The sequence below is a fragment of the Hymenobacter latericoloratus genome, from assembly GCF_014199535.1.
Classification (GTDB): Bacteria; Bacteroidota; Bacteroidia; order Cytophagales; family Hymenobacteraceae; genus Hymenobacter; species Hymenobacter latericoloratus.
Genome location: NZ_JACHNV010000003.1, coordinates 653,441 through 882,032 on the forward strand (window position 1 = coordinate 653,441; position 228,592 = coordinate 882,032).

Annotated in this window: 202 protein-coding genes and 2 pseudogenes (2 of these 204 cut by a window edge); 106 read left to right on the plus strand and 98 right to left on the minus strand. The window is 60.4% G+C overall.

Going from position 1 to position 228,592, the window contains the following annotated elements; translation table 11 throughout:
- From infC to GGU46_RS13330, 6 genes are all read right to left on the minus strand, one after another.
- Window positions 1–278, minus strand: the 5' portion of a protein-coding gene (gene infC / locus GGU46_RS13305; RefSeq protein WP_183404004.1) for a translation initiation factor IF-3. It extends 319 nt beyond the left edge of the window; 278 of the gene's 597 nt are visible here — the first part of the coding sequence; it begins with the start codon at window positions 276–278; its stop codon lies off the left edge, out of view.
- A 322-nt stretch (window positions 279–600) separates the two neighbouring features.
- The gene (gene thrS / locus GGU46_RS13310) at window positions 601–2,544 is read right to left on the minus strand and encodes a threonine--tRNA ligase (RefSeq protein ID WP_183404005.1); all 1,944 of its coding nucleotides are present in this window, start codon (window positions 2,542–2,544) and stop codon (window positions 601–603) included.
- Window positions 2,545–2,686: 142 nt separating this feature from the next.
- Window positions 2,687–3,811 carry a tetratricopeptide repeat protein gene (locus GGU46_RS22465; protein ID WP_183404006.1) on the minus strand — a complete coding sequence of 375 codons (1,125 nt, stop codon included), beginning with the start codon at window positions 3,809–3,811 and terminating at the stop codon, window positions 2,687–2,689.
- A gap of 58 nt (window positions 3,812–3,869) precedes the next feature.
- Window positions 3,870–4,727: a tetratricopeptide repeat protein gene (locus GGU46_RS13320; protein ID WP_183404007.1), complete on the minus strand. Its 858-nt coding sequence runs from the start codon at window positions 4,725–4,727 to the stop codon at window positions 3,870–3,872.
- Window positions 4,728–4,901: 174 nt separating this feature from the next.
- On the minus strand, window positions 4,902–7,652 hold the full coding sequence (locus GGU46_RS13325) for a DNA gyrase/topoisomerase IV subunit A (protein WP_317171920.1): 2,751 nt from the start codon (window positions 7,650–7,652) through the stop codon (window positions 4,902–4,904).
- Window positions 7,653–7,996: 344 nt separating this feature from the next.
- On the minus strand, window positions 7,997–9,916 hold the full coding sequence (locus GGU46_RS13330; protein WP_183404008.1) for a DNA topoisomerase IV subunit B: 1,920 nt from the start codon (window positions 9,914–9,916) through the stop codon (window positions 7,997–7,999).
- A gap of 192 nt (window positions 9,917–10,108) precedes the next feature.
- On the opposite strand from GGU46_RS13330, the gene GGU46_RS13335 reads away from it, so the two are divergent.
- The 4 genes from GGU46_RS13335 (at window position 10,109) to GGU46_RS13350 (ending at window position 14,225) form a co-directional block, all read left to right on the plus strand.
- The gene (locus GGU46_RS13335) at window positions 10,109–11,296 is read left to right on the plus strand and encodes an AI-2E family transporter (RefSeq protein WP_183404009.1); all 1,188 of its coding nucleotides are present in this window, start codon (window positions 10,109–10,111) and stop codon (window positions 11,294–11,296) included.
- A gap of 209 nt (window positions 11,297–11,505) precedes the next feature.
- Window positions 11,506–11,976, plus strand: coding sequence for a ferritin-like domain-containing protein (locus GGU46_RS13340; RefSeq protein WP_183404010.1), 471 nt, complete (start codon window positions 11,506–11,508; stop codon window positions 11,974–11,976).
- 174 nt (window positions 11,977–12,150) lie between these two features.
- Window positions 12,151–13,662: an exonuclease domain-containing protein gene (locus tag GGU46_RS13345; RefSeq protein WP_183404011.1), complete on the plus strand. Its 1,512-nt coding sequence runs from the start codon at window positions 12,151–12,153 to the stop codon at window positions 13,660–13,662.
- A 110-nt stretch (window positions 13,663–13,772) separates the two neighbouring features.
- The gene (locus GGU46_RS13350) at window positions 13,773–14,225 is read left to right on the plus strand and encodes a hypothetical protein (RefSeq protein ID WP_183404012.1); all 453 of its coding nucleotides are present in this window, start codon (window positions 13,773–13,775) and stop codon (window positions 14,223–14,225) included.
- Window positions 14,226–14,283: 58 nt separating this feature from the next.
- Here GGU46_RS13350 and GGU46_RS13355 read toward each other — a convergent pair whose 3' ends face one another.
- Window positions 14,284–15,891 carry a hypothetical protein gene (locus GGU46_RS13355; RefSeq protein ID WP_183404013.1) on the minus strand — a complete coding sequence of 536 codons (1,608 nt, stop codon included), beginning with the start codon at window positions 15,889–15,891 and terminating at the stop codon, window positions 14,284–14,286.
- Window positions 15,892–16,041: 150 nt separating this feature from the next.
- Here GGU46_RS13355 and GGU46_RS13360 point away from each other — a divergent pair, with 150 nt between their 5' ends.
- Window positions 16,042–17,640, plus strand: a complete 1,599-nt coding sequence (locus tag GGU46_RS13360; protein ID WP_183404014.1) for a hypothetical protein — start codon at window positions 16,042–16,044, stop codon at window positions 17,638–17,640.
- Between the two features lie 177 nt (window positions 17,641–17,817).
- Here GGU46_RS13360 and GGU46_RS13365 read toward each other — a convergent pair whose 3' ends face one another.
- Window positions 17,818–18,942 carry a DNA topoisomerase IB gene (locus GGU46_RS13365; protein WP_183404015.1) on the minus strand — a complete coding sequence of 375 codons (1,125 nt, stop codon included), beginning with the start codon at window positions 18,940–18,942 and terminating at the stop codon, window positions 17,818–17,820.
- Window positions 18,943–19,316: 374 nt separating this feature from the next.
- On the opposite strand from GGU46_RS13365, the gene GGU46_RS13370 reads away from it, so the two are divergent.
- Together GGU46_RS13370 and GGU46_RS13375 are read left to right on the plus strand one after the other, a co-directional pair.
- Window positions 19,317–20,126: a M48 family metalloprotease gene (locus GGU46_RS13370; protein ID WP_183404016.1), complete on the plus strand. Its 810-nt coding sequence runs from the start codon at window positions 19,317–19,319 to the stop codon at window positions 20,124–20,126.
- 148 nt (window positions 20,127–20,274) lie between these two features.
- Window positions 20,275–21,456, plus strand: coding sequence for an App1 family protein (locus GGU46_RS13375; protein WP_183404017.1), 1,182 nt, complete (start codon window positions 20,275–20,277; stop codon window positions 21,454–21,456).
- Window positions 21,457–21,643: 187 nt separating this feature from the next.
- Here GGU46_RS13375 and GGU46_RS13380 read toward each other — a convergent pair whose 3' ends face one another.
- On the minus strand, window positions 21,644–22,105 hold the full coding sequence (locus tag GGU46_RS13380) for a YybH family protein (RefSeq protein WP_183404018.1): 462 nt from the start codon (window positions 22,103–22,105) through the stop codon (window positions 21,644–21,646).
- Between the two features lie 74 nt (window positions 22,106–22,179).
- Window positions 22,180–22,977, minus strand: a complete 798-nt coding sequence (mtgA, locus tag GGU46_RS13385) for a monofunctional biosynthetic peptidoglycan transglycosylase (protein WP_246398980.1) — start codon at window positions 22,975–22,977, stop codon at window positions 22,180–22,182.
- A gap of 78 nt (window positions 22,978–23,055) precedes the next feature.
- Here mtgA and GGU46_RS13390 point away from each other — a divergent pair, with 78 nt between their 5' ends.
- Both GGU46_RS13390 and GGU46_RS13395 read left to right on the plus strand, forming a co-directional pair.
- Entirely contained in the window at window positions 23,056–23,691 is a 636-nt protein-coding gene (locus GGU46_RS13390; protein WP_183404019.1) for an LON peptidase substrate-binding domain-containing protein, read from the plus strand.
- An 88-nt stretch (window positions 23,692–23,779) separates the two neighbouring features.
- Window positions 23,780–25,072 carry a metallophosphoesterase gene (locus GGU46_RS13395; RefSeq protein WP_317171915.1) on the plus strand — a complete coding sequence of 431 codons (1,293 nt, stop codon included), beginning with the start codon at window positions 23,780–23,782 and terminating at the stop codon, window positions 25,070–25,072.
- Here GGU46_RS13395 and GGU46_RS13400 read toward each other — a convergent pair.
- Both GGU46_RS13400 and GGU46_RS13405 read right to left on the minus strand, forming a co-directional pair.
- A complete protein-coding gene (locus GGU46_RS13400) occupies window positions 25,064–25,978 on the minus strand; it encodes a diacylglycerol/lipid kinase family protein (protein WP_183404020.1) in 915 nt (304 codons plus the stop codon). The genes GGU46_RS13395 and GGU46_RS13400 overlap by 9 nt on opposite strands.
- Before the next feature lie 121 nt (window positions 25,979–26,099).
- Window positions 26,100–26,873 carry a M48 family metallopeptidase gene (locus GGU46_RS13405; protein ID WP_246398979.1) on the minus strand — a complete coding sequence of 258 codons (774 nt, stop codon included), beginning with the start codon at window positions 26,871–26,873 and terminating at the stop codon, window positions 26,100–26,102.
- A gap of 228 nt (window positions 26,874–27,101) precedes the next feature.
- Between GGU46_RS13405 and GGU46_RS13410 the strand changes: the two genes are divergently transcribed.
- On the plus strand, window positions 27,102–27,296 hold the full coding sequence (locus GGU46_RS13410) for a hypothetical protein (protein ID WP_183404022.1): 195 nt from the start codon (window positions 27,102–27,104) through the stop codon (window positions 27,294–27,296).
- A 100-nt stretch (window positions 27,297–27,396) separates the two neighbouring features.
- Here the strand turns inward: GGU46_RS13410 and GGU46_RS13415 are convergent, their stop codons facing one another.
- The gene (locus GGU46_RS13415) at window positions 27,397–28,173 is read right to left on the minus strand and encodes a murein L,D-transpeptidase catalytic domain family protein (RefSeq protein WP_215906345.1); all 777 of its coding nucleotides are present in this window, start codon (window positions 28,171–28,173) and stop codon (window positions 27,397–27,399) included.
- A 192-nt stretch (window positions 28,174–28,365) separates the two neighbouring features.
- Here GGU46_RS13415 and GGU46_RS13420 point away from each other — a divergent pair, with 192 nt between their 5' ends.
- The gene (locus GGU46_RS13420) at window positions 28,366–28,719 is read left to right on the plus strand and encodes a hypothetical protein (protein ID WP_183404023.1); all 354 of its coding nucleotides are present in this window, start codon (window positions 28,366–28,368) and stop codon (window positions 28,717–28,719) included.
- 127 nt (window positions 28,720–28,846) lie between these two features.
- Here GGU46_RS13420 and GGU46_RS13425 read toward each other — a convergent pair whose 3' ends face one another.
- Window positions 28,847–29,254, minus strand: a complete 408-nt coding sequence (locus GGU46_RS13425) for a hypothetical protein (protein ID WP_183404024.1) — start codon at window positions 29,252–29,254, stop codon at window positions 28,847–28,849.
- A 253-nt stretch (window positions 29,255–29,507) separates the two neighbouring features.
- Complete coding sequence (locus GGU46_RS13430) at window positions 29,508–29,981, minus strand: DUF4199 domain-containing protein (protein ID WP_183404025.1); 474 nt, start codon at window positions 29,979–29,981, stop codon at window positions 29,508–29,510.
- A gap of 298 nt (window positions 29,982–30,279) precedes the next feature.
- On the opposite strand from GGU46_RS13430, the gene GGU46_RS13435 reads away from it, so the two are divergent.
- Together GGU46_RS13435 and GGU46_RS13440 are read left to right on the plus strand one after the other, a co-directional pair.
- Window positions 30,280–31,902, plus strand: a complete 1,623-nt coding sequence (locus tag GGU46_RS13435; protein ID WP_183404026.1) for an ABC-F family ATP-binding cassette domain-containing protein — start codon at window positions 30,280–30,282, stop codon at window positions 31,900–31,902.
- A gap of 18 nt (window positions 31,903–31,920) precedes the next feature.
- Window positions 31,921–32,685, plus strand: coding sequence for a hypothetical protein (locus tag GGU46_RS13440; RefSeq protein WP_183404027.1), 765 nt, complete (start codon window positions 31,921–31,923; stop codon window positions 32,683–32,685).
- A gap of 104 nt (window positions 32,686–32,789) precedes the next feature.
- Here the strand turns inward: GGU46_RS13440 and GGU46_RS13445 are convergent, their stop codons facing one another.
- Window positions 32,790–32,960 (minus strand): lmo0937 family membrane protein, encoded by a 171-nt coding sequence (locus tag GGU46_RS13445; RefSeq protein WP_183404028.1) that lies wholly within the window; start codon window positions 32,958–32,960, stop codon window positions 32,790–32,792.
- 342 nt (window positions 32,961–33,302) lie between these two features.
- Here GGU46_RS13445 and GGU46_RS13450 point away from each other — a divergent pair, with 342 nt between their 5' ends.
- Together GGU46_RS13450 and msrA are read left to right on the plus strand one after the other, a co-directional pair.
- The gene (locus GGU46_RS13450; protein WP_183404029.1) at window positions 33,303–34,193 is read left to right on the plus strand and encodes a 3-hydroxyacyl-CoA dehydrogenase family protein; all 891 of its coding nucleotides are present in this window, start codon (window positions 33,303–33,305) and stop codon (window positions 34,191–34,193) included.
- Between the two features lie 225 nt (window positions 34,194–34,418).
- Window positions 34,419–34,964, plus strand: a complete 546-nt coding sequence (gene msrA, locus GGU46_RS13455) for a peptide-methionine (S)-S-oxide reductase MsrA (protein WP_183404030.1) — start codon at window positions 34,419–34,421, stop codon at window positions 34,962–34,964.
- A gap of 98 nt (window positions 34,965–35,062) precedes the next feature.
- Here the strand turns inward: msrA and GGU46_RS13460 are convergent, their stop codons facing one another.
- A complete protein-coding gene (locus GGU46_RS13460) occupies window positions 35,063–35,869 on the minus strand; it encodes a hypothetical protein (RefSeq protein WP_183404031.1) in 807 nt (268 codons plus the stop codon).
- 160 nt (window positions 35,870–36,029) lie between these two features.
- A complete protein-coding gene (locus GGU46_RS13465; RefSeq protein ID WP_183404032.1) occupies window positions 36,030–36,854 on the minus strand; it encodes a 2,3,4,5-tetrahydropyridine-2,6-dicarboxylate N-succinyltransferase in 825 nt (274 codons plus the stop codon).
- 93 nt (window positions 36,855–36,947) lie between these two features.
- Here GGU46_RS13465 and GGU46_RS13470 point away from each other — a divergent pair, with 93 nt between their 5' ends.
- The 5 genes from GGU46_RS13470 (at window position 36,948) to GGU46_RS13490 (ending at window position 43,178) form a co-directional block, all read left to right on the plus strand.
- Window positions 36,948–38,135 (plus strand): glycosyltransferase, encoded by a 1,188-nt coding sequence (locus tag GGU46_RS13470; RefSeq protein ID WP_215906346.1) that lies wholly within the window; start codon window positions 36,948–36,950, stop codon window positions 38,133–38,135.
- A gap of 113 nt (window positions 38,136–38,248) precedes the next feature.
- On the plus strand, window positions 38,249–39,244 hold the full coding sequence (locus GGU46_RS13475; RefSeq protein ID WP_246398978.1) for a 3-oxoacyl-ACP synthase III family protein: 996 nt from the start codon (window positions 38,249–38,251) through the stop codon (window positions 39,242–39,244).
- Between the two features lie 149 nt (window positions 39,245–39,393).
- A complete protein-coding gene (locus GGU46_RS13480) occupies window positions 39,394–40,053 on the plus strand; it encodes a metal-dependent transcriptional regulator (RefSeq protein WP_183404035.1) in 660 nt (219 codons plus the stop codon).
- Between the two features lie 96 nt (window positions 40,054–40,149).
- Window positions 40,150–41,568, plus strand: a complete 1,419-nt coding sequence (mnmE, locus tag GGU46_RS13485; RefSeq protein WP_215906347.1) for a tRNA uridine-5-carboxymethylaminomethyl(34) synthesis GTPase MnmE — start codon at window positions 40,150–40,152, stop codon at window positions 41,566–41,568.
- Between the two features lie 317 nt (window positions 41,569–41,885).
- Complete coding sequence (locus tag GGU46_RS13490) at window positions 41,886–43,178, plus strand: citrate synthase (RefSeq protein ID WP_183404037.1); 1,293 nt, start codon at window positions 41,886–41,888, stop codon at window positions 43,176–43,178.
- Window positions 43,179–43,269: 91 nt separating this feature from the next.
- On the opposite strand, the gene GGU46_RS13495 is transcribed toward GGU46_RS13490, so the two are convergent.
- From GGU46_RS13495 to lepA, 7 genes are all read right to left on the minus strand, one after another.
- A complete protein-coding gene (locus GGU46_RS13495; protein ID WP_183404038.1) occupies window positions 43,270–43,632 on the minus strand; it encodes a hypothetical protein in 363 nt (120 codons plus the stop codon).
- A gap of 185 nt (window positions 43,633–43,817) precedes the next feature.
- On the minus strand, window positions 43,818–44,186 hold the full coding sequence (locus GGU46_RS13500) for a hypothetical protein (RefSeq protein WP_183404039.1): 369 nt from the start codon (window positions 44,184–44,186) through the stop codon (window positions 43,818–43,820).
- 291 nt (window positions 44,187–44,477) lie between these two features.
- The gene (locus tag GGU46_RS22470; RefSeq protein ID WP_183404040.1) at window positions 44,478–46,427 is read right to left on the minus strand and encodes an OmpA family protein; all 1,950 of its coding nucleotides are present in this window, start codon (window positions 46,425–46,427) and stop codon (window positions 44,478–44,480) included.
- Window positions 46,428–46,441: 14 nt separating this feature from the next.
- The gene (locus GGU46_RS13510) at window positions 46,442–47,092 is read right to left on the minus strand and encodes a 7-carboxy-7-deazaguanine synthase QueE (RefSeq protein WP_246398977.1); all 651 of its coding nucleotides are present in this window, start codon (window positions 47,090–47,092) and stop codon (window positions 46,442–46,444) included.
- A 287-nt stretch (window positions 47,093–47,379) separates the two neighbouring features.
- Entirely contained in the window at window positions 47,380–48,291 is a 912-nt protein-coding gene (locus GGU46_RS13515; RefSeq protein ID WP_183404041.1) for a bifunctional 5,10-methylenetetrahydrofolate dehydrogenase/5,10-methenyltetrahydrofolate cyclohydrolase, read from the minus strand.
- A gap of 10 nt (window positions 48,292–48,301) precedes the next feature.
- Complete coding sequence (locus GGU46_RS13520) at window positions 48,302–48,493, minus strand: hypothetical protein (RefSeq protein ID WP_183404042.1); 192 nt, start codon at window positions 48,491–48,493, stop codon at window positions 48,302–48,304.
- A 106-nt stretch (window positions 48,494–48,599) separates the two neighbouring features.
- Window positions 48,600–50,387, minus strand: a complete 1,788-nt coding sequence (gene lepA, locus GGU46_RS13525) for a translation elongation factor 4 (protein WP_183404043.1) — start codon at window positions 50,385–50,387, stop codon at window positions 48,600–48,602.
- A gap of 272 nt (window positions 50,388–50,659) precedes the next feature.
- On the opposite strand from lepA, the gene GGU46_RS13530 reads away from it, so the two are divergent.
- The 5 genes and pseudogenes from GGU46_RS13530 (at window position 50,660) to GGU46_RS13550 (ending at window position 55,649) form a co-directional block, all read left to right on the plus strand.
- Window positions 50,660–51,067 carry a GlcG/HbpS family heme-binding protein gene (locus GGU46_RS13530; protein WP_183404044.1) on the plus strand — a complete coding sequence of 136 codons (408 nt, stop codon included), beginning with the start codon at window positions 50,660–50,662 and terminating at the stop codon, window positions 51,065–51,067.
- An 84-nt stretch (window positions 51,068–51,151) separates the two neighbouring features.
- The gene (locus GGU46_RS13535) at window positions 51,152–53,002 is read left to right on the plus strand and encodes a glycoside hydrolase family 15 protein (protein ID WP_183404045.1); all 1,851 of its coding nucleotides are present in this window, start codon (window positions 51,152–51,154) and stop codon (window positions 53,000–53,002) included.
- A 227-nt stretch (window positions 53,003–53,229) separates the two neighbouring features.
- Complete coding sequence (locus GGU46_RS13540; protein ID WP_183404046.1) at window positions 53,230–54,081, plus strand: carboxypeptidase-like regulatory domain-containing protein; 852 nt, start codon at window positions 53,230–53,232, stop codon at window positions 54,079–54,081.
- A gap of 130 nt (window positions 54,082–54,211) precedes the next feature.
- Window positions 54,212–54,595, plus strand: a pseudogene (locus GGU46_RS13545) (Uma2 family endonuclease); the annotation flags it as partial.
- Between the two features lie 259 nt (window positions 54,596–54,854).
- Window positions 54,855–55,649, plus strand: a complete 795-nt coding sequence (locus tag GGU46_RS13550) for a carboxypeptidase-like regulatory domain-containing protein (protein ID WP_183404047.1) — start codon at window positions 54,855–54,857, stop codon at window positions 55,647–55,649.
- A 768-nt stretch (window positions 55,650–56,417) separates the two neighbouring features.
- Here the strand turns inward: GGU46_RS13550 and GGU46_RS13555 are convergent.
- The gene (locus tag GGU46_RS13555; RefSeq protein ID WP_183404048.1) at window positions 56,418–56,879 is read right to left on the minus strand and encodes a hypothetical protein; all 462 of its coding nucleotides are present in this window, start codon (window positions 56,877–56,879) and stop codon (window positions 56,418–56,420) included.
- 121 nt (window positions 56,880–57,000) lie between these two features.
- Here GGU46_RS13555 and GGU46_RS13560 point away from each other — a divergent pair, with 121 nt between their 5' ends.
- Window positions 57,001–60,489: a methylmalonyl-CoA mutase family protein gene (locus GGU46_RS13560; protein WP_183404049.1), complete on the plus strand. Its 3,489-nt coding sequence runs from the start codon at window positions 57,001–57,003 to the stop codon at window positions 60,487–60,489.
- 73 nt (window positions 60,490–60,562) lie between these two features.
- Window positions 60,563–61,564, plus strand: a complete 1,002-nt coding sequence (locus GGU46_RS13565; RefSeq protein WP_183404050.1) for a hypothetical protein — start codon at window positions 60,563–60,565, stop codon at window positions 61,562–61,564.
- Between the two features lie 259 nt (window positions 61,565–61,823).
- On the opposite strand, the gene GGU46_RS13570 is transcribed toward GGU46_RS13565, so the two are convergent.
- Window positions 61,824–62,312: a YciE/YciF ferroxidase family protein gene (locus tag GGU46_RS13570; protein ID WP_183404051.1), complete on the minus strand. Its 489-nt coding sequence runs from the start codon at window positions 62,310–62,312 to the stop codon at window positions 61,824–61,826.
- Window positions 62,313–63,029: 717 nt separating this feature from the next.
- Here GGU46_RS13570 and GGU46_RS13575 point away from each other — a divergent pair.
- From GGU46_RS13575 to GGU46_RS13630, 12 genes are all read left to right on the plus strand, one after another.
- Complete coding sequence (locus GGU46_RS13575; protein WP_183404052.1) at window positions 63,030–64,859, plus strand: peptidoglycan D,D-transpeptidase FtsI family protein; 1,830 nt, start codon at window positions 63,030–63,032, stop codon at window positions 64,857–64,859.
- A gap of 111 nt (window positions 64,860–64,970) precedes the next feature.
- Complete coding sequence (locus GGU46_RS13580) at window positions 64,971–65,456, plus strand: hypothetical protein (protein ID WP_183404053.1); 486 nt, start codon at window positions 64,971–64,973, stop codon at window positions 65,454–65,456.
- Window positions 65,457–65,530: 74 nt separating this feature from the next.
- Window positions 65,531–66,130, plus strand: coding sequence for a hypothetical protein (locus tag GGU46_RS13585; protein ID WP_183404054.1), 600 nt, complete (start codon window positions 65,531–65,533; stop codon window positions 66,128–66,130).
- Window positions 66,131–66,208: 78 nt separating this feature from the next.
- Window positions 66,209–66,883, plus strand: a complete 675-nt coding sequence (locus GGU46_RS13590) for an XAC2610-related protein (protein ID WP_183404055.1) — start codon at window positions 66,209–66,211, stop codon at window positions 66,881–66,883.
- A gap of 459 nt (window positions 66,884–67,342) precedes the next feature.
- Window positions 67,343–67,633 (plus strand): hypothetical protein, encoded by a 291-nt coding sequence (locus tag GGU46_RS13595; RefSeq protein ID WP_183404056.1) that lies wholly within the window; start codon window positions 67,343–67,345, stop codon window positions 67,631–67,633.
- A gap of 159 nt (window positions 67,634–67,792) precedes the next feature.
- Window positions 67,793–68,665: an aldo/keto reductase gene (locus GGU46_RS13600; protein WP_183404057.1), complete on the plus strand. Its 873-nt coding sequence runs from the start codon at window positions 67,793–67,795 to the stop codon at window positions 68,663–68,665.
- A 77-nt stretch (window positions 68,666–68,742) separates the two neighbouring features.
- Entirely contained in the window at window positions 68,743–69,852 is a 1,110-nt protein-coding gene (locus tag GGU46_RS13605) for an OmpA family protein (protein WP_183404058.1), read from the plus strand.
- A gap of 119 nt (window positions 69,853–69,971) precedes the next feature.
- Window positions 69,972–70,799: a polysaccharide deacetylase family protein gene (locus GGU46_RS13610; protein WP_183404059.1), complete on the plus strand. Its 828-nt coding sequence runs from the start codon at window positions 69,972–69,974 to the stop codon at window positions 70,797–70,799.
- 223 nt (window positions 70,800–71,022) lie between these two features.
- Window positions 71,023–71,160, plus strand: a complete 138-nt coding sequence (locus tag GGU46_RS13615) for a hypothetical protein (protein WP_183404060.1) — start codon at window positions 71,023–71,025, stop codon at window positions 71,158–71,160.
- Window positions 71,161–71,421: 261 nt separating this feature from the next.
- Entirely contained in the window at window positions 71,422–72,048 is a 627-nt protein-coding gene (locus tag GGU46_RS13620; RefSeq protein ID WP_183404061.1) for an FKBP-type peptidyl-prolyl cis-trans isomerase, read from the plus strand.
- 163 nt (window positions 72,049–72,211) lie between these two features.
- Window positions 72,212–72,811: a hypothetical protein gene (locus GGU46_RS13625; RefSeq protein WP_183404062.1), complete on the plus strand. Its 600-nt coding sequence runs from the start codon at window positions 72,212–72,214 to the stop codon at window positions 72,809–72,811.
- A 133-nt stretch (window positions 72,812–72,944) separates the two neighbouring features.
- Complete coding sequence (locus GGU46_RS13630) at window positions 72,945–74,882, plus strand: KUP/HAK/KT family potassium transporter (protein WP_183404063.1); 1,938 nt, start codon at window positions 72,945–72,947, stop codon at window positions 74,880–74,882.
- Between the two features lie 254 nt (window positions 74,883–75,136).
- Here the strand turns inward: GGU46_RS13630 and GGU46_RS13635 are convergent, their stop codons facing one another.
- Entirely contained in the window at window positions 75,137–76,945 is a 1,809-nt protein-coding gene (locus GGU46_RS13635) for a M61 family metallopeptidase (protein WP_183404064.1), read from the minus strand.
- A gap of 179 nt (window positions 76,946–77,124) precedes the next feature.
- On the opposite strand from GGU46_RS13635, the gene GGU46_RS13640 reads away from it, so the two are divergent.
- From GGU46_RS13640 to GGU46_RS13650, 3 genes are all read left to right on the plus strand, one after another.
- Entirely contained in the window at window positions 77,125–77,682 is a 558-nt protein-coding gene (locus tag GGU46_RS13640; protein ID WP_183404065.1) for a C40 family peptidase, read from the plus strand.
- A gap of 712 nt (window positions 77,683–78,394) precedes the next feature.
- Window positions 78,395–78,835: a DUF2147 domain-containing protein gene (locus GGU46_RS13645; protein ID WP_183404066.1), complete on the plus strand. Its 441-nt coding sequence runs from the start codon at window positions 78,395–78,397 to the stop codon at window positions 78,833–78,835.
- Window positions 78,836–79,001: 166 nt separating this feature from the next.
- Window positions 79,002–79,661, plus strand: a complete 660-nt coding sequence (locus GGU46_RS13650; protein ID WP_215906348.1) for a hypothetical protein — start codon at window positions 79,002–79,004, stop codon at window positions 79,659–79,661.
- An 82-nt stretch (window positions 79,662–79,743) separates the two neighbouring features.
- Here GGU46_RS13650 and GGU46_RS13655 read toward each other — a convergent pair whose 3' ends face one another.
- Entirely contained in the window at window positions 79,744–81,768 is a 2,025-nt protein-coding gene (locus tag GGU46_RS13655) for a M1 family aminopeptidase (protein WP_183404068.1), read from the minus strand.
- Between the two features lie 149 nt (window positions 81,769–81,917).
- Between GGU46_RS13655 and GGU46_RS13660 the strand changes: the two genes are divergently transcribed.
- On the plus strand, window positions 81,918–84,164 hold the full coding sequence (locus GGU46_RS13660) for a gliding motility-associated C-terminal domain-containing protein (protein ID WP_183404069.1): 2,247 nt from the start codon (window positions 81,918–81,920) through the stop codon (window positions 84,162–84,164).
- A gap of 108 nt (window positions 84,165–84,272) precedes the next feature.
- Here the strand turns inward: GGU46_RS13660 and GGU46_RS13665 are convergent, their stop codons facing one another.
- The 3 genes from GGU46_RS13665 to GGU46_RS13675 form a co-directional block, all read right to left on the minus strand.
- Window positions 84,273–84,917: a cytochrome c oxidase subunit 3 gene (locus GGU46_RS13665; protein WP_183404070.1), complete on the minus strand. Its 645-nt coding sequence runs from the start codon at window positions 84,915–84,917 to the stop codon at window positions 84,273–84,275.
- A gap of 243 nt (window positions 84,918–85,160) precedes the next feature.
- Window positions 85,161–85,508, minus strand: coding sequence for a hypothetical protein (locus GGU46_RS13670; protein WP_183404071.1), 348 nt, complete (start codon window positions 85,506–85,508; stop codon window positions 85,161–85,163).
- Window positions 85,501–85,734, minus strand: a complete 234-nt coding sequence (locus tag GGU46_RS13675) for a hypothetical protein (protein WP_183404072.1) — start codon at window positions 85,732–85,734, stop codon at window positions 85,501–85,503. Before GGU46_RS13675 ends, GGU46_RS13670 begins: the two co-directional genes overlap by 8 nt.
- A 209-nt stretch (window positions 85,735–85,943) precedes the next feature.
- Here GGU46_RS13675 and GGU46_RS13680 point away from each other — a divergent pair, with 209 nt between their 5' ends.
- The 4 genes from GGU46_RS13680 (at window position 85,944) to GGU46_RS13695 (ending at window position 90,129) form a co-directional block, all read left to right on the plus strand.
- Complete coding sequence (locus GGU46_RS13680; RefSeq protein WP_183404073.1) at window positions 85,944–86,741, plus strand: TapB family protein; 798 nt, start codon at window positions 85,944–85,946, stop codon at window positions 86,739–86,741.
- Between the two features lie 42 nt (window positions 86,742–86,783).
- The gene (locus GGU46_RS13685) at window positions 86,784–87,332 is read left to right on the plus strand and encodes a DUF4920 domain-containing protein (protein WP_183404074.1); all 549 of its coding nucleotides are present in this window, start codon (window positions 86,784–86,786) and stop codon (window positions 87,330–87,332) included.
- Window positions 87,333–87,519: 187 nt separating this feature from the next.
- Entirely contained in the window at window positions 87,520–89,673 is a 2,154-nt protein-coding gene (ligA, locus tag GGU46_RS13690; protein ID WP_183404075.1) for an NAD-dependent DNA ligase LigA, read from the plus strand.
- A gap of 78 nt (window positions 89,674–89,751) precedes the next feature.
- On the plus strand, window positions 89,752–90,129 hold the full coding sequence (locus GGU46_RS13695; RefSeq protein ID WP_183404076.1) for a rhodanese-like domain-containing protein: 378 nt from the start codon (window positions 89,752–89,754) through the stop codon (window positions 90,127–90,129).
- 279 nt (window positions 90,130–90,408) lie between these two features.
- Here the strand turns inward: GGU46_RS13695 and GGU46_RS13700 are convergent, their stop codons facing one another.
- Window positions 90,409–91,341, minus strand: a complete 933-nt coding sequence (locus GGU46_RS13700) for a polysaccharide deacetylase family protein (protein ID WP_183404077.1) — start codon at window positions 91,339–91,341, stop codon at window positions 90,409–90,411.
- 126 nt (window positions 91,342–91,467) lie between these two features.
- On the opposite strand from GGU46_RS13700, the gene dapA reads away from it, so the two are divergent.
- Window positions 91,468–92,337, plus strand: coding sequence for a 4-hydroxy-tetrahydrodipicolinate synthase (dapA, locus tag GGU46_RS13705; RefSeq protein ID WP_183404078.1), 870 nt, complete (start codon window positions 91,468–91,470; stop codon window positions 92,335–92,337).
- Window positions 92,334–92,987, plus strand: a complete 654-nt coding sequence (locus GGU46_RS13710; protein ID WP_183404080.1) for a hypothetical protein — start codon at window positions 92,334–92,336, stop codon at window positions 92,985–92,987. Before dapA ends, GGU46_RS13710 begins: the two co-directional genes overlap by 4 nt.
- 2 nt (window positions 92,988–92,989) lie before the next feature.
- On the opposite strand, the gene GGU46_RS13715 is transcribed toward GGU46_RS13710, so the two are convergent.
- A complete protein-coding gene (locus tag GGU46_RS13715; RefSeq protein ID WP_183404082.1) occupies window positions 92,990–93,727 on the minus strand; it encodes a (Fe-S)-binding protein in 738 nt (245 codons plus the stop codon).
- Between the two features lie 149 nt (window positions 93,728–93,876).
- Window positions 93,877–94,731, minus strand: coding sequence for a hydroxymethylglutaryl-CoA lyase (locus GGU46_RS13720; RefSeq protein WP_183404083.1), 855 nt, complete (start codon window positions 94,729–94,731; stop codon window positions 93,877–93,879).
- Window positions 94,732–95,147: 416 nt separating this feature from the next.
- Here GGU46_RS13720 and GGU46_RS13725 point away from each other — a divergent pair, with 416 nt between their 5' ends.
- Window positions 95,148–96,485: a M23 family metallopeptidase gene (locus tag GGU46_RS13725; RefSeq protein ID WP_184094005.1), complete on the plus strand. Its 1,338-nt coding sequence runs from the start codon at window positions 95,148–95,150 to the stop codon at window positions 96,483–96,485.
- Between the two features lie 238 nt (window positions 96,486–96,723).
- On the opposite strand, the gene GGU46_RS13730 is transcribed toward GGU46_RS13725, so the two are convergent.
- The 3 genes from GGU46_RS13730 to GGU46_RS13740 form a co-directional block, all read right to left on the minus strand.
- Entirely contained in the window at window positions 96,724–97,326 is a 603-nt protein-coding gene (locus GGU46_RS13730; RefSeq protein WP_183404087.1) for a hypothetical protein, read from the minus strand.
- A gap of 282 nt (window positions 97,327–97,608) precedes the next feature.
- A complete protein-coding gene (locus tag GGU46_RS13735; protein WP_183404089.1) occupies window positions 97,609–98,337 on the minus strand; it encodes a hypothetical protein in 729 nt (242 codons plus the stop codon).
- The gene (locus GGU46_RS13740) at window positions 98,334–100,070 is read right to left on the minus strand and encodes a S8 family serine peptidase (RefSeq protein WP_183404090.1); all 1,737 of its coding nucleotides are present in this window, start codon (window positions 100,068–100,070) and stop codon (window positions 98,334–98,336) included. Before GGU46_RS13740 ends, GGU46_RS13735 begins: the two co-directional genes overlap by 4 nt.
- A 168-nt stretch (window positions 100,071–100,238) precedes the next feature.
- On the opposite strand from GGU46_RS13740, the gene GGU46_RS13745 reads away from it, so the two are divergent.
- Both GGU46_RS13745 and GGU46_RS13750 read left to right on the plus strand, forming a co-directional pair.
- On the plus strand, window positions 100,239–101,069 hold the full coding sequence (locus tag GGU46_RS13745) for an OmpA family protein (RefSeq protein ID WP_183404092.1): 831 nt from the start codon (window positions 100,239–100,241) through the stop codon (window positions 101,067–101,069).
- A 397-nt stretch (window positions 101,070–101,466) separates the two neighbouring features.
- Complete coding sequence (locus tag GGU46_RS13750) at window positions 101,467–101,700, plus strand: hypothetical protein (RefSeq protein ID WP_183404094.1); 234 nt, start codon at window positions 101,467–101,469, stop codon at window positions 101,698–101,700.
- Between the two features lie 60 nt (window positions 101,701–101,760).
- Here the strand turns inward: GGU46_RS13750 and GGU46_RS13755 are convergent, their stop codons facing one another.
- The 4 genes from GGU46_RS13755 to GGU46_RS13770 all read right to left on the minus strand — a co-directional run bounded on the left by GGU46_RS13755 (window position 101,761) and on the right by GGU46_RS13770 (window position 105,653).
- Entirely contained in the window at window positions 101,761–102,315 is a 555-nt protein-coding gene (locus GGU46_RS13755) for a 2'-5' RNA ligase family protein (RefSeq protein ID WP_183404096.1), read from the minus strand.
- Between the two features lie 143 nt (window positions 102,316–102,458).
- A complete protein-coding gene (locus tag GGU46_RS13760; RefSeq protein WP_183404098.1) occupies window positions 102,459–103,853 on the minus strand; it encodes a M28 family peptidase in 1,395 nt (464 codons plus the stop codon).
- A gap of 105 nt (window positions 103,854–103,958) precedes the next feature.
- On the minus strand, window positions 103,959–104,528 hold the full coding sequence (locus GGU46_RS13765) for a histidine phosphatase family protein (protein ID WP_183404100.1): 570 nt from the start codon (window positions 104,526–104,528) through the stop codon (window positions 103,959–103,961).
- 129 nt (window positions 104,529–104,657) lie between these two features.
- On the minus strand, window positions 104,658–105,653 hold the full coding sequence (locus GGU46_RS13770) for a DUF1028 domain-containing protein (protein ID WP_183404102.1): 996 nt from the start codon (window positions 105,651–105,653) through the stop codon (window positions 104,658–104,660).
- A gap of 207 nt (window positions 105,654–105,860) precedes the next feature.
- Between GGU46_RS13770 and GGU46_RS13775 the strand changes: the two genes are divergently transcribed.
- Window positions 105,861–107,285, plus strand: a complete 1,425-nt coding sequence (locus GGU46_RS13775; protein ID WP_183404103.1) for a T9SS type A sorting domain-containing protein — start codon at window positions 105,861–105,863, stop codon at window positions 107,283–107,285.
- Window positions 107,286–107,379: 94 nt separating this feature from the next.
- Here GGU46_RS13775 and GGU46_RS13780 read toward each other — a convergent pair whose 3' ends face one another.
- Both GGU46_RS13780 and GGU46_RS13785 read right to left on the minus strand, forming a co-directional pair.
- A complete protein-coding gene (locus GGU46_RS13780; protein WP_317171916.1) occupies window positions 107,380–108,090 on the minus strand; it encodes a TIGR04283 family arsenosugar biosynthesis glycosyltransferase in 711 nt (236 codons plus the stop codon).
- Window positions 108,087–108,449 (minus strand): annotated as a pseudogene (locus GGU46_RS13785) (four helix bundle protein); the annotation flags it as partial. The gene GGU46_RS13780 and the pseudogene GGU46_RS13785, both read right to left, overlap by 4 nt.
- Window positions 108,450–108,650: 201 nt before the next feature.
- Here GGU46_RS13785 and GGU46_RS13790 point away from each other — a divergent pair.
- On the plus strand, window positions 108,651–109,976 hold the full coding sequence (locus GGU46_RS13790; RefSeq protein ID WP_183404105.1) for a sensor histidine kinase: 1,326 nt from the start codon (window positions 108,651–108,653) through the stop codon (window positions 109,974–109,976).
- A gap of 75 nt (window positions 109,977–110,051) precedes the next feature.
- Window positions 110,052–110,315, plus strand: coding sequence for a hypothetical protein (locus tag GGU46_RS13795; RefSeq protein ID WP_183404107.1), 264 nt, complete (start codon window positions 110,052–110,054; stop codon window positions 110,313–110,315).
- A 257-nt stretch (window positions 110,316–110,572) separates the two neighbouring features.
- On the opposite strand, the gene surE is transcribed toward GGU46_RS13795, so the two are convergent.
- The gene (surE, locus tag GGU46_RS13800) at window positions 110,573–111,448 is read right to left on the minus strand and encodes a 5'/3'-nucleotidase SurE (RefSeq protein ID WP_183404109.1); all 876 of its coding nucleotides are present in this window, start codon (window positions 111,446–111,448) and stop codon (window positions 110,573–110,575) included.
- A gap of 135 nt (window positions 111,449–111,583) precedes the next feature.
- On the opposite strand from surE, the gene GGU46_RS13805 reads away from it, so the two are divergent.
- Window positions 111,584–112,285 (plus strand): hypothetical protein, encoded by a 702-nt coding sequence (locus GGU46_RS13805; RefSeq protein ID WP_183404110.1) that lies wholly within the window; start codon window positions 111,584–111,586, stop codon window positions 112,283–112,285.
- Window positions 112,286–112,397: 112 nt separating this feature from the next.
- Complete coding sequence (locus GGU46_RS13810) at window positions 112,398–112,832, plus strand: DoxX family protein (RefSeq protein ID WP_183404112.1); 435 nt, start codon at window positions 112,398–112,400, stop codon at window positions 112,830–112,832.
- 36 nt (window positions 112,833–112,868) lie between these two features.
- Here the strand turns inward: GGU46_RS13810 and GGU46_RS13815 are convergent, their stop codons facing one another.
- Window positions 112,869–113,543, minus strand: coding sequence for a response regulator transcription factor (locus tag GGU46_RS13815; protein WP_183404114.1), 675 nt, complete (start codon window positions 113,541–113,543; stop codon window positions 112,869–112,871).
- A 55-nt stretch (window positions 113,544–113,598) separates the two neighbouring features.
- Window positions 113,599–114,924, minus strand: a complete 1,326-nt coding sequence (locus tag GGU46_RS13820; protein WP_183404115.1) for a sensor histidine kinase — start codon at window positions 114,922–114,924, stop codon at window positions 113,599–113,601.
- A 309-nt stretch (window positions 114,925–115,233) separates the two neighbouring features.
- Here GGU46_RS13820 and GGU46_RS13825 point away from each other — a divergent pair, with 309 nt between their 5' ends.
- Both GGU46_RS13825 and GGU46_RS13830 read left to right on the plus strand, forming a co-directional pair.
- The gene (locus GGU46_RS13825) at window positions 115,234–115,851 is read left to right on the plus strand and encodes a DUF6624 domain-containing protein (protein WP_183404116.1); all 618 of its coding nucleotides are present in this window, start codon (window positions 115,234–115,236) and stop codon (window positions 115,849–115,851) included.
- 233 nt (window positions 115,852–116,084) lie between these two features.
- The gene (locus GGU46_RS13830; RefSeq protein ID WP_183404117.1) at window positions 116,085–117,818 is read left to right on the plus strand and encodes a M14 family metallopeptidase; all 1,734 of its coding nucleotides are present in this window, start codon (window positions 116,085–116,087) and stop codon (window positions 117,816–117,818) included.
- Between the two features lie 157 nt (window positions 117,819–117,975).
- Here GGU46_RS13830 and GGU46_RS13835 read toward each other — a convergent pair whose 3' ends face one another.
- The 7 genes from GGU46_RS13835 to dnaG all read right to left on the minus strand — a co-directional run bounded on the left by GGU46_RS13835 (window position 117,976) and on the right by dnaG (window position 127,168).
- Entirely contained in the window at window positions 117,976–118,815 is an 840-nt protein-coding gene (locus GGU46_RS13835) for a hypothetical protein (protein ID WP_183404118.1), read from the minus strand.
- 239 nt (window positions 118,816–119,054) lie between these two features.
- Window positions 119,055–119,648 carry a hypothetical protein gene (locus GGU46_RS13840; RefSeq protein ID WP_183404119.1) on the minus strand — a complete coding sequence of 198 codons (594 nt, stop codon included), beginning with the start codon at window positions 119,646–119,648 and terminating at the stop codon, window positions 119,055–119,057.
- A 181-nt stretch (window positions 119,649–119,829) separates the two neighbouring features.
- Window positions 119,830–121,074: a bifunctional 3,4-dihydroxy-2-butanone-4-phosphate synthase/GTP cyclohydrolase II gene (locus tag GGU46_RS13845; protein WP_183404120.1), complete on the minus strand. Its 1,245-nt coding sequence runs from the start codon at window positions 121,072–121,074 to the stop codon at window positions 119,830–119,832.
- 379 nt (window positions 121,075–121,453) lie between these two features.
- Entirely contained in the window at window positions 121,454–122,257 is an 804-nt protein-coding gene (proC, locus tag GGU46_RS13850; protein ID WP_183404295.1) for a pyrroline-5-carboxylate reductase, read from the minus strand.
- A 324-nt stretch (window positions 122,258–122,581) separates the two neighbouring features.
- Entirely contained in the window at window positions 122,582–123,787 is a 1,206-nt protein-coding gene (locus GGU46_RS13855) for a glycosyltransferase (RefSeq protein ID WP_183404122.1), read from the minus strand.
- Entirely contained in the window at window positions 123,771–124,997 is a 1,227-nt protein-coding gene (locus tag GGU46_RS13860) for a glycosyltransferase family 4 protein (protein WP_183404124.1), read from the minus strand. Before GGU46_RS13860 ends, GGU46_RS13855 begins: the two co-directional genes overlap by 17 nt.
- A 98-nt stretch (window positions 124,998–125,095) precedes the next feature.
- Window positions 125,096–127,168 (minus strand): DNA primase, encoded by a 2,073-nt coding sequence (gene dnaG, locus GGU46_RS13865; RefSeq protein ID WP_183404126.1) that lies wholly within the window; start codon window positions 127,166–127,168, stop codon window positions 125,096–125,098.
- Between the two features lie 267 nt (window positions 127,169–127,435).
- Here dnaG and GGU46_RS13870 point away from each other — a divergent pair, with 267 nt between their 5' ends.
- Window positions 127,436–128,539, plus strand: coding sequence for an Mrp/NBP35 family ATP-binding protein (locus GGU46_RS13870; RefSeq protein WP_183404128.1), 1,104 nt, complete (start codon window positions 127,436–127,438; stop codon window positions 128,537–128,539).
- A 219-nt stretch (window positions 128,540–128,758) separates the two neighbouring features.
- Entirely contained in the window at window positions 128,759–129,094 is a 336-nt protein-coding gene (locus GGU46_RS13875) for a NifU family protein (RefSeq protein ID WP_183404130.1), read from the plus strand.
- Between the two features lie 93 nt (window positions 129,095–129,187).
- On the opposite strand, the gene GGU46_RS13880 is transcribed toward GGU46_RS13875, so the two are convergent.
- On the minus strand, window positions 129,188–129,688 hold the full coding sequence (locus tag GGU46_RS13880) for a hypothetical protein (RefSeq protein WP_183404131.1): 501 nt from the start codon (window positions 129,686–129,688) through the stop codon (window positions 129,188–129,190).
- Window positions 129,689–130,064: 376 nt separating this feature from the next.
- Here GGU46_RS13880 and fahA point away from each other — a divergent pair, with 376 nt between their 5' ends.
- Window positions 130,065–131,348, plus strand: coding sequence for a fumarylacetoacetase (gene fahA, locus GGU46_RS13885; RefSeq protein ID WP_183404133.1), 1,284 nt, complete (start codon window positions 130,065–130,067; stop codon window positions 131,346–131,348).
- 111 nt (window positions 131,349–131,459) lie between these two features.
- On the opposite strand, the gene acs is transcribed toward fahA, so the two are convergent.
- The 7 genes from acs to GGU46_RS13920 form a co-directional block, all read right to left on the minus strand.
- The gene (gene acs, locus GGU46_RS13890) at window positions 131,460–133,373 is read right to left on the minus strand and encodes an acetate--CoA ligase (protein ID WP_183404135.1); all 1,914 of its coding nucleotides are present in this window, start codon (window positions 133,371–133,373) and stop codon (window positions 131,460–131,462) included.
- A gap of 70 nt (window positions 133,374–133,443) precedes the next feature.
- Window positions 133,444–133,824, minus strand: a complete 381-nt coding sequence (locus GGU46_RS13895) for a response regulator transcription factor (RefSeq protein WP_183404136.1) — start codon at window positions 133,822–133,824, stop codon at window positions 133,444–133,446.
- A gap of 108 nt (window positions 133,825–133,932) precedes the next feature.
- On the minus strand, window positions 133,933–136,683 hold the full coding sequence (locus tag GGU46_RS13900; protein WP_183404138.1) for a sensor histidine kinase: 2,751 nt from the start codon (window positions 136,681–136,683) through the stop codon (window positions 133,933–133,935).
- Between the two features lie 239 nt (window positions 136,684–136,922).
- Window positions 136,923–137,144, minus strand: a complete 222-nt coding sequence (locus GGU46_RS13905) for a hypothetical protein (protein WP_183404300.1) — start codon at window positions 137,142–137,144, stop codon at window positions 136,923–136,925.
- A gap of 194 nt (window positions 137,145–137,338) precedes the next feature.
- Entirely contained in the window at window positions 137,339–138,808 is a 1,470-nt protein-coding gene (locus GGU46_RS13910) for an MFS transporter (RefSeq protein ID WP_183404296.1), read from the minus strand.
- 260 nt (window positions 138,809–139,068) lie between these two features.
- Complete coding sequence (locus GGU46_RS13915; protein WP_246398974.1) at window positions 139,069–140,607, minus strand: hypothetical protein; 1,539 nt, start codon at window positions 140,605–140,607, stop codon at window positions 139,069–139,071.
- Between the two features lie 138 nt (window positions 140,608–140,745).
- Window positions 140,746–141,168, minus strand: coding sequence for an IS1/IS1595 family N-terminal zinc-binding domain-containing protein (locus GGU46_RS13920; RefSeq protein WP_110977697.1), 423 nt, complete (start codon window positions 141,166–141,168; stop codon window positions 140,746–140,748).
- A gap of 310 nt (window positions 141,169–141,478) precedes the next feature.
- On the opposite strand from GGU46_RS13920, the gene GGU46_RS13925 reads away from it, so the two are divergent.
- Complete coding sequence (locus GGU46_RS13925) at window positions 141,479–141,913, plus strand: hypothetical protein (protein ID WP_183404140.1); 435 nt, start codon at window positions 141,479–141,481, stop codon at window positions 141,911–141,913.
- 306 nt (window positions 141,914–142,219) lie between these two features.
- Here the strand turns inward: GGU46_RS13925 and GGU46_RS13930 are convergent, their stop codons facing one another.
- Complete coding sequence (locus GGU46_RS13930; protein ID WP_183404141.1) at window positions 142,220–142,990, minus strand: DUF2490 domain-containing protein; 771 nt, start codon at window positions 142,988–142,990, stop codon at window positions 142,220–142,222.
- 75 nt (window positions 142,991–143,065) lie between these two features.
- Window positions 143,066–143,986 carry a M28 family peptidase gene (locus tag GGU46_RS13935; RefSeq protein WP_183404143.1) on the minus strand — a complete coding sequence of 307 codons (921 nt, stop codon included), beginning with the start codon at window positions 143,984–143,986 and terminating at the stop codon, window positions 143,066–143,068.
- Window positions 143,987–144,085: 99 nt separating this feature from the next.
- On the opposite strand from GGU46_RS13935, the gene GGU46_RS13940 reads away from it, so the two are divergent.
- On the plus strand, window positions 144,086–145,012 hold the full coding sequence (locus GGU46_RS13940) for a flavin reductase family protein (RefSeq protein ID WP_183404145.1): 927 nt from the start codon (window positions 144,086–144,088) through the stop codon (window positions 145,010–145,012).
- Between the two features lie 242 nt (window positions 145,013–145,254).
- Here the strand turns inward: GGU46_RS13940 and GGU46_RS13945 are convergent, their stop codons facing one another.
- Window positions 145,255–145,776, minus strand: coding sequence for a hypothetical protein (locus GGU46_RS13945; RefSeq protein ID WP_183404147.1), 522 nt, complete (start codon window positions 145,774–145,776; stop codon window positions 145,255–145,257).
- Window positions 145,777–146,238: 462 nt separating this feature from the next.
- On the opposite strand from GGU46_RS13945, the gene GGU46_RS22335 reads away from it, so the two are divergent.
- Entirely contained in the window at window positions 146,239–146,373 is a 135-nt protein-coding gene (locus tag GGU46_RS22335; RefSeq protein ID WP_262890949.1) for a hypothetical protein, read from the plus strand.
- A 23-nt stretch (window positions 146,374–146,396) separates the two neighbouring features.
- On the opposite strand, the gene GGU46_RS13950 is transcribed toward GGU46_RS22335, so the two are convergent.
- From GGU46_RS13950 to tsaE, 3 genes are all read right to left on the minus strand, one after another.
- Window positions 146,397–146,726, minus strand: a complete 330-nt coding sequence (locus GGU46_RS13950) for a hypothetical protein (protein WP_183404148.1) — start codon at window positions 146,724–146,726, stop codon at window positions 146,397–146,399.
- 247 nt (window positions 146,727–146,973) lie between these two features.
- The gene (locus GGU46_RS13955) at window positions 146,974–148,203 is read right to left on the minus strand and encodes an alanine dehydrogenase (protein WP_183404150.1); all 1,230 of its coding nucleotides are present in this window, start codon (window positions 148,201–148,203) and stop codon (window positions 146,974–146,976) included.
- A gap of 104 nt (window positions 148,204–148,307) precedes the next feature.
- The gene (gene tsaE / locus GGU46_RS13960; RefSeq protein ID WP_183404152.1) at window positions 148,308–148,733 is read right to left on the minus strand and encodes a tRNA (adenosine(37)-N6)-threonylcarbamoyltransferase complex ATPase subunit type 1 TsaE; all 426 of its coding nucleotides are present in this window, start codon (window positions 148,731–148,733) and stop codon (window positions 148,308–148,310) included.
- Window positions 148,734–148,825: 92 nt separating this feature from the next.
- Here tsaE and GGU46_RS13965 point away from each other — a divergent pair, with 92 nt between their 5' ends.
- The 8 genes from GGU46_RS13965 to GGU46_RS14000 all read left to right on the plus strand — a co-directional run bounded on the left by GGU46_RS13965 (window position 148,826) and on the right by GGU46_RS14000 (window position 160,533).
- Entirely contained in the window at window positions 148,826–149,173 is a 348-nt protein-coding gene (locus tag GGU46_RS13965) for a DUF3592 domain-containing protein (RefSeq protein ID WP_183404153.1), read from the plus strand.
- Window positions 149,174–149,262: 89 nt separating this feature from the next.
- Complete coding sequence (locus GGU46_RS13970; RefSeq protein WP_183404155.1) at window positions 149,263–150,519, plus strand: pyridoxal phosphate-dependent aminotransferase; 1,257 nt, start codon at window positions 149,263–149,265, stop codon at window positions 150,517–150,519.
- A gap of 276 nt (window positions 150,520–150,795) precedes the next feature.
- Complete coding sequence (locus GGU46_RS13975) at window positions 150,796–153,258, plus strand: outer membrane beta-barrel protein (RefSeq protein WP_183404157.1); 2,463 nt, start codon at window positions 150,796–150,798, stop codon at window positions 153,256–153,258.
- 167 nt (window positions 153,259–153,425) lie between these two features.
- Entirely contained in the window at window positions 153,426–153,860 is a 435-nt protein-coding gene (locus tag GGU46_RS13980; RefSeq protein ID WP_183404159.1) for a MarR family winged helix-turn-helix transcriptional regulator, read from the plus strand.
- Between the two features lie 183 nt (window positions 153,861–154,043).
- Window positions 154,044–156,506, plus strand: coding sequence for an outer membrane beta-barrel protein (locus GGU46_RS13985; RefSeq protein WP_183404161.1), 2,463 nt, complete (start codon window positions 154,044–154,046; stop codon window positions 156,504–156,506).
- Between the two features lie 540 nt (window positions 156,507–157,046).
- On the plus strand, window positions 157,047–157,772 hold the full coding sequence (locus tag GGU46_RS13990) for an HAD family hydrolase (protein ID WP_183404163.1): 726 nt from the start codon (window positions 157,047–157,049) through the stop codon (window positions 157,770–157,772).
- A complete protein-coding gene (locus tag GGU46_RS13995; protein ID WP_183404164.1) occupies window positions 157,747–158,784 on the plus strand; it encodes a UbiA family prenyltransferase in 1,038 nt (345 codons plus the stop codon). The genes GGU46_RS13990 and GGU46_RS13995 overlap by 26 nt, the downstream gene beginning before the upstream one ends.
- Window positions 158,785–158,826: 42 nt before the next feature.
- Window positions 158,827–160,533, plus strand: coding sequence for a glycosyltransferase family 39 protein (locus GGU46_RS14000; RefSeq protein WP_183404165.1), 1,707 nt, complete (start codon window positions 158,827–158,829; stop codon window positions 160,531–160,533).
- A gap of 126 nt (window positions 160,534–160,659) precedes the next feature.
- On the opposite strand, the gene GGU46_RS14005 is transcribed toward GGU46_RS14000, so the two are convergent.
- Both GGU46_RS14005 and porX read right to left on the minus strand, forming a co-directional pair.
- Window positions 160,660–161,145, minus strand: coding sequence for a hypothetical protein (locus GGU46_RS14005; protein WP_183404166.1), 486 nt, complete (start codon window positions 161,143–161,145; stop codon window positions 160,660–160,662).
- Between the two features lie 60 nt (window positions 161,146–161,205).
- On the minus strand, window positions 161,206–162,771 hold the full coding sequence (gene porX, locus GGU46_RS14010; protein WP_183404167.1) for a T9SS response regulator signal transducer PorX: 1,566 nt from the start codon (window positions 162,769–162,771) through the stop codon (window positions 161,206–161,208).
- 294 nt (window positions 162,772–163,065) lie between these two features.
- Here porX and GGU46_RS14015 point away from each other — a divergent pair, with 294 nt between their 5' ends.
- From GGU46_RS14015 to GGU46_RS14045, 7 genes are all read left to right on the plus strand, one after another.
- Complete coding sequence (locus GGU46_RS14015; RefSeq protein ID WP_183404168.1) at window positions 163,066–164,295, plus strand: HD domain-containing protein; 1,230 nt, start codon at window positions 163,066–163,068, stop codon at window positions 164,293–164,295.
- Window positions 164,296–164,301: 6 nt separating this feature from the next.
- On the plus strand, window positions 164,302–166,104 hold the full coding sequence (locus tag GGU46_RS14020) for a hypothetical protein (RefSeq protein WP_183404169.1): 1,803 nt from the start codon (window positions 164,302–164,304) through the stop codon (window positions 166,102–166,104).
- Window positions 166,105–166,125: 21 nt separating this feature from the next.
- On the plus strand, window positions 166,126–167,166 hold the full coding sequence (lpxD, locus tag GGU46_RS14025) for a UDP-3-O-(3-hydroxymyristoyl)glucosamine N-acyltransferase (protein WP_139922356.1): 1,041 nt from the start codon (window positions 166,126–166,128) through the stop codon (window positions 167,164–167,166).
- Window positions 167,167–167,276: 110 nt separating this feature from the next.
- A complete protein-coding gene (locus tag GGU46_RS14030; RefSeq protein ID WP_139922357.1) occupies window positions 167,277–168,671 on the plus strand; it encodes a bifunctional UDP-3-O-[3-hydroxymyristoyl] N-acetylglucosamine deacetylase/3-hydroxyacyl-ACP dehydratase in 1,395 nt (464 codons plus the stop codon).
- Window positions 168,672–168,783: 112 nt separating this feature from the next.
- Window positions 168,784–169,584 carry an acyl-ACP--UDP-N-acetylglucosamine O-acyltransferase gene (lpxA, locus tag GGU46_RS14035; protein WP_139922359.1) on the plus strand — a complete coding sequence of 267 codons (801 nt, stop codon included), beginning with the start codon at window positions 168,784–168,786 and terminating at the stop codon, window positions 169,582–169,584.
- 107 nt (window positions 169,585–169,691) lie between these two features.
- Complete coding sequence (locus GGU46_RS14040) at window positions 169,692–170,324, plus strand: ABC transporter ATP-binding protein (RefSeq protein ID WP_139922361.1); 633 nt, start codon at window positions 169,692–169,694, stop codon at window positions 170,322–170,324.
- A 230-nt stretch (window positions 170,325–170,554) separates the two neighbouring features.
- Window positions 170,555–170,923, plus strand: coding sequence for a hypothetical protein (locus GGU46_RS14045; RefSeq protein ID WP_139922363.1), 369 nt, complete (start codon window positions 170,555–170,557; stop codon window positions 170,921–170,923).
- 124 nt (window positions 170,924–171,047) lie between these two features.
- Here the strand turns inward: GGU46_RS14045 and GGU46_RS14050 are convergent, their stop codons facing one another.
- Both GGU46_RS14050 and GGU46_RS14055 read right to left on the minus strand, forming a co-directional pair.
- The gene (locus tag GGU46_RS14050) at window positions 171,048–171,809 is read right to left on the minus strand and encodes a DUF4197 domain-containing protein (RefSeq protein ID WP_183404170.1); all 762 of its coding nucleotides are present in this window, start codon (window positions 171,807–171,809) and stop codon (window positions 171,048–171,050) included.
- Window positions 171,810–172,089: 280 nt separating this feature from the next.
- On the minus strand, window positions 172,090–172,890 hold the full coding sequence (locus tag GGU46_RS14055; protein ID WP_183404171.1) for a DUF4197 domain-containing protein: 801 nt from the start codon (window positions 172,888–172,890) through the stop codon (window positions 172,090–172,092).
- A 98-nt stretch (window positions 172,891–172,988) separates the two neighbouring features.
- Between GGU46_RS14055 and GGU46_RS14060 the strand changes: the two genes are divergently transcribed.
- The 3 genes from GGU46_RS14060 (at window position 172,989) to GGU46_RS14070 (ending at window position 176,138) form a co-directional block, all read left to right on the plus strand.
- Entirely contained in the window at window positions 172,989–174,239 is a 1,251-nt protein-coding gene (locus GGU46_RS14060; RefSeq protein ID WP_183404172.1) for a competence/damage-inducible protein A, read from the plus strand.
- A 155-nt stretch (window positions 174,240–174,394) separates the two neighbouring features.
- Window positions 174,395–175,804 carry a dihydrolipoamide acetyltransferase family protein gene (locus tag GGU46_RS14065; RefSeq protein WP_183404173.1) on the plus strand — a complete coding sequence of 470 codons (1,410 nt, stop codon included), beginning with the start codon at window positions 174,395–174,397 and terminating at the stop codon, window positions 175,802–175,804.
- Window positions 175,805–175,931: 127 nt separating this feature from the next.
- Window positions 175,932–176,138, plus strand: a complete 207-nt coding sequence (locus tag GGU46_RS14070) for a hypothetical protein (RefSeq protein WP_139922371.1) — start codon at window positions 175,932–175,934, stop codon at window positions 176,136–176,138.
- Window positions 176,139–176,258: 120 nt separating this feature from the next.
- Here GGU46_RS14070 and GGU46_RS14075 read toward each other — a convergent pair whose 3' ends face one another.
- The 8 genes from GGU46_RS14075 to GGU46_RS14105 all read right to left on the minus strand — a co-directional run bounded on the left by GGU46_RS14075 (window position 176,259) and on the right by GGU46_RS14105 (window position 186,023).
- A complete protein-coding gene (locus GGU46_RS14075) occupies window positions 176,259–176,669 on the minus strand; it encodes a DoxX family protein (RefSeq protein WP_183404174.1) in 411 nt (136 codons plus the stop codon).
- Window positions 176,670–176,764: 95 nt separating this feature from the next.
- Window positions 176,765–176,941: a nitroreductase family protein gene (locus GGU46_RS22165; protein ID WP_246398973.1), complete on the minus strand. Its 177-nt coding sequence runs from the start codon at window positions 176,939–176,941 to the stop codon at window positions 176,765–176,767.
- A gap of 11 nt (window positions 176,942–176,952) precedes the next feature.
- Window positions 176,953–177,372, minus strand: coding sequence for a nitroreductase family protein (locus tag GGU46_RS14080; protein ID WP_246398972.1), 420 nt, complete (start codon window positions 177,370–177,372; stop codon window positions 176,953–176,955).
- 110 nt (window positions 177,373–177,482) lie between these two features.
- Window positions 177,483–180,095, minus strand: coding sequence for a TonB-dependent receptor domain-containing protein (locus GGU46_RS14085; protein ID WP_183404175.1), 2,613 nt, complete (start codon window positions 180,093–180,095; stop codon window positions 177,483–177,485).
- Between the two features lie 114 nt (window positions 180,096–180,209).
- Window positions 180,210–180,371 carry a hypothetical protein gene (locus GGU46_RS14090; protein ID WP_180754512.1) on the minus strand — a complete coding sequence of 54 codons (162 nt, stop codon included), beginning with the start codon at window positions 180,369–180,371 and terminating at the stop codon, window positions 180,210–180,212.
- 108 nt (window positions 180,372–180,479) lie between these two features.
- Entirely contained in the window at window positions 180,480–182,609 is a 2,130-nt protein-coding gene (locus tag GGU46_RS14095) for a S9 family peptidase (RefSeq protein ID WP_183404176.1), read from the minus strand.
- Window positions 182,610–182,884: 275 nt separating this feature from the next.
- The gene (locus GGU46_RS14100; protein WP_183404177.1) at window positions 182,885–185,515 is read right to left on the minus strand and encodes a valine--tRNA ligase; all 2,631 of its coding nucleotides are present in this window, start codon (window positions 185,513–185,515) and stop codon (window positions 182,885–182,887) included.
- A gap of 157 nt (window positions 185,516–185,672) precedes the next feature.
- Complete coding sequence (locus tag GGU46_RS14105) at window positions 185,673–186,023, minus strand: 4Fe-4S dicluster domain-containing protein (protein WP_183404178.1); 351 nt, start codon at window positions 186,021–186,023, stop codon at window positions 185,673–185,675.
- 238 nt (window positions 186,024–186,261) lie between these two features.
- On the opposite strand from GGU46_RS14105, the gene GGU46_RS14110 reads away from it, so the two are divergent.
- Window positions 186,262–187,287 carry an acyl-CoA reductase gene (locus tag GGU46_RS14110; protein ID WP_183404179.1) on the plus strand — a complete coding sequence of 342 codons (1,026 nt, stop codon included), beginning with the start codon at window positions 186,262–186,264 and terminating at the stop codon, window positions 187,285–187,287.
- Window positions 187,288–187,409: 122 nt separating this feature from the next.
- Window positions 187,410–187,721, plus strand: a complete 312-nt coding sequence (locus tag GGU46_RS14115) for a hypothetical protein (protein ID WP_183404180.1) — start codon at window positions 187,410–187,412, stop codon at window positions 187,719–187,721.
- A 175-nt stretch (window positions 187,722–187,896) separates the two neighbouring features.
- On the opposite strand, the gene GGU46_RS14120 is transcribed toward GGU46_RS14115, so the two are convergent.
- The 5 genes from GGU46_RS14120 to GGU46_RS14140 form a co-directional block, all read right to left on the minus strand.
- Entirely contained in the window at window positions 187,897–188,769 is an 873-nt protein-coding gene (locus tag GGU46_RS14120) for a nucleoside phosphorylase (RefSeq protein ID WP_183404181.1), read from the minus strand.
- Between the two features lie 215 nt (window positions 188,770–188,984).
- Window positions 188,985–189,938, minus strand: a complete 954-nt coding sequence (gene trhO / locus GGU46_RS14125) for an oxygen-dependent tRNA uridine(34) hydroxylase TrhO (protein ID WP_183404182.1) — start codon at window positions 189,936–189,938, stop codon at window positions 188,985–188,987.
- Window positions 189,939–190,037: 99 nt separating this feature from the next.
- Window positions 190,038–190,676 carry a NeuD/PglB/VioB family sugar acetyltransferase gene (locus GGU46_RS14130; RefSeq protein WP_183404183.1) on the minus strand — a complete coding sequence of 213 codons (639 nt, stop codon included), beginning with the start codon at window positions 190,674–190,676 and terminating at the stop codon, window positions 190,038–190,040.
- A gap of 208 nt (window positions 190,677–190,884) precedes the next feature.
- Entirely contained in the window at window positions 190,885–192,153 is a 1,269-nt protein-coding gene (locus tag GGU46_RS14135) for a hypothetical protein (RefSeq protein ID WP_183404184.1), read from the minus strand.
- A gap of 48 nt (window positions 192,154–192,201) precedes the next feature.
- Window positions 192,202–193,485: a DUF2851 family protein gene (locus GGU46_RS14140; protein WP_183404185.1), complete on the minus strand. Its 1,284-nt coding sequence runs from the start codon at window positions 193,483–193,485 to the stop codon at window positions 192,202–192,204.
- Between the two features lie 102 nt (window positions 193,486–193,587).
- On the opposite strand from GGU46_RS14140, the gene GGU46_RS14145 reads away from it, so the two are divergent.
- Complete coding sequence (locus GGU46_RS14145) at window positions 193,588–194,448, plus strand: tetratricopeptide repeat protein (RefSeq protein ID WP_183404186.1); 861 nt, start codon at window positions 193,588–193,590, stop codon at window positions 194,446–194,448.
- Between the two features lie 76 nt (window positions 194,449–194,524).
- Here the strand turns inward: GGU46_RS14145 and GGU46_RS14150 are convergent, their stop codons facing one another.
- The 3 genes from GGU46_RS14150 to GGU46_RS14160 form a co-directional block, all read right to left on the minus strand.
- Window positions 194,525–195,169, minus strand: coding sequence for a LolA family protein (locus GGU46_RS14150; RefSeq protein ID WP_183404187.1), 645 nt, complete (start codon window positions 195,167–195,169; stop codon window positions 194,525–194,527).
- Window positions 195,170–195,288: 119 nt separating this feature from the next.
- On the minus strand, window positions 195,289–198,321 hold the full coding sequence (locus GGU46_RS14155) for an FtsK/SpoIIIE family DNA translocase (protein WP_183404188.1): 3,033 nt from the start codon (window positions 198,319–198,321) through the stop codon (window positions 195,289–195,291).
- A 164-nt stretch (window positions 198,322–198,485) separates the two neighbouring features.
- Entirely contained in the window at window positions 198,486–200,219 is a 1,734-nt protein-coding gene (locus GGU46_RS14160; RefSeq protein WP_183404189.1) for a DUF6044 family protein, read from the minus strand.
- Between the two features lie 114 nt (window positions 200,220–200,333).
- On the opposite strand from GGU46_RS14160, the gene GGU46_RS14165 reads away from it, so the two are divergent.
- On the plus strand, window positions 200,334–200,756 hold the full coding sequence (locus GGU46_RS14165) for a hypothetical protein (RefSeq protein WP_183404190.1): 423 nt from the start codon (window positions 200,334–200,336) through the stop codon (window positions 200,754–200,756).
- Between the two features lie 19 nt (window positions 200,757–200,775).
- Here GGU46_RS14165 and xerD read toward each other — a convergent pair whose 3' ends face one another.
- A complete protein-coding gene (xerD, locus tag GGU46_RS14170; RefSeq protein WP_183404191.1) occupies window positions 200,776–201,678 on the minus strand; it encodes a site-specific tyrosine recombinase XerD in 903 nt (300 codons plus the stop codon).
- A gap of 147 nt (window positions 201,679–201,825) precedes the next feature.
- Between xerD and aroQ the strand changes: the two genes are divergently transcribed.
- The 5 genes from aroQ to GGU46_RS14195 all read left to right on the plus strand — a co-directional run bounded on the left by aroQ (window position 201,826) and on the right by GGU46_RS14195 (window position 205,649).
- A complete protein-coding gene (gene aroQ, locus GGU46_RS14175; RefSeq protein WP_183404192.1) occupies window positions 201,826–202,272 on the plus strand; it encodes a type II 3-dehydroquinate dehydratase in 447 nt (148 codons plus the stop codon).
- A 261-nt stretch (window positions 202,273–202,533) separates the two neighbouring features.
- Complete coding sequence (locus GGU46_RS14180) at window positions 202,534–203,601, plus strand: aminotransferase class V-fold PLP-dependent enzyme (protein WP_183404193.1); 1,068 nt, start codon at window positions 202,534–202,536, stop codon at window positions 203,599–203,601.
- 172 nt (window positions 203,602–203,773) lie between these two features.
- Window positions 203,774–204,334 (plus strand): MarC family protein, encoded by a 561-nt coding sequence (locus tag GGU46_RS14185; RefSeq protein WP_139922426.1) that lies wholly within the window; start codon window positions 203,774–203,776, stop codon window positions 204,332–204,334.
- A 123-nt stretch (window positions 204,335–204,457) separates the two neighbouring features.
- Entirely contained in the window at window positions 204,458–204,925 is a 468-nt protein-coding gene (rnhA, locus tag GGU46_RS14190) for a ribonuclease HI (protein ID WP_139922429.1), read from the plus strand.
- 1 nt (window position 204,926) lies between these two features.
- Window positions 204,927–205,649, plus strand: coding sequence for a tRNA1(Val) (adenine(37)-N6)-methyltransferase (locus GGU46_RS14195; protein WP_183404194.1), 723 nt, complete (start codon window positions 204,927–204,929; stop codon window positions 205,647–205,649).
- Between the two features lie 12 nt (window positions 205,650–205,661).
- Here GGU46_RS14195 and GGU46_RS14200 read toward each other — a convergent pair whose 3' ends face one another.
- The 3 genes from GGU46_RS14200 to GGU46_RS14210 are packed head-to-tail and all read right to left on the minus strand — an operon-like array spanning window position 205,662 to window position 208,722.
- A complete protein-coding gene (locus tag GGU46_RS14200; protein ID WP_183404195.1) occupies window positions 205,662–206,363 on the minus strand; it encodes an ATP-binding cassette domain-containing protein in 702 nt (233 codons plus the stop codon).
- Window positions 206,356–207,303 (minus strand): hypothetical protein, encoded by a 948-nt coding sequence (locus GGU46_RS14205; protein ID WP_183404196.1) that lies wholly within the window; start codon window positions 207,301–207,303, stop codon window positions 206,356–206,358. The genes GGU46_RS14200 and GGU46_RS14205 overlap by 8 nt, the downstream gene beginning before the upstream one ends.
- A 51-nt stretch (window positions 207,304–207,354) precedes the next feature.
- Window positions 207,355–208,722: a saccharopine dehydrogenase C-terminal domain-containing protein gene (locus GGU46_RS14210; protein ID WP_183404197.1), complete on the minus strand. Its 1,368-nt coding sequence runs from the start codon at window positions 208,720–208,722 to the stop codon at window positions 207,355–207,357.
- Window positions 208,723–208,983: 261 nt separating this feature from the next.
- Here GGU46_RS14210 and cdd point away from each other — a divergent pair, with 261 nt between their 5' ends.
- Together cdd and GGU46_RS14220 are read left to right on the plus strand one after the other, a co-directional pair.
- The gene (gene cdd / locus GGU46_RS14215; RefSeq protein ID WP_183404198.1) at window positions 208,984–209,478 is read left to right on the plus strand and encodes a cytidine deaminase; all 495 of its coding nucleotides are present in this window, start codon (window positions 208,984–208,986) and stop codon (window positions 209,476–209,478) included.
- A gap of 89 nt (window positions 209,479–209,567) precedes the next feature.
- Entirely contained in the window at window positions 209,568–210,242 is a 675-nt protein-coding gene (locus GGU46_RS14220) for an alpha/beta hydrolase (RefSeq protein WP_183404199.1), read from the plus strand.
- A gap of 51 nt (window positions 210,243–210,293) precedes the next feature.
- On the opposite strand, the gene GGU46_RS14225 is transcribed toward GGU46_RS14220, so the two are convergent.
- The 4 genes from GGU46_RS14225 to GGU46_RS14240 form a co-directional block, all read right to left on the minus strand.
- Window positions 210,294–211,046, minus strand: coding sequence for an SDR family NAD(P)-dependent oxidoreductase (locus tag GGU46_RS14225; RefSeq protein WP_183404200.1), 753 nt, complete (start codon window positions 211,044–211,046; stop codon window positions 210,294–210,296).
- Window positions 211,047–211,061: 15 nt separating this feature from the next.
- Window positions 211,062–211,874 carry a type IX secretion/gliding motility protein PorT/SprT gene (gene porT, locus GGU46_RS14230; protein WP_183404201.1) on the minus strand — a complete coding sequence of 271 codons (813 nt, stop codon included), beginning with the start codon at window positions 211,872–211,874 and terminating at the stop codon, window positions 211,062–211,064.
- Window positions 211,823–212,551, minus strand: coding sequence for a bifunctional demethylmenaquinone methyltransferase/2-methoxy-6-polyprenyl-1,4-benzoquinol methylase UbiE (gene ubiE / locus GGU46_RS14235; protein WP_183404202.1), 729 nt, complete (start codon window positions 212,549–212,551; stop codon window positions 211,823–211,825). The genes porT and ubiE overlap by 52 nt, the downstream gene beginning before the upstream one ends.
- Window positions 212,552–212,680: 129 nt before the next feature.
- Window positions 212,681–214,942, minus strand: a complete 2,262-nt coding sequence (locus tag GGU46_RS14240) for an OmpA family protein (protein WP_246398971.1) — start codon at window positions 214,940–214,942, stop codon at window positions 212,681–212,683.
- Window positions 214,943–215,390: 448 nt separating this feature from the next.
- On the opposite strand from GGU46_RS14240, the gene yihA reads away from it, so the two are divergent.
- The 3 genes from yihA (at window position 215,391) to GGU46_RS14255 (ending at window position 217,170) form a co-directional block, all read left to right on the plus strand.
- On the plus strand, window positions 215,391–216,008 hold the full coding sequence (yihA, locus tag GGU46_RS14245) for a ribosome biogenesis GTP-binding protein YihA/YsxC (protein ID WP_183404203.1): 618 nt from the start codon (window positions 215,391–215,393) through the stop codon (window positions 216,006–216,008).
- 77 nt (window positions 216,009–216,085) lie between these two features.
- Window positions 216,086–216,553 carry an energy transducer TonB gene (locus GGU46_RS14250; RefSeq protein WP_183404204.1) on the plus strand — a complete coding sequence of 156 codons (468 nt, stop codon included), beginning with the start codon at window positions 216,086–216,088 and terminating at the stop codon, window positions 216,551–216,553.
- 29 nt (window positions 216,554–216,582) lie between these two features.
- Window positions 216,583–217,170: a DUF5606 family protein gene (locus GGU46_RS14255; protein WP_183404205.1), complete on the plus strand. Its 588-nt coding sequence runs from the start codon at window positions 216,583–216,585 to the stop codon at window positions 217,168–217,170.
- Window positions 217,171–217,253: 83 nt separating this feature from the next.
- On the opposite strand, the gene fbp is transcribed toward GGU46_RS14255, so the two are convergent.
- Window positions 217,254–218,282: a class 1 fructose-bisphosphatase gene (fbp, locus tag GGU46_RS14260; RefSeq protein ID WP_183404206.1), complete on the minus strand. Its 1,029-nt coding sequence runs from the start codon at window positions 218,280–218,282 to the stop codon at window positions 217,254–217,256.
- Window positions 218,283–218,529: 247 nt separating this feature from the next.
- On the opposite strand from fbp, the gene GGU46_RS14265 reads away from it, so the two are divergent.
- The 7 genes from GGU46_RS14265 to GGU46_RS14295 all read left to right on the plus strand — a co-directional run bounded on the left by GGU46_RS14265 (window position 218,530) and on the right by GGU46_RS14295 (window position 225,437).
- Complete coding sequence (locus GGU46_RS14265; RefSeq protein ID WP_183404207.1) at window positions 218,530–219,813, plus strand: aspartate kinase; 1,284 nt, start codon at window positions 218,530–218,532, stop codon at window positions 219,811–219,813.
- A 17-nt stretch (window positions 219,814–219,830) separates the two neighbouring features.
- Window positions 219,831–220,367: a GNAT family N-acetyltransferase gene (locus tag GGU46_RS14270; protein ID WP_183404208.1), complete on the plus strand. Its 537-nt coding sequence runs from the start codon at window positions 219,831–219,833 to the stop codon at window positions 220,365–220,367.
- A 153-nt stretch (window positions 220,368–220,520) separates the two neighbouring features.
- Window positions 220,521–220,979, plus strand: a complete 459-nt coding sequence (locus tag GGU46_RS14275; RefSeq protein WP_183404209.1) for a Fur family transcriptional regulator — start codon at window positions 220,521–220,523, stop codon at window positions 220,977–220,979.
- A gap of 167 nt (window positions 220,980–221,146) precedes the next feature.
- Window positions 221,147–221,785: a peroxiredoxin gene (locus GGU46_RS14280; protein WP_183404210.1), complete on the plus strand. Its 639-nt coding sequence runs from the start codon at window positions 221,147–221,149 to the stop codon at window positions 221,783–221,785.
- A gap of 252 nt (window positions 221,786–222,037) precedes the next feature.
- Complete coding sequence (locus tag GGU46_RS14285) at window positions 222,038–223,288, plus strand: 3-deoxy-D-manno-octulosonic acid transferase (RefSeq protein ID WP_183404211.1); 1,251 nt, start codon at window positions 222,038–222,040, stop codon at window positions 223,286–223,288.
- Between the two features lie 109 nt (window positions 223,289–223,397).
- Window positions 223,398–224,324, plus strand: a complete 927-nt coding sequence (gene rsgA, locus GGU46_RS14290) for a ribosome small subunit-dependent GTPase A (protein WP_183404212.1) — start codon at window positions 223,398–223,400, stop codon at window positions 224,322–224,324.
- A gap of 228 nt (window positions 224,325–224,552) precedes the next feature.
- Window positions 224,553–225,437: an NAD(P)-dependent oxidoreductase gene (locus GGU46_RS14295; RefSeq protein WP_246398969.1), complete on the plus strand. Its 885-nt coding sequence runs from the start codon at window positions 224,553–224,555 to the stop codon at window positions 225,435–225,437.
- A 457-nt stretch (window positions 225,438–225,894) separates the two neighbouring features.
- Here the strand turns inward: GGU46_RS14295 and GGU46_RS14300 are convergent, their stop codons facing one another.
- Window positions 225,895–226,548: a fasciclin domain-containing protein gene (locus tag GGU46_RS14300; protein ID WP_183404213.1), complete on the minus strand. Its 654-nt coding sequence runs from the start codon at window positions 226,546–226,548 to the stop codon at window positions 225,895–225,897.
- A 187-nt stretch (window positions 226,549–226,735) separates the two neighbouring features.
- Here GGU46_RS14300 and GGU46_RS14305 point away from each other — a divergent pair, with 187 nt between their 5' ends.
- Together GGU46_RS14305 and dctA are read left to right on the plus strand one after the other, a co-directional pair.
- A complete protein-coding gene (locus tag GGU46_RS14305; protein ID WP_183404214.1) occupies window positions 226,736–227,194 on the plus strand; it encodes a peptidylprolyl isomerase in 459 nt (152 codons plus the stop codon).
- 187 nt (window positions 227,195–227,381) lie between these two features.
- Window positions 227,382–228,592, plus strand: partial view of a C4-dicarboxylate transporter DctA gene (dctA, locus tag GGU46_RS14310; RefSeq protein WP_183404215.1) — the 5' portion only. It continues 97 nt past the right edge of the window; the window shows 1,211 of its 1,308 coding nt (coding positions 1–1,211); its start codon is at window positions 227,382–227,384; its stop codon lies off the right edge, out of view.

Sequence of the window (228,592 nt, forward strand, 5' to 3'; positions counted from 1 at the left end):
GTATTAGGTCCGAAACGGATTTCCTTGATGACTACTTTGGTCTGCTTAGCCTTTAGCTCACGGGTTTTCTTTTTCTGCTCGTATTTGAACTTGGAGTAGTCAATTACGCGGCAGACGGGTGGGACGGCCGTGGGTGAAATTTCCACGAGGTCGAGGTTCTGCTCCTGGGCCATACGACGGGCCTGCTCAATGGAGTAGATACCCTGCTCAATGTTGTCGCCAACAAGGCGAACTTCCCGGGCCGTAATCTTCTGATTGATTTTAAACGGCTCCTCCACTTGAGCGCGGGGGATATAGCGGCGGTTTGGGGTAGCTATGGCGTTTCTCCTTAAGGTGAAAATCGGAATCTATGCTGAACTGCTAGGACGTCGGAACGCCGTGGCGGGTTCAATCAGCGGGCGAATATCCGTCATTTTTTCCAAACGCTCAAAAATGACTATATAAAATTGTCGAAACTGCCCCGCCCGAAGTTGGCCAGATAGGCTCCGTTTGCTTGTTTAGGCACCGGACGCCTACCCCCAAATACGACGCCAGCCCTACGCTGCGGACTAACAACGTAGGGCTGGAATTCAATCCGGCAAAAGCAACCGACGGAGCCGACTACTTACCGTCCATCATGTCGTTTACCTGCCGCTGGAAGTTGGCAACGAATTCATCTACCGGCATGGAGCCCAGGTCGCCTTCGCCGTGCTTGCGCACCGATACAACCCCGTTTTCCTGCTCCTTCTCCCCCACGATCAGCATATAAGGTACCTTCGATACTTCGGCGTCGCGGATTTTGCGGCCGATTTTCTCGTCGCGGTGGTCCACGGTGCCGCGCAGCTCGGCGGCCTGCAACCGGTCATACACTTGCTGAGCATAGTCATGGTATTTCTCCGAGATGGGCAGCACGGCAAACTGCTCAGGCGAGAGCCAGAGCGGGAAGTTGCCGCCGCAGTGCTCAATCAGTACGGCCACGAAACGCTCCAGCGAACCGAACGGGGCCCGGTGAATCATGACGGGGCGCTGACGAGAGTTGTCGGGCGCTACGTATTCCAGCTCGAAGCGCTCAGGCAGGTTGTAATCTACCTGAATCGTGCCCAGCTGCCACTTGCGGCCTAGCGCGTCGCGCACCATGAAATCGAGCTTGGGGCCGTAGAAGGCTGCCTCACCCAGCTCGGTTACTGTGTTGAGTCCTTTCTCGGCGGCAGCTTCCTGAATAGCCGCCTCTGCGCGGGCCCAGTTTTCATCGGAGCCGATGTACTTGGTTTTGTTTTCGGGGTCGCGCAGGGAAATCTGAGCCGTGAACTCAGGAAAGTCGAGGGCTTTCAACACGTAGAGCACAATGTCGATAACCTTGAGGAACTCCTCCTTTACCTGATCCGGGCGGCAGAAGATGTGGGCGTCGTCCTGGGTGAAGCCGCGCACACGCGTGAGGCCGTGCAGCTCCCCCGACTGCTCATAGCGGTACACCGTGCCGAATTCCGCAAGGCGCACCGGCAGGTCGCGGTACGAGCGGGGCTTGCTGCGGTAGATTTCGCAGTGGTGGGGGCAGTTCATGGGCTTGAGGAAGAATTCCTCGCCCGGATTCGGCGTTTTGATGGGCTGAAACGAGTCGGCGCCGTACTTCTCGTAGTGGCCCGAGGTAACGTACAACTCCTTGGCGCCAATGTGCGGCGTTACGACGGGCTGGTAGCCGGCCTTCATCTGAGCCCGGCGCAGAAACTGCTCCAGCCGCTCGCGCAGGGCCGTGCCTTTGGGCAGCCACAGGGGCAGGCCGGCGCCTACCTTCTCCGAGAAGGTAAACAACTCCAGCTCCTTGCCCAGCTTGCGGTGGTCGCGGCGCTTGGCTTCCTCCAGCTTCTCCAGGTATTCGGTCAGCTCTTTGGCTTTGGGGAAGGTGATGCCGTAAATACGCGTGAGCTGTTTATTCTTCTCATCGCCACGCCAGTAGGCGCCCGCTACGTTCAGCAGCTTGACAGCCTTAATGGGGCTGGTGTCGGGGATGTGCGGGCCGCGGCAGAGGTCGGTGAAGTCGCCCTGGGTGTAGAAAGTGATAGAACCATCCTCCAGGCGTTCCAGCAAGTCCAGCTTGTAGGGGTCGTTCTTCTCCGTGAAGTAGGCAATGGCATCCGCCTTACTTACTTCGCGGCGCTCATACTGGCTTTTTTTCTTGGCCAGCTCCAGCATCTTCTTCTCGACTTCCGGCAGGTCGTCGGTGGAGATGGTGCGGCCTTCGCCCAGATCGATATCGTAGTAGAAGCCGTTTTCGATGGCGGGCCCGATGCCCAGCTTCACGCCGGGGTAGAGGGCTTCGAGGGCTTCGGCCATAAGGTGAGCCGAGGAGTGCCAGAAGGTGGATTTGCCTTCCGGGTCGTTCCAGGTCAAAATGGCCACCTGGGCATCCTGTTCAATGGGGCGGTGCAGGTCGCGCACTTCGCCGTTGACGCGTACGCCGAGGGCATTACGGGCGAGGCCTTCGCTGATGCCGGCGGCAACGTCGTAGCCCGTGGCGCCATCTACAAACTGGCGCACCGAGCCGTCGGGGAGGGTGATCTTAAGCATAGAATGGGGATAGTGGCTATACAAACAGCCGTGAAGCCGCAAGTTAGGAGTTTCTGCTTGCTCCGGCAGGCACTTCTGCGTTGCGCCCCCTCCGGCCGGCCCCAGATTCAAGCGTGTGCGCCGGCCCTACCTCCTTGTAGCGCTACAGCCCGCTGCCGGGCCTTTCTATGGTAATGGGCTCGACGGCTTCTACTGTCGGGCGGCGAACTTCTTCCGCCAGAATGCCTTTGGCGCGGTTATTCGTTTTCCACACCTTGTAGGTCCAGTGCCGATTGCCCGGATTTTCGGCTACCAGCAGCCGGTACTGATCGGCGGCTTCGGGCCAGCGGGCCAAGCTCTCCAGGCTTTCGGCCAGCATCTGGCGGGCCCCAGCCAGGCGTGGGGCCCGGCGCAGGGCCCGCTGGAGGTGGGGTATAGCTACCGCGTACTGGTGGCGCTTGTAGGCGGCCAGGGCCAGGCGGTAGTCGGCGCGGTAGAAGGTGGTATCGAGCTGCACGGTGCGGGCGTAGATGCGGGCGGCGCTATCCGGCTGGTTCTGCAGCTCAAATTGCCGCCCGTAATCGTACCAGAGCGGGCCGTAGGTTGGGGCCAGCTTCAGCCCCCGGGCCGCGTAGAGGGCAGCTTGCTGAGGCTGGCGAAAGGCATTGGAAAGAAAGGCCAGCTGGTGCAGGGTTTCCGGCTGGCGCGGGTCGCGGGCCAGGCTGGCCCGCAAGTAGTCCAGGGCCTGCACCGTGTCCTGCAAGCCCACGTACGCAATGCCTTTGTAGAACAGGGCCGCCGCATCGTCGGGCTCCTGCTGCAGGGCGCGGTCCAGCTGATCGAGGGCGTCCTGATAGCGGCGGGTAGCCAGGTGCATTTCCCCTACCAGCAGATTCAGGCTGGGCGAGGCAAAGCCACGGCGCCCGGCTTCCGTAGCAGCGGCCAGAGCCGACCTTATCTGCCCCCGCGCCCGCAGGGCCCGGGCTTTAATAAAATAAAATTCCCCCGGAGCATCGTCCAGCTCCAGGGCTTGGTTGATGTCGCGGAGGGCGGCTTCGACCTGCCCGGCATCGAGGCGAAAAGCGGCGCGGCGGGCGTACAGGGAAGCATTGCGCGGCTGGCGGGCAATGGCGCCGTCCAGCTCTTCGGCCTGAATGCGGGGGCCGCTCTGTACCGTGCGCAGGTTCACCATGGTATCCGGGCGCTCGGCGGGCGCATCGGAGCAGGCAACCAGGCCCAGCGCCCCGGCGGCAGGCAACAGCAAACGGGAGAAGGAGAAATGAGGCACGGCAGAAAGCAAGGACGCCGCAAAGATACGCCCTGCTACTGTTCGCGCGGCCCCCGGCCTACAGCTTCCGGACGTGGCGGCTAATCTGGCGGCGCAGCTTGCGGTTGAGCTGCTCCAGCATCCGGCGGCAGCGGCGGCTGATTTCCAGCTCATCGGCCGTAACGGGGGTGAGGGTCACGGCTTCCTGCAGCACCGCCGTGGCCCGGGTTTGCTGGCTGCGATTTAGGTACACCCGGGCCAGGTCATAGGCATACTGAATGCGCTTGGGGTCCAGCTCGTGGGCGCGCTGCAGGGCATCTATGGCCCGGAACGTGCTGGCCCCGGCGGGTGTGCCCCCCAGAAATAACCGGCTAAACAGGCGTTCCAGCGGGTTGTAATGATCAACTCGGTAGTGCCAGCGCCCCAGCAGCTGCCAGGCCTCGGCCCACTCCGGACACAGCTCTACGGCCCGCAAAACATGGGGGCGCATTTCGCGGTAGGCCAGAAGCCGCCCCCGCGCCGTGAGCAGGGTAGCCTGGTTGGCCAGCGTCAGGGCTTCGGCATAGTGGCCCTCGGCCCCGTCGGGGCGAACTACCAGCGCCCGGCTGGAATACAGGCGGGCGGCCGAGAAGTAAGCGGATTTCCGGGTTTCATCGGTGTAGCGGGCCCCAATCCGGACGCTGAGCACGGCGGCCTGCCAGAGGGCATCGTACGTAGCCGGCGCTTTGCTGAGGGCCAGCTCGTACTTCGCCAACGCTTCCGACTCGTGATACTGAGCCTGCAAGGTGCGGGCCTGGGCCAACAGCTCGGCAACAGTAGAGCCTGTCGTTTCGGTGGGGTTGCCGGCGGATGGTGCCCGTTGGGCACTAGCATGCCTACCTGCCAGCAGCAGGCCAACTAGCACCATCCGCACGAACATTTGACCGGGACGCAACATGATAAGCAAAGGTACTTTTTTAGGAGCCGAGCACAGGTAGTCGTAGACCGCAGCGACGGACTTCCCCTACCCCTGGCCTGCGCCCAAACCTGCTGAAGGGGTAGGCGCTACCCCAATCCACCAAGAAAAAGGCCGGCCCGCAAGGGGCCAGCCTTTTTCTATGCGCCGCCATTTCTAGAATAGTTTCAGCTGCGACTTGGGCGTTTTTAGCACGGCCTGGGCCTGGGCAACGTCGGCTTCCGATATGTCAACGGGGCCGGTTAGCTCGGGCAGGGGCTCGTTGTCATTGGCCGCGGCATCGGGGGTAGCGGCGGGGCGCGGAATGGTAGCCGGGCCAACTTTTTTCTTGCCGGCTTTGCGCTCGGGTTCCGGTCCTTCATCAGTGAGCAGCGTCACTGAGTGCAGCTTGAAGTAGTTGAGCTTGTTGCCCATGGCCCGCCAGCCTTTCACGTCAATAAACTCGTGGAGTAACAGGCGTTCGGTGAGCTTTTCTCCCTTCTTTTCCTTCTGCACTTTCATTTCTATCTCCGGGGTCGGGCCACACGTAGCGCACACCAGGCTGCTGCCTTTCGTCTCTGAAATAAAGATGAAGGGTTTGCGCTGGGTGGTGGTTTCGATGCGGAAACGCTTGACGTAATGGGTCTTTGTTTCCCCTTCCAGATACACCGCATTAATTACGACATCCGCGTCAAACTTGCGCAGAAGCACAATCTTGTGCAGTTCAAAGTGGAAGGTCAGGTCTGGGGGTAGCAACTCGTAGCTGCCATCCTTGTACACCACCAAAATGCTGTCGTCGGTGTCAAATGCTCCGAGGTAGCGGCCGTGACCGGCGTGATTCAGGCGGCCCACCACGCTGTCGAAGAATACTTCCCGCCCACCCAGGGTGGAGTCGCCCACGGCTTTGCGGGTGATTTTCTTGATGGGCTGCTTCGTGACGATATTGCCCATGGAGCCTTTGCCTTTGATGGCCAGCTCGGCAAAATCAAAGTCAAACTGCTTCACTCGGGCCGGGGCCTTATCGGAGAGCTGCACGCTCACAATCTCCGATTCCGAGTTCGGGTTGGCCGTGAGGTAGAGGGTTTTGGTGCCCTTGGTGCCTTTGGTCAGGTCGTACACCTTGTCGCGGGTGATACCCGTCACCAGGAAGCGCTTGGCGAAGCTGATGCCCGAGGCGCCATCCTGGTAGATCATGTTATATACCAGCCGGTCGTCGTTCTTGTTGTACACCCCAGCGTAAAGGATATCCTTACCCACAAAGGTCTTTTCAGCAATTTTTGACACCGTAAAAGTACCGTCGCGCCGAATAGCAATAATGTCGTCCAAGTCGGAGCAGCTGGTGACTTCCACCGCCTTTTCGTCCTTTTTCAGACCGTAGCCCACGAAGCCATCCTGGTAGTTCACGTAGAGCTTCTGGTTAGCAATGGCTACTTTCTGGGCCGTTACCACATCAAAGGTGCGCAGCTGCGTTTTCCGCTCCCGGCCCGCGCCGTACTTTTTCAGCAGGCCTTCGAAGTACTGGATGGCGTAGCGGACAATGTTAGCCAGGTGATCGGCCACCTCGGCCAGCTCCGTTTCCAGCTTCTGAATGTACTCGTCGGCCTTGAAGCCGTCGTACTTGGAAATGCGCTTGATGCGAATTTCGGTCAGGCGAGTCAGGTCGTCCTCCGTGATGGGGCGACGCAGGACAATGCGCGTGTCGTTGGCCTTTTGCTTCTCCCCTTCCACCCGCACGAATTTCTTCAGGCCGGCATCGATGGTCTGCAGAATTTCCTCCCAGGTTTCGCACTCCTCAATTTTGCGGTAGATGCGGTTCTCGATAAAGATCTTCTCCAGCGAGGCCGAATGCCATTTTTCCTGCAGCTCTTCCTGGCGGATTTCCAGCTCCCGCTCCAGCAAACGCACCGTTTTTTGGGTGCTCAGGCGCAGCATGTCCTCTACCCCCACAAAGCGCGGCTTATCCTCGATAATCACGCAGGTGTTGGGGGAAATGCTGATTTCGCAGTCGGTGAAGGCGTAGAGGGCATCCATGGTGAGGTCGGGGCTAACGCCGGCCGGCAAGTGCACCTGAATCTCCACCTCGGCGGCCGTGTTATCGACTACCTTCTTGATCTTGATTTTATTTGCTTCCGAAGCCTTCACGATGCTTTCCATCAGCGCCGTGGTGGTGGTGCCGTAGGGAATGTCGCGAATCACGAGCATGGTCTTATCAACCTTCTCGATGGTAGCCCGCAAGCGGATTTTGGCCCCGCGCAGGCCGCCGTTGTAATTGCTCACGTCGCAGAGGCCGCCGGTCGGGAAGTCGGGGAACAATTGTATTTCCCTACCCCGCAGCACGTCGATAGAGGCCTTGCACAACTCGCGGAAGTTGTGAGGCATAATCTTGGTGCTCAGGCCCACGGCAATGCCCTCTACCCCCTGCGCCAGCAGCAGCGGAAACTTCACGGGTAACGTGGTGGGCTCGCGCTTGCGGCCGTCGTAGCTCATCTGCCACTCCGTGATGTCCGGGTTGAACACCACGTCCAGCGCGAACTTGCTTAGGCGGGCCTCAATGTAGCGCGGGGCGGCCGCCCCGTCGCCGGTGCGGATGTCGCCCCAGTTGCCCTGGGTCTCAATCAGCAGGTCTTTCTGGCCCAGGTTCACCATGGCGTCGCCGATGGAGGCGTCGCCGTGGGGGTGGTACTGCATGGTCTGCCCGATAACGTTAGCCACTTTGTTGAAGCGGCCGTCGTCCATCTCCTTCATGGCGTGCAGAATGCGGCGCTGCACGGGCTTGAGGCCGTCCTCAATGGCGGGCACGGCGCGTTCCAGAATCACGTAGGAAGCATAGTCCAGAAACCAGTTCTGGTACATGCCGTTCACCGTAGCTACATCGTGAATGGTTTCGCCGGGGGCGAATTTGGGCTCCTCTTCCGTTTCTTCGGTCACGGGCTCCGGCTCGGTCACGGCGTCCACATCGGCGCCCGACTCGGCCAGTAGTAGCTCGCCGGTTTCGCTTACCACCAGTTGGGTAGTATCCTCTTCCGGCTCGGAGGGCACAGCAGCATCCGCCGGCGTAGCCGACTCGGCCCCGAACGCAAAGGAGTCGCCGGCGCCGAAGGTGTTCGGCTGCTCGTCCTGGTTCGGGTCGTGGGGGTTCGTCTCTTCTGACACAGTAGGGTGTGGCGCTTGCCACGATTATTGTTCTTGTACCTCTCTCCTGCTCCCAGGGGTAGCAGAAGGTTAACTTCTTCGTTTTAGGCGGCTGAAACCGCCCGGCAACTGCTTTGGCCTTAGGCCAGATCCGCTTCCGCTACTTCCTCCACGGGCAGCACGTCGGAAGTCACCAGATCTTTCTCTAAACGCAGGTTTTCAATGATGAATTCCTGACGAGCCGGCGTGTTCTTGCCCATGTAGTAATTCAGAACTTGCTGAATAGAGCGGTCAGACTGCAGAATGACGGGCTCCAGCTTGATGTTGTCGCCAATGAATTTGCCGAACTCGTCGGGCGAGATTTCTCCCAAGCCTTTAAAGCGGGTGACCTCGGGGTTGCGGCCCAGCTTGCGCATGGCCGCCTGCTTTTCCTGCTCGTTGTAGCAGTAGATGGTCGTTTTCTTGTTGCGGACGCGGAACAGCGGGGTTTCTAGAATGAACACGTGGCCATTACGCACCAAATCGGGGAAGAACTGCAGGAAGAACGTGAGCAGCAGCAGCCGGATGTGCATGCCGTCCACGTCGGCGTCGGTGGCAATTACCACCCGGTTATAGCGCAGGTTTTCAATACCTTCCTCGATGTTGAGCGCGTGCTGGAGCAAGTTCAGCTCCTCGTTCTCGTACACGATTTTCTTTTTCAGCCCGAAGCAGTTCAGGGGTTTACCGCGCAGAGAGAAAACAGCCTCCGTTTCTACGTTGCGGCTCTTGGTGATGGAGCCCGAGGCCGAATCACCTTCCGTAATAAAGAGGGTAGTAAGCAGCTCTTTCTCCGCTTCCTTGGTTTCGCCCAGGTGCAGGCGGCAGTCGCGGAGCTTGCGGTTGTGCAGGTTGGCTTTTTTGGCGCGCTGGTTGGCCAGCTTTTTCACGCCCGCCATGTCCTTGCGCTCCCGCTCGCTTTGCTCAATGCGCTTGCGCAGGGCCTCCGCCACCGCCGGATTTTTGTGCAGGTAGTTATCGAGGTGTTCTTTTACAAAGTCTAGTACGAAACCGCGCACCGTGGGCCCATCAGGCCCCATGTTGATGGAACCGAGCTTGGTTTTGGTCTGCGACTCGAACACCGGCTCCTGTACGCGCACCGAAATGGCGGCAATGATGGAGCCGCGAATGTCGGCCGCGTCGTACTCTTTCTTGTAGAACTCGCGCACGGTTTTCACCACGGCTTCCCGGAAAGCGGCCAGGTGCGTGCCGCCCTGGGTGGTGTACTGCCCATTCACGAAGGAGTAATACTCCTCGCCGTAATCATTACCGTGAGTGAGAGCCAGCTCGATATCGGGACCTTTGAGGTGGATGATGGGGTAGCGCAGGCTCTCCGGGTCGGCCTTGCGGGCCAGCAAATCCAGCAGACCGTTCTCGGAGTAGTACTTCTGGCCGTTGAAATTGATGGTGAGGCCGGCGTTCAGATAAACATAATTCCAGATCTGATTTTCCAAGTACTCCGGGATGAAGCGGTAGTTACGGAAAATAGAATCGTCGGGCTGGAAGGTCATCAGCGTACCGTTGCGCTGGCTGGTTTTCACCGGCTTCGGGTCGCTGGTGAGCACGCCCTGCGAAAACTCCGCCGACTTCATCAGCCCGTCGCGCACGCTCTGCACCAGAAAGTAGTTGCTGAGCGCGTTAACCGCTTTAGTGCCTACCCCGTTTAAGCCCACAGACTTCTGGAAGACCTTGGAGTCGTACTTACCGCCCGTGTTAATCTTGCTTACTACCTCTACCACCTTGCCCAGCGGAATGCCTCGCCCATAGTCACGCACCTGCACGCGGCTGTCCGAAATCTTGATGTCGATGGTGCGGCCGTGGCCCATCACGTGCTCATCGATGGAGTTGTCAATCACTTCCTTCACGAGCACGTAAATGCCATCATCGTAGCTGGAGCCGTCGCCGAGCTTACCGATGTACATGCCGGGGCGCAGCCGGATGTGCTCGCGCCAGTCCAGGGAGCGGATGCTGTCTTCGGTGTAGCCGTGGTTGGGGGTAGCGGCGGGTACTTGTTCTTCAGCCATGAAATCGGGTAATCAAATTTGAGGTAAAATAACGCAGAAAATTGGCCTTTTCCGCGTCTTTCTTTCGCTATTCAAGTTAGCAAAATTTCATTTACCAACCCAGTCGCGCGCCCGATTGTTCCCCCCAAACCGTACAAAATCTGCCAACCTTCTTGCTTTCACTTCCTTTGTTTTACCAATTTTCTTAGCAATATGTTTCCTCCCGCTACCCAACATCATTTGCCTCCCTCCGGCCACAAGCCCACGCCTGAGGTAAAGCAAACTCCGGTAGTTCAGTTTGCCTTCCTCATGATTGGGGCGGTACTGCTGGTGTATTCTTTGCGCGTCCTGGATGACGTGCTGTTGCCTCTTGTCTTTTCGGGTATCTTCTCGCTACTGCTGCTGCCCATTTGCCGGTGGCTGGAGCTGAAAGGCCTGCCCCGGGTGCTGGCCATTATCCTGTGTTTGCTGCTGCTGGTGCTTATTGTGGCCGGCGTGGTGGTAGGCTTTGGCTCGCAGCTGGCTCAGTTCAAGAACGAGATACCCAAGCTGCAAACAAAAACAATGGAGTTCTTCAACTCGGCTCAGGAGTGGGCGCACCAGCGCTTTGGCTACCAGCCCATGAGCATTGAGGAGGTCAAGGACTCCACCATGAAGGCGCTCAAAAAATCGGGCGGCACGTATCTGGGCACCACGCTCAACACCACTACTTCGGCCCTGAGCAACATTCTGCAGGTTTTCATTTATATCTTCTGTCTGCTGCTCTACCGCGACCATCTGCGCCAGTTTATGTTCCGCTTTGTGGCCCCCGACAAGCGCACGGCGGTGCTGCACACCGTGGACAGCATTCAGACGGTAGTGCAGGCCTACATTTCGGGCTTGGTGAAGGTGATTATCATTGTGGCCGTGCTCAACGGTATCGGGCTGGTAGCGCTGGGCGTGAAATTCGCGGTGTTCTTCGCCATTTTCGCCTCGGTGCTGGCCGTAATTCCCTATATCGGCATCATGATTGGGGCCACTATACCGGCCATTATCACGCTGGTAGAAACCGGCTCCATCGTGCAGGCTGCCTTGGTGATTGGGGTGTTTGTGGTGGTGCAGTTTCTGGAAGGCAACTTTATTACGCCCATGATTACGGGCTCCCAGGTAAGCATCAACCCGCTGGCCGCCATTCTGGCCCTAATCCTGGGCAACGAGCTGTGGGGCACGCCGGGCATGATTCTGAGCATTCCGATTATGGCTGTTATCAAGGTAGTGCTGGATGCCAGCAAAGTGACCGAGCCTTGGGGCTTCCTGCTGGGCGACACGGCAGAGGGAGAAAACTCTACCAAAGCCGGCGAAAAGCAGCCGGGTTTTTTAGGCCGGCTCTGGGGCCGCGTAACCGGTAAAGCAACCCAATGACCCCGGCCATATAAGCGCTTTTTGAATCCCCCGTCGGCTTTTACCGGCGGGGGATTCTTTTTTAGCCCGAAGTCAAGGTGAAACTCTGATAACCGAAATTTTATAATCCGGGAAAGGCAACCTGCGCCGCCCGTACCGGGTATAAAAGCCCATCAGTCCCCTACTTCAGGACTCGTAAATCTCTTTCCTTTCATTCAAAACTTTAGATCATGGCCACTATAACCGGCGATACTGCCCGCGCTTACAACGACCTCGTAGAAATCAACAAAACGGCCGCCAAAGGCTACCAGGAAGCCGCCGAAGGCGCCAGCAGTGCCGACCTGAAGGCGAAGTTCAGCCAGTTCAGCCAGCAGCGCGCTCAGTTTGCCTCCGAGCTGTCGCAGCACGCCCAGCAGTACGGCATCAGCACGGAAGAAGGCAACACCATTGAGGGCCTGGTAGCCGACGCCGCCGCCGCTGTGCACCGCGGCTGGATTAACATCAAATCGGCCATTACGGGCCATGACGACAGCGCCATTCTGGGCGAGTGCGAAACCGGTGATGCCGTAGCCCTGCAGTCGTACGAAACGGCGCTGAAAGCTGCCGAGCTGCCCGCCGAGGCCCGCAACGTGCTACAGAAGCAACACGGAGAAATCCTGTCGGCCAAAAACTGGGTTACTCAGCAAAAAGGCACCCGCTAGGCCAGCAGCCGCATTACTTACAGAAAAGCCCGCCCTATCCGGCGGGCTTTTTTAGTTTTCAGCTTGTTGGTAAGTCGCCCCAGGGAGGAGCTTTCTACCTCATGCAACCTTCCGGGGGCGTATCTTTGTTACCAATAGGATTAGCACGTTTGTTTACTTGATTCCGCGCTTCGTTTGTACGCCATCATTGACCTTGAGACTACCGGAGGGCAGCCCGCGCAGGACCGCATCACGGAAATAGCCATTTATATCCACGATGGGGAGAAAGTAGTGGATGAGTTCAGCACCCTGCTGAACCCCGGCCGACCCATCCCGTTTTTCATCACCCAGCTCACCGGCATTACCGATGACATGGTGCGCGACGCCCCGAAGTTTCATGAGGTAGCGCGCCGGATTGTGGAAATAACGGAGGGGTGCGTGTTCGTGGCCCACAATGTGCGCTTCGACTACTCTTTTCTGAAAAAAGAGTTTGCCGACCTGGGCTACAACTACTCGCGCAAAACGCTGTGTACCGTGCGCCTGAGCCGCTCCCTGATGCCTGGCCAGCCCAGCTACAGCCTGGGCAAGCTCTGCCAGAACATCGGGATTCCGCTCAACGACCGGCACCGCGCCACCGGCGACGCCGCCGCCACGGCCATTCTGTTTGGGCGGCTGCTCAAGATCAGTCAGCAGGAAGAAGCCCTGCAGGCCCCGGGCCTGAGCCCGGCCGAAACCCTGGCGGCCGTGGACGCCAACGCGCCCTCGGGCCGGCGGCCGGCGGCCGGCACTACGTCTGCGGCCACCAAGCAACCCTCGGCCCGGAAAATCAAGGCGGTGCAGGAGGCCATCCGGACGGCTTTGCTACCCCCTAACATCACCCCGGAGAAAGTGGCCTCCCTACCCCAGGAAGCGGGGGTGTATTACTTTCACGATGAGCAGGGCGAGGTTATTTACGTCGGGAAGAGCATCAATATCTACAAGCGGATTCAGCAGCACTTTGCCGTCGATTATAAGTCGCGCAAGAGCATCGAGTTCAAGAACTCTATTTCCGACATTACCTGGGAGCTGACGGGCTCGGAGCTGGTAGCGTTGCTCTACGAGTCGCATGAGATAAAGCGTCTGAAGCCCTTGTATAACCGGGCCCAGCGCCGCTCGGTGTTTCCGGCCGGCATCTTTCTGCGCACGGATGAGAACGGGTACAAGCACCTCTACTACGGCCGCGCCGACGACCACGCCCAGTCGCACCCGCTGATTGCGCTGGGCAACCAGTACAAGGCCAAGGGCTTCCTGTTTCATAAGGTGGCCAAGTTCAACCTGTGCCAGAAGCTCTGTGACCTATACAAAACCACTGGCTCCTGCTTTGACTACCAGGTACACCGCTGCAAGGGGGCCTGCATCGGGCTGGAACCGGCCGAGGAATATAACCAACGCGTGGAGGCTGCCATCGAGTCGTTCACGTATGAGCACGGCTCTTTCGTGATTACCGGCCCCGGCCGCCGGCCCGATGAGAAAAGCATTGTAGTAGTAGAGAACGGGCGCTACCTGGGCTTCGGCTACGTGGATGACACTTTCACGGCCCGCCGCCTTCCTGACTTCGTTGACGCCATTACCCGCTACAACGACAATAAGGATGTGCAGCAGATCATCCGGCAGTACCTGCGCACCAAGCACAAAGACAAGGTCAAAATCTTCAAGAACGCGGGGTAAAATCTATTGCTAGGTGTGGCAGGCGCGCCCTGCATTTCGCTGTTGTATTGAATAGCAGAACTGCTATCTTCAAGGCAGACGGTCGGTGGCCGCCTGCAACCCGATGAAGTATGGCCGTTGTGTACGAATCTTCCTACCTGCGAATACGGCACGAACCAGACAACCGACTGCTGGAGCTAGAATGGCTGCACCCAGTCAGTGGCGAGCAGTTGCGGGCCGGGCTCATGGCAAGCCTGCGCTCCGCTGAGGAACTTCAGATCAGGGCCTGGATTGGCAATATGAAAAACCTGCAGACCATTGTGTTTCCCGATCAGCAGTGGATTTACGAGGAGTGGTTTCCGCGTTTTGCACGGTTGGGGGTACGGCGGCTGGCCGTGGTAGAGCTGGGCAACAGCGGCAGCCGGATGGGCATCGCCCAGATTATGCGCCACTCGGAGGGGCTGGTTCCGCTGGCTACGGCCTACTTTGCTACCCCCGAGGCAGCCCGCAACTGGGCCCGGCATTGGCGCGACGAAACTATGCTGCCCGGCAACGGGATTCCGGCTTATCCCTCCGGTTCCTGATTTAGGAAAGGACACTGGTGCGCTGGAGCTCAGCAAGCAGGCCCCACCCGGCGGGCAGCTAGTATAAGCGGTGCCGCAACAGCCAGCCGGCGCCATCAAACTCTTCGGCCCGGGGCTGATATTTCTCTACCTCCGTTTTTCCGACGCGCAGGGTGTTACCATCGGCGTTATCGTACACAGTGAGGCGGCTGCGAGGGCGGGCCGGCGCGGGAGCAGCCTCCAGCAAATCCTGGCCGGCTCCATCGTACACTCCAATCTTGAACCGAGGGTCCGGGTCGCCGCGGAGCTCAAAGGCATCGTTGCCGCCTAGCCCAAACAGTTTCAGGGAGCGGGTTTCGGGGCTATGAAATACGCGCTGCTGCAGCAACGTGGCACCCTGCGGCGTGAGCCGGTACACCTGCACCCGTACCTGCCGGGGCCCCAGGGCCTCCAGCACAAACCGCTCGGCCTCATCGGTGCCCGGCAGCTCCACGTCCCGGGCCAGCAGCTCGTAGAACCGGGCCGCCACGGCCGGCAGCTGCTCGCGCCGGCTGCGCAGCTTGCGGCTGAACTCAGCGGCGGCCAGCTGCTGCACCTCCCGGGGCCACACGGCCAGGGCCCGCGCAATAACGGCATCCGACAGGGAGCTACGCAGGGAATCGGCAATCTGCTGAAAGTCCTGGCGGGTCAGGTAGGGCAGCAACGACTTATCCATGGGCCGGGCGGCGCTGTTGAGGCCTTCCACATCGGAGAGCCGTATTTTTTCGTGGAAGCTCTGGTAGTTGGGCTTTACCCACCCGATGATGTGCGTTAGCAGGCCGTCATCAAACTTAAAGAAGGCGTGGTCCCGGTCGCGCGGAATAGCCCGGTACACCGTACCACCGTCGGCGGCCGGGAAGCTGGCCCAGCGCCACTGGTCTTCGCGGCGGCTCCAGTCGCCGAGCCACATATCAAACAGGCGGCTGCGCAGGTACTGGCGGGCATCTACCTGATACCGGGAGCTGGCTACCAGGTTGGTAAAGGCATGGCGTGAGCTTACTACCTGAGCGGAAAAGCCGAAGCTGCCGACGGTGCGCTGGTCGCCCTCGGGGCGCTCCTCAAACAAGTACAGGGCATTACCAAAACTCTCCCGGTACTCGCCCAGGGCCGGATCATCGGCCACGTACACCAGCCGCGGATTGGTGTAGTAAATACCCGCCGCCCGGGCCAGGGGCGGCACGATGTAGGCTCCGTACGGATGAATCACGCTGGTCTGGTCCTTCATCAGGCGGCCGATGGGCCCATTCTGCAAGCTCTCGGGCAAGGCCTTGGTAGCATCCTTATCCACGGAGCGCAGCACGTACTGCACGCCGTTGCGGTCCACCAGGCGCAGGTTACGGGTCTGGAACGAGCCGCCTTCCCGAATGGGGGTAAGCCCGCCCGGCACGGCCGTGCGCAGGTTGAACACCGGCGCCGTGACCGGCAGCGTCCAGAGCGCCCGGTAGTGCGTGCCCCAGAAGAAGCGGTGCACGGCTCCTCGCTGGTAGTGCGGGCCGGCCGCCACCAGCACGGTAGAGTCGGGGCGGATGGTGGCCGGCGGGGCAGGCGCTACGCGTTGGGCCGGGGCCGAGCAGGACATAAGCAGCAGGCCGGCGGCCGGTGCAACCGACCAGCGGACCGGCCGGAACACACGAGAAGAAAAGGGCACGGAACCTAGTAATTACTGATGTACATAGGCCGCCCGTTCCCGGACTGCCGCCCTTATAGCGCAAACCGGGCGGTAGCGGTTGTACGGCGGAGCATGTACTTTTCCGCGGGAGCTGCGTTCAAGGAGCCTAGCCGCGTCTTTTCGTTCTGCATGACCCTTCGCTACTCCAGTCTTCTGCTGCTTTTCGCTGCCACGGCCTGCGGCCGGGAAACTTACTTTCAGCCCGATGCCCGGGTGGATTCCGCCACGCCCCTCCCCCCCACCGCCGACAGCGCCCGGGTAACGGCCGGCCGCCATTACCACCGGGGGCCACTGGGCCGCCTGCTGCTGGGCACCCACCACCGGCCCAGCTGGGTACAACCCGTCAGCCTACCCGTGCTCAAACCGCAAAGCGTAGTAGCAGGGGGCCTCAAGTTCAGCAAAATGGGCGGCGGCTTCCAGACCACCAGCGTCACGCTGATTTCCCCCGAGGGCCGCAACTACGCCCTGCGCACCATCGACAAAGACCCTTACCGCACGTTGCCCAAAGTACTGCGCCAGGGCTTTGTGCTGACCGCGGTGCGCGATGCTACCTCGGCCGGCCTGCCGTACGGCGCGTTTGTGGTGCCGCCCCTGGCCCAGGCCGCTGGCGTGCCCCACACCACCCCGCGCCCCTTCTACGTCCGGGCCGATGAGGTGGGGCTGGGCGACGCCTCAGAGCGGTTTCAGGGCAAAGTGGTGCTGCTGGAAGAGAAGTTTGAGGGCAAGCAGAACATCTTCGGGCCGGTAGCCGGAGCCACGGCCCTGGAAGAATCCGATGACGTGCTGGCCGAGCTGTACGCTACCCCCGGCCACAAGCTGGATGGGGAGGCCTTTCTGCGGGCCCGCCTGCTGGATATCTGGCTCGGCGACTGGGACCGGCACGAAGGGCAGTGGAGCTGGGCGGCCTACCCCCAGCCCACCGGCCAAACCCTCTGGCGGCCCGTGCCCCAGGATCGGGACCAGGTTTTTTTCCGGTTTGATGATGGCGCTATTCCGTGGCTGATCAGCAAGCTGGTAAGCAAATTCCGGACTTTCCGGCCGCGCTACCAAAGTACCGAGGGCTACACCCGCAACGCCAGCTTTATTGATGAGCGGGCCCTGGCTGAAGTCAGTCGCCCGGCCTACCGCCGCATCGCCCTCGACCTGCAGGCCCGCCTCACCGATGAGGTTATTACCCGGGCCGTGCGCCAAGGCTTACCGGCGGAAGTGTACCGCAAGCAAGGCCCGCTGTTGGAAGAGGCTCTCCGCGCCCGCCGGGCCAAGCTGCCACAGGTAGCTAACGAGTTTTACGCCCTGAAGGCCCGCCAGGTGGTGGTAGCCGGCACCGACCAGAACGAGCGGTTTGTGGTAGAGCGCCGCTCCGACACGGCTACGGTAGTATCCGTGTACCAGATTCCGGCCGACAAAAGCCAGAAAAAGCCCTTACTCCTGTATCAGCGCAGCTTCAACCCCACCCATACCCGCACGGTAGTGTTGCACGGCCTGCAGGGCAAGGATGAGTTCATCGTATCGGGCCAGGTGCGCCGCTCTCCTTTCCTGGATATCTACGGTGGCCCCGGCTCCGATGTGGTGCAGGATTCCTCCCGCGTGGCGGGCTGGCGCAAGCGCACCCGTTTCTATGACACGCGCCGTAACAACGAGCTGGAAATCATCGGCCCCGAGTTCAAGGACCGCACGGAGCACAGCGTCAAGCCCCACGCCTTTGACCGGGACGGCTCGGGAAGATGATTCTACTGTCATGGCGAGCGGAGCGACGCCATCCTTCCTGACCAACGCCCTACCCCCTAAAACGTGACAAGCCCTTGACGACTGCGCTAGCGTCAAGGGCTTGTCTGTTTAGCAGGCTTGTCACAGAAGAGAGGAAGGATGGCGTCGTCGTGCCTCCTCGCCATGACACCTCACCACCTACTGCTTGGCCGCTTCCAGCTCCTGCAGCATTTCCAGCACCATGTGTTCGGTGGGAGTCAGCAGGTCGTTTTCGCTGGGGTCGGCGTCGTGGCGGCGCAGGTAGTCGATGAGCTGGTCGGAGTTGAATAGCTCCACCACCTGCGGATGGATGTAGTACTTGGAGCACACGCTGGGCGTATTGCCCAGGTTTTCGGCTACGTCTTTTAGGGCGCGTTTCAGGGATTTAGGCTTCGGGAAGGCGGGCTCCTCGTCGATAACCCGCTCCAGGGCTTCCACCATTTTCACGGTGCCACCCCAGGTGCGGAAATCCTTGGCCGAAAGGTTCATGCCGGTTACCTCGTGCAGGTAGTCGTTCACGTCGCCCGATTCCAGCTCCTCGCGGTGCCCGTCGGGAGCGTAGTACTGGAACAGGTGCTGGCCCGGTATTTCCTTGCACTTCTGCACGAGGCGGGCCAGCTTCCGGTCGTGAATGGTGAGGTCGTGGGCTACCCCCTTCTTCCCCACGAAGCTGAAGCGCACATCGGCCCCGCTCACCTGCACGTGCTTGTCGCGGAGAGTCGTAAGGCCATAGGTTTTGTTTTTCTTGGCGTACTCCTTGTTGCCGATGCGGATAAACGACTGATCCATCAGGGTCAGCACCAGGGCAATAACTTTGCGTTTGTCCAGCGCCGGACGGCCCAGATCTTTATGCAGCTGCATCCGTAGTTCGGCCAGCTTTTCGCCGAAGGCCCGAAGCCGGCTGAACTTGGTGAGGGCGCGGGCCTGGTCCCAGGCCGCGTGGTAGAGGTACTGTTTGCGGCCCTTGGCGTCGCGGCCGGTTACCTGCAAATGGCTGTTCGGCGAGGGCGAAATCCAGACCTCCGTCCAGGCCGGCGGAATCACGAAGCCGCGGATGCGCTCCAGCGTTTTCTCATCTTCCACCGGTTCGCCCTTGGCCGTGAGGTAGCGAAACTCGCCCGCGGCGGTGGCCTCGCGGGTCAGGCCGGGCTTGGTATCGGTGAGGTAGCGCAGGCCGGCCAGCTCGGCCTGGCGGGCGGGGTCTTTGTAGAGAATATGAGCTTCTTCCAGAGGCTCCAGTTTCTTTTTGCGGGTTTTGGGGCGGGCGGTAGCGGCAACAGACATAGTTCGAGGTCAGAGGGCCGCCCGCGACACTAGCGGGCGTTTTCCCCTGTACGCAAGCCGCCTCGGAAATGATAAGGTGCCGAAGCCTTTACCCGGCCGGCCACGGGCCAGCGGGCAACCTGTCAGGCCGCCGGCTGGCCTGGTCAGCTGGTTTCCTATACGAAAAAACCGGGCCTACCGAGGGCCGGGGCAGCGGCCCCGCCCATACTTTTCCGGCTGATACTCCGTGGGGTACTCCCCGCAAAACCTTCTCTGTAGCGCGTAAAAGCAACATCCTGCTGGGTAGCGCCGTTAGGAACCTGCTGGTTCTGGCATTGTTTTTTCTAACCACCCAGCACCACCTTCCTTTTCTTATACCATTTTCCTCCGCGTGTATGCGTCGTTTTTTGCTTAAACCCTGGCTGCTTCTCGGTCTGATAGTTTCGCTGGGCACTGCTTCTTCCTGCTCGAAAGATGGCGACGGTGTTTTGCTGTTTTCAGTAGAAGATGATATAGCCCTCGGCCAGAAAGTAGCCGCCGAAACCGATTCCACTTTCCGCGCCAAAGGCCAGCTGCTGGAGCCCGGTAGCAATCCCACCGCCTACGCGGCCCTGGGCCGCATCGTGACGCGGGTGCTGGACAGCGGCAAGCTGCAGTACCGCAACGAATTTCCCTGGGACGTGAAAATCATTCGGGACGACCAGGTACAGAACGCCTTTGCTACCCCCGGCGGCCACATTTACGTGTACTCGGGCCTGATTAAGTACCTCGATAACGAAACCGAGCTGGCCGGTGTGCTGGGCCACGAAATTGCCCACGCCGACCGCCGCCACACTTCCCGCCAGCTCCAAAGCCAGTACGGCATCAGTGTGCTGCTGAGTTTGCTGCTCGGGGAAAATGAGAACACCCTAGTGGACGTGGCCGCCAGCCTGGGCCAGCTCAAATTCAGCCGCGACTACGAAACGGAGGCCGATTCTTACTCGGTGGAGTACCTCAACGGCACCAACTACTACGCCTGCGACGGGGCGGCGGGCTTCTTCATCAAGGCTGAAAAAGAGGGCCAGGCTGCTACCCCCGAGTTCCTGAGCACTCACCCCAACCCCGGCTCCCGCATCCAGAACATCCAGACCAAAGCCGAGCAGATGGGCTGCCGCAACCGCACGGCTAACAGCAACGATTTCAACACGCTGAAAAACGCACTGTAATCAGCTTTGACAGTTATTTTGAACAGGCTTCTGGCTGCGGCTGGAAGCCTGTTTTGTTTTCTGAGCCAGGCAAAAACCCTACCCCCACGCAACACGCAACGGCTCCGCTTGCGTAAGGAAGGCTTCGTTTCTGCTTTCTTTACGCCTGATGCCTCTACTCGACAAACTCAGCAGCTGGGCCGAACGGGCCGATGATGCCCTGACCCGCGCCCGTGCCCGCCTGGGCCTGCTCCACCCCCTGCAGCTGCTTTCGTACCGCAGCTACGGCACCCCCAGCCGCCTCTACGTGAAAGGCCGCCTGCTCACGGACAAGGGCATTGGGGAGCCCGACCCTACCGACTCGCGCTGGCACAACCTGCTGAACATGTACCGCCGCTTCGACAGCAACGAAATCAGCGGGGCCCAGCTGCAGGTCCGCCCCGCCGATGGCTCCGAGCACTCGGTCGTAACGGATGAGGAAGGCTACTTCACCCTGAACCTGGAGCCCAAGCAGCTTCCGGAGCCCGTCGATTTTCTGTGGTACCCCGTGGACGTGCTGCTGCGGCAGGCCCCGGCGCCCTTCCCAACTCCCGAAAAGCTCGATACCCGGGCTATGGTGCTGATTCCGCCGGCCGACGCGGAGTACGGCATTATTTCCGACCTCGATGACACCGTAATTCAGACCTCGGCGACGGATTTGCTGCGCATGGCCCGCACGGTGCTGCTGCGCAATGCCCGCTCCCGCCTGCCCTTTAAGGGGGTAGCCGAGTTCTACCGGCAGCTGCAGCTAGGGCGCAACGGCAAGCGCAACAATCCCTTTTTCTACGTCAGTAGCTCGCCCTGGAACCTGTATGATTTGCTGGAGGACTTCCTGAACCTGAACGACGTTCCGCCCGGCCCGCTGCTGCTGCGCGACATGGCCCTGAAGCGCAAGCAAAACACCGACGCCTCGGAGCACCACGGCCACAAGCTCAAGGAAATCGACAACCTGCTGCTGACTTACCCCACCCTGCCCTTCGTGCTTATCGGCGACTCGGGCCAGGAGGACGCCAACATTTACCGGGAGGTAGTGCGCCGCCACCCCGGCCGCATCCTGGCCATCTACATCCGCGACGTAAACCGCCCCGACCGCGCCGCACTGGTGGAGCAGGTTTCGGAAGATCTGCGCTCCGACAAAGTGGAAATGCTGCTGGTGCAGGACACGGTGCAGGCCGCTCATCACGCCGCCGCCACTGGCCTTATTTTCCAGGAAGCCATTCCGGCCGTGGAGCAGGAAAAGCAAAAAGATGAAGCCGCCGCAGACGACACGGAACTGGATGGCGAGGGCACCGGCGAGCCGGTTATGAAGTAGTGGTACCTACACGGTCAGGGCGAGGAGGCACGACGCCGCCATCCGTCCGGACCAACACCCTACCCCCTAAAAACGTGACAAGCTCTTACTTCCAGCACGGAGGTAGGGGCTGGTCACATTATCAGGTTTGTCACGCAGAGAGGAAGGATGGCGTCGGTACCCTCGCCATGACACTTTACTCCAGCACTCAACTCGAATGGTCGGCCACTACTACCCACCTTCCAGCAATGCGGCGCCACACGAGCAGGAAATGTCCGTGCAGGTCGCCGGCGGTGGGGCGGGCCAAGTGCCAGCGCCCGATAACCTGGGCGGCATCGGGGCTCAGGAGTTGAATGCGCAGGTTGCTGAAATCGAGCTGCCCCATGGTGGCGGCGTTGGGGTAGCTGCGGCGGTAGTTGTCGAGGGTAGGCTGCCAGCCGTAAGTCAGGCCGCTTTTCCCGATAAACACTAAAGAATCATGCTGCCAGTAGCCCTGCATGAAGCCAGCTATATCGCCGCGGTTCCAGGCAGCGGTTTGCGTGGCCAGCACCTGGGCAATGTCGCGGCGGGCCGCGGCCGCGGCTGCGCCTGACGATGCGGGCGAAGTGGAAGAGGTGCGGCAGGTGCTGAGGAGCCCCGAAGTGGCAAGAAGCAGAAGGAAACGTTTCATGTCCGGAAGATAGAAGTCAAACCCCAGGGGTAGCTTATACCCTTTTCGGCACCCCACCCCTGGCTGGCTACGCCTTATTTGTCCATGAGCTCGCGCACGTAGGCCGTACCGCCCAGACGGCGCATGTTGCGCATTACGCGCTGCTGCTTGGCGCGGGCCTGTGGGCCCGGATTGGCCGCCCGGAACCGCAGCGGGTTGGGCAGTACGCCGGCCAGCAAGGCCGCTTCGGCGGGCGTCAGGCGCTTGGCTGATTTGTGGAAGTATTGCTGAGAAGCCGCTTCGGCCCCAAAAATACAGTCGCCCATTTCGGCCACGTTCAGGTACATCTCCATGATGCGGCGCTTGTTCCAGAGTAACTCAATCAGCAAGGTAAAGTACGCCTCTGCCCCTTTGCGCACGTAGCTGCGCCCCGACCACAGGAACACATTTTTGGCGACCTGCTGCGAAATAGTGCTCCCCCCGCGCAGCTGCTTGCCCCCGCTCAGGTTGGATTTGGCCGCTTTCAGCAGAGCATCACCATCGAAACCGTGGTGAATCAGGAAGCGCTGGTCTTCGGCGGCCACCAAGGCCAGGGGCAGGTGGGGCGATACTTCAGCCAGCGTCCTGAAGTGGTAGCTGATGCGGCGGTCCTGCTCGCGGATGCCGTGGTAGCCCATGCCAACGGGGGCGTGGGCGCGGCGGTCCAGCATCAGCCAGGTAGCCGGCGGGCTAATCCAGCGGTAGAGCAGCACCCAGGCAATAGAAGTCAGGAACAGCGCGGCCACTACTTGCAGGGCTACCCGCCCCACGCGGCGCAACGTTTGCCGGTAATCCGTCACGAAATCAGCAACTAACGTAAAGTGAAAAGCCGAAGCCGGAGGCTTCGGAGGCAAAAGTAGCAGATTTTAGCCCCCAGGCGCGGCCCGGGCCCAGGGTCACAGACATTTCCTCACTTTTTTGGTTATCTACCCATGACTCGTCCGCTGGCCCTGTTTCCGCTGAACCTGGTTGTGTTTCCGGGGGAAAAACTCAACCTGCACATCTTTGAGCCCCGCTACCGTCAGCTTGTGCACGACTGCGAACAGGAGGGCATTACCTTCGGTATTCCTTCCTACCTCAACAATCAGGTAAGCCCGCTGGGGACGGAAATGCGGCTGGTAAGCGTGGAAAAAACGTATCCGTCGGGCGAAATGGACATCCGGACCCGGGCCGTGGGCGTGTTCCGGATTCAGGAGTTCTACCGCCAGCTGCCCCATAAGCTGTACGCTGGGGCCGCCGTGGAGGACGTGCCGGACGACTCCACCCCCGACCCGGCCCTGCAGGAGCGCACCCGGGAGCTGGTGCGGCAGCTGTACAGTATTCTGGGACTGCAACGGCTTTTTCTGGAACTTCCTCCCGATTTTCGAGTGTACGACATTGCCCACCACCTTGGCCTGAGCACCGAGCAGGAATACCAACTGCTGGAGGCTACCCGGGAGGTAGAGCGTCAGCAGCTCGTGCTAGTGCACTTACAGCAAATATTGCCCGTACTGCAGGAAACCGAGCGCCTGAAGGAGCGGGTGCGCCTGAATGGCCACTTCAAGAACCTGACCCCGCCTTCCTTCTAGACTACCCGCCCTGCGGGCGACGGTGCCGCGCCTTTTTCTTCGCCTTCACTGAAGTAGCCTGCGTATAGCTACCGAATAACCTGATGCCGTGCCCGACCTGACGCTGCTTCTGTATGTAGGAATAGATGTAGCCTTGCTGCTACTGGGCTGGCTGCTGTGGCGTTTCCGGCAGGAGCGGCAGTACCGGCGGCGGCCCTACGTGGCCCCGGCCTACAACGACTGGGCCCGGCAGCCCCTCCCCCCTCAGCCCCCCCGGCACCGGATAGCCCTGCTCGGCGACCCAGGGGCCGTGGTAACCGACGGTACTGACCCTATTCTGAGCCTGCTGAACAGCTGGCAGCGAGATACCGGCCCGGCTGGCACCATCATTATTCTCGGCGACAATGTGTATCCCACCGGCCTGCCTGCGCCCGAGCACCCGGCCCGGGCCGCCGCCGAAGCTCGCTTCAATACGTTGCTAGCTACGCTGAGGGAGTTCCCGGGCCGGGTGGTGTTTCTTAGCGGCAACCACGACTGGAACAAGGGCCGCCCCGATGGCTGGGAGTATTTGCGGCGGCAGGAAGCGTACGTGCGGGAGCATCTGCCCACGGCGCACTACCTCCCCCCCGACGGGCAGCCCGGCCCCGTTACGCTGCAGCTGGCCGAAGGGCTGCTGCTGATTGTGCTTAATACCCAGTGGTGGGTGCAGCGCGGCTCCCGGCCGGCCGCCGATGCCAAGGAGCCTTTCCGGGAGCTGCGCCGGCTGCTGAGTGCCAACCGCCACCAGCAGGTAGTAGTGGCCGGGCATCACCCGCTGTACTCCAATGCCTTGCACGGGGGGAAGTTCACGGCCAAGCAGCACGTATTTCCGCTTACTACGGTCCATAAACAGGCGTATGTGCCGCTACCCGTTATCGGCTCGTTGCTGCCGCTGTACCGGAAGGTGGTGGGCGCCGCCGAGGACATGGCCCACCCGCGCTACCGCAAAATGCGCCGGCGCCTCCTGCGGGTGCTCCAGGAGTTCCCCGGCGTTATTTACGCGGCCGGCCACGACCACAACCTGCAATACTTTCAGTACAAAGGGGGGCACTACCTGGTCAGTGGCTCGGGCAGCAAAACGGCCTTTGTGCAAAAGGGCGGCCGGGCCACCTTCGTGCATGAGCACAAAGGCTTTTTCAGCTTAGAGGTGTACACTCCGGGCGAAACGTGGCTGCGGACCCTGGAGCCCGGGCCGGCAGAAGAGGTGTTCCGGCTGCGGCTGGAGCCGCCAGCCCTAGCTGCTCCTGTTCCCTTACCCCGGCCAGCTACCGTAAGCCAGCTGCCACCCTCGGCAGGCCAGGTAGCAGGAGCGCCGCCGCACTCCACAGGGCCCGGACAGCCAGCGGGCCGGCCCCTACGCTGAGGCGGGCGGCCCGAGAATGCGCAGGCTCCGGGGGTCAATTTCTACTTCCACCGGGGTGGGCAGGCGGCAGGGCTCCCCGTCAATCTGCACCAGCACTTCCGCCTGGCCCGGCACGCTGATGCGGGCCCGCCGGCAGCTTAGCCTCCGGGTATAGTCTGAAACGTCGAAGTCGTTGGTGTACAGGTGGTAGAGCAGCCCGGGGGCGGCAAGGTTCGGAAAGGGCTCTATCAGGCAGATTTCAAACTGGCCATCATCCAGCTCCCTATCCGGATTGATGATGACATTGCTCCCGAAAGTATTGGCGTTGGCAATGGTTACCATGAACGCCGGACCTTCCCAGGTTTGCTGGTCGGTTTCGATGTGGTAGATAGCTGGCTGGTAGTTGACGTACTCCTGGGTGGCAATGCGCACGTAGGCACCCGGCCCGCGGGCCCCGCCCTGGTCGAACCGTTCTACCACCAGCGCATTAAAGCCCAGGTCGGCCAGGTGAGCCGAAAATCGGCCGCCTACCCGCAGCGTGTCCACAATGCGCAGCTGGTAGTCCCAGGTTAGCCGCAGGGCCTGCTCTACCTCCTGCGGTATGCCTAAATCTTTGGAGAGGCCATTTCCAGAGCCCAGCGGAATGATGCCCAACGGTGTTGCGCCGCCGGCCAGGGCCTCGGCTACCAAGCTGGCAGTACCATCGCCCCCGGCCGCAAATACGGCGTCGGAGGGATGCGCCGCCAGGTGGCTGCGCAGGCGGCCCAGGTCGTCGTTGCCGCTGGTATGAAAAAATGTTGCCCTGCGCCCTCGCTCCCGGCAGTAGCGCCGGATGGTAGCTTCCAGCTCCGTTTTATCAATATCGCCGGATACAGGATTGAGGACGAACAGCAGGTGTCGAAGCGTAGGACAAGCGGTGGGTGGCATGACAAGAAAAACTAAGGTTCAGCAGCTCTCAGGGGGTAGCCCCGCCAGAGGTCGGTCACGTCTGAAACGCACATAGCCGACCTAAGGTCGGCTATGGAACACAGAATTTATGGAGTGGGCCCTACGGTTTCAGGTTGCCGGGCAGCCCCTGCGGGAAATCTTCGGCTATATCGCGCTGCAGCTCCTGAATGCGGTTGCCAGGGTTGGGGTGGGTACTCAAAAATTCGGGCGGGCCGCCGCCGTGGTTAGCCTGATCCAGAATTTCCATTACCTGAATCATGGAACGCGGGTCGTAGCCGGCGGCCGGGGTGAAATCAACGGCGAGGCGGTCAGCCTCCAGCTCATCTTCGCGGCCGTAGCGCAGCGTGAGCAGCTTGCCAACCATTGCCGCCGCGGCCGCGCTGGCCATCGTAGCGGGCCGGTCGGGGTCGTAGAGGCCAATGGCGGCGGCACCGGTCAGGCCCTGAGTCAGCCGGGATTTGGCAATCTGCTCAGCCGAGTGCCGGCCTACCACGTGCCCGATTTCGTGGGCCAGTACACCGGCCACCTGCCCTTCCGTTTTCAGGTTTTTCAGCAGACCGGCCGTAATAAATATCTGCCCGCCGGGCAAAGCAAAGGCGTTAATCGTGTTTTCGTCGGCTAGCAGATGAAACTGAAATTTGTAGGGGCTCTGGCGGACTTTGGTGCTTTGCACAATCTGCTGACCAATGCGCTCAAGGGCGGCGCCGGCCTGGCGGTCGGGGTGGATGCCGCCGTACTGCTGGGCCATTTCGGGGGCGGCCTGCAAACCCAGGGCTATTTCCTGGTCAGCCGACATATCAACGTGCTGCACTTCGCCGGTCACTTCGTTTTTCTGCGTGTTGCAGTAATACGGGATGAACGCGAAGGCCGCCATGACCAAAGCAATTATGTATCGAAGGCTTCCTCGCATGGTTGGGGGTAGGGAAAAGGGAGTGAAACAAGCTAAAAAGGGGCCGGGTGGCCTCTAGGGCCTTGTAACGCGAAGCCTACGGTAGGGTTGTCGGGGCCGGCAGAACCTAAATCTGACCTACCCACGTATCAGTCACTATTCCGGCCCGCCTACCCGGCGGGCCGTTTCTCCCCACTGCAACTTCCCTCTCCCATGAATCAGAAACGCACCTTTGGCAGCATTCTTACCATCCTGGGCATACTCGGTATTATTGTCGGCGCCCTGGCATTCCTCCAGATCGGGGGGCTGGGCCTGAGCAAGATGAACTCGTTTGTACCTTTCGTTATCGGGCTGATTTTCTTTTTCGCCGGCATTAACCTGGTAAAAACCACCGGCGACCGGGCTTGAGCCCACCCGGGTTTTCTGAGAGTACACCCCAGTATAGCCAAAGCCCCGCCGGCTGTTTTGTAACAGCGGGCGGGGCTTTTTTCTGGGATAGAACGGCGGGTTAGCCAACCTGCCCAAGCAGGCCCTTGCTACGGGCAAAGCCCACCAGGGCCGGATCCAGACTTAACCAGTTGGAGCGGTAGCCAGTATACGCGGGGCCATTGGCAAACAGCACGGTTCCGCCTTTTATCGTGCGGATGATGGCCGGCGTTTGTTCTACGGGCAGAGCCGGGCAGCCCTGACTACGCCCCAGCCGCCCGTGCTGCCGGATAAACTGCTGGCTAACATAGTCTGCACCGTGTACCACCACGGCGCGACTGAGGGCATTGGTGTTGTAGCCGGCATCTACTCCGTGCAGCTTCAACGACAGGCCGTGCTTGCCTTGGTAGGTAGCACCCGTTACGTAGAACCCCAGACTACTCATCTCTGAGCCCTCGCGGTTCGAGAAATTCTGGGCGAACTCCTCCCCCGTGTACTTACCGTGTGCTACCAGCGTGTGGTGCAGTAGCTTTCCTTTGGCCAGATCAAGTGTCCAGAGCCGCTTCTGGGTGCTGGAGCGACTAAAATCGATAATGGACAATATGTGGGCGCTGGTAGTACCCCGCTGCTGCAGATGGTAGAAGCCAATCAGCGCGCGGCGGTACACATCCAGCGGCAGGCCGGTAGCACTCAGGCCCGCCTGGGCGTAAGACAGGGCTACGTGCTGCTCAAAAGCAGCCATTACGAAAGCTTTTTCCGGGCCGTTGAGCCGTACGCTCGCGGCGGCAGGGGTAGGTGTGCGGCCAGTGGGCGGTGCCGCTGCCAACGGGTTGCCCAGCGTGAGGGCGGTCAGCAACAATCCGGCAACCCGGGTAAACACATTCGTCATCGGCTAATTCAGTCGGGGCGAAGTAAATTGCGAAGGCATCAGGCCGTTTTGCGGCCCTGGGTAAGTCAAAAATAGCACTTTTCTCTCACTACCCTTCGGGGGCCAAACTCACTTTCCGTGCAAACCGTTCCCTTTTTTCTCCGGCGCCTCGCAGTCATCCTTGTGGCAGGAGCGCTGACTGCCGGTTGCGGCCACTCCCTGCCCAGCCTTCCGGGCTTCGACTCTGAGGCTTGGCGGGCTGATGCGTACGGCTGCCGAAGCAAGCGCGCCACCCTGCTCCCGGTTCTGGAGAAACACCGTGGCGAGCTGTATGGCGCCCGCGTTAACGACATAACCCGCCTGCTGGGCCACCCCGACGAGGAAGAGCTAGGAGAGCAAAGCGACAAAGTGTACATCTATTACGTAACTGCTGGCCTGCAGTGTGCTCCGGGGCACCCGCGCGCCGCCCGGGGCCGGGTCATGTTGCGCAGCGGGGCTACGGGCACCATCACAGAAGTTATTCTCCCGGTGATTTAGTCCCAGTAAACTGTAAGTATTCTGCTAACGCCCCACCCACGCTGAGAGGGAACGTTGCAAAAGCCAGCGCGGCCGCACCATGTAGTGTGGTGCGGCCGCGCAGGTTTGGTAAATGAAAAAGGCTACGTTAGCCCAAGCCGCCTTCGTTGGAGTTAGCGGGTGGGGTAGGCACGGAGTCGCGCTTTTGCTCCTCACGGAACAGGCTTAACTGCGAAGGCGTGAGGATGCGGCTGCACTCGGCCTCGTATTGTGCTTCCAGCTCAGCCATTTTGGCGTTGCGCTGCAGCGGATCCTGCTGGTACTCCCACTGAATTTCCTCCAGCCGGGCCAGCTTTATCTTATTTACTTCGCGCAACTTAATAAACTGAGCCTCATTTAGTTGCAGCTGAGAACTCATTTGCCGGGTAACCTCTTCCACCCGCTCAACAGCAGCATCAGGGGCTCCGGGGCGCTCGGCGTACCGGTCCCGGCGCTGCGCCAACGAGACGGTGCTTAAGCTAACGACAAGCAAAAAGGTGAGTACTGAAGTTTTCATATGAAAACGGAAAGCATGCAGGTAGAAAGACATAAGTGCTGAGTTAACCAACATTTTCCAAGAAAAATTCAGCCCCTCTGCCCTTTTGTTAATACAAATATATACTAAAAAAAGCACAACGGAATATATACAGTATATTTTTTGTATAACTTTTTATAAAAATAACCATGTATATTTATCTACTTCTATATAGCTAGGTACTAAAAAAGCGGACCCTAAGGGCCCGCTTTTGGGTTGGATTGTTGAGTTGCTTCTACTCAATACCAGTAATCGGCTTGTGGTCGGGGCTCTTGTAGTACTGCATGGCTACCAGGGAAATAATCACGCCGGACATGGCCCCTTGCAGGATAATTGCCAGGAAAGCAATGGTCACCGAGAGGTCAAACCCAAACAGGTCCTCGGCCCGGATACCTTCCATAATCTGGCGGTTCAGTACGCCCGCGTACACGATAAAGAAGAGGGCAAACACAACGGAAGCCACCAGCGCAGTGATAATACCCGTCCCGAATCCGTGCAGGTAGGGCATGCGGTCCTGGCGGAAACGCTTGTAATTCACAATGGCCAGGCAAACGCCGACGGCCAGAATCACGCCGTTCAGGAAGCTGAACTCGATGCGCTGGACCAAGCCCGTCAGGGAAGCAACGATAAAATATACGATCATGCCGACCGACGTAAACAGGCCGTAACGAATGCCATTGGTTTCGGGCGTAATGCGTGAAGTAGCCATACAAAAAAAAAGGGGTTGGGGAAAATGAACAATCGGGGGATGCTGACTGGCAGGGAACCAGCCCCGGGTGCATAGCTGTTTTCCAGGTGCTCCACGGGTGCCAGTAGTAGCCATCAGCTACTTTTTATACCGTATTGCTGGGCAGGTAGTTGTGTATTGCGGTGGCTTTTTTTTGCAATCGGCCGCAACTCTTTCCCGCAGCTCGGCCCGGCCGGGGCATTTTGCGTATTTTTGCCGGCCGTTTCGCCGGGCCTTTGCCCGGGCCGGCCGGTCCGAAGTTTCTCCGCATATTTTTCCTATGATCAGCACCTCCAACGTAAGTCTGCGCTACGGCAAGCGCGTATTGTTCGAAGACGTTACCATTAAGTTTATGCCCGGCAACGTGTACGGCCTCATTGGGGCCAACGGGGCAGGCAAATCAACCTTTTTGAAGATTCTCTCGGGCGAGATTGAGCCGAACACGGGCTCGGTGGATATGCCCAAGGGCGCCCGTCTTTCGGTGCTGAAGCAGGATCAGTTCGCGGCTGATGCCTTCCCGGTTCTCCAGACGGTTATTATGGGTCACCAGCGCCTGTGGCAGGTAATGGAGGAGAAAGACGCGCTGTACGCCAAAGCCGATTTTTCGGACGCAGACGGGGAGCGGGCGGCCGCCCTGGAAGGTGAGTTTGCCGACTTGGAAGGCTGGAACGCCGAGTACGAGGCAGCCGAGCTGCTCTCCGGCCTGGGCATTTCGGAAGACAAGCACCATACTCTGATGGGCGACCTGGGCACCTCTGACAAGGTGCGGGTGCTGCTGGCCCAGGCCTTGTTCGGCAACCCCGACGTGCTGCTGCTGGACGAACCCACCAACGGCCTTGATGCCGAAACTGTACTGTGGCTGGAAAACTTTCTTGATTCATTCCAGAACACGGTAATTGTGGTCAGCCACGACCGCCACTTCCTCGACGCGGTGTGTAACTACATGGCCGACCTCGACTTCTCGAAGATTACCATGTACCCCGGCAACTACTCGTTCTGGTACGAGTCGTCGCAGCTGGCTTTGCGCCAGCGCCAGGAGGTAAACAAGAAAACCGAGGATAAACGCAAGGAGCTGGAAGAGTTTGTGCGCCGCTTCTCGGCCAACGCGTCGAAATCCAAGCAGGCTACTTCGCGCCAGAAGCTGCTGCAAAAGCTTACGCTGGAGGAAATCAAGCCTTCGTCGCGCAAATACCCTTACATCGCCTTCAAATCGGAGCGCGAGGCTGGCAATCAGCTGCTGACGGTGGAAAACCTGAGTAAATCGGTGGATGGGCAGACGGTTTTTCGGAACGTATCCTTCTCGCTGGATAAAAAGGATAAGGTAGCCATCATCAGCCGCGACGACCGGGCCGCTTCCCTCCTCTTCGACATCCTCTTTAATGAGACCAAGCCCGACACGGGCGAGTTCAAGTGGGGCACTACCATCACGCCCAGCTATTTCCCCAAGGAAAACACCGAGTTCTTTGATACCGATCTGAACCTGGTAGATTGGTTGCGCCAGTACAGCACCGAGAAAGACGAGTCGTTTATCCGGGGCTTTTTGGGCCGCATGCTGTTCTCCGGCGAGGAGTCACAGAAAAAATCGAATGTGCTCAGTGGGGGCGAGAAAGTACGTTGCATGCTGAGCAAGATGATGATGGAAGCCGGCAACGTGCTCGTGCTCGACGACCCCACGAACCACCTCGACCTGGAAAGCATTACGGCCCTGAACAACTCCCTGAAGGACTTTACCGGCACCCTGATTTTTGCCTCTCACGACTTGCAGGTAGTAGAAACCGTAGCCAACCGCATCATTGAGCTCACCCCGGATGGCATCATTGACCGCCGCATGAGCTACGAAGAGTACCTGGCCGACGAAAATATCAAAGCCCAGCGCCAACGTATGTATCAGTTGGTGTCGTAGTTACGTTGTAACCAGCATATGAAACGACTTCTGTTTTTTGTTCTTTTTGGTGGGGCCAGCCTTGGGTTGGCCCCTACCGTTTCGGCGCAGGTAACCGATACCACGCGCACGGTAAAGCCGCAGCTGAACACGGCTCCGCCCGGCGCGGCCCCGGTGCGCACGCCGGCGCCCGTGTACCAGCCTACCCCCACCCCGCCCACCGAACCGGCCCAGCCCGGCGTGCCGGCCTCCAATGCTCCCTACGACCCTAACCGCCCCTCGGGCCTCGATTTACCCCAGCGGCCGGGCGTAGCCGCGCCGGAGCCACCCATGCGCCGCTACTTTCTGTACAGCAACTTCGGGTTGGGCTTTAGCAGCATCTATGGCCTCAACCAGTTCAGTGCCAGCATCGCGCCGGCCATCGGCTACCGCGTCTCCAAGAAGTTCGCTCTCGGCCCTGGCATCACATATGCCTATAACAGCTTATCGGCTCGGGGCTTTGAGGGTATTAAAACCAACAGCCTCGGCCTGAAAGGCTTTGCTCAGCTAATGGTGTTTGACCAGTTCTTCCTGCACGGGGAGTATGAGGTAACCAAAGCCGAAGTGGTGTTTCAGGACCAGTACGGCCAGCTACGCAAAGGCAAGCTGACGGTGAAGACACCCCTGGCTGGGGCCGGCTACCGCCAGCAGATCAGCGACCGGGCCGCTGCCGACATCGTGGTGCTTTACAACTTCAACGACGGCATCAACGATATCTACGGCCAGCCCGTTATCCGCTTCAGCTTTCTGTTCGATCTGAAATAGAACCTACGGCGGGTAGCACACAAAAAAGCCTGACTCAAATGAGTCAGGCTTTTCGCGTTTTTCGGACTAAAGAATTCCACTACCAAGTGGAATGAGGTGGCTGGTTATACTACCCGCCCGCCCCGGATAACCCGTAGCAGAATGGCGATGATAGCAATAACGAGCAGTACGTGAATCAGGCTGTTGTTTCCGATGCCGGCGCCAAGTACGCCGAAGAAACCCAGAGCCCAGATGATGATCAGAATGACCGCAATGATATACAGCAGATTACCCATGATGGAGAGGAGAGAGTAGGTGAAAAAAGGGAGAGAACTGGAGCGGCTGCCTGTCTGGAATAGGGAGGACAGGATGGGTAGCCGATCTGCGGTTTTGTACGCGCCAACTCCAGCAAAAGGTTTATTCTATATTCATATTTTTTTTAGCGACAGGATCTTTCAACGCCAAAAACCCTATTTACGCCTCAAAAACCACCTTTATTAAATCAAGAAATTACGTATAGCAATACACAAATTAGTGAGCTATGTACTGCCTGGGCTGGGTTTGGTGTAGCTTTGCAGCAGCCCTTTCGCGGCTACCATCCCTGTTTTTCAGTTCTTCCCACCCACTTTTATTTCTCTATGCGTAACGTCGCCGTTATTGGCTCGGGCACCATGGGCAATGGTATTGCCCACGTGTTTGCCCAGCACGGATTCTCCGTTGCCCTCATCGACATTAACCAGCCGGCCCTGGAAAAAGGCCTGGCTACCATTGGCAAGAACCTCGACCGCCAGGTGGCCAAGGGCGCCCTCACCGACGCCGACAAAACTGCTACCCTGGGCCGCCTCACTACCTACACCAGCGTAGCGGAAGGCGTGAAGAACGCGGGCCTGGTGGTAGAAGCCGCCACCGAAAACGTGGAGCTGAAGCTGAACATCTTCCGCGAGCTGGACCAGCACGCCCCCGCCGATGCCATCCTGGCCTCCAACACCTCTTCTATTTCTATTACCCGCATTGCGGCCGTAACCAAACGCCCGGCCCAGGTGATTGGCATGCACTTCATGAACCCGGTGCCGGTGATGAAGCTGGTGGAGGTTATCCGGGGCTACGCCACTTCCGAAGAAGTAACCCAGCGCATCATGGACCTGTCGCGGGAACTGGGCAAAACGCCCACCGAGGTAAACGACTACCCCGGCTTTGTGGCCAACCGTATTCTCATGCCCATGATTAACGAGGCCATTTACAGCCTGTACGAGGGCGTGGCCGGCGTAGAAGAAATTGATACGGTCATGAAGCTGGGCATGGCCCACCCCATGGGCCCCCTGCAGCTCGCCGACTTCATCGGGCTGGATGTGTGCCTGGCCATTCTGCGGGTGCTGCACGAGGGCCTGGGCAACCAGAAATACGCCCCCTGCCCCCTGCTGGTCAACATGGTGACGGCCGGCCGCCTGGGCGTGAAATCGGGCGAAGGCTTTTACTCCTGGACCCACGGCACCAAGGACCTGGTGCTGGCCGAGCGGTTCCGGAAGTAATTTCCTACTCCGGCTTTGAAGCCAAACCGGCCCTTTTGCCTTCCCGGCAGAGGGGCCGGTTTGTTTTTATGGCAGCTCAGCCGTATTGCTAAACTTTTCGGCCCTCAAAATCCTTTTACCCGTATGATACGAGCTGTATTAACTGCTTTGCTGTGGCTGGGCCTGCTGACGGCCGCCACCGCGCAACGAGCAACCTCTAAGTCATCAACTACGAAACCCCCACGAATGGAACAGGCAACTTTTGGAGCCGGCTGCTTCTGGTGCGTCGAGGCTGTTTTTCAGGACCTCAATGGCGTCGAGAAAGTAGTATCGGGCTATACCGGCGGACGCATCGCCAACCCTACCTATAAAGAAGTATGCAGCGGCCTGACGGGCCACGCCGAGGTAGCCCAGATTACCTACGACCCTAGCAAAATCAGCTTCGCGGAGCTGCTGGAAGTGTTCTGGAAAACCCACGACCCCACGACCCTCAACCGCCAGGGCGCCGACGTAGGAACGCAGTACCGCTCGGCCATCTTCTACCACAACGATGAGCAGAAGCGCCTGGCCGAGGAGTACAAGAAAAAGCTCAACGCGGCCCACGCCTTCCCGAATCCGGTGGTAACGGAAATCGTGCCCCTGCAGAAGTTCTACGCGGCCGAGAACTACCACCAGAACTACTACAACCAGAACGGCCAGCAGCCTTACTGCCAGTTTGTGGTGAAGCCCAAGGTTGATAAGGTGCGCCAAGTGTTTGCCGACAAGCTCAAGCCGGAAGCCAAAGTGCACTAAGCCGAAGCCATTATAAAAAGCCCGCCCTGACAGTGTCAGGGCGGGCTTTTTTGTGGTTCATCTTCGCCTGAGCGCGCAAGAATACGCTCAAGCGAGCCTTATTGCTGCTCAAGCAAATCAATCTGGAAGGGGCCATGCTCGCGGCCGAGGGCGTAGAACATGGCTACCTGGTTCATGAGGGTGCGGGCGTACAGATCGAGGCCGCGGGTTTCCAGGATCTGGTTGTTTTTCACGATAATGAAGCTGACCAGCTCGCCGGGGTAGGCCCCGTCTTCGCCCACGGGCGGAATGGCCTCGAAGGGAGAATGTGACTTGACGGGGATGAAGCCGGTTTTGGGCAGCTCCATGAGGGTTTTCTCACCGTAGGGAATAAAGCCCTTCAGGTGCGAGTAGCGGTAGTTCGGGTTCCAGACCCAGCTGCCATTGAAGATGTAGTACTCATCGGTGCCCAAGCGCAGAAACTCCCGCAACGACACATTGACGGCAATGCGCCAATTGGTGCGCTCCTCCAGCGTCTGGGTGATGATGGCTAGGCGCGTGGGGTCGGTTACGTCGGTGAGGGGCTGGGTCAGGCGGGCCTGCACCACCAGCTCGCAGCCAGCGTATAGGTTCAGCAGCTGCTGGCGCCAGGCGTTCTGGGCGCCCAGCTGGTAGGCATCGGCCCGGCTGAACTCGAAAAAGTTGTGGGTGTAGGGCCCGGCAATGGCTACCCCGTCGCGGCCGTTGGGCTCGGCCCACTCCACCAGGAAGCAGGGGCGCGTGCGGCCATCCACCCAGGGCAGTTCCCGGTTAAAGGCCACTCGGGTTTGCACCTGCTCGGGGCTGATGCCTAATTCCTGGGCTACGTAGTCGCGCACTTCGTCGCGGGCCTGGGCCGCGGACACTACTGATTTGAGGGTACTCATCAAGAAGAATAATCGGGGGAATTCAGGTGAGTGAATTACTCACCGCAGCGCAATATCCTGTATCTGTCCGTGGAAAAAAAGAACCCCGGCACAAAGGGCACAGGGTTCTTTTCCAGGCCCCGGCCTGGGGCACCGGGGTGCCCCAGGCCGACGGGCGGCTCTAAACGGCTACGTTATGCTCGCGCAGGGCGTCGTTGAGGGAAGTTTTCAGGTCGGTGCTGGGCTTGCGCTGCCCGATGATGAGGGCGCAGGGCACCTGGTACTCGCCGGCCGGGAACTGCTTGGGCAGGGAGCCAGGAATGACAACGGAGCGGGCCGGCACGTAGCCGCGGTACTCCTTGGGCTCAGCCCCGGTTACATCAATAATGCGGGTGCTACCCGTGATGGTCACGCCGGCCCCAATTACGGCTTCCTTGCCCACGAAGCAGCCCTCTACCAGAATGCTGCGCGAGCCTACGAAGGCGCCATCTTCCACGATAACGGGGGCTGCCTGTACGGGCTCCAGTACCCCGCCAATGCCTACCCCCCCGCTCAGGTGCACCCCGGCCCCAATCTGGGCGCAGGAGCCTACGGTGGCCCAGGTGTCCACCATAGTACCCTCGCCGACCCAGGCGCCGATGTTGACGTAGCTGGGCATCATAATTACGCCCGGAGCCAGGTAGGCGCCGTAGCGGGCTACGGCCGGGGGCACCACGCGCACCCCCTGCTGCTCGTAGTTGGTTTTCAGCCTCATCTTGTCGCGGAACTCGAAAGGCCCTACCTCCAGGGTCTCCATCTGCCGGATGGGGAAATACAGGATAACCGCCTTTTTCACCCAGTCGTTTACCTGCCAGTCGGCGCCTTCGGTAGCGCCGGGCTGGGCCACGCGCAGGCGGCCCTTATCAAGCTCTTCAATTACGTGCTGGATGGCCTCCGTGGTGGCGGCTTGCTGCAACAGGCTCCGGTCGGTCCAGGCAGCCTCAATCAGGGTTTGGAGTTCAGACATGAAATAGTAAGTTGTCAGTGGAGAGCTGCCAGCTGTCGATTCGCAGGTGCCCGGTCATCACAACCACAGCGCACCATTGGCAGCCGGCAACTGATGCCGCGCAAACTTACCATCTTCGCAGGCAATATGCCGCCTTCCCTGACCATTTTGCTGGCCTCCGTGCTCAAGCCCCTCGATGACACTCGTATGCTGGGGAAGTTTGGGCATACGCTGGCCCGGCGGCCGGGAACCACGGTGCACGTGGCGGGCCGCCTTGCGCCTACCCCCCCGGCGCTGCCCGATCATCTGCACACCCACGCCCTGCTGGATGGCAGCCGCCTGAGCCTGGCCCGCCTGCGGGCGCAGTGGCGCTACTGGCAGCTGCTGCGGCGTTTGCAGCCCCAGGTGGTAGTTGTGCACGCCCCCGAGCTGCTCCCGCTTACGGTGCTGTGGCAGCTGCGGGGCCTGGGGCGGCGCTTTGCGTATGACGTACGCGAGAACTATGCCCTCAACATCCGAACCCAGCAGGTGTACCCGGCCTGGGCGCGCGGGCTGCTGGCCAACCTGGTCCGCGGCCTGGAAGCCCTGGCCGCCCGCCGGGCCTGGGCCGTGCTGCTGGCCGAGCGCAGCTACGCTGAGGAGCTGCCCTTTGCTTGGCCGGCCAAAACACTGGTCATGGAAAACAAATACCAGCCCAATGCTGCCGAAGCCGCTCCGGCGGTTTTTCCGCGCCGCCTCCCTACCCCTGCCGAGCCGCTGAACCTGCTTTATTCCGGCACTATTTCGGAGCTGAATGGGGTGTGGGAGGCCATTCGCTTCACCCAGCACCTGCGCGCGGCCTGGCCCGGGGTTCATCTTACCATCATCGGGGCCTGTCAGCAGCCGGGGCTGCTCCCGCGCCTGCAAGCCGCCGTGGCCGCGGCCGGCGGCGCCGTTACGCTGCGAGGCGGGGCCGGATTGGTGCCCCATGCCGAGGTAGTGGCCGAAATGCGGCGGAGCCACCTGGGGTTGCTGCCTTACCGCCCCCATACCAGCACGGCCCGGTGCGTGCCCACCAAGCTGTTTGAGTACCTGGCCCACGGATTGCCGATGGTGGTGCCGCCCAACCCGCTTTGGCAGGCACTGGTGCAGGAGCATGGCGCCGGACTGGTTCTTGATTTTCAAGAGCCCGCGTATCCGGCCGCCCCCGCGCTGTCGGCGGCCCTGAGCCAGCCAGCGTACTACCCCCGCGGCATTCCGGCGGAGGCTTTCTGGGATTCCGAAGCCGAAAAGTTGCACCACCTCATGGATTCTATCCGGTAACTGCCGACCTTTGCGGGCCGTTTACGAGGCAGTGCCGAATTTTTCTACCTTCGGCTCGGTTTCCTGTTCCAACTGCCCCGCAAATTCCCCCTTTGATGAACAACACCTTACGAATGTCTGAAATTGCCGGTGTGGGCCACTATGTGCCCGACCGGGTCGTAACCAACGCCGACCTCACCACCCTGATGGAAACCACCGACGAGTGGATTCAGGAGCGCACCGGCATCCGGGAACGGCGCTGGTTTGAAGAAGGCAAAGATACCACGGCCAACATGGGCGCCAACGCGGCCCGCAAAGCCCTCGAAATGGCCGGCCTCACCCCCGACGATGTGCAGCTGATTGTGTTTGCCACCTTGTCGCCGGACTACTTCTTCCCCGGCTCCGGGGTGCTGCTGCAGCGCGAGTTGGGCATTCAGGCTCCCATTCCGGCCTTCGACGTGCGCAACCAGTGTTCGGGCTTCGTGTACGCCCTGTCGATGGCCGATCAGTTCATCAAGACCGGCATGTACGACACCGTGCTGGTGGTCGGCTCCGAGATTCACTCCTCCGGGCTGGATATCAGCACCCGGGGCCGGGCTGTATCCGTTATTTTCGGCGACGGCGCCGGCGCGGTGGTACTGCGCCCCAGCACCCGCGAGGAGCACGGCATTCTGAGCACCCACCTCCACTCCCAGGGCGAGCACGCCGAGGAGCTGATTGTGAAAGAGCCCGGCTCGAATCGCAACAACCGGGTAGAGTACGTGGTAGCCAACGAGCTGGACATGTACCCCTACATGAACGGCCAGAACGTGTTCAAGCACGCGGTGGTCCGTTTCCCCCAGGTAATTAAGGAGGCTTTGGACCAAAACGGCTACCAGCCCCAGGACCTCGACATGCTGATTCCCCACCAGGCCAACCTGCGCATCACCCAGTACGTGCAGCAGAAAATGGGCCTTTCGGATGATAAAATCTTCAGCAACATCCAGCGCTACGGCAACACCACGGCCGCTTCGGTGCCCATTGCGTTAAGCGAAGCCGTGCAGGAAGGCCGCATCAAGCGCGGCGACCTGGTTTGCCTGGCAGCGTTCGGCTCGGGCTTTACCTGGGCTTCGGCCCTGATTAAATGGTAGGAAGCCGCTGAGCACAGCAACGGCCCGGGCGGTAGCTTCCGGGCCCTACGCCCGCAGAAAAGCGCGGCCGGTGCCCGTCACCGGCCGCGCTTTTTGCAAAACCTTACATCTTCGTCCTGTCACTCCTGGCTTCGCCGCCTTTCACCCACGTGCCCAGCTACACCGAGGAAAACTATCTAAAAGCCATCTACAAGCTGGCCGAGGCCGCTCCTGGCACCGAGGTCAGCACCAACAGCGTGGCCGAGGCCCTGCAAACGCGCGCCGCCTCGGTGACGGACATGCTGCGCCGCCTCGGCGAGAAAGGCCTGCTGCACTACACCCGCTACCGGGGCGTGACGCTCACGGCCGAAGGCCGCCGCCTGGCCCTGCTTACCATCCGTAAGCACCGCCTCTGGGAGGTATTTCTGGTGCAGCAGTTGGGCTTCAGCTGGGACGAGGTGCACGAGGTGGCCGAGCAGATGGAGCACATCGACTCTGACCTGCTCATTCAGCGCCTCGACGAGTTTCTGGGCTACCCCCAACTGGACCCGCACGGCGACCCTATCCCAACGGCCGAGGGGGTGTTGTACCGCCCCCAACACCGGCTGCTGGCCGATCTGCGCCCCGGCGACCAGGGCACCGTGGTAGCCGTCAAGAATACTTCCGGGCCCTTTCTGCAGTACCTGGATAAAGCAGGCCTGAAGCTGGGCACGCACATTGAAGTATTGGATAAGATCCAATTTGATAACTCGCTTGAAATCAGAATTAATAAAACGAAAGAATATCTGATTTCCGCTGAGGTCAGCCGCAATTTGTTCGTGACGGGCTGAGGAACCTTGCTGCCGGCTGCCGGGCCGGCTGCCAGTCTGCGAGCCAGCTGAGTGGGTACCCGTCCGGCTGCTTTTCCCGAGGCCGAACCCCTACCTTTGCGGCCAACCCTATCCTCTTTTGCCGCCGTGGCTGCTCTTCCTACCTCCCTTTCCGATACCATCGTTGCCCTCTCGACGCCGCCCGGCGCCGGCGCCATTGCCCTGGTCCGCCTCTCGGGGCCCGAGGCCATTCGCCTCACCGATGAGGTGTTTGCCGGCAAGCCCCTGCGCAACCAGCCCGGCCATACGCTGCACTACGGCACCATCCGGGATGGGGAGCGGATTATTGATGAGGTAGTTGTTTCGCTGTACCGGGGGCCACATTCCTACACCCGCGAGGACGTAGTGGAAATCAGCACCCACGGCTCCGATTACATTGTGCAGGAACTGCTAGGACTGCTGACCCGGCGCGGAGCCCGCCTGGCTGAAGCCGGCGAGTTCACTAAGCGGGCCTTTTTGCACGGCGCCTTTGATCTGGCCCAGGCTGAAGCCGTGGCCGACCTGATTGCCGCCGACTCGGCGCTGTCGCACCAAGTAGCCCTGCGCCAGATGCGCGGGGGCTTTTCGCAGGAACTACAGAACCTGCGCGGCCGCTTGGTGCAGTTTGCCGCCCTGCTGGAGCTGGAGCTGGACTTCGGCGAAGAAGACGTGGAGTTTGCCGACCGGACCGGGCTGGTGCAGCTCCTGCAGGAAGTTCAGGCGCTGGTGCGCCGGCTGTTGCGGTCCTTTGAGCTGGGCAACGTCATCAAGCATGGCGTAACCACCGTTATTGCCGGGCGGCCCAATGCTGGTAAAAGCACCCTGCTCAATGCCCTGCTCAATGAGGAACGGGCCATCGTATCAGACATTGCCGGCACCACCCGCGACCTGATTGAGGATGAGGTCAGCATCGAGGGCATCCGCTTCCGCTTCGTGGACACGGCCGGCCTGCGCGACACTACCGATGTAGTTGAGTCTATTGGGGTAGAGCGCACGCGCAAGCGCGTACAGCAGGCAGCATTGGTTGTATATCTGTTTGATATCAAGACGACTACCCCCCAGCAGCTTGAAGAGGAAATTGAAGGGCTGCAGGCTCCGGTGGGCACTTCGGTTTTGGCCGTGGGCAATAAGTCGGATGTGGCTTCCGGGCCGGAGCTGGCCGCATTCCGGAACCGCCCGGGCACTGTGCTCATCGCGGCTTCGCGGGGGGATGGCCTCGACGAACTGCGGCAGGAGCTACTGGCTCTGGTGCGAGTTGACGGCCTCGACCGCACCGGCGCCAGCACCATCGTCACCAATGTGCGTCATGCCCGCAGTCTGGAGCAGGCAACTCAGCATCTTGATGCTGTGCTGACGGGCCTGAGCAGTGGGGCTGGCACCGAGCTGCTGGCCGCCGACCTGCGCCACGCCCTAGCGGCCCTGGGCCAGATTACCGGCGAAATCAGCAACGACGACTTGCTCACCAGCATCTTTACCCAGTTCTGCATTGGTAAGTAGCTCCTCCTACGACCCGGAGCAGCTAATATTCGTTCTGTTGCGGTGGAGAAACTGTCGTAGCAGTCAGGCACTCCCTCCGGCCGTAGGGCACTACGCCCGCCCCGTTGTACAAAATCAGGGCGGAAATGCGGTAACCGAGCGGAAAAAGTCGGGTTATATGCCGGACTTGTCAGGCCGGGGGCTTTTCTTTGCGCTTTACCCAACTCAAACAACAACCTGGGTCGGATTGTAGTATAGGCGCCAAACTCTCACGGGGTTTTACTGCTAGTTGGTAATTCTTTAGTTTCGCCCCGCAACCCACCCTTCAACCCAAGCTTATGGCAGAATCTGCTGAACTGATCCTCGACGGGAAATCGTACTCTCTCCCCGTTATTGAAGGCACCGAGCAAGAAAAGGCCTTCGACATTGGCAAGCTGCGCGACCAAACCGGCTACGTAACCCTGGACTCGGGTTACAAAAACACCGGGGCGACCAAGAGTGCCATTACCTTTCTCGACGGCGAAGAAGGCATTCTGCGCTACCGGGGCTACCCCATTGAGCAACTGGCCGAGCAGTCGTCGTTTATTGAAGTAGCCTACCTGCTGATTTACGGCAAGCTGCCCACCCAGGCGGAGCTGGCCGATTTCTCGGGTCAGATTACCAAGCACACCCTGGTGCACGAAGACGTGCGCAAGATTTTCGACGGCTTCCCGTCGGCGGCCCACCCCATGGCCATCCTCAGCAGCCTGATCTGCGCCCTGACCGCCTTCTACCCCGAAAGCGTATCGCCGGACCTGAGCAAGGAGGAAATCAACCTGAACGTGATTCGCCTGATGGCCAAGCTGCCCACCATTGCGGCCTGGACCTACAAGAATCAGATGGGTCACCCCCTGAACTACCCGCGGAATGACATGGACTACTGCTCCAACTTCCTGCACATGATGTTCAGCTTCCCCACGGAGAAGTACGAACTGAATCCGGTAGTTGTCAGCGCCCTCAACAAACTGCTCATCCTGCACGCCGACCACGAGCAGAACTGCTCTACCTCTACCGTACGCTTGGTAGGCTCGGCCAATGCGTCGCTCTACGGCTCGGTTTCGGCCGGTATCAACGCTTTGTGGGGTCCGCTGCACGGCGGCGCCAACCAGGAGGTAGTTGAGATGCTGGAGGCCATTGAGCGCGACGGCGGCGACACCAGCAAGTTCATTGCCAAGGCCAAGGACAAGAACGATTCGTTCCGCCTGATGGGCTTCGGCCACCGCGTGTACAAAAATTTCGACCCACGCGCTACCATCATCAAGAAAGCCGCCGACGAGGTGCTGACGGCCCTGGGCCTGCAGGACAGCCCCCTGCTGAAAATCGCCAAGGAGCTGGAGCAAGCCGCCCTCACCGACGAATATTTCATTCAGCGCAAGCTCTACCCCAACGTGGACTTCTACTCGGGCATTATCTACAAAGCCCTGGGCATCCCGACGGAGATGTTCACGGTAATGTTTGCCCTGGGCCGCCTGCCCGGCTGGATTGCCCAGTGGAAGGAGATGCGCGAGAACAAGGAGCCCATCGGCCGTCCGCGCCAGATCTACACCGGCGAAACCGCGCGCGACTACGTTAGCATCGAGCAACGCTCGTAGTGGTTCTGCCCTGTCAACAGAAAATAAAAAGCCCGCTACAGCGGGCTTTTTATTTTCTGGATATTCAGTTCGAATATCGTTATCGAGCCAATTAACGCACGTTCGCGGCGGTAAAAGTCTGTTTCATGTCGTCGTAGGCAGCTAGCTGCTTCGGCCGTAGCACGCAGGCCAAGTCCCACTCGTAGCGCATTTGGATGTCGGCCAGCGCTTTGTCCAACTCTTCAGCGTCGGTACTGAATTGCTTGCGTGCTTCCGCCATTTCCGTAAGCAAGCGCAGGTTCAGCTGACGCACTTTCACATATTGTCCTTCGCTGAGCTTGGTCCGCTCAGCTATGCGGCGGGTGAGCTCGCTAGCCCGGGCCGTTAATTTTCCGCCGTCGCCGGGAGCGGCCTGGGCGGCAGTTCCTGCGGTTACCAGCAATGCAAATGCAAGGCAAACGAATACGTTTTTCATAGTGGTGTAGGGTTAGTGGAGGATGAAACCAAAAAGAAAATCGACTCTATAGCAGGTAGTTAAATATAGTACATATGTATAACATATTCAATATTATATTTTAACAAAATCATGTCATTTGGTTTTTGCAGGTAGCTCACCCGCAGAGTCCCCTACTCAGTGGGGGCCCTGCGGGTGTAAGCCTGCTACTTGGGGGTAGCGCCCAATGCCGTCATGCTGGTGCGGCTCTGCTGAAACAGGGCGAGCTGGGCCGGACGCAGCATAGCGGTCAGGTCGGTTTCGTAGCGGGCCTGCGCTTCGGCCAGGCGCTGATCCAGCAGGGCGGCATCCCCGGCAAAGCGGGTTTTCAGGTCTTCCTGCTCCAGCAGCATGCGGATGTTGAGTTGCTTTAGCCGCAGATATTGCCCTTCATCGAGGCGGGCTTTGTCTGAGATGGAACGGGTTAGAGCCGTTGCGCGAGCCTGGATGCTGGTAGGGCTATCGGGCTCAGTACCGGCGAGCACCGCGCCTTGCAAGCCGAACAGCAAAACCGCGAAGAGAGTAGCTTTTTTCATGGTGTTGTAATAAAAGTGAATGGAAAACGAGGAAACCCGGCAACGCTCTGAAAAGGGGTGGATGTAACACAAATCCTTCTTCATGTGATTTCCGGGGTGGCCAAATATATACTCTACTATTTAATAAAAAAAAGATTTTCTATAACTATTCTACTTTAATACTTTCACCAAAAAGTTCTATTCGCCTCATTTTGAATCCGGTAATAATCGTATCGCAAAGGAATACTACAACACAAAAAAGCCCGGTTGCACAGGCAACCGGGCTCCAAAGCGAGTAACTAATCTTACCTCTTACAGGATACGAAGCTCAATACGCCGGTTCTGTTGCCGGTGTTCATCGGAGTCGTTTGGGTTTAGCGGCTTGGTTTCACCGTAGCCTCTGAAGCGCAACCGAGCAGCCTTCACTCCTTGGCTCACTAGGTACGTGTACACCGATTTTGCCCGATTCTGTGACAAAACCAGATTGTCATCATCGGAACCTACGTCATCGGTGTGGCCGGAAATCTCAACCTGAATGTCGGGGTACTGCTTCATGAAGTTGATTAGACGGTTCAGCTCCGTCCGTGACTTGGGCTTTAGCTCGTACTGTTTCGTGTCGAAAAACAGGTTGTTCAGCACGATGCTGCGGCCTGACCGTACGGGTTCAAGGTAGATATCCAGGGTCAGGGGGTCGAAATTGCGCTTATCGCTGTAGTCAAAGCTCAGGCTCTTCATCAGATACTTGTCGGCGGCGGCGTACATGGCGTACTGCCGACCTTCGTTCAGTACCACGGTGTATTCGCCATTTTCGGCGTCAGAGCCTACGTACTGCACCAGCTCATCAGTGTTCAGGTCGTAGAGCTGCACATCGGCCCGGATTGGTTTCTTGGTGTAGGCATCGAATACCCGCCCTTGCGTGTAGGTACTGGTTTCGCGGGCCTTGACTTCCTTGGGCACTTCGAAACCGAACAGCTCTACCGGCCGGTCGCGCTCCTGCCGGACGCCCGGCTCCGCCGCCCGGGAGCGGGAGCAGAAGCCGCGGCGGTTATCGGAACTGATGAAGAGGGAGGCTTCGTTCTCGAAGGTATTCAAGGGGTAGCCGAGGTTCTGGGGCGCCCCCCATTTACTGCCCGCCACCTGCTCGCAGCGGTACACATCCAGCCCGCCCATGCCCACCAGCCCATCGGTAACGTAGTAGAGGGTAGTGCCGCTGGCGTGAATAAAGGGCGCCATATCCTTGCCGGAGGTATTTACCGGTTCCCCCAGGTTGCGGGCCAGCGTCCAGTTACCGTCGGCATCGAGGGTAGTCACGTAGATGTCTTCCTGGCCCTTCCCGCCCCGCCGAGTGCTGGTGAAATACAGGGTGCGCCCGTCAGCGGAGAGCGTGGGCTGCGAGTCCCACTCCGAGGAATTGACGTTGCGACCCAGATTCTGGGGCTTACTCCAGGTATTGCCCGTGCGCCGGGAAATGTACAGGTCGCAGTTGCCCACGGAGTTAGGCCGGTCGCAGGAGGCAAATACCAGCGTCTTGCCGTCGCCGGAGATGGTGCCAGCTCCTTCGTTGTAGGGGGTATTGATGGCGGTTGAAATGGAGGCCGGCGCCCCCATGCTGCCATCCTTATTCTGGCGGCTGACAAACAGGTCTTCCCCGCTTTCCGCTGTGGGCCGCCCCGTAAACAGTAGAAAGCGGCTGTCGGCCGTCAGGGCCGGGAAATACTGAAAGCGGTAGGTGTTCAGAGGCTCTGGCAGGCGCTCGGGCTGGATGCCGGTGGGAGCAGCCAGAGCCTTCTGGGCAAACTCGCAGTTGAGAAGCTGCCGCTGGGCCCGGGGGGCGTAGCGGGGGCTTTTCGTGGCGGTTTTCAGGTACTTTTTATAGCTATCTGCCGCCGCCGCATACTCCCCAAAGCTCATGGCCAGCTCCCCCAGGGTGTAGTAATCATTGGCCCGGCCGGGGTCCAGGGGAAGTTTGGCCAGTCCGTCGCGGTAGGCTTCAAAGGCGGAGCGGTTTTCGCCGAGCGCCTTCAGCAGCGAGCCTTTCATGACGTAAGGCTCCCCCAGGGACGGAAACTTCTGGTTGAGTTGGGTAAGGGTTTCAATGGCCTTGCTGAAATCCCGGTCCTTGGCCTGCGCCTGTGCCTTGTCCCATAAATTCCGGGCTTTCGTATTGGTACTACTCAGCTTGGCCTGAGCAGTGGCATCCAGGGAAATAACCTCACTCACTGCCAGCAACACCACGAACGGAACTATAAACAAAGGGCGCATAGGCGGGTAGGGCGCTACGGAATATCGAGAAACTTATGCGTCTGCAGCGACACCTGCCACTGCGGATTAGCTTTTACGTAGTCAACAATCAGCGGCATCATGGCCGGGGCTTTGCTCCACTCGGGCTGCAGGTACAACCGGCACCCGGGCCCGACCTGGGCGGCGTGCTGCTCGGCCCAGTCGAAGTCGCTTTTGTTGAACACCACGATTTTCAACTCGTGGGCCGCAGCCAGCACCGAGGGCAGCGGGGCCTTGAATTTTTTGGGGGAAACGCAGATCCAGTCCCACTGCCCACTCAGGGGGTAAGCACCGCTGGTTTCAATCCAGGTGCGGCAGCCGGCCTGGCGCAAAGCGGCGGTTAGGGGCTCCAGATCGTGCATCAGGGGCTCACCACCGGTTATTACTACGTTACGACCCGGCTCGGTGGTTACAGCTGCGACTAATTCGGCTACATGCTGCCGGGGGTGCGCATCCACGGGCCAGGATTCTTTCACATCGCACCATACGCAGCCCACGTCGCAGCCGCCGAGGCGGATGAAGTAGGCGGCGCGGCCGGTGTTGTAGCCCTCGCCCTGAATAGTGTAAAACTGCTCCATCACGGGCAGGGTGGGCGCCGCAGCCGCCTGGGCCGGGGCCGCCGACGTAACAGGAAGTTCGTGCAGCAAAATCGGGTAATCTGAAAAACAACAATAGGGATTCCGGGGATAAGCAACACACCTAGTGCCCAGCCTATTTTCCGGCAGCCCAATCTTAAAAGTAGTACACAGCCCCGAATTCTAAAAGCCTGAGCAGGTTTTCATTGGATTTTACGAAACAAAGTCGCGGTTGAGCTTCCCGCTCTTATCGGCAGGTAACGAAAACGCGCCCGGTAAAGTCGTGAGCAGCAAACAACACGGCCCCCTGATGCGGGCATCAGAGGGCCGGATGGGTAACGCGTATCAGGAGCGAGAAACTACTTGGGGTACACTTCTCCCTTGGCCGCCCGCAGGGTGTTGAGCAGCAGCATGGCAATGGTCATGGGGCCTACCCCACCCGGCACGGGCGTGATGTAAGAGGTGAGGGGTGCTACCTCAGCAAAGTTCACGTCGCCCTTCAGCGCCCATCCCGATTTCTTGGTGGCATCTTCTACCCGGGTAGTGCCCACGTCGATAACCACCGCCCCGGGCTTCACCATGTCGGCCGTTACGAACTCCGGCCGGCCCAGGGCAGCTACCAGAATATCAGCAGTGCGGGTAATATCGGCCAGGTTCTGGGTGCGCGAGTGGCATAAAGTAACCGTGCAGTTGCCGGGCTCCAAGTTCTTGGCCAGCAAGATGCTAACCGGCGTCCCGACAATGTTGCTACGCCCGATTACTACGCAGTGCTTGCCATCCGTCACGAGTTCGTAGCGGCGTAGCAGCTCCACGATGCCGGAAGGGGTAGCAGGCAGCAGGGCCGGCAGCCCAGCCACCATCCGCCCGATGTTCATGGGATGGAAGCCATCCACATCCTTCTCGGGCCGCACGGCTTCGATGACCTTGTTGGTGTCAATGTGCCGGGGTAGCGGCAGCTGCACAATGAACCCGTCTATTTCCGGGTCTTGGTTCAGCTCTTCCACTTTGGCCAGCAGCTCCGCCTCCGTAATATCATCCTCGAAGCGCAGCAGCGTGCTCCCGAAGCCTACCCGCTCGCAGGCCAGCACCTTGTTGTGCACGTAGGTTTCCGAGCCCCCGTCGTGGCCTACCAGGATGGCGGCCAGGTGGGGCACCTTCTGGCCGGCCGCGCGGCGCTGGGCTACCTCAGCGGCAATTTCTTCTTTGATGGCCTCGGCGGTTTGCTTGCCGTCGATGAGGCGGTAGGTAATGGCGTCGGGGGCGGTGGTCATAGGTACGGGATTAAGCTGGGTCCTGAGGTTGGTTAGGCGTTGATTTGTTTTCGTGGGCGGCAATGGCGGCGGTACCGGCGGCCTGCAGCGCGGCTTCCATGGCGGGCCAGTCGTCGCGCCACCGGAACTTGCGCTCCTGCCCTTTAATGATTTTGTCTAGCTGCTCCTGGCTCGTACAGTTCTTGAGAAGGGTATCGGACATGTTTGGGGGTAGTAAATCAGTACACGCCCTGTCAAGAAGTGTAGGAGGTGAAAAATTAAAGTGAGAGCAAAAAAGAAACGCGCCCCGATGGAGCGCGTTTCTGGACTTAATCGATTTTCAGTACGGCCAGGAAGGCCTCTTGCGGAATTTCTACGGAGCCCACCTGACGCATCCGCTTCTTACCTTCTTTCTGCTTTTCCAGCAGCTTGCGCTTGCGCGAGATGTCGCCGCCGTAGCACTTGGCAATTACGTTTTTACGCAGGGCCTTTACCGTTTCGCGGGCAATGATTTTCTGCCCGATGCTGGCCTGGATGGCAATTTCGAACTGCTGGCGGGGTAGCAGCTCCCGGAGCTTTTCGCAGAGGCGGCGGCCCCAGTCGTAGCTCTTGCTGCGGTGCACGATGGCCGAGAGGGCATCCACCTTCTCGCCGTTCAGCATCACGTCCAGCTTCACCATGTCCGACTCGCGGAAGCCGATCAGCTCGTAGTCCAGGGAAGCATAGCCGCGCGAGATGGTCTTGAGCTTGTCGAAGAAGTCGAACACAATTTCCGACAGGGGCAGCTCAAACGTCAGCTCCACCCGCTCACTGGTCAGGTAGCTCTGGCCCTTGATGATGCCGCGCTTCTCCATGCACAGCGTGATAATGGGCCCTACGTACTCGGCAGCCGTAATGATCTGGGCCTTAATGTAGGGCTCCTCAATGTGCTTGATCATGTTCGGCTCCGGCATCTCGCTCGGGGCATTAATGGTCAGCAGCTGATCCTTGGTGCCGGTAGCGTGGAACTGCACCGAGGGCACGGTGGTAATTACCGTCATGTTGAACTCGCGCTCCAAACGCTCCTGCACAATTTCCATGTGCAGCATGCCCAGGAAGCCGCAACGGAACCCGAAGCCCAGGGCCACCGAGGTTTCCGGCTCCCACACCAGGGAGGCATCGTTGAGCTGCAGCTTCTCCATGCAGGAGCGCAGCTCCTCGTACTCGGTAGTATCTACGGGGTAGATGCCGGCAAATACCATGGGCTTCACGTCCTCAAAGCCCTGAATGGCTTCCGACGTGGGCCGGGCCACGTGGGTAATGGTATCACCAACTTTTACTTCGCGGGCTTCTTTGATACCGGAAATGAGGTAGCCTACGTTGCCGGCCCCGATTTTGGGGCGGGGCTCCTGGTTGAGGCCCAGAATCCCGATTTCGTCGGCGCCGTACTCCTTGCCCGTGGCCATGAAGCGGAGCTTATCGCCCTTGCGCATGGTGCCGTTCTTGATGCGGAACAAGACCTCGATGCCGCGGTAGGAGTTGAAAACGGAGTCGAAGATGAGGGCCTGCAGCGGGGCTTCCGGGTCGCCCTTCGGGGCCGGAATCCGCTCACAGATGGCGTCCAGAATTTCCTTGATGCCGATGCCCGCCTTACCCGAAGCAGGAATAATTTCCTCCCGCTCGCAGCCGATCAGGTCCACAATTTCGTCCGAAACCTCCTCCGGCATGGAGTGGGGCAGGTCGATTTTGTTGAGAACCGGAATAATGGTCAGGTCCGAGCCGATGGCCAGGTAGAGGTTGGAAATCGTCTGGGCTTCAATCCCCTGTGAGGAATCGACGATGAGCAGGGCACCTTCGCAGGCGGCAATGGAGCGCGATACTTCGTAGCTGAAATCGACGTGGCCGGGCGTATCAATCAGGTTGAGCGTGTACTGCTCGCCCTGGTACTGATACTGCATCTGGATGGCGTGGCTCTTGATGGTGATGCCCCGCTCCCGCTCCAGGTCCATGTTGTCGAGCAGCTGGGCTTGCATATCGCGCTTGGCCACGGTCTGGGTGAATTCCAGCAGGCGGTCGGCCAGCGTGCTTTTGCCGTGGTCGATGTGGGCGATGATGCAGAAATTGCGAATGTTCTTCACTAGAGGCGGTTTTTTGCAACCGCGAAGGTAGGCAAACCGGCCCGGAAAAGCTAACCAGCGGCTCCGGGTGGCCGCCGGCACATTCTGCCGGCCTACCCCCGGCTGAGCCCGCAACCCGCCCGGCTTTACCCGGGCGGCGCGGATACTGTACTGCAGGGCCGGGCAGCCGCCAGCACCGGGTTTCGGCCGGAGCCCTACCCCCTACCGGCCCGAACAAACCCTTCGTAATCCCGTTGGCATAAAGCAACCTCCACTTTCTTTTCTTTCTTCCGATGGGAATTACCCTGAAACAAGCGCAGGCGGCCGTGCAGGCGGCACACGACAAAGCCCTGCAAATGGGCGTAAAAATGAACATTGCCGTGGTTGATTCCGGGGCTAACCTCGTGGCCTTTATCCGCATGGACGACGCCTGGCTGGGCTCCCTGGACATTTCTATCCGGAAGGCTAAAACGGCCCGGTTCTTTGACATGCCCACCGGCGACCTGGGCAAAGCTTCGCAGCCCGGCGGCTCACTTTATAACATTGAGCACTCCAACGGGGGATTGATTACGTTTCCGGGCGGTATTCCGCTCAAGAATAGCGAAGGGCAGATATTCGGGGCCATTGGGGTTTCAGGCAGCACCGTGGAAGACGACCATGCGGTGGCAGAAGCCGGCGTCCGGGCTCTTCAGGGCCAATAAGCTAGTATCTATTCTTTCCTCCCATATCTCTACCGCTCACCTCCGGCGTAGTGTGCCTGGGGTTGGGCGGTAGCCTGGTTTTGTATGGCAGCTTACCTTCCGCTTGAAGACTACGGCCTGATTGGCAACCTGCACACGGTAGCGCTGGTTTCCAAGGTTGGGTCCCTTGATTACCTGCCCTTTACCCGCTTCGATTCGCCCACCATTTTCGCGGCCCTGCTGGACGCGGAAAAAGGAGGCTCGTGGGTACTACAGCCCACGGGCGCAGAAGTGCGCAGCAAGCAGCTGTACCTACCCGATACGGGGGTACTGCTCACGCGCTTCTTCACCGGGGAGGGCATAGCCGAACTCACAGATTTCATGCCCGTGAAGCGCTACGAGCAGAATTGCGCCGTAGTCCGGACAGTGCGCGTAGTGAAGGGCGCCATGGAATTCCGGATGCAGTGCGCGCCCCGCTTCGACTATGCCCGCACCTCCCACCAGGCCCGCCCGCAGCCCGACGGCAGCATTCTGTTCAAAAGCGACGGGCCCGACGGATTTCAGTTCCGGCTGCTGGGCAACCAGCCGTTTGAAACCACCGACCCGGGCGACGCGGGAGGTTGCTGGCGCCTAGAGGCGGGCGAAACAGCCAGCTTCGTGATTGAGGCTACCCCCACCAGTGACCCCAACTTCATTGCCCGCGACCTGGCGCACTACACCGAGGCCGCATTTGCGGATACGCTCCGCTTCTGGCGGGAGTGGGTGGAAAGCAGCACCTACACTGGGCGCTGGCGCGAAACCGTGCTGCGCTCCGCCATTACCCTAAAGCTGCTTACCTCCCTGCAGTACGGCTCCACGGTAGCCGCCGCTACCTTCTCGCTGCCGGAAGCCGTGGGCGGGGTCCGGAACTGGGACTACCGCTACACCTGGATCCGGGACGCGGCTTTCACCATGTACGCCTTCCTGCGCCTGGGCTTTATGCAGGAGTCGAAGGCCTTTCTGCGCTGGATTATGGACCGGTGCGTGCAGCTTCCGGAGGCCGGCGACCTGCAGCTGATGTACGCCGTGGATGGCACCTCTGATTTGCCGGAGCAGGAGCTGGACCACCTCAGCGGCTACCGCGACTCGCGGCCCGTGCGCATCGGCAACGGCGCTTCCCGGCAGTTTCAGCTGGATATCTACGGAGAGCTGCTGGATACCATCTACCTCTATAACAAGTACGGCGGGGCCATTACCTACGATTTCTGGCAGCACGTGTGCCGGCTGGTAAACTACGTGGCCGAAAACTGGCGCCGTCCCGACCACGGCATTTGGGAGGTGCGCGACGAGGACCGGGAGTTTCTCTCGGGCAAGATGATGTGCTGGGTGGCCCTGGACCGTGGCATCCGTATTGCCCGCGACCGGTCGTTTCCGGCTCCGCTGGTGGAGTGGCACCGCATCCGCGACGAAATTTACCAGGAAGTGTACGAGCACTACTGGAGCGAGCAACGACAATCCTTTGTGCAGTCCAGGGGGAGTGCGGTGCTGGATGCTTCGGTTCTGCTCCTACCCCTGATCCGCATGTTCAGCCCGGCCGAGCCGCGCTGGCAGGCCACCATGCGCACCCTCGAACAAGAGCTGCTGCTGGATTCCCTGATGTTCCGCTACCGCACTGAGCACGGCGCCACCGATGGCCTCACGGGCGAGGAAGGCACTTTCACGATGTGCTCGTTCTGGTACATTGAAAACCTCTCGCGGGGCGGCGAGGTGGACAAGGCGCGCCTGCTGTTCGAAAAGCTGCTGGGCTTCGCGAGTCCGCTGGGACTGTACTCGGAGCAGATCGGGCCCCAGGGCGAGCAGATCGGCAACTACCCGCAGGCCTTCACCCACCTGGCCCTGATCAGTGCCGCCTTCCAGCTCAACCGCGACCTGGACGCCCGCCACGAGGGCCGGGCCGGCGGGCACCAGTTTGTTTAGCAAATGAGAAACAGGCCGCGGATGAGCCGCTGCAGCCCCTGACAACACAGGCTCCTTCGTAGTTTGCTTTATCTTCGTACCAGCCGCAAGGACTGCCCCGGGCGGTTCTTGCGGCTACATACCCAGTCCTTTCCGCCCGTCGGCCGGGCCGGCATGGGCTACCCTACCTCTTCCCGGCTCTGGTGGCTTACTGACAGCCACGCTTCTGGCTTTGCTTTTCATTCGGTATGCTTTACCGCTTTTGTTTCCTTCTGCTGCTTTGCCTGGCCGGTTTCAGCCTGCAGGCCCAAACCATTCTGGAGGGCCGCGTTCTAAATTCCCAAACCAAGGAGCCCGTGCCTTTTGCTACGCTGGGGGTGCCCGGTCGTGGCATTGGCACCGTGGCCGATGAGCAGGGCCGTTACCTGCTGCGCCTGCCTACCCTGCAGGATACCCTTATTGTTTCCTGCGTGGGTTTCGACCGGCAGGTGATAGTGCCTGATGCCCTGGCCGCCGGTCAGCGCGAGTTTCAGCTGGCGCCTCAGGAGCAGGCGCTGCGGGAGGTGAAAGTAGAGCGCCGCCGCGTACACGAGGGCCTACTGGGCCGCAACAAGGAAAAGGCCGATGTGCTCTGGATGGGGGGCTCCAGCGGCAAGGAAACCGTGGACGATGAGTGGGGCTGGGAGCTGGGCACCGTGCTGCGGCCCACCCGCCGCTCCTACCTGGAGGAGTTTCATCTGTTTCTCTCGGCCAATACCTACGAGCACCTTCGCTTCCGCCTGAACCTGTACGCCCTGGAGCAGGGCCGCCCCGGCCGGATGCTGCTTTCCCAGGACATCCAACTGGTGCTCAGCCACCAGCAGCGGGGCTGGCAAACCGTGGACCTGCGCCCCTACGAGCTGCTGCTGGAAGCCCAGCAACCTGTAGTGGCTACCATTCAGTGGCTCCAAAGTGAGAAAACGAATCCGTGGGATAAGTACTTCGCTATTCCCGTCACGCGCCAGCCCAAGCAAACCATGGTGGAGCGCGAGAATAGTCAGGCCATCTGGACCGTGCACCCCCTGCAGCCCAGCCTGTACTTCACGGTGCTGACGGAGTAAGCCAAGTAGTAGCCGAAACAGGCTGGGTTTGCGTACTTTTACCCTATGCGTACTTCCCTTGAAACCGGCGGCATCCTGTTAGGTGGCTCCTTCCTGGAGCGCATGACCGACATCGTATAGTTGGTTTTCACAACACGAGCAGGCGGGAGAAGTATTCGACTCTAACACCGGCTTCACCCTCCCTGACAGCTCCGTGTTGTCGCCGGATGCCTCGTGGGTTTCGGCCGCCAAGTGGAACGCGCTGACTCCGGAGCAGCAGGACAAGTTCGCGCCCGTGTGTCCGGAGTTTGTGTTGGAGCTCAAATCGGCCACCGACTCCCTGAAAACCCTGCAGGCCAAAATGCTCGACTGGCTCCGCAACGGCGCCCAACTAGCCTGGCTGCTCGTGCCGGAAACCGAAACCGCCTACCTCTACCGCCCTGGCCAACCCGAAACGGTGCAAGGCTTTGACAATGAGCTGTCCGGGGAAACGGTGCTGCCGGGGTTTCGGCTGCGGCTGGCGGAGCTGCGGTAGTTTGCACGGCTGGTTTTAGCCCGCAGAGGTTAGCGCAGAAGACGCTGAACTCTGCGCCCTCTGCGTTTCTTCAGCGGCTTCTGCGGGCTCATACGTTGTTCGTAACTGCGTTTTGCGCCACTTTGCAACGCTTTACGCTTATGGCTGCTCTCCTGCCTGAACCTATTCGGCAAGCTATATGCGTTTGATTTTTTGGTGGAGCTTAGTATTCACTCTGTTTTCGAGTTACGGGCTGCACGCTCAAACCCTACAGGGCACTGTGCTCCACGATTCTCTGACTACCCCCGTGCCGTTTGCTTCCTTAGGCGTCAGGAATAAGCCTCTGGGAACTGTAACCAATGAGTTCGGGCGTTTCCAATTCCCTGATTCTCCGACGCTGTCGGGCCAGGATACCGTGGTGGTTTCGTGCGTGGGCTACTGGCCGGTTCGCCTGCCTGTGCAGCAGCTGCGCCAGCACCCAGCCGTGGTCCGACTGCGGCCCCGGGCTCAGGCGTTGCGGGAGGTAACGGTGCAGCATCGGCAGCTACGCCCAGAAGTGCTAGGCCATTCCGGCAAAAGTGGTTTGGCCCGCTGGGGCATCGGAGGTATGGCGCAGGATAGTTCTCGCCAGCACGACATGCGGGGTCGGGAGTTTGGCACCTTTCTTAAGCCAGCCCGGAACTGCTACGTGGATAGCTTTAATGTGTACATCGAAAGTAACCCGTTTACTGCCCTCCGGTTGCGGCTGATGTTATACACTGTGCGCAACGGTAAGCCGGCCGAGCCCCTACTGACCGATGACGTACAATTTGTGGTGCGTGACCAACGCACTGGCTGGGTATCAGTGGATTTGCGCTCTTACAATCTGCGGCTGGAGAAAAAGCAGCCGGTGGCAGTAGCTATGCAATGGCTAGATAGTGAAGGGGCTTTCCAGAATAACTGGTTTTTTGGTATTCCGGCCGTGTTTCCTGCTCCCCTGCACCAGGTTTTCGGCCGCGACAAAAGTCAGGCACGGTGGAAGACTTTCCCTATGCAGCCCAGCTTGTACTTGGCTGTCCAGAGCTGGCAAGAATGAAGTAGGCCACCAGCTAGGTCAGGGTATATGAACAGTTGCTGACACAACACTTTCTTCCTGCAAATCTGTCCTTGAGCCTATCCTGCCGGGCATTTCCTTTACCTTTCGATCAAGCTGGTTTTGTTGTGCCCTTGTTGCCTAATACGCCTATGATCCTACGCCTTACTCAAACAGCTTTCATGCCTGTGGCCTTCGGGTTACCTATTGTTCTATTTTTCATCTTGGTTATTTTAGGCTGTGCTCCTCTTCTGTCTGCTGGCATTGGGCTGGCTTGTCTCGCTGTAGCACATTGGCTAGTGCAAACGGGCATAGAAGTAGACCTTGATAGAGAAAGCCAGCGTACTTACTATTCCATTCTAGGAAACTCAATAGGCTCCTGGGAACCATTACCTCCGGTCAGAGGCATCACACTCAAATATTTTTCTACTATCAGTCGTAACACGACTCCTTCATCCAGAAATAGTTAGGGAATCTGGAAGGATACGGACAAACGCACCGAAGAAATAATTGTGATGCTCTCCGTTGCCCAATCCAGCACGGGCATAACGCTACAGACTTTCTCACTTGACAGACTGCCAACTGCTATAGACTTCGCTCAAGGTTTGGCCGATCAGTTTGGTGTACCACTGAATACCTATTTACCATCGCACATTCCTGTGGCAGGATCATAAGGCGCGTTTGAGAGTTCTATAGAATCCTCATCAGCAATAGGAAAGCCCTAGGCCATCCCGCCGGGGCTTTTTTTCATACCATCGGCTCCGAAACGACTTAATCACCGCTTAGCTCATAAACGAAACCTCTATCGGGTTCAACAGAATAATATTCGATGCCTTTATAACCGATGAACCAGCTATCTGCGCCTGAAACTGGCTCGTCGTTCCAAATTTGCAGGACATAGTTAGCAGAGAAGTGAATTACTAGGTCGCCGCATTCTGAAAGGGTAGCTTTCGTAACTACAGTACCTTCAAGGGCTTTCAGCATGGGTGCCAAGACAGACTCAGAATCGCTATGCCATGTACAAACTATGGTGTTTCCTTTAACAATCCGCCAAGCGCAGAAGACCATAAGAGAAAACGCTCCTGTAGTTTCATCACTTGATAACGCCGGGCCGAATTGCAAAGTAAAAATGGAACCCGTACCAGTACCAGCGCGGCTTCGCCAGGCTCTCTGGCCTTCTAAACGCTTTACGATCTGTTCGATTTCACCAAACGGTACGTTACGCTTCTCCATATTATATGCTTACTAAATAAGTAAATCAGAAGGAGAGGTAGGTTAAAACTAACCGGACCTTTTCGCCGAAGCGTTTTTCGTACCTTCGCTACCCCCAAAATCCACCCAAAACCTCCGCGCTATGCACCCAGCTCCTGTAGCTCCGTATAAGCCCCAGAACCACATCCGTATCGTGACGGCGGCGGCCCTGTTCGATGGGCACGACGCCGCCATTAATATCATGCGCCGCATCATCCAGAGCAGCGGCGCCGAAGTCATTCACCTGGGCCACAACCGCTCGGTGCAGGAAATTGTGGACTGCGCCATTCAGGAAGATGCCCAGGCCATTGCCATTACCTCTTACCAGGGCGGCCACAACGAGTACTTTAAGTACATGTATGACCTGCTGAAGGAGCGCGGCGCTGGCCACGTAAAGATCTTCGGTGGCGGTGGCGGCGTAATTCTGCCCACCGAAATCGAGGACCTAGAAGCCTACGGCATCACCCGCATCTACTCCCCTGACCACGGCCGCGCTATGGGCCTGCAGGGCATGATCAACGACCTGCTCCAAAAGTCGGACTTCCCCACCGGCCAGCACCTCAACGGCGAGGTGAAGCACGTAAAAGAAAAAGACGCCCGCAGTATTGGCCGCCTGATTTCCGCTGCCGAAAACTTCCCCCAGGAGTTTGAGCGGGTGAAAACCCAGCTGATTGCCGACTTCCAGCAGTCGGAAAACGGCGCCGAGGCAAACACCTCCCAAACTCCTACCCTCACCCCCGCACACCCTACCCTTGCTCCCATCCTGGGCATCACCGGCACGGGCGGGGCGGGCAAGTCGAGCCTGGTGGATGAGCTGGTGCGCCGCTTCCTGCTCGACTTTCCGGAGAAGACCATTGCCATCATTTCCGTAGACCCGAGCAAGCGCAAAACCGGCGGGGCCCTGCTCGGCGACCGGATCCGGATGAACGCCATCAATAGCCCCAGGGTGTACATGCGCAGCCTGGCCACGCGCCAGAGCAACCTGGCCCTGAGCAAGTACGTGCAGGATGCCGTGGACGTGGTAAAAGCCGCCGGCTTCGACCTCATCATCCTGGAAACCTCGGGCATCGGCCAGTCGGACACCGAAATCATTGAGCACTCCGACGCCAGCCTCTACGTGATGACACCCGAGTACGGGGCCGCTACCCAGCTGGAGAAAATCGACATGCTCGATTTTGCCGACGTCATTGCCCTCAACAAGTTCGACAAGCGCGGCGCCCTCGACGCCCTGCGCGACGTGCGCAAGCAGTACCAGCGCAACCACCAGCTCTGGGATACGCCCCTGGACAGCATGCCCGTGTTTGGCACCATCGCCTCGCAGTTCAACGACCCCGGCATGAACCGCCTGTACCGCGCCGTGCTGGCTACCGTAGAAGCCAAGACGGGCGTCACGTTTGCCTCCCAGCTTGAAACCAGCGCCGAGCAGTCGGAGAAGGTGTACATCATCCCGCCCCACCGCACGCGCTACCTCTCTGAAATCACCGAAACCATTCAGCAGTATGACCAGTGGGTTGAAAAACAAGCTGACACCGCTCAGCAGCTCTACGCAATCCGGCAAGCCATCGGAGCCGTTGAAAGCCTCGGGAACAACGCCGCTGGAGGATATGGCGCCGGGAACGGCCGCGACGGATCCGAATCAGGAGGGCTCGTGGCCGGCCTGGAGAGCACCTTCGAGGAGGTCAAGCTCCGGCTGGACGGCCAAAACTGGAAACTCCTGGAAACCTGGCCGCAAAAGGTAGCCGCCTACAAAGCCCCGGAGTTCATCTTTAAGGTGCGCGACAAGGAGCTGCGCCTGAAAACCCACACCGAAAGCCTCTCCCACCTCCAGATTCCGAAGGTTTCCCTGCCGCGCTACACCGCCTGGGGCGACCTGCTGAAGTGGCAGCTTCAGGAAAACGTGCCCGGCGAGTTCCCCTACACGGCCGGCGTATTTCCCTTCAAGCGCGAGGGCGAGGACCCTACCCGCATGTTCGCCGGTGAAGGCGGCCCCGAGCGCACCAACCGCCGCTTCCACTACGTGTCGGCCGGGCTGCCGGCCAAGCGCCTGAGCACGGCCTTCGACTCCGTAACGCTCTACGGCGAGGACCCCGACCACCGGCCTGATATCTACGGCAAAATCGGTAATGCCGGCGTGAGCATCTGCTGCCTCGACGACGCCAAGAAGCTGTACTCCGGCTTCAACCTGGCCGATCCGGTTACCTCGGTTTCCATGACCATCAACGGCCCTGCCGCTACCCTGGCCGCTTTCTTTATGAACGCCGCCATCGACCAGCAGTGCGAGCTGTACATCAAGGAAAACGGCCTGGAAGAGGAAGTTAGCCGCAAGATTGACGCCATCTATCAGGAGAAAGGCCAGCCCCGCCCCCGCTACCAGGGCGAGCTGCCCCAGGGCAACGACGGCCTGGGCCTGCTGCTGCTCGGCGTGACGGGCGACCAGGTGCTACCCTCCGAGGTGTACCAAACCATCAAAACCCGCACCCTGGTGCAGGTGCGCGGCACCGTGCAGGCCGACATCCTGAAGGAAGACCAGGCCCAGAACACCTGCATCTTCTCCACGGAGTTTGCCCTGCGCCTCATGGGCGACGTGCAGGAATACTTCATTAAGGAGAAGGTGCGCAACTTCTACTCGGTGTCGATTTCGGGCTACCACATTGCCGAGGCCGGCGCCAACCCCATTACCCAGCTGGCCCTCACGCTCAGCAATGGCTTCACCTTTGTGGAGTACTACGTGAGCCGGGGCATGGACGTGAACGACTTCGCGCCCAACCTGTCGTTCTTCTTCTCCAACGGCATCGACCCCGAGTACGCGGTAATTGGCCGCGTGGCGCGCCGCATCTGGGCCAAGGCCATGAAGCTGAAGTACGGCGCCAACGCCCGCTCGCAGATGTTGAAGTACCACATCCAGACCAGCGGCCGGAGCCTGCACGCTCAGGAAATCGACTTCAACGATATTCGCACGACCCTGCAGGCCCTCTACGCCATCTACGACAACTGCAACTCCCTGCACACCAACGCCTACGATGAGGCCATTACCACGCCCACTGAGGAATCGGTGCGCCGGGCCATGGCTATTCAGCTCATCATCAACCGGGAGCTAGGTCTGGCTAAAAACGAAAACCCGCTGCAGGGCTCCTTCATTATCGAGGAGCTGACCGACCTGGTAGAAGAAGCCGTACTGGCCGAGTTCGACCGGATTACGGAGCGCGGCGGCGTGCTGGGTGCCATGGAAACCATGTACCAGCGCGGCAAGATTCAGGAAGAAAGCCTTTATTACGAGACGCTGAAGCACACCGGCGAGTACCCCATCATCGGCGTGAACACCTTCCTCTCCTCCAAAGGCTCGCCCACAGTGGTACCCGCCGAGGTTATCCGCGCCACGGAGGAGGAAAAGCAGTACCAAATCACGATGCTGCAGAATCTGCACGCCCGCAACGCCGGCACCACCGAGCAGCGCCTGAAGCAGCTGCAGCAGGTAGCAGTAGACAACGGTAACCTCTTCGAGGAGCTGATGGAAACCGTGAAGTTCTGCTCCCTGGGCCAGATTACCAATGCACTGTTTGAAGTAGGTGGGCAGTATCGCCGGAATATGTAATTTCACTTCTTTATAAATCAAAAATGGGCGCTACTTTGATGAAGTAGTGCCCATTTTTAGTAAGGCATGCTTAATGAAAATTTTCACCCACACTGCTTTCACACTAACATATCTGTTCATTTGTTTAATTTTAACACAAAATTCGATAGCACAAACTATTTCAAATAAGAATCAGTTATCAGAAGCCAGTAGGACTTACGGGTATTTATTAGGACAAGACTACACGCTAAATAGAATATCTATAGAACACCCAGAATTAGAAACACATGTGATACAAGTTAAAGGAGAATTTAATTATAAATTTAGCAATGCTAAAGAAAGAATATCAATTGCATTGAAGGATGCTCTACAACAATCATATAGCACATATGAGAACAAGCTGACTAGCCAACTAGATTCTGTGTTAGGCAAACAGATACTCACCAGAGAAACATCTATCGCTTTTATTAAAGAAGTACTTGACAGATCTAAGGGACATATACCTAGTCCAATCATTGAAACACTATTAATTTATCAATATAACAATGGAGGTGAAGAATTCTTAGACAATTACACATATACATTCAAAACCAAGGGACATGCAAAATCTAAGGGAACTGATTGGAAAATAAAAATACCGAGAAGCTGGAAGGCTTTAGAAGCAGAAAGACCTAATATTATTCAAAAATTCACAAGCGAAAATGGATACGGCAATTATACTATAATACTAATGGTCAAAGATCTTCCTTTACATAAAGGCTATAAGGCATCAGAAAAAGAATTATTAGAGACATTCTCTCTTAGCAACGCTAAGGGAATGATTCCAGAAGGTAGCACTTTTATCTCACACAAGAGAGTGGTTATCGACAATCAACCAGGAATGGTAATTGAGTCTAGTCACACTGAGAAGCGCCTTGACTTGGAAATAAGGTTCAGAATGATTCAATACGTATTTATTTACAAAAACCAGATGTATATCACACAGGGTATGATTGCTCAAAAATCCTCCGACATGACTTTAGAGCAGCTAAGCACGCGGTTTTCTCCTCTATTCAGATTGATAATAAACTCGCTTGTTCTAAACGCACAATATTAGTATTAGCTTCTATTTGAGATATATCTACCCTGTACAACTGTCGCGCGCGTAGAGCAACCTACCTCGTAACTTGCTATAATTTAGAGTTTGCGCCAACGACAAGCTATACTGCACCGCTTGGAGAAATCCGGGCGATGCAATTCATTTGGAACTACCCTACAGCTACAACACGCTAAACCACAACCGCGCCGCTTGGAGCTATCCAAGCGGCGCGGTTGCGTTACGATCAGCGGGAATGCTGTAGAGATAATAACGTCCCCTATTGCTGGCCTTGCTCGGCGAGGATACGCTGGGCGATGTCGGTGTGCTTGTCGTCGGCTTGCTTGGCCTCCTGCACGCAGGCTTTCAGGTTTTGCTCGGTTTGGGTGAGGCCGGCGGAGGCGGCGTACGAGGCTACCGTGCCGAAGGAAGCAATCCAGTAGTGCAGAGCCAGTTGGCCGCTGGCAATGATGCCCAGGTCGCGCGTGGTATCGGAGGTAGCTTTGGCCCGGATTTCCTTGCTCACCCGGTAGTGGGCCTCCAGGATTTCATTGTTCTGGTTTTCGGCGCCGCCTACTTCGGCAATAGCATCCTCAATACGTTGAGCCCACTTCTTGGCAATTTCGTTGCCTTCCTGCAGGGCCGCTTTCAGCTCGGGGTGCTTGGCGTCGTTGAGGATTTCGTCGGTGGCTTTGGCGGCTACTTGGCTGCCAGCACGCTGGGCCGATAGGCCGTCTTTGATCAGTTGTTTCAGGTCGTCGGTGTTCATAGCTCAGAAGGGTAAAAGGTCAGGAGCAAGGTTTGCTTGCTTAGCCTCTCCAACGATCCTCAGTGGCATTTGTTGAGGCAGCAACCTGTTGTAAAAGCAGCGTTTTGTTTGTCGCTATAGACTTATTATCAATATTTTACACATGCTGACTACCCCCTATTCTCTCGCAGTAGAGCCGCAGGTCTGACAAGTCGTACAGCCTAAATCCAACTGCGGCTACTACGCACCTGATGGAACTACTGGGTTCTTCTACGTTCTCCATTATCATCCTGAAAAACAGCAATATGCTTGATTTTCAGGCATGAAACCACTTCATTTCAATTGGCCAGGCATAAGCGTGTCAATCGTTCTTTCGTACTACTCCGCGGCCCGCCTCCGCTGAGTGGCGTGAGTGCGGGGCTGGTATTCGCTGACCTACTGCAAGCGCGCAGGCTGCTCCAGCGCCTGGGCAGTGAAATGCCAATATTCTGTGGGCAGCTCTTGGCGCAATTGGCCTTCCTGCGTATCCGCCAGCAGACGTGGGTCATGTGGCCGGGTCCTACCCTAGCGCCAGACGATAACCCTATGAGGTATATGGGCAACTAGTTTCCTCACCATATGGCTCAATAAAGGAAAGATGAATTCGCTTTTACCCAGCATTGACTTGTCCTGGACGGTGGTAGCTCTAGTTTACCGAAAAGACCGACCTAGCGCCCCGCAATTACCTAGCTTTGCCCGATGCGCACGGCTTTCACTTTCTGGAGAACTATTGCACTGACCTTGCTAGCCGGACTGGCCGCTTGCTCCTCCCCCGAACAACCTACCAGCGCCCCCACCCAGGACCCGAATACTCGCGAAGAGTACACCCGCCGCCGCGTGGTAGTGGCCGACTCGCTCATCCGGGGCCGCATCCTCGACCGCCACGACTCGGTGCTGGTGGATACCCGCCTGCAGTATCTGCTGAAGCTGCCGATCCGCCCCCCGCTCGATACCCTGGCCCTGGGTCAGCTGCTGGGCTGGGACTCCACTACCGTGCGCCGGCGCATTGCCGAGGCCCTGCCCTATCCGGGGGCCCGGCCGGGCTACCCAGTGCAGCTTCGCCTGACCAAAGCCGAAGCCGAACGGGTACGCCGCGACAGTAGCGCCACCGTGCCCCGCCTGACGTTGCTGGAGCGCCACCGCCGCACCTACACTACCAATGCAGCCGCGCCGGTGCTGGGCTACCTCGGCGCCGAAGCCCAGGCCTTTTACCGCCAGGCCCAGCGCTACCGCCGGGGCCGCTTCTACCGCCTGCGCAACGGAGGCGTAGAAGCGTACTACAACGGGCTGCTTACCGGCCACCACGGCTACCTGCACCCGCTGCTGGATAAGCAGGGCCGGCAGCACGGCACCTGGGCCAAGGACACTACCTTCCAGCAAGGCCAGGACCTGCACCTGACCATCGACGTGAAGCTGCAGGCCTACGCCGAGAAGCTACTAGGCAACCGCAAGGGCTACCTCGTGGCCCTCAACCCCAAAACCGGCGAAATTCTGGCCTACGTATCGGCGCCGGTGTACCATCCGGCTACCATTACAGCTCCGGACCAGGCCGGCGTGCGGGCCGAGCTGCTGGAACACGAAAACATGCCCCTGCTCAACCGGCCGGCCATGCTGGCGAACCCGCCCGGCTCGGTATTTAAGTTGGTGAATGCGGCCGTGGCCCTGCAGATGCAGGCCATTACTCCGGCCTCGGCTTTTCGCTGCGACCAATCCCTGGTTAGCTGCGTACACCGCCACAAGCCGGCTACCAGCCTCACGGCGGGCCTGAAGTACAGCTGCAACCCCTACTTCTACCAGGTAATGCAAAGCCTGATTGACTGCGTACCCGACTCGCTGGTGCAGGATACCGTGGCGGCTCGCCATGCCAACCTGGCCCAGTGGCGGCGCTACGTCCGCTCCTTCGGGCTCGACTCGGTGCTGGGCGTGGATTTGCCCCGCGAGGCGCCCGGCTTTCTGCCTACCCCCGCTTACTACGACAAAGCTCGCCGCACCTCCCGCTGGACGTACCGCTCCATTTACTCGCTCAGCATCGGGCAGGGCGAAATCAACCTGACGGGCCTGCAGATGGCCAACATGGCGGCCATCATTGCCAACCGCGGCTGGTACTACCGGCCCCACCTGGTGCGCAGCGTGGGTGACAACGGCCCGCTGCCGCGCTTCCTGGAAAAGCGCCGTACCCTCATCGATAGCGCCCACTTCGCGGCCCTGGTGCCGGGCATGGTGGCCGTGATGCAGCGCGGCGGCACCGCCGATGCGTCCAGCCTGGCCGACGTGGGCATTACGGTGGCGGGCAAAACCGGCACCGTGGAAAACGACGAGGGCGACGACCACGCGGCCTTCGTGGGTTTTGCCCCCGCCAACAACCCCCGAATAGCCGTGGCCGTGTACCTGGAAAACGCCGGCTTCGGGGCGACGGCCGCCGCGCCCTGCGCCGTGATGGTGATGGAAAAGTACCTGCGTGGCAGCATCGCGCCTAAGCGCAAACGCTGGGAGAAGCGCATTCAAAGCCGGGCGAAGAGTGGGTATTAGCAAGCCGGCACAGATGGGGTAGCAAATGGGTGCAGACCAAGGCGCGGAAACTTGAACATATGATGCTTTGCGGAAAAACTCCTAAGCTTACTGCTTCAAACCCCTTATAAGATGAAGCAATCCTACCCCATATTTGGCGCTTACAAACTACTTACGGCCCTGTTATTAGCCGCACCGCTTAGCGCCTGCGACAACCTGTTTGGCCAAGAAGTGGCCCGTCTTCCTATTAACGTCATCAGCAAGCCGGGCCAAGAAGTCGTGAAAGAAACCACGTTGCAGCTGCAGCAAGGCGAAGAATTAGCCATCTGGTCGGATATGGACATGGCCTACGATGGGGAGGCCCCGGTCCGCTTTCAGGTACAGATCCTTCAAAACGGGGCGCCCTACCAGCAGCTTGAGCTAGATCCGACCGAGAAAAACGTAACGGTAGGGGAAGTCAAGACCTCCGTTAACGACAAAACCAGCTGGAGCTTCACGGGCAAAAGCGGAACGCTCACGGCGCCTACATCGGGCACCTACACGTTTAAAGCACGCTTAGTGGCGGCCCCTAATCCCTCACTGGTAATTAAAAAGGCTGAGCTGGTGCTGAAAAAGTAAGCAGTTAGATTATTGAACTGTCCTGCGTTCAGCGCCTCTTTTCTCGTGAGAACTGTGAGCCATACCTCACACCTATGACACCCGAAATCCGGCAGCAGATTCAGCGACTTGGCGGCACTATGGCCGCGCCTGAGGCTTCGCTGGTACCGTTTCTGCAGGCTACTTCATTTCCGCATCCGCTCTACCCCCGAAAGTACGCCGAGGAGTTGTACGGCCTCGACGAATTCTATCAGCAGCACCAAGCCCTGCACGCGGCAAACGCCCCAGCTTTCTACGAGGCCTTACTGCAGCACTTCTTCGCCGACCATGAGCTCCCCTACGGGCAGGACTTCTTCCGCAATTTCCTTTTTACCCCCTTCACCCCGAACACACCCGACTACGGTGAGTTGGAAGGCTTGGTAAATCCCGCATACCTTCGGCTCACCGTGGCAGGCACCGACCCGCTGGAGTTTATCTGCATTTGTTATTCTTATGGCTTCCCTGACCACTACTTTGTGTGCATCAGCGACCCTAACCCGCAGAATTCCACCGTTTACGGCACCGACCACGAGGTCTTTTTCGAGGAAATAGCTCCTGTTGGGAGCCTGGAAGATTTTCTGAGCCGCTACTTATCGAAAGAAGAATTCCTGGCAGTAGCGCAGCAATATAGTACCTCCCGCACCGGCGCCGGGTGAGCCTGGGCCGGCGCTCCTATCGTTTGCCTACATAACGCTGGTATGCCATTTTGCCGCCTGCTTAACCTCCGTAACGTTTTGCTTCTGACGCTGCTAGGCCACTCCCTACCGGGCCTGAGCCAGCGCAGCTTTACCGTAGCCCAAGGTTCTGCCCGCTACTCCGCTACTATTACCGTCGCTAGCTGCCCCGATGACCACTGCGAGGGCGCAGGCACCATTAAGCTCTACAGTAAGCAAACCAAGCAGCTCGTCCAGACTTTCTCTTCCGAGGACCTTTCCTTCTACCTCGATGCGCCCAAACGGCAGCCCACCGTGAATACGGTGGAACTGTATGGGGAGCAGAGCCCGCTCATCTTCGGCGACTTCAACTTTGACGGTAGCGAGGACCTGGCCATCCGCAACGGCAACCACAGCAGCTACGACGGCCCTTCCTACGATGTGTACGTGTCCGCCAGCCGCTCCCGCCGCTTTATCCGCAGCGCCGAACTCACGGCCCTGGCCTCCGACAATCTGGGCATGTTTCAGGTCGATAAGGCCCGTAAGCGCCTCATCACGTTTCAGAAAGATGGCTGCTGCTGGCACCTGACCACGGAGTACGAGGTAGTGCCCGGCCAGGGTCTTAGCGAGGTGATGACTTTGGAAGAGGACGCCCGCGGCGGCGAAAAAGTGCTGGTAACAACCCGCCGCAAAACCAACGGCCGCTGGACCAGCACCACCCACGCCTACCTCATCAAGGAGTATTATAGGAACTAAGCTACTCTACAGAAGCCGGACCGTTTCCTGATTTTTGGACTCAGTAGCGGCCCAGGCGAAGCGCCTACCCCCGTTTCAGCAGGAATAAGCCAGGAACCTCTTTTGCACTGCGAGCAAACCCTTTTAGGGGCCAACTATTATTTACGACAGCATTTTTTTTAGCGGCACGCGATTGTAGTACCTTTCAACCGACCTAAACTGCTTTACTTATAGCTCTAACCTCTACTCCCTCAAATGCGTTTTTCTTTCCTCTGCGGCGTGGCGTTGCTCGGCACCCTGGCAGCCTGTACACGTGCGCCTTACGCGGTATTGCCTACCACCCCCGCCTACCACGCAACAGCTACTCGCCCTGCCAGCCCTCCCCCCCCTACACCAGCGCCCGCAGCACCGGCAACCGTCACATCTACCGCTCAACCCATTCTGGTTTCCAAAACCAATCGCCTTCCCCTAGGTCGCCGCTTGGCACCGGTTCGGCACAAGCTCAAACTACGGCCCGGCTTCCCCGCGCCGTTGCGGCAAGTGGCCTTTCACCCGCTGCAGGCCCGGCGCAGCAACGCCCTGTCCGTGCAAAGTTCTTCTTCTACCAACTCCGTGGTCGCGGCGGCATTGGGACTGATTGCGGCGGTTATTGGTGGTCTCCTGTTCTTTTTGAGCGTAGTGTACGGGGCCAGCGCCGGGCTGATTCTGGTATGGCTGCTTCTTATCATCGGGGGTATTTTCCTGGCCTTCCGGCACCTCCGAAACAAGTAGCGCCAAGCGTTTGAGAAGCGCTGCCCTCAGCTTTCGCTTGCTGTTAAATCTGCATCTGTCGCTTAAAAAGCGCTGGCCGAAGAAGTTCGGCCAGCGCTTTTGTTATTCTCTTCATTTGGCAGCCAAGGCTGCTCCTTTGCGCTTCCGCCATTCGTTTTTATGTCTACTATCACCATTGCCCCGAACTCGGCCCATCCCCTCACCGTTTCGCGCCTGGGCTACGGCACCATGCGCCTGACGGGCCCCGAAATCTGGGGCGAACCGGCCAACCGCCCCGAGGCCCTGCAGATTCTGCGCACGGCCGTGGAGGCGGGCGTTACCTTTCTCGACACCGCTGATTATTACGGCCAGGACGTAACCAACCGGCTTATCCGCGAGGCCCTGTTTCCCTACCCCTCCAACCTGGTTATCTGCACGAAGGTGGGCGCTACCCGCCGCTCCGATAAAAGCTGGGTGCCTTTCAACCGGCCTGAGCAGCTGCGCCAGAGCATTGAGAACAACCTGCGCACCCTCGGGCAGGAGCAGATTCAGCTGGTACACCTGCGCCTGATGGGCCCCGGCCCGGTGCCGCTGGACGAGCAGCTGGGCGCCATGTTTGAGCTGCAACGTGAGGGCAAGATTCTGCACGTAGGCCTGAGCAACGTAACCCGCGCGGAGCTGGAAGCCGGCCTGCGACTGGGGCCCATTGCCACCGTGGAAAACATGTACAGCTACGCCCAGCGCACCACCGTGCGGCTGCCGCACGGCGCCAACCCCGGCGGCGAGGAAGTGCTGGACCTTTGCGAGCAGCATCAGCTCCCGCTGATTCCGTTTTTCTCCCTGGTGCACGCTCTGCCCAAGGCCCTGGATAAGATTGCCGAGGTAGCCCGCCAGCACAACGCCACCCCCGCCCAGATCAATATTGCCTGGCTGCTGCACCGCTCCCCCTGGCTGCTGCCCATCCCCGGCACCTCTTCCCTGGCCCACCTACGCGAAAACCTGGCGGCGGCGGTTATTCAACTGAGCCCGGCGGACATGGCCTACCTGGGCTAGAGCGCCCAGCCGGGCTGAACCCACGCAACCGCCCGCCTGCTTGCGCGACTCTAGGCTGCGTGTTAGGTTTGGCAAGCATGATAAAACTCAGCTTTTGGATAGGCGTCATGGCCCTGCTGCTGCTGCTCGGGCCGGCACGGGCCCAGTCGCTCACGGGCATCTGGCAAGGGGTGGAAACCGATACCGGCGAGCCAGGAAGCTACTGGCCGGCAGAGCTGCGGCTTCAGCAGGGCAAAGGCGGCAGCTTGTTTGGGGTGCTGTACCAGGAAGCCGGCGGCCGGCCGGGAGTTTCGGTTGCGTTTGAGGTGCGGGCCGCCCGTGCGGGTAGTGGCCTGCGCCTGGAGCACGTGCGCAAGCTCAGTGAAACCGGCCGCTCGGCCTTCAGCTACTGGTGCGACGGCGCCATCACCTTCACCTATGACCCCGCCCAGGAGAAGCTTACCGGCCGCGCTACGTACCGCCCCGTGGGCGAGTGCGACTCTGGCACGCTTACCCTCTACCGCGTAAAGCTGAAATCGGCCGCCGTGGTGCCTGCCAACGCCGAAACGACCATCCGCGTTTCGGGCCGCAACGTGCTATGGTACGCCGATGCCGAGCTTAAGCAGCCCATAGCCACGGGCAATACGTTTCGCACTAAGCTTAGCAAAGCTACCACGTTCTACCTGACCCAGGGCTACTACCCCACCAGCCAGAGCGCGGTGGTGCCCATCACCGTTCAGGTTACGGGAGTTACGCCCGCTGCCAAACCTGCGGCGCCCAAGCCAGCCCGGCCAACGCCCGCTCCCGCGCGGCCTGATACGGCCCGGCTGGATACGGCCCGCCGAAGCCCCGCGTACGTGGTGGCACCTACCCCCGTTGTGCTACCCACCGTCTTGTTCAGGCTGGGCACTCCGGAACTGCTGCCGGAGGGACTACCGGCTCTCAACCAGCTAGCCACCGAGCTGCAGGCCCACCCCGCCCTGAAGCTCCGCGTAGCCGGGCATACCGATAAGATTGGAGAGCCCCGGAAAAACCAAGTGCTTTCAGAGCAGCGGGCGGAGGCCGTAAAAGCCTACCTGGTGAGAGCAGGCATTGCAGCCGGGCGCATCAGTACCGTCGGCTACGGCGACGCCCGCCCGCGCTACCCCTCGCCCGATGCCCGTAACCGGCGCGTAGAAGTAAGTGAGGTCAGGGAGTCTGGTAACTGATTGCAGCCGGCCGCCTGGCTGGCATCCGGTTTCCCGGCCCTTATCTTGCCGGGCCATGGTGGGTAGCCCGGTCAGCCGGAAGCCTGCGTAGCTCCTTTCATTCTTATTTATCTGTTCCGATGCTCAACCGCCGGCCTCTCTATCTCAGCGCCACCTTCCTGCTTGCCGGGCACCTCGCCGGCCACGCCCAAACCACCCGTACCTGGAACAACAAGCAGTGCGCCGTGGTGCTGACCTACGACGATGCCATTGATGTGGACCTGGATAATGTGGTGCCGGCCCTCGACTCGGTGAAGCTGCGGGGCACATTTTACCTGATTGGGTCCTCGCCCGTGGTGGCCCGCCGGCTGCCGGAGTGGCGCCGGGCTGCCCAGCGCGGCCACGAGCTCGGCAACCACGCCCTCATGCACCCCTGCGACGGCAGCCTGCCCGGCCGCGGCTTCGTGACGCCCGATAATGATTTAAGCAAATACACGGTAAACCGGGCCGTAAGCGAGGTACGCGCCAACAATACCCTGCTTAACGCCATCGACGGCCAAACGGCCCGCACGTTTGCCTACCCTTGCGGCGACCGACAGATTGGAGGGGTGTACTTTTATGAGCAGCTCAGGAATGACTTTGTGGCGGCCCGCGGCGTAACCGGCGGCCTGCAGACAGCCACGCAGGTGGATCTGACCAATATCAACAGCTACATGATTAACGGGCAAACCGGTGAGCAGCTGATTGACTTGGTGAAAAAGGCCCAACAGTCGCGCACGGTGCTGGTGTTTCTGTTCCATGGCGTGGGCGGCGGCCACTCCCTGAACGTAGATTTGAAGGCCCACCGGCAGCTGCTGCGCTACCTCAAGGCCCACGAGCAGGATATCTGGGTGGCCCCGATGGTAGAGGTAGCCACCAAAATCAAGCAGGCCCAGCAGAGCCCGGCTACCCCGGCGGCCCGCCCCTAACCGCACCGGGCTGGTTGGCAGCAGTTGCCGGGCTTTCCCGCCTTTGGCTCAGCTCTTTTGCTTACAGCAGCGGCCACTATCCCACCTCGTTCCCGCGCGCCGCTGGCTGGTTGGTCCAGAGCGAAAGGCAACAAATAAATGATGCTTGCATAACAATTTTATTACGCATCCGTATTATCTTTGCATCCAACAACTTGATTTGCACCATTCTATCTGTCTTGCCATGAAAAAGAGCGCTGCTGCTGTCTCCTCCCTGCTGTTTCTCGGGGGCCTGGGTTCGTTGGGCTACCTGGCTGCCCAGGTTCGCGACCTGAATCTGTTTTTTGATCTTCGCGACGAGGAAGAGCTGCACTTCTGCTAAGGAGGGCAAATAGCCTTGATTTTTCCCAAACCCCGCTTCCGGCGGGGTTTGTTGCGTTCAGGGGTAGCACAAACCGGGGTTCAAAATCAGGGCATTACCTTTTCGGCCCGAAAAAAACCACATCCATTCCCAACTGTTTTCGGTACTTCACAGCAGCGGCAGCCCGCGGTGGGTTGCTGTTTTTCTTTCTCACCCGCTGAAGAGGTTGCCTGCCGGCCTAAGCCACTGACCGCAGCTCCTCATCGGTATAACCTGTGATTTATGAACCTGACCGGCTTGAAAGAGCAAATCAGCTACATCATCGGGCGCGACATGGCCCGCAATTTTGCCCAGCAAGGCCTCGATCTGGACATTGACGTGTTTGCCCAGAGCATGAAGGAAGCCCTGGGCGGAGAGCCCAGCCGCCTGACGCCCGAGCAGATGCAGAGCGCCATGCAGCAGCTGCAGCAGCAGATGGAAGCCCACGAAGAAGCCAACCAAGACCCCAGCGCCATGAGCAACAACAAAGCCGAAGGCGAAGCCTTCCTGAAAGAAAATGCCGGTAAGCCTGGCATTACTACCCTGCCCAGCGGCCTGCAGTACGAGGTGCTGAAGGAGGGCAACGGCCGCAAGCCCGGCCCCGGCTCGTCGGTAACCACGCACTACCACGGCACGCTCATCAACGGCAACGTGTTTGACAGCTCCTACCAGCGCGGTCAGCCCGCTACCTTCGGGGTAAACCAGGTAATTGCCGGCTGGACAGAAGCCCTGCAGCTGATGCCCGAAGGCTCGAAGTGGCGCCTCTACATCCCCTCGGACCTGGCCTACGGCAAGCGCGGCGCCGGCCGCGACATCGGCCCCGACTCGGCCCTGATTTTCGATGTTGAGCTGCTGAAAGTAAATAACTAAGGCTACTGGCCTGCCCGGGCCCGGTAGTGCTTCTGCCGGGCTTTGGGCTGCCTACCCCCGGCTTTCTTCTTAACCTCCCAGTACGGCCCCGCTGTTGCCCATGCTTGTTGCTGCGCCCCTTCGCCGGGGACGGGCTACCGGGGCCGGCGGGGCTTTTTCGGCTATGTCTGACGCATCTATTCCCCTTCTTCCTGACCCTAGCACCCCGCCACCCGGTGAGAGCCCGCTGTTGCCGGCTGGCTCCTTGCCTGCCTTGCCGGAGCCCAGGTTTCAGGCTCAGCCGCCCCTACCCCCCGCACAGTTCCTAACCCTACGCAGCGAAGATGGCCGGGTGGCCCTTACCAACGACGCGCTGGAAATTAATTACGAGCGGTTTGGCTGGCGCGAGCTGGCGGGGGTAGATGTGCAGCCGGTACGGTGGCTGCTGGGGGTGCTGCTGGGGGGCTTTGTGCTGTGTGGTTTTCTGCTGGGCTACCTGCAGTTCTGGCTGCGCACCATGCCGGCCGCGCTGGGCCTGAGCGTGGGGGCCCTGCTGCTGGCATGGGGCGTGCGGGGAACTAACCGCTGGCGCCTGCACCGCCCGGGCCAGGAGCCCCGCCACTTTGCGTTTTCCGGCCCGGCCCGCAGCTGGCAGCAGCTGGCTCAGGAGGCCAACTACCGCATCCGGCAGCGCCACCACGAGGCGGCCACGGAGGCCGCGTACTGGCTTGCCGGAGCCGCTGCGCCCGAGGCACCCGCGCCGGAACCTCCGCTGCCAACCTGATTTTCGGCCTGACCGTCACTTTTCGCAGGGGCCTGCGTAAGCGCGGCTGAGTTTGTGTTCTGCATTAGCGCTCAACTCCTACCTTTGGCCCCGCCCGTTAAAAACGGCTTCCCCTCACCCTTTTATTCCTCTCATGGACGCCAAACATCAGCACACCGCCATTTCTACGGCCGGCCTGCTTATTGCCCTGGGCATCATCTACGGCGACATCGGCACCTCGCCCTTGTACGTGATGAAAGCCATTGTGCCGGGGCGCATCGACCCGGACCTTGTGTACGGGGGTATTTCGTGCGTGCTCTGGACGCTCACGCTCCAAACCACCATTAAGTACGTGCTACTGACCCTGAACGCCGATAACAACGGCGAGGGCGGCATTTTTTCGCTGTACACCCTAGTGCGGCGGCGGGGTGCCTGGCTTTCGGGCATTGCCATTGTGGGCGGGGCGGCCCTGCTGGCCGACGGCGTGATTACCCCGCCGGTATCGGTATCATCGGCCATTGAAGGGCTGGAGGCGGTGTACCCGGACATTCAAACGGTACCCATCGTTATTGCCATTCTGATAGGCCTGTTTCTGCTCCAGAGCTTCGGCACCCAGATTGTGGGCAAGGCGTTCGGGCCGATTATGTTGCTGTGGTTTTCGATGCTGGCGGCCCTGGGCGTGTACGGCATTCTGCAGCACCCCGAGATTCTGAAGGCCATTAACCCCTACTACGCCTACAACATGCTGGCCAACCGGCCCGGCGGGTTCTGGCTGCTGGGCTCGGTATTTCTGTGTACTACCGGGGCCGAGGCTCTGTACTCCGACCTGGGCCACTGCGGCAAGGGCAACATCCGCATCAGCTGGGTGTTCGTGAAGCTGTGCCTGGTGCTGAACTACTTCGGGCAGGGCGGCTGGCTGGTGGCCCACCAAGGCGAGCAGCTCAACGGCCGCAACCCCTTCTATGCCCTCATGCCCGAGTGGTTTCTGCTTATCGGCATCGGCATTGCTACCATTGCAGCCATCATTGCCTCCCAGGCCCTGATTACCGGCTCGTTTACGCTCGTGGCCGAGGCTATCCGGCTGAACATGTGGCCGAAGGTGCGCCTTAACTACCCCACCGACGTGAAAGGGCAGCTGTACGTGCCCAGCATGAACCGCCTGCTGCTACTGGGCTGCATAGCCGTGGTGCTGTACTTCCGCCGCTCCGAAAACATGGAAGCGGCCTACGGGCTGGCCATCACCGTCACCATGCTCATGACTACTGTTCTACTGTCCATGTGGCTGCTGTACGTGAAGCGGGTGCCCAAGCCGGTGGTGGCGCTGTTTGTACTGGTGTACGGCCTCATTGAAGGCTCCTTCCTGGTGGCCAACCTCATCAAGTTCCCGCACGGCGGTTGGGTTTCGGTGGCTATCAGCCTGGCCCTGATTTCGGTGATGTACGTGTGGCTGCGGGCTTACTTTATCAAGCGCCGCCTCACCGAGTTCGTGAAAATCGAGCCCTACATCGAGGCCCTCAAGCAGCTCTCCAACGACGAAACCGTTTCGAAGTACGCCACCCACCTGGTGTTCATGTCGTCGGCGGAGCGGCAGTCGGAAATTGAGTCGAAGATTATCTACTCCATCTTCCAGAAGCGCCCCAAGCGCGCCGACATCTACTGGTTTGTGCACGTAGATACCACCGACGAGCCCTACACCATGGAGTACAAGGTAACGGAGCTGGCCCACGACGACGTGTTCCGGATTACCTTCCGCCTGGGCTTCCGGGTGGAGCAGCGCATCAACCTCTACTTCCGCAAGGTGGTGGAGGACCTGGTGCGCAACAAAGAGGTGGATATTACCTCGCGCTACGAGTCCCTGAGCAAGCAGCACGTTACCGGCGACTTCCGCTTTGTGGTGCTGGAGAAGTTCCTCTCGGTGGAAAACGAATTCCCCATGGTCGAGAAGCTGGTCATGCAGGCCTACTTCTACATCAAGCAGTTCATTGCCTCCGAGGACAAGTATTTCGGCCTCGATACCAGCTCGGTTAAAGTAGAGAAAGTGCCGCTGGTGATTACGCCGGTCCGCGAGGTAGCCCTGAAGCGTATCGGCTAGCCTCAGGTTAACTTTGCTACCCCCCCAGGAGCCCCGCTGAATACATCAGCGGGGCTTTTTGGTGCGCTACAGGTGCTGAACCGTGCACTTGAGCTAGCCGGATGACTACCCAATCCTAACCGTTATCCGGACCCTAGCGCCTACCCCTTACTCAGCCCTAAAGCTTCGCACGGCCCTCCCCCAAGCCACACGAAAAACCCCGGCCTGCTGGGCAGGCCGGGGTTTCGGAAAACACGGCTGTGTGTGGTTGCTATTTAGTTGCGCACGGGCAGCCACTTGGCCAACACCGCCTGCTGCTCGGCGGTGGGGCTGGCCTGCCGCTCAATGCGGTAGCGGCGCAGCGGGTTGGCCAGCAGCGGGAAGCTCAGCTCTTTGATCTGTCCGTCGCGGTTGACCAGCAGCTTCACCGTGGAACCGGCAGCCCGGCCGGCCAGCAGGCGGTTCACGTCGTCGGTGACGCGGGCCCCATCTACGGCCAGAATTTCGTCGCCCACGCTCAGGCCGCCCTGCCAGGCGCTACCCTCGCGCAGCACGCTGCTCACCGTCTGGCGCCCCCCAGCCGCGCTGATGCTGGCGCCCAGGCTGGCCTCCGTGGCGGCGGCAGCAGCTACCGTCAGCTTCAGGCCGGCGTAGCCCAGGGCCTGCTCGTAGGGCAGGGTTTCAACGCCGTACACGTGGCGCCGGAAGAAATCATCGAAGCGGCGGCCGGCTACTTTAGCTACGGCATCCTGGTACTCTTCGTCGGTGAAGCCGCGGCCCAACTGCTTGTAGTACCGCTCGTAGAGGTAGCGCATCACGTCGTCGAGGCTTTTCTGGCCCTTGGTTTCGTGAATGATCATCAAATCCAGCACGGCCCCTATAACCTCGCCCTTGTCGTAGTAGCTGATGCCGGTGTTGGCGGAGTTCTCGTTGGGGCGGTAGTACTTGATCCAGGCGTCGAAGCTCGACTCGGCGGCCGACTGCTGCCGGTTGCCGGGCGTGTTTTCTACGCGGTTAATGCCGTTGCTCAGGTCGCCGAGGTACTCGTCGGGCGAGACAAAGCCGGCCCGCTGCACAATCAGGTTGGAAAAATACTCGGTGCCGCCCTCGCTCACCCACAGCATGCGGGTGTAGTTTTCCTGGTCGTAATCAAAGGGCCCCAGGGCCACGGGCCGGATGCGCTTCACGTTCCAGAGGTGGAAGTACTCGTGGGCCACCAGGCCCAGAAAGCCCTTCCAGCCAGCTTCCGAGGAATAGGCGTTGCGCGACACGGAAAGGGTAGTCGAGAACAAGTGCTCCAGGCCGCCGGTGCCCCGGTCAATATTGTGCACAATGAACAGGTAGCGGTCCAGAGGGTTCTGACCCACTACTTTCTGAGCTTCTTCGCACACGCGCTGCATGTCGCGGGTCAGGCGCTGCTCGTCCACTTTTGGGTCGCCGAACATGGCTACCGTGTGGGGCGTGCCGTTGGCCGTGAAGGTGTAGAGCTTCTGGTTACCAATTTCGATGGGCGAGTCGGCCAGCTCATCGTAGTTAGAGGAACGGAACGTGAACGTGCCGCCGGCCGGCTTCAGGCTGGTGCTCACCTGGCTCCAGCCCTGGGCGGGCTGTACTTCCAGGGTGCTGGCTAGCTGCTTGCCCTCGGCGGGGTACATGAACACGCTGGTGCCGTTCACGTAGCCGTGGGCCGCGTCAATAAAGCTGGTGCGCACACTCAGCTCGAAGGCATAGACCCGGTAGCGCACCGCGAAGCTCTTGGCCTTGGGGTGGTACACGCGCCAGGTATTCTTGGTTATTTTCTCTACCCGCAGCTGCTCGCTGCCGGCCGTAGCCCGGAAGCCTTCCACGTTCTTGGCAAACTCGCGCACCAGGTAGGAACCGGGAGCCCACACGGGCATTTTCACATCCGTATAGGCTTTGTTAAAGCCATCGAGCTTCATTTCTACCTCAAAGTAGTGCGTTTGGGGCGCGGGCATCGAGAGGGTATAGCGCAGGGTGGGCGCCGCGGCCGCGGCCGAGCCGGCCTGGCTCAGCAACAGTCCCAGGGCCGCTACCGCCAGATGGCGGGTACGAGTCAGGAGCATCAGGTAAGAGGGTGAGAAAGTGAATGAGTGGTTGTAGTGGCCAAAGAACGGCGAAAAGCGCCCAAGGCTGCAAGCCAGCCCCGAAAATAGCCCTACCCCTTCCCCCCGGCTCGACCACCCGGAACCCGTGCCTGGCCTTCCCCGTTACGAAGTCAGCAGTACGATCTGCCTCTGCTTCTATGCGCTACGTTTGGCTGGCTTTTCTGCTCCTGGTGGGCCTCGTGGCAGGCGTTGCGTTTTGGCCGCGCCGCGCGCCCCAATCCGTGGCGCGGCTGCGCCCACGTGTGGTGGCCCCGGTTCATGCTACGGCCTACCTCATCAGCCACCAGCCTACCCCCCGCGCCGACAGCATTGTGGCCTTTGCCCTGCGCCAGCTGGGCACCAACTACTGCTACGCCGGCACTACCCCCGAAACCGGCTTCGACTGCTCGGGCTTTGTGAATTACGTGTTTGCCCGCTACCGGGTACCGGTGCCACACTCCACGGCCCTGCTCATCAGCACCGGCCGGGCGGTGGAGCGCACCCAGGCCCGCCCCGGCGACATTGTGGTGTTCACCGGCACGGCGGCTACCTCTACTACCCCCGGCCACGCCGGCATTGTCATCAGCAAGCCCGGCGAGCGGCCGCTGCGCTTTGTGCATTCCTCCTCGGCCCGCCGCGAGTCCGGCGTGAAAATCAGCCAGGTGGAGGGCACTGATTATGAGCGCCGCTTTATGCAGGTGCGGCGGGTGCTGTAAAGCGAGCGGCAAGATGGTGAACTGGTGAGTTTGACGCTCTGGCGCGCCGGGTGCACAGACAGGACGCCAAACTCACCAGTTCACCATCTTGCCATCTCACCTGCGCAATAAAAGAGCGATGCCCGGCCGCCTATGCAGGTCCTCTTACTGAGGCTGCTGGGCGAACCGGGCATCTAATCCTTCAAATCTTACCAAGCGATGAGTCTGGGGTAACAGCCCCATCATCCACTTAACCAGTAAGACCTTGCCAGAATGCGGGAACTACTCAAATGGGAGTAAGCTCCGCGCGAAAGCTGTTGTTAAGCGCGTCCGGCGGTGAAGCGGACTACATTCGACAGGCTTGGCAGGATTTGGTTGGGACTACTAGACATTTTGTACCTCCTTTCTTTAGATCCGACATAACCCGGGCCGCGCTACCCAGCACCTTAGGGCTGCTTGGCGGGGGCTGTAGCACTCGCTACGGTAGGTAAAGTTAAAAGCCCCCCGGATGGTTCAAAATAAAAACACTATTATTTATAGCTCCGGCGCCGCTTTTTAGCCATCTGCCTGACCATCAACCGCTTTAAAACACAATTATTTTTAATAAAAACCACGGGACGTAATCTGGCCCTAAAGTTGCCTCTCCACGGGTGGTGAAAAAGTGGGACTCCAGCACTTCTTCCTGACTTTTCCCTATCTTTTTCCCGGAAAAACTCTCACCATTTCTCTCACCATGAAAAAAATTCTGTTCCTGTGCCTGGGTATGTTCCTGGGTCTGCTGGGGGCCGCTTCTGCCCAGTCTCTCTCTCCTCTAGGGGTGTGGACCAACGCCGAGAAAAAGGCCACCTTCGAGATTTACAAGTGCGGCAATAAGCTGTGCGGTAAAATTGTAAGCCTGACGGTGCCAAACGACCCGAAAACCGGTAAGCCCAAAATGGACACCATGAACCCCGACCCCAAGCAGCGCACCCGCCCGCGCCTGGGCCTGGTGTTTATGCAAGGCTTCGAGTACGACGATGACAACAAGTGGGACGACGGCAAAATCTATGATCCGGAAAGTGGCAAAACCTACTCCTGCTACATGAAAATGCTCAATGCCAACAGCATGGAAGTGAAAGGCTACATCGGCTTCTCCATGATTGGCAAGTCGCAGACCTGGACGCGGGTGAAATAAGCAACGACCGTTGCGCACTGTTGCTCTAGGGCGGCGCTTCCTTTAGGGAGGCGCCGCCCTATTGTTTTGCATGGAGTTAAGCCCGCACGGAGGTAACCAACGGTAAAGTGGCTCGCTGTTTGGTAGTAGTTGACCCACGGTCCCGCAAAACCATTTGCCGGGGGCCATGTTACTCCTCTACACTTTCCTTACTACATTGTTGAATCTGTTCAAACGGCTTTTTTCAGGCTCTGCTCCCGCTTCTGCCGACTGGCAGCCGCTGCAGCGCAGCGCGGCCGAGGAGCAGACGCGCCAGCAGTGGGTGGCCCGGCAGGTTTATCTGAACTGGATGGGCCCTTACTTCAAGGCGTACCATTACCAGAAAGCGGGGCTGCCCAACGGCCAGTTTCGGGTGGAGCTGGCCCGGGATGCCGCGCGGCCGGGCGCCGTGTTTCTCTACGACCCCAGCATCGGGCCCGGCAACTTCCGTCACCTCTTTGATTTTATCCGGGACCGAATCCTGGCCCTGGGCTACCATTTGGGTGCCTCCAGCCAGCGCACCCTGCACCACGAGCAATACACGGAAACCACCCAGAAGCACTTTCTGAAGCCCCAGCCCCAGGATTGCACCGCCACCGGGCGCTGCAACCAGCGCTTCGGCAACATTACGGTGGACTTGGTGAGCATCAACGGGCAGCCGGGCTTTCTGCGCCTGCTGAGTAACCCCTTCGCCGACGCCATTTTCACCCCCGCTCATTCTTTTGATGAACTTATGGAGGCGGTGTTCAACATGCCCGAGGCGCCGCCCGAAGTGCAACAGCTTATCGGCAAATACGCCCGCCGTTAGCTTCTGCGGGGCAGCCCCTTCACACACGAGCCCTTCTGCCGGTGGCACAGAAGGGCTCGTGTATGAAGCTACGGGGGGTGCGCTAATCGGCCTGGCGAACAAAGCGGGCCTGCGAAATCAGGCCGGCCGCATCGGTAACGCGCAAGTGGTAGAGGCCGGGAGCCAGTTGGCTGGTCTGCAGCAAGGGTGCAGCGGCGCTGATGGTCTGGCGCAGCACTACCCGGCCCGTAGCATCCGACACCTCGGCCTGCGCACGGGAGCCGGCAAAATCCGCAACGCGAAGCTGGTCGCGGCACGGGTTCGGGTACACGGTGAGGGCGGCGGCCAGCTGAGCAATTTTGCTGGCAGTTATCAGCCTATTGTCGCGGATGTTCATGCCCGCGCGGCTGAGAATCCACTTATTGGGGTTGGGCAGGACAGTGAGTATTGGTCGGGACTCGGTGAAGCTCACCGACACCTGGGGCTTGTCCTGGCGCAGGCGCACGATGCGGCTGGTATTGTCAGTGAAAGTCAGCAGGTATTCCATTTCCACGTCAAAGAAGGGCGTCACGGTTGGCATGGAGGCGGTTTCGGTGGCTTCCAGATACACCGTAGAGCCGACCTGGTTCCAGCGAATGGAAATGGTAGGGAAGCCCTCACCCCGCAACCACTGGTCAAAGAAACTCTGCAGCGAGCGGCCGGCTTCGGCTTCAAAGATGCGCTGCAGGTCGCGGGTGCGGGCGGTGCGGCCGGCGTAGGTGGTCTGGTAGGTGCGCAGGGCCCGGAAAAACTTGGTATCGTCCTGGAGCAGGTAGCGCAGCATATGAATGACTGCTGCCCCTTTCTTGTAACTGAGACGGGAGCTGAAGATGCGGCTGACGTTGGTAGTGTCGGAAACCAAAACGCTGCCGCCGGGCTGGCTCATGGCGGCGGTGTGGGCCTGGTCCAGCCACTCCCGGCTGGCCGCCGGGGTAGAAAAGCGGTTCAGGGACAGGTACTCTCCGTAGGAGGCAAACCCCTCATTCAGCCAGATGTCTTCCCAGGCCCCGCAGGTTACGTTGTCGCCAAACCACTGGTGAAACAGCTCGTGGGCCGTGAGCGTGAAGTTGAAGCCGTCCTGGGTGGTCATGGTCTGGTGCTCCATACCGCCCCCGATGGGCGCCATGCTGTGGCCGTACTTTTCGCCCGCGAAGGGGTAGAGGCCCACCAGCTCGGAGAAGTTTTCCAGAAAGCCAGGGGTGCGGTCAATTTCGGTGCGGTAGAAATTCAGGGCCTGCTGGTTGTACACGTAGTTGACGATAGGAATACGGGGTCCGCCGGCCGGGTTGGCATAGTTCACGTACTCAATATAGGGCCCCACGGCCACCGAAACCAGGTAGTACGCCATGGGGTAGCGCGACTTCCACTCGTAGCGCACTTGGTTGCCGGGCTGGGACGTTACGGCCCGGAGCACCCCGTTGGAGCCCACCCGGTTGGTAGCGGCCGTGGTAATCCACACGTCCACGGAGTCGGCCTTATCCGTGAGCACCTGCTTGCAGGGCCACCACTCGTAGGCGTTGTAGGGCTCCGAGAGGCTCCAGGTAGTGCTTACCCCGTATCCTGGCGCTACCCGGGTGTTAAGGGCATTGCCGATGGCCGCCGCGTTGCTGTTGGGGGCCGTGCCGTGGTACACTATCTGGGCCGTGAACAAGGCATTGGGCGCTACGGGCTGGCTCAGGCCCACGGTTACATCACCCAGGCCCTGGCGGCGCACTCCCTGCGCGCTGTTTCCCCCCACGTACACGGCGTCAATTACCAGGGAAGAGTACAGCTCGAAGGCCAGGGAATCGAGCCCCTGCGGCCCGGCCTGCCCTTTGATGGTTACGGTGCCGCTCACATCGCGGGACGTATTGCTCAGGTTCAGATCCAGCTTGTAGTACTTCACGTCGTAGCGGGCCATCTTCTGCCGGTGGCTAAGGCTGGCGTAGCCAACTGAGCGCTGGGCGGCTCCTTCGTGCACCTGGGCGCAAGCCGCGGCAGCGGCCCCGGTCAGGTCGGCGGGCGCGGGCTGGTACGTGGGCAGCTGGGCCGTGGCCAGCACACTGCTGAGCAGACCGGCAAGGGTAAAAAAAGGGCGTAAGGCGGGCATGGGGCGGGACCAGAAACGGATACGAATAGAAAAGCAGGATGCTGGCAGCAAGGTAAGCAGCCGCCCCTAGAAAAACGTTGAGAAGCAATGGCTTTGGGTTGAATGCACTGTATCTTTCAGTATTGCTCACTGACTACCTGCGCCACCCGATGCCAACTTCTACTCTTGCGCTTATTTGCCGACGGAGCATTCTGCTCTGGCTGCTGTGCCTGCTGGCCCCGGCCGCCCGGGCCACCCACATTGTGGGTGGCGAGCTGGATCTGCAGTATTTGTCCGGCAACAGCTACCAGCTCACCCTTAACCTGTACTTTGATGCCGTAAACGGGCAGGCCGGTGCCCTCGATCAGGAGATTACGGCCAGCATTTTCGAGAAGGGCAACAACCGCCGGATGCAGGACGTGACGCTGCTCCTGACCAGCAATACCCTCGTCAACTATACTAACCCGGCCTGCACTACCCCCTCCCTGGTTACGAGGCGCCTGGTGTACTCCCGGCTGGTTACCCTGACAGGCCAGGCCTACGGCAGCCCCAATGGCTACTACGCCGCCGTGGAACGCTGCTGCCGCAACAATGGCATCAGCAACATTATAGATCCGGGCGGGGCCGCCCAAACGTTCTACCTGGAGTTTCCGGCTGTGGTGCGCAACGGCCAGGCCTTCCGTAACTCCACGCCGCGCATCTTTCCGCCCCTGAGCGACTACGCTTGCCGCGGCGAGCTGTTCTACTACGACTTCAGCGGCACCGATGCCGATGGCGACTCGCTGGTGTACGACCTGGTAACGCCCCTGAACGGCTCGGCCAATACGTTTACCCCCAAGCCCGCCCGCGCCTCAGCGGCTCCCTACAGCACGGTGCGCTGGGCCGATAGCCTTTCGGTAAACCGCCAGATTCCGGGGCGGCCTACTCTGAGCATCGGGCGGTTTACGGGGCGGCTGGAGGTGCTGCCTACCCGGCTGGGCTTGTTTGTGTTTGGGGTGCGCTGCACGGAGTACCGCAGGGGCGTGCGGCTGGGAGAAGCCCGGCGCGATTTTCAGCTCAAGGTCATTAACTGCCCCACCAACGCCCGTCCGAAAGTGGTGATGCAGGTGCCCGGCCGCAGCCGGTTTTACCAGTTCGGGCGCGACACCCTGCGCATGTCGCCCGCCACCAGCCGGTGCTTTACCCTCAAGTTCACCGACCCGGACCCCACTTCGGCCCTGACGTTATCAGTGCGGCCGGTAAATTTTTCAGTGCCCCTGCCCACGCTCAGCGTCCGGCAGGGCATCGTGCGGGCCCCTGGCGCCCCCGATACGCTGGTGTCCCAACTGTGCTTCCCGGCCTGCTTTAACACCCGCGGGCAGGTATTTCTGCTGGATATAATTGTGGCCGACGATGGCTGCAGCCTGCCCAAGCGCGACACCGTGCGGGTGGCTGTTACCTCCATCCCCGACCCCAACGCCCCGCCCCTGCTGCGCACCACCGCCGCCCTACCCCTCCGGGCCCGGCCCGGCGACCTGATTACCTTCGATGTAGTAGCCACGGACCCCGACAACGACCCGCTGACCCTGGAAATGAGCGGCCGGGGCTTCTCACCAACGGCCCTGGGGGCCCAGCTAAGCCAGCAGCAAGCCGGCGGCCAGCTAACCGGCCGCTTCAGCTGGCGCGTTGATTGCCGGGCCGTGGATAAGCCGCTCTACGAGTTTGAATTTACGGCGGTGGCTACCCCCTGCGCCGAGCGGCAGGCCACTACGGTGGTTGTGCCCATTCAGATTGACTACCTCAACCATGCTCCCGAGTTGAGTAGTACCCTGCCGCCCGCGGCTGGCTCCCCGCCCGTACCCGTTGTAATCAGGCGGCCCATTGGGGGCGTGTACGAGGCTACCTTGGCGGGGCTGGATATCGACCGGGACGCCCTGACGCTGGCCGCTACCGGGGCCGGCTTTACGCTGGCCGAGGCCGGCATGACCTTCGAGGCCCGCAACGGCACGGGCGAGGCGGCCGGCACCTTCCGGTGGGAAGCCAACTGCGAGGCCGTGCGCCGCAACGGCCTGGAGGTGACGTTTGTACTGCAGGAAAGCACCTGCCGTCCGCAGCCCCAGACGCGCGTGGTCCGCTTCGAGGTAGAGCCGCCCCCGGTTCGGGAATTCATCCCCTCGAACATCATCACGCCCTACCAGCGCGACGATAAAAATGACTACTTCGAGCTGGATAACCTGAAAAACAACCTGCCGCCCGACTTTTGCGACTCCCGCTTTGCCGACATTGATATTTTCAACCGTTGGGGCGCGTGCGTGTATCACACCACCAACCGTAGCTTCCGCTGGGACGGCGGCGGCCTGCCCGCCGGGGTGTACTACTACCTTATTGAGTTCACGGACAACAAACGCTACAAAGGCACGGTAACCATTGCCAACTAACGGGTTGCCGTTTCACAGAAAAAACCCGGCCAAGCCGGGCTTTTTCTGTGGTATGCGGGTGGACTTTGTAACACGTACAAGGGCATTACGCAGCAAAACAGCCGAGTTCTAATACAAGAACAGAAACACCGCGAACAGCCCTACCCATAGCACATCAATAAAGTGCCAGTACAGGGTAATCATGCGCAGTTGCAGGCGGCGGTAGGGGTTGCGGATGAATACCAGGCTCCGGACGGCGTCGCGGGAGGCGTGGTGGGTACGTAGCAACAGGGCCAGCAGAAACAGCATGCCGCCCAGCAGGTGGGCTACGTGCAAGGCCGAGAGCAGGTACACAAACGTGCCACTAGCCACCCCATCCAGGGCTACGCCCTGGGTGGTCAGCTCGCGCCAGCCCAGCACCTGCAGGCCGGCAAACACGCTGCTCAGCAGCAGGGTGGCCCCCAGGCAGCGGCCCAGCCCGGCCAGGTCGTCGTGGGCATACAGGCGGCGGGCCTGGTTAATGGTGTAGCTGCTGATGAGCAGCACAATGGTACTCAGGGAGAAAAACCGGGGCAGCGGGTAGATGCCCGTGGGGGCGTCGCTCTGGTGGCGGGTGTAGGCGTAGGCTGCTACCAGCATCAGGAACAGCACGGTAATACCGCCCAGGCCCAGGTACAGCATCAGGAGCATGGGCGGGACCCGCTCCATGCGCTGGAAGGCCGAAGCTGGCCGGCCGGCTCCAATTTTGTTGGTTCGTTCTTGGTCGGAATTCATGAGGTGAGAGGCGAGGCTGCGTGCCAGTAAGCAAACCAATCTGAAGCCCTTTAGTTCCGGCCCGGCGGGGCTAACCTGGCGGTAAGAGCATTGGACCAAGATACGTAAAAAGCTCCTCGCCCGGCGTGCTTCTTTCGGGCGAAATGCACGCGTAGCGAGGAGCTTTATTTTTTGAAACGCCCTCAGCCCCAGGCTCTACCTTACCCTTGCGGGCAGAACGTCGGCCGTGGGCGGCCGCATACCTCAAGTGCCCCGAAAAAACGAGCCGATTTTGCCCAGCACGGCGTTCAGGGTAATCTTGGCCGAGCGGCCCGTGCCGAAGGTGACGTGAGTTTTGCCCGCTACCCGCATGTCTAGCACCAGCCCCAGCTGCAGGGCCAGGTCGTTGAGCTGCTGCAGCGGATCCAGCGGCGGGCTGGTTTTGGGCTTGGGAGGGGCGTTCGGGTCTTTGGGCGGGCCGCTGGTAATCTTATCGAAAACGCGCTGGCTGGGAAAGTTGATGATAAGGTAGCCCCCGGAGCCCGCAATTTGTACGTCGTCGCCGTCGAGGGTGATAACCAGCCGGGCTTCTATGTCGAGGCCGCTAGCCAAGGTTGCTGGGGTTGGCGGGGGGTAGGGAATTAGCGGGCGGGTTTTCGCCGCGGGTGCGGATGCGCAGGGAACCGTTCAGGCGCCAGGTGGTGGGCGTGGTGGGGTTGGCGGGGTTGGGCACCTGCAGCTCCATCTGCTCGAAGTTGAGGGCTACCTCTACCCCCCCCGAAAGCTTGGACAACATGGAAGCGGCCGTATCGGCCCAGGAAGTAGGTTGGTCTGGCATAGCAGCTTGGTAAGAATGAAAAGAAACGTGAACGCGCCGGACAAGGGCCGCCTACCTGCCCAAACGGCCCGGCGCGGGGCAAGTTACGAGTTGGGGCTGGCAAGACCTTTGCCTCCGGTGCCGGAAGCCGTGGCCGCCTGGGCAGCATCAAAACCGGGCGGGCTGCGTATGCAGCTCAACGGTTGGTTTTCCACCCTTTTTCTCGCTCTATGTCTTCCCTTCGTCTTGTGGTAGCCGGCCTCAGCCTGGCCGCTACCCCCGCCCTCTCCCAAAACCTTTCCGCCCTCGACTGCGCCCACCCCTTCGGCCTCTACGATAACATGGAGCTGGTGTACCAGCTTCAGGATGCCCACGGCAAAGCCACCGGCACTATTCGCAACCGCGTGGTCAGCCTGGGCTCGGAGCAGAACAAGAAGCAAACCATCACTACCAATACCGTGCTGCTGAAAAGCGGCCTCTACGATGCCAGGCACAAGCTGCTGCACCTCCAGGACCTCACCTTCCGCTGCCGCCAGGATACCAGCTTTACCGATGGCTCCAACGAGCTGAATCCCGAGAGCCTACGCTCCTTCCGCGACCGGCGCTTTGCCTACGCGCCCGTGCCCCTGGCCTGGCCCAATCAGCCCACGGTGGGCTCGGAGCTACCCAGCGGCGGTATTACGGTGCAGGTCAGCAGCACGGCCGTGGATATTGCCCAGGTATATACCACCGTGCAGAAGCGCCGCGTAACGGGCACCGAAAGCATTACTACCCCCGCCGGCACCTTCCAGTGCTACAAGGTGGAAGCCGAGCGGGAAAGCGCCACGGCCGCCCGCGCCGATATGGTGATGCGGAACGTAGTACGGGTGGTCGATTACTACTCGCCGGCCGTGGGCATTGTGAAGTCGGAGGTGTACGACAAGAAAGGCAAGCTGGAGCAGGTGCGCCTGCTGGCAGCCATCAATAAAGAGTCGGGGGCGGATGCAGTGGAGAAAAACAAGGAGAAGTACAAGGTCAAAAAATCGTAACTTCCGGTCGGGTTTTTCATTCATCTCTCAGCCTCTTTGCTCATGCCGAAGTCCTTCTTATACGGTGCCGCGTTTGTTCTGCTAGCCCTAAGTCAGCCCTTGAGCGCCAGCGCCCAGAAAAGCAAAGCCAAGCCCAAGGAAGCCTGCGACGACAAGGCCGAAACGGCCGCCCAGGCCAAAGCCGCAACCCAGGCTCCCGGCAGCATCTACGGCGCCAGCTTTGCCGCCGCCGATGCCCGCCCCGTAAGTGAGCTGCGCCAGCTCCTGGGTACCCGCGACTCCGCCCAGCTGAAGCTGGTCGGCACGGCCGAGGCCGTGTGCCAGGCCAAGGGCTGCTGGCTGACCATGGCCCTGCCTGATGGTCAGAAGGTACGGGTGCGCTTCAAGGACTACGCTTTCTTCGTGCCTAAGGACATTTCCGGCCGCCGCATAGTTGTTAATGGTTGGGCCCACCGTGAGGTAGTATCGGTGGCCGCGCAGCAGCACTACGCTCAGGATGCCGGCAAATCGGCCCAGGAAATTGCGGCCATCACCCGCCCCCAGGAGCAGCTCAACTTTGAGGCCGACGGGGTGCTGATTGAAGGCAAATAACCTGGCTTCTCAGGCGCCGGCTTGGTTCACTAAGACTGTATTTGGGCAAACCCGTCTGCTAACTCCAGGCGGGTTTTCTCGTTCACCGACTCACATAAAGCCGTAGCTTGCACCCCTGAACATCGGGCGGGCAGGCGCCGGCTTTCCCCTTCGGCCGGCGCTTGTGCCTGTGCTCCAACTTCTTCCCATGACGACCGACATCCAGCAGCAGATAACGGCCCTCACCGAGCGCCTCCACCACCTCAACTACCAGTACTACCAGCGCGATATTTCCGAAGTACCGGACCAGGAGTTCGACCAGATGTTGGCCGAGCTGGCCCGCCTGGAGCGGGAGTACCCGCAGTTTGCCCACCCCAACTCGCCCACCCAGCGCGTAGGGGGCACTATCACCAAGCAATTCCCTACGGCCGAGCACCGCTACCCCATGCTTAGCCTGGGCAACACCTACTCCGAGGCCGACCTGCGCGAGTTCGACGAGCGGGTGCGTCGGGGCCTGGAAGGAGCTGATCTGCACTATGTCTGCGAGCTGAAATTCGACGGGGTAGCGATGAGCCTGACCTACCAGGACGGCCAGCTAACCCAGGGCGTGACACGTGGCGACGGCACCCGTGGCGACGTGGTAACCAGCAACGTGCGCACCATCCGGACCCTACCCCTCCACTTGCGCACCGAGGGCCCTACCCAGCCCCCGGAGTTTGAGGTGCGCGGAGAAGTGTTTATGCCCCTGCCGGTGTTTGCCGAACTGAACGCCGAGCGGGAAGCCAACGGCGAGGCCCTGCTGGCCAACCCGCGCAACGCCGCCAGCGGCACCCTCAAGCTCCAGGATTCGGCGCAGGTGGCGGCGCGCAAGCTGCGCTTCTACGCCTACTCCTTCCTGATGCCGGGGCGCAACCAGTTTCCTACCCATAGCGCCTCGCTGGAAGCCCTGCAAGCCTGGGGCCTGCCTGTGTCGGACACCTGGCGAGTGTGCGGCACTATAGAGGAAGTGCTGGAGTTTGTGCACGAGTGGGACAAAAAGCGGTTTACGCTGCCGGTTGCCACCGATGGTATTGTTATTAAAGTAGATGACTTCCGCCAGCAGGAGGTGCTGGGCTTCACGGCCAAAAGCCCCCGCTGGGCTATTGCCTACAAGTACCCCGCCGAGGCGGCGTGCACCCGCCTGCGTGAGGTGCAGTACAACGTGGGCCGCACCGGCGCCGTGACGCCCGTCGCCCACCTGGACCCCGTACCGCTGGCGGGCACGGTGGTGAAGCGCGCCTCGGTGCACAACGCCAACCAGATTGCCGCCCTCGACCTGCGCCTCGGCGACCTGGTGTTCGTGGAGAAAGGCGGCGAAATCATTCCCAAGATTACGGGCGTTGACTTTGCTTCGCGCCCCGCTGATGCCGTGCCGATTGTGTACCCCACGGAATGCCCGGCCTGCGGCACTCCGCTGATTCGGCCCGAGGGGGAAGCGCATTTCCGCTGCCCCAACGAACGGGGCTGCCCGCCCCAGCTCAAAGCCAAGCTGGAGCACTTCGTGTCGCGCAAAGCCATGAATATCGACGGACTGGGCGCCGAAACTGTGGGCCGCTTCTTTGATCTGCGCCTGGTGACCAACGCTGCTTCTCTCTATGATTTGCCCGCCAAGGCTCATGAATTAGCTCAACTGGAGCGCATGGGAGAAAAATCGGTGCAACGGCTGGTGGCAGGCTTGGAACAGAGCAAGCAGGTGCCCTTCGACCGGGTGCTGTTTGGCCTGGGCATCCGCTACGTAGGCGAAACCGTGGCCGAAAAGCTGGTGAACCACTACCGCACCATTGATGCACTGGCGGCGGCTTCGGCTACGGAGTTGGCGGCCGTGCCGGAGGTAGGCGGGGTTATTGCCGAGTCGGTGGCCGCGTGGTTTCAGGAGCCCGAGAACCGGCAGCTGGTAGAAGACCTGCGGACCGCCGGCGTGCAGCTGGCCCTGACCGGCGAAGCACCCCAACCCGTGAGCGACCGGCTGGCCGGCCTGACCTTTGTGCTTTCCGGGGTGTTTGAGCAGCACAGCCGCGAGGAGCTGCAGCACCTGATTCAGCAAAACGGCGGCAAGATTACGGGCAGCATCAGCAAAAAGCTCAGCTACCTGGTAGCCGGCGACAAAATGGGCCCCGCCAAGCGCGAAAAAGCCACCGACCTGAAAGTGCCCATCATCACCGAAAACGAGCTGCTGGCTATGCTCCCTACCCCCTCCGACGCCACCGATGTTGTGCTGGACCAGATGCTGGGCACCCCGGCTACCGGCGCCGCCACTCCCCATTCCGATGCCCTACCCCCCACTTCCTCTGCAAACCCCGGACAGCAGGGCACGCTTTTCTAATCGGTTTTGTCCGTTGCATGGGGTAGGATCTTTACGGAGAAGCTGCCCCGGCTTCATCCTTTTCTACACTCTACGCCTATGTTTTTTCGCCTGCTTGCCGCCGCTGCTCTGCTGAGCATCGCCAGCCCCGGCTGTTCCCAAAATGGCGGCCTGCCCATTATGCCCCCGACTGCAGTGCAGCAGCAGCTCAGCCAGCCTGGCACTGTGCTACTGGATGTGCGCAGCCCCGAGGAATTCGCCGCCGGCCACTTGCCCGGCGCCCAGAACCTGGATTACCGCGCCGAGGATTTTGCCCAACAAGTTGCCAAGCTAGACCCCAAGCAAAGCTATGTGCTCTACTGCGCCTCCGGCAACCGCAGCGGTAAAGCCGCCGTGCTCATGCAGGAAAAAGGGTTCAAGCAGGTGGTCAACGCCGGCGCTTACAAGACGCTGCAGGAAAACGGCGTGAAAAAATAACGCCTATAAACATCTAGAATGACAAAAGAAGCCCGCGCATCAATTGATGCGCGGGCTTCTTTTGTCATTCCGAGCGAAGCGAGGAATCTGGGTTAGCGACTCATGATGACAACTGCCTATCAAGAACATCATGTCGAGCCCCGCGAGACATCTCGCGTGCTGACGTTGGGATACTAACCAGTCGGCGCGAGCGAGATGTCTCGACAAGCTCGACATGACGTTCTTTTTCTATCAGGATGTAGTGTAGTTGGTTAATCGCCTTACTCTTTTCCTACCCCCTTAGAAGCTTTGAACCATACTGTTGTGCAGGGTACGGGGGCTCCAGTAGCCGCTGGCGATGATGCGGCGGATGGTGTAGAGTGGGTCCTGCTGGTCGCGTTTTTCGGCCAGGATGAAAGCTGCATCCATGCCGCGCTTCTTCAGCTCCGGAATAGCTTCGGGGTTCCAGAGGCCGAAGGGGTAGGCGAAGTAGTTGATTTTCTTACCGGTAATTTCTTCCAGCTGCTTGGTGGGTTTCTCAATCTGCGTCACCCAATCCTGGCCCTGGTACTTTTTCACGTTGTGGTGGTCCCAGGTGTGCGAGCCAATCACGTTGCCCTCATCCGAAAGCTGCTTTACCTGCGCCTTGCTCATGTAGTTGGGGCGGCCCAGGCTTACCGTCATGATAAAGTACACGGCCTTAAACCCGTACTTATCCAGCGTGGGGCGGGCCACCGTGAACTGATCCAAATCGGTGTCGTCGAAGGTCAGCATCACGGGCTTGCTGGGCAACGGGGCGCCGGTAGTGAGGTAGGCAAACAGCTGGTCGGGCAGAATGGTGTGGTAGCCCGAGTCGGCCAGCATCTTGATCTGGGCCTTAAACTGCTCGACCGGCACGATGTAATCCTTAGCGCCTTTAGAGTCCTTGGCACGCCAGTCGCGGATCTGGTGATAACACAGGATGGGCACCTGAGGGCGGGCCAAGATGGCAGCGGCATCGGCACGCTTATTAGCCGGAATGGTGGCCGGGCTGCCGCCGTTACCGACGCTGGCAGCGGTGGCATTGCCGGCGGTGGTGATGGTAGCCGTTTCGGCCGAGTCGGCGGCTATAGCCGTAGCGGTGGCGGCGCTGCCTTCGGCGGCGGTGGCGTTTTTGGCGTCGTTGCAGGCGGTGAGGGCGCCCAGGCTGACCAGAGAAACCGCGGCCAGCAGCGGGTGATGGGTAAAGTTCATGAGGGAGAGAAACGCGGCCGGCACCAACGGGGCCGTACTTTTGAAAGAAACGGGCCGACCTTCGCCGCGGGTATTGTACCTTCGCTGCGGGTCTTCCCTCCTACAAATCAACCGCTAATTTCCCGCATGGACAAACTACGTGGCACCGGCGTAGCCCTCGTTACCCCCTTCACTCCTACCCCTGAGCGCGCCGTGGACTACGCCGCCCTGCGCCGCCTCGTCGACTTCACCATTGAAGGCGGCGTGGAGTACCTCGTTATCAACGGCACCACGGCCGAATCGGCTACCCTGACTACCGAAGAAAAGGCCGAAGTGCTGCGCGTGGTGCGTGAGCAAGTGGCCGGGCGCGTACCGCTGGTGTACGGCATCGGCGGCAACGACACGGCCGCTACCGTCCGCACCATTCAGAACACCGACCTGACCGGTATTGTAGCTCTGCTATCGGCCTCGCCCTACTACAACAAGCCCAGCCAGCGCGGCATTGTGGCCCACTACCAGCAACTGGCCGACGCCTCGCCGGTGCCCGTGCTGCTGTACAACGTGCCCGGCCGCACCAGTTCCAACCTAACGGCGGCCACTACCCTTACCCTGGCCCAGCACCCCAACATCATCGGCATTAAGGAAGCCAGCGGTAACCTGGAGCAGTGCATTGCCATTGCCGCCGCCAAACCCGCCGATTTCCTGCTGATTTCCGGCGACGATATGATGACGACTTCGCTCATCAGCTTCGGGGCGGTGGGCATCATTTCGGTGCTGGCCAACGCCTTCCCGCGCCGCTTCTCCGATATGACCCGCCACGCTCTCCGAGGCGACTTCAAGGCGGCTAGCGAGCTGCTGTTCGGCTTCGTGGAATTGAACCCGCTGATGTATGAGGAAAGCAACCCCGTAGGCGTAAAAGCCGCTCTAGCCGCCCAGGGCCTCTGCGCCGATGCCGTGCGCCTACCCCTGGTGGAAGGCTCAGAGAGCCTGAAGCAACGGATTGAGGAGTTGGTGTGAGCGAGTTCTTCGGCGCTTACCTGATACCTGTTTGCCTGCTTGGCTTTTACGCACCGGTGCTTGCTATTCGCAGATATTGGCCCGCCCAGCAAAAGCCCCAGCTACTTAAGTGGATTCACTTGGGTGGCTGGGGCTTCTCTTTGTTGCTTGTAGTTGTCTTCGTCACATGGCGTGTATCGTTGCGAGGCCAGTGGCCCGATGTGCTGCCTTTTACCTTGGCGTGGCTGGCTGCCGGCAGCTACTTTTTGCTCCGCCGTAAGCAAATGAACTGGGCCAGCAAGCTCTATTTTGGGAGCTGGTTTATCTACCCGGGCTTTTTAGCGGCAACTTTCCTGCTGGATAGGATACTCTTCGTTACTGCCTCTATTCCAGTTTTTCTCCTCATGCCACAAACTGAACCCTACCATAGCTCCAATTACACCATCCGAAGTGCCAACTCACTGATTGGACCACCTCAGATTACCTTGCTTACCCCTCTTGCCAGTGTATTGGAACGCCAGCAAGGCACCTCTGTCAATGTAGATGGCCGCCAATACGGCGCACTTGACTCCACGCTTACTTTACGGGTTGTGTCTTCAGCTCAGGACGATACAACTGCGGTAATAGTCTCTACTGCTAGCCGCCAATTTCAGATTCAGTTCACGCGCTGACCTTACCACCCACTGGCCAGCACATCGGCGACGTGCAGGGTTTTGATGGGCTTTTTCTCGCGGCGAATGTAGGCGTCGAGGTGCATGAGGCAGCTGGTGTCGGTGCTGATGAGGTAGTCGGCGCCGGTGGCCAGGGCGTGCTCTACTTTCTGCTCGGCCATGGCCACCGAAATGGCCTCGAACTTCACGGCGAAGGTGCCGCCGAAGCCGCAGCAGGTTTCCGTTTCGGCCATTTCCAGCCGCTCCAGGCCCGGAATAGCATCGAGCAGCTGGCGCGGAGCCTCGCGGATGCCGCACTCCCGCAGGGCCGAGCAGGAATCGTGGTAGGTGTACTTGCCGGCCAGCTGGGCCTGCGGGATGGACGTCACGCCCAGCACATCCACCAGAAACTCCGTCAGCTCGAAGGCCCGGCGCTGCACCCCGTGGTAGCGCCCCGAGTCGGGGGTACCCTCAAACAAATCGGCGTAGGTATTGCGCACCATACCAATGCAGGAGGCCGAGGGGCTTACAATGTAGCGTTCCTCCTGGGTCGGGAAGTCATCGAGAAACTTGCGGGCCACCTCGCAGCTCTGTTCCTTGTAGCCTGCGTTGTAGGCCGGCTGTCCGCAGCAGGTCTGGTTGGCGTTGTAGTGCACCTGGCAGCCCACGGCCTCCAGCACCTTCACCATGTTCAGGGCGGTGTGCGGGAAAAGCTGATCGACAAAGCAGGGAATAAACAGATCGACTTGAGGGGCGGGCATAAGGCGGAGTAGGAAGTCAGGTGAAACTGTCTGTCATCCTGAGCGCAATGCAGGACCTTGTCACGGTAGCACGAGTCGTTGGTGCGCTTGCTGTTCCCGCGTGATAAGGTACTGCGCTACGCTCAGGATGACGGACGACAAAGTACGGGTTAATGCCCCACAAAAATCTGCTGATTCAGCCGCATGGCCTCTGCCAGAGCCGGCTGGTTCAGCTGCGGCCCTACCCCTTCTGCCCCGGCAAACTCCAGCAGCCGCTCGGTGGGCATGTTGCCGGTAAGCTGATCTGCCGCCATGGGGCAGCCGCCGTAGCCGCCCAGGGCCCCATCGAAGCGGCGGCAACCGGCCTCGTAGGCGGCCTGCACCTTTTCGCGCCAGGTATCGGGGGTAGTGTGCAGGTGGGCCCCGAAGTTGATTTGCGGAAAAGCGGCGGTCAGCTCCCGGAAGGCCGGGCCGATGGTAGCGGGGGTAGAAACCCCGATGGTATCGGACAGGGCCACAATGCCCACCTTCAGGTCGGCGAGCTTTTGGGTAAACTCGCCGAGCACTTCCGGGCTCCAGGGGTCATTGTAGGGGTTGCCGAAACCCATGCTCAGGTACACCACCTGCTCCTGTCCGCTGCGGGCGCACAGCTCCTGCATTTGGGCTACGTCGTCGAGGGCCTGGGCGATGCTTTTGTTGGTATTGCGCTGCTGAAAGGTTTCGGACACCGATAAGGGAAAACCGATGTAGCGGATTTGCGGGTACTGGGCAGCCGTTTCGGCCCCGCGCAGGTTGGCTACAATGGCCAGCAGTTGGGTGCGGGTCTGGCTCAGGTCGAGGCCGGCTAGCACCTCGGCCGTATCGGCCAGCTGTGGAATAGCCTTGGGTGAAACGAAGGAGCCAAAATCGAGGGTATCGAACCCTACCCGCAGCAGGGCGTTGAGGTAGGCCGTTTTGTCGGGGGTAGGAATGAAGGTGGGCCAGCCCTGCATGGCGTCGCGGGGGCACTCGGTGAGATGGAGCATGGGTGGGAAGGTGGTGAAGGTGCGAAGTTGGGAAAAGTGGTGAAATGGTGAGATAGTGAGATGATGAAATGGTGAGTTGTCATGGCGAGGAGGCACGACGAAGCCATCCGTCCTGACCAATGTGCTACCCCCCTGAGATGTGACAAACCTTTGCCAACCGTCATGGCGAGGCACGAAGCCATCCGTCCTGACCAGCATGCTTCCCCCTGACCTGTGACGAGCCCTTGACGATTGTACTGCCGTCAAGGGTTTGTCACACTATAAGGCTTGGTCACACTGAGAGGAAAGATGGCGTCGCTCCGCTCGCCATGACAACTCTCCATCTCACTATCTCACCGTTTCACCATTTTCTTATCGAACTACTAACCGTTAGCTATGGTTTGTCCTATTACCTACCTCCCGTTACCCACTACCCCTTGCTACTACCTCGCCTGCGGACCCTGCCGGCCGCGCTGTTCGTCCTATTTCTTACCGCTTGCAGCCAAAGCCAGACGCTGCAGGGAATCTTCCAGCAATCAACCCCGCACGAGGCCTACGCCCGCAAGCTGAAACTGGCGGGCCTGGCCGAAACCGCCCTGGGCCGCGACTGGCTCCGGGCCGCCGACCAGGCCCTGCGCGATTCACTGGTGGTGAAGCTGCCGTTTCAGGAAAGCGGCTTTTTCCCCGCCGACCGCGCCGTGGCTACCGGGCTGCGCTACCTCGTGCGGACCGGCGAAACCATTCAGATCAGCCTGACGCTGGCCCCCGGCACGCAGGCGCCCAAAGTATTTGTAGATGCCTTCGAGCTGAGCCCCGACCGTTCAGAGCCCCGCCACCTGGCCGCGGCCGATACGGCGGCTCTCTCCTTTCGCTATGTGGCCGAAGCCGACCGCCAGCATGTGCTGCGGGTGCAGCCGGAGCTGCTGCGCGGCGGACGCTACACCCTGCGCATCCGCCGCGAGCCTAGCCTGAGCTTTCCGGTAAAAGGCAAAACCGACGTGGCCGTGGGCTCGTTCTGGGGAGTACCCCGCGACGGGGGCGCCCGCCGCCACGAGGGTATTGATATTTTTGCTCAGCGCGGCACGCCGGCCATTGCCTCCGCCCACGGCTACATTACCCGCGTAAATGAAACCAAGCTCGGGGGCCGGGTGGTGTGGCTGGCCGATACCGACCACGGCCAGCACTTATACTACGCCCACCTCGATAAGCAGCTGGTACAGCCCGGCCAGCGCGTGAAGCCCGGCGACACGTTGGGGCTGGTGGGCAACACCGGTAACGCCCGCACCACTGCGCCTCACCTGCACTTTGGCGTGTACCGCAACGGCGCCGTTGATCCGTTTCCCTTCGTGCGGCGCCCCGATGCAATGCCGCCTGTGCCCAAAGTGCTGCCCAGCCGCCTGGGCCAGTGGGTACGAGCCCGCGAAACGCGCCTGACCTTGCGCCGCACACCCACCGCTACGGGCGTAGCGGCCGGAGCGGCCACCCGCCCTACCCCCCTGCTGGTACTGGGGGCCACCGCCGAGTGGCTGCGCGTGCAGCTGCCCACCGGCCGTACTGGCTTCGTACCGGCCAAGGCGGTGCTGACGGCTACCCCTCTGCGTCGCGAAAACCTGCCCCTGCCTACCGACCTGCGCGCCCGGCCCGCGGCCGATGCCTTAACCGTGGCCGCCCTTCCGGCGCAAACCACCGTGGCCGTGCTGGGCGAGTATGGCAAGTTCCGGCTGGTGCGGCAGGCCAACGGCCGCACGGGGTGGCTGGCGGTGGCCGCGTCGTAACGTAGGCTACCGCGGGCCGCCTGCTCCCGCTTTCTTGAAGCAACTTGGTCTAGTGTCCGGTTCCTCATGCAGTGCTCATGCGGCTGCGCGAAGGGTTGCCTTGGTGATTAAAATAAAAACGGGGAGTGGCTTCGACGGAAGCGACTCCCCGTTCTCTGTTTTCTTCGGTCCCGCTCACACGTAAAAAGCCGCCGGACGTGCAGTCCGACGGCTTTTCAGGTTACTTGCTCTGCTAGTGCTATTCAGCAATTACCACGGCCCGGCCCAGTTTTTTGGAGTAGGCTACGCGCCGCTCCCGGCCCCCGGCCGAGGGGTAGTCGAACCCAACGGCACGGGTGTCTTCCTTTACCGAGTTCCAGGATTGGGCATCCACGTTTTCGGGTTGGGTAGCGGTGCGGGGCACGGCGGGCTGCACAAACCGGTCCTCGCGGAAAAAGCTGTTCATACCCTGCAGAATGGCTATTTCCTTGTCGCGGACGGTGGCCGCCTGCGGGTCGTCCAGGTCCCGTTCGTTAATCAGGGCTGAGGCCGGAATAATTTCCTTGCGCAGCGTATCGCCGGTGCTGCTGATAATCATGAAATAAGCCTGGGCGGTGGCGATTTTAGGCCCACGCAGCTGCAGCACAAAGTTGTCTTTGCTGCGCGGGTTGGAAAAGGCATGGGCCATGTTGACCGTCCGCAGCACGGTGCGCTCCGAAACGCGGCCCCGGTTGGCTTCGGGGGTAGGCGTAAACACTCGGTCGGCATTTTTGGAAGTACCCACCTCCCGCTCCGTATTAATACAGGAAGCCAGCTGGAGTAAACATAAAGCCCCACAAGTGGGGAGGGAAAGCTTTTTCATGAAGGAAAAGTCAGCCATCATCTATTCAGTTCGGCAAATTACAAAACTACCGACAGCCCAATGCCAAAGCGGCTGGTTTAATGAAGCAGTACTAGTAGAATGGGTAGTGACACCGTGTACCGCAAAAGCCGGTGCCAGGTTGTGCACAAAATAAAGGAAATCCGGCGCGCTGCCGCCTACCCCCGATCAGCACCTCAGCCCGGCAGCCATCGGAGCCAGCGTAGGCCAGACCGTAACCGGGAAATTTTCGTCTCGGGCGCAGCCGGGCAGTTTCCCACCGTTCTAGAAAAGCCCAAGCTCCAGCCCCACCACCCAGCGGGGCAACTCGGCATACGCGGGGTTAGCCTGGGCTGTAAACGTACGGGAGAGGCGGTAGCGGGCCGTGGCCGCGTAGCGGCCGCTGCCCAGGCGCGCTCCTACCCCAACGGGCCAACGGTGCAGGTAGCTGAGGTTGCGCTCTACCACCACCGTGCGCTTGCCGCCACCGGTTCCCGGCCGGTCTTCATAGTGATGAGACGTGCCGAGAGCCCAGCCGCCCCAGCCACTTACATCCAGGTAGTGTCCGATGACGTTGCCCCGACGGCCGAAGTTCAGGCGCAGGTAGGGCTCCAGCTGCAGCTGGGAAAGCACCACTGACTCGGCGTGGTGCAGGGCGGGCGTAGGCAGCAGCTTCCGGCTGTTCTGCTGCAAGTGATAAGCCAGGCGGGCGTAGCGCACATCAACGCCGGTTGCTACCGACTGAGACAGGCGAAACTTATGACGCAGCCCCACGAAAAACTCCGCCGACTTGAAATAGCGCAGGTCGGCCCCGGCCCCTTCCGGCCGCCCTACTACCGGCGCGTAGCCCAGGTACAGATGGCGGTAAACGGCCCGGTTGGGTCCATAACGGGCCCGGACCGAATCGGCGGATGGGTCGGCGCGCAGCAGCACCCGCTGGGCCCGGGCTTCGGGTGCCAGAAGCAGCATCCCCGCCAGGCCCGCGCCGGCCAGTTTCAGAACGTGCGTTATCATGGAGCTACGTAGGTTTTGGTGTATCCCTGGTAATGCACCCGGGCGGCGTAGCCGGGGCGGAGCAGACGCAGTGGCACCCGCAGCACCGCCCGTTGCTGCACTTCCAGCACCTCGTAGCGCAGCAGACGGCCCTCGCGGTCCATCAACTGCCAATACAGGTACGCCGGCGGGGCAGCCGGCACCAGCTCGGCGGGGGCGGTAGCGGCCGGGCGGGGCTGTTCCTGCCCAACGGCCGCCACGGCCGGGGCCGCTGGCTCCGTTACCGCCCGCACCGAGTCGGCGAACAGCGGCAGGGTGCGGGCCGGTACGCGGGCGGCTTCCTCCCGGATTATCACAGCCAGCACAGAGTCCTGGCGCACTACGTCAAAAGAAGCCGGCGCTTCGGGAGCGGGCCGGGTAAAGAACGCGGCCCGGGGCAGACCGTAGCCGTGAGCGTAATCAAAATATGGATAGAGTGACGCCGACTCCTGCAGCCGGGCGAACAGCTGCATGGCCGTTAAGTGGCGCTGCTGCTGCCAGACGCAGGCCGCAAAGCCGGCCACCAGCGGACTGGCAAAGGATGTGCCTTCCGTGCGCACGTAGCCGCCGGGCGCGGCGGCAATTACTACTCCAAAGGCCGCCACGTTAGGCTTCAGGCGCTGCCCCGGAGCGGGGCCGTAGCTGCTGAAATCCAGGTGCAGGTAGGTATCGGGGTCAACGCCGCCTACCGCCAGCACGGAGTCGCCATCGGCGGGGGTGCCCACGGTGCGCCACTGCGGGTCGTCGCCGTCGTTACCGGCTGCATTCACCACCAGTATGCCTTTGCGCACGGCCAGTTCGGCGGCGCGCGCGACCAGGCTGGTGCGCCCGTTCATCTGCTCCGGGAAATAGCGGCGGGTAGTATAGCCCAGGGAGGAGTTGATGATATCGGCCCCGTTGCGGTCGGCCCACTCGGCGGCGGCCAGCCAGGCTTCTTCTTCGGCGTACTTCTCGCGGTGCATCTGCTCGGTGCGGGCCAGCAGAAACTCGGCGCCCTCCCCCAGCCCCAGGCGGGTACTGTCGGGCAGGCGGCCGGCAATGCAGGAAAGGACCTCGGTGCCGTGGCTTCCGCCCTGGTACACGGCGGGCGTACGGCGCAGAAAATCATAGGTAGCTACAATGGCCCCGCGGCGGCGCAGATGCGCGAAGGCCGGGTGCCGGTCGGCCCCCGTGAAGCCCACATCGAAAATGGCAATGCGCAGGCCGCGCCCGTTCAGGCGGGCCTGGCGGAAGTCGGCCGCGCCCAAGCTGGCGGCCTGCCGTCGGGCCAACGACCTATCAGCGGTGGTAAGCGGGCCACCGGCCGCGGCCGGGGCGTGGGCGGCGGGCAGCAGTACCTCTTCGGGCCAGGCGGTGACGGAGCTGACCCCCGGCAGCTGGCGCAGCCGGGCAGCTTGGCTGGGCGTGGCGCGGCAGGCAACGGCATTAAACCAGCGGCTCACCAGCGTAACCGAGTCGGCCAGGGCCCGCACCCGGGCCACGTAATCGGGGCGTACCGGAAAGTCGGTGCTGTCGGCGGGGGGCAGGTGCTGGCGGCGGCGGCGGGCCTGGGCGGCGGGGCTGAAATAGCTACCAGGCCGCAGCTGCTGCCCGCCTTTGTCGCGGAAGGTAACCCAGTAGCGGGTGGTGGGCGGCGCCGTTGCCGCCGGGGCGGCAGCACCAGCCCGCAGGCTGCCTACCACAAACAGGGCCAGGAACGTGATATAGAAACGCAAGCGGAAATAACTACGAGAAAACGCAAACCGGTTTCCAAGGTACAACAAACCCGGAGTTACGGGCGGCACGCGTGGGGTAATTTCCGCGACTGGAAATTAGCTGGGTTGTAACTCCCCCGTGCACCGGCTCGTTTCTACCACGTCGTATTTCACCTACGTTTTTTCATCATGAAATATCTCTGCACTTCTCCCGTACTGCTTTCTTTATATGGTGCGGCGCTGCTAACCACAACAAGCTGCGTATCGCAAAAAAAATACACGGCGCTGCAGGCTCAATATACTGAGGTAAGCAAGGCCCGCGAGCAGTTGCAGGTAGAGAAGAGCGCACTGCAGAAAGAAAAAAACCGGAGCGAAGAAGCGCTGCGCACCAGCTTACTAAGCAAAAATCAGCAGGTAAATCAATTGAATGCCAGCCTGAGCGGGGCGCAGCAGGAAAATACGCAGCTTTCGGCCGATTTGCGCGGAAAAGAACAGCGCATAGCCGAAATGCAGCGCATTCTTGACCAGAAAGACGCGGCGGTAAAAGCCCTGCGCCAGAAAGTAGGCGACGCCCTGCTTGGATTTAATGCGCAGGACTTGCAAGTGAATGTGCGAAACGGGAAAGTATATGTTTCCCTTTCCGAGCAATTATTATTTAAATCTGGCTCCACGAAAGTGGATCCGAAAGGGCAGGAAGCGCTGAGCAAGCTGGCGGCGGCTCTGAAGGGCAATCAGGACGTGAACGTGCTGGTGGAAGGCCACACCGATACGGTACCCATTGCCAAGGGAACCCCGGGCATGCGCGACAACTGGGACCTGAGCGTGCTGCGGGCCACCGAAATTACCCGTATCCTGACCCAGGCCGGCCTACCTGCCGCGCAGGTTACCCCTTCCGGGCGGGCGCAGTACGTACCCGTATCCCAAAACGACACGCCCGCCAACAAAGCCCTGAATCGGCGGACAGAAATAATTCTGACCCCGAAACTCGACGAGCTGTTTCAAATTCTGGAGCAGAACTAGGCGCCTGTGGCCGCGCAACGGTTGGCTTACAGGCTAACTAATTCTTTGTTTCAAAACCCGTAAATATAATTCGTGTTTCCGCTGGCGTGCAGCAATTATAACATTATTCTTCAGCCACTTACCTACTTAACAGGCAATAGACAAGCCAACCGAATAAAGCCTCTGCATAATGGTCACGCGCCGAATAAATGTTTTATTCACACTTTTCAACTAATAAATAGTATTTCCGTAAGCGTAGTGCTTCGGTTACGCAGCTGCGCGCTTTTCAGGTAATGCACGCAAACGCCTGTACGCTTAAACCAGATGAATTACCAAGTAATTCATCTGGCTTTTTGAGCTGGCAAAAAAAATCTTCACCTTTGAATAGTATTTCTCTTCTTAAAATAAACAGTAACTCATGGCAACCGCTGACCTCAACAAATTGCAGCAGATTTTGGCTAATGCTGAAGAAAATGACGCCGTCCTGACCCAGATCCGTAAGCACGTAGTAAAAATAAACGAGCTGATGACGGAGTTGAACGCTATGCTGGAACCCGGATTTCGGGTAGAAAAGAAAGAGCGTAAGCCCCGGGCTACCAACGGAACCGGCAAGCGCCCGGGTCGCCCGAAAAAGAACGTCAGCGCCGAGTAATTCAGCCAGCGGATATAAACAAAGCCCCTGTTTTCCTCTCGAAACAGGGGCTTTGCCGTTTCATTCGGGGGTAGGAATGCCAAAAGGCAGGTGCAGGGTTTCGCGCGGCTGCCAGTTGCGGCCATCGTGCCGAAACAATACCAGCTCGTGCCAGATAGCCGAAGCGATATAAGTGCGCCGCTGAAATTCGGCGTGCAGCGCGGCCGTCATATCGGGGGGCAGGTCGCGGGTGGCCAGCGTGACATGGGGCACAAACGGACGGGTTGGGGCCGGCACGACGGGTAGCCGGGTGGCGCACCACTGATACAGGGCGTTGTGCAGCTCCTGCACGGCAGCGGGCCGGGATACGTGCACGTACAACGTGCGCCGCTGAAACCACGCGAAATTTTCGAGCCCGATGGCGCAGGCGGATTGCGTGGCAGCAAACGCGCGCAAAGCGGCGGCCGCCGCCGCGTCGAAGGCTGGGGGCTGCCGCAGGGGCGGCACCAGGGTGATGTGGGCGGGTAGGCTGATGGCGTTACGGCTGCCCGTGCGCTGGTGCACTTCCTGCTTCAGGGCCCACACCTCGCTGCGGATAGGTTCAGGCGGCAGCAGGGCAACAAGGTACAGGTTCATGGGCCGGGCGCTTACTAACAAGAAGGAAAAACCCGCCGCCCGCCCGACGTTGCTGGTAAAACAGCCGTATCGGGTTGGCAGCGGGTACTGGTGTACGCAGGAAACGGGGCCGCGTTCCTACCCCATCTTATCCCAACGGAATGCTATAGGCCATATTTGCTCAGCAGGTACACCAGCGCGGCCATGCTGGCGCCCCCCAGCTCCAGCTCGCGGCGGTTTACCTTGTCGAAGGTATCGGCGGCGGTGTGGTGAATATCAAAGTAGCGCTGGGAGTCGCACTCGTAGCCGATCAGGGCCTTGGCCTGGCTTTTCAGGGGGCCGATGTCGGTGCCGGCGTGGCCGGCCGAAAACTCGGCGCTGCCGTAAGGCGCAAACAGGGGCTGCCACTGCTGCACCTTGCGTACCGTAGCGGGGTCGGCCTCAATGTTGAAGCCCCGGGGCGTGAAGCCTCCCCCGTCTGATTCCATAGCGGCCAGGTGCTTTTCGCCGGCAGCCTTGGCCAGCTCGGCGTACTTGTTGCCGCCGCGCACTCCGTTCTCCTCATTCATAAACAGCACCGCCCGGATGGTGCGCTCGGGGCGCAGGCCCGAGGCCTTCAGCAGGCGCAGCACTTCCATGCTCTGGGTGCAGCCCGTGCCGTCGTCGTGGGCGCCCTGGGCCAGGTCCCAGGAGTCGAGGTGGCCGCCCACGGTAATAATTTCGTCGGGGTACTTCGAGCCCTTGATTTCACCGACCACATTGTAGCTTTTCACTTCGGGCAGCTGCTGGCAGCTCATTTCCAGCTCCACGGTCAGGCCAGGGTCGGCCTTGAGCAGGTGGCTGAGCTCATCGGCCCCGTTGGTGCTGACGGCCGCGGCCGGCACCTTGGTTACCTGGTCGTGGTAGCTCATGGTGCCGGTGTGCGGGAAATCATCGTGAGCCAGGCTGAGGCTGCGCACCAAAGCGCCCACGGCCCCACGCTTGGCGGCCTCAATGGCCCCGCTGCGGCGCTGGTCGCCGGCTTCGCCGTAGGCGCGGCCGGTTTCAATGTAGAGCGGGTTCATGGGGCGGTTGAAGAACACAATCTTGCCCTTCACCTTTTCGGCGGGCAGCGCGGCCAGCTCCTGCAGGCTCTGCACCTCCACCACCTGCGCCTTCAGCTTGCCGTTGGTCCCGATGGAGCCACCCAGGGCGCACACATTTAGGTTGAGGGCTTTACCCTTAGAGCTCTTCACCTGCGCTTTTTCCTTGGCCCCGCGCACCCAGTGCGGCACCATCACCTCCTGCAGGTACACCCGGTCGAGGCCCATCTTCTCCATCACCGTTTTGCCCCACTGCACGGCCTGCTCCGCCTGCGGCGAGCCGCTGAGGCGCCCCCCAATGCGGGTGGTGAGGTAACGCAGGTTTTCGTAGCTCTGCCCGCGGGCCAGGGCTTCATCGTAGATTTTACGAATGACGACGGAGTCGATTTTGGAAGTGGCCGTTTGAGCCGTGGCGGCCCCGGCGGAGGCCAGCAGAACCAGGGCCCCTAGGGTAAGGCGGCGGAAGGACGTACGCATGAACGTGGAGAGAAGGTAGCAGAACAAAGCCGCCCGGCGGTGCGCAGGCACCACCGGGCGGCTTAAAAGTAGCAGAAAACCGGCCGACGGTTGCAGCCCTGGCGCCTACCGGCCCGAGGCCGCCCCGTAGCGCCGGGCCACCACGGTAGCGGCCTGGGTGGTGTCGGCGGGGAGGCGCACCTCCAGCAGGTAGTCGTATTCGCTGTCCTGCACGGCTGATACGGGGCGCTTGGCGCCCAGGGCTTCCACCGTTTCCAGGATGGTATTGGAGTGCCCTACCACCAGAACGGCCTTACCGCGGTATTCGCGGCGGATGCGGGTAGCCAGCGCGGCTAGCTGGCCGGCCTCGTAGGGCTGCACCGTGAGCGAGCGGGCCGCGGCCAGCGGGGCAGCTGTGCTCCGGGTGCGCGTGGTAGCCGTGGAGAAAGCCGCCGTTATCGGCGCCTTGCGCAGCGTATCGGCCAGGATCTGGGCGCGCTGCTGCCCGGCGGCCGTGAGGGGCGGGTCCTGCAGGCCGGGAGTAGCTTCTTTTTCGGCGTGGCGCACCACGTACACTACCGTGGAGGGTAGCGGCCGGGGCCCCACCTTATGGTCTACGGAGGCACAGCCGGCCGCCAGCAGCACCAGCACAGAAAGCAGCCAGAGCCGCAAAAACGAGGGTAGTTGAATCAGCATAGGAAAGAGAAAGAAATGTAGCATGAGGCTCCAGCCTCGCGCGGCGTTGAACAAGTACAGTTGCCGAGGGCGCGGCCCTGGTAACAACCCGCGCAGCCGGAGCTTGGTGGGTTGGGTTGGCGGCCGGCCTTACTTGGCCGCCAGAATCTGCTGCAACTCGGCGGCGCTAACGGTTAGCAGGCCTACCTTGGGCAGGCGCTGGGTGAGGGTGCGCCAGTTGGCATCCTGCCGGAAGATAGGGCCTAGCAGCCGAATGGCCTGGGGCACCTGCTGCTTGTTGGCCAGACTGATGGCGTGCCAGTACTTCATTTCCAGGTTCTGGGGAAACAGCTTTTCGGCGGCTTCATACTCCCGAATGGCGCCGGGCACATCGTTTTTCTCCACGGCCAGGTCGCCGGCGTTCATGTGCTCGTAGGCGCGGTGCAGCCGCAGCAGGCGGCTGAGTTCCTGCAGGGGCTCGGCGGCATCATCCACGCGCAGGTCAATGGCCCGGTCTTCCCAGATGCCGGCGCCGGGTGTGGCCCGCACCACCAGCAGGGCCGCCGACTGCCGCCCCCGGATGTCGCCACCCGCGGCCTGGGCTGCCGCCAGCGCCGATACTACCCGCTCGGCGAAGGGCAGGCGGGCGTTCTGCTCGTAGGCCTTGGCCATGGCGGCGGGCACGGTATTGTTGAGCATCATGTTGGCCTGCACGGAATATTGCGCGCCCTGCTGGTGTCCGGCCATGTCAATGCACTTGCTGCCGGTGTGGGTGGCAACGCGGCCCTGGTTGTCAATAATGGCCACCTGGCGCACGTCGCGGCCTTCGTCGGTGCGGAGCAGCTCATCGAGGGCCTGCTGGGCGGTTTTGCCGCTTTTCAGCAAAGCCAAGCCGCGCGGACCGAAGGATTTGTTGGTGAAGGACTGGGTAGCTACCGCCCCTACCCCGGCCTCGGCCCAGCTGACGCTGGTGCCCACCGAAAACCAGTGGCTTTGCACGGCCACGGCCAGGTCGCCGGTTTGCGGGTCACGGGCCACAATGCTGTAGGTGTGGGCCAGCGGATCGGAGGCGGTGTACACCTGGGCGGCGGCGGGGCGGGCCAGCAGGCTCAGCAGCAGGGGCAGCAGGTAGGCGAGTCGTTTCATGAGCTAAAGCAAGGAAGATTCGGGACGAAGCGCAAATTAGCGGCGGCATTCCGGCCCGCGGCCCCCGGTAGTAAAATTTATTGTTTCCCGTCTGGTCTTTGCACAATTCCACGGATTACTTTTGCCCGCACAGCGCCCGGATGGATGAGTTGTGCGGTGCTGCACGTGCTTGTGCTTTCCAATTACCTGCCGTTACCTTCTATGCCCATGCTCCGAAAGTTACCCTTGCTCCTGGCCGGCGCCGTTGGCCTTACGGCCACGGCCCACGCCCAAACGGTTACCAACATCACTGAAATTATTACCGATTACGGCGGCTTCTGGCAAAGCTCGGCGGCCGCTCCTAACCCGGTGCTGCCCGATAACTCGCACGATTTGCTGGCTTTCGAAGTCAATGGAACGCGCTACTCTACCGGGGTTGATGACGCGCTGCTCAGCCGCCGGGGCCTTCGGTTTGTTTCCGGCGACTTCCGGGCCCTGCCCGTGGCCGCCATCAACAGCACCCTTACCAGCAACACAAAAATTGGGGTAGGCGCCCTCTACGATGGGGTTGCCAATGGGGCCAGCACCCCCGCGCCGGCCAACGGCCTGGCCACCTACCTCCGCGACGGGCGCAAGGGCCTGAACCTGGGCACCGGCGCGGCCAACATTCCGAAGGGAACCCTCACGTTTGAAGTCAGCTCCATTACCACGGGAGGCGTGGGCGACCAAGTGCCGGATGTGGTGGTGACTCAGTTCGCGGACCCCTCCGACTCCCAGGATCAGTACCAGTTCACGGATGAGAATGACAACGTCATCGGCAACACGGTAACGGTGGTGTTTACCAGCATTCCGCCCGTCGGGGACTGGGTGGCGGATTTCTACGAGGCCTCCCAGACGCCCATGCGGCTGGAGGCAGGCTTCACCCAAACCAACCGGCAGCTGCGGCTCTGGACGGCCGATTTAAGCGCGTTCGGCATCACCAGCACCAACGCCGGCCAGATCCGCAAGTTTAAGGTGCTGCTCAGTGGCAACAGCGACGTGGCTTTCGTGGCCTACAACTCCCAAACGGCCACCGTCACTAATCCGCTGCCCGTGCAGCTGGTGAGCTTTGGCGGGCAGGCCACGCCCACCGGCACCGACCTGGCGTGGCAAACGGCCCAGGAGCTTAACTCGGCGGCTTTCGAGGTGGAGGCCAGCCCCGACGGACGCACGTTCCAGACCGTGGGGCGGGTAGCCGCCGCGGGCACCTCGGCCCAGGCCCGGCGCTATAGCTTCCGGCACACCACCGGCGGCACGGGTACCCGCTACTACCGCCTGCGCCAGCTGGACTTGGATGGCAGCAGCACGTATTCGGCGGTGGTTACACTGGCTGTGCAGCAGAAAAGCCGCCCGGCCGTGCGGGTTACGGCCGCACCCAACCCGTTCGGGGCTACCCTGCAGCTGCGGTTAAGCCCCACCGAGGCCCTGCCAACCCACGGCACGGTGCAGCTTACCACCCTGGATGGCCGCGTATTGTATCAGCAGGATATGAGCGGGCTCCTGCGGCAACCGGTGGTAGCTCTGCCGGGGCTGCCAGCGCTGCCGGCCGGCGTGTACGTGGCCCAGGTTGTGCTCGATGGCCATACTACCTTCCTGAAGGTGGTGCGCGAGTAGCAAATTGCGTTGTTCCTGGTGCTTTTCGCCGCAGGCCTTTCCTACCCGGAAAGGCCTGCGTTGCGTTTCGGCCCGGCAGCGCTGGGTGGCCCGTTCACACTTTGTCCTGCCGGATGAGGTAGCGGTAGACGCTCACCAGCCGGGGCTGCGACGCGCCCAGCCAGTGCAGCACGGCAATGAGGGTAAACACCAGCTGCAGGCGGTACACGCCGTTTTCCAGGTACTTGCGCGCCGAGGTCACCACCGCCTGGGGCAGTACCCGAAACGCGCCGAAGCGCCGCAGCCGCCCGATAATTTCCTGGTCTTCCATTACCACCAGCTCCGGCCGGTAGCCGCCGGCTTGCTCAAATACGGCACGGCGCACAAACAGGCTCTGGTCGCCGAAGCGGATCAGATCCACATCGAAGCGGGTAAACCAGGCATTGAGGCCCAGAAACCAGTGGGAATGGTCGAACCGCAGCCGGAAGCAGCCGCTACCCGCCCCGGCAGCCACGGCCCGCCGGATGGCCGATAGAAAGCCCCGGGGCGGGTAAGTATCGGCGTGGAGGAAGTACAGAATCTGGTTGGTAGCCTGCTGAGCGCCGTAATTAAGCTGGGCCGCCCGGCCCCGCCGTGGGCTTTGCACCACCCGCGCCCCGGCGGCCTGGGCGGCGGCGGCGGTGCCATCGGGGCTGGCGGCATCCACTACCAGTACCTCCGCCGCCCCGGCGGCTTCGGCGTGCAGCCACGCTACCAGCCGGCCAATGCCCGCGGCCTCCTTGTACGCCGGGATAATAATGCTGATGGATGAAAACGCAGGGTTCACGGGCAGCGCACGGTGGATGAGGCCACAAGAACTGATATTTTGCGCACCCAACCCAACCGCCGCGAGCTTAGCGGGACGCCTACCCCTGCGGCCGGCCCAAAGCCGTACTTCATCCGCTCTTCATGTCGGCGCGGCGTAATTGCCGCATCACGTAGCCATTCAAGCCACAGGTGCGTTTCGTCGGCTTCTTCCACGCAGATGCTAACCGTAGCATCGAATTCGGCGGCGGAGCGGCCTCGGCAAGCCGCCCGGTAATTTGCCGCTACCGACGTAGCAGACCGAAGCAACTGCCGCCCAAGCACATCCGATTCCCCGGTTCTGGGCAACTGCTGATACAACCGCATGATGCGTAGGGCGGCTGATTTCGTACGTGCCCGAAAGCTTCATTTTGCATGGCTTTCTCTGCCGAACTCATATAGTGAATATTGCTTAGGGGAATTTCGCTGCTAGTCTCTCGAAAAGATATAAGCCTACGGGTTAGCCTCCATCCAACTGCACGTATTCTCGTTCGCGCACTCTTATCATTACTCAGTTACTCCGCTACTCAACTACTCTCTCCTATGCGCCTGGAAGCCAAGCTGGCCCTGTTCAATGCGCTGTCGAAGCTACTGCTGGTGCTACTGGGAGCGGTGGTAATTCCGCCCATTGTCAGTCGGGTAGCGGTACTCCACACCGATCAGCGCCTGCGGGAAATGCAGGCGGAGGTGGTACAGCTGATTCACCGCAGCGGCATTTCGGCCTTCGTGCAGGGCGAGGCCTACGCCGACTACAACATTCTGAAGCAGGAGTACATTACCCTCACGCCCCTACCCGCCTCTGCCGCTCCAACGGCCCACCGTCCGCGCATCTTCAACGAGCGGCGGCGGGTTGATAACGAAACGGAGGACTTTCGCATTCTGAGCGAGCAGTTTACCGAGGCCGGCCGTCACTACCGGCTGGAAATCGGTTCCTCGCTGGCTACTGTGGAGCTGCTCACCGATACGCTGCGGCGCATGGCCCTGTGGATGCTGGTGATTGGGGCCGCCCTGACCATCGTGACGGATGCGGCCTTTGCCCACTACCTGCTCCGGCCCCTGCGGCAGCTGATCCGGCGCAAGCTCCGCGGCGTGCACCACCCCTCGGCCTATTCCTACGCCCCCCTCGACACGGACACCACCGATTTCCGCCGCCTCGATGACAGCCTCAGCGCGATGATGAGCAAGATTCAGTCGGCGTTTGAGAAGGAGCGGGAGTTTATGTCGAACGTGTCGCACGAGCTGCTCACGCCGGTCAGCATCCTGCAGTCCAGGTTCGAGAACATGCTCCAGGATTCCACCCTGGGCCACGCCCATTCCCTGAAAATTGTGGAGTCGCAGAAAACCCTCTACCGGCTGCGTAATACGGTCAAGACGCTACTGCTCATCGCCAACATTGAAAACGAGCAGTACCTGCGCGAGGACGCCGTATCGGTGGCGGCCGTGCTGGCCGAGATAGCCGCTGAGTTGGAGGACCGCCTGGCCCAGCGGGAGCTGCAGCTGCAGCAGGACCTGCGCCCCGACTACGTGCTGCCCCAGGCCAACCGCACGCTGGTGTTTACCCTGCTGTTCAACCTCAGCAGCAACGCCATTGAGTACAACTGCTGGGGCGGCAGCATCAGGGTGCAGGGCCGGCCCGGGCCCCAGGGCGGCTATGTACTGCGCGTAACGGATACGGGCCCTGGCATTGCCCCCGAGCACCTCCCCCACCTCTTCGACCGGTTCCGGCGGTTTCAGGCCGGGGCCGCGGCCCCCGAGGGCTACGGGCTGGGCCTGCCCATTGCCAAAACCATTGCCGAGTTTCATAAAATCGGGCTGACGGTGGCACCAGAGGTAGGCCAGGGCACCACGTTGCAGTTGCAGTTTCCGTAAGGCCGCCGAAAGCACATCCGCAGGGCGTGAGGTGCGTAGAAGGGGTAGTTTCCACGCCTATATCTGTTCCTACCCATGAAATGCCTTCCCACCCTGCTCACCCTGTTGGTACTTGCCTCTGGCGCCCAGGCCCAGGCCGTGCAGCAAAAAACCACGACCACCCGCACTGCCACTACCCCCACGCAGTCGTCGCGCACTACAACGCGCACCCACAGCGTAGCCACGCCCAGCGGTAACACTCACACTGCTACCCGCACGCAAACCGTGACCAAACCGAACACCGTTAAAAAGGCCTCCAGCCTGCGCAAAACCACCGTGGTCCGTCACGGCTCCCGCTAGCCGGGGCTCACTCAGCCTTCCTGCGGCCGGCCCTGGCCTGGGGTGGCATTGGTGGGCGTGCGCAGTATGAAAAAGCGACTTTTAGCAGCATTCCGACCGGCGGCAGCGGTGCCGGATATGCCTATGCACCACGCTCCGCGAGTGGCAGCAGTCCTGTAAAACAGCAAGCCCCAACCGTCAGCGGCTGGGGCTTGCTGTTTTACAGGACTGCTGCTACAACTTTCTGAAGGCGTTGCGGCAGGTATTGGGCTAACCCGCTACCCGAGCCCCTCCGCCGACTCGCCGGGGGCGGGCTGGGCACTACCCAGGGCCGGGGCCGGGGCGCCCTGTCCCGTGGGGGTAGGGCTGAGCTGCCAGGAAGTACTCATCTCGCGCAGGGCGTGCAGGGCCGTGAGGTCAAACTGGCAGGGTACAATGGATATGTAGTTGTGGGCCAGGGCATACTCATCCGTATCCTGACCTTGGTCTTCGTTGACGAAGTTGCCCAGCAGCCAGTAGTAGGGCCGGTTGTAGGGGTCGTAGCGCAGGTCGAACTCCTCCTGCCACTTGGCGCGGGCCTGGCGGCACAGGCGGGCGCCGGCAATGGGCTCGGCCGACTTCTTAGGGATGTTGATATTCAGGGCCGTGCCCGGCGGAATGCCGTGCTCCAGGGCCTGGCGCGCGAGGCGTTCTACCCACTCTTCCACGTGCGAAAAATCGGCGCCGTGGCCATAATCGCACAGGGAAAAGCCAATGGCCGGCAGCCCCTCAATGGCCGCTTCAATGGCCGCCGACATGGTGCCCGAGTACAACACATTCACGGAAGAGTTGGAGCCGTGATTGATGCCCGACACTACCAGATCGGGCCGGCGGTCCTTCAGCACATGGTGCTTGGCCAGCTTCACGCAGTCGGCGGGCGTGCCGCTGCACTCGTAGGCTTCAATCCCGTCGAAAATGGTGCTGGGGTCAAGGCGCAAGGACGAACCGATGGTGATGGCGTGGCCCATCCCTGACTGGGGCGAGTTGGGCGCTACCACTACCACCTCGCCCAGGCGGCGCATAACGCGCACGAGCGTGGCAATGCCGGGGGCCGTGATGCCGTCGTCGTTGGAAATCAGAATAAGCGGTTTGCGGGCTTCAGCAGGCACGGGCAACTAGGTTGAAGAAGTGAAAAGGTCGGCAAAGGTAAGCAAGGCGCCGCCGGGCGCGGGCGCTTGCCTACGCCTTGCTAACGCCCTACGGCCACACCAGGTTTTCAACGCCCGGGCCGGCGGCTGCGTATAGCCCGCATGCAACACCGCTTTTCCCTCCTGAGCATAGCGCTGGTATTCAATATTTTAGCAACCACCCTCCTAAGCTGCGACTCCGCCACGACCACCCGCAACGCCACCGACCCAGGTACGCCGCCGTTTACCCCTGCGGCTGGCACTACCGCCGCGGCTTCGCCCGGGGCAGCGGCAGTAGCGCAGCAAGCCAGCGCGCCGGCTACCACTGCCGGCGCTCCTACCCCCGATTCGCTGCACCTGCTTAGCCCGGGCCGGGCCGGCCGCTTGCGCCTGGGCATGCGCGAAGACCGCATTAAGGCAGTAGTACCCGCCCACCTGCTCCGCGCTACCACTTACCAGGACCGCGGCCAAACCCTACCGGCCTACGAGATGCGCGACGCCCAGCGTCCCGACGCGCCGCCCACTGTGCTGCACCTCATCGGCGACTCTGCCCAGGGGTTTCGCCTGCGCCGCATCCGTATCTATGACCCGCAGTACCGCACGGCCGAAGGCATCGGGGTTGGCTCTCCCTTCGGAGCCGCGCGCCAGAATCTGGGCCTGACCAAGGTGCGCGACACGCCAGCCGGATTCGCGGCGGTGTCGGGCGAGGTGCAGATGGCCTGGCTTATTGATCCGAAGTCTTTGCCCAATAAACAGCCCCAGCAAATCAGCTCCGCCGAAATTCCGCCCGCCGCCCGCATCACGGGGGTATTACTTTACCAGTAGGCGTTTGAACGCAGGAGTTGCATTCCGACGCAAATATTGTACTTTGGCAACGCCGGATTTAGTAGCTTACATTTCTACCGTTGAACTTGCCGGCCCGCCTTCGCCTCTGCCTATGGCCCTGTTTGAGAACCGCTACCGCACCCACGATTTTGGCTTGTTGGCCTTGCGCGTCGGGATTGGCGTTATGTTTACCATCCATGGCTACCCCAAGCTTACGGGTGGCCCCGAAGCCTGGGCTCAGCTAGGCGGCGCCATGAAGCTGGTGGGGCTGAATGTTGCCCCGGCCTTTTGGGGTTTTCTGGCGGCGGCGGCCGAGGCCGTGGGCGGACAATTAATTGCCATCGGCCTGTTTTTTCGGGTAGCCTGCGTTTTGCTGCTCGGCACCATGGTGATGGCCACGATTATGCACCTGGGCAGCGGCCACGACTTCAACACGTATTCACACGCTCTGGAAGCGGCATTCCTGTTTCTGGGGCTGGCCTTTGCCGGGCCCGGCAAGTACAGCGTGGATCAGTTGCTTTTCCCGGCCCCGCGCCGCTTATACTAAAGCCTAGCATAAAAAGGGAACATGGGCCGCAACCGTTCAAAGCATCAACTTGTAGCCGATGCCGCGCACGTTTACAATGTGCACCTGCTCGTCGGCCATCAGGTAGCGGCGTAACCGCGTGATGTACACATCGAGGCTACGGCCGTTGAAATACGTGTCATCGCCCCACAAGGCTTGCAGCACGGTCCGGCGCTCGAGCACCTGGTTGCGTTGCGTATACAAGTGATACAGCACTTCCGCTTCGCGATGGGTCAGCTCCTGCGTGTGCCCCGGGCGAGATAAACGCTGGTGCGGATAATCGAACTCGTACTGCCCAATGCGCAGCAGGGCAGGCGCCATAAGTGGTTGGTTGCTCGATTGTAACCGGGCCTGAATGCGAACCACCAACTCCTCGATGCTGAAGGGCTTGCGAACGTAGTCGCTGCCACCAATTTCGAAGCCGCGTACGACATCGGCTGTCTGCCCACGGGCCGTGAGGAAAATAATGGGCACCGTGCCATGTTCGCGCCGCAACTGCTCGGCCAGGGCAAAGCCATCCAGGCGGGGCATCATCACATCGGCCACCACGAGGTCGGGCTTTGCTTGCCGAAACAGAGCAAGCCCGGCGTACCCATCTGCCGCATGAACTACCCGGAACCCGCGCGACTCCAGGTTATCCTGCACGATAAAAGCCAGGGACAGTTCGTCTTCGACCAGGAGAATGGTTGGCATCTTTCACTTATTACTAGATGGGTACCCTGTTGCCGACATTTATTTTTCTTACCCTCTACGCGGCCGGCAGCCACAAACTAAAGGCGCTGCCCTGCCCCAGCTCGCTGCGCAGCGTAACGTGGCCGCCGTGGCGTTCCGCCACCTGGCGCACATAATAGAGCCCCAGCCCGAACCCTTTCACCGAATGCAGGTTGCCCGTTGGCACGCGAAAAAAGCGGTCAAACACCGCCGCCTGGTCACTGCCGGCAATCCCGATGCCATCATCCTGCACCGTCAGTTGCCAGCCGCCGGCCGTACGACGGCTACTTACCTGGATGGATACAGATTCCTTGGAATACTTAATAGCGTTATCGAGCAAGTTGTTAATCGCGCCTTCCAGATGGAAACGGTCGGCCCGTATCACCTCGTCTGGGGCCATTTCGAGCTGAAAATGCACTGGCTTGTCGGCTTGTAGCTGGTGCCGGCACACGGCTGCCTGTACCAACTCGGCTGGTCGTACTGCTTCCGGATGCAACACCAGGTGGGCCTGCTCTTCCGTGGCGATAGTCAGGACTTTATCGACTAAGTCGGCGAGGCGTCGCAGCTCGGTGCGGGCAATGTGCAGGTAGGTCCGGGCTTTTGGCGGGTCGGCCTGCAAGCCGAAGCGCGCGAGGGTTTCAACGGCCGCCGTCACGGTTGCCAGCGGCGTTTTTAACTCGTGCGTCATGTTATTGATAAAGTCATTTTTGACCTCCACCAGCTTGCGCTGAGCGCGCAGCGTGTGCCATACCAGCACGAAGCAACTGCCGGTTAGCACGAGCAGAAGCAGGGAGCCACCAAGCAAACCGCCCAACCGCTGCCAGAGGTACGAGGTAGGCGGCAACGGGCGGGCCTGCGCGTAGAGGCCATACGCCGGGCTCAGCAGTACTGGTGGCGGGTGGTGAGCCGTCAGCAGAGGTGGTTGGGTAGTTAGCACAGATGCCCTCGGCCTGCGCCGCAGCGAAAAGGTATCGAGCCCGGCCGCTGCCGAATCAATGCCGCGCTGGTGGAGTTGCTGCCGGTAAGCATGCGTTAAGCCAGCTAGGCCCACGTGGGTACCGCTGCTCCAGTCGTCTAAGATGATATGGCTAGGGTTACGTCTGCTCGTTTGAGTATCCTGCGGAGCGCCGGCTCCGGGCTGAATAGTGACCGTTGACGCTTGCATGAGACGGCGGCGTGGGCTAATGCGGGAAACACTGGTGCCTGCCAGATGCAGGTTGAAGCGAGGCGTTTGCGGAGCCCACACGTCGGCCAGCAGTTGCTGCTGCACCGCCGCCACTACGGCCTGGTGCAGCTCCCGGTCAAACTGCAGGCGGGTGAGTCGGTACGTGCTGACCAGCCAATAGGCCTGAAATCCGTTCATGCCCAGCAGGCAACCGGCTAAGAGCCAGGGAAGAAGAAAGGCGCGGGATTTCATGGACAGGCAATGGGCATACACAAACATACAACCTGCTGTATGCCAACCAGGGCATTTAACACTAGTTAACACTAGTTAACAGGGGTTTACATAGGCGGAAGCTTGCTTTGTATCGGCAAATCACCACTCATACCCCTATCCATGCGATACCTAATCAGTATTCTTTCGGCACGCCTCCCCCTACCCGCCCAGATTTTCCTGCTTCAGGCTCCAGCCTACGTGAAGCCACGCCTCTTTAAGCTGTGCTTATTGCTTATGCTCATAGCAATGGTCGGGCGTACGGATGCCACGGCCCAACGGACGCCGCCAGCCGTGCTGTTTCCCCAGTTAAGCAAGACACTTGACAGCCTGGCGTACGTGGACCAGTGGCCCATGCAGCGGATGTTTCAGCAGCAGCCCGACAGTGCCGGCCGCAATCTGGAGGAGGTTGAGAAAGAAAACTATGCTCGCCACCAGCCCATTCTGGAAAAAATTGTGCGCCAGTACGGCTATCCTGGCTTCCGGCAGGTAGGCGAACAAAGCGCTACCAATTTTTGGCTGTTGGTGCAGCACGCTGATGCGTACCCCAACTTTCAACGGCAGGTGCTCAGGTTGATGAAGCCGGAAGTAAAACGCAAAAACGCCAATCCGGTTAATTATGCCTATCTGACGGACCGGGTCGCGCTTAATACGGGGCACCTCGGAGAGTATGGCACCCAGGTTCTCTACGAGGGTGCTGGCCCAACGATACGAGCCGTAGCGAGGCCTCTGCGTAAGCCCGCCCGCGTCAATAAGCGTAGAGCCGCTGTTGGCCTGGAACCACTGGAAACCTATCTGGAAAACACAACCAATATGACCCGCGAGATGAACGCCCCGAAAGGTCCGGTAAAATAAATCGGCCGTCCGCTCCAACTACCGGGGAAGTAGCCCCAGGCCTGGTCTTGGGTAAAGAGGTGGTGGTATAGTCGGATGTAGGGGGATTCATCCGCCCTCTGTCCCGATGAATTATAGCACACAACGGTGCGGCGGCGGCCTGCCAGGTAGTGAAAAAGTCAGGAGCTGTGCGCAGGATGCCGCGTTTTTAGGCTATTTGCACCTTAGATATTCGCTTCTCCTCTTCCTGCCTTATGCTCGCACTGCTCCTTTCCTCTTTTCTGCTGACTGGCCCCGCCCTACCCCCCACCGACTGGCGAACCCCTTTCGAGAAAGGCAACGGCAACACCACGACCACCCACGCCGAGTGCATCAGCTACTACCAGCAGCTCGACGCGGCCTACCCTGAGATTCAGCTGCGAGAGGTGGGTAGCACCGATAGCGGCCGGCCCCTGCACGAGGTGGTCGTGTCGTTGGATGGCGACTTCGAGCCGGCTTCCCTGCGCGGTAAGGGCAAGCGGGTGGTGTTTATTCAGAACGGCATTCACCCGGGCGAGCCGGAGGGCATTGATGCCAGTATGATGCTGGCCCGCGACTACGTGCAGAAAAAAGAGCTGCGCCGCCAGCTGGCCGATGTGGTGCTCGTGTTCATCCCGATATACAACGTGGATGGCTCCCTGAACCGTAATTCCACCACCCGCACCAACCAGAACGGCCCCGAGAGCTACGGCTTCCGGGGCAACGCCCGCAACCTCGACCTGAACCGGGACTACATCAAGCAGGACTCGCGCAACGCCCGCTCCTTTGCCCAGCTGTTTCAGCGCTGGCAGCCCGATATCTACGTGGACACCCACACCTCCAACGGGGCCGACTACCAGTACACCATGACCCTCATTGCCACGCAGAAAGACAAGCTGCACCCGGCCCTGAGCCAGTACCTGCAGCAGAAGCTGCTACCCTCCCTGTACGGGGGCATGGACCAGAAGAAGTGGTATCTGACGCCCTACGTCGATTTTGAGGGCCGCACCCCCGATGCCCGCGGCCTGGTGGGCTTTCTGGAAACGCCGCGCTACTCCACCGGCTACACTACCTTGTTCAACACCATCGGGTTCGTGACGGAAACCCACATGCTGAAGGCCTACACGCCCCGCGTAAAAGCCACCTACGACTTCCTGGATCTGCTGATTAAAACCGTGCATCAGGATGCTGCCGCCATTGCCCAGGCCCGCGCCACGGCCGCCGAGCAAACCCGCGCCCAGCAGCAATTTGCCCTGGGCTGGCGCCTCGATACTACCCAGGCGGAGCGCTTCACCTTCCGGGGGTTTGAGGGCAAAACCAAGCCCAGCGAGGTAAGCGGCCGGCCCCGCCTCTCCTACGACCGAAAGGCACCTTATACCAAATCAATTCTGTACTACAACACCTTCCGCCCCACCGTAACCGTGCAGCGGCCCCGGGCCTACGTGGTGCCCCAGGCCTGGGGCGAGGTAGTGGACCGCCTGGGCCTCTCCGGGGTGCAGCTGCGGCAGCTCCCGGCTGATACCACCATCAGCGGGGAGGTGTACTACATTCAGGATTACAAAACCAGCCCCCGCCCCTACGAAGGCCATTACCTCCACTCGCAGGTACAGGTGCGCCCCGTGCGCCAAAGCCTTGCTTTCCTGCGCGGCGACTACGTGGTAACGCTCAGCCAGCCCGCCGCCCGCTACCTCATCGAAACCCTGGAACCCCAGGCTACCGACTCCTTTTTCGCCTGGGGCTTCTTTGACAGCATTCTGCAGCAGAAAGAGCACTTTTCCGACTACGTTTTTGAGGACATAGCCGCCAATCTGTTACGCCAGAAACCCGAGCTGCGCGCCCAGCTAGAAGCCAAGAAGAAAGCTGAGCCCGCCTTCGCCGCCAGCGCCCAGGCCCAGCTCGATTGGGTGTACCGCCAGTCGGAGCACTACGAGCCGAGCCACCTGCGCTACCCCGTGCTGCGGGTGCTATAATCTGCCCGCCCGGTCCGACACCGGAGGCGTCCGGCCGGTTGACGTCCGCGCCTTCAGCGCAGCTTTCGCCTACCCCCGGCTGCCAGTCAAACCCCACCGGATGGGTGCCGGCACGCAGGTAGCTAACTGCCCCGACGCCTTTGGCGTTGGGGCGGGCTTACTTCTTCTCCAGAGAATTGGCGTAGTTCACCAGATAAGCCAATTCGCGGGCTTCAGTGTAGCTGAGCTTGTTTTCCTTGGCGTACTGCTCAATCTGGCGCGCGTGGGTGCGGAAGTAGTTGAGCAGGTCCTTCTTGGGGTTGCGCAGACTCAGCACATTGCCGTTGGGCAGGCCCAGGAAGAAGTTGTCTTTTACATCGGTGTAGTAGCCCATCGTGCGCCCGGGCATGCCGCCGCCATAGCCGTAGGGGCCATACGGGCCGTTGTAGGTAATGGGGCGCTCCACCAGGCCTTCGCGGCGCAGCAGAATAATGGGGCCGCCGCTGAGCTGCTCGAAAAAGCCCGGGGCCCGGAAGTCGCTGTACTCATTGTCGCGGTTCCAGCGGTAGGTCCGGAACACGCGCACCAGCGCCGTATCGGGCCGCTCGCGGCGCTGCGGACGCGGCAGGGTGTTGAAGTAGGGGTTGCCGTAGTAATAGCCCTGGCGCATGGAGTAAAAGTCGTCGTAGTAGTACCGCTCCCGACTCCGGTCATACCGCTCGCCCTGCACGGCAAAGCTCTGCACACTAACCGCGGGCAGGGTACGAACGGTGTTATCGGGCAGGGTCATGGTCAGCGTTTCCTCGGAGCGGTGCAGCGCCAGCGGCCCGGCAATGGTGTCGCCGGTACTCAGCAGCACGGTGGCGCGGTCAAACTGCTGCGTAAAGCCTTTGCCGGTCCGCTGGGCCTGGGTGGCCAGCGGGAGCAGCAGCGCTGCCGCCGCCAGCAGCCGCTTGCCGCCGCCCCACCACTTCCGGCCGAAACCCGCCTTTCTACTTATCAAACCCAGTATAGTCATGGTGCGAAGTGAGAAATATTCTGCGGCTACCCCTGCTACGGAGCCGTAACGCTGGCAGCAACCAACGAGTTAAGCGTTTGCACCAACTGCCTCACGTCGGCGGCGTGCGGGTTGGAAATTGTACGGGCGGCGGCGGCCATTTGGCTATGGTAACGCGGTTCACACGCCACTATTTCAGGTACTGGTTTTTTCAGCTCCCGAAAGGCCCCGTCGGGGGCAATCAGAAAATACGTGGAACGTCATTCCGGTATCCACTGGGTTTCAGATTCTAGCTTGACACCGATTGGCCCCGTATAATTTTTAACAACGCGGCTTTCCGCTACTTCCTGCTGCAGCAAGATAAAAGAACCGCTTTCCAGCACCTCAAATAGCTCATACTGCGGCACGGTACTCCCCACAACGGAGCTTGTGACAGCCCGCGAGATATAATGCCGCCTTCCCAGATGAACACTCTGAAAGTTCTGCTGCGGTGGGCTGTACTGCCAGACTCCACCTTGTTGGGCAGATAAAGGCTCCCTTGCCAGACGGTTGGGCCGATTATCAATTATCATGGGCTGCAGGCTTACCTGACGAGTGCGCGCTACCTCATGTTCTGCTACCACCAGCCTGATGTGCCGGGCCGACAGCGTATGGGTGGGCTGCCCGGCCTGCCGAACGGCTACGGTGTGCAGCTGCGGAAATAGCTGCAGCGCCCCGCGCAACGTATCGCCCTGCTGGGTTACCACCAGCCCCGCCAGAAAGTTGCGCTCTGTGTCTCCCTGCGCCGCAGCGTGGCCGACCACGAATGTGCCTGCCAGTAATCCAATAGCCCCCCGGAGTAGTACTTGCATCATCGTATAGGCAGGAAAAATTAGTAGTATTTCTGTCTTTCGCTACAATAATCACACCACCTTGGCGCTGCCTGCCCGGGGTAGCTACCGGCAACCGCCAGGGCCCGGTGTATAAACAGAAACGGCTGCCTTTCCGCACTTGGGTAAGTCCGAAAAGGCAGCCGGTGGCTGGCGGCACGGCCGTTTAGTGCGCCGCGGTGGGCGTTACATCGGGGTGCGGGGTGCGGTCTTTGTGCAGAATGGTGTGGCCCAGCTTGTCGCGCTTGGTGGTGAGGTAGCGCTCATTGTGCTCGTTGGGCTCCACCTCAATAGCTACCGACTCCACGATTTCGAGGCCGTAGCCCATCAGGCCGGTGCGCTTGCGCGGGTTGTTGGAGAGCAAGCGCATCTTGCTGATGCCCAGGTCACGCAGCAGGGCTGCTCCTACCCCATAGTCGCGCTCATCCATGCCGAAGCCCAGCTCGATGTTGGCCTCTACCGTGTCGCGGCCCTGCTCCTGCAGCTTGTAGGCGCGCAGCTTGTTCAGGAGGCCAATGCCGCGGCCTTCCTGGTTCATGTACACAATAACCCCGCGGCCTTCGCGCTCAATCTGCTGCATGGCGCGGTGCAGCTGGGGGCCACAGTCGCAGCGGCAGCTGCCGAAGATGTCGCCGGTTACGCAGGAGCTATGCACGCGCACGAGCACCGGCTCGGGGCCCGAGATGTCGCCTTTTACCAGGGCCAGGTGCTGGGCGTTGGTGCTGCGCTGGGTGTAGGCAATCAGGTCGAAGTTGCCGTAGTCGGTGGGCAGCTTCACCGAAATTTCGCGGGTAATGAGGCTTTCCTTTTCGAGGCGGTACTTAATCAGGTCCTGCACCGAAATCAGCTTCAGATTCCACTTATCGGCAATTTCGCGCAGCTCCGGCAGGCGGGCCATTTCGCCATCTTCCTTCAGAATTTCTACCAGCACCCCAGCCGGCTCAAACCCGGCGAGACGGGCCAGGTCGATAGCCGCTTCGGTGTGGCCAGCGCGGCGCAGTACGCCGTCCTTGCGGGCTTTCAGGGGGAAGATGTGGCCTGGCTTGCCCAGCTCCTCGGGCTTGGTGTCGGGGTCGATGAGGGCCAGAATGGTTTTGGAGCGGTCGGAGGCCGAAATGCCGGTGGTTACGCCGTTCTTCAGCAAATCAATGCTAACGGTGAAGGGCGTGGCGTGCAGGGCCGTGTTGCGGCCTACCATCAGCTCCAGGCCCAGCTCTTCGCAGCGCTGCTCAATCAGCGGGGCGCACACCAGGCCGCGGCCGTGGGTGGCCATGAAATTGATGACTTCGGGGGTGGCACAACGGGCGGCGCAAATAAAGTCGCCTTCGTTTTCACGGTCTTCGTCGTCCACAACCACCACTACCTTTCCGGCGCGGATATCGGCAATGGCTTCTTCGATGGAATCCAGCATGAAATAGCGGATGTAAAACAGATGAGGGGGATTTCGCGGGGTTGTTCGGGCGGGAACAGGTGCGAAGCTGCTGCTACAACCAGCAACGGCCGCCCGAAGTTACGAAATGGTGAATTGGGTGAATGGTGAGGAGGTGAATGGTAATAGGTGACAGGTGACAGGTGACAGGTGAATGGTAACAGGTGACAGGTGACGAGGTAAATGGTGAGGAAGTGATGAGGTAGCGTGGGAGGCACAGTGGGTCATAGGTTTGCAGCCGTAGAAGGGGTAGCAGAATGTATCACCGCGTAGGGGTGCAAGAAACATTCGGCCGACGCCTCTTACCTGTCACCTGTTACCATTCACCTCCTCACCATTCACCTCCTCACCATTCACCTCCTCACTCTTTCGCCAGCTCGGTGGCGCGGTGCTGGGCGGCTTTGATGCCGGCGGCCAGGGTTTCGGCGAGGTGGCCGGCCTGAAATTCGCGCAGGGCGGCTTCGGTGGTGCCGCCCTTGGAGGCCACGGCGGCAATCAGCTCGTCGGGGGTTTTGTCGGAGGTATTGAGCAGGTGGTAGGCGCCCAGCATGGTTTGCTTCACCAGCAGCCCGGCCACCGATTCGGAGAAACCCAGCTCCTGCCCGGCCCGCATCATGGCCTGCACAATGTAGTAGAAGTAGGCCGGCCCGCTGCCGCTCACGGCCGTAACGGCGTCGAGCAGGCTCTCATCTTCCAGGAAAATAGAGCGCCCGGTGGCGTTCAGTAGGTTTTCTACCTGGTGCAGGCGGCTGCGCTCTACCTCCGGCGCGGCCGAAAACCCGGTGATGCCCATGCCCAGCAGGGCCGGCGTGTTGGGCATGGCCCGCAGCACCTGCTGGTGCCCCAGCTCCCGCTGCAGCCGCGCAATCGGGATGCCCGCCATGATGGACACCACCACCTGCTCGGGCCGCAGCACGGCGCGCAATCCTTCGGCTATTTTGCCAAAGTCCTGGGGTTTTACGGCCACCAGCACCACATCGTAGGTGCCCACGGTGGGCGTCAGCTCGGCGCTGGGCAGGCCGGGGTGAGCGGTTGCCAGGCGCTGGCAGTGTTCCTGATGGCGGCCCAGGAGCAGCAGGTCGGCGCGGGCCACGAGGTTGTAGTGCAGAAAGGCTTTGGCGAAGGCCATGCCCATGTTGCCACAGCCCAGAATGGCGATACGCAGGGTTTTCATACGTTTTCGGGGTGAGGAGGTGAAAAAGTGATGAAGTGAGGAGGCAGCTGGTGACAGGGAACGGGCGAGTGGAAATGAAATAGGATAATAGGGTGGCAAAATAGCCAAAGGCCCGAATCAGCCCCGGAGGAGCGGCCTATCGGTAGCAATTCACGGTAGAAAACACGTCAAAGCTCCCGCGGGGCGACGCCCAATCGTTCATCGAGCGGTTTCGCCCCGCAGGGGCTTTGTTCTACCTAACCAACTATTTGCTACCGCTAGCCCGCCCCGCTGAGGCACCTGTCACGATTCACCTCCTCACCCCATCACCCTACCTCACCTTTTATGCTGAAACCGCTGCGTGGGCTCCCAAACGGTGGTTTTCACGCCTTTCAAAAAGCGCCACAGGCCTACCAGTAGGGCCATGTTCATGCTGTAGAAGTGGGTAATGAAGCGCAGGAGCCGGAAATGCACGTTCAGGCGGTGCAAGGCCGAGTCCAGAAGTAGCACGGCCGGGGCCGCGACCTGCCCGGCCAGCATGAGCTGGTAAAACCAGCCCGCACCGCGCAGCACCAGTACCAGGTTGCTCAGCAGCATCAGCACCAGCAGCAGGGGCGTCAGCCAACGCAGCACCTTGTGCGACCAGTAGGCAAAGCTCACGCCCCGCCACGGCGGCCACAGCAGGCGCCGGAACGCCACCAGGTTCTGGAAGTTGCCGGTGGAGATGCGAGCCTTGCGCCGGAACTCCTCCGGCAGCTTATCCGATACGTCCTCGTGGCAAATGGCTTCCAGCTCGTTGATGGCCTGGTAGCCCTCCTGCAGCACGGCCATCGAGATGAAAAAGTCATCGACGATGAAGGAGCTTGGCGCCGGCTGGTAGCACTCCCGCCGCACGGCAAAGCAGCCGCCAAAGGCCCCGATCATAGCGCCCCACACCACGCCTTCCTGATACTTCAGCAGGTTTTCGCGCTCCAGGTAGGCTTTTTCCTGGCCGGAAATGCCGGCGTGGCGGCTGTCGGGGTTCAGGATGTTGCCGCCCACCTGCCCTACGTGCGGGTTTCGGAAGTGCTTGACGAGGTGGTAAAGCGTATCGGGGGTGAAGAACACGTTGGCATCCGTCAGCACCAGCACCGGGGCCGTAGCCTCCGCCGACAACGCTTCCATCACGCCGGGCTTGCCGGTGCGCTGGTGAAAGGGCCGGAACCGCAGCTGGGGGTAGGCGGCGGAGAGCCGGGTTATCAGGGCGTTGGTTTGGTCCTGGGAATTGTCGGAGCCGATGTAAAAAGTAAGCTTATCGAGCGGATAAGAGGTAGCAAAGGTGGAGCGAATCTTTTCCTCTATTACCTGCTCCTCGTTGTACACAGCCAGAAGAATATCCACGGGGGGGAGCTCCGGGTCGGCGGGCCCGTACACCTGCTGGTTTTGCTTGCGGCCGCGGGCCAGGCGGGCCAGCAGCAGCGGGAACAGCACGTAGGTATGCGCTATCAGCAGCAGGCTACCCCAGAGCACGGCCGCAACCCCGGCATCAACGAGTGGCAGCACGGGGTTGGGGCGTCAGGATGGTGTACAGATCCAGGAAGCTTTCTACCACCCGGCGGTTGTCGTAGAGGCGGGCGATGGTGCGGGCGGCTTCCTCGCCAATGTCCTGCTGGCCCAGCTCCCCGCGGTAGTAGCGGCCCAGGCGGTCAATCCACTCCGAAGGCTCGTCGCAGAGCACAATGTCGAAGTTGTCGCGCACATGAATGCCTTCGGAACCCAGGCCGGTGCTGATAATGCACTTGCCCAGGGCCATGCCTTCAATGATTTTGATGCGCATGCCGCCCCCGCTGAGTAAGGGTACCAGCATCACCTCGTACCGCTGCATAAACTCAGCCGCCGACTCCACGAAACCGTGAATGGTGACGCCGGGCAGGTTAAGGTTGCGGATGTGGGGCGGAGTTTCCTTGCCGGCAATGTGCAGCTCCAGCTCGGGATACAGCTCATGCGCCCGGGGCCACACCTCACGCAGCAGCCAGTCCACACCTTCTTGGTTGGGCAGCCAATCCAGGGAGCCAATCATAAACAGGGTGCGCGGCTTGGGCCGGATGGCGGGGTCGCGCTGAAACCGGTTCAAATCGACGCCCGCGGGCACAAACACCACCGGCTCCTGGCAGCCCAGCTCCCGCAGGCGGCGTTGGTCGGGCTCAGTAATGGCCGCCACAGCATCGAAACGCGGCAGAGTGCGGTGCTCGAAGCGGCGCAGACGTTTGGCCAGATGACTGAGGTAGAAGCGCTTCAGCACGTTGGTTTCGCGCTCGGCCAGCATCTGCCAGATGGTGTACTCCACGTTATGGGCCCGCAGCACCACCGGAATGCCGGGCGCCAGGCGCTGCACCGTATCCACGTACCACGAAACCAAGCCGCCCTCCACCTGAATCACATCAATGGTTTCCGTGCTCAAGACCTCCTGCAAACGCGCTACCACCGCCGGACTCACGAAACGCTCGATGTTATAAGGCAGCTCGCTGAACAGCAGATTCCGCAGGGCTTTCACCGGCGAGAGGCGGGTGTCTACACTCACCGGAATCAGGCGCACCAGGGGTCCCAGGTGGTCGAGCACGGTGGCGGGCTGGTGGTGCTTGGGCGTGTTGAGGGCCAGCACCGTTACCTGGTGCCCCGCCCGGCTCAGGCCCGCCGTTACGTCGTACATGGCAATGGCCCCGCCATCGGTGGGCGGATACGGAACGCGCGGACAGAGCTGGAGGATGTGCACAGGCAAAGGAGCTGGTGAGGCGCGTAAAGCTACAAAGAAGAACCACTGCCCGCCGACAGCCTCGTCAGTTTCCTACCCCCGCCCACGTCGCAAACCCCTTACATAGCCGCCCGCGGAATGACGGTACCGAGCAAACTGGCCAGCTGGTTATCCATCTGCTTGAGCAGGCGAATGTTGGTCAGGTGCTCGTCGAGGGCGGCCTCGTCCATGGGGCGGCGCAGGGCCTCCATGTGCTCGGCCAGGGCACGCTCCACATTCACTTTATTGAAGCGCAGAATGGCGTTGTCGCAGGCGGTTTGGAGCAAATCCAGCTCCCGGGGTACGTAAATCTGGTGGGTTGTCCAGTTGGGGCTCAGTTCATATTTCTCGGTAGCCAACTCTGCCACCAGGGCCCGAATATCAGAGCGGCCGTGCTGGATGAGGGTGCGTACCTCGGGCCAGCGGCCCTGGTTCATTTCCTCCTGGCACAGGTGAAGCAAATCGGCATAAACACCCGTTTTGAAGGGCGTATCCAGCTGCTGCAGCAGGTATTGGGCCACACTGATGTCGGGGGCCAGGGGCTGGGGCGAGTACAGCAGCAACAGGCGCACAATTTCCCGCTCGCACTGCTCCAGCACGTCGGGCACGGGCTCCAGGTCTTCCTTGGTAATGGTCAGCAGGTCGCCGCCACCGCCCATCAGGTCCTCGGGCGAGGCCCCATACATCAAGGCTTCTGCTTCCTCCTCGGGGCTCATGGGCCTTGGGGCCGCATTGGGCGTAGTCTGAGGGGAGTGAGCCTTCTGTTGCCCACCAGCCCCTACCCCACTACTGCTGCCCGAAGCCCCGCCGGCCGCCTTGCCCGAGGCGTTGCGCACCAGCTTGTTGTACTCCGAAATCAGGACCTGCTCATCAATGCTGAAGGCCTGGGAGGTTTGCTGCAGAAACACCTGCCGCTTAATCGGGTCGGGTACTTTGCTGATGCTCTGCAGCACTTCCCGGATGGCCTCGGCCTTCTTCACCGGGTCCTGGGCAGCCTCGCGGCTTACCAGGTCGGTTTTAAACTGAATGAAGTCCTGGCTGGCGTTTTCGAGGTGGTCTTTGAAACGCTGGTCACCGACTTTGCGGATGTAGCTGTCCGGGTCGTCGCCGTCGGGGAACAGCACCACGCGCACGTTCAGGCCGCCTTCCAGCAGCATATCAATCCCCCGCAGCGAAGCCCGGATACCGGCCGCGTCGCCGTCGTAGAGCACCGTAACGTTGTCGGTGTAGCGCTTAATAAGGCGGATCTGCCCATCCGTAAGCGAGGTTCCCGACGAGGCTACCACGTTTTTAATGCCGCCCTGGTGCAAGCTCAGCACGTCGAGGTAGCCTTCTACCAAGTAGCACAGCTCCTCCGTGCGGATGGCCTGCCGACCCTGGTACAGCCCGTAGAGCACATCGGACTTGTGGTAGATTTCCGACTCCGGCGAGTTGAGGTACTTGGCCGTTTTGTCGTTGGGCTTGAGCGTACGCGCCCCGAAGCCGATGACGCGACCTGACACATTGTGAATCGGGAACATCACGCGGCCCCGGAAACGGTCGTAGCGCCGGCCGGTGTCCTGGCCCTGGTCGTCTTCCTTCGTGATGACGAGGCCGGTTTTCTCCAGGTATTTGCGCTCGAAGCCCGCCGCCGTGGCCGATTTCAGCAGGTCATCCCACTGGTCGAGGGAGTAGCCGAGCTCGAAGGTTTTGATGGTCGTCTGGTTGAGGCCGCGCTGGCGCAGGTAGCTCAACCCGATGCCCTGGCCCTCATCGGTGTTCAGCAGCAGGCGGTGGTAGTGGTCCTTGGCCCAGCTGGAAACAATGTACTGAGAGTCCTTTTCGTTTTGGGCCAGCTGCTGCTCGGGCGTCTTTTCTTCCTCCTCAACATCAATCCCGTACTTCTTGGCCAGGTACTTCAGGGCCTCCACGTAGCTGGTGCCCTCAATGTCCATGATAAACTGGACTACCCCGCCAGCCTTGCCGCACCCGAAGCACTTGTACAGCCCTTTGGCCGGCGCCACCGAAAAACTCGGCGACTTCTCGTGGTGAAATGGACAGCAGGCCCACATATTCTGGCCCTTGCGCTTCAGCGACACAAAGTCGCCGACTACCTCCACAATATCGGCGTGGTGGATGATCTGATCAACGGTTTCTTTCGGGATGCGGGCCATACTACCCGCAAAGGTAGGCAGGAAGTAGCGCCAAACCGGGTGAACTTCTTGCCGCCGGCGGCCATCGGCCAGTGCTACCACGCAGGTAAGCGGCCTGAAGAGGAGCCCGAAGTGCCGGTTGCGCTAGCCCTGAAATCAGCTATTTTTTATTTGCTCCAGAAAATTTGACGCTCAGCCTGCGGTGGCTAAGACTGAGTAGGCCAACTTCCGCCCCAGTTTCCGGGTTATCTTTGCGTTTTGCATTTGCACTTTCTTCCCCCGACTATAATGGCAACTATAACCAAAGAAGCCGTCCTGAAGGCCCTGAGCTACGTGGAGGAGCCCGACCTGGGCAAGGACCTCGTGACCCTGAACATGATTGAGGACGTGGCCATTGAGGGCCGCCGCGTGTCGTTTACGGTGGTGCTCACTACCCCCGCCTGCCCCCTCAAACAGCTCATCCATGATGCCTGTGAGCGGGCCATTCATACGATGGTGGATTCGGAGGCGGAGGTGGTCATTGTAATGACCTCGCGCGTGACCACCATGCGCCAGAACCAGGATGTGCTGCCCGGCGTGAAAAACATCATTGCCATTGCCTCGGGCAAGGGCGGCGTGGGCAAAAGCACCGTGACGGCCAACCTGGCCATTGCCCTGGCTAAAACCGGCGCCAAAGTCGGCCTCGTGGATGCCGATATTTCCGGCCCCAGCATGCCGTTGATGTTCGGGGTGGAAGATGCCCGTCCCCACGTGTACCGGAACGAGCAGGGCCGCAACCTGATTCAGCCGGTAGAGGCCCACGGCGTGAAGCTGATGAGCATCGGTTTCCTGGCTCCGGCCGAGTCGGCTATTGTGTGGCGCGGCCCCATGGCCTCTTCGGCGCTCAAGCAGTTCATCACGGAAGTGGAGTGGGGCGGGCTGGACTACCTGCTCCTCGACATGCCTCCCGGCACCTCCGACATCCACCTGACCATGGTGCAGACGGTGCCCGTAACCGGCTCCCTCATCGTGACTACGCCCCAGAAAGTAGCCCTGGCCGACGCTGAGAAGGGCCTGCAGATGTTCCGCCTACCCCAGATTAACGTGCCGGTGCTGGGCATCGTGGAGAACATGGCTTGGTTTACTCCCGCCGAGCTACCCGAAAACAAGTACTTCATCTTTGGTGAAGGCGGCGGCCAGCAACTGGCCGATAAACATCAGGTGCCGCTGCTGGGCCACATTCCGCTGGTGCAGAGCATCCGCGAAAACGGCGACCAGGGCACGCCCGCCATCCTGCAGGAAGGCTCGCCGGCCGCAGCCGTGTTCGAGCAGCTGGCCGAGGACTTGGCCCGCCAGGTTTCCATCCGCAACGCCGTGGCGCCCCGCACCAACGTGGTGCAGATGAACTCGTAGGCAGCGCTGTCTTTTAATCACAGATTAACGCTGATTTCTTTCATTGCGCTGATTTCCGGGCTGTGCAATCGGCCCGGCGAACTTCTGACCCGCCCGGCGGGTTGATTTCCTGAACGGCAAAAGCCGTATCTTTGTCCATCTTTTCCCGCTGAGCTGCCGGGCCGCCGACTTCTTTTTGAAATCAGTGTAGTCCGAAAAATCAGCGTTAATCTGCGATTCATGACGCATTCCGCCGCCGTAGAACACCATCCGCTCCTGCCCCGCATCGAGCAGGCCCTGGACACCATCCGGCCCTACCTCGCCGCCGACGGAGGCAATGTGCGCGTGCTGGACATCACCGAAGACATGGTGCTGCAGCTGGAGCTGCTGGGCGCCTGCGGCACCTGCCCCATGTCGCCGATGACGCTGAAAGCCGGCGTGGAAGAGTCGGTGAAGAAAGCAGTACCGGAAATCCGGTCCGTGGAGGCCATCAACGTGACGCCCATGGGCGAGCAGCCCGCCGGCCAGACTGGCCGTCCCGTGCAGCCTAACCCGGTGCCCACCCCGCAGTTTTAGATTTCTGAAGTTTATACAGCAGCGCCCCGCTCCTGCCGGTTTTCCGGTGGGGGCGGGGCGCTGTGGTTTTGAGGAGGAGAGGCTGCTAATTCTTCACTCCGACTTTCTTCTGTTTTTCAGTTCCTGAATATCGGCTAAATCCTTGGGACGGGCGCTGGTGGCTTTATCAACCAACAAATCCTGATACCCAATGAAGGCAATTTCAATCCCGGACAACTGTACGACTTCTCTGGCTGCAAAAGCAGCTGCGAATCTTAATGAAGCCTTAAGCTTGGGCAAAAGGTCCAGGGTGAAATCGTCCAGCTCATATTTGAAAAAAGACTGTTTCGGAGCAGGCTGCTTTTCATTTCTGAAGCTTGTCACCTCCTGCCCAAGCTCCTCTAACGCATCCAACAAATTGAAATAGTTTTGGTACGACGGATTGTACCAGAAATCCAAATCCGGCTTATCGGCAATAGCTCCGGAAGAAACAGTAGAGTAGCGAAAATAGCCGTGTAGTGCCACTGCTGTTCCGCCAACAATCATGTACTCCACTGAGTGCTTATTCAAGGTTTGGCAGATGCGTTTGATGCTGTCAAGCAAACTATTTTCCATCAGCAGCGGCCGGCTTTACAGCCTGAATGCTACCCCTCATTAACGTTAACAACTCCTCGAACTGAGTTTGCTTTTCGTTTTTTGAAGGGTGCGGCCCTGCTTTAGCTTCAGACTTCAATGCGGTGAAGCTGGTATGTCGGGTTAGTTTAGCCATGACTGAAAGCAGAGTTTAGCGCTGCTTATGAGTTTCACCAAAGTAACGGCAATACGCAGACTTCTGTTCACGATGGTTGGTGGTTGCTATAACAGCCAGCGCTCAAAATCAGTAGTTTGCTTCTAAAGATACCAACTGCCCGTTATTCCTGCTTTCTACGCCTCGGCACTCATTCCTCCTACCCCGCTACCTTTGCCGCAACCATCCACTACCCTACCCCCTATGGCTAACCCCAACGACCCGAGCCTGCATTCCTGGATTGATATTGCCCCCGGCAGCGACTTTCCCATTCAAAACCTGCCCTTTGGGGTGTTTGAAACCGAGCAGCGCGGGCCGCGCCTGGGCGTAGCCATCGGCGAGTACGTGCTGGATTTGTACGCCGTGGCGCAGCTGGGTTTCTTCCAGGACCTGGAGCTGGGACCCAAAATGCCAAAGATTTTCCGCCGCCGCAGCCTCAACCAGTTTATTGCCCTGGGCCGGCCGGCCTGGCGGGCGGTGCGCCAGCGCGTCTCGGAGCTGCTGCGCCACGACAACGACGCCCTGCGCTCCGACGAGGTGATGCGTGAGTGCCTGCTGCGCCAGAGCGAGGTGCGGATGCTGCGCCCCGTAAAGCCCCACAACTACACCGATTTTTACAGCAGCATCGAGCACGCCACCAACGTGGGCATGATGTTCCGCGACCCGGCCAACGCCCTGCTGCCCAACTGGCGCCACATCCCCATTGGCTACCACGGCCGGGCCTCCTCCATTGTGGTGAGCGGCACCGATATCCGTCGGCCCAACGGGCAGCGCAAGGCCCCCGACGCGGCCGCTCCTACCTTTGGCCCCTCCCAGCAGCTGGATTTTGAGCTGGAAATGGCCTTTGTGGTGGGCCGCGGCACCCAGCTCGGCGACACCGTGCCGGTGCAGAACGCCGAGGACTATATCTTCGGGCTGGTGCTGTTCAACGACTGGAGCGCCCGCGACATTCAGAGCTGGGAGTACGTGCCGCTGGGGCCGTTCCTGGGCAAGAGCTTCGGCAGCAGCGTGTCGCCGTGGGTGGTTACCCTCGATGCCCTGGAGCCCTTCCGGGTGGCCGGGCCGGTGCAGGAACCCGAGCCCCTGCTTTACCTGCGCCAGCTCGATCAGCACAACTTCGACATCAACCTGGAGGTAGCCATTCAGCCCGAAGCCGGCCCGGAAACCACCGTGTCGCGCTCCAACTTCGGGCTGATGTACTGGAGCATGGCCCAGCAGCTGGCCCACCACGCCTCCAACGGTTGCAATCTGCAGGTCGGCGACTTGTACGCTTCGGGTACCATTTCAGGCCCTACCCCCGACTCGCTGGGCTCTATGCTGGAGCTGGCCTGGCGCGGCACCCGCCCCCTACCCCTCTCCGATGGCTCGGAGCGCAAGTTTCTGCTCGATGGCGACCGGGTGACCATGCGCGGCTACTGCGAGCGGGACGGGTTGCGGATTGGCTTTGGCGAGGTCACCGGGAAGGTGCTGCCGGCTGCTCAGCTCTAGCGAAGGTTCCCGCAGAGGGCGCAGAGGTTTTCGCAGAGGAACGCAGTGTTCTGACAAACAAAAACGCCGACCCGATAAAGGTCGGCGTTTTTGCGTCAAGAACCTTTTGACCTACTTCCGGCCGCTGATAATTTCATCGACTACCAGCGGGTCAAGCAGGGTCGTCGTGTCACCGAGGTTGCTGGTGTCGCCCTCGGCTACTTTGCGCAGGATGCGGCGCATGATTTTGCCGGAGCGGGTTTTCGGCAGGCCTGAGACAATCTGAATCTTGTCGGGCTTGGCAATTTTGCCGATTTCGGCCACTACAGTTTCAATGATGCTGGCCTCGATGTGCTGGCGGTCGGCCTCCCGGTCGGGCACACCTTCGGGGCAGATGACGTAGGCGTAGATGCCCTGCCCCTTCACGTCGTGGGGGTAGCCCACCACCGCCGACTCCACCACGTGAGAGTTCTGGTTGATGGCGTTTTCGATTTCGGCCGTGCCGAAGCGGTGGCCCGATACGTTAATCACGTCATCGACGCGGCCGATGATGCGGTAGAGGCCGTTTTCGTCGCGGCGGGCCCCGTCGCCGGTAAAGTAGTAGCCGGGGTACGGGGCAAAATAGGTTTGCCGGGCCCGCTCATGGTCGCCGTAAGTCGTCCGGATGATGCCGGGCCAGGCCTGCTTGATGGCCAGGTAGCCTTCCTGGTCGTTGCCTTCTATTTCGGAGCCATCCTGGTTGAGCAGCACGGGGTGCACGCCGGGCAGGGGCAGGCCGGCGCGGGCCGGTACCGAGGGCGTAATGCCGGCCAGGGCCGAAATCATGATGCCGCCGGTTTCCGTCTGCCACCAGGTATCCACCACCGGGCACCGCTCCTTGCCCACGTGGGTGTGGTACCAGTGCCAGGCCTCCTCATTAATGGGCTCCCCTACCGAGCCCAGCACCCGCAGGGAGTCAAGGGAGTAGCTCAGCACGTGGTCCAGGGGCGCGGCCATCAGGCTGCGGATGGCCGTGGGCGCGGTGTAGAAAATAGTAACCGAGTGCTTGTCAATTACCTCCCAGAAGCGGCCGGGGCTGGGGTAGGTGGGTACGCCCTCGAACATGAGGGAGGTGGAGCCGGCCAGCAGGGGCCCGTAGAGTAGGTAGCTGTGGCCCGTCACCCAGCCAATATCGGCGGTGCACCAGTACACGTCGTTTTCCTCCACCTGAAACACGTTGCGGAAGGTGTAGTCGGCCCACACCATGTAGCCGGCAGTGGTGTGCACTACCCCCTTGGGCTTGCCCGTGCTGCCCGAGGTATAGAGGATGAACAGCGGGTCTTCGGCGTCCATTTCCTCGGCCGGACAGGTCTTGGCTACCCCCTCGGCTTCCTCATGATACCAGACGTCGCGGCCTTCCTGCATGTGCACGGGCCAGCCCAGGTGCTCGGTTACAATCACGCGGCGCACCGAGGGGCAGCTGTCCAGGGCCTCGTCCACCACGCGCTTTACCGGAATCTGCTTGGCGCCGCGGTTCAGGCCGTCCGACGTCAGCACCACGCTGGCCTGGGCGTCGTTCACCCGGTCGGCAATGGCCGTGGCCGAGAAGCCGGCGAAGATAACCGAGTGCACGGCCCCGATGCGGGCGCAGGCCAGCACGGCAATGGCCAGCTGCGGAATCATGGGCATGTAGATGCACACCCGGTCGCCCTTCTCTACCCCGTTGTTGTGCAGCACGTTGGCAAACTGGCACACCTGCTGGTGCAGCTCGCGGTAGGTCAGGCGCAGGTGGCGGGTGTGCGGGTCGTTGGGCTCGAAGATGAGGGCCAGCTTGTTGCCGCGGGTAGCCAGGTGGCGGTCCAGGCAGTTTTCCGTGATGTTGAGGCGGGCACCCCGGAACCACTCGTTGCGGCCGGCCGGCATGTCGGAGCTAAGCACTTGGTCCCACTTGCGGCGCCAGGTAAAGGGCTCGGCCACCGAGGCCCAGAACTCTTCGGGATGATTGATGCTGAGGTGGTAGGCCTCGTGGTATTCTGCCAGGGAGCGGATGCGGGCGTGTTCGGGCATGGGTGGAGAGATGGTTAGAGTTAGCTGGTTTGCGGTTGGAATGGGGGTAGGCTACCGGGCGGTTGGGCTCTCAGGCGGGGGTAGCCAGCAGCTCTTTTACTTTATCCATGAGCTGGCGGGTACTGAAGGGCTTCGGAATGTACAGATCCGCGCCTACTTCGTAGCCCTTCTGGATGTCGGCTTCTTTGCTTTTGGCCGAGAGAAAAATGACGCGGGTACCGGTGCGGTCAGGGCGCTGGCGCAGGTGGCGGCACACCTGGTAGCCGTCCACATCGGGCATCATCACATCCAGCAGCACCACGTCGAAAGCGGTGCGGTCCACAGCTTCCAGGGCCTCGGTGCCGTTGCGGGCAATGCTGACCTGGTAGCCGTTTTTGCGCATCAGAAATTCGAGCGACATAACAATGTTGGGCTCGTCATCGACAATGAGAATGTGCGGAGTAGTCGGCATGACGGGGTGGTTCAAAAAGAAGTTCAAGCGTAGGTTCCCGCAGAGGAACGCAGAGGGTTTCGCAGAGGAGCGCAGAGGTCGTTCAGGCCAATTTTTAATTACTAATTCTTAATTATTAATTAAAAAAACGGGTAGCTCAAATGAAAAGCGGGCACCCTGCTCGGGGGCGCTTTCGACCCAGATGCGGCCGGCGTGCAGCTCCACGATTTTCTTGGTAATGGCCAGGCCCAGGCCCGAGCCTTCGGGCTTGCGCATGGTTTGGTGGCGGGCCTGAAAAAATTTGTCGAAGATGAGCTGGTGAAACTCCGGGTCGATGCCTTTGCCGTTGTCCTGCACCGTGATGCGCAGCACGTTGGGTGGGGTTTCCACCAGCACCGCAATGCGGCCGGAGCCATCGGCGCGGCACGATTTTACGGCGTTGCTGAGCAGGTTCACCAGCACCTGCATGAGCCGGTCCCGGTCGCCGGCCAGGGGTAGCAAACCGGGTGGCACAGCCAGGTCCAGCTGAATCTGTTTGTCGCGCAGGAGCTGGCCCACGGCCTCCAGGGCGTCGGTAATGACGTCGGCCACGTCCACGGGCACCTTGTCCAGCGTTGCCTTGCCCGATTCGTACTTTTCCAGGTCCAGCACCAGCGTAATCAGCCGGCTGAGCCGCTCCGACTCCCTGGTGATAGTGAGCAGGAAGCGGTGGCGCTCCTCTTCTTCCAAGTCGGGGTTATCGGAGAGGATTTCGGAGAGGGCCCGGATGCTGGTCAGGGGCGTACGCAGCTCGTGCGTGACGGTGTAGAGGAATTCATCCTTGTGCTGGTCGAGCTCCTGGAGCTGGTCGTAGGCAGCCTGCAGCTCCTGGGTGAGGCGCTGCAGCTGGCGCTGCTGCTTCTGGAGCTGGCGGTTGGCTTCCAGCAGCTGCTGGCTTTCTTTCAGAATGCCCACCACGTTATCGAAGCTGATATCCTCTACCCCCACCGAAGACCGCAGCAGCAGCCGGGCCGAGGCCGGCCCGATGGAGCCGGCCAGCAGCTTTTCGGCGTAGGCCAGCAGGCGCGGGTCGGCCTGGGTGGGGGTTACGCTGTCCATGCTATGGGCATCCGGGAAACGCTCCTGGAAGGCGTGCAGGGCCTGGTTGGTGCGCTTTTTCCCCAGAAAACCCGTGAGCAGGGCGCGCACATCGGGCAGGGGCGCGGCGCCCTGCCACCCGGCCGGACCCTCGAACAAGCTACCGGACCGGAACACATCCACAAACACCGCGGCCTGGTGCTGCTCCAGGGCCGAAGGCGCCCGCAGCAGCGACACGCCCACGTACAGGCCCACGTTGAAAAACCAGCTCCAGAATAGTCCGTGCGAGAGGTAATCGAGGCCTTCCAGCCCGAACAGCGCAAACGGCCGCAAGCCGCTCAGCCCAAACAAGCCGTGGGTCAGCACCGAGTCAGGCAGCATGCCGGGGCCTACCATGGTGGGTAGCACCAACGTGAAAAACCACACCCCGAAACCCGCCAGAATACCCGCCGTGGCCCCCGGCCGGGTGCCACCTTTCCAGTAAAGCCCGCCCAGCACCACCGGCACAAACTGCGCCACCGCCGCAAACGACACCAACCCAATGTTCACCAGGGGCAGCAGGTGGCCTACCTCGGCGTAGTAGCCGTAAGCCAGCAGCAGCACCAGCACCACGGCCAGGCGGCGGCTGTGCAGGGCTACCTGCCCCAGGTAAGCAAACCAGCTCGGCCCCTCGCCCTGGGCGGCGGGCACCCGCACCAGCAGGGGCATAAGCAGGTGGTTGCTCATCATCACGCTCAGGGCAATGGTTTCCACGATAATCATGGACGAGGCCGCCGACAGCCCGCCCAGGTAAATCAGCAGGGCCAGCCAGGGCCGCCCGGCCTGCAAGGGCAGAGCCAGCACAAACGTATCGGCATCGAGGTGGCCGGCGCCGTCCAGCAGCCTACCCCCGAAGGCCAGGGGTAGCACCAGCAGGTTGATGATGATGAGGTAGAGCGGAAACAGCCACATGGCTTTGCGCAGGTGGTCCTCATTTACATTTTCCACCACCGATACCTGGAACTGCCGGGGCAGCAGCAGAATAGCGGCCATGCTCAGCAGCAGCAGCGTCAGCCACTGGCCCGGCGCCGTGCCCGCGCCCTGCAGCGTGAACAGCCGGCTCAGGTCGGGCACCTGGGCGGCGCGCTCGAACACATCAGCGAAGCCGTTGAACAGCCCGTAGGTTACGAACAGGCCGGCGGCCAGAAAGGCCACCAGCTTCACCAGGCTCTCCAGAGCCACGGCCAGCACCATGCCCTCGTGGCGCTCGGTGGCCTCAATGGAGCGCACCCCGAAAATGATGGTAAAGAAAGCCAGGGCCACGGTGGTTACGAAAGCCGAGGAAACCCCTACCCCCCCACTGGCCAGCAAGGTCTCCCCACCTCCAGTCAGGATATCGAATGATGCGGCTATAGCCTTGATTTGCAATGATATATACGGCACCACCCCCAGCACGCACACCACCGTAACAAGGGCCCCCAGCGAGGCGCTTTTGCCGTAGCGGGCCGAAATAAAATCGGCAATGGAGGTGAGGCGCTGCAGGCGGCAGATGCGGATGATTTTGCGCAGCACCAGCCAGGCCACCGGCGCCATCAGGGTGGGTCCCAGGTAGATGCCCACGAACTCCAGCCCGTAGTGCGCGGCCCGCCCCACCGAGCCGTAGTAGGTCCAGGCGGTGCAGTACACGGCCATGCTCAGGGCGTACACGTAGGGGTTGCTCACCAGGCTCCGCCGCGCCGCCGAACGTTTTTCAGCCGCGTAAGCCACCGCGAATAGCAAGACGAGGTAGCCGAAGGAAAAGCCAATGACCAGCAGGGTGTTCAAGTGATGGGATGATGAGGTGATGAGGGGATGAGGTGATGGGGTGACGAGGTGACGAGGTGATGAGGTGATGAGGTGATGGGGTGATAGGTGATGAGGGGATGGGGTGGGCGGATGGAATGAGGTCTAGCGCAGGCTCAAGACAATAAGGTTTGCACCATTTGCTTGTCACCTGTCACCTGTCACCTGTCACCTGTCACCTCATCACCTCATCCCCTTTCACCTCATCACCTCATCACCTGTCACCTTTCACCTCTTCTCACCAGCCAGCCCGTGAGCAGTACCAGCAGCCCCCAGGCCAGCAGCACATAGAGGTAGAGTACGGGAATGCCGCCCACCCTGCCCTCGTGGTCGAAGACGGCCAGGAAGGGAAAGTTGAGCAGCACGGCAAACAGCACCGCCACAAAGAGCAGTTGCTGCCCCCGGCGCTGCTCGGGGCGCTCCGGCGGGGAAATGGGCGGCATAGCAGGCAATGAGCTGAGGGAGAAAAGGAAAAATCAACAGGCCTATTGGGTAAGCTACTCAGGAAGTCGGCCAAAGGCAACCTCATCGGGCTGGCTTTTCATACAGAGTCCGCCGAACCACCGGCCCGACGGACTCTTTTCCTGCTACCCCCAGGGGGCAGCAGGAAGTATCTACCTGAATGTCAAGGCGCGGCTTAAGCCGTCTGGTTGTCGTCCATGAGCTTCACGTTGCGCACGTCTTTCATCAGGGCCTGCCCGATAAACCAGCAGATCAGGGCAATGCCCACCGGGTACACGAGGCCGGCCAGGGTGCTGTGCTCCTTGATAAAGGCTGAATCGGAGGCGGCGGCGCGCAGGGTGAGGGCCGTGGCAATCAGCGGCACGAAGCCCCCGAATACGCCGTTGCCGATGTGGTAGGGCAGCGACAGGGACGTGTAGCGCACTTTGGTGGGGAACAGCTCCACCAGGTAAGCCGCAATGGGTCCGTAAGCCATGGTCACGAACAGCACGAGGCAGAACGTGAGGGCCGTCATGGCGAACAGGTTGGGGTCCAGGGCCTTCATTACGGCCGGTACGGCCTTGCCCGTAGCATCCACGGTAGCGGCCGTTACTTCCGTGAGCGGGCCGGCAAACTGCTTGAGGCCGTAGAAGATGGGGAAGGTGAACAGGGCCCCGCAGAGCAGACCCATCATGATGATTTTCTTGCGGCCGATACGGTCCGAGAGGGAGCCGAAGTACACGAAGAAGGGCGTGGCCAGAATCAGGGCGATGCACAGCACCAGGCTGGCGTCCACCAGGTCCAGCTTCAGGGTATTCTGCATGAAGGAGTAGGCGTAGAACTGGCCGGTGTACCACACCACGCCCTGGCCCATGGTGGCACCGAACAGCGAAATCAGCACCAGGCGACGGTTTACGGGGTTCACGAACGACTCGCGCAGGGGGTTGGTGCTGGTTTTGCCTTCCGATTTGGCCTTGGCAAACAGCGGCGACTCGTGCAGCTTGCGCCGGATGTAGTACGAAGCAATGACCAGCAGGCCCGAGAGCAGGAACGGAATGCGCCAGCCCCACTCCTTGAAGGCCGCTTCGCCCATGGTTTTGCGCGTCACGATAATCACCAGAATGCTCAGCAGCAGGCCGGCCGTGGCCGTAATCTGGATGAAGCTGGTGTAGTACCCGCGCTTATGGTCCGGCGAGTGCTCGGCCACGTAGGTGGTGGCGCCGCCGTACTCGCCGCCCAGGGCCAGGCCCTGCAGCAGGCGCAGAATAGTGACAATAGCCGGCGCGGCAATGCCAATCTTGTCGTAGCTCGGAATCAGGCCCGTCACGAAGGTAGCCCCGCCCATAATCAGCAGCGTAAGCAGGAAGGTGTACTTGCGGCCCACCAAATCACCGATGCGCCCGAAGAACAGCGCCCCGAACGGCCGAACCACAAAACCGGCCCCAAACACGGCCAGCGTGCCCAGAATGGTGTCCTCAATCTTGCCCGTGGAGCCGAACAAGACCGGCCCGATAATGGCGGCCAGGGAGCCGAAGATGTAGAAGTCGTACCACTCGATGACGGTGCCCACCGATGAGGCGGTAATCACCTGCCAGATTTTACTGGTCGAAACAGCATTGTTGTCGTGGGTTACGGCCTCGTCGCCCGAGGACGACGAGCCACCCATCGGGGCGGCACCCGCGTAGGCATCGCGCTGAGGAAGGTTCTGGTGCATGATTGGTGGGAGTTGTGGTGAGATAGTGAGATGGGGGAATGGGGGGGGGTGAGGTGCTGACTGGTAAAGCCAGCCGGGCATCTGGCAACTCACCTCAATGCCGGGCACACAAATGGCAGCGGGGTGAAGTAGCGCGAGGTACATTCGCTCGCCGGGAAGCAGCGCAAGCAGCGCGTCAGCTTGCCAATTCACCACTGCACTGGTTTACTCTTTCAGAGAGCTACCTGGGTTTGCAGGGTGATTTCCGGTTTGTAGTCCACGTCGTTCACGTTCGTGAAGTCGGGGCGGGCGCGGTAGTTGAGCGTGAACTTGGCGTTATGCCCATCGATGTAGAAGTTGGCGCCGGCGTCGAAGATGTTCACGTTTTTCTGCTTGCCGTCGCTGGTACGCAGGCCTTCGTAGCCGGCCAGCAGGTGGGAGGCGTAGGGCTGCACGCGCAGCTTGGGGCCCAGCAGGTTGGTGGGTAGCAGGAAGCCGGCCTCCACGAAGCCAACGTTGCCCGTGCCCGAGTGCGGCACGGCGTTGCCGCGCCGCGCATCGGCGCCCCAGCCGGGGTTCGAGGCCCCAATAAACCGGGTGTGGTTGGGGCCCATGTTGTAGTTGTAATACACGCCGTAGAGCGTGAAAGCCGTGCCTGCCTCCTTGTTCACGGGCGTATCGAAAAACACATCGGCCGCGAACAGGGCAATGTCGTGCTTGCGGGTAGCAATGGTATTCAGGGAACCGGTGCCGGCAGCCGTGGCCGCATCAATAGCCGCCGCGTTCAGCACACTGGTGGCGGAACGGGAGTACATGCCGTCCTTGTTATAGAAAAAGCCGGCCCCGATGTTGAATACCCGCTTGGCCCCCAGGTAAGTGCCCACGTTGAATGGCAGCAGGTTGGGCTCCTGCTCCAGAAACTCGTAGCTGAAGTAGCCCTGGTACACGTGGTTGGTGCCCTGCGGATTGTACTGGGCCGTGTTGCTGCCGGTATTGAGCCGGGTTGCCCCGGTACCGGTGGTAGTGCCCAGGCCCAGCGGCGTGCTGAAGGCACCGGTCTGGTTGGTCAGGAACGACTCATTGACGGACAGCACGTAGTCGAGCTTACCGATGCGACCCTTACCGTACACCCCAATACCGCGCACAAACTGGTCGATGGCCTCGATGGTAGGCCAGTTGGTGAGGGGGGCATCCAGGGTAAGGAAGTTAATGGTGCTGGAGCGCGTCATGCGCGAGAGGCCGTTCTGGTAGTGCATGCCGGCGCCCAGGTTCAGGTACTTGTTCACCTTGTACTCCACCACGGCTTCGTGCACAAACAGCTGGGGCTTCTTGCCATCGACGGCGGGCGTAACGCCCCCACTCACCGCCGTTTGGTTGTTGATGCCAATGTGGGTGTACACCAGAAAGCGTGGGTTTAACTGCGACAACACAATCAGACGGGAGCGGCGCAGGGCAAAATCTAGCTGGTCGGACTGGGGCTTGCCGGGGGCGCGCAGGGTGCCCGCGTTGTTTTCGGTGTAGCGCGCCCACACCTGGTGCCAGGTAATAAAGCGCAGGTACTTGGTGCCGTCGGGCGAGAGGTTCACCTTCATGCCTTGGCCATAGGGCACCGTTTCCGTGGGCGCGGGCGTCGGCGTGGCCACTATCGGCGCCGGCATGGCGGGCGGCGGGGTGGGCGTGCTGGGCGGTGGCGTGGGGGGCGTCACCTGGGCCGCGGCCCCCGCCGCAAGAAGTACCGTGCTCAGGGTCAGGGCGTAGCGGGCGTTTTGCATGAATGGGGTGGAGTTGGGAGGTGGGATAAGTCGGGGCTGACCGGCCGCCACCGCAACGGTGCCGAGCTGGTACCCTAAGTAGGAGAATCCCGCAGCAGAAGCCACACAAACGTTATACTTCCGCTAAGCCCTATAGCTCTACCCCTGCCGGAACCGCTCCCAGCGAATCATCATGTACTTATCGCCCAGCTCCGTGACAATCAGGCCGGCTTCCTTCAGGTTCTCGGGCTTCTGAAAAAACTCCGCTAGCTCCTTCTGATTCAGTATTTTGTAGGTCGGGTGGTATTCGGTTTGGCGGGGAGCTTTCACCCCGTATTTCTTTACCCAGTTCATCACCGAAACGTGGCTGACACCCAGCAGCCGCTCAATTTCCCGGTAGCTTACGCCCTCCACAAACAGTTGCAGGGCCTTGATAACGTAGTAGGAGTTGATTTCCTTGCCGGCCTTCGCCACCGAAAAGTGGTAGCCGCAGTTCTTACACTTATACCGCTGCCGGCCGCCTACAATCCCGCTTTTGGTAGCATCCGTCGATTCGCATTTAGGGCAGGCCGTTACCGACATAAGGTGGTGAGTAAGGGGTTACTACTAAACAACTATAGCTATTTAGTAAACATATAGTATTTTAGCAACTATTATCAACGTATGTATGTCAGCAAGGTTCTAACAGATGGGTAGGTATAGTTACAGAAAGAAGGTACGAGGCGGCAAGCGCGGCTTACGACGCCTGCAGCAGGAAAGCAGTACACCAGCCGTATTAAATCAAGCAGAATTGGCTGAGCGTCATTACTACTATGAGAAACTAGGCTTACACCCATGGCACTGGCATCATCGGCAACCACCCAAGCTGGTGCGTCAGCTGGCCACTCAACATTTGCTGACGACTTTTTTCGATTGGCAGCACAGCCTGACTTCATTATCAGGGCCTTCTTATTTGGCCGTGTGGATTGTGCAACCAGAGTTTGCGCACAGCTCACAGGTAGTAACCGCTATCCAAAGCCAGCTGGACCGGTACAAACATATCTTCGGTGAGCCCAGCCCCGATGGCCCGCCCCTGCCCGCAGAGTACCAGAAATTGCCAAGCGCAGATAAGCTGATGTGGCAAACCTACCCCTGGTGCATCCTAGTGGATTCGTTTGACTACCCCGATGGATGGCCAGCTTGGGCTCTCGAAAAGCCACACTACCTATGTGAACCCGAGGACAACGACGCATACCTGATGGTGCAAACCGGCTGGGTCTGGGTAGGCATGCTGCCGGAAGCCGCCTACCTTTCCGTTTCACCCGAAACCTCCGTGCTTACGCCGTGAACAGGGCACTGTCGCCGGCATCTACCTCAAAGGAGGCGCCCCTGATGCGGGCGGCGCCATCGGTAGCCAGGAGCACGGCCATGAGGCCGGGTCGTCGGGCTGCAGCCAGGGCCGGCGGAAGGGCGTGTGCTTGGCCCGAACCTTGGCGGCTTCTTCGGGGGTAGGCGGCGCGGCGGGCTGGGGGCAGAACTGGCCGCGCCGGCTTTAGCCAGCAGCGCGGGCCGCGGGCCGCGCCTTTTACCAGGGCAGTTTTTCCTTCGAGTTGTTCTATACGGGAACTGCATGCGGGGCCGTCCACCGCGCTGCCTAGTGGGTGAAATCCAGGGCGTAGAGTACGTTGAGGCGGAAGCCGTGGTTGATTTCGAACACCGGCCGCCCGGAAGCCGCATCCGGCTCGGCGTGCTGACTGATCTGGTAGAGGTAGTTGAGCTCCACTTTGGCGTTGTCGTGGAACTGGTACCCCAGCCCCCCGGACAGGCGGTTCTGGTTGAACACGTTGTCGCCCACGTTGCGGCCGAACCCGATAAACAGCTCGTCGAAGGCATTCAGGTACCACTCGTTATCTTCTATGGCAGGCCCCTGCAGCGGAAACTGCCCCGCGAGCTGGTACCGAATCCGGTTCTGAAATGCCCAGTCCTGCACCTGGCCTCTGCCTTCCTCGGCGCGGGAGCCTAGCCAGCGCTGCTCCAGCCGCAGGCGGTGCGTGAGCGTCAGTCGGCCCAACAGGTCCTTCAACGACACATCCTGATACAGGCGGTGCTCCGGCTCGGGCCGGGCGGGCACGGTGGGGTAGCTGCCGTAGCGGTGGGTCTGGAAGTAGGTATAGCCGCCCGAAACCGTCAGGCGGTCCGTGAGCGTACGCACTAGCCCCAGCCGGGCCAGCTGCTGCTGGGGGGCCCGCAGCCAGTTCACGCGCCGCCACTGGTACTCGGTGTGCAGGGCCCACTTCTCAGTCAGTTTATGGTCGCCGGAGTACACCAGCCAGCCCAGGGTGTTCCGGTCGTTGAGCCGAGTGGCTTGCCCGTAGCCGCTGAAAGTAATGGTCCAGCCGCCGAGCAGGAGTAGTATTTTCTTCATCCGAGATGCCCGAAAAAACCAGGCATATCCCCATGCGTACGCTTCCCAAGCCCCGGAGTTGGCGCGGGGCGGCCTCTACAGGCTCAGCACCGCGGCCAGCACGGCATCCACGGCCAGCCCGAGACGGCGCAGGTCCAGGCGGGCCAGCGTGTCGGTGGGCTCGTGGTAGCTTTTGTTGCGGTAGAAAGCTGTATCGGTGAGCAGCAGGGCCGGGTAATCGAACTGCCAGTAGTTGAGGTGGTCGGAGAAGTCGATGCCAGGCAGCCAGGCCGGGGCTTTGAAGCGCTTCACGGGAAGCGCAGCCGCCGTTTTGTAGCGCCGGGCAAACTGCCGCCCAAACCGGCCGTTCCCGAATTTCTGAGCCACCGTCACGTAGTTGCCCCGCGTCCCGAACAGCAGTTTCAGCGGCCCGAAGGGGTAGGACTGGCTGCCCTTCCGGTCATCGTAGTACCCCAGCATTTCCAGGGCCACCATGCCGCGCACTGGCACCCCGGCCGCGTGCAGGGCCTGGGCGTGCACGTAGCTGCCCATTTGCTTGGTGCGAAAGAAGGGCGGCTCCTCCAGGGTGTACGCCACCACATCCACGCGGCAGGGCAGCTGCTTCTGCCGGCCCAGCAGGCGTGCCAGCTCCAGCAGGGCCGCCACCCCCGAGCCGTTGTCGTCGGCGCCGGGCTGCTCGCCGCACACATCGTAATGCGCCCCCAATACCAGGCGCGGCCCGTCTTCCGGCCCGAAGTGCCCCAGAATGTTGCGGTAAGTGCGGCCATTTACTTCATAAGGCTGCTCCGTGGGTCGGGCTCCGGCGGCCGCCAGCTCCGCTTTGATGTAGTCGGCGGCCTGGTTGAGGCTGGCTTGGTGGAGGTAGTTGCGCGGCTCGGGGGTAGTGGTGAGGGCCACCAGGTCGCGGCGCAGGCGGGTGGTGTCGGCGGCAGCTTGGGCCAGGTTCAGGCGGGGCAGCAGGGTAGCAAATAGCAGCACCGGGAATAGTCGCAGCATAGGAAAAGCCAGGGAGGTATGGCTACCAGATGCCGGCGCCGTACTTTTGGTTGCTTCGGCGCCTCGGCTGCCCCTGTTCCGTTCTCACTCCCACCCCGCATGCCCACCATCCCTACCCCTTTCCGTACCGTCAACCCCACCGACCTCAACGCCCCCGACTGGCACGCCTTTATGGTGGGCGCCGTGGCCCCGCGCCCCGTGGCTTTCGTGAGCACTCAGGATGCCGAGGGCAACGTCAACCTCAGCCCCTTCAGCTTCTTCAACTGCTTCGGCTCCAACCCGCCCATTCTGGTGTTTTCGCCTGCCAACCGCGTCCGCGACAACTCCCAGAAGCACACCCTGGAAAACGTGCGCGAGGTGGCCGAGTGCGTCATTCACATCTGCGACTACGCCATGGTGGAGCAGATGTCGTTGGCCAGCACGGAGTACGCCAAGGGCGTAAATGAGTTCGTGAAGGCCGGTTTCACGGAAGTAGCCAGTGAGCAGGTGCGGCCCCCGCGGGTGCTGGAAGCCCCGGCCGCCTTCGAGTGCGTGGTGGAGCAAGTGGTAGAGCTGGGTACCAATAACGGAGCCGGCAACCTGGTCATCTGCCGGGTGGTTCTGGCCCATTTCCGCCAGGATATCATCCTACCCTCCGGCGTGGGCATAAACCCCGAAAAGCTCGACGCCATTGCCCGCCTCGGCGGCGACTGGTACTGCCGCGCCTCGGGCAGCAGCCTCTTCGAGGTACCCAAGCCCAACCGTAACCTGGGCATCGGCATCGACCAGCTGCCCGAGCACATCCGTACCTCCGATATCCTCACCGGCAACAACCTGGGCCGCCTGGCCAACATCGAGCAGCACGCCCTACCCTCCTCCGAAGCCGTAACCGCCTTCCGCCGGGAGCCCATCGTGAGCTACACGCTTAACAAATTCCGCGACGACCCCACCCGGCAGCGCCAGGAGCTGATGCAGTTGGGCAAGCAGCTGCTGGAAGAAGGCCGCTTGCCGGATGCCTGGAAGGTGCTGCTGCTGGCGGCTGGATAGTCTATCTGGCTGTTTTAAAGAAAGCTGCACTTAGCTCTAGGCTATCTGGCTCACTGGCCAGGGAATTTTACATCCGACGAGTTGCTTGCTATCTTCAAACTAGACGTAAAGCGCCCGCATAGAGTAAGAGTTAATAAAGAGTAATTGGTCGTAAACACTAAAAGTCGCAATCGCAGAGTTGCGGCTTTTAGTGTTTATTCAGTGTAATTCTGACAAAACTCAGCGCCTCTACTGAAGGGGCACTAACGAATATATACCTGACCCGGTTTATTGTTTTTTACTGGTTTGTATTCAGTAATTTGAATATCAATTATTGGCTGCGAGGTCGTAGGTATTACAGGTAAAATGCGTAACCTACCAATAGCTTCAGGTACAATGCGCAAGGTAGAGATTTGTACCGGGCTTAACTTACGACCATTGATTATAACACCAAAAGGCCCATGTATGCCCTGCTGAATACCTATTTCTGCAAAAGATTTACTAACAATTGGCCTAGTGTAGTTTACAGTAATGATTCCTAGAGAAGCTAGGTTTTTAAAGATAGGCGGTACCTTCGTTGTATCTCTATAGACAAGCATAGTGTTCATAGACATTGGGTCAAGTTGCGTAAAAATACCATTGGAAATAATATTTGAGTTTATTATAAATATAGGCTCATGCAGCTTGCCAGATGATTTATCTGAAGATGAACTTTGGCCATAGCTTAACATGGGGCGCGCATATAGCGCAATAATAAACGTCAAATGGAGCAGGGAAATATTCATGACAGGATGATGTTTAGGGTTTAATAAAATTATTTGCAGCCAGTTATCGGTATTGCATAGTGTGCATTAGCGAACAGGGAAGCGGCATCACCTGATGCTGTAGTACCTGTGGATGGATCTAAATAATACACTTGACTTGGGTTATTTAAGTTGTATCCCGTAATAACTACGCTATGCTAGACCGCAGTATTAGGACCATCCATGTGGGAAAATATATCAATCATTACTGGATAACCAGAATCTATTGCACCTTGCAGGTTACCTGCTGGGCAAAGAAAAGTGACGTTAAAAAAATGATTGATATAAGAGCCTATATGCTCTAGAGGCACCCCATATAAATAGAAGTTACTTCCGTACTGTTGTTGTCCATATAAAAGCATAGAGCCTTCTGCTTGTTCAGCAGTTCATCCACATAATACCGCTTTAACTTGAGCAAGAGAGGCTGGCACGCAGGAGCCCATCGTGAGCTACACGCTCAACAAGTTCCAGGAAGACCCCGCCCGGCAGCGCCAGGAACTCATGCAGCTGGGTAAGCAGTTGCTGGAAGATGGCCGCCTGCCGGATGCCTGGAAGGTGCTGCTGCTGGCGGCGGGGTAGGGCGCAGGCTCATAACGACCGGCTTAGAACGGCCGATACCGGAAATACTTGGTTTTAAGCTTCCTGGTTAGGTAGGCAGGGAGGGGTGCGCCCTGCTCGTAGGCTTCCGTAACGCGCTGGTACTGCTGCGGCCCGAACCGGCTGAGTCGGAAAAGGCCGTAGGTGGTAGCCAGCCCGCCTATCAGCAGGTCGCCGTTGGCTTCCTGCTGCCGCGCTTCATAAAACGACTTATCCCACTTTTTTACTCCCGAGGCAGCCAGCGCGGCTTTCTCTACGGCCGCCGTAGCCACGGTACTCGTGCCCATCTGCAGCCACCCCCGGGTGGCTTTGCTCCGCTGCACAAATAGGTGCATTATCGCCCGTAAGGTATCGGCGCGGTCATAGCGGGCAGTGCTCAGGTCGGAATGAAGCGGCGCGGTTGGCGCCTGGGCAGCGGCATTAACGGCCAGACCGCACCCAGCGGCAAGCAATAGTATAGCTCGGAACATAAAAACGGATAGAAGATGATGAAAGGAAAACAGATATATCCCTCGCGCAATATTCGGGCCGGTTGCCCTCAGCCCATCCGTGCAATCCGAAAATCCATCTAAATCCGCGCTTCTAGTTCCGTACGGCAATCATCAGGGCCAGCTCCTTATAGCGCATGTTGAATTTACGGGCGATGCTGGCATTGGTAAGCGAGCCTTTATAGACGTACACCCCGGAACGGAAATGCTCGTTGGTGAACAGCACCTCGTTGATGCCCCCGTGCTGGCTGATTTCCTGCAGAATGGGCGTAAAGATGTTGCTCAGGGCATTGGTAGCGGTGCGCGGCACCCGCGAGGCAATGTTGGGCACGCAGTAGTGAATCACGTCGTACTTGCGGAAGACGGGCTTGCTGTGGCTGGTCATCTCGCTGGTCTCAAAGCAGCCGCCCTGGTCGATGCTCACGTCGATAATCACGGAACCCGGCGCCATCTGCGACACCACGTCCTCGGACACCATGAACGGAATCCGGCCTTCTTCGGCATTCAAGGCCCCAATCACCACGTCGGCGCGGCGGATCTGCTGGTTCAGGGCGTAGGTATCGAGGGTGCTGGTGTAGAGCTGCGGCGTACACAGGTTCATTTTCAGCCGGCGCAGCTTGTAGAGGTGGTTGTCGAACACCTTCACCTCGGCCCCCAACCCGGTAGCGGCGCGGGCGGCGTACTCGGCCACCGTGCCGGCCCCCAGAATAACTACTTGGGAGGGCGGCACGCCCGTAATGCCGCCTAGAATCACGCCCTTGCCCTCGTTGGAGCGGGCCAGGTACTCAGCCGCAATCAGCATGACCGTAGAGCCCGCAATTTCCGACATGGCCCGCACCACCGGCCGCGCCCCCGAAGGGTCCCGGATCAGCTCGAAGCTGATGGCGTTGATTTTTTTCTTGGTCAGGGCCGTGATGTACTCGCTGGTGAGCGTACCGAACTGCAGGGCCGAAATCAGGGTCTGACCGGCCCGCATGAACTCGATTTCATCGTAGGTGGGCGGGGCCACTTTCAGGATGATATCGGCCTCAAACACCTCCTTCTGGGAGTAGGCAATGGTGGCGCCGGCCTCGGAGTAGTCGTGGTCAGAGTACTTGCTGGGCTCCCCGGCGCCGCTTTCCAGCAGAATTTCGTGGCCGGCTTCTACCAGGTGCTTCACGGCCTCGGGCGTGAGGCAGATGCGGTTTTCCTGCAGGGAGGTTTCCCGGGGCAGCCCGATAAACAGCTTCCGTTTCCGGGTTTCCACGGCCAGCATGGATTCCTGCGTGAGGTAGGCGCGGCTGGTCGCCAGCGACTCGAATCCGGGGGGTACTGCGTCGGGCATTCTGTGTTTAATTAGTAATCAAGAATTAATAAATAGGAATGAAAACGACTTCGGCAGGCTGCTGCTTTTCAGCACAACCACAAGCGAAGTCAAATTATTCATTCTTAATTACTAATTATTAATTCCCTGGAAGAGGGTCCGGTGACGTTGAGCGTGATAATCAGCCGATCTGAAGGCAACAGGGCCTCGACGCGGCTGGGCCACTCAATCAGGCAAAGATAGCCAGAATCGAAGTACTCCGGCGCACCAATTCCTTCGGCTTCAGCAGCGCTGTCGAGGCGGTAGAAGTCGAAGTGGTAGATGGGCTGGTCGTGGGCGTCGCGGTACTCGTTTACCAGGGAAAACGTGGGGCTGCTCACCTCATCGGCTACCCCCAGGGCCTGGCACAACGCCTTGATGAAGGTGGTTTTGCCGGCCCCCATTTCGCCTTCAAAACAAACAATGGAGTGGCCTGCAAGGGCCGCCCGTACCTGCGCGGCGGCCTGGGGCAGGGCGTCGAGCGAGGAAATTTCAAGGGTTTTGCTGATCATCGGATGAAAACAGAACAAGTGAGCCGTAGTGCACAGCCCCCAGGCGTAAACCTGTAGTATGTTGCGCCTGCAAATTTGGTTATTCTGCCGCAATGGCCGCCCCTACCCCTGCTTCTGCCGAAAACCCTGCTACGTATCCGAACCGAGCGCTGCTATGGGTGCTGGGCGCCCTGCTCATTTTCGGGTTCGTCATCTTCGGCCTCTATCAGGACGCCCGGCTGCGCAAGCACGGCGTGGCCCGCCGGGCCCTGGTGGTGCGCAACCGACTGGAGCACAGTACCCACGTCCTGACGCTGCGCTACTGCTACGGCCCCGGCACCCTGCAGGCTGAACACGCGGAGAATCACCGCCGCCGGGTGCAGGAGCTGCGCCCCGGCGACTCCGTAACCGTCCGGTTCTGGGCCAATGCGCCGCGCCGGGTACGGGTGGAAACGCCCTGACCAGGCTGTTTTTAAGGAGTTTTTCGGGTGGCGGGGCGCCGGACCGGCGGGGCCTTCTATATTTGGCCGATCCAAACCAACACCTGACCATGCAAGTTTCCCGAATGGCCGGCAGCCTGATTGGCTCCGAAATCATTAAAATCGGCAACGAAGTCAACGATATGATTCGCAAGGGGGAGCAGATCTGCAACCTCACCATCGGCGACTTCGACCCGAGTATCTTCCCGATTCCGGCCGAGCTACAGACGGAAATTACCCGCGCCTACCAGAGCGGCCACACCAACTACCCGCCGGCCAACGGCATGGCGGCCCTGCGCGAAGCCGCCGCTACCTTCACTCAAACCCGCCTGGGCCTGGCCTACTCGCCCAATGATTTTCTGGTGGCCGGCGGCTCCCGGCCCCTTATCTACGCTACCTACCTGGCCCTGGTGGACCCCGGCGACAAAGTGGTGTTTCCGGTGCCTAGCTGGAACAACAACCACTACTGCCACCTGTCCGCAGCGGAGGCCGTGATGGTGGAAACCCGCCCCGAGAACAATTTTATGCCCACGGCCGCGGAGCTGGCTCCTCACCTGGCAGGCGCGACCCTCCTGGCCCTCTGCTCTCCGCTCAACCCCACCGGCACCGTGTTCAGCCGCGAGGATCTGGAGGCCATCTGCGACCTGGTGTTGGCCGAAAACCAGCGCCGCCAGCCCGGCGAAAAGCCCCTCTACCTGCTCTACGACCAAATTTACTGGCTGCTGACCTTCGGGGCTACCGAGCACTACGACCCCGTGAACCTGCGCCCCGAGCTGCGCGACTACACCATCTACATTGACGGCATTTCCAAGTGCCTGGCCGCTACCGGCGTGCGGGTGGGCTACGCCTTCGGCCCGGCCGTGGTGATTGACAAGATGAAGGCCATTCTGGGCCACGTGGGCGCCTGGGCCCCCAAGGCCGAGCAGGTGGCTACCGCCAGCTACCTCCCCCAAACCGAGGCCGTCGATGGGTTCCTGGGCCAGTTCAAGGACAAAGTTCAGCACAGCCTGGATGCGCTGCACCAGGGCCTGCAGGCCCTGAAAGCCGACGGCCTGCCCGTGGACTCCATGGTGCCGATGGGCGCCATTTACCTCACAGCCAAGCTGGATGTGCTGGGCAAAACCACGCCCGGCGGGCAGGTGCTCACAACCACCAAGGAATTGACCTCCTACCTGATCAGTGAGGCCCGCCTGGCCCTGGTGCCCTTCAGCGCCTTCGGCACCGATGACAGTGCTCCGTGGTTTCGCATGTCGGTGGGCGGTGCCTCCCTGGAGTCCATACAGGCGGCCCTGCCCCGACTGCGCGCGGCTCTGGAGGCCCTGCGGTAGTATCGCCACCGCAGGCCGCCGCTGGCTTGCCAACCCACAGAAGCCCTGCCTCCGGGAGGCGGGGCTTTTATATGGGGGGTAGCGCAGACCGCGCCCGTCCGTTTCTGTATGATGTCTGTAGTTTATTGTTATCTTCCGGCATTCAAATCTTAACCGGTTCGGCAAGAAGCGAATAACCTGCTCTATCTAGTTTATGGTCGGCTTTGCTCTGCGCCGGCTTTCCGCTCCAGCCCCTATTGCACTTTCCGTCTTTCTCAACCACCGGAACGTGTATCTATGCAATTTCGCTTACTCCGCCTAACCAGCGGATTTACTATTGTGGCCGGGGTCAGCCTGCTGGCACTGCCATTTTCGGGCTGGGCTCAGGTTCGGCCCGCCCCACTTAGCGGCTCGGTCCGCACCAGTACCGGCAGCCCCGTGGAGTACGCCACAGTTACGCTGCACCGCGCCGCCGACTCGGTAGTTGTTAAAACCGAGTTCAGCGACGCTACCGGGCAGTTTCGGCTGGAGCCGGGGGTAGCAGGCCGCTACCTGGTTTCGGCCGTACAGGTTGGGCACGGCCGCGTGTGGCTGGGTCCGCTGGAAGCAACCCTGGCTCCCTTGTCCGAGCCGCTGGTGTTTGTGCTACCAGCCAGCGCCGCCACTCACCTCGGCGGCGTTACCGTAACCGGGCAGCGCCCCCCGTTTGAGCGCCTGGCCGACCGCACCATCGTGAACGTGGAAAACAGCAGCCTCAGTGCCGGCAGTACCACGCTGGACGTGCTGGGCCGTGCCCCCGGCGTTTCCCTCGATGCCAACGACAACCTGACGTTGCGCGGCAAGCAGGGCCTGCTGGTGCTCATCAACGGCAAGCGCCAGCCCATGACGGGCGCCGAGCTGGCCAACCTGCTGCGCTCCTTGCCCGCCGAACAAGTCAGTACCATTGAACTCATTACCAATCCGCCGGCCAAGTACGACGCCCAGGGCGGGGCCGGTGTTGTTGCCATCAATCTCCGGAAAGACCAACGCCTGGGCACCAACGGCAGCCTGAACGCCGCGTACGGCCGGGGCCGCTACGGCAAGTTTACCACGGGCCTGAGTTTGAACCACCGCCGCAAGGGCCTCAACCTGTTCGGATCCTATGCCTACACGGACCGACAGAACTTTCAGGAGCTGGACTTCAACCGCCGCTACCTGCCCGAGGGTGGCGCCGCGGCCAGCAGCAGCCAGCAGCACAACGCCGTGCGCAGCCACCTGCAGTCGCACACCTGGCGGGCCGGCGCCGACTACTCCTTGGGCACGCGCACTACCCTGGGGGCGGTGGTAAGCGGCATCAGCAGCCGCCTGCCTTCGCACGCGCTCAACCAGGCTGATTTTTTCGATGGGCAGGGCCAGCTCCTGAGCCGTTCCTCCTCCTCCAACCAGCGCAACCTCCTCACCCCTAATCTGGCCGCTAACCTAAGCCTGCGCTACCTGTTCGCGAAGGACTCCTTGGGCACGCCTGAGCTAACAGCCGACGCCGACATAGCCAGCTACGGCACCACCCGCACCCTGCAGCTTGGCACTACCTACTTGGTACCGGCTTCGGCCCCGTTTACCCTGCTCACCGCCGACCAGAACGGAACACTCACGATCTGGTCGGCTAAAACTGACTACGTGCGGCCTCTGCGCTACAATCTGCGCCTGGAGGCCGGCGCCAAAGTCAGCCACGTCGATTCGGATAACGACGTGCTGTTTCTGCTCGCCCGCAACGGCGTAACGGCATCAGTACCGGGCCTGACTAACCGGTTCCGCTACTCCGAGAACATCAATGCCGCCTACGTCAGCCTGACGCGCACCCGGCCGGGCCTGACGGTTACGGCGGGCCTGCGCGGGGAGCAAACCAACGCCGTGGGCCGTCAGGAGGTAGGCCAGGCCTCGTTTGCGCGCCATTACTTCCAGCTTTTTCCTAACCTGAGCTTGCGCCGACCCCTGTCCGACAAGCACGAGCTGGCCTTTGCCCTGAGCCGCCGCCTCGACCGGCCCACGTACAGCCAGCTGAATCCTTTCCGGTCTTATGTAGATGCTACCTCCTACCGTACCGGCAACCCCAGCCTTTGGCCCAGAACCAGCGTGCAGGCCGAGCTGACCCACACGTTCCGGCATAAGTACAGCACGAGCCTGAGCTACACCCGCTCCAACCGTCCTATCGTGGGTGCCTACCTGCTGGACACCGACCGGCTGGTGGCTGCCACCGATGTCAACCTGCGGACCCAGGAGTACTACAGCCTGAGCCTGACGGCCCCGCTGGAGCCCGCTTCCTGGTGGAAGCTCTACGCCAGCGCTGAGGTATTCTATATTCAGTTTCAAGGGGAGCTGGCCGGTTCTCCCCTGCCCGCCGCCCGTCCGGGAGCCTTGTTCAGCCTGAATAACGCCCTCACCCTCGGCCACGGCTGGAGCGCCGACCTGAACGGCAGTTACAACTCGCGGGAGCGGTTTGCTTTTCAAGATGTCCGGGCCTTTGGGCAGGTAGGCGTGGGGGTGCAGAAGTCGTGGGGCAAGGCCACGGCCCGGCTCAACGCCGCCGACCTATTCTATACCACGCCCCTGCGCGTAACGGCCCGATACCGCGTGCTGGAGGAAACCTTCCGCTCCGCCCAGGACTCGCGAGTAGTTACGGCCTCGCTTTCCTACCGCTTCGGCAACGATAAAGTGGCTGCCGCCCGCCGCCGGTCGTCCGGGGCCGAAGAGGAAAAGCGCCGCGCTGCCACCGGGCAGTAGGCTCCGCAAGAAGCTGCTGGCTTTTACGCCCGCTTTACCAACCGGTGAGGCGGGCGTTTTTATAGGTAACCAGAGTAGTTTGTTGTCCGGGCTTTTGTTTATTTGCTTAGTACAAGCAACCTTCATGATATATCATACATCTTTATGATATATCATGAAGGTTGCTTATGCTTTCCAGTATCATCTTTTACTCCCTGGACAAAGCCATCCGGCAGTACCGCCGCATGGCCCAGGCCAACATCGACCGGGCAGGCGTTGCCATCACCATTGACCAGTGGCTGGTGCTGCGCGTGATTGAAGAAAACGACGACCTGACCCAAACTGACATTGCCGACCGGGTTTTCAAAGACCAAGCCTCGGTGGCCCGCATCATCCGGCTGCTGCTGGAGCGGGGTCTGCTGCTGGCGGAGCCCCTACCCCAAGATGGTCGCCGAACCCAACTGCGGGTATCGGCGGCCGGCCAGCACACGCTGGATGCGGTGCAACCCGTGGTGCTCAGCAACCGGGCTGTTGCCCTGCGCGGGCTCAGTGAAAACGACTTAAACACGTTGCGCTTTCTGCTGGAGCAGATTTCGGCTAACTGCGGTGCACCCCAGCGGTAGCCGGTAGTACCCCGTTAGACTATTAAAAATTCGTGTTTGAAAATATTTTATTTTTCAAATACGAAAACATTCGTACGTTTACTACGAAATTATTCGTAGTCATTAGGCCTTCAGGTGGCCCCTGCGGTTTGCCCGCCCGGCCCCGGATAGACTGGGCTTCCTTCTACCTTATTTTATCTACTCATGAAAAGGTTATTTGCCAAGCTGCGGCGCGGGCTTGCCTTGCTGCTGTTCGTACCCGGGCTGCCCATGCTGTCGGCAGTGGGGCAGGGTATATCGGGGCAGGTCCGGACGGAGGCCGGGGCGCCGGTGGAGTTTGCCACGCTGGTGCTGCACCGCGCCGCCGACTCAGCGGTGGTCAAGACCGAGTTCAGCGACGAGAAGGGTGGGTTCCGCTTCGAGCCGGTGGCAGCGGGCCGCTACCTGGTGTCCGCCACCCAGGTAGGTTTTGCCCGGGCGTGGGCGGGTCCGCTGGAGCTGACGGCCGGGGCTACTCCCCCACCCCTCGCCCTCACCCTGCGCCCCAGCACTGCCACGGCGCTACAGGAAGTGACCATCACGGGACAGCGCCCTACCTTCGAGCGGGCAGCGGACCGCACCGTGGTGAACGTGGAGGGTAGTCCGCTGGCGGCTGGCAACACGGCTCTGGATGTGCTGCGCCGCTCGCCCGGCGTTACGGTGGACGGCAACGACAACCTGGCTCTGCGCGGTAAGCAGGGCCTGCTGGTGCTTATTGACGGCAAACGCCAGCCCATGACGGGCACGGAGCTGGCCGACTACCTGCGGAGTCTGCCGGCGGAGCAGCTGAAAAGCATCGAGCTGATTACCAACCCGCCCGCCCAGTACGACGCCCAGGGCGGGGCCGGCGTTATTGCCATCAACCTCCGCAAAGACCAGCGCCTGGGCACCAACGGCAGCCTGAACCTGAGCTACGGCCGCAGCCAGTATAACAAGTACGTTTCGGGCCTGAGCGTAAACCACCGCCGCAAGAACCTGAACCTGTTTGGCTCCTATAACTACTCCGACCGCGCGGGCAGTAGCAAGCTCAGTATTCACCGTGACTTCTACCAGGTAAGCCCTGCGGATGTCGGGCCGCGCCAGCTGCTGCGAACCACTGACCAGGAAAACCGTTCGCCCAGCCACTCCCGCTCCCACACCTGGAAGGCGGGCCTCGACTACAACCTTTCGGAGCGGACCACCCTGGGCGGGGTCGTGAGTGGCCTGGGCAACCGCAACGAGCAGAATGCTCAAAACCAAACTCTGGTAAACGAGCCCATCTGGTTTACCCCTCAGCAGTATCGCTCAACCAATGACCGCCGGGGCCGCTTTGCAACGGTGGCCGGCAACCTGAGCCTGCGCCACACCTTCCCTGACTCGGCGGGCACCCACGAGCTGACGGCCGACGCGGATTTTGCCCGCTACCGCAACACCCGCCACCAGCGCCTGGCAACCCGCTTCAACGGGGCCGAGCAGGTAGGCGAACTTATTACGGGCGACCAGCGGGGCCTGCTCACCATTCAGTCGGCGAAGGTGGACTACGTGCAGTCCCTGACGAAGCAGGTGCGCCTGGAGACCGGGGCCAAAGCCAGCTTGGTTTCGGCCGATAACGACGTGGTATTTTATACCAACGGGGAGGTGGACCTGGGTCGCTCGAACCGCTTCCGCTACGACGAGAACATTCATGCGGGCTACCTCAACCTGCACTACAGCCAACCCAAGCTCAGCCTGCAGGCGGGCCTGCGCGGGGAACAAACCAATGCGGTGGGCCGGCAGGACGTGGTGCAGGCGGGCCGCAACCCGAACTTCGACCGGCACTATTTTCAGCTGTTTCCAAGCGCCGCCGTGAAGCGCACCTTCTCAGAGCAGCACGAAACCAGCCTTTCGCTGAGCCGCCGCATCGACCGGCCTTCCTACGGACAGCTGAATCCGTTTCGGGTAATCATCGACAAAACAACCTCCGGGGCGGGCAACCCCGACCTGCGCCCCCAAACCAGCTACAACGTCGAGCTTACCCATACCTACCGCCAGAAATACAGCCTGGGCCTGAGCTACAGCCTGACCAGCCGCCCCCTGATTGGGGTAGTGCAGCCGGAGTCAGACAGCACGGTGGTGGCTACCACCCAGAACCTTACGCGCCAGCACTACTATGCCCTCACGTTTACGGCCCCGGGGGAGGTAGCCAAGTGGTGGAGCATGTACCACAACGCCGTCTTCTACTACAGCCGTTTCGAGGGCAGCCTGGCGGGCACGAACCTTAACCGGGGCCGGGGCTCGTTTACGCTTACTTCCAACCACATCTTCACATTCGGCAAGGGCTGGAGCGCCGAGCTGAACGGCTCGTACCAGTCGCGGGAGGTGTATGGGTTTATTCTGGCCCGGCCCAACGGGGAGGTCAGCGCGGGCCTGCAGAAAAGCCTCTGGAACCGCAAAGGCACCCTGAAGCTGAGCATGGCCGACATCTTCTTTACCCAACCCCAGCGGGCCGTTTCTTCCTACGATAACTATGTAGAGCACTATTACCAGCGCCAGGATTCGCGGCAGGCCACGCTGGCCTTCACTTACCGCTTCGGCAATGAGAAGGTGGCGGCCTCCAAGCGCCGGAGCGGCGGCGCCGAGGAGGAAAAGCGGCGTGCCGGCGGCCAGTAGATCCGTAGGCTACTAGTCCGGCATATTTCCGACAGGGGAGAATCGGGGGCGTTTTGTTGCGCCGCCTGGTTCTCCCCTACCTAGTTGCGGCCATGCCGCCGCCAAGGATTTGTTGGAGCCAGCCCTGTAGCAGGAGAAAGAGGCGCAGAAAGCTACCCCTTCTACTATGGTAAACGCGAAACCAGAAAATGGCCCCCAATAGCACGGGTAAGAGGTCCGGGGGGGGGGAGGCGGTGCCGGTGTCTTGGGTGCCATATATCAGCAAGAACAGGGTGGGCTGCCGATAATGTATCCCCCGGATGGCCCCGACTACCGTCCGGCTGACGACTATTTCTGCAGTTCGGAGTGAGGCGGATACATACTATTTCTGTGTTTTGAACTATATCAATAATTTTTATACATATAAATATAATATATAATTATAAAAACCTATCTGCAAGCTAGTTGAATCATAGTTGTGCTGGACTGTAGGAGGCTTTAGGAATAGGACTGAGTCTTTTTTATTTGTGTTTAATCATTATTAATTTTAACCTTATTGATATGAACCATTCTCCATCACTTGATTGGACGGGTCTGCGTTGCGTCATTTTCGACGTGGATGGGACGCTGTATGCTCAGGACCGGCTGCGCAAACGCATGCTCCGGGCTTTGCTGCGGTACTACAGCATACGCCCCTGGAAACTCGCTGAGCTGCAGATTCTGCGCCGCTTCCGCATAGAGCGGGAAAAGCAGTCGGCTTACGCCGGGGCGGATCTGGAAGCTGACCAGTACCAGTGGGTAGCCCAAAACCGGCGCTACCCCGCGGAGCAGGTGCGGGAGGTGGTGCAGCGCTGGATGTTTCAGCATCCCAACCAGTTTCTGCTGCCTTGCCGCTACCCCGGCGTGGCCGAGTTTTTCGCGGCGCTACGGGCGCGGGGCATCACCATTGGCATCTACTCCGACTACCCCGCCCAGGAAAAGCTTGCGGCCCTGGGGCTGGCGGCTGACATCATCATCAGCTCAACGGACAAAACGGTTAACCGTCTGAAGCCCAACCCCCAGGGCTTGCTTCACATCACCCGGCAGCTGGGGCTGCTTCCGCAGCAATGCCTGTTCATCGGCGACCGGCCGGAGCTGGACGGCGCCTGCGCTGAGGCCGCCGCCATGCCCTACCTCATTGTAGATAAACAGCCTTTCCCTGCTTTCACCTTCTACGATAAACTAACGCATCACCTTTCTACAACCCCAACACCTGCCCGCTATGAATCAGACATCCATTCAGCTTGAGTCCGACAGCACGGAGCAGCCGCTGGTATTGTTACCCGCCAAGCTTAAGGACTACGTGGCTATTGCCCGCCCCGATAACTGGGCCAAAAACGTGTTTATGGTGCCCGGGATGTTGTTTGCTCTCATCGTGTACGGTACCCCCCTTGATGCGGCCCTGGTGCTGAACATGCTGCTGGGGGTAGTGAGCACCTGCCTGGTGGCCTCGGCCAACTATGTTATCAACGAGTACCTGGATGCTGAATTTGACAAGTTTCATCCGCTGAAGAAAAAGCGTACCTCGGTAGTGCGGGTCGTGAATCCGGTGCTGGTGTACTCCGAGTGGTTTGGGCTGGCGGCCGTGGGCCTTGCTATCGGCTACTCCATCAGCGTACAGTTTTTGTGCGTGTCGGCATTTCTGCTGTTTATGGGCGTGCTGTACAACGTGCGCCCTTTCCGCACGAAGGAGCGGCCCTACATCGATGTGCTGTCGGAATCGGTGAACAACCCCATCCGGTTTGCCCTCGGCTGGTTTACCATTGCCCCGGCCCTGAGCATTGCCACCATGGATAGCGCGCAGCTGTTCAACAGCTTCCCGCCCACCAGCATCATTATTGCCTACTGGATGGGGGGCGCCTACCTCATGGCGACCAAGCGCTTTGCCGAGTACCGCCTCATCGGGGACCCGGAGCGGGCCGGGCTGTACCGCCGCTCCTTCAAGTTCTACACCGAGCACAGCCTGCTCATCTCCATGTTTTTTTATGCCCTTACCTCGGCTTTTTTCCTGGGCATCTTCCTGATTAAGAACCGGGTAGAGTTGCTAATCAGCTTCCCGTTTTTCGCCCTGCTGTTTTCCTGGTATCTGCGTATTGGCCTGCTGAAGGATTCTCCGGTACAAGGCTCCGAAAAGCTATACACCCGCAAGTGGTTTATGCTCTACGTGGTGCTGTTCTGCCTGATGCTCACGGCCCTGATGTTCGTTGACATCCCGGGGTTGCACTCGTTGCTGGAAGACCATTTCCAGCTTAACCACTAGGCCGGAGGCCTCCTTCTTATCGGCGTTTCATCTACTCCCTGTATGCTGGCCTACTTCAAGTCGACCACCTCTCCCACTCTGCCCGCGTGGCAGACCGGCGCTTCGGTGCTGCGCCCGCGCCCGGCCACCCAGCCTAACGCTGCGCGCTTGTTTCTGGGTTTGCTACTGGCCCTGGGGGTAGGTGTGCGGTTGTTTCACTTTCTGGATAACCGCTCCTTCTTCATAGACGAGATATACCTTAACGTTAATACCATTAAAATGGGCTTCTGGGACCTGGCCACCCAGCCCTTCGAGTACGAGCAGAAGGCGCCCATTGGCTACCTGTGGGTTTCGCGCCTGTGCGTGCTGCTATTCGGCAAGAAGGAAATGGCCCTGCGGCTGTTTCCGCTGCTGTGCGGCATCGGCTCATTGGTGACCTTTGCGGCGGTGGCCCGCCACTACCTCAGCAGCTGGGGGGCGCTGGTGGCCGTGGGCGTGCTGGCTTTGTCGCCGGCCTGCGTGTACCACTCGGTGGAGGCCAAGCAGTACAGCACCGAGCTGTTTGTGGCTACCCTGGCCCTGTGGCTGTACATCCGGTACCAGGGCCGCCCCGACGTGGCTTCGCTGGTTACGTGGGGGGTGCTGGGGGCCGTGGCGCTCTGGTTTTCCTTTTCGGCCATTTTCGTGCTGGCCAGCATGGCCATTGCCGTTAGTGCCCGCTGGGTGCTGACCACGCGCTGGCGCAAGTTTCTGCTGTACCTGATTCCGTTTTCGCTGTGGCTGGTGAGTTTTGCGGTGCAGTACTACTTCATCATCAGCAAGTACCCGCAGTCGGGGTGGCTGATTGATTTCTTCGACAAGGTGTACCAGGGCTTCATGCCCCTACCCCCTACCTCGGCTGCCGACGTGCTCTGGTACGGGCAGCGGCCCTACAACCTGCTCGTGCATCCGCTGGGGGTGCTGCTCATCCTCGACGGCGACCTGGCCCAGTGGCAGGCTACCAGCTGGCGCTACCTGTTCAAGCTGGGCTGGTTGCCGGCAAGCCTGATCCTGGGCGGCATGGGCCTGCTGTTCCGGCGGCGCACCCTGTTTTTTTGCCTGCTGCTGCCGCTGCTGTTTGCCTTGCTGGTTTCGGCCCTGCGCATGTATCCGTTTTACAGCCGCTTCGTGCTGTTTCTGGCCCCGGCCCTGCTGCTGTTTCTGGGGGCGGGCGTGGATGGGCTGCGGGAGTTGCTAGCCCGGCACCGGCCGGTGTTCTACGGGGTGCTGGTGCTGCTGGCCCTGCCGGTGTGCATCAATACGGGCCGGCAGCTGACCAACCGCGACCTGTTCATGAACTACGAGGATAACCGCGGGCCCCTGCTCTACATCAACCAGCACTACCAGCCCGGCGACGTAGTGTACGTGTTCTGGAACATGACCCACGCCTACCAGTACTACAAGGAAGCCTACCCCCTGCGCTACGACGCCATTCAGGGCCGCAACCTGAAAAACGTTTCCCAGGACCCCGCCGACTTTCTGCGCAGGCTCCAGCCCGAACTTGCCGCCATTCGGGGCAAAAAGCGGCTCTGGTTTGTGTTCGATTACCTGAACCGCAACGCCATTGGCGAGTACGTGGGGCGGCCCGCCTGGTACCACACCCAGTATTTCTACGCCACCACCGAGGTGCAGAACCTGTTCAACCAAGTAGGCCGGAAGGTGGATGAGTACCACAGCAAGCCCTACAACAAGTACCCCCACACCGCCGTGTTGTACGAGTTGAACCAGTAGCCGTATCCTGTCGCTAGGCTATGCTGACTCAGCCCTTCCTCTAATTGCAGCAAGGCATGAGTTTTTTTGAACAAGGCACTTTATTAAATAAAAAGGCCGCCTGGATGGGTGGCCTTTTTTGAAATACTATATCAACGGGAACAGGACCCTGATGCCATTCTCGACATCAGCGTATTCCTCAACTTCATAATGTTTACCGTAACACTTTATCACCCTTTTATCTACTGAAGGTTTAAGTAATATAATTTCATCGCCTGAAATTAGCTTTCTAACTTGGTAGCCTGCTTCATTTACCACTACTGCATCAATCAGCTTCCTCACCAGAAGAATATTTCTCAGAGGCAGAGCTATGTACAAGGCAAACATCAGCGGAAAAAACAAAAGATAAACAGGTGTTCTTAACGCAACATCAAGCGTAGGATCATTAAATAACCGAAAGAGCTTGTATACTAAAATAACCCCGAGAAGTACGCTACTAATAATTACTACCCTGACTGATTTTTTATATTGTTTGTTAAGCAACACAGATGTTGTTTCTGTAACTTCTTTACCTTCCATCTTACTCAGGGCTAAAGAATTAATATCTGGATGTAAAATTAGTGAAGCAATCATTAAAAAAAGCGGCGAAGCATATGCTTCGCCGCTTTTCTACTATTGGTACATCATGACTACCTACCCCTTCGGGCTGAGCACGACGTAGGGAATGATGCATTCCTCCAGCGAGATGCCGCCGTGCTGGAACGTGTCCTTGTAGTAATTCACGTAGTAGTTGTAGTTGTTGGGGTAGGCGAAAAAGTAGTCGCCGACGGTGAAGACGTAGGCGGTGCTGACGTTTTCGCGGGGTAGGAAAATGCGCTCCGGCTTGCGCACCGTGTACACGTCCTTGCTGTCGTCGAAGCCCAGGTTTTTGCCGTGCTTGTAGCGTAGGTTGGTGTTGGTGTTCCGGTCGCCCACAATCTTGTAGGGGCGCTTTACCCGAATGGTGCCGTGGTCGGTGGTGATGATGAGCTTGCCCTTCTTCTCCGAAATGGTCTGCAGCATCTCGTACAGGGGCGAGTGCAGAAACCACGAGCGGGTAATGCTGCGGTACGCCGACTCATCGGCAGCCAGCTCCCGGATCATGGCCATATCGGTGCGGGCGTGGCTGAGCATGTCCACGAAATTGTAGACGATGACGTTGAGCTTGTAGTTGTTGTGCAGGTTGGCCATTTTGCCCAGCAAGTCTTTGCCGGCCTGCAGGTTGGTTACCTTGTTGTAGCTGTACTTGTGCTTCTGGCCGGCCTTCTGGAACATGATTTCCATAAACTCGGCCTCGTGCATGTTTTTGCCCTCATCGTCGTCGTCCCACACCCACAGGTTGGGGTACTTCTTCTGGATTTCGCCGGGCATCATGCCCGAGAAGATGGCGTTGCGGGCGTAAGCGGTGGTAGTGGGCAGAATGCTGTAGTAGGTTTCCTCGGAATCCACCGTGAACAGGTCGGCAATGATGGGCTCCAGCACCTTCCACTGGTCGTAGCGCAGGTTGTCGATGAGCACGAAGTACACGGGCGTGTCGCCGGTATCCTTCAGCATCGGGAACACCCGCTCCTTGAACAGCTGGTGCGACATGAGCGGGGCGTCCTCGTCGTCGCCGTTCACCCAGTCCTCGTAGTTTTCCGTGATAAAGCGGCCGAAATAGGTGTTGGCCTCGTCCTTCTGCATGTTAAAGACGTCGGCCATGCTCTTGCCCTCCGTCTCGTTGATTTCCAGCTCCCAGTACACCAGCTTCTTGTACACATCAGCCCACTCCGAAGGGCTGAGGCGGTCGGAGAGCTGCATGCCCAGCTGGCGGAAGTCGCGCTGGTAGCCGCTGTTGGTGGCCTCGCTCACCAGGCGCTTGTTGTCGAGCACCTTTTTCACCGACAGCAGAATCTGGTTGGGGTTTACCGGCTTGATGAGGTAGTCGGCAATTTTGGCCCCGATGGCCGATTCCATGATGTGCTCCTCCTCGCTCTTGGTAATCATGACCACGGGCACGGTGGGGCGCACGGCCTTGATTTCGGTGAGGGTTTCGAGGCCCGTCAGGCCGGGCATATTTTCATCCAAGAACACGATGTCGTAGGTCTTCTCCTGAATTTCCTCAATGGCATCGGCCCCGGAGTTTACGCCGGTCACGTCGTAGCCTTTTTCTTTAAGGAAGAGAATGTGGGGTTTCAGGAGGTCGATTTCGTCATCGGCCCAGAGAATGGAGTATTGCATGAGTTGGGGTCTTGGGGACGTTGATGATCAAGGACTTACTTGCAGCCTACGACCACCAAGAGGTTTGTTTTTTATTGTCGAGCAAGCGCGTTGCCGCCTTACATACGTAAGAGAGTAACCAAATAGCGGCAAAAAATATTGCGCAAGGTAAATTCCCGGTGAAATTAGGGTGTTGGTTTTGCTGGGTCACTTCCGTTAATCGGGGTGTTTTTACTGTAGTCTGCGCTACTACTGCTTCCTTTGCCGTGCCCTACCCCTGCGGTATGCGCCAACCCCTTGTAATTCTCAAGTCCCTTGAATAAGAAAAAGATCTTCAACGACCCGGTGTATGGCTTCGTGACCATCCCGACGGAGTTGCTGTTTGACCTGATTGAGCACACGTATTTCCAGCGCCTGCGCCGGATTCAGCAGCTGGGCCTCACCAGTTTCGTGTACCCCGGGGCCCTGCACACGCGCTTTCACCACGCCCTGGGCGCCATGCACCTCATGACCCTGGCCCTGCGCACGCTCAAGGACAAGGGTATTAAGATTTCGGCTAAGGAAGGCGAGGCGGCTATGGCGGCCATTCTGCTGCACGACGTAGGCCACGGCCCGCTCTCCCACGCCCTGGAGCACAGCATCTTCCATAAAGTACACCACGAGGAGCTGAGCCTGCACCTGATGCGCAAGCTCAACGCTCAGTTTAACGGCGCGCTGGATTTAGCCATTCAGATTTTCGAGGGCACGTACTCGCGGCCGTTCTTTCACCAGCTGGTGAGCTCCCAGCTCGACATGGACCGCCTGGACTACCTCAACCGCGACTCGTTTTACACCGGCGTGCAGGAAGGCCGCCCCGGCGCCGACCGCCTTATCAAGATGCTGACGGTGGTAGATGAGCGGCTGGTGCTGGAAGAAAAGGCAGTGTACAGCATCGAGAATTTTCTGGTGAGCCGCCGGCTGATGTACTGGCAGGTGTATCTGCACAAAACCGTGACGAGCGCCGAGCAGATGGTTATCCGGATTATGCAGCACGCCCGCGCGCTGGTGCGCAAGGGCGTGGACGTGCCGGCCTCGCCCAACCTGCAGTTCTTTCTCTCGCGCAGCGTAACTCAGCAGGAGTTTGAGCAGGACGACGAGATTCTGCGCCGCTTCACCCGCCTGGACGACACCGACGTGTGGGGCGCCGTGAAGCTCTGGGCCGACCACCCCGACAAAGTGCTCAACTACCTGGCCCAAAGCCTGCTGGACCGGCACCTGTTCAAAATCACTCTCCAGACCGAGCCCTTCGATGAAGATTTCCAGCTGGGCATTGTGGAGCTGATTGCTGAGCACTTCCAGCTTTCGCACGAGGACGCCGCCCAACTCATGCTCACCGGCCGCATCAGTAACAACGCCTACGATATTGGCGGCGAGGACCCCATTGATGTGCTCACCAAACGGGGCCGGGTGGTCAACGTAGCGGAGGCGTCGGACCTGCCCAATATTCGCGCTATCAGCCAGCGCGTGGAGAAGCATTATATCTGCTACCCCAAGGAAATCCTGTAAGCCGGCATGCGCGCTCTGCTTCGCCGTTTATTTTCAGAGTTGCCCCTGGGCCTGCTGGCGCTGTTTTTCCTGGTGCTAAGCGGTAGTCTGGCGGTACTCTACAGCTGGGTTTCCATCCCCGATCTGCACGCGTTGCGCCAGGCCATCTATGCGCGCAACGACATGCCGGAGTTTGTGCTGCCGGTTACACCGGGCCGCTACGCCGCGCTGCGCTGGGGGTTGTGGGGGGTAGCGCTGGGCGCCTTCGCAACGGTGGCGTACCTGGTTCGAAGCGGGCGTTTCCAGCCGGAAATGCGGGAGCTGGGGCGGCAGTTTCGGCACGCCTCCGCTAGCACAGCCCACACCGTGGAGCAGGCTTCCAAAGCCGAAAAACTACTGGCGGGTCTGCTGCTGCTCGGGGTGCTGGCCCTGCGCCTGTACTACGCCCGGGTGTATCCGCTCAGTACCGATGAGGTAGCCACCTACGACTACTTTGTGAGTGGAGGCCCGGTGGCTATTACCAGCTTCTACCCCATCCCGAATAACCATGTGCTGTTTAGCCTTAGCTGCTGGGCAGTAAGCAGGTTTACTGCTCACGACATGCTGATTCTGCGGCTGCCTACCTTGCTCATCAGCCTGGTGGGTACCGTGCTGGCTTACGCCCTGCTGGTGCGCGTTACTACTTTCCGGGTTGCCACGCTGGCAGTAGGGTTGTTCAGCCTTTCGCCCCTGAGTTTGTACTACGCCATGGCGGGCCGGGGCTACTTCCTGCTGATTGCGCTGGCAATAGCGCAGTTTTTCGCGGCCCTGGCTGTTGTGCACTCCACCCGCTGGCGGCAGTTGGGCTGGGCCGGGTTTGTGGTAGCGGGCATCCTGGGGCTCTATACTATTCCTACGTACGCCTACCCCCTGGTTTCGCTCGGAGTCTGGGCGGGCCTGGTGTTTCTGCGGCGCCGTGATATGGCCGGGCTGGCTTCTCTGCTGGGGGCCAGTGCGCTGGTGGGCGCCGGGGCGCTGGTGGCCTATGCACCGGTTATCAGCGTCTCGGGGCTGCGGGCTTTGGCGGCCAACAGCTACATCGCCCCCCAAAGCCTCACGGATTTCTGGCGCTCCTACGCGCTGTACCTGTTGAAGCCCGCCCGGGAGCTATTTGGGCATGAGCAGCTGAGTGCCCCGGGGTTCGTGGGGCTGCTGGTAGCGGCGCTGGCGGTGCTGCCGGCCCTGCCCCGCCCCTGGCGCCGGGTGGCCCTGCCGGCCCTGCTACTGGTGCTGCTGCCCTTCGTGTTCATGCCCATGCAGCGGGTGTACAGCCCGGCCCGGGTGCTACTGTACGCGGCGTTTTTCTTTTTTGTGGGGGTAGCCGTACTGGGCGAGTGGCTGCTGCGGCGGCTGCGCGTACCGCCCCGGCTGGGCCTGGCCAGTATAGGGGTAATACTTTGTTTGTATGGCACTTACCAGGCTGCCCACTTTCGCTACGCCGTGCGCTCAGCCCAGAACATGGCCCGGCAGCTGGAGGGCTCCTACGCCTGGCTGCGGCGGCAGCAACCGCACCGGGTGTACTTCGCGGCCCCATTTCATAAGCTCTACTTCCACCACTACGCCCTAACCACGGGCTACCCCCTGCACGTATTCGAAGCCGCTTCGGCGCCGGGTACCCGCTTTGATTACGTGGTGCTGGTGCGCGGGCAAACGGTAGGGCCGCCCTGGTGTTCCCCACCGACTTACCGCCCCGTTTATTCTGATGAGGGTGCCACTATCTACCAGAGCGCTGAGCACCCGGCCGCGCGCCCGCCCCAGCCCCCGGCAGCGGCACCCCGCGCCGGGAAATAGATATTTCTCTACTTTTGCCCGATGGAATTTACCGTAGGTCAGATAGCAGAAGTACTGCGCGGAACCGTGGAAGGAGACGCCACGCAGCCAATTAACCGCTTGGCCAAAATTGAAGAAGCCCAGGCCGGCGCCCTCTCCTTTCTCTCGAACCCGAAGTACGAGCCTTACCTCTATAGTACGGGGGCATCGGCGGTTATCGTGAGTCGGGCCCTGGAGCTGCGGCAGCCTGTTACGGCCGCCCTCATCCGGGTGGAGGACCCCTACACCAGCTTTACCACCCTGCTTGAGTTCTACCAGCAAGCTACCCGCACCGGCAAGCGCGGCGTAGAAGAGCCCGCCTACCTGGCCGCCAGCTCCCGCATCGGCGAAAACCATTACCGTGGCGCCTTCTCCTATATTGGGGAGAACTGCGAAATCGGGCGCGACGTGGTGATTTTTCCGCACGTTTTCATCGGCGACCGGTGCAAAATCGGGGATGGCACTATCCTTTACGCTGGGGCCAAGGTGTACGCCGAAACCGTTATCGGGGCACGCTGCACCATTCATGCGGGCGCTGTACTCGGCTCCGATGGCTTCGGCTTCGCGCCCCAGCCCGACGGCTCCTACCGCACTATTCCGCAGATTGGCAACGTGGTGCTGGAAGACAACGTGAGCATTGGGGCCAACGCCACCATCGACTGCGCCACCATGGGCTCGACCATCATCCGGGAGGGCGCCAAAATCGACAACCTGGTGCAGATTGCCCACAACGTGGAGGTAGGCCGCCACACGGTTATTGCTTCCCAGTCGGGCGTGTCGGGCTCCACCAAAATCGGCGACTTCTGTGTGTTGGCCGGCCAAACGGGGCTGGCCGGGCACCTCACCCTTGCCAACCGCACCACGGTTACGGCCCAGTCGGGGGTAGGAAAATCCATTAAGCAGGAAGGCGTGCTGCTGCAGGGCTCCCCCGCTTTCAACCTGCGCGACAGTCTGCGCGCCAATGCCGTGTTCCGCCATCTGCCCGACCTGGAGCGCCGCCTCACCCTTCTGGAACGCAGCCGCACCGAACCGGAAAAGCCCTAGCTTTGCAGTCTATTGAGTTGTCAGTTGCCAATTGCCAGTTGCCGGGTCCGTTCTGTTTTCTGATGGCCTGCTTCCTGACAACTGGCAACTGACAACTGACAACTCAGAAAATGAACGACAAGCAACATACCATCAAGGCCCCCGTCACCGTGAGTGGCATTGGCCTTCATACCGGCGTGCAGGCCACCATGACGTTCTGCCCCGCCCCCATCAACCACGGCTATAAGTTTCAGCGCATCGATTTGCCCGGCCAGCCCCTCGTGGATGCCGACGTGGACAACGTGGTGGACCTCTCGCGCGGCACGACCATCGAGCAGAACGGCGCCCGCGTGAACACCGTGGAGCACACGCTGGCCGCCCTGGTAGGCCTGCAGATTGATAATGTGCTGATTCAGCTGGACGGGCCCGAGCCGCCCATCATGGACGGTTCCAGCTTCGAGTTCATCAAGCCCCTGCAGGAAGTGGGCCTGGAAGAGCAGAACGCCCTGCGCAATTACTTCGAGATTCCCGACGAAATCCGCTACGTGGACAACGGCCGGGCTGTGGAGCTGGCGGCCCTGCCCCTGAACAACTACCGCCTCACGGTAATGGTCGATTACAACTCGCCGGTGCTGGGCTCGCAACACGCTTCCCTGACCCACATCGACCAGTTCACCTCCGAAATTGCCTCGTCGCGCACGTTCTGCTTTCTGCACGAGCTGGAGGCACTCTACAAATCCAACCTCATCAAGGGCGGCGATTTGAGCAACGCCATTGTGGTGGTTGACCGGGTGGTAAGCGACGAGGAGCTGGACGAGCTAGCGACCATGCTGGGCAAGCCCAAAGTGGCCGTGAAAAAGGAAGGCATTCTCAACAACGTGGACCTGCGCTACAAAAACGAGCCGGCCCGCCACAAGCTCCTCGATTTGGTAGGCGACCTGGCCCTGGTGGGCCGCCCGCTGAAAGGCCAGATTCTGGCCGCCCGCCCGGGGCACGCGGCCAACGTGGCCTTTGCCAAGCGCATCAAGAAAAAGATGATGGAGGCCCACACCAGCGCCGTGCCCACCTACGACCCTACGCGCGAGCCGGTGATGGACATCAACAAAATCAGCGCCATCCTGCCCCACCGCTACCCCTTCCTGCTCATCGATAAAATTATTCACCTGGATGCCAACACGGTAACCGGGGTGAAGAACGTTACGATGAACGAACCCTTCTTTCCTGGTCACTTCCCCGGTAACCCCGTGATGCCCGGCGTACTGCAGATTGAGGCCATGGCCCAGACCGGGGGCATTCTGGTACTGAACACCGTGCCGGACCCCGAAAACTACTGGACCTATTTTCTGGGTATCGAGAATTGCCGCTTCCGCCGCATGGTGAAACCCGGCGACACCATCATCTTCAAGTGCGACCTGACGGCCCCCATCAAGCGCGGTATTGCCAAAATGAGCGGGAAAGCCTACGTGAACGGGAAAGTGGTGATGGAAGCCGAAATGTCGGCCAGCATCGTCCGGAAGAACGCCTGATTTTCAATTAGTAATTAATAATTAAGAATGTATAATTCTCATACGACATCCGCTTCCCGGGTCATTGAGGCATTTCTTAATTATTAATTCTTAATTACTAATTACCCAACGAATGAACCAGCCGCTCGCCTATATTCACCCCGAAGCCAAAATCGCCCAGAACGTGGTAGTGGAGCCGTTCACGACCATCGACAAGGACGTGGAAATCGGGGAAGGCACCTGGATTGGGCCCAACGTGACCATCATGGCGGGGGCCCGTATCGGCAAAAACTGCAAGATTTTTCCCGGCGCCGTTATTGCCGCCCAACCCCAGGACCTCAAGTTTGCCGGCGAGAAAACCACCGTGCACATCGGGGATAATACGGTAGTGCGCGAGTGCGTGACAGTGAACCGCGGCACCGTGGACAAGCTCAAAACCGTAGTGGGCAGCAACTGCCTGCTGATGGCCTACGTGCACATTGCCCACGACTGCGTGATTGGCGACAACTGCATTCTGGCCAACACGGTGCAGGTGGCGGGTCACGTAGAGGTGGGTGACTACGCCATTGTGGGCGGGTCTTCGGCCATTCACCAATTTGTGCGCATCGGGGCCCACGCCATGATTTCCGGGGGCTCCCTGATCCGGAAGGATGTGCCGCCCTTCGTGAAGGCCGGCCGCGAGCCGCTTAGCTACGCGGGCATCAACAGCATTGGGCTGCGCCGCCGCGGCTTCTCCGACCAGAAGATTTCCGAGATTCAGCAGCTCTACCGCCTGCTGTTCATGAGCGGCCTGAACAACAACGCCGCCCTCGACCAGATTGAGCTGGAACTGGCTCCTTCGCCCGAGCGCGACGAGGTAGTAAACTTCATCCGTAACTCGGGCCGTGGCGTCATTAAGGGCTACGGCCGTAACGGCAACGGCAACGGCGAGTAGATTTCGGAACCGCAACCCAAGAGCTTAGGGCCCGGAGAATGTTCTGACGCGCGTACGTTAGCAGAACATGGTCTGGGTTCTAAGCTCTTCTTTCTTAGCGCCACGATATGCAGATTACCGCCACCGGGCTGGGCAAGCGCTTTGCCCGGGAATGGATTTTCCGGGACCTGACCCACACCTTCCGGCCGGGCACGGCCACCGCTATTCTGGGCCCCAACGGCGCGGGCAAAAGCACGCTGCTCAACACTTTGTCGGGGCAGCTCCTGCCCACTACCGGCACGCTCAGCTACGAGCACGCCGGCCGCGCTACGGCCGTGGAAGACGTACCGCCCCTGCTGGCCTACGCGGCGCCCTACCTGGAGCTGATTGAGGAACTGACCCTAACGGAGCAGATTCAGTTTCATACCCGCTTCAAGCCTCTGCGGCCGGGCCTGACGGCGGCGCAGCTTATCAGCATCATGTATCTGGAGAAATCGCGCCACAAGCTGGTGCGGGATTTCTCTTCCGGCATGAAGCAGCGCCTGAAGCTGGCCCTGGCCCTGTACGCCGATACCCCCCTGCTCCTGCTCGACGAGCCCACCACCAACCTGGACCGCACCGGCGTGGAGTGGTATCTGGAACATGCTCGCGCTACCCTGAAAGGACGCACCGTACTGGTTTCCAGCAACGTACCAGAGGAATACGACTTCTGCCAGGAGCAGCTGCTGATAACTGATTTCGGGGCGAAAGCAGCCAGGTAACGGCAGTGTCGCGTACGAGGGCGTAGCGCCCATTGAAACCCGGCAGCTCAGGGTATTTTCAAAAATGCTACCCCCGGAAAGTGCCTGAGCCAGCGGCTAAAAGCTCTTTTGAGGCCGCAGGGTGCAGCGCCACCGCAACCTTCCAAACCTTCCGGCTCGTATCTTCGCATTCGAAATGCTGCGGCACCTTTCACTCGACACTTTTCACCCTTACCGCCCCTAGCAAGGCCATGAGACAATACGACGACCTCGACGACGACCTCTTCGACGATGACGACGAGATGGATAGCTTCGCCAAAACCGGCGGCAGCAAAACTCGCGGCAGTTCCGAAGACCAACTCTCCGCCAAGTACGCCGACTACCTGATGTGGCGCGACACCGGCTCCTCGCACGATGAGGCCCTGGACCTGGCCAGTATGACCGAAGACGAGTTTGCTACCGCTGAAGCCGCCGAAGACCCCGACGGCAGCCGCGGCTTCGGCAGCCTCGATGATGACGACGACTTCAGCGACGATGATGACGACGACGACAGCGGCTACGGCAGCCACCGCACCGGCAGCGGCCGCCGCAACTCCGGCTACGACGATGATGATTTTTAGTAGGCCAAGGCTCTGATTTCTGCTCAGGCCCACTAGGTTTAACAGGAAAGGCCCGCGCTCCGTTATGGAACGTGGGCCTTTCCCGTTAAAGCCAGCGGCGGCAAGTTATCTGCCCGCCCCTGCATCAGCTCTGCTTTTTGCCGAACACGCGTTTCAGCAAATCGGTGGTCCGGGCCACGGGGTTTTCGCGGATGTTGGCTTCCTCCTGGGCAATGAGGGTAAACAGGCCGTCGATGGCCTTGCCGGTGGCATACTGGTTCAGGTCCGTCTGCACGGGCTTCACCAGCGGAATGCGGTTGTAGCGGGTGGTCAGGTCGGTGTAGTAGCGGGTGGCCCCAACCTGGTCGAGGCTCTTCTGCACGATGGGCCGGAAGGCTACCGTGAGCTGCTCGGTGGTCGTGCGCTTGAGGTAGTTGGTGGCGGCGTTCTTCTCCCCCGTCAGAATCCCCCACACGTCCTTAAACGTGAGGCTTTTAATGGCCGTGAGAAAAATAGGCTTGGCGCTTTTCGCGGCTTCCTCGGCGCCCCGATTCAGAGTCAGCTCAAACCGGTCAACCTGGCTGCCCAGACCAATGGAGCGCAGGGTAGTAGCCACGCGCTGCGCATCAGGCGGGAAAGGAATCCGAATCAGTTTGTTCAGGTAGAAGCCATCTGGCTTCGAGGCTTGGTCGGCACCTTTGCTGATGCCTTGGGTAAGGGCCTCCTTGAGGCCCCGGGCAGCCTCGTCCTGGGTGATGTTGCCCGTACTCCCGGCCTTGGTGGTTGGGGGGGCCGGAATGGTTGTTTTGAGAATGTCGCCGAGCTTAGGCAACTTAATCTGGGCCGAAGCAGCCACGCTCAACCCCAACAGGGCCACGGGCAACACAAGGAAACGGCGGTAGTTCATAGCAGTAAGAAAAGCAGTACAAATGCTGCTCAAGCACAAGGCACAAACCAGACCAGGTTTGATTTTGGGTAAGGAGGGAAACGAGGTGAGGAGGTAACTGGTGACAGGTAAGCTTATTGGCTCTGAGCGGCTGACGTTGCCAACGCCAGGCCAGGGTTTAACGCATTTCAGGAGGGTAAGTGGGGTCGTTTTTTTGGCGTAGCTGGTGCAGGCGGAGCCCATCGGACCGAGGTGAATAGCTAACCTGCCACTTGTCACCTGTCACCAGTTACCTCCTCACCTATTTCCCAAACACGCGCTTGAGCAGGGCGCTGCCTTGGCCAGCGGGGTTTTGGCGGATACGGCCTTCCTCAGCGGCTATCAGGGCAAAGAGGCCATCCACGGTTTTCTCCGTAGCATAGGGTGCTAGCTGCGGACTAAGCTTGGTTACCAGCGGAATTTTGTTGTAGCGGGCTACCATTTCGGCGTAGAGGCGGGTAGCGCCCGTCTGGTCCAGCGACTGTTGCACGGTAGGCTGGAAGGCAGTGCGCAGGTCGGCGGCGGTTTTCTCGTAGAGCAATGTGGTAGCCGCATCACTTTCCCGGCTGGTAGCCAGCGTGAGGGCGTCCTGCAGGGTCAGGTTCTGCACCGCGTTCAGGAAGATGGGCTTCGCCTGGGCCGAGGCAGTTTCGGCGGCGCGGTTCAGGGCTACCTCAAAATTATCGACCAGGGCTCCGGCTTTCAGCTTGCGCAGCGTAAGAGCAACTATTTCCGCTTCGGGCGGGAACGGGATGCGGATATCCGCGTTGGCAGTAAAGCCGTCGGGGGCGCTACCCTGCGCCACGGCGCGGGTTACGCCCTGGCTCAGGGCTTCGCGCAGGCCGCTGCTGGCTTCGTCGGCCGTGAGCGGGACTTTCACCGGGGTAGTGGGGGTAGCAGCCGGTTTGGCAGCGCTGGCGTTGGGGGTAGCCTTTTTGGCGGTTGTAGGCTTTTTGCTAACCGTAGTGGTCTTTTTCGGGGTGGTTTTGGATTGGGCGGCGGCCAGTTGGGCGCTGGCCAGCGTAAGCGTGAGGCCGAGGGCCAGGGTGCGGAGGGGAGGCATAAGACGAAAAAGGTAAACCCAACGGCTGTTGTGGCGTTGTTAGCCGACGGGTTGCCAATATTGCGCCAAATCCGGCACTCCTCCTAACCTCCTCCGCTATGCCCTCCCTCCCCGACGTTGAAATCATGACTATTGGCGATGAGCTGCTCTACGGGCAGGTCATCGACACGAATTCGGCCTTTATGGGCCAGGAACTGGCTAAGCTGGGTCTGCGGGTTCGCCAGATCACCAGCGTTTCGGACCGCGCCGACGAAATAGTGGCGGCCCTGGACCTGGCCCGGCAGCGCGCCCAGGTGGTGCTCATGACCGGCGGGTTGGGCCCCACCAAAGACGACCTGACCAAGCACGTGCTGGCCCGCTATTTCGGGGCGGAGCTGGTGCTGCACCACGCTACTTTGGAGCACGTGGAAGGCATTTTTCGGCGCTTCAACCGCCCCATGCTGGACGTAAACCGCCAACAGGCCCTGGTGCCCGCCAATTGTCAGGTGCTGTTTAATGCGGTGGGCACGGCACCGGGTATGTGGTTTGAAAGCCAGCAAACCGTGTTCGTGAGCATGCCGGGCGTGCCGCACGAAATGAAATACCTGATGACCCACGAGGTGCTGCCGCGTCTGCAGCAACACTTCCGGACACCCCCCATCGAGCACGTAGTGGTGCAGACCATTGGCCTGGGCGAGTCGTTTCTGGCCCAGCAGATTGAAGCCTGGGAAGCCGCCCTACCCCCCAACGTCAAGCTAGCCTACCTACCCTACCTCGGTGGGGTGCGCCTGCGCCTGACCGGCCACGACGACGGCCAGCCAAACCTGCGCGCCCGCATGGAAGCCTTGCTGCCCAGCCTGCAAGAGCTGTTGGGTGAGCATATTTTTGCCGAAGGCGAAATAAAGCTGGAAGAAGCCGTGGGACAGCTGCTGTTGCAGCGCGGCCTCACCGTAGGCACTGCCGAGAGCTGCACGGGCGGCCTGCTGGCCCACCGCCTTACCAGCGTGCCTGGCAGCTCGCGCTACTTCCAGGGCAGCGTCATTGCGTACTCTAACGATATAAAGGTGCGCGAGCTGGATGTGAAGCCAGAAACCCTGGCCACCCACGGCGCCGTGAGCGAAGCCACCGTGGCGGAAATGGCCGAGGGGCTGCGCCGCCGGCTGGGGGTAGATGTAGCCCTGGCTACCAGCGGCATTGCCGGTCCCGAGGGCGGTACCCCCGAAAAGCCCGTCGGTACCATCTGTTTCGCCTATGCTGATGCTCACCGGACCGTCACGCGGCAGATCAGCTTTGACCGCGGCCGCCAGCTGAATGTGGAGTACACGACCACCATGGCCCTGAACCTGCTACGCCAGGAAGTGGTGAAATAGTGAGAAGGCGAAAGGCAGAGTTTGCCGGTGCTTTGCTGCAGCGCCGGGCAGATAGGCCACCAACTCGCCATTTCACTACTTCACCTTTCGCAACTTCACTTACCTTTGAGGCTCCAAACCCACCCCACCCCTTTTTTCCTAACTACCCCAACCGCATGGCACGAGTGGAAATGACGATGCCCAAGATGGGCGAATCCATCATGGAAGGCACCGTCCTGAAATGGCTTAAACAAGTAGGCGACTCCATTGAACAGGATGAATCGGTGCTGGAAGTAGCCACCGATAAAGTGGACACCGAAGTTCCGGCCCTCCACGCCGGCGTTCTGCAGGAAATTCTGGTGCAGGAAGGCCAGGTAGTGGCGGTGGGTGCGCCCATTGCCATCATTGAAACCGACGCCAGCGCTGCTACTGCCGCTCCCGCCGCGGCCGCCGCTGACATGCCTGCGCCCTCCGCTAATGGCGCAGAAAAGGTAGCTGCTGAGGTTCCGTTTGTTCCGGCCGCCGCTCAAACTTCGGCCGCCGAGGCTACAGCGGCTCAGCCCCAGCCGGGCCGCTTTTACTCGCCCCTCGTGCTGAGCATTGCCCGCGAAGAAGGCATTTCCATGGCCGACCTGGAACACCTGCCCGGTACTGGCAGCGAAGGCCGCGTCACGAAAAAAGATATTCTGGATTATGTAGCCGCGGGCAAGAAGCCCCTGGCGCAGCCAGCGGCGGCCCCCGCTGCCCAGCCCCAGGCCGCGTCAGCCGCGCCGGCCCCTACCCCGGCCCCGACGGTCCAAGCTCCTACGCCAGCCGCCGCACCGGCCCAGCAGGCTGCTTCCGCTCCGGCACCCAAAGCGGTGCCCTCCATCAGCGGCAACCAGGAACTGCTGGAAATGGACCGCATGCGCAAGATGATTGCCCAGCGCATGGTGGACTCCAAGCGGATTTCGCCCCACGTTACCTCCTTCGTGGAAGCCGACGTGACCGACATTGTGAACTGGCGCAACAAGCACAAGGATGCCTATAAGAAGCGCGAAGGCGAGAACCTGACCTTCACGCCTATCTTCATCCAGGCCATTGCCCGCGCCATTCAGGATTTCCCGAACATCAACGTATCGGTGGAAGGCGACTACATCATCAAGAAGCGCGACATCAACGTGGGGGTGGCCGTGGCCCTGCCCTCGGGCAACCTCATCGTGCCCGTAATTCACAACGCCGACCAGCTGAACCTCAATGGCCTGAGCAAGCGCGTGAACGACCTCGCCAACCGGGCCCGCGCCAACAAACTGAAGCCCGAAGACTTGGAAGGCGGCACGTACACGGTTTCCAACGTGGGTTCCTTCGGCAACGTGATGGGCACGCCTATCATCATGCAGCCCCAGGTGGCCATTATGGCCGTGGGCGCCATCAAGAAGAAGCCCGCCGTCATTGAAACGCCCCAGGGCGACTTGATTGGCGTGCGTCACTTCATGTTCCTCTCCCACTCCTACGACCACCGCGTGGTAGATGGCTCGCTGGGCGGCATGTTCGTGCGCCGCGTGGCCGACTACCTGGAGCAGTTCGACCCGAACACCACCATCTAGAGCTTAGGAAGGTATGAAAAAGGCCCTGCCGTGGTTACGGCGGGGCCTTTTGGTTGGGCCGGATGCCTTATTTTTGTGCATTGGCCGGATCGTTTTCTTCCGGCTCTCGTTTTGAATCTCCCGTCTCATGAATAAAGTCCTGCCCCTGGCAGCCCTGGTTATTGCCCTGGGCCTGATTATTTTCCTTTACCAGCGCCTGCGCACCACGGAAGCCGCGCTGGCAATGGCCCAGAAACGCTTCGACGACTGCGAGCAGGTAAACTTCCAGCTTCAGAACCAGCTGGTGCAGGCTACCCGCGGCCCTGTGCCCGACAGCCTGAAAATCGTGGACTAGCCCGGAAGGGGTAGCACAACGAGCCGCTGCAAACGAAACTCGAGTGCCAATAAATGGCTCCTTGGGCTTCGTTTGCAGCGGCTCGTTGGGTTTACTGGGTAGGAGGGGGTAGGCACCTGCTTACGCTACCGGCCCCGCGTTGCGGCTGCGGGCGGCATCCAGGCTCCAGGGGCCGGGGCCGGCCGCCGACAGGTACAGGTACACAAAGCAATAGAGCACGGCCAATTCGCCTTGGTTTATAATGGGCAAGGCATGCTGGGGCGCGTGGGCCATAAAGTAGGCCACGGCCATCAGGCCCGACAAAATAAAGGCCACCGGCCGGGTGAACAGGCCAATCAGCAGCAATAGCCCGCCGCCAAATTCCAGAATCCCGGCCACCAGCATCAGGCCGGTGGCCCCGCCACCGCCATGGTCGGAGGGCGGCCAGCCGAACAGCTTCTGACTTCCGTGGAACAGCATCAACAGCCCCGAAACAATGCGCAGCACGCTCAGCAGCCGGGCCGACCAGGGCGAGAGGAAAAAAGTTGTCATACTATATAGGGAAAAGAGTGAGTACTACCCTGCCAACGCAAAAGCGGCCCGCCGGGATACAGCGGGCCGCTTCATGGCAACGGGAGGGGTAGGAATTATGCCAGCACCCAGGTCACTTTTTCCTCCAGAGGGCGGCGGGTGCTGCGGGCTTGGGCGCTGGGCTTGGGGTAGCCCAGGTAGAAGAAGCCGAGCAATTGATCCTCGGGGCCGAGGCCGAAGAAGGGCCTGGCCTCCGGGAGGTAGGTAACCCCGCCGCTGCTCCAGAAGCCCACCAGCCCGTGCGCTACGGCCGAGAGGTGCAGTTTTGCACGGCGCAGGCCACGGCGGCTACCTCCTCTACTTCGGGCACCTCGGGGTTGCGCTTCAGGCCAATGGCAATAACGTGGGAGCTGAGCAGGGGATTATTGGTCATCTTCTCCAGCTTGGCGGGCTGAAACTTATCGCCCGCGGTGGTCCGGTACAGCTCGGCCTGAAAATCGGCGAGCTTCTGGCGGCCCGCGCCGGCAAACACCACAAAGTGCCAGGGCTCGGTGCGCTTGTGGGTGGGGGCCCAGGTAGCGTTTTCCAGCAGCTCGCGCACCAGCGCGTCGGGCACCGGGCAGCCCGGCTCAAACAGCACCGGCTGCATGCTGCGCCGCCCCCGAATCAGTTGGGTGACCTGGGCGGCATCGAGGGGGGTAGGTATTTCGGCTTGATTACTCATGCTTAAGAAAGAGGTTTGAATGCCGGATGTTTTGATACTCTGCGCTGAGCTTCTACAAAAAAACCCCCAGCCGAATGGCCGGAGGCTTTTGCGTTCTGTTGCGGAACCGGTTAGGGCCGGCCGCCGCTGGGGCCCTGGGCGGGGGTAGCACCAGCGCCGTTGCCGCCGTCGGAGCTGCCCCCGTCTTTCAGGTCGTCGTTGCTGATGGAGCGGCGTCGCTTGGGCTGGGCCATGCTCATCTTGCCGATGCGGTAGCTGAAGTTCACGCGGAAACCGGAGCGGCGCAGCACGTTCACGCTGTACTGATCCAGAGTGGGCGAGCTGATGGAGCTGCGGATTTTGTTGGTGGGCGTGAAGAAGTTATCGGCCCCGAAGCCAATGCTGCCTTTCTTGTCGGCAAAATCCTTTTTCAGGCCCACGCTATACACCCCGAAGCCGCCCTGGTAGCCCTGGAGCTGCACCTGTCGGCCGCGGTAGAAGCTGAACGCCTGAATGCCCCAGCCCTTGGTGAAGGTGTAGCCCCCCATCAGGCGGCCGCTGACGACCCAGCCCTGGTTGCTGGCGGCGTACAGCACATCCGAGACGTTGTTATCGAGGGTGGCGTAGTACACATCGGCCCCGCCGCCCAGCGTGAGCTTGTTCTGGATGTTGACGTTGGCATTCAGGCTGCCGCCGTAGGCGTTTTCAGTGCCGATGTTAGCGTACGACGTACGAATACGGGCTCCGTCCTGGGTCCGCACCGGCTGGATGGAGCCATCGGTATTGCGGGCGAATACACTGAAGCTCAGCGAGGTTTGCTTGATAAAGGTGTTGTATCCCAGCTCGAAGTTGTTGGTTTTCTCGGGTTCCAGCTCGGGGTTGCCTACCGTGTACAACAGCGGGTTGCCCGACTGCTCGTTGGGGTTCAGGAACTGCAGGGAAGGGCGCTGAATCCGGCGGTTATAGGCCGCTTTGAGCACGTTGCCGTTAGCCAGCTTCCGCGAGACGTTCACGCTGGGCACCAGCACGCCGTACGAGGGAATGGAAGGAGCATTATCCGTGCGGAAGTCGGCCGTGATAGTGGTGTACTCGTAGCGGGCCCCGGCCTTCAGGGTGTAATTCTTGAGGAAGCCCAGGGTGTAAGAGGCGTACGCCGCCGCCACGTTCTGGTTGTAGTCGAAGACGTTGGAAAGCGTGGTGCCGGTCTGGCGCTGGCCGTTCAGGAAGGTGGTGTAGTCGCTGTTCACCCGGCGCATGATGTCCTTGGCCCCAAACTCCACCAGCTGGGTTTTGCTCAGGGGCGTCTGGTAGTCGAGCTGCAGGGTTACTTCCTCGTTGTAGCTGTCGTTGAGGTTGCGGCGGTAGTCGCCGGCGCCCTGGCCCTCCTGGGTGGTGTTGGTGAAATTGTTGGTGCGGGTGTTGCGGCTGTACTGGGCCAGCAGGCTCAGCTCGCGCTGGGGCGTCTCGAAAGTGCGGGTGTAGTTGAGGGTAGCATCCAGCGTATTGGAGTTGTCGAGCACCTTCACGTCGCGCAGGCTGCTGCTACTTTCTGTGGAACTGGTAACCGGCGTAACGGGGTAAAACGGCACTACGGGGTAAATATAGAAGGTAGTGTTCGTGGCCAGGTCATCCTGGTAGCTGGTGCCGTTGCGCAGCCCTAGCTGCACCGAGGCCGAGAGGAAGTTGTACTTATTAATGTCGTAGTCCCAGCCCAGGGAGTAGCGCCCGAACACGTTCTGCTGGCGCGTGTCGGCCGCCTGCACGGTGCGGCTCAGCAGCTGGCGGCCGGCAATGTCGTTGCCCTGAATCCCGTACGTCGTCTGCTCGTTGCGGAAAGAGCCGGGCACGTTGTACTGGCCCCGGCCCCCGCCGCTCAGCGAAAAGCCCATCTTCCCTACCCGGTACGAGGCGTTCAACCCCAGATCGGAGCCGCGCAAACCGGCACTGCTGCGCAAATCCAGGGTAAAGCCCTGCAGGTTATTCTGCTTGGTGACGATGTTGATGATACCGCCCGAGCCTTCGGCGTCGTACTTGGCCGAGGGCGAGGTAATTACCTCCACGGTCTTGATCTGGTCGGCCGGAATCTGCTTGAGGGCGTCGGCAATGCTGTTGGCCGAGATGGTGCTGGGCCGGTTGTTGATAAGCACCCGAATGTTCTGGCTGCCGCGCAAACTCACGTTGCCATCGAGGTCCACCGAGAGGTTGGGCACGCGCTTGAGCACATCGGTAGCGTCGCCGCCGCGGGTGGTTTCGTCCTTCTCGGCGTTGTACACCGTGCGGTCCACCTTTTCCTCGACCAGGCTGCGCTGGCCTTCCACCCGCACCTCGCCCAGGGCCTGCGCCGACGACTCCAGGGCCACGCTGCCCAGGGCCACGGTGTTGCCGGCCGCGGTAATGACTACCCCGGTTTTCTCCACCAGCTTATAGCCGATAAAGCTGATTTGCACGGTATAGGTGCCGGCGGCAATGCGCGGAATCGTGAATTTGCCGTTGTCGTCGGCGGCAGTGCCATCCACCGGTTTACCGGTGGCCGGGTTTACCAGGGCCACGGTAGCGTAGGGCACCGGCTGCTTGGTAGCAGCGTCGGTAACCGTGCCCGTAATGCGGCCACTCCCCGGCTGGGGCTGGGCCGCCGCGCCGGCGGGCCGACCCGCGCCGGCGGGCCGCTCGCCACCACCGGGCATCTGGGCCAGCACCGTGTGGCCGCTGCCCGTTATCAAAATAAGAAAGAAGAGCTTTTTCATATGCGTGAGGGGAAATAGCGACGCCCGGCAAGCAGTATTCATCATGCTACCTACATTGCTAGCGCAAACCTATCCGGCTGGCCAGCGCTACAGAAATGAACCCGACCAAGCGGTTTATTTCTGCCCTGAAAGCCGAAGAAAGTCCGCGCGAATGCCGAGCAACCGCAGCCACAGACGCAACTTTGGCTGAAGGGTCGCACGCAGGCCCGGATATTTAGGGAAATACTGCCCAGACGAAACAGAAAAGCCGCTCCATTCCTGAAGCGGCTTTTTCATTTGGCCTGGGCTTGCGAAGGACCTCATTCCGTTGACACGAGTCGTGACACGTCTTGTTCATGAGTGATAAGGTCCTTCGCAAGCTCAGGATGACGGCTGTAGCAGCAGCTACGCCTTCACGCCCAGTAGCATCAGCATGAAGGCAAACTGCCGGGCCGTGTCGTGGATGGATTTGAAGCGGCCGGAGGCGCCGCCGTGGCCAGCGGCCATGTCGGTGTGCAGCAGCAGCAGGTTTTGGTCGGTTTTCACGGTGCGCAGCTTGGCTACCCACTTGGCCGGCTCGAAGTACTGCACCTGCGAGTCGTGCAGGCCGGTGGTAACCAGCATGTTGGGGTAGGCCTGGGCCTTCACCTGGTCGTAGGGCGAGTAGCTGAGCATGTACTCGTAGAACTCCTTTTTATTGGGGTTGCCCCACTCGTCGTACTCGCCGGTGGTCAGCGGAATGCTCTCGTCGAGCATGGTGGTTACCACGTCCACGAAAGGTACGGCCGCTACTACCCCCTTGTAGTACTCAGGGTGATTGTTCACCACGGCGCCCATGAGCAGGCCGCCCGCCGAGCCACCCATGGCAAAGAGCTTCTGGGCGGAGGTGTACTTCTGGTCAATCAGAAACTTGGAGCAGTCGGTGAAGTCGGTGAAGGTGTTTTTCTTCTTGAGCTTCTTGCCGTCCTCGTACCACTGCCGGCCCATTTCCTGCCCGCCCCGGATGTGGCAGATTACGTAGGCAAAGCCCCGATCCAGGAGGCTCAGGCGGGCCGCGCTGAAGGTAGGGTTGGTAGAGTAGCCGTAGGAGCCGTAGGCGTACTGCAGTACCGGCGCGCTGCCGTCTTTCTTGAAGCCCTTTTTATACACGATGGACAGGGGAATCTTTGTACCGTCAGCAGCCGTAGCATACACCCGCTCGGTCACGTAATCTTCCTTGTTGAAGCCACCCAGCACCGCCTGCTCCTTGAGCAGCTTTTTGGTGCGGGCGTTCATGTCGTAGTCGAAGGTGGAGCCGGGGGTAGTCAGGGAGGAGTAGCTGTAGCGCAGCACCGGCGTATCAAACTCGGGGTTGATGCTGATGGCAGCGGTGTAGGCCGGCTCCCCGAAGTTGAGGTAGTGCTCCTGCTTGTCCTTCCACCGAATCACGCGCAACTGCAGCAAGCCTTCCTTCCGCTCGCCCAGCACGAGGTAGTCCCGGAACAGCTCCATGTTTTCCAGAAACACGTCCTTGCGGTGCGGAATTACCTCCTGCCAGGCTGTTTTGGCAGTGTTGCTCACGGGCGTTTTCAGCAGGCGGAAGTTGGGCGCCCCGGCGTTGGAGCGCACGTAAAACTCGCTGCCGAAGTGCTCCACGTCGTAGAGGTGGTCGGCCTCGCGGGGCAGAAACACCTTCAGCGCCGCCGTGGGGATAGCCGCGTCCAGGAACCGGGTTTCCGACGACATGGTGCTACCGGCCTGCAGGAAAATGTACTTACGCGACTTCGAGCGGCCGACGTGGATGCGGTAGGTGTTATCCTTTTCCTCGTACACCAGCTGGTCCTTGCTGGGGTCGGTGCCCAGGGTGTGGCGGTAAAGCTGGTAATCGAGCAGGGTGCCGGGGTCCTTGCGGGTGTAGAACACCGTTTTGTTGTCGGCAGCCCACACGGCGTTGCCGCTGGTGTTCGTGATTTGCTCGGGGTAGAGCTGGCCGGTTTTCAGGTTACGGAAGCGCAGGGTGTACAAGCGGCGGCTCACCACGTCCTCGGAGTAGGCCAGCACCTGGTTGTCGTCACTGACTTCGAAGCCGCCAATCTGGTAGTAGGATTTGCCCTTGCCCAGTTCGTTGGCGTTGAGCAGCACTTCCTCGGGCGCGGTCAGGCTACCCTTCTTGCGGCAGTAAATCGGGTACTCGGCTCCGGCCTCGAAACGGGTGTAGTAGTAATACCCATTGTCGCGGTAGGGCACCGACTCGTCCTGCTCCTTGATGCGCCCTTTAATTTCCTGAAATAGCTTGTCCTCCAGCCCCTTCACGGGGGCCATCTGCTGCTCGAAGTAGGCGTTTTCGGCGTTGAGGTAGCTGATTACCTCCGGGCTTTCGCGCTGATTCAGCCAGTAGTAATTATCGGTACGGGTACCAAACGGCGACTTCAGCTCTTTGGGCTTAATGGCCGCTACGGGTGGTTTGTTCATGGCGGAGGGGGTAGCCGACTGAGCCACGGCCGCACCGCTCAGCAGCACGCCCAGGCCCGTCAGCAGGGTATAGAATGGTTTCATAGCGCAGGAAGTTGAGGTGAACTACTGCGCTAAAGGAAAGAGAAATTTAGATATGTAGTCACATCCTCCCCCACCCTTCTGTCATCCTGAGCGCAGCGAAGGACCTTATCATGTTAGAACAACAGACATAACAACCTCTTGCTCATGCGTGAAAAGGTCCTTCGCTCCGCTCAGGATGACAGAAGGGTGGGCAGGGCACTTCACAGTAGGAACAACGCAAACAAAAAGGCCGCCACGTTCCCGCAGCGGCCTTTTTGGCAGATTTTTACCTTGTATTACAGTGCGGCCAGGCTCTGCTCAAGGGCCGTAATCTTGGCTTCGGCATCGGCCAGCTTCTGCCGCTCACGCTCTACCAGGTCGGCTTTGGCATTGGCCACGAACTTCTCATTGGCCAGCTTTTTCAGCACTGAGTCGCGGAAGCCCTGTGCGTATTCCAGTTCCTTGGTCAGGCGCTCCTTCTCGGCGCCTAAATCAATCTGGCCTTCCAGGGGCACGAAGAACTCCGCACCGCCCGACACAAAGCCCACGGAAGCAGCCGGCGCGGCCTCTACCACACTGATTTCGGTGAGGGCAGCCAGCTTGCGGATGATGCCGTCGTAATCCTGCAGCAGCTGGGCATCGTCGGTTTTGGCGGCCAGGGTCAGGGGCTTGTTGGGGCCCAGGCCCTTCTGGTTGCGGATGTTGCGCACGCCGGCCACGATGTCGAGGGCGCGGTCCATGCGGGCCAGCAGCTCGGCGCTGTTCGCCACGGGCTGAGCCTTAGGCCAGGCGGCCACGCACACGTAGTCTTTAGCACCGCGCTCGGCCAGCTCATGCCAGATTTCCTCCGTGATGAAGGGCATGAACGGGTGCAGCAGCTTCAGCAGCGTTTCGAGGTAGCCGGTGGTGAGGCGCAGGGTTTCGGGGTCGATGGGGGCTTGGTACGCGGGCTTGATCATCTCCAAATACACGGAGCAGAAATCATCCCACACCAGCTTGTAGATGGTCATCAACGCATCCGACATCCGGAATTTGTCGAAGTGCTCGTCCAACTCCGCCAGGGTCGTTTGCAGCTTGGCGCCGAACCACTCTACCGCCTTCTCATTGGCAAACGGTAGGGTAGCATCTACCTCCCAGCCTTTGATCAGGCGGAAGGCGTTCCAGAGCTTATTGGTGAAGTTGCGGCCCTGCTCTACCAGCTTGATATCGAACAGCAAATCGTTGCCGGCCGGGGAGCTGAACAGCATGCCGGTGCGCACGCCGTCGGCGCCGTAGTCGGCAATGAGGTCCAGCGGGTCGGGCGAGTTGCCGAGGCTCTTGCTCATCTTGCGGCCCTGGGCGTCGCGCACGATGCCAGTGAGGTACACGTTGCGGAAGGGCACTTCCTTGCGGTACTCCAGCCCGGCCATAATCATGCGGGCCACCCAGAAAAACAGGATTTCGGGGGCCGTTACGAGGTCGTCGGTGGGGTAGAAATAGTTGACGTCGGCATTGTCGGGGTCCTTGAAGCCGTCGAACACCGAAATCGGCCACAGCCACGACGAGAACCAGGTATCCAGTACGTCCTCGTCCTGGCGGAGGTCCGTGAGCTGCAGGTCATCGTTGCCGCTTTGCTCACGAGCTTGCTTCAGGGCTTCTTCGGCGCTGAGGGCTACTACGAAGGTGCCATCGGGCAGGTAGTAGGCCGGAATGCGCTGGCCCCACCACAGCTGCCGCGAAATGCACCAGTCGCGCACGTTCTCCATCCACACCCGGTACATGTTCTTGAACTTGGGCGGGTGCAGCTTGATTTCGTCGCTTTCCACTACCTCCAGGGCGGGCTTGGCCAGGTGCTCCATTTTCAGGAACCACTGCAAACTCAGGCGCGGCTCAATTACGGCGCCGGTGCGCTCCGAGGTCTGCAGCACGCTGGCGTATTCCTCCACCTTTACAAGGTGGCCAGCGTCTTCCAGGTCCTTGACAATGTTGCGGCGAGCAGCAAAGCGGTCCTGCCCCACGTACAGCTGCGCCTTTTCATTCAGCGTGCCGTCGTTGTTCAGGATGTCGATAACGGGCAGGTTGTGCTTCAGGCCCAGCTCGTAGTCGTTCAGGTCGTGGGCGGGCGTTACCTTCAGGGCGCCCGTTCCAAAGTCGATGCTTACGTACTCGTCCAGAATCACCGGAATTTCCCGGTCCAGCAGCGGAATGCGCACCTTGGCTCCGTGCAGATGCGTGTACCGCTCATCGTTCGGGTTTACCGCTACGGCTACGTCGGCCATGATGGTTTCAGGTCGGGAGGTGGCCACGGTCAGGAACTGGCCCTCCTGCCCTACTACCTCGTAGGTCAGGTGGTACATCTTGGCCATGGTGTCCTTCGGAATTACTTCCTCGTCGCTGAGCGCCGTGCCGCCTTTCGGGTCCCAGTTTACCATCCGGATGCCGCGGTAAATCAGGCCCTTCTGGTAAAGGTCCACGAATACGCGCAGGACGGCCTCGGTCAGCTCGGGCTCCATGGTGAAGCGCGTCCGGTCCCAGTCGCAGGAAGCGCCCAGCTTCTTGAGCTGCTCCAGAATGATGCCGCCGTACTTCTCCTTCCACTCCCAGGCGTGCTCCAAGAACTGCTCCCGGGTCAGGTCCTTCTTCTCAATGCCCTTCTCCTTTAGCAAGGCTACTACCTTGGCTTCCGTGGCGATAGAGGCGTGGTCGGTGCCGGGCACCCAGCACGCTTCCTTGCCTTGCATGCGGGCCCGGCGTACCAGCACATCCTGAATGGTATTGTTCAGCATGTGGCCCATATGCAGCACGCCCGTGACGTTGGGCGGCGGAATTACCACCGAATACGGCTGTTTGCGGGGGTTGGCTTTGGCTTTGAAGAAGCCCTGCTCCTGCCAGCGCTGGTACCACTTGGCTTCAACGTCGGCGGGAGTATAGGTTTTGGCGATGGACATCGTCGAAGGGAATCAGTTCAGAATACGGGCAAAAGTAGGCAATTCGGGCGGGCTGGCCCAGGTACGCTTTTGAGCACAGCACGACACAAAACAACAAGAGCTGCTTCCGGGTGGAAGCAGCTCTTGGGTAGCTTGGGCTGGTGGCAACAGGTAGGACTTAAGCTTCCTGGTGCAGCCACTGCTTTTTGCTGAGCAGCTTTTCCTGCGTTTCGCGGTAGTCGGGGTCGTCCACGCAGCAGTCCACGGGGCACACGGCTGCGCACTGGGGCTCCTCGTGGAAGCCTACGCACTCGGTGCATTTGTCGGACACGATGTAGTAGTACTCGTCGGAAATAGGCCGCTGGGGCGAAACGCCGGATACGGTTTCGCCGCCGTCAACCTGTACTTCTTTCAGGCTCGTTCCATCGGCCCAGCGCCACTGAGCGCCGCCCTCGTAAATGGCGGTGTTGGGGCATTCCGGTTCGCAGGCACCACAGTTGATGCACTCGTCGGTTATCATGATGGCCATAGCCTCGGGTATCTTAAAAAGTAGGAAAAGAGGATGCTTTGTCTAGTACGCAACCCACCGCAGGCAGGATGCCGACGGGCAAAATTAGGAATTAGCCGTACTCAACAAGAATTTTGACTTCCGAATTCTGTATTCCCTTCCGGAATCCAAACCTGGCCTCTCGGGGTTTAGTACCTACTGCAGGGGTAGGCGCTGCTGCCGGCTCCTTGCTTTTCTTCGTTTCGTTTTCCCTTTCTATATGACGCACGCCGACCGCCTGGCTGCTTTCGTGGCCCTGGGCCAGCACCTCTCCGAGCTTTCTCCCCCCTCCCACGCCGACGAACTGGCCAGCCTGGCCGCTCGGGCCCGCAACCAGAACCCCTGGTTTGATTTGCCCAACGTCACCTCTGCTATTCGGGGCATTGCCCATTTGCTCGCCGAGGAGCCTCTGCGCCAGTGGGCCGGCCGCTACCCCCAGGAGCCCGCTCAACCCCGCAAGATTGGGGTGGTTATGGCCGGCAATATTCCGCTGGTGGGCTTTCATGACGCCTTGTGCGTGCTGCTATCAGGCCATATTCTGCTGGCCAAGCTCAGCTCCGACGATACGGTGCTCATGACCTGGGTACTGGACGAGCTGACGCGCCTGGAGCCACGCTTCGCGGAGCAGATTCAGCTGGTGCCGCGCCTGAATGCGGCCGACGCCTTCATTGCCACCGGCTCCGACAATACAGCCCGCTACTTCGAATATTACTTCGGCAAGAAGCCGAACATCATCCGCCGCAACCGCACCAGCCTGGCTGTGCTCACGGGCCGCGAAACCAACCACGACCTGGGCCTGCTGGGCGAAGATATCTTCCGCTACTACGGTCTGGGCTGCCGCAACGTGAGCAAGCTCTACGTACCCGAAGGCTACGACTTCACGCCTCTGCTCGACTCGCTGCAACCCTGGCACCGGGTGCTGGAACACAACCGCTACCAGAACAACTACGACTACAATAAGAGCATTTTGCTGGTAAACCGCGTGCCCCACCTCGACTCTGGTTTCCTGCTGCTCACCCAGAGTACGCAGCTGGTGTCGCCTATTTCGGTGCTGCATTACGAAACCTACAGCAACGAGGTGGACCTGGTAGTGCGCCTGGCCGATGTGGCCGCCCAGACCCAGTGCCTGGTTTCGGCGGGTGGGTTGTTCGCGGGCAGCTTTCCGTTCGGCCGCGCCCAGCAGCCAGGAGTGGCCGATTACGCCGACGGCGTGGATACCATGGCCTTTTTGGCGGAACTGACGTAGAAAAGCAGAACTGAAAGAGAAGGCCTCTACCTGCCGGGTGCCGCTCATGCGTTCTTCACGCGCGTTTCGGCACCTTCCTTGCCTTCACCTGTTCATCGTTGAACGCCCAATTCTGAATTACCATGATTCCTGAACTGAAGACCACCGACCCGACTATAGAAACTGTCGAAAAAGAAGTTATTCCTACCCTGCGTTTTCCCACGGAAGACGTGCTGACGGACAAAGCCGAGATTCAGCGCCGCCGCCACGATGCCGAGCGCGCGGCCACGCTCGGCAACGCCTACCACGGCAAGCTCGACATCTACTTCCAGACTGCCGATGGCAGCGTGAAGCGGGTGTACACCACCGTGTGGGCTACCCACGAGGAGTACCTGACGCTTAAATCCGGCATCTCCCTACCCCTGCGCGCAGTCCTAAGCTTCGACTTCTATTAATTCCTTTCATGTCATTGCGAGCAGAGCGAAGCAATCTTTCCTAACCAACGTGTTCCTCTTTAAATGCGAGAAGCCCTTACCGTCCGTGCTGGCAGTAAGGGCTTCTCACTTTAATAGGTTTGTCACATAGCGAGGACAGATTGCTTCGTCGTGCCTCCTCGCCATGACTACCTGTCTATATCCGCTCCAGGGTTTTGGCAATCAGGTCGTTTACTACCTGCTCGGAGTTGGCGGCGAATTCGCCGGTGGCGCGGTTGGCCACAATGGCGTTCAGCGACGTCACCTCGTGGCCCAGCATGCGGCCCAGGGAGTAGTAGCCGGCCGTTTCCATCTCGAAGTTGGTGAGGCGGAACTCGCCCTCGGCGCTGTGGTAGCGGAACTGCTGGAACTGCTCAATCAGGTTGGCCATACGCAGGTCCAGGCGCAGCACGCGGCCCTGGGGACCGTAGAAACCGGGGCAGGTGAGCGTGTTGCCCGTTACCATGCCCGCGCCCAGCTGCTCGCGCAGCAAATCGGAGCCGCGCACGCAGTACGGGCGGTAGTCGAGCTGCAGGCTTTGCTGCACGCCGCGCGCTACCTCCACCTCCAGGCCCGTTTCTACCAGGGGGTAGAACTGCATCAGCGAGTCCAGGCCCACGGCGTGCTCCGACACCAGCAGGGAGCCCACCGGAATATCGGCCTGCAGCGAACCGCTGGTGCCCACGCGCACAATGCGCAGACTGATGCGCTCCTCCAGGGGGCGGGGCTCGCGCGTCACGAAGTCGATGTTCACCAGCGCATCCAGCTCGTTCATCAGGATGTCGATGTTATCGGTACCCATGCCCGTGCTGATAACCGTGAGACGCTTGCCCCGGTAGTAGCCCACGTGGGTCACGAATTCGCGCTTGTGAATCTTGGTTTCGATGGAATCGAAGTGCTGGCTAACGGTGGGTACGCGCTCCGGGTCGCCGACGGTGATGATGGTTTCGGAAAGATGGTCGGGTAGCAGGTTCAGGTGGTAGATGCTGCCGTCCTTGTTAAGGATCAGCTCCGATTCGGCGATGGGCATAACGGGGGGATTTTTAGAAAAGAAAGGTGCAATGGTACGGCAAAAACCGCAGTTTGGGTTCGGGCCGATGGAATATCGCTGGCTAAAAAGCACGTCATCCTGAGCGGAGCGAAGAACCTTCTCACGCCAGAATGAGCCGTTTGTACGGTGGTAGCTCTGGCGTAACAAGGTCCTTCGCTCCCGCTCAGGATGACAAATGAAGCGAGCTGGTATTCTTACCGCACCGGGGCGCGGTACGAGAGCAGGCCCTGCTCGGGATTGTAGTTGTTGCTATTCTTGGGGTAGGCGCCGGTTCCATCGTAAGGGCGCTTGTCGGGGTGCTCCTGGCAGGTGGGGGAGCAGGCCCCGTCGAGCTGCTGGCCGCAGGCCTCGCAGAGCGGCACGTGGGCGTTGCAGTGCGGATTGGCGCAGTTCACCATCCGGTCGGAAGGCGTGTGGCAGTGGTGGCAGTGGCTGATGATGCTGGGGTTCACGCTGTTCACATCCACGGCTACGCGGCCATCGAACACGTAGCACTTGCCCTCAAAATCTTCGCCGCCGGCTTCCAGCCCGTACTTAATAATGCCGCCGTGCAGCTGGTACACGTTCTCGAAACCCTGTTCCAGAAGGAAAGCCGAGGCCTTCTCGCACTTGATGCCGCCGGTGCAGTACGTCAGAATCTTCTTATCCTTGAACTGCTCCAGCTCCTGCACCTTTTCCGGGAACTCGCGGAAGTTCTCGATGTCGAGGGTAATGGCATTTTTGAAGCGGCCCAGGTGGTGCTCGTAGTCGGAGCGTACGTCCAGCACCACTACGTCGTCCTGGTCCTTCAGGTCGCGGAACTCCGTGGGCGAGAGGTGAATGCCGGTACGCTCGTAGGGTTTGATGTGGGGCAGGCCTACGTGCACAATTTCGGGTTTCACGCGCACATGTAGCTTCTGGAAGGTGTGGGCCGGGGCCTCCTCCACTTTGAACTCCAGGGCCGCAAAGCGCGGATCGGCCTTTACTAAGCGCATGTACTCCTCACAATCGGCGCGCCGGCCCGACACGGTGCCGTTCAGCCCCTCGGAGGCCACGATGATGCGCCCCAGCAAATTCAGGCTCAGACACAGCCGGTGATGCTCCTCCCGAAACTGCTCCGGATTCTCGATGGGCGTGTAGCAGTAGTACAGCAGAACGAGGTAGTCCATATTCAATTAAGAATTAAGAATTAGGAATTAAGAATTAACTATCAGGAATCAGGAGTATTCACTCAGAAGTGGCACTGCCTAATTCTTAATTTTTCATTCTTAATTCTTAATTAACTGCGCTGGGTTGCCGAACACGGTCTGGCCGGCGGGCACATCGGCTACCACCACGGAGCCGGCACCCACGCGGGCTTTGGCCCCGATTTTCACGCCGGCCACCACTACTGCTCCAGCCCCGATGAAGGCCAGCTCCCCTACCGTTACTTCAGCATTGAGGATGGCGCCGGCGCCCAGTTGGGAGTAGTCGCCCATTTCAGCTTTCACATCTACCACGGCGTTGGCCCCCAGGATGCAGCCGTCACCGACTTTGGCGGTGCCAGCCACCACGGCATTGGCCCCGATAAGGATGCCGTGACCCAGCCAGGCGTGCGCCGACACGCTGGCCCGCTGGTGGATGGCGTTGACGGGGGCTACCTCATATTCCTGGCGCAGCATGCCCGTGAGGCTGCGGCGGCTGGCGGTGTCCTCGGTAGCCACAAATACTTCGCACTTTTTGCCCAGCAGCTTCAGCAGCTCTTTGTCGTCGGTGCTGCCCATCACGGGCACGTCGTTGAGCTCGGTGTTCTGCAGGGCGGCGTTGTCGTCGAGCAGGCAGTACACTACCACATCGTTGCTTTGAAAGGCATCGAGGGCGGCGGTGCCGACGGCTTGGGCGCCCAGGATGATGACAGGGTTTTCCATAGTATCGAAAACGGCCGCGGGGCGGCCGGGGAGAAGTTGTTTTGGGAGGGCAAAGATACACGTTCTGCCGGCTAGGCCGAGCACGCGCGATGTAGAAGGGGTAGAACAACGGCCACGGCGGTTTTGCTCCCAGGCTTGCGCCTACCCCCTATCGGAGCTTGAACCGGACTGGAGTCGCAGCTTGGAAGCCCGGCATTGCCTACCCCTACTACAGCCTGAACCTTCGCAGCAGGGTAGCGGCGTAGTCGTTTTGCAGCAGGAGCAGCACCAGAAAGGGCAGAAACGTCACGCGGTACCGGTTCAGGGTGCCCAGGTTGGGGGTGGTGAGCCCCAGCAGGGCAGCCAGCACCAGGCAGTACACCAGCAGGGCCAGCACCAAGGCAAACGGCAGCTGCCCGGCCCGGCCCCGCACTACCGCCAGAGCGGCAATGCACAGGGCCACCAGCAGCCCCAGATTTTCGAGGCCCGCCAGCCGATACAGCACCGAGCTTCCTTCCCAGGGCCAGGGCCGGGTCAGGGCATTGACGGCGGCCCGGGGCGAGTGCAGCACTACGCTTTCAGTGGTTGGTTTAAGGTCGGGATACTCCAGGTGGGGCCGGCCCTCGGAGATTTTAAGCAGATCGGAGTAGTTGCGCTGCAGTTGGGAAGTAAATTTATTGGCCCGAAAAACCGGACTGACCTCACTGGCGGTCCAGGCTCCTGCGCTCAGCAAGGCTAGCAGCAGCAGCGCCTGCACCACCCGGGTACGGGCCCCACCCAGGTGCTGCACCACCCGGATCAGCCCCAGCCCCGCCAAACACCCAAACAGGATAACAGCGAAGAAATAGCGCATCTTGAAATGCAAGACTACGACCCCTAGCAGCCCCAGGCCTAACCAGCCCTGACGCCCTCCACTAACGTAAGCCAGCCGGATAACCAGCGCCAGAACCAGCGCGCCGCTGCCCACTAGCAGGCTTTCCTTAGTTAATCCTGAGGTCCAGTACACCACCGTGGGCCAGAGCAGGAACCCGACTACCGCGCTGCCGGGCGTAGCCCCTGGCCACCGCAGCCGCAGCTGGCGGACCAGCTCCCAGCTGCAGATAAAGCTGAACAACGACAGGTAGCACCCATTCAGCAGCGCGTTGCCCACGCTAGCCAGGTTCAATACTGACAGCACCTTCACGAGAAACAGCGTGTTGGAAAAGCCGTGAAACACCAGGTGCCAGCGCCCCCAGTGAAACGCATCGGTGGGGAGCATCCGCAGCCACTGGCCGGGCGCCTGCCACAGTTGCTCGCTCATGCGGCCGGCCCACACCAGAAAGTAGCCGGCGTCCTCGCTCAGTACCGCTATGGAAATGCCCGTGGCTACCAGCTTAAGCCCTAACGTAGGCAATACCCAGCGCCCCACATCCGGGATACGCCGCGCCCGCCCTACCCACCCGTACACCGCCCCCACCAGCGCTACATTCAAAACCAGAGCAAGGAGCAGGTGAAGCAAGATGGGTGAGGGTTAAGGAAAAGCAAGAATGATGTACCGAGGCGCGGGCTAGCGCTGGCGCAAGATACTACCCCCGATGGCACAGCGCACGCACTGGCGCGGCTCGCAGTAGCGCCGGTGCAAGGCTAGGAGCCCCTGCGAGTCGGCGGCGGTGGCGTTGCGGAAGCCGGCCAGCTCGTACACGTCCAGTACGTGGTTTTGCTCGGCGGGCAGCTGGTCCAGCAGAGCAACCGCGGCCTCTACCTGCTCCGGGTTGCCCACATAATGGGCGTAGGCTACCCGCAACGGCACAACCAAGTTTGTCACCAGCAAATGAATGCTGCTACGGCCCAGCACGGCTACCTTTCCTGCTTTACCGGGTCGGTAGTGCGTTTGCCAATACTCGGGCAGCGGGGTGGCAAAGAACTGCTCCAGGGCCCGGATGTCGCGGGCACTTAGCAAAACGTCAAACAACGTGGGCCGGGCGTGCAGCAGACCCGTCAGCTGGGCCAGGCGCACCGTGGGAAAGTTGGCCGGCCGCAGCCGCAGGAAGTTCCAGTCGTGGGGGGCCAGGGCCGTGCCGCTCAGGTTGTACTTGTGGCGCAGGAAACCAAATTCCTGCCGCAAATCCTGCAGGTAGGCATCCGTGGGGCCGGCATCTTCCAGAAAGCCGGCCTGCCCAAACACCAGCGCGGCCAACTGGCGCGCGTCGTGGCGGTGGCGCCGCACTACCGACAGCGGTAGGGCTTTAGCCAGGCGGGCCATGGGTTCGGTGTTTTTCTGAAAGCCGAAGGCGGCCGCCAGCGCATGCCAGCTGGTGGCCTCCCAATCCTGACCCTGCTGCTGGTGCAGGGCCGTTATCAGGTCGGCCTTTTGCTCTACCCGCTCCATGAGGGTGCGGCCGGTCATCATGGTGCGCGTCAGCTCCGATACGCGGGTTAGCAGCGGCGCGCAGGGCAGGGCGGCCTCGGGGGGTTGCTCCCGGAGCCGCTCGTAGGTTGCCAGCAGGGGCGGCGCAATGCGGCTGCTCAAGGCCAGGGCCGGCACCACCGAGTTATCGGTGCGGGCTACCTCCTGGTCGGCGGTGTACACGACGTGCAACACCACTTGGTCGTACTTGAGGTCGGTCTGGTGCTGGTGGCGGTGCCAGTCAGAAGCGCGGATGTGAATTTCCACGGCGCCGTTCCACTCCACCTCACCCAGCTGCAGGCGGGCATTCAGGAAATCGGGGCCGGCATCGGGGTTGCGCTGGCCGGGCCGCAGTACGGTTATCGGCTGTCCGTCCTCGGTCTGCAAACTGGTTTTATCGAAATACTGGTGCTGCCAGACGTAGTGCAGAAAGTCTTCTTGCATAGCGGGATAATACAAGTATAGTAATGTAAAAATAACCTCCTCAGCCTCCTAAAGATAGAAGATCTGTGCTATCTTTAGGAGGCTTTCATCATTCTTTCCTATTTGGCACACCTCTACTCTGATTCGCGGGTTCTGCCGGACACCATCCGCCGGGCCCTGACTTTTTTCTACCGCTCCCGCTTTACGCGCAACTACAGTTCCCGCTACATCCGGCGGGCGCTGGTGCTGCTGCACGAGGCCGCCGAGCACGGCAACGGCAGCGCCATGAGCTTTTTGGGGCTAGCCTACGGCGAAGCCTGGGGCGTACCGCAGGACCTGCAAAAGGCAGTGTACTGGCTGCAGCAAGCCGCCACTACGGGGCACCGGCTGGCCCGCTACAACCTGGCCGTTGCCTACGACAATGGCCTGGGAGTTCCGCGCAACCGTGTGCAGGCTTGGCTGCTGTTTCGGGGCCTGGCCGCGGAGGGTTACCGCGACGCGCAATTTGAGGCGGCTCATAGGCTGTTTTACGGCGAAGGAGTAGTGCAGAATTATGCTCAGGCCCGCTACTGGGCCCGGCAAGCCGCGCGGCAGGGCCACTCGGAGGCCATGCAACTGTTGGGAACCTGCCTGTTGCGCGGCCTGGGCGGACCAACCCACCTGGCAGCGGCCCAGCGCTGGCTGAAGCGGGCCGTAGCCGGCGGAAGCTGCCTGGCCCTGCAGCGCCTGGCCGAAGCCTGGCAGCACCCCACAAACACTGTCCGGCCCGAGGAGAGGATCTGCTACCTTCAACAACTACTGGAAGCCCGCAGCAAAGCCGTAGCCACCCAGGCGCTCTACACGTTGGGCTGCGTTGGGCTGCAGTACCCGCACCTGTTGCCGGCCCGCCGCGCCAACGTCACGGAATATTTTCGCTGGGCGGCCCGGTTCAAGCACCAGGGAGCAGCCTTAAAGTTTGCGCAGCTTCAAGGCGAAGAGTTTTAACCAGCAGTGAAGTAAAACAAACCGGCCCGCCCCTGCAGGTAGCAGAAGCGGGCCGGCCATCTTGGCAGCACTAAAACTAGCGCAGGTCAATCACCTTCACGCCTTTGTACTTGGTTTTATCGAAGTTGAAGGTGGTAGCATCCACCGGCACGTTGGGCTGAAACTTGCTGATGCGGTAGGTGTAGCGGTTGCCGTTCTTCTTGAACATTTGCCAGCTTTTCACCGCTTTGTCCGTCTTGCCAACCTTCAGGCGCACCTTGTACACGGGGTTGTTGCGGTCCTCGGGCGAGAGTTCAATGACGTCCACCACCTCGCCGCCTTCCTTGGCTTCCTGCACGTAGGCGTACTTGTAGCCTTTTTTATAGAGCGTGTAGATCTGGGAAGGCGAAATTTCCTGGTCCTCGGGCTCGTAGTCGGAGATGTTCACCTCATTTTCAGCCTTCATGTATGTCCACATGGTCTGGCCGTTGTTGATGACCTCCTGACCACTCATTTTCAGCCGGAACTTCTGACCGCTCACCGTAATATCGCCCGACAGGTTTTCTTTCACCTTCGCGGCGTCATTCTCCAGGGTCTGGGTGAACGTAGCCTTGAAGGCCTTCATCGCCTGATACTTGGCGCTCATCTGGTCCAGAATCTTGCCGGCTTTGGGGTCCTGCTGGGCCGTGACGACAGTAGTCAGCGACACGGAAAGGGCGAGCAGGGCGAGATATTTTTTCATTGCAAAAAGAGAGGTGTCTTTGGAAGGAGTTGGATCTGAGAGCCGAAACTTCAGATAAGGTTTAAATGAGAGTCAGAGAATAACAGAACGAAGAGGGCTAAGTTCTGTTTTCCTTTCTCCTACTTGGGCAGGCTATTCAACAACTGTTCCAAACTGTATTCGTCGGGAATCAGGACTTCGCGGGCCTTGCTACCCTCAAACGGCCCGACGATGCCCGCGTGTTCCAATTGGTCAATTAATCGGCCGGCGCGGTTGTAACCCAGCTTGAGCTTGCGCTGAATCAGGGAGGTGCTGCCCTGCTGATGCAGCACAATCACGCGGGCGGCCTCTTCGAACATGGAGTCCCGATCCGAAGGGTCGAAGTCGTCGGCGTCGCCGTTGCCGCTGCCGGCCTCGCCGGGCACTTCGGGTAGCTCGTAGGCGTTGGGGTAGCCCTGCTGCTCGCCCACGAAGTCGCAGAGGCGGTCCACCTCCGGCGTGTCAATAAAGGCGCACTGCACCCGGATAATGTCAGAGCCCTGGGAAATCAGCATGTCGCCCTGCCCGATGAGCTGGTCGGCGCCTCCGGCATCCAGAATGGTGCGCGAGTCGATTTTGCTAGTCACCTTAAAGGAAATCCGGCAGGGGAAGTTGGCCTTGATGATACCCGTAATAACGTTCACGGAGGGGCGCTGGGTAGCCACAATCAGGTGAATCCCGATGGCGCGGGCCAGCTGGGCCAGGCGGGCAATGGGGGTTTCTACCTCCTTGCCGGCCGTCATCATCAGGTCGGCCAGCTCGTCAATCACCAGCACAATAAAGGGCATGTAGCGGTGGCCCTTTTTCGGGTTGAGGCGGCGCTCCACAAACTTGCGGTTATACTCCTTCAGGTTGCGGCAGCCGGCGTCCTTGAGCAGGTCGTAGCGCTTGTCCATCTCCATGCACAAGGAGTTGAGCGTGTTCACTACCTTCTTGGTATCGGTGATGATGGGCTCTTCCGACTCGGGCAGCTTGGCCAGGAAGTGGCGCTCAATCTTGTTGAAGATGCTCAGTTCCACCTTCTTGGGGTCGACGAGCACAAACTTGAGCTGCGAGGGGTGGCGCTTGTAGAGCAAGGAGGCCAGAATCACGTTCAGACCCACCGATTTACCCTGGCCCGTAGCCCCGGCCATGAGCAAGTGGGGCATTTTGGCCAGGTCCACCACGAACACCTCGTTGGTAATGGTGCGGCCGAAGGCAATGGGCAGGTCCATTTCGGTGCCCACAAACTTGTCGGTGTTGAACACCGAGCGGATGCTTACCATCTCCTTCTTGGTGTTCGGCACCTCAATACCGATGGTGCCCTTGCCCGGAATGGGCGCGATAATGCGGATGCCGAGGGCCGCGAGGCTCAGGGCAATGTCATCTTCCAGGCTCTTGATTTTGGAGATGCGCACCCCGGCGTCGGGCACGATTTCGTAGAGCGTAACCGTGGGCCCGATGGTAGCTTTGATGGAGGCGATGTTGATGCCGTAGTGCCCCAGGGTTTCCACAATACGGTCCTTGTTGGCTTCCAGCTCCTCCTTGGTTACCTGCGCTTTAGCTACCCCGTAGTCATTCAGTAGTTCCAGAGTCGGGTACTGGTAGCGGGGCAAATCGAGGGTCGGGTCGTACTCGCCGGTGGGCATGGCCTCCTCTTCCTCGTCTTCCTCGGCAATAACGGCCATATCGGCACCGGCCGAGGGGTCCAGCTCGTGGGTGGAGGTAGTAGCGTCTTCCACCTCAAAGGAGAGCCCAGCCGGCACGCCCGTAGTTGCGGCCACGGGTGCCATTACGGGCGCAACGGGCGCCGGCAACGGCGTATCATCGGCCACCAGATCGGCCAGGGACAAGGGGGTAGGCACGCTGGCCACCGCGGCCGGGGCTTTGGGGGCTACGGGGGCGGGGGCCACGTCTGCCTCCGGCATTTCAATAGAGAAGCTAGGGCCGCTTGAGGGGGTAGCAACCAGAGCGGCGGCGGCGCCAGTCAGGGCCGTTCCAGCCGTAGCGGCCACATTCACAGGCACAGCCGAAGCGGCGGCTAACCCGCCCGCGGCTACTGAAGCAGAAGCAGCGGCTGCTGGAACCGGGCTGACAACGCTGAAGGCTGGCGCTGCGCCGGCTACCGGTCCGGTACGCTGGGGCTGTGGTGCTGAATCTTCCTCCTGCTCGTCCTCTTGCGGCTCGGGCTGGGCGGCCAGGGGGCCTACCCGCTTGAGCGTAATGCCCAGGGTATCTTCCTGGGGTTCATCGGGTTCGAAGGCTGCAGTGGGGGTAGCGACGAAGTTGCCCCGGCCCGCCGGCGCAAACGCTAGTTCCTCGTCCGTGTCGTCCTCATCCTCTTCGCCGGCACTGCGGCGCAGGTTCAGGTTGAGGCTGGTGACGTTGAAGAAGAACACCACGAAGGAAATCAGCAGGAACGCCAGCAGCAGTACCGTGCCCCAGCCAATGAGGCTATCGAGCCAGAAGGCAGTTTCGTAACCCACGCCGCCGCACAGGAAATCGAGGCTGTGCGCCAGGGCCGGGTCCACGTCGGGGCTTTGGATGGTGAGCACCACGTAGCCCATCAATACGCTCAGCCACAGCATAGTGAACAGACACAAGGCCAACACGTAGGTGAACGACACGCCCGCCCGCCGGAACACAATTTTGTAGCCGATAAAGAATACAATGGGAATAGCCGCGAAGGCTGCTACCCCAAAGCCATCCTGAATCAGGAACTGGGCCAGCATAGCGCCCACCAGCCCCAGCCAGTTGCCGGTTTCCTGGCCTGCTTCCTTGAGCGGCGTGCGGCCTACCGTTTCGGTTACGCTCTGATCAGCGTGGCCCGTGAACAGAAAGGAAATAAAGGCAATGGTGAGGTAGATGGAGCCAATCAGGAAGAAGAAGCCCAGGAACAGCTGAAAACGCCGGTCGCGCAGGAAGCCGAACAGGCCGCTGAGGTTGATGGCCGGTAGCTTCAGGGGTTTGCGGGCCGCCTTGGGGGCCGCCGGCTTAGAGGCCCGGGCAGGTTCGTTGCGCCGGGCTTCGCGAACGGGTTCCGGCTCAACGCTGCGGGGCTGGTTACGGGCCGCGCGCGGCTCGGCTGCCGGCCGGGGCTCGTTGGCGCGGCCGGGGGCCGCAGAGGAGGGTTGCTTGTAGGTATTTTTAGCCATTAGAGACACGCCAAAGACCAAATCTAGGCAATTATGTGATGCGCCGATGGGCTAATTTGCTAAGGTGCTGATTAGGTGAGGTCGGGAAATAGTGCCACGCGGTGTTGCCCAAGTGCACATCGGGCCTGGGCAATGCGTTTCTTTCCCTGCCCAGCCGCAGGCGGCTAGCGCACTTCGTACAGCCAGATGTGCCAGTAGGCCCCGGGGGCAGCATACTCGCCCAAGAGCCGCAGGTTGCTGGCTTCGGGGTGGAGCAACCGGGCCGCCGACAGCACGTAGCGCCCACCCAACCGGCGGAACGACCGGGCATCAAAAGCCCAGTGGGCAACCGCCCGCTCCGGCAACGCTGCTACCCGAAAGTTCTTGCCCAGCTCCGCCGAAAATAAGTAGCACCGGTTGCCCCAGGCATCGAAGTAGGTACGCAGCTCCGGGCTCCGGGCCAACTCCCCAGCAATCAGCTCCCGAAACTGGTGCTTGTAGGCCAGGGGGTAATTGTTCTGGTAAGCATCCAGGGTGTAAAATCCATTGAGCGAAGCCACGGCCGGCGCAAAACCCAGGCAGGCTACCCGGTACCGGGCCGGCTGCTGGCCGGTACGCGCCTCTACATCCTGCCGGATGCGCCTAAATAGCTCCGGGGCCACGTAGGCAGCGTAGGTAGGCTCGGTGGCGGGCAGCCGGCCCAGCAGGCGCCGCACGTTCAGAGTCCACTCGGTGTTCATACCCAACCCAAGAAGGAGCTGTAGCCCCACCAGGGCAGCCCGCAGGCCGGGCCCCGGCAGGTGGCGCAGGCTGAACGCCAGGACCCCGAACCAGAGCAGTGGGGTCAGGAAGTGGAAGCGGGAAAGATTGAACGCCCGCAGCGGGGGCACCGTCTGCTGCACTACCCCTATCAACTGAGGGTAAAAGCCACAGAACAGGGCTACCCCCACCAGCACGCCCACCCCCGCCAGCAGCTTCCGCAGCAAGCGCCGCCGGGCGGCACCGGCTGGCGCATAGGCCAGCGCCAACCCGGCTGCCAGCAGCGGGGCGGCCCGCAGAAACAAGCCGGCATGGTACTGCCCCAGCAGCAGGTAGCGCCCGGCACTGGCCAGTCCTACCCCTACCCCACCAGGCGCCAGGCGGGCGTAGTCAAATTCGAGGCGGTGGGGCACGAACTGCCGCTTCACCAGCAGCGAGTACACCAGCGGATATTCTACTACCCCGTAGCTTATGCCCAGCACCAGCAGCCCCAGCACCGGCCGCCACGCTATCCGGCGGTGGCGCCAGGTGTCCCGGAGCAGCAACAGCCCGGCCGCCGCCAGCACAAACATACCCGCCAGCACCAAGCTCGACCAAAAGGCAAACACCACCAGCACCAGCCAGTCGGACCAGCGGCCGGGGCCGCGGCGCAGGTTCAGCAGGGCCAGCGCTACCCAGGGCTGCCCCAGCACCGAAACCCCGTAGGCGGTGTAAGCCGGCAGCACGGCCCAGGCCAGCGCCAGGCCAGCGCACAGGGCTGCCAGCCGGGGGCCGGGCAAGCCGTAGCGGCGCAGCAGCAGGTACATGCCCAGCAACCCCGCCAGGCGCACCAGCAGCTCGTGCAGCAGGTAAGCTTCCAGCGGCGGGAACAGGGCCATCAGCCCGACCAAAGGCTGCAACCCGGGCCGCAGAGCGTTACGGGGCAGGCCGTTCATCAACCGATCCACGCGGGTGGTAGAGCGGTAATCAAGCGCCTTGCCTTCCTGCAGCAGTGCATACGGCGGGGCCAGCTCCGTGTCCAGGTTATCGTCGATGAGGATGTAAGTAGCTCCCGACTGGGCCGCGTAGGCCAGGCTTAACGTCAGCAGGAGTGCTACGGCCCAGAGCAACGGCGGGAAGGCGGAAAGCCGCCAGGGCTTTCCCGTAGTATATTCGGGCATAATAGCTGAAGAAAGCAGTCGGGGCAAAAGTAAAATTTCCTTTCGGGAGGCTCAGCCACCCGGCTATTCGCGCCGTTATATATAGTTACTCCTCTATTTCCTTTCCCGTGTTGTATGCATCAGCGCCTACTTTCTGCACCCGGCAGTCCCAACTTCTGCCGCATAGTCTATGATGAAGCCCATCATTGGCTGAATGCTACCTGGACGGGCTACGTTAGCCCTGATTACGCGCACGATGGCGCCGCCGTGGGCCTGCAGCTGCTTCGGCAGCTCAACTGCTCCTGCCTGCTCAATGACAACAGCGGCATTCAGGGGCCCTGGTTTGATTCTCTGGAGTGGCTGGCTACCAAGTGGGGGCCAGCGGCGGCGGCGGCCGGCCTGCGCTACATTGCGCACGTACCCCAGCCCACTGCCACCGTCAACTCCTGGTTTTACCCATCGGGGCAGCGGCTGCTGGCGCAGTTTGAAATTCAGGTCTTTGATAACCAGTATGAGGCCGTGGAGTGGCTGAGTAGCTGCCAGCGCCAGGCCAGCTGAGCCGCCGGGCTGGTGCTGGTTAGCTGCGCGGATGAAACTCCGTAATCACCTGACGCAGGTAGTCCCGGTCGAGGTGGGTGTAGATTTCGGTGGTCGTGATGCTCTCGTGGCCCAGCATTTCCTGCACGGCCCGCAGGTCGGCGCCGCCTTCAATGAGGTGGGTAGCAAAGCTGTGCCGGAACGTGTGCGGGCTGATGCTCTTGCGGACACCGGCTTTTTCGGCGGCGGCCTTAATGATGTTGAACACCATCACGCGCGAGAGGCCCGCCCCGCGCTTGTTCAGAAACACGGTATCCTCGTGCCCCGGCTTAATGTCGAGGTGGGCCCGGATGCCCTGCAGGTAGAAGCCCAGGTGCTTCAGCGCATCGCGCCCGATGGGCACCAGCCGCTCCTTGCTGCCCTTGCCCAGCACCCGCACAAAGCCCTGGTCGGCGTAGAGGTTGGAAAGGCGCAGCCCCGTCAGCTCGCTCACGCGCAGGCCGGAGCTGTACAGCACCTCCAGCATGGCCCGGTTGCGGGTGCCCTCGGGCGTGCTCAGGTCGATGCCGTCGAGGATCTGCTCAATTTCGGGGTAGCTGAGCGTGTCGGGCAGTTTGCGGCCGGTTTTGGGCGCGTCCAGCGTATCGGTGGGGTCCAGCGTGAGCAGGTCCTCCATAATCAGGAAGCGGTAGAAGGCCTTGATGCCCGAGAGAGTACGGGCCTGCGAAGTGGCCGTCATGCCCAGGCTGCCCAGCCAGGCCAGGAAGTCGCGCAGAATGCGGGTGGTTACCTGCTGGGGCGAGGCCGGGAGCTTTTCTACTTCCAGGTACTGGCGCAGCTTCTGCACGTCGCGCACGTAGGCTTCCACGGAGTTGGCTGAAAGAGACTTTTCAAGCTGCAGGTAGCCTTCGAACTGTTTGAGCGCAATAGACCAGGTGGACATAGGAGGCGGGGTAGGAACTGGAAAGCACGGGGTGCTACCCGCAAAAGTAGGAGTTAGTAGCTGCCGTAGCGGGCCAGGGCTTCGGTTGCGCCCGGAATGGCAATACCTTTGTTCCTGTATTTCGCCTACCTCCTAGCCCTCTCCCCTATGCAAATCCTCCTGCTCAACGGCCCCAACCTCAACCTGCTCGGGCGGCGCGAACCGGGCATTTACGGCTCCCGCTCTTTTGAGGACTACCTGCCCGAGCTGCGCGAAGCCTTTCCGCAGTTTGAGCTGGAGCATTTCCAGAGCAACCACGAGGGCGAGCTGATTGACAAGCTGCACGAGGTGGGCTTCAGCTACCACGGCATTGTGCTGAATGCGGGTGGCTACACCCACACCAGCGTGGCCCTGGCCGATGCCATTGCCGCCATTCATACGCCTGTGGTGGAGGTGCACCTGAGCAACCTGCACGCCCGCGAGGAGTTCCGCCAGAAAAGCCTGCTGGGCCGCAACTGCGTGGGCAGCATCAGCGGCTTCAAGCTCGAGAGCTACAAACTGGCCCTGCACTACTTCGACGGCCAACGCCCCAAACGGGTGGGGTTTAAGGTTTGATTTTTGGTGAGGAGGTGAATGGTGACAAGTGAATAGTGACAAGTAACAGGTGCCGTGCCAAGGCTTTGGCGGATACCAAGGGGTAGGCGGATATCGTTCCAGCGGCGCACATGGCGCAAGCAGGGCTTCGCCCTGGAACCTACCTCCATTCACCTCATCACCTCTTCACTTCATCACCCCATCACCCCATCACCTTTTACCGCATCACCCCGGCCCCCAATCCATACCTTTGCGTTTCCATTTCCCTAGCCTTCTCTTCCTATGTATACATTCAATCCCGGCCCTTCGCAAGTGTATCCGCAGGTGCGCCAATACCTGCAGGATGCCTTTGATGAGGGCTGGCTCTCGGCCCAGCACCGCGGTGAGCGGTTTGTGCAACTGATGCGCCAGACGGTGCAGGAGCTGAAAAACAAGCTCAACGTGCCGCAGGATTACACCGTGTTCTTTATGAGCTCGGCCACAGAGTGTTGGGAAGTGCTGGCCCAGAGCCTCACTCCCACCAAGAGCTTCCACCTCTACAACGGGGCTTTTGGCGAAAAATGGTTTGAGTACGCCAAGGCCCTGCGCCCGGCTACTACCGGCATCCAATTCGGGCCCGACGAAATTCCGGACGTGCACCGCCTGCCGGGCCTCGATGAGCAAACCGACCTGGTATGCATCACGCAGAACGAAACCAGCAACGCCACCCAGCTCCGCGACGGGGTGGTGCTCAACATCTATAACCGCCTGCCCGGCAACGCCCTACTGGCCGTAGATGCTACCTCCTCCCTGGCCGGTATTCAGCTCAAGTACATCAAGGCCGATATCTGGTACGCCTCGGTGCAGAAGTGCTTCGGGCTGCCGGCGGGCCTTTCCGTGATGCTGCTTTCACCCCGGGCTGTGGAGCGCCTGCGCAAAATCAATGAGCGCAGCCACTACAACTCGCTCACGGCCCAGTACGAGAAAATGCTCAACTACCAGACCACCCACACCCCCAACGTGCTGGGCATCTACCTGCTGAGCCGCGTCATGGCCGACCGGGCGCCCATCAAAGCCATTCATCAGCATCTGCAGGAGCGCGCCACCAAGCTCTACGACTACTTCGACCAGGCCACCCAGCTTTCCCCCCTCATCACCAACCCCGAGGCCCGCTCCACCACGGTCATTGGACTGCAGGGCGCCCCTACCCTCATCGAGGAAGTAAAGCGTCGGGCCCTGGCCCAGGGCCTGCAGCTGGGCAGCGGCTACGGCAGCTGGAAGCCTACCAGCCTGCGCATTGCTAACTTCCCCGCCATCCCCGACGCGGCCTTCGAGCAGTTGGTGCAGTTCTTCGCCCGGGAGTTTGCCTAAATCACTGATTAACGCTGATTCATCTGATTTCGCTGATTTTTTGTTCAGTGAGCCAGCCACCCCACGTACCGCTCAAGAAATCGACATTCAGCGTGTTGCACTAAGCGCCAACACCACTCTCCAGAGCCTAAAATCAGCGAAATCACGATCAATCAGCGTCAATCAGCGATTCATGTTCAGCTTCAAGGAAATTGCCTCCGTCACGCTCACGCTTTTCGCCATCATTGACATTCTGGGCTCCATCCCAATTATCATCCAGATCCGGCAGCGCGAGGGCAAGATTGAGTCGGAGAAAGCAACCTTGGTGGCGGGGCTGCTGATGGTGGCCTTTCTGTTTCTGGGCCAGAGCATCCTTTCCCTGTTCGGGGTTGATTTTCAGTCGTTTGCTCTGGCTGGCGCCATCATCATCTTTCTTATTGGCATGGAGATGATTCTGGGGGTAGAGCTGTTCAAGCACAACCCGCTGGCTTCCACGGGCTCCATCGTGCCCCTGGCGTTTCCGCTGATTGTAGGCGCCGGCACCATGACGACGCTGCTCTCCCTGCGGGCGGCCTATCAGCTGCCCAATGTGCTGGCGGGCGTGCTGGTAAACCTGGTGTTTGTGTACCTGGTGCTGAAAAGCTCGGCCTGGATTGAGCGCAAGCTGGGCAAGGCCGGCGAGGATATTCTGCGCCGCGTGTTCGGCGTCATTCTGCTGGCCATTGCCATCAAACTGTTTAAAAGTAATTTTTAATTACCAGTGTAGGGAGCGGGGCTTGCCCCCGCCCGGCGTCCGCGTCACATGCGGAATTGTAACTACGGCGCGACCAACGGGCGGGGGCAAGCCCCGCTCCCTACACGCTTTTTCCCTGTTCCCTTGATTCACTTATTCACCGACGGCTCCTCGCGGGGCAACCCAGGGCCCGGCGGCTACGGGGCGTTGCTGCGCTTCGGGCAGCACGAGAAAGAGCTGACCCAGGGCTTCCGCCTTACTACCAACAACCGTATGGAACTGCTGGCCGTGATTGTAGGCCTGGAAGCCATCAACCGCCCCGAGCTGCCCATTACCGTGGTTACCGACTCGCGCTACGTGGTGGATGCGGTAGAGAAGCGTTGGGTATTCGGGTGGGCCAACAAGCCCGATTTCGGCAAGAAAGCCAACGAGGACCTCTGGCGCCGCTTCCTGAAAGTGTACAAGCAGCGCACCGTGCAGTTTCGTTGGGTGCGCGGCCACAACGGCCACCCCGAAAATGAGCGGTGCGACCAACTGGCCGTATGGAGCGCCACCCAGGGCAAGCTGCTGATTGACGAGGGCTACGAGCTGATTGAAGCCAAGCGGGGGTAGTATGCCCAACTCCTACTTCCAGTTCAAGCAGTTTCGGGTAGAGCAGGGCGCGTGTGCCATGAAGGTGAGCACCGACGCCTGCGTGCTGGGCGCCGTGGCAGCTGTGGAGGGCGCTACCCGTATTCTGGACATTGGCTCCGGCACCGGCCTGCTGGCCCTGATGGCGGCGCAGCGCAACCCGGAAGCTTATATCGAAGCCGTGGAGCTGGACGCGGCGGCGGCAACTCAGGCCGCTGAAAACTTCCACTCAAGCCCCTGGCGTGCGCGCCTGCTGCTGCACGCGCAGCCGCTGGCAGCATTTGCTGCCACCCAGCCCGCCCCCTTCGACTGTATCATTTGTAACCCGCCGTTCTTCCGCAATTCGCTGCGCTCCCCCAGCGCCGGCCGCACCACCGCCCGCCACACCGCCCCCGACTCGCTCACGTTCACCGAGCTGGCCCGTTTCGCCGCCGATTTTCTGACGCCGGCCGGGCTGCTCACCGTGCTGCTACCCCCGCCCGAAATGCTCCACTTCGAGCGGGAAGCCGCCGCGGCCGGCCTCTACCCCACTACCCGCCTGGTGGTGCATCACCGGCCGGGCAGCAAGGCCCTGCGCCACATTACCGGCTTTGGCCACCAGTTGGGGGTAGTGCGGGAGCAGCCGCTTTTTTTGCACGAAGGAAATGAGGAAGCCTACTCCGAACCGTTCCGGGAGTTGCTAGGGCCCTTTTATCTGGCCTTGTAACGGGGCAGGGCGTTAGACATCGGGCAGCAACTGCCGCAGGTGGGCGAGTTTTTGTTGGTGCAGGGTATCGAGCAGGTCGGCTTGCAGTTGCCCGAAGTGGGTGGCGGGGTAGTGGCGCAGCACCCGGCCCTCGGCCAGCACGGTTATTTCGTCGCACAGCTCGGTGAGGGAGCCCAGCAGGTGCGAGGTAAGCAGAATGCCAACTCCTTGCTCCCGCAGTCGGCGCAGCACTTCCATTACCAGCAAATTCGTGCTTAAATCCAGGCCATTGAAGGGCTCGTCGAGGATGAGGTAGCGGAAGTTCTGCACCAGCAGCGCCAGCAAGGCCAGCTTCTTTTTCATGCCCGCCGAATACTCCTCGGCGTACTGATCCAGCGGCAGTTCCAGCAGGTAGTTCCAGCCGGTTAGGTCGGGCACGGGTCGGCCGCGGGCCTGCAGGCAGAATTCTACGTACTCGCGGCCGGTAATGCGCGGATAGAAGTAGGGCTCGTAAGGCAACAGGCCCGTGTGCTGCCGGAGGGACAGGCCCGTAGTTTCCCGCACCGTGCCCGCATAATCTGTATGCAGGCCGTAAAGGCAGTGCAACAGGGTTGTTTTGCCGGCGCCGTTGGCGCCTACCAGTCCGTGCAGGGTACCGGGCCGCAAAGTCAGATCGATGTGGTGTAGAACGGGGTGAGGGCCAAACGCTTTGCGTAAACCGCGAATCTCAAGCATGCTGATAGTAGGCTAAACGACGGTGGCTTTTCAGCCCCAGCCCCAGAAAACAAGCCGCCAGCAAAGCCCCAAATGCCGGGTTGCTGCCCAGAATAGAAAACCCAACCACCACTGCTCCCGCCTGAGTGAGGCGGGCCAGGGTAGCGTGCGGGTAGAAAGCGTATTTGGCTAGTACTACCATCGTCAGCACCACGGCGCACCAGAGCAACAAAGCCGCCGTGCCCCCGGCTCCGGCCGGCCCCTGGGCCAGCACAGCGGCCAGCGGGGCCACCGTCAGGCCGAAATACAGCAGCCCCCACCCTACCCGTCCGCGCAGCCAGCGACCCGGCGAGGTAAGGGCAGGCAGCAGCCAGGCCCAGGGCTCCACGGGGCCGTACACTTCCAGCAGCACCAGCAGCCACCCCACCACGGCCAGGGCGGGTCCGGTGGCGGTGTGGCGGGTAGCGGCCGCCGCCCCCAGCAGCCCCAGCCACAGCAGCCCGGCGCCGCGGCGGCGGCTGGCGCCAACCCACTCAAATGCCACGCTCCGAAACATACTCTGACGATGACGACGGCCGGCACGAGCCGTAGCCGGCGGCGCCAGCGCTACCCCGGCGGCCAGCACCAGGGTAAGCAGGGCGGCTCCCGGGCGCCCACAGCCCACCAGCACCCCAGCGGCCGGCAGGCTGAGCAAGGCATACTCCGCCGCCAGCCAGGGCCGGAAACCGGGGGCCGTTAGCTGCAGAAACAAAAAATCCGGCCGCTGCCGGTGCAGGCTCCAGAGCAGCCCCGCCACTACCACGGGTACCAGCCACGCTGCCTTCGCGCTGCCGGCCGCTACTACCAGGGCCCGCGCCGTAGCCAGCCCGAGCAGCCCACCCAGCAGCAGCAGCCGCCACCAGCCCAGCTCGCGCAGCAACCGGACCAGCAGCCGGGCCCGCAGCAGTAAATAGTTTCGCATAGGCTGTTGAACGCGCCGGACTGGGTTCTATTTTACCAGCTTGCGAGGCCGCTACCGGGCTCCGGTCGGCACATGGGCAGCCAGCTCCTCTTCCATGAACTGAATTCCGTAATCCTGCTCCAGTTCTTCCAGAATAGGCTCGTAGAGTTCGGGTAAGGTCGGAATGACTACCCCTCGCTGCCCGAAGGTGCCGCGGGCCAGCTGCCGCACGGCCATGGCTACCGGCAGACCCACCGTTTTGGCCATGGCCGTCTGCACGGTATCCTCGCCCACCACTACCAGCGAGGAAGTGGCTACGTGCGGTGTCTCATTCAGCGTGAACTCAATCTGGTGCTGCATCACAATCATGTCGTGGTCGGAGGGCTGCAGGGCCCATTTTTCGGTGAGCAGGCGCTCCAGCAGCTGGGCCGGGGTGGCATCGGGCAACCCCACGGGGCGCTCCGAAAACAACTCCAGCCACTCCAGGCGCTGCATTTCCGGCCCCGATACTTCCAGCCCTAAGTAAGCGGCTACCCGCTCGGGCAGGCGCATGGCCTCCATTCCAGCCGGCAGGTAGGCCTCCACCAGCTCGGCCCAGGTGAGGGTGGCGGGGTTGCCCAGGTGCACGGCATCATCGGTGAGACCCAACCGGACCAGCGCGTGCCAGGCGGCGCAGTAGCCGGGGCGGCGCAGGGTGCCGCGCAGCAGCGTTGGTACGTTTTGCAGGCCGTAGGGCTGCTGGTAGCCCAGGGAGTCGCGGTTGGCATACCCCTCCAGCTCCCCTACCCCCGGCACCCACATCCTTTCGGCGCGGGCAAACAGCTGTTGGTACGGAATATAGCGCAGCCGCCCGTTCTCAAGATATTTAGCCGTGCCCTGGCCAGCCAGCACCACATTGCGCGGATTCCAGGTAAACTTATACTTCCACGGATTACTTCCTTCCGCCTCGGGCGCCAGCAGCCCCCCGCAGTACGATTTAAAGGCCGTAATCTGCCCGCCCCTACCCCGGATACTGGTCAGGAGCCGCATGGCCGACATATGATCCAGGCCGGGGTCGAGGCCACACTCCATCAGAATAGTGATGCCGGCCGCCAGAGCTTCCTGGTGCAGGCTCCGGATTTCTTCGCTCACGTAGCTGGCCGTTACCAGATGGCGGGCATGCCGCACGCAGGCCCGGGCTACGGGGCCGTGCAGCAGGGCCGGCAGCATGGATATCACAACGTCGGCCGCGCTGACCAGGGTTTCCAGGCCGGCTTCGTCCTGTAGGTTAAATGGCACGACCCGCGCGTAGGCCGCATGAGCGGCCAGTACGGGTGCCAGGTGCGCGGGCTGCGCATCAGCCACGGTAAGCTGCCAGCCTTCGGTTGGGGCGTGGTGCAGCAAATAATGCAGTAAAGACGAGGCCGAGCGGCCGGCGCCCAGAAGCAGAACACGGGTCATAGCGGTAAGCGGGGTGGAAGGGCGGGAGACGCGGGCTGGGAAAAGAGCCCGCGGCCAATATTAGAAATTTGCGGCATAGCCGCCGCCTGGCCTGCCCCGGGCCGGGCCGCTACGGGGCAAGCCGGCCGCGCCAGACTGGCACCGCAGACGCGGATTTTTTGCGGGTCACCGTGTCAGTATGCAAAATAGTTGTACATTCACCGCCCCTTTTCACTACCCGGGGCCGCCAGCCGGAACCGGGCCGTTCTTTTCCTGCCCCCGATGGCCCAACCCCTCCACCTGACCATCACCCTTGACGTGGTGGCCTCCGAAGCCGACCTCACCCCAGCCGAAGCTACCACCTGGCAGGCGGCCCGCGCGGCCACTGACCACGCCTACGCGCCTTACTCCCACTTCCACGTGGGCACGGCCCTGCTCCTCGACGATGGCACCATTTTTCGGGGCACTAATCAGGAAAATGCGGCTTTCCCTTCGGGCCTGTGTGCCGAGCGCACGGCGTTGTTTGGCTTAGCTGCCTCTCAGCCGGAACGCCGGATTCTGGGGATGGCCGTGGCCGCCCGCCCCGCCCAGGGCGAGTTTGTGCCGGTTACCTCGTGCGGAGCCTGCCGCCAGGTAATGGCCGAGTATGAGCACCGCCAGAAACAGCCCATCCCGCTGCTGCTGCAGGGCCCTAACGGGAGCATCTATCGGTTTCACTCCCTTTCCGACCTGCTTCCCTTCGGTTTTTCTTCCGACGACCTGCCGGCGGTGAAATAGTGACCAGGTGAGCGGCGCGTGCAAGCCGGGCAACTAAGCCAGCAGAACGCCCCGCTCACCAGTTCCTTTATTTCCCATCTTCCCGCTTTATGCCTGCTCAAGAACACCACTTGCCCGTAGTTCGCACGGCCCGGTACTACCAGTTAGGCGAGCTTTCCGCGGCTACGCGCCGGGTGTGGATTGTGGCGCACGGCTACGGGCAGCTGGCTATGTACTTTATCCGGCACTTTGCCTTCCTGACGGATACTGACCCTGGGTTGGCTGTTGTCGCTCCCGAAGGTCTTTCCCGCTTTTACCTGCAGGGTACGGGCGGACGGGTAGGTGCCACTTGGATGACCCGCGAAGACCGCCTCACGGAAATCGAGGATTATGCAGCCTACCTCAACCAACTGACCGAAACCGTTCTGGCTCAGGCTGCTCCCACCGTGGCCGTTACCGTGCTGGGCTTCTCGCAGGGAGCCGCCACGGTTAGCCGCTGGCTGGCCCAGGCTCCGTTCCGGCCAGCCCATCTGGTGCTGTGGGCCGGCGCTTTCCCGCCCGATATGGATTTTGCGGTGGCCTCTCAGCTGCTGCAGCGGCTACCGGTTACGCTGGTCTGCGGCACCGAGGACGAGTTTGTTTCGGAAGAAGCCCTGCAGAAGCAGCTTCAGTTCTTCCGCGCAATGCAGATTGAGCCCAGGCTGATTCGCTTCGAAGGAAAACACACCCTACACGCCGCCGCGCTGACCGAGCTCTATCAGGCGGAGCTGACTGCTCTCAACTAACAAAGGCCGCCCTGCTACGGGCGGCCTTCTGGTTTTACAAGGGGTAGGCTTTTATGCGTCCTTCCGAATTGTAGTTGCCGCCGCCTGGGCCGCGGGCAGAATCAGTACTTCGGCAATATTAACGTGGGCTGGGCGCGTGACCATAAACTGAATCAGGTCGGCAACATCCTCGGCGCGCAGGGGCTCGAAGCCTTTGTACACGGTAGCGGCCCGCTCCGTGTCGCCCTTGAAGCGCACCTGCGAGAATTCCGTTTCCACGGCGCCGGGGTTTACCTCCGCCACCCGGATGTGGTGGGGTAGCAAATCCAGGCGCATGCCTTTGGTGAGGGCCGCCACGGCTGCCTTGGAGGCGCAGTACACGTTGCCGTTGGCATAGGTTTCGTGGCCGGCAATGGAGCCAATGTTGATGATGTGCCCGGTGTTGCGGCGCGTCATGGCGGGCAGCACGGCGCGGCTCACGTAGAGCAGGCCCTTCACGTTCCCATCCATCATATCGTCCCAGTCCTGGGGGTCGCCGTCCTGAAGGGGAGCCAGCCCGTGGGCATTGCCGGCGTTGTTGATCAGCACATCGATATCCTGAAACTCAGGGGGTAGGCTTTGCACGGCCGCGTCCACGGCGGCCCGGTCGCGCACGTCAAAGGTCAGCAGGTGGGTAGGCACTTCGCCCAACTCCCGGGCCAGTTCTTCCAGCCGCTCCCGGCGCCGGCCTGCTAGGACCAGCCGGAAACCGGCCTTACCCAGCGCCAGGGCCGTGGCGCGCCCAATGCCCGAGGAAGCCCCCGTAATCAATGCTGTTTTCGTCATTTCGCGGAAAAAAGGTTAGCGGCCCGACCAGATGTTCAGGTACAGGGTTACGGTGTTGCTTTTCATGCTCTGCAGGCTGCGGCTGTACACGTCGGTGCCGGGCTTGTAGAGGTTGCGGAGGCCGTGGGAAAAGCGCAGTTCAGGCGAGAACTTGAAGAAGGGGTAAAACAGGTCCAGCCCTACCCCATACTCCAGCGCGATGTCGCTGCTCTGAGCCTGCAGCAGGTTTACCTCGGGGTCTTTGCGGCGGTTCCCGATGTTGAAGCTGGGCCGCACGCCCCCGATAATGTACACCCGCGAGTTGCGCCGCCGCTCCGATTTCAGCTTGAACAGCACCGGCAAATCAACCTGCGTACTGCCTATTTCCTGATCCTCAATCTCGGCGGGGTCGTTGCTGGTTTGCGGTGAGTAGCCGTAGGGCTTGAACTCAATCCGGCGGGTCAGAAAGCTCACGCCCGGCGAGAAGTTCAGGGCGCCGTAGTCGCCCACCCGGAGGTCGCTCAGAAAGCCCACCGAGAAGCCGGGACTAATGATGGAGTTGGCCGACACGCCCTGGCCGGGGTAGCCCGCAGCCTGCTCAATCTTGTAGCGCGAAAAATGCGGGGCCACGTACATACCCAGGTGCAGCCACCGGTTGTCGTAGCCCGGCAGGTTATCTACCGTCACTGATTTCACTTGTCCGTTGCGGCCGCGGCTGGCGCTGGTCCGGCTCTTGCGCTGGGCCTGGGCACTGAAGGGCAGCACGCCCAGGGCCACGGCCAGCAGCGCCAAGCGGGTTACTTTTGAGCCGTGTAAATAGAGCTGATGCCGAACGTGAGGGGTTGCCATGCGGGAGAGTTAAAGCCAATTTTACGCAGGATGGCCAGGAAATCCTGTCCGTCCGGGAAGGCCTGCACCGATTCGGGCAGGTAGGTGTAGGCGGCGCGGTCTTTGGAAATCAATTTCCCGAACACCGGCAGAATATTCTTGAAGTAGAAGTTGTAGGCCTGCTTCATGGGGAAGGCCGTGGGCTTGGAAAACTCCAGCACTACCATTTTGCCGCCGGGCCGCAGCACCCGCCGCATTTCGGCCAGTCCCTTTTCCAGGTTCTCGAAGTTGCGCACCCCGAAAGAGGCCGTCACGGCATCGAAGTGGTTGTCGGGAAACGGCAGGTTCTCGGAGTCGCCCAGCTCCAGCCGGATGCGGTGGCTCAGGCCCTTCTGCTCCAGCTTGCGGCGGCCTACCTCCAGCATGCCCTCCGAAATATCCACGCCCGTAATCTGCGCGTCCGGCGTAGAAGCCCGCAGGGTTTCAATGGCAAAGTCGGCGGTGCCGGTGGCAATGTCCAGAATGCGGGCCGGGCGCAGCTGCTTGAGCTCATTCACGGCCTGCCGACGCCAGTAGATATCCGTGCCCACGCTCAGAAAGTGGTTCAGGAAGTCATACTTGCCGGCAATGCTGTTGAACATCTGGGCCACCTGCGACTTTTTGCCGGCGGCGTCATCTTTATAGGGTACTACGGACATATTTCTCAGGGCGAAGAACGAGGAAACGGGGGCGAAATTGCCCAAATAGAACGGGCCCGCCCGCATTATGTTGAAAAAAAACGGGTCGGACTGTTAGCCCGACCCGTTTTTCCGTCAGCAGACAACGGTTTAGTCGTTGTCCGTCTTCACTTTGGTTTTCGATCCATCGGCTTCCTTGGCCTTCGAGTCGATGGTCCCATCCTTGGTGATGGTCTTGCTCTTCTCGTCGTTGGCGCCTTTGGTTTTCACTTTCACCTTGTCGCTGTCCTCGTCCACCTTGGTTTTCACCTTGGTGCCATCGGGCAGCTTGGCCTTGCTCTTGCCGGGCTGCAGGGGGGTAGTGGTGCGGGTGGCCGACGAGCTGGAAGAGGAGCTGGAGGTAGAAGTGCCGGTAGCACCACCGCCCGCCGAGGGGTTGGTGAGCTGCGGAGCGGCTTCACCTTCTTTCACAATCACGCGGAACTCCACGCGGCGGTTCAGCTGCATGTTCTCCGGCGAATCGTTGGCCGCGGCCGGGCGACGCTCGCCGTAGCTAACCGTGACCATGCGCGTTTCCGAAACCCCCGACTTTTTCAGGTAGTTGTAGGCCGCGTCGGAGCGGTTCTGGCCCAGCACCATGTTGTACTCGTCGGTGTTGCGCGAGTCGCAGTGGCCCTCGATGGAGATGTTCACGCCGGGGTTGGCCTTCAGGATGCGGCTGATGTTGTCCAGCTCCGTAATCGACTCCGGCCGCAGCTTGTACTTATCCGTGTCGAAGTAGATTTTCTTGAACTGCGCGAACTGAGTGCCGCTGGTATCCACGTAGGGCACGTAGAAATCCTTCTCGATAACGGTCGAGTCGTTGGTCGAAATCGGAACGGCAAATTCCTGCGTCTCAATGTTCTTCCCGTCTTTCGATACGGCTACCTGGTAGCTACGGCCCGACAGCACGTTCACCTGGTAGTCGCCGGTTTCGGGCTTGGTTACGTCGCGGTAGCTCAGGGCCGTTTTATCGGCCTGGGTGCCGCTGAACACCAGCTCCACGCCCGGAATAACGGTGCTGTCGCGCTGCGACAGTACCCGACCCCGGATGATGGCGTTCTTGATATAGTTGATGGTGTAGATGTCCTTCTCCCCGTAACCCCCAATGCGGTACGACGAGAGGTAGGCGTAGCTGCCATCCGGGCTCAGGCGGTAGTACGAGTCATCATCGGGGGTATTAACGGGGTAGCCCATGTTCTCGGGGCGGCCCCACTTGTTGCCCACTGAGTCCCACTCCGACTTGAAGATGTCGTAGCCGCCCATGGTGTTGTGGCCGCGCGAGGAGAAGTACAGGGTTTTGCCGTCCTTGCTCAGGTAGGGGCTGTCATCGTCGTACACCGTGTTAATGGCGTTGCCGATGCTCTTGGCCGGACCCCAGTCGCCGCCGGGCTGGCGGGTGGAGTAGTAAATATCGAGGGTGCCTTCCTCGGAATATTTGGCCGTGGAAAAGTAAATAGTCAGGCCATCGGGCGTAATGTAGGCGTCCCCTTCATAAGCCTTGGAGTTTACGTTGCCGTTGAGTTTTTTAGGAGCCGTCCAGTCACCGCCCGACTTCTCGGTGTAGAAGAAGTCGCCGTTTTCGTCCTGGCGGTACATCAGCATCTTGGTGTCGTTGTCGAACACCTGAATGGAGGCATCGTGGCCTTTCCCGTTCAGCACGCCGCTCAGGGAACGGGGCTTTTCCCAGTTCTCGTCGTCGATGCGCTTGGCCTCGAAGATATCCTCGAAGTATTCGCCGTCGGAAGCCAGGTTGCCGCCTTTCTTACCCTCAGCATTGCCGGCGCCGGTTACGTTTTCACCCCGCGAGGTGAAAAGCAACAACTTGTCGTCGCCGGAAATTACGGGGCTGTGCTCCGAGTACTGGGTGTTGATAGTGGGCCCCAGGTTCTTCACGAAGATATCCTTGGGGCTGTTGAACTGTACTTTGGCGTTTTTGCTGTGCTGGATCAGCTGAGCCAGTTCCTTTTTGCGCGTGTCTTTGCTTTTGAGGGTAGCGTTGTAGGCCTGAAAGTGAGAAATAGCCTCATCAAAGTTGTAGTTCAGGTGGTCTACCCGGCCCAGCCAATATTCAATGTCCTTCGAGACGTTTTTCTTGAGTCGCTGCGCCTTATAGATATAGTCGCTGGCTTTCTCTTTATCGAAGGACATGTAAGCAATACCCGCCCGGAACAATGCCTGCGCATTGTTTGGCTCCTTGGCCAACACTTGTTCGTAGTAAGGAATGGAGGCCCGGTAGTTTTCCTGATTGAAAAACTTGTTTGCCGTCTTCAGTTGCTTGCGCGTGCTTTGAGCCAGGGTAGGCTGGGCCATAGCAGCCGTAAGCGCGAAGGCGCACGAGGCTTTCAATAACCTTCTGACTAAGTTGTCCATTGTTGGAGGGGTTAGGGAAATAAGGAGTTGCAAAGGAGGAGTTGAGAAATGCCGTACACCGGCTGTGCGGGCACTTTTTCAGGAGTTGCCTCTTATACTGAAAACCTGCCTTAGGGTTGAGGCAGGCGGGGCGAAAATGTGAAGCAGACGCGAAACTTGCATCGTTTTCCTTCTAGTTTCGCCGCTATACACTGCCGTACAATCAGGTAATCAGCGGGCAAAGATAGAAATTCTATAATACGACCTTAGCCGTATCCAATTATGTGCAATAAGGGTAGTGAAAAGAAAAAGAAATGGAGTTTTCTTCTTCTAAGCCATAACTACGGCCATTCCTGACCGCACAAATATAGTCTGACTACTTAAACTACAAGGTTTTTCCTTAAAAAATTATGAATCTACCCGGTAGCTGCTGAATATCTACCTTTGCCCTACAGTTTACGCTTGGCTTATGAATATCCAGGAAGCAAAATTTCTGATGAGTAACTCCCGCGTGGAGGATTGTCCGCCCCCCACGCTGCCGGAGTACGCCTTTATCGGCCGGTCCAACGTGGGCAAATCGTCGCTGATTAATATGCTGACGGGCCAGAAGGGCTTGGCCAAAACGTCTTCTCTTCCTGGCAAAACGCAATTAATCAACCACTTCTTAATAAATAGTACGTGGTATCTGGTTGATTTACCCGGCTACGGGTATGCGCGCGTCAGCAAGGAATCGAGGGTAAAATGGAGCCGCATGATTAATTATTATCTGCGCAAGCGCGAGAATCTGGCGTGCGTGTTTGTGTTGCTCGACTCGCGGCATGCACCACAAGCCGTGGACCTGGAATTTATGGAGCAGTTGGGCAGCGAGGGGGTACCGTTCGTTATGGTCTTTACGAAAGCCGACAAACAATCCGCCACCCGCACGCAACAGAATGTGGCCGCCTACCTGCAAACCATGGAGCAAACCTGGGACGAAGTGCCTCGTCATTTTATTACGTCGGCGGAGGAAAAGACCGGGCGGGAAGATATTTTACAATTCATTGCGGAGGTAAATCAGCAGCTCGCGCAAGAGGCCGATAATACGTAAATTGGCCCCGTAATTGCCCCGTGCGGCCCGGCCTCGCAGCCGTTGTATCTCTCGTCTGTTTCTTGCTACCTTTTTTTATGAAAAAACTGCCCGTTCTGCTGGGTATTGGGTTGCTGGCTTGCTCTACGGCGGCCGTAGCCCAGAAGACCAAAGTAAAAATCAAAGCCGATGGCCCGGCGCCGGAAGCAGCCACCGAGGCGCCGGCCCAGACGGCCCCGGCCCACGCCCCCAAAGCCATTCCGGTAGCCGAATACTATGAAGGCGGCCAGGAAGCCATGTACGCCTTTATTGAGAAGGAGCTGAAGTACCCCATTATGGCCCGGCGCAACCGCATTCAGGGCCAGTGCATTGTGAGCTTCACCCTGAACACCGACGGCACCATGTCGGGCATTAAGCTGGTGAAGAACATTGGCGGCGGCTGCGGCGAGGAAGCCCTGCGCGTGGTGCGCCTGCTCAAGTTCAAGAAGCCCGATTACGCCATTCTGACCAGCCTGCCGGTTACCTTCAAGCTGCCCGCGCCCGGGCAGGCCGCCGCAACTGAGTAACTTCGCACTTTCAACAACTGCTTTTTCCTATGCCCTACGACCTGAAGGAAGTTGCCGCCATCAGCGGAATGCCCGGTCTGTACCGCCTGCTCAAACCCACCCGCGCCGGCGTTATCATTGAAGCCCTCGACGGCAAAGGCACCCGCTCCGTGGCTTCGGCCCGCAACAAGGTGTCGTTGCTCCACGAAATTTCCATCTACACCCAGGACTACGACCAGACGGTGCCCCTGACGGAAGTATTCGACCGGATTCACCAGAAACACGGCGCCGAGCTGAGCCTGACCCACAAGTCGGACGACCGGGACCTGACCAGCTTCATGGCCGACATCATGCCCGACTACGACCGGGACCGGGTGTACATGTCGGATATTAAGAAGCTGGTACAGTGGTACAACACCGTCAGCAAGCGCCTGGAGTATCAGGCCCCGGCCGAGGAAGATGAATCAGCAGCGGCCGGCAAGGAGCAAGCCGCCCCGGAGGAAGTTGCTACCGCTGATGAAGCCCTGAGCACGGCTGGCATTATTCCGGCTACGGAGGAAACCAATGCCGCCGGCAGCCCCGAAGCCGCTACCGAGGCCAAGCCGGCCAAAAAAGCCCCTAAGAAAAAGGCTGAGTAGTAACCGCTGCTACCCCCTACCCAAGAAGAAGGCCGCCCGGCATGCCGGGCGGCCTTCTTCTTGGGTAGTATCCGGGTTGCTGACTATTCTTTCAGCACGGCATCAGCGGCAAACTCGGCAGCCAGGAATTCCTCCACTTTGTCCACCATGTCGGGCGAGCCAATGAACAGCGGGCACCGCTCGTGCAGGTCGTGGGGCTCAATCTCCAGGGTGCGGCGGCGGCCGTTGCTGGACTTGCCGCCCGCCTGCTCCACAATGAAGGCCAGCGGATTACACTCGTACATGAGACGCAGCTTACCGTTGGGCGCTTTGCGGGAGGTAGGGTACATATAAATGCCGCCCTTGAGCAGGTTGCGGTGGAAATCGGCCACCAAAGAGCCAATGTAGCGGGCCGAGTAGTTCTGGTCCTTGCAGAAAGCCACAAACCCTTTCATGCCCTCCGAAAAAGACTCCGACACGCCCTCATTCACGGAGTAGATAGTGCCCGACTTGGGGGTCTGAATGTTGGGGTGCGAGAGGAAGAACTCGCCCAGGGAAGGCTCGTAGGTGAAGCCGTTTACGCCGTTGCCGGTGGTGTACACCAGCATAGTGCTGGAGCCGTAAATCACGTAGCCGGCCGCTACCTGGTGGGTGCCCGTCTGGAGGCAGTCCTGGCGGGTGCCTTCCGTACCGGAAGGTGATACGCGCCGGTAAATGCTGAAAATGGTACCAATGGACACGTTCACGTCGATGTTCGAGGAGCCGTCCAGGGGGTCGATGGCTACCACGTACTTGCCCTGCACGTTGCCGGTCTGAATCATCTCGTCGTCTTCCTCCGAAATGATGGTGCACACCTCGCCCCCGTTGCGCAGGGCCCGGATAAAGCGAATGTTGGCAATGACATCGAGCTTCTGCTGGTCCTCGCCCTGCACGTTGCGGTTGCCGTAGGCGCCGGCAATATCAATCAGGCCGGAGCGGTTGATTTCGCGGTTTACGATTTTGGCCGCCAGGGCAATATCGCGCAGCAATTGAGAGAGTTCCCCGGTGGCGTAGGGGAAGTCTTCCTGTTTGCGCATGATGAAGCGGTCCAGGGTGGTGCCAACGGGCAGGGCCAGCTTGTCGTGGTTTGTCATGGGTAAGGAAATAGGATGCGGGTGGGAAAGATCAAAATTAACCAATTTGCCGGAGTAGCTCGGGCGAAATTTCGCTAACCGGCTTCGGGCGGCGGAATAGCCGGGGTGGGCAACTTCATTTCTTACGGCAAAGAAAGCCGGTGGCAAACCATGTGGCGCCTGCTGTTTTTCTGCTGCCCTCCGCGGTGCGGCCTGGCCAGTCGGCAAATTCCGCGAACAAAGCAGCGCCTCATCCTACCTTTGGGCCATGCACGCATCGCATCAACTCCGCGTTTATAAGTTTGGCGGCGCTTCGGTCAAGGACGCCGCGGCCATCCGCAACCTCGCCCACATTGTGCACACGCACGGGGGTAGCGGCCCGCTGCTGATTGTGGTATCGGCCATGGGCAAGACCACCAATGCTCTGGAGGAACTCTTCCAGCTGGCCCACGCCGGCCAGGACTACACCGCGCCGCTGGATAGGCTCCGGGAATTTCACCTGGGCGTAGCGCAGGAGTTAGGCGTCGCCGACGAAGCGGCTGCTACCCCTACCCTGACCGGACTGCTGGAGCAGCTGCAGGATAAGCTGGCTACTCTTTCACCCGGCGAGTTCGACAAGCAGTATGACCAGGTGGTGAGCTTCGGCGAGCTGTTAGCTACGCTGATTGTGGCCCGGGCACTGCAGGCCCGGTGGCTCGACTGCCGCCCCCTCATCCGCACCGACCACACCTGGCGCGAGGGCCGCGTGGACTGGCCCACTACGGAGCGCAACCTGCGCGCCGCCCTACCCCCTCAGCTGCCGCAAGGCCCCGTGGTTACGCAGGGCTTCCTGGGCGGCACTTCCAGCGGGCAAACCACCACCCTGGGCCGGGAAGGCTCCGACTATACCGCCGCCATTCTGGCTTACTGCCTGGGCGCCGAGTCGGTGACGATATGGAAGGACGTGGCCGGTTTGCTTAACGCTGACCCCAAGATCTTTGCCGACACAGTGCGCTACCCCGAAATTAGCTACCAGGAAACCATTGAAATGGCCTACTACGGGGCCTCGGTTATTCACCCCAAAACCATCAAGCCCCTGGCCGTGCGCGGCATTCCGCTGCTGGTAAAGTCGTTTCTAGACCCCACGGCCGAGGGCACGCGCATCCACGACTGCCGCCACGGCCTGCTGGCCCCGGCTTTCATCCGGAAAACCAGCCAATGTCTGATTTCTTTTGAGTCTAAGGACCTCACGTTTATATCGGAGGAAAACCTGGAGGTGATTTTTGGGGCTTTGGCTCAGGTTCGGCTCAAGATCAACCTGATGCAGAACTCGGCCATCAGCTTCTCGGTGTGCACCGATTTCTCGGCTTACCGGCTGGAAAAACTGCTGGCCGCGTTGCGCGAGCAGTTTACCATTCACTACAACACGGGCCTGGAGCTGTACACTATCAAGAATTACGATGCGGCTAGCATTCGGCGGCTTACGGAGGGTAGGGAGTTGCTGCTGGAGCAGCGCACCCGCCAGACGTTTCAGTTTGTGTGCCGGGGCGGCGAAAACGAGTTTATCAAGTAAGCAGCCCGCTGGTTTTCATGATTGATACTCCCCGCCTCCAGCTGCTGCCCTGTGCTCCGGTGCACTTCGCGGCCCTGCTGCGCCACGACCTCGCGGAGCTGGCTGGGTTGCTAAACGTGCGGCCGGAGCCGGATTGGCTGCGGCAGGATGAGGTGTGGGACATTCTGCCGCAGGCCGAGCGTTTCCGGCGCAAGCACCCCGAGGCCGCCGCGTGGTGGCTATACTTTTTCGTGCACCGCACCCACAAGACGCTGCTGGGGGTAGGCGGATTCAAAGGAGCTCCTTCGGCGGATGGTTCGGTGGAAATCGGCTACAGCATTGCCCCGGCTTTCCGGCAGCAGGGCTACGCCACGGAAGCCGTGCAGGGCATGCTGGCCCACGCTTTTACTCAACCGGGAGTACGTCAGGTACTGGCCCATACCCTACCCCAGTCTAACTGGTCAACCCACATTCTGCAGCAGGCGGGGTTTGTTTTCCAGCGGGAGGTAGCCGACCCCACCGACGGTCCGGCCTGGCGATGGGCCCTACCCCGCACCGCCTACCAAAGCCGCTGAAACACTAGCTGCCGCAAGCAGCCTGGCGGGCGTTTGGGGGCAAAGCAACAGGCACTTATACCCTTGGCCCAGGTGATAAAACCCGCCTAAATGAAACAATTTTGCCCTTCTGCTCCTTATAGCCGTATCTTTGCGGAGAATTATTCTTGTCTAGTGGCTCTTTCTACTGATCCATTTTCTCCTACCCCGCCCGACGCGGGGAACCTGCGCACCCGGCTGGCTCAGGCGGGCCTACGGGCTACGCGCCAGCGCCTCGTGATTCTGGAAAGCCTGCTCACGCTACCGGGCCACCCGACGGCCGAGCAAGTGCATCGCCAGGTTATCAGCCAGGAGCCTACTATTTCATTGGGTACGGTGTACAAGGCCCTCGATTCGTTTGTGGCCGCTGGCCTGACCCGGCGCGTAGCTGCGGCTGAAGGCACTTCCCGCCGCTACGATGCCGACTGCACGGAGCATCACCATCTGTTCTGCACCAACACGCAGGAAATCATTGACTACTGCGACCCGCAGCTGGATGCGCTCATCCGCGACTTCTTCGCGGCGAAAGGGCTGCAGAACTTCCAGCCCCACTCCTTTTCCCTGCACATTACGGGTAGTAAGGTGATGAAGTGAACAGGTGAATGGTGATAAGGTAATGAGGTGAAAAGGCAAATAGTGATGAGGGCAGATGCCTTTGTCTGCTGCTAACCTCTCCTTATCACACCTCATCACCGTTCACCTCATCACTTCCTCACCCCATTACCTCATTACCTCTCTTTTTTCACTTCATTACCAAACACATGGCAGTTCTCGTAGGTAAGCGCGCTCCTTCTTTTAAAGCTACCGCCGTTATTGATGGCGAATTCGAGGAGGATTTCTCCCTCGACCGGTACCTGGGCAAGAAGCACGTTATCTTCTACTTCTACCCCGCCGACTTCACGTTCGTGTGCCCCACCGAAATCATTGCCTTCCAGGAGCGTCTGGCTGATTTCGAGGCGAAAGGTGTAGCCATTGTAGGCTGCTCCACCGACACGCACTTCTCGCACTTTGCCTGGCTGCAGACCCCGCGCGACAATGGCGGCATCGAGGGGGTAACCTACCCGCTGGTGGCTGACGCGACCAAAACCATTGCTGCCAACTACGACGTGCTGGGTGGCCACTACGACTACAACGAGGCCGGCGAAATGACTTTCGTAGGCTCTCCCCTGGCCTACCGTGGCCTGTTCCTGATCGACAAGGACGGTATCGTTCGTCACCAGGTAGTAAACGACGGTCCGCTGGGCCGCAGCATCGATGAAGCCATGCGCATGGTGGACGCCCTGCAGTACTTCGAGGAAAAAGGCGAAGTATGCCCCGCTAACTGGGAAGAAGGCAAAGAGGCTATGTCGGCTACCCGCGAAGGGGTGGCGAACTACCTCGGCAAGCACACCGCTCACTAAGCGTACTGCTTCCGCAAAACATAAAGCCCCGGCCCGCTGGTCGGGGCTTTTTTTGCGCCGGTGCGGCGGCAGAACCGGAACCATGTACTTTTGCACGAAGCTGCTCCCGGAGCAAGCTGTTCGTATGGCTACTTACTTCTATCGGGCTTTTTTCCGTGGGAGCGGCAGCCGATTTTTTCAGCCCTGGCGTAAATAAGCCACGCGCTGGCCCGACACTTCCGGGCCGCTTCACCTGACACCGGACCACACACGTTGCTTTTTCTATATTCCATAGCCCTACCCCTCTATGCGCTGCTACTGCGGCTGGTGGCACCTTTCGTGCCCAAGGCGGCCCAGTGGGTGGAGGGGCGGCGCGGGCTGCTGGCTCACATTCAGGAAACTCTGCGCAGTGAAACTGCGCCCCTGGCCTGGTTTCACTGCGCTTCTCTGGGCGAGTTTGAGCAGGGCCGCCCCCTGATAGAGGCGTATACGGCCCGCCACCCCGGCCACAAAATCGTGCTGACGTTTTTCTCGCCCTCCGGCTACGAGGTGCGCAAAAACTGGCCCGGCGCTGCCTATGTGTTCTACCTACCCCTCGATACGGCCGAAAACGCCCGCGCTTTTCTAGATGCCGTGCGCCCGGAGCTGGCCGTATTTGTGAAGTATGAGTTCTGGTACCATTTCCTCACGGAGCTGCAGCGCCGCCAGGTGCCTACTATCTGCGTGTCGGCTATTTTCCGGCCCGAGCAGTCGTTTTTTCAGCCCTGGGGTGGTTTCTTCCGGCGCATTCTGAGCCGGTTCACCCACATCTTCACCCAAAACCAAACCTCCGCCGACTTGCTGCGCCAGGCGGGCATAACCCGCGTTAGTGTGGCCGGCGATACCCGGTTTGATACGGTGGTGCGTACAGCCTCGGCCCCGCCCCGCGCCCTACCCCTCGTCGATGCCTTTACCGATGACTGGTGCCCCGTGTTTATTGTGGGCAGTAGCTGGCCCGAGGACATGCCGGCCCTCACGCCCCTGCTGCAACAGTACGCCGATCAACTCCGCTTCATTGTGGCCCCGCACGAAATCAATGAGCACAACCTGCGCTTAGTAGAAGAAGCCCTACCCGGCCGGGTAGTACGCTACTCCCGCGCCGACGCCGCCACCGTTGCCGATAGCCGCGTGCTGCTCATGGACAACGTGGGCCTGCTCAGCCAACTTTACCGCTTTGGGCACTACGCTTACATTGGTGGGGCGTTTGGCAAAGGGCTGCACAACACACTAGAGGCAGCAGCCTTTGGCCTACCCCTGTTCTTTGGGCCAACCTATTACAAGTTTCAGGAAGCTCAGGACTTGGTGGAGCTAGGGTGTGCTTTCCCCATTTCCTCGGCCGATGAGCTGCTGACGGCCTTCGGGCCCCTCTTCCACCGCGAGGAAGCCCGTCTGACGGTGCAGGACCTCAGCCTCGACTACGTGCACGACCACAGCGGCGCCACTGGCAAAATCATGAGCTGGCTTGAATCAAAGGTGAAATTGTGAAAGGTGAAGTTGCGAAGAATGCATCCGCGAATTGAATTATGCACTCTAATCTTCTCAACGCCCCTTCTCCCGATTTCACCTTTCACAATTTCACAACTTCACCGCTCCCATGATCGGAATCATTGTTAAATCTACGGGCTCGTGGTACGTCGTGCGCGAAACGGCAACGGGCCAACTGCACCGCTGCCGCCTGCGGGGCAAGTTCAAGCACAAAGGGCTGAAGGTGAGCAACCCCCTGGCCGTGGGTGACCAAGTAGAGTTTACGGTAGAGGAACAGACGGAGGGCGCGGGCGTTATTCACCACATCGAGCCGCGGCGCAACTACATCATCCGCCGCTCGGTGCACAAGGCTGAGCACGCCCACATCGTCGCCGCCAACCTCGATCAGGCCCTACTGGTCGTAACGCTGGCCTCACCGGCTACCTCCTTTGGGTTTATCGACCGGTTTCTGGTAACGGCCGAGGCGTACAGCATTCCGGTTACGCTGCTATTCAACAAAACCGACCTCTACGACCAGGACCTGGCCGATTATCAAGAGCAGATTCTGAAAATGTACCAACGCGTGGGCTACCCCGGCCTGCGCTGCTCGGCGCATACCGGCGAGGGGGTCGCGGCCATTGATGCCCTGCTCGACGGCCGGGTGTCCCTGCTCTCGGGCCACTCGGGGGTAGGCAAGAGCACGCTCATCAACATGCTGGTGCCCGACCTTGACCTGAAAACGGCGGAAATCAGCGAGTTTTCTGATAAAGGTGTGCACACCACTACCTTCGCCGAGATGCTGGAGGTACGCCCCGGCACTTACCTCATTGATACGCCCGGCATTAAGGAGCTGGGCTTGGTGGATATGAAGGCGGGCGAACTGGCCCATTACTTCCCCGAAATGCGCGCTCTGCTCAACCAGTGCCGCTACCACAACTGCCAACACCTGCACGAGCCTGGTTGCGCGGTGCGTGAGGCCGTGGACAAAGGCAAAATTGCTCTCCCCCGCTACGACAGCTACGTGAGCATGCTGGAAGGCGACGACAACCGGAAGTAGGTGGTGAAATAGTGAACTGGTGAGTTTAAGGTTCGGCCAGCTTGGAGGGGTAGCAAGGTGGCTTACGTCTTTCTGAGGCTGGCTCAGCCGCGCGGCGGTAGTCATTTGCCATCTGCCTTTCCTCGTTGATTTCAAACAACCCGCGAGGTTTGCCGCTTGAACGGGGGTAGGGTTGTCAGCGTAAAGTCCTCCTGAACGACACCCCCTTCACCTTTCACCCTTTCACTCTTGACACAGCATACTATTGCCTTCCTGGGCCTGGGCAGCATGGGCCTGGCTATGGCCACCAACCTGCTGAAAGCCGGCCACCGCCTCACCGTCTATAACCGCACGGCCAGCAAGGCCGAGCCCCTGCGTCAGCTTGGCGCTACCGTAGCCCCTACCCCTGCTGAAGCCGTGAAAGACGCGGAATTCGTGTTTACCATGGTTACCGACGATGCCGCCCTGCAGGAAATCTGCCGGGGCCCCGAGGGTATCTTATCGGCCTTGCCGCAGGGCGCGGTACATGCCTCGTGCAGCACCGTTGCCCCCGATACCAACCGTCGCCTGGCTGAGGAGCATGCCCGCCACGGCAGCTCGCTGGTGACGGCCCCGGTGTTCGGCAAGCCTGATGTGGCGGCGGCCGGCAAGCTGTGGCTGGCTGTAGCCGGCGAAGCCAGCGCCCGCGAAAAACTGAAACTCGTACTGGAGCATTTAGGCCAGGGCGTCCATGATTTCGGGGATGACGTAGGGGCAGCCAGTATCGTGAAGCTCTGCGGCAACTTCATGCTGGGGGCCGCCATCGAGGCTATGGCCGAGGCCTTCACACTGGCCCAGAAGAGTGGCTTGGAGCGGCAGCAAGTGTACGAGTTTTTCACTTCTACCCTCTTCAATACGCCCATCTACAAAAGTTACGGCAAGCTGATTGCCGAGCGCCACTACCAACCAGTAGGCGCGCCGCCGGCTATTATCCGCAAGGATCTGCGCCTGATTCTGGACGAGTCGCGCGCCCGCGTGGTACCCATGCCCTTTGCTAACATCATTCACGACCACCTTTCTACCAGCGTGGCCAAAGGCGAGCAAAACGACTGGGCCGGTTTCGCCGAGCGCGTCACGGAAGGCGCGGGGCTGTAGTTGGAGGCGGTGAACGGACTGGCGACGGACTGGCGGCAGACTTCTGGCCGCCGGCCAGGCGTCTGCCCGCCGGCCAATCAGGCAAGTCTCCTGACTTGCGGCGGCCGGAGGCCGCCAACTTGCGGCCGCACCGTGTAGGCCTTGGCAAATTCCTACCCCCTCCTCATGCACCAAAGGCCACCGGCACGACATTCTCGCGCCGGCGGCCTTCGTTATTAAGTTCTATGCCAGCAGCCGGGGACGCCCACACGGCGCGGACGCGAGCTGGGCGCTGTTGGCGGCCGCAAGTCGGGAGACTTGCCTGATTGGCCGGCGAGCAGACACCTGACCTGCGGCCAGATGTCTGCCACCAGTCCGTTCATCTGTCACCTCCTCACCTGCCCACCCAAAATCAAAACAAAAAAGCCCGGCTGAAACAACCGGGCCTTTTTAACCAATCAGGAAGATTGAAAATTGCTTAGCTAGCGGGCGGCGGGGGCAGCAGCACGCCCTCAATGAGGTGGGTTACGCCGTTGCTGGAAATAACATCGGGCGTTTGGATGTTGACGGGCGCGTCGGTGCCATTGCTGACCATCACCTTGCCGTTTTGCACCGAAATCTTGATTTTCTCGCCATTGACGGTGGTTAGTTCCTGGCCGTCGCGTAGGTCTTGGGCCAGCAGACGGCCCTGAATGACGTGGTAGGTGAGCACGCCTTTTAGCTTCTCCTTGCTCTCGGGCTTCATCAGGCCGGCCAGCGCACCGTTGGGCAGCTTGTCGAAGGCCGCGTTGGTGGGCGCAAATACGGTGTAAGGGCCCGCGCCGCTCAGGGTTTCATCGAGGCCGGCGGCCTTTACCGCTTTTACCAGGGTAGCAACGCTGGGGGCCAGCACCGCATTCTGCACAATGGTTTTGTCGGGCGTCATGGGCACATTATCGACCAGTACGCCTTCCTTTTTGCCCATGCGCGCCGAGTCCGACAGCATTGCCGTCGAATCCACGGTGGTGGCGCCGGGCTCAGCAGTGGTGGCGGTTTCGGCCGTTTTACTGGTGTCGCCGCAGCTGCTGAGGCTGGCGCTCAGGGCCGTAGCCGATGCCAGGGCAAGGGCAGTAAGGCGGAAAGTCTTTTTCATAAGACGCGAAACAGGGTGTTAGAGGGAGAGATGGAAAAAGAGCAAGCCAAATAGGTGCTATGCTTACGGCCTAAAGCTATATCCGGATGCCGCTCGCACTCAAATTGGCTACCTTTGCGGCTTCCTGCTGTACCCACCTGCTGGCCGGGCGCGTATAGGAGGCCATTCCACCTACTTTTTACAGACGATGAAAACTGCCGAAATCCACACCAACAAAGGCGTGATGAAAGTGGAGTTCTACGAGAAGGACGCTCCCAACACGGTTAAAAACTTCACGGACCTGGCCCAGCAGGGCTTCTACGACGGGCTGAAGTTTCACCGCGTAATTCCCAACTTCGTGATTCAGGGCGGCTGCCCCAACTCCCGCGACGGCGCCAAGGGCACGCCCGGCACCGGCGGCCCCGGCTACAAGATTGACTGCGAGCTGAACGGCGAAAACCAATACCACGAGCGCGGCGCCCTGAGCATGGCCCACGCCGGCCGCAACACCGGGGGCTCGCAGTTCTTTATCTGCCACTCCCGCGACAACACTGCCCACCTCGACCGCAACCACACCGTGTTCGGTAAAGTGGTAGAAGGCCAGGACATCATCGACCAAATCAAAGCCAACGATACCATCGAGAAAATCGTGGTGAACGAGGCCTAAGCGCTAGTCAAGCCCAAGATAAAGGCCGTCTGCTTTCGTAGCAGACGGCCTTTGTTATGTATGCGCGGCGACCCTCCTCCCTACCCCCACCCGCGGCCCTACCCCTTGGCCCAACTCGTCGTCCTATAAACTGTTGTAGCTTGCCTCTGCTGCGGCCCGGCGTACTCCCGGGCGGGCTTTCCATCTAATGAAAAAACTTGCTTCTAACCTTACGTTTCAGGTTCTCACCGCTATTGCGCTGGGTGTGCTCGTCGGGGCTATATTTCCCGACTTTGGAGCGGCGCTCAAACCCATCGGCGGCACGTTCATTAACCTCATCAAAATGCTCATCACTCCCATCATCTTCCTGACGGTGGTGCTGGGCATAGGCGGCATGGGCGACCTGAAGAAGGTAGGGCGGGTAGGCGGCAAAGCACTGCTGTACTTCGAGCTTGTAACCACGCTGGCCCTGGTTATTGGCATAACGGCGGCTAACCTGGCTGACCCCGGTGCCGGCATTGACGCCCGCGCCTCGGTAGCTACCCAGAGCGCTGCGCAAGCCGCTGAAGCCTCGAAATACACCGCCCAAGCCACCAGCGGCGAGGGTATGCACTGGGTTGATTTCGTGACCCACATTGTGCCCCACAGCGTGGTAGGCGCTTTTGCCGAGGGCGAGGTACTGCAGGTGCTGCTCTTTGCCGTGCTGTTCGGATTTGCTGTCAGCCGCATGCCCCAGGAAGTGGGCGGGCCGCTGCTAAAAACCTTCGACCGACTTTCGCACGCTATGTTCGGGGTACTGGCTCTGGTTATGAAGCTGGCGCCCATCGGGGCGTTCGGGGGCATGGCGTTTACCATTGGCAAATACGGGTTGCACACCCTGCTGCCGCTGGGCAAGCTGATGCTGGTGGTGTACCTAACGATGTTCCTGTTCGTGTTCGGGGTGCTCAATGCCATCATGCGGTTTTACGGCCTGAGCTTGTGGCGCTTCCTGGGCTTTATCAAGGAAGAAATCCTGCTGGTACTGGGCACCTCCTCATCCGAATCGGCCTTGCCGCGCATGATTGACAAGCTGGAGCGCTACGGTTGCTCGCGCTCCGTGGCGGGCCTGGTAATTCCTACTGGTTACTCTTTCAACCTCGACGGCACGTCCATCTACCTTTCCATTACGGCCATTTTCCTGGCCCAGGCCTTTGACATCAACCTCACGCTCGGCCAGGAAATCTCCCTGATCGGCATTCTGATGGTGACCAGCAAGGGCGCAGCCGGCGTGACGGGCTCCGGGTTTATTGTGCTGGCTTCTACCCTGGCTGCTACCCGTATCATTCCGGTAGAAGGGGTAGCCCTGCTGCTCGGCGTGGATCGGTTTATGTCGGAGGCCCGGGCCATCACCAATGTTATCGGCAACGGAGTAGCTACCTT

Excerpts from the sequence above, each read along its gene's own strand:
- thrS (WP_183404005.1), bottom strand. The coding sequence starts at position 2,544 with ATGCTTAAGATCACCCTCCCCGACGGCTCGGTGCGCCAGTTTGTAGAT.
- GGU46_RS13320 (WP_183404007.1), bottom strand. The coding sequence starts at position 4,727 with ATGTTGCGTCCCGGTCAAATGTTCGTGCGGATGGTGCTAGTTGGCCTG.
- GGU46_RS13330 (WP_183404008.1), bottom strand. The coding sequence starts at position 9,916 with ATGGCTGAAGAACAAGTACCCGCCGCTACCCCCAACCACGGCTACACC.
- GGU46_RS13335 (WP_183404009.1), top strand. The coding sequence starts at position 10,109 with ATGTTTCCTCCCGCTACCCAACATCATTTGCCTCCCTCCGGCCACAAG.
- GGU46_RS13340 (WP_183404010.1), top strand. The coding sequence starts at position 11,506 with ATGGCCACTATAACCGGCGATACTGCCCGCGCTTACAACGACCTCGTA.
- GGU46_RS13350 (WP_183404012.1), top strand. The coding sequence starts at position 13,773 with ATGGCCGTTGTGTACGAATCTTCCTACCTGCGAATACGGCACGAACCA.
- GGU46_RS13360 (WP_183404014.1), top strand. The coding sequence starts at position 16,042 with ATGACCCTTCGCTACTCCAGTCTTCTGCTGCTTTTCGCTGCCACGGCC.
- GGU46_RS13365 (WP_183404015.1), bottom strand. The coding sequence starts at position 18,942 with ATGTCTGTTGCCGCTACCGCCCGCCCCAAAACCCGCAAAAAGAAACTG.
- GGU46_RS13370 (WP_183404016.1), top strand. The coding sequence starts at position 19,317 with ATGCGTCGTTTTTTGCTTAAACCCTGGCTGCTTCTCGGTCTGATAGTT.
- GGU46_RS13375 (WP_183404017.1), top strand. The coding sequence starts at position 20,275 with ATGCCTCTACTCGACAAACTCAGCAGCTGGGCCGAACGGGCCGATGAT.
- GGU46_RS13380 (WP_183404018.1), bottom strand. The coding sequence starts at position 22,105 with ATGAAACGTTTCCTTCTGCTTCTTGCCACTTCGGGGCTCCTCAGCACC.
- GGU46_RS13390 (WP_183404019.1), top strand. The coding sequence starts at position 23,056 with ATGACTCGTCCGCTGGCCCTGTTTCCGCTGAACCTGGTTGTGTTTCCG.
- GGU46_RS13400 (WP_183404020.1), bottom strand. The coding sequence starts at position 25,978 with ATGCCACCCACCGCTTGTCCTACGCTTCGACACCTGCTGTTCGTCCTC.
- GGU46_RS13405 (WP_246398979.1), bottom strand. The coding sequence starts at position 26,873 with ATGGCGGCCTTCGCGTTCATCCCGTATTACTGCAACACGCAGAAAAAC.
- GGU46_RS13410 (WP_183404022.1), top strand. The coding sequence starts at position 27,102 with ATGAATCAGAAACGCACCTTTGGCAGCATTCTTACCATCCTGGGCATA.
- GGU46_RS13425 (WP_183404024.1), bottom strand. The coding sequence starts at position 29,254 with ATGAAAACTTCAGTACTCACCTTTTTGCTTGTCGTTAGCTTAAGCACC.
- GGU46_RS13430 (WP_183404025.1), bottom strand. The coding sequence starts at position 29,981 with ATGGCTACTTCACGCATTACGCCCGAAACCAATGGCATTCGTTACGGC.
- GGU46_RS13435 (WP_183404026.1), top strand. The coding sequence starts at position 30,280 with ATGATCAGCACCTCCAACGTAAGTCTGCGCTACGGCAAGCGCGTATTG.
- GGU46_RS13440 (WP_183404027.1), top strand. The coding sequence starts at position 31,921 with ATGAAACGACTTCTGTTTTTTGTTCTTTTTGGTGGGGCCAGCCTTGGG.
- GGU46_RS13445 (WP_183404028.1), bottom strand. The coding sequence starts at position 32,960 with ATGGGTAATCTGCTGTATATCATTGCGGTCATTCTGATCATCATCTGG.
- GGU46_RS13450 (WP_183404029.1), top strand. The coding sequence starts at position 33,303 with ATGCGTAACGTCGCCGTTATTGGCTCGGGCACCATGGGCAATGGTATT.
- msrA (WP_183404030.1), top strand. The coding sequence starts at position 34,419 with ATGGAACAGGCAACTTTTGGAGCCGGCTGCTTCTGGTGCGTCGAGGCT.
- GGU46_RS13460 (WP_183404031.1), bottom strand. The coding sequence starts at position 35,869 with ATGAGTACCCTCAAATCAGTAGTGTCCGCGGCCCAGGCCCGCGACGAA.
- GGU46_RS13465 (WP_183404032.1), bottom strand. The coding sequence starts at position 36,854 with ATGTCTGAACTCCAAACCCTGATTGAGGCTGCCTGGACCGACCGGAGC.
- GGU46_RS13470 (WP_215906346.1), top strand. The coding sequence starts at position 36,948 with ATGCCGCGCAAACTTACCATCTTCGCAGGCAATATGCCGCCTTCCCTG.
- GGU46_RS13475 (WP_246398978.1), top strand. The coding sequence starts at position 38,249 with ATGTCTGAAATTGCCGGTGTGGGCCACTATGTGCCCGACCGGGTCGTA.
- GGU46_RS13490 (WP_183404037.1), top strand. The coding sequence starts at position 41,886 with ATGGCAGAATCTGCTGAACTGATCCTCGACGGGAAATCGTACTCTCTC.
- GGU46_RS13495 (WP_183404038.1), bottom strand. The coding sequence starts at position 43,632 with ATGAAAAACGTATTCGTTTGCCTTGCATTTGCATTGCTGGTAACCGCA.
- GGU46_RS13500 (WP_183404039.1), bottom strand. The coding sequence starts at position 44,186 with ATGAAAAAAGCTACTCTCTTCGCGGTTTTGCTGTTCGGCTTGCAAGGC.
- GGU46_RS22470 (WP_183404040.1), bottom strand. The coding sequence starts at position 46,427 with ATGCGCCCTTTGTTTATAGTTCCGTTCGTGGTGTTGCTGGCAGTGAGT.
- GGU46_RS13515 (WP_183404041.1), bottom strand. The coding sequence starts at position 48,291 with ATGACCACCGCCCCCGACGCCATTACCTACCGCCTCATCGACGGCAAG.
- GGU46_RS13520 (WP_183404042.1), bottom strand. The coding sequence starts at position 48,493 with ATGTCCGATACCCTTCTCAAGAACTGTACGAGCCAGGAGCAGCTAGAC.
- GGU46_RS13530 (WP_183404044.1), top strand. The coding sequence starts at position 50,660 with ATGGGAATTACCCTGAAACAAGCGCAGGCGGCCGTGCAGGCGGCACAC.
- GGU46_RS13535 (WP_183404045.1), top strand. The coding sequence starts at position 51,152 with ATGGCAGCTTACCTTCCGCTTGAAGACTACGGCCTGATTGGCAACCTG.
- GGU46_RS13540 (WP_183404046.1), top strand. The coding sequence starts at position 53,230 with ATGCTTTACCGCTTTTGTTTCCTTCTGCTGCTTTGCCTGGCCGGTTTC.
- GGU46_RS13555 (WP_183404048.1), bottom strand. The coding sequence starts at position 56,879 with ATGGAGAAGCGTAACGTACCGTTTGGTGAAATCGAACAGATCGTAAAG.
- GGU46_RS13560 (WP_183404049.1), top strand. The coding sequence starts at position 57,001 with ATGCACCCAGCTCCTGTAGCTCCGTATAAGCCCCAGAACCACATCCGT.
- GGU46_RS13565 (WP_183404050.1), top strand. The coding sequence starts at position 60,563 with ATGAAAATTTTCACCCACACTGCTTTCACACTAACATATCTGTTCATT.
- GGU46_RS13570 (WP_183404051.1), bottom strand. The coding sequence starts at position 62,312 with ATGAACACCGACGACCTGAAACAACTGATCAAAGACGGCCTATCGGCC.
- GGU46_RS13575 (WP_183404052.1), top strand. The coding sequence starts at position 63,030 with ATGCGCACGGCTTTCACTTTCTGGAGAACTATTGCACTGACCTTGCTA.
- GGU46_RS13580 (WP_183404053.1), top strand. The coding sequence starts at position 64,971 with ATGAAGCAATCCTACCCCATATTTGGCGCTTACAAACTACTTACGGCC.
- GGU46_RS13585 (WP_183404054.1), top strand. The coding sequence starts at position 65,531 with ATGACACCCGAAATCCGGCAGCAGATTCAGCGACTTGGCGGCACTATG.
- GGU46_RS13600 (WP_183404057.1), top strand. The coding sequence starts at position 67,793 with ATGTCTACTATCACCATTGCCCCGAACTCGGCCCATCCCCTCACCGTT.
- GGU46_RS13605 (WP_183404058.1), top strand. The coding sequence starts at position 68,743 with ATGATAAAACTCAGCTTTTGGATAGGCGTCATGGCCCTGCTGCTGCTG.
- GGU46_RS13610 (WP_183404059.1), top strand. The coding sequence starts at position 69,972 with ATGCTCAACCGCCGGCCTCTCTATCTCAGCGCCACCTTCCTGCTTGCC.
- GGU46_RS13615 (WP_183404060.1), top strand. The coding sequence starts at position 71,023 with ATGAAAAAGAGCGCTGCTGCTGTCTCCTCCCTGCTGTTTCTCGGGGGC.
- GGU46_RS13620 (WP_183404061.1), top strand. The coding sequence starts at position 71,422 with ATGAACCTGACCGGCTTGAAAGAGCAAATCAGCTACATCATCGGGCGC.
- GGU46_RS13625 (WP_183404062.1), top strand. The coding sequence starts at position 72,212 with ATGTCTGACGCATCTATTCCCCTTCTTCCTGACCCTAGCACCCCGCCA.
- GGU46_RS13630 (WP_183404063.1), top strand. The coding sequence starts at position 72,945 with ATGGACGCCAAACATCAGCACACCGCCATTTCTACGGCCGGCCTGCTT.
- GGU46_RS13635 (WP_183404064.1), bottom strand. The coding sequence starts at position 76,945 with ATGCTCCTGACTCGTACCCGCCATCTGGCGGTAGCGGCCCTGGGACTG.
- GGU46_RS13640 (WP_183404065.1), top strand. The coding sequence starts at position 77,125 with ATGCGCTACGTTTGGCTGGCTTTTCTGCTCCTGGTGGGCCTCGTGGCA.
- GGU46_RS13645 (WP_183404066.1), top strand. The coding sequence starts at position 78,395 with ATGAAAAAAATTCTGTTCCTGTGCCTGGGTATGTTCCTGGGTCTGCTG.
- GGU46_RS13650 (WP_215906348.1), top strand. The coding sequence starts at position 79,002 with ATGTTACTCCTCTACACTTTCCTTACTACATTGTTGAATCTGTTCAAA.
- GGU46_RS13655 (WP_183404068.1), bottom strand. The coding sequence starts at position 81,768 with ATGCCCGCCTTACGCCCTTTTTTTACCCTTGCCGGTCTGCTCAGCAGT.
- GGU46_RS13660 (WP_183404069.1), top strand. The coding sequence starts at position 81,918 with ATGCCAACTTCTACTCTTGCGCTTATTTGCCGACGGAGCATTCTGCTC.
- GGU46_RS13665 (WP_183404070.1), bottom strand. The coding sequence starts at position 84,917 with ATGAATTCCGACCAAGAACGAACCAACAAAATTGGAGCCGGCCGGCCA.
- GGU46_RS13675 (WP_183404072.1), bottom strand. The coding sequence starts at position 85,734 with ATGCCAGACCAACCTACTTCCTGGGCCGATACGGCCGCTTCCATGTTG.
- GGU46_RS13680 (WP_183404073.1), top strand. The coding sequence starts at position 85,944 with ATGTCTTCCCTTCGTCTTGTGGTAGCCGGCCTCAGCCTGGCCGCTACC.
- GGU46_RS13685 (WP_183404074.1), top strand. The coding sequence starts at position 86,784 with ATGCCGAAGTCCTTCTTATACGGTGCCGCGTTTGTTCTGCTAGCCCTA.
- ligA (WP_183404075.1), top strand. The coding sequence starts at position 87,520 with ATGACGACCGACATCCAGCAGCAGATAACGGCCCTCACCGAGCGCCTC.
- GGU46_RS13695 (WP_183404076.1), top strand. The coding sequence starts at position 89,752 with ATGTTTTTTCGCCTGCTTGCCGCCGCTGCTCTGCTGAGCATCGCCAGC.
- GGU46_RS13700 (WP_183404077.1), bottom strand. The coding sequence starts at position 91,341 with ATGAACTTTACCCATCACCCGCTGCTGGCCGCGGTTTCTCTGGTCAGC.
- dapA (WP_183404078.1), top strand. The coding sequence starts at position 91,468 with ATGGACAAACTACGTGGCACCGGCGTAGCCCTCGTTACCCCCTTCACT.
- GGU46_RS13715 (WP_183404082.1), bottom strand. The coding sequence starts at position 93,727 with ATGCCCGCCCCTCAAGTCGATCTGTTTATTCCCTGCTTTGTCGATCAG.
- GGU46_RS13720 (WP_183404083.1), bottom strand. The coding sequence starts at position 94,731 with ATGCTCCATCTCACCGAGTGCCCCCGCGACGCCATGCAGGGCTGGCCC.
- GGU46_RS13730 (WP_183404087.1), bottom strand. The coding sequence starts at position 97,326 with ATGAAAAAGCTTTCCCTCCCCACTTGTGGGGCTTTATGTTTACTCCAG.
- GGU46_RS13735 (WP_183404089.1), bottom strand. The coding sequence starts at position 98,337 with ATGATAACGCACGTTCTGAAACTGGCCGGCGCGGGCCTGGCGGGGATG.
- GGU46_RS13745 (WP_183404092.1), top strand. The coding sequence starts at position 100,239 with ATGAAATATCTCTGCACTTCTCCCGTACTGCTTTCTTTATATGGTGCG.
- GGU46_RS13750 (WP_183404094.1), top strand. The coding sequence starts at position 101,467 with ATGGCAACCGCTGACCTCAACAAATTGCAGCAGATTTTGGCTAATGCT.
- GGU46_RS13755 (WP_183404096.1), bottom strand. The coding sequence starts at position 102,315 with ATGAACCTGTACCTTGTTGCCCTGCTGCCGCCTGAACCTATCCGCAGC.
- GGU46_RS13760 (WP_183404098.1), bottom strand. The coding sequence starts at position 103,853 with ATGCGTACGTCCTTCCGCCGCCTTACCCTAGGGGCCCTGGTTCTGCTG.
- GGU46_RS13765 (WP_183404100.1), bottom strand. The coding sequence starts at position 104,528 with ATGCTGATTCAACTACCCTCGTTTTTGCGGCTCTGGCTGCTTTCTGTG.
- GGU46_RS13770 (WP_183404102.1), bottom strand. The coding sequence starts at position 105,653 with ATGAAACGACTCGCCTACCTGCTGCCCCTGCTGCTGAGCCTGCTGGCC.
- GGU46_RS13775 (WP_183404103.1), top strand. The coding sequence starts at position 105,861 with ATGCTCCGAAAGTTACCCTTGCTCCTGGCCGGCGCCGTTGGCCTTACG.
- GGU46_RS13790 (WP_183404105.1), top strand. The coding sequence starts at position 108,651 with ATGCGCCTGGAAGCCAAGCTGGCCCTGTTCAATGCGCTGTCGAAGCTA.
- GGU46_RS13795 (WP_183404107.1), top strand. The coding sequence starts at position 110,052 with ATGAAATGCCTTCCCACCCTGCTCACCCTGTTGGTACTTGCCTCTGGC.
- GGU46_RS13805 (WP_183404110.1), top strand. The coding sequence starts at position 111,584 with ATGCAACACCGCTTTTCCCTCCTGAGCATAGCGCTGGTATTCAATATT.
- GGU46_RS13810 (WP_183404112.1), top strand. The coding sequence starts at position 112,398 with ATGGCCCTGTTTGAGAACCGCTACCGCACCCACGATTTTGGCTTGTTG.
- GGU46_RS13815 (WP_183404114.1), bottom strand. The coding sequence starts at position 113,543 with ATGCCAACCATTCTCCTGGTCGAAGACGAACTGTCCCTGGCTTTTATC.
- GGU46_RS13820 (WP_183404115.1), bottom strand. The coding sequence starts at position 114,924 with ATGAACGGATTTCAGGCCTATTGGCTGGTCAGCACGTACCGACTCACC.
- GGU46_RS13825 (WP_183404116.1), top strand. The coding sequence starts at position 115,234 with ATGCTCATAGCAATGGTCGGGCGTACGGATGCCACGGCCCAACGGACG.
- GGU46_RS13830 (WP_183404117.1), top strand. The coding sequence starts at position 116,085 with ATGCTCGCACTGCTCCTTTCCTCTTTTCTGCTGACTGGCCCCGCCCTA.
- GGU46_RS13835 (WP_183404118.1), bottom strand. The coding sequence starts at position 118,815 with ATGACTATACTGGGTTTGATAAGTAGAAAGGCGGGTTTCGGCCGGAAG.
- GGU46_RS13840 (WP_183404119.1), bottom strand. The coding sequence starts at position 119,648 with ATGATGCAAGTACTACTCCGGGGGGCTATTGGATTACTGGCAGGCACA.
- GGU46_RS13845 (WP_183404120.1), bottom strand. The coding sequence starts at position 121,074 with ATGCTGGATTCCATCGAAGAAGCCATTGCCGATATCCGCGCCGGAAAG.
- dnaG (WP_183404126.1), bottom strand. The coding sequence starts at position 127,168 with ATGGCCCGCATCCCGAAAGAAACCGTTGATCAGATCATCCACCACGCC.
- GGU46_RS13870 (WP_183404128.1), top strand. The coding sequence starts at position 127,436 with ATGGCAACTATAACCAAAGAAGCCGTCCTGAAGGCCCTGAGCTACGTG.
- GGU46_RS13875 (WP_183404130.1), top strand. The coding sequence starts at position 128,759 with ATGACGCATTCCGCCGCCGTAGAACACCATCCGCTCCTGCCCCGCATC.
- GGU46_RS13880 (WP_183404131.1), bottom strand. The coding sequence starts at position 129,688 with ATGGAAAATAGTTTGCTTGACAGCATCAAACGCATCTGCCAAACCTTG.
- fahA (WP_183404133.1), top strand. The coding sequence starts at position 130,065 with ATGGCTAACCCCAACGACCCGAGCCTGCATTCCTGGATTGATATTGCC.
- acs (WP_183404135.1), bottom strand. The coding sequence starts at position 133,373 with ATGCCCGAACACGCCCGCATCCGCTCCCTGGCAGAATACCACGAGGCC.
- GGU46_RS13895 (WP_183404136.1), bottom strand. The coding sequence starts at position 133,824 with ATGCCGACTACTCCGCACATTCTCATTGTCGATGACGAGCCCAACATT.
- GGU46_RS13905 (WP_183404300.1), bottom strand. The coding sequence starts at position 137,144 with ATGCCGCCCATTTCCCCGCCGGAGCGCCCCGAGCAGCGCCGGGGGCAG.
- GGU46_RS13910 (WP_183404296.1), bottom strand. The coding sequence starts at position 138,808 with ATGGGTGGCTCGTCGTCCTCGGGCGACGAGGCCGTAACCCACGACAAC.
- GGU46_RS13915 (WP_246398974.1), bottom strand. The coding sequence starts at position 140,607 with ATGCAAAACGCCCGCTACGCCCTGACCCTGAGCACGGTACTTCTTGCG.
- GGU46_RS13920 (WP_110977697.1), bottom strand. The coding sequence starts at position 141,168 with ATGTCGGTAACGGCCTGCCCTAAATGCGAATCGACGGATGCTACCAAA.
- GGU46_RS13930 (WP_183404141.1), bottom strand. The coding sequence starts at position 142,990 with ATGAAGAAAATACTACTCCTGCTCGGCGGCTGGACCATTACTTTCAGC.
- GGU46_RS13935 (WP_183404143.1), bottom strand. The coding sequence starts at position 143,986 with ATGCTGCGACTATTCCCGGTGCTGCTATTTGCTACCCTGCTGCCCCGC.
- GGU46_RS13940 (WP_183404145.1), top strand. The coding sequence starts at position 144,086 with ATGCCCACCATCCCTACCCCTTTCCGTACCGTCAACCCCACCGACCTC.
- GGU46_RS13945 (WP_183404147.1), bottom strand. The coding sequence starts at position 145,776 with ATGAATATTTCCCTGCTCCATTTGACGTTTATTATTGCGCTATATGCG.
- GGU46_RS13950 (WP_183404148.1), bottom strand. The coding sequence starts at position 146,726 with ATGCACCTATTTGTGCAGCGGAGCAAAGCCACCCGGGGGTGGCTGCAG.
- GGU46_RS13955 (WP_183404150.1), bottom strand. The coding sequence starts at position 148,203 with ATGCCCGACGCAGTACCCCCCGGATTCGAGTCGCTGGCGACCAGCCGC.
- tsaE (WP_183404152.1), bottom strand. The coding sequence starts at position 148,733 with ATGATCAGCAAAACCCTTGAAATTTCCTCGCTCGACGCCCTGCCCCAG.
- GGU46_RS13965 (WP_183404153.1), top strand. The coding sequence starts at position 148,826 with ATGGCCGCCCCTACCCCTGCTTCTGCCGAAAACCCTGCTACGTATCCG.
- GGU46_RS13970 (WP_183404155.1), top strand. The coding sequence starts at position 149,263 with ATGCAAGTTTCCCGAATGGCCGGCAGCCTGATTGGCTCCGAAATCATT.
- GGU46_RS13975 (WP_183404157.1), top strand. The coding sequence starts at position 150,796 with ATGCAATTTCGCTTACTCCGCCTAACCAGCGGATTTACTATTGTGGCC.
- GGU46_RS13980 (WP_183404159.1), top strand. The coding sequence starts at position 153,426 with ATGCTTTCCAGTATCATCTTTTACTCCCTGGACAAAGCCATCCGGCAG.
- GGU46_RS13985 (WP_183404161.1), top strand. The coding sequence starts at position 154,044 with ATGAAAAGGTTATTTGCCAAGCTGCGGCGCGGGCTTGCCTTGCTGCTG.
- GGU46_RS13990 (WP_183404163.1), top strand. The coding sequence starts at position 157,047 with ATGAACCATTCTCCATCACTTGATTGGACGGGTCTGCGTTGCGTCATT.
- GGU46_RS13995 (WP_183404164.1), top strand. The coding sequence starts at position 157,747 with ATGAATCAGACATCCATTCAGCTTGAGTCCGACAGCACGGAGCAGCCG.
- GGU46_RS14000 (WP_183404165.1), top strand. The coding sequence starts at position 158,827 with ATGCTGGCCTACTTCAAGTCGACCACCTCTCCCACTCTGCCCGCGTGG.
- GGU46_RS14005 (WP_183404166.1), bottom strand. The coding sequence starts at position 161,145 with ATGATTGCTTCACTAATTTTACATCCAGATATTAATTCTTTAGCCCTG.
- porX (WP_183404167.1), bottom strand. The coding sequence starts at position 162,771 with ATGCAATACTCCATTCTCTGGGCCGATGACGAAATCGACCTCCTGAAA.
- GGU46_RS14020 (WP_183404169.1), top strand. The coding sequence starts at position 164,302 with ATGCGCGCTCTGCTTCGCCGTTTATTTTCAGAGTTGCCCCTGGGCCTG.
- lpxD (WP_139922356.1), top strand. The coding sequence starts at position 166,126 with ATGGAATTTACCGTAGGTCAGATAGCAGAAGTACTGCGCGGAACCGTG.
- GGU46_RS14030 (WP_139922357.1), top strand. The coding sequence starts at position 167,277 with ATGAACGACAAGCAACATACCATCAAGGCCCCCGTCACCGTGAGTGGC.
- lpxA (WP_139922359.1), top strand. The coding sequence starts at position 168,784 with ATGAACCAGCCGCTCGCCTATATTCACCCCGAAGCCAAAATCGCCCAG.
- GGU46_RS14040 (WP_139922361.1), top strand. The coding sequence starts at position 169,692 with ATGCAGATTACCGCCACCGGGCTGGGCAAGCGCTTTGCCCGGGAATGG.
- GGU46_RS14045 (WP_139922363.1), top strand. The coding sequence starts at position 170,555 with ATGAGACAATACGACGACCTCGACGACGACCTCTTCGACGATGACGAC.
- GGU46_RS14050 (WP_183404170.1), bottom strand. The coding sequence starts at position 171,809 with ATGAACTACCGCCGTTTCCTTGTGTTGCCCGTGGCCCTGTTGGGGTTG.
- GGU46_RS14055 (WP_183404171.1), bottom strand. The coding sequence starts at position 172,890 with ATGCCTCCCCTCCGCACCCTGGCCCTCGGCCTCACGCTTACGCTGGCC.
- GGU46_RS14060 (WP_183404172.1), top strand. The coding sequence starts at position 172,989 with ATGCCCTCCCTCCCCGACGTTGAAATCATGACTATTGGCGATGAGCTG.
- GGU46_RS14065 (WP_183404173.1), top strand. The coding sequence starts at position 174,395 with ATGGCACGAGTGGAAATGACGATGCCCAAGATGGGCGAATCCATCATG.
- GGU46_RS14070 (WP_139922371.1), top strand. The coding sequence starts at position 175,932 with ATGAATAAAGTCCTGCCCCTGGCAGCCCTGGTTATTGCCCTGGGCCTG.
- GGU46_RS14075 (WP_183404174.1), bottom strand. The coding sequence starts at position 176,669 with ATGACAACTTTTTTCCTCTCGCCCTGGTCGGCCCGGCTGCTGAGCGTG.
- GGU46_RS14080 (WP_246398972.1), bottom strand. The coding sequence starts at position 177,372 with ATGAGTAATCAAGCCGAAATACCTACCCCCCTCGATGCCGCCCAGGTC.
- GGU46_RS14085 (WP_183404175.1), bottom strand. The coding sequence starts at position 180,095 with ATGAAAAAGCTCTTCTTTCTTATTTTGATAACGGGCAGCGGCCACACG.
- GGU46_RS14090 (WP_180754512.1), bottom strand. The coding sequence starts at position 180,371 with ATGAAAAAGCCGCTTCAGGAATGGAGCGGCTTTTCTGTTTCGTCTGGG.
- GGU46_RS14095 (WP_183404176.1), bottom strand. The coding sequence starts at position 182,609 with ATGAAACCATTCTATACCCTGCTGACGGGCCTGGGCGTGCTGCTGAGC.
- GGU46_RS14100 (WP_183404177.1), bottom strand. The coding sequence starts at position 185,515 with ATGTCCATCGCCAAAACCTATACTCCCGCCGACGTTGAAGCCAAGTGG.
- GGU46_RS14105 (WP_183404178.1), bottom strand. The coding sequence starts at position 186,023 with ATGGCCATCATGATAACCGACGAGTGCATCAACTGTGGTGCCTGCGAA.
- GGU46_RS14110 (WP_183404179.1), top strand. The coding sequence starts at position 186,262 with ATGACGCACGCCGACCGCCTGGCTGCTTTCGTGGCCCTGGGCCAGCAC.
- GGU46_RS14115 (WP_183404180.1), top strand. The coding sequence starts at position 187,410 with ATGATTCCTGAACTGAAGACCACCGACCCGACTATAGAAACTGTCGAA.
- GGU46_RS14120 (WP_183404181.1), bottom strand. The coding sequence starts at position 188,769 with ATGCCCATCGCCGAATCGGAGCTGATCCTTAACAAGGACGGCAGCATC.
- trhO (WP_183404182.1), bottom strand. The coding sequence starts at position 189,938 with ATGGACTACCTCGTTCTGCTGTACTACTGCTACACGCCCATCGAGAAT.
- GGU46_RS14130 (WP_183404183.1), bottom strand. The coding sequence starts at position 190,676 with ATGGAAAACCCTGTCATCATCCTGGGCGCCCAAGCCGTCGGCACCGCC.
- GGU46_RS14140 (WP_183404185.1), bottom strand. The coding sequence starts at position 193,485 with ATGCAAGAAGACTTTCTGCACTACGTCTGGCAGCACCAGTATTTCGAT.
- GGU46_RS14150 (WP_183404187.1), bottom strand. The coding sequence starts at position 195,169 with ATGAAAAAATATCTCGCCCTGCTCGCCCTTTCCGTGTCGCTGACTACT.
- GGU46_RS14155 (WP_183404188.1), bottom strand. The coding sequence starts at position 198,321 with ATGGCTAAAAATACCTACAAGCAACCCTCCTCTGCGGCCCCCGGCCGC.
- GGU46_RS14160 (WP_183404189.1), bottom strand. The coding sequence starts at position 200,219 with ATGCCCGAATATACTACGGGAAAGCCCTGGCGGCTTTCCGCCTTCCCG.
- GGU46_RS14165 (WP_183404190.1), top strand. The coding sequence starts at position 200,334 with ATGCATCAGCGCCTACTTTCTGCACCCGGCAGTCCCAACTTCTGCCGC.
- xerD (WP_183404191.1), bottom strand. The coding sequence starts at position 201,678 with ATGTCCACCTGGTCTATTGCGCTCAAACAGTTCGAAGGCTACCTGCAG.
- aroQ (WP_183404192.1), top strand. The coding sequence starts at position 201,826 with ATGCAAATCCTCCTGCTCAACGGCCCCAACCTCAACCTGCTCGGGCGG.
- GGU46_RS14180 (WP_183404193.1), top strand. The coding sequence starts at position 202,534 with ATGTATACATTCAATCCCGGCCCTTCGCAAGTGTATCCGCAGGTGCGC.
- GGU46_RS14185 (WP_139922426.1), top strand. The coding sequence starts at position 203,774 with ATGTTCAGCTTCAAGGAAATTGCCTCCGTCACGCTCACGCTTTTCGCC.
- GGU46_RS14195 (WP_183404194.1), top strand. The coding sequence starts at position 204,927 with ATGCCCAACTCCTACTTCCAGTTCAAGCAGTTTCGGGTAGAGCAGGGC.
- GGU46_RS14200 (WP_183404195.1), bottom strand. The coding sequence starts at position 206,363 with ATGCTTGAGATTCGCGGTTTACGCAAAGCGTTTGGCCCTCACCCCGTT.
- GGU46_RS14205 (WP_183404196.1), bottom strand. The coding sequence starts at position 207,303 with ATGCGAAACTATTTACTGCTGCGGGCCCGGCTGCTGGTCCGGTTGCTG.
- GGU46_RS14210 (WP_183404197.1), bottom strand. The coding sequence starts at position 208,722 with ATGACCCGTGTTCTGCTTCTGGGCGCCGGCCGCTCGGCCTCGTCTTTA.
- cdd (WP_183404198.1), top strand. The coding sequence starts at position 208,984 with ATGGCCCAACCCCTCCACCTGACCATCACCCTTGACGTGGTGGCCTCC.
- GGU46_RS14220 (WP_183404199.1), top strand. The coding sequence starts at position 209,568 with ATGCCTGCTCAAGAACACCACTTGCCCGTAGTTCGCACGGCCCGGTAC.
- GGU46_RS14225 (WP_183404200.1), bottom strand. The coding sequence starts at position 211,046 with ATGACGAAAACAGCATTGATTACGGGGGCTTCCTCGGGCATTGGGCGC.
- porT (WP_183404201.1), bottom strand. The coding sequence starts at position 211,874 with ATGGCAACCCCTCACGTTCGGCATCAGCTCTATTTACACGGCTCAAAA.
- ubiE (WP_183404202.1), bottom strand. The coding sequence starts at position 212,551 with ATGTCCGTAGTACCCTATAAAGATGACGCCGCCGGCAAAAAGTCGCAG.
- GGU46_RS14240 (WP_246398971.1), bottom strand. The coding sequence starts at position 214,942 with ATGGACAACTTAGTCAGAAGGTTATTGAAAGCCTCGTGCGCCTTCGCG.
- yihA (WP_183404203.1), top strand. The coding sequence starts at position 215,391 with ATGAATATCCAGGAAGCAAAATTTCTGATGAGTAACTCCCGCGTGGAG.
- GGU46_RS14250 (WP_183404204.1), top strand. The coding sequence starts at position 216,086 with ATGAAAAAACTGCCCGTTCTGCTGGGTATTGGGTTGCTGGCTTGCTCT.
- GGU46_RS14255 (WP_183404205.1), top strand. The coding sequence starts at position 216,583 with ATGCCCTACGACCTGAAGGAAGTTGCCGCCATCAGCGGAATGCCCGGT.
- fbp (WP_183404206.1), bottom strand. The coding sequence starts at position 218,282 with ATGACAAACCACGACAAGCTGGCCCTGCCCGTTGGCACCACCCTGGAC.
- GGU46_RS14265 (WP_183404207.1), top strand. The coding sequence starts at position 218,530 with ATGCACGCATCGCATCAACTCCGCGTTTATAAGTTTGGCGGCGCTTCG.
- GGU46_RS14270 (WP_183404208.1), top strand. The coding sequence starts at position 219,831 with ATGATTGATACTCCCCGCCTCCAGCTGCTGCCCTGTGCTCCGGTGCAC.
- GGU46_RS14280 (WP_183404210.1), top strand. The coding sequence starts at position 221,147 with ATGGCAGTTCTCGTAGGTAAGCGCGCTCCTTCTTTTAAAGCTACCGCC.
- rsgA (WP_183404212.1), top strand. The coding sequence starts at position 223,398 with ATGATCGGAATCATTGTTAAATCTACGGGCTCGTGGTACGTCGTGCGC.
- GGU46_RS14300 (WP_183404213.1), bottom strand. The coding sequence starts at position 226,548 with ATGAAAAAGACTTTCCGCCTTACTGCCCTTGCCCTGGCATCGGCTACG.
- GGU46_RS14305 (WP_183404214.1), top strand. The coding sequence starts at position 226,736 with ATGAAAACTGCCGAAATCCACACCAACAAAGGCGTGATGAAAGTGGAG.